Consider the following 230686-nt stretch of genomic DNA (forward strand, 5'->3'; position numbering starts at 1 on the left):
CCGACTACCTTGCCGTGGTCTCCGCCATTTTCAGCGCTCCCGACATACAAACGGCGACGCGCCGCCTCGCCGATCTTTTCGACCCTCGTCCCGGAATCATTCGATGACCACGAACCACGAACTCTTCGACCGCGCCCGAAAGCTGCTGCCCGGCGGCGTCAATTCGCCCGTGCGCGCCTTCAAGTCGGTCGGCGGGGAGCCGTTCTTCACCGCGCGTGCCGATGGCCCGTACCTGTGGGACGTCGAAGGCAAGCGCTACATCGACTACGTGGGTTCGTGGGGTCCGATGATCGTCGGGCACAACCATCCCGCGGTGCGCGAAGCCGTCGAACGCGCCGTGCGCGACGGCCTTTCCTTCGGCACGCCGTGCGCTGCCGAGGTCACGATGGCCGAGACCATCGTTTCACTGGTGCCATCGGTCGACATGGTGCGCATGGTGAATTCGGGCACCGAGGCCACGATGTCGGCGATTCGTCTGGCTCGTGGCGCTACGGGGCGGAACAAGATCGTGAAGTTCGAAGGCTGCTACCACGGGCACGGCGACAGCTTCCTGGTGAAGGCGGGTTCGGGCGCGCTGACCTTCGGCGTACCGACGTCCCCCGGCGTGCCCAAGGCTGCCGCAGACCTCACGCTTACCCTGCCCTACAATGATATCGATACGGCGCGCGCACTGTTTGCCGAGCACGGCGACGACATCGCAGGGCTCATCATCGAGCCGGTCGCGGGCAACATGAATTGCATTCCGCCCAAGGACGGTTACCTGCACGACCTGCGCGAGCTGTGCACCCAGCACGGTGCGCTTCTGATCTTCGACGAGGTGATGACCGGTTTCCGCGTGGCGCTCGGCGGGGCGCAGGCGCATTACGGCATCACGCCGGACCTGACCTGCTTCGGCAAGATCATCGGGGGCGGCATGCCGGTGGGTGCCTATGGCGGACGGCGCGACCTCATGGAGCAGATCGCTCCTGCAGGGCCGATCTATCAGGCGGGCACGCTGTCAGGTAACCCGGTGGCCATGGCCGCAGGGCTCGCGATGCTCGAGCTGATTCAGGCCCCTGGTTTCTACGACGCCCTGACGGCGCGCACGGTGCAACTGACCGATGGCATCCTCGGCGCGGCACGTGACGCTGGCGTACCCTTCAGCGTGAATCGCGTGGGCGCGATGTTCGGGCTGTTCTTCACGAACGACACCGTCGAGACCTATACGCAGGCGACGGCAGCGGATGTCGGTCGCTTCAACCGCTTCTTCCACGGCATGCTCGATCGTGGCATCTATCTCGCGCCGTCGGCCTTCGAAGCGGGCTTCCTTTCCAGCGCCCATGGCGATGCCGAGATAGAGGCGACGGTGGACGCAGCACGCGCCGTGTTCGCGACGCTGTAATCGATGCACGAAACACCGTCGCACGGGGCCCGTGCGACGGTGTCAGACCGATAAGGCGCTCAGGCGACCTTCGCTTCTTCCACGAAGTCGGCCAGAGCGTCGCGCAGCCGCGCAAGACCTTCCGCGGTTTCCTCGTCGGTGATCGTCAGCGGCGGAACGATACGCAGCACGTCCGGGCCGGCCTGAAGGATAAGCAGGCCATGCGCAGCGGCCACATCGAGGATCTCGCCTGCACGGCCCTTGTACGGTGCATCGAGCACCGCGCCGATCATCAGGCCACGACCGCGCACTTCCGAAAACAGCGGAAACTCGCTGTTGATCTTGGCGAGACCGGCACGGATGTCGTTGCCCTGACGCTCGACGTTGAGCAACACGGCCGGCGAGGCGAGCTTCGTCAAGGCCACGCGCGCCACTGCCGCGGCCATCGGGTTGCCGCCGAAGGTCGTGCCATGGGCACCGAACTGCATGACCTCCGCCACCTTCGGCCCCGCCAGCATGGCGCCGATGGGAAAGCCGCCACCGAGCGCCTTGGCAAGGGTAACGATGTCGGGGGTCACGTGGTCGTGGCTGTGCGCAAACAGCATGCCCGTGCGGCCCATGCCGCATTGGATTTCATCGAGCACCATCAGCGCATCGTGCGCGTCGCAGAGTTCGCGCACGGCCTTCAGGAATCCGGGCTCTGCAGGCATGACGCCGCCCTCGCCCTGCACCGGTTCCAACATCACCGCCGCCACGCCACCCTGAGCGAAGGCTTCCTGGAGCGCCGCCACGTCGTTGAAGGCCACGTAGCGAAACCCGCCGGGCAGCGGCTCGTAGCCTTCCTGGTATTTCGGCTGCGCCGTCGCCGTGACGGCCGCCAGCGTGCGGCCGTGGAAGGAGCCCTTGAACGTCACGATCACGCGCTGTTCGGGCGGCCGGCCCTGCGACGCGGCCCATTTGCGCACCAGCTTGATTGCAGCCTCGTTGGCTTCCGCGCCCGAATTGCACAGGAACACCCGCTCGGCGAACGGCGCATGTTCCACCAACTCTTGCGCAAGGCGGAGCGGGGGCTCGGAATAGAACACGTTGCTGGCATGCCAGAGCTTGTGTGCCTGGGCGACCAGCGCCGCCACGAGGTCCGGATCCTGGTGACCGAGCGCATTCACCGCGATGCCAGCCCCGAAATCCAGGTAATCGCGGCCTTCGGTATCCCACACGCGGGCGCCCTTGCCGTGGTCGAGCACGACATCGCGCGGACGATACACGGGTAACCAGTAGCGCTTGCCGAGGCCCAGGAGTTCGGAAGAATCGACAGGGTGCGACGACGACATTGGAACGACTCCCGGCTCCGGCCGCAGCGCCGGAACCCATGCAGGAACGGATGGAATCGCACGGTACGCTCTGCGGTCCGACATCGATCCGAAACCCGCGAGGCCGCGGCCGGCCCTGCCGGGCCCGCGTGCGCGCGCGTGGAACGCCCATCCTATAAGCCACGAGCGGCGCCGACAACGCGTACCGCGTAGCTCCGATGCAACAGCGTGTTCCTGCTTGCTACACCGGGCGAACCGCATCGCGCCCGCACGACGGGGAAAAACTTTGCGAATCAAGGGTCCGGGCACATGGCACGGCGCTTGCTCCGATTCGGCATGAGGCCCTGTGAAGCCGCGCGGTTCGCTCGTCCGACGACCCTGCCAAGCCGGACGAGCGAATGGAAACTCCCGGTCCTCGCGGACCGGGAGTTTTCTTTTTCGGGCGTTGCTCAGCGCAGCTGGTCCAGCGCGAGCTGGTGCTTCTTGCAGAGCCGGTACACGGTCACGCGGGAGACGCGCAGACGGCGGGCGCATTCGCTGATGTTGAACGAGCTTGCACGCAGGCAATCAACGATGGCCTCGCGTTCGGCCGAGGTACGCGCGCTACCCAGGCTGTTGCGCTCCATCGCGGGGGACGCATCGACGTCGAGTTCGAGATCGCTCGGCGAGATCAGCGCGTCGTCCGCGATCACCGCCGCCCGCTGCACGCGATTCATCAGTTCGCGCACGTTGCCAGGCCAGGGAAAGGCATTCATCGCCCGGCGCGCCGCTGCACTGAACGTGCGGGCGCGGGTGCCGTAGCTCTCGCGGAAGGCGTCGAGGAAATGCTGTGCCAGCAGTTCGATGTCGCCCGTGCGTTCGCGCAGCGGCGGCATGCGCAGGCGCAGCACGTTGAGCCGGTAGAAGAGATCCTCGCGAAAGCGCCCTTGCGCCACCGCCTTCTCCAGGTCCACGTGGGTCGCGGCCAGCACGCGCACGTCCACCTTGATCGACTGGCAGCTCCCGATGCGCTCGATCGTGCCTTCCTGCAGCACGCGCAGAAGATTGGTCTGCGCGTCCAGCGGCAGATCGCCGATCTCGTCGAGGAAAACCGTGCCGCCGTCCGCCGATTCGAAGTGGCCGATGCGGCGGGCCGTGGCGCCGGTGAACGCACCGCGCTCGTGTCCGAACAATTCCGACTGGACCAGGTTCGCCGGCAGCGCACCGCAATTGATCGCGGCGAAAGGCTTGCCACGGCGATGCGACAACTCATGCAACGTGCGTGCGGCCATTTCCTTGCCGGTACCGGTTTCGCCGGTAATCAGCAGGGGCAGCTCCACCGGAGCGAACTTGCGGATGTTCTGCGACAGCGCACGAATGGCCGCACTGCTGCCGGTGAGCAGGCTGGGCTCATCGTCGTGGGTCAGCTCGGCGTCGCCGGGTATGCGGGCCAGCGCCTGACGCAGGGCGCCCAGCGAAGACGGCCCATCGATGACCTCGAAGGCTCCCGCCAGCACCTGGCGCAGCGTGGCGTGTGCCATGGCCGGAGGGGTTCCGGTGAGGCCAATCCAAGGGATTCCCGGGTGGACCTGGCGCAGCGACGAAAGAATGCGCAGGGCGTCCTGCTGATTCGCGCGGAGGTCGGCCACCGCGATCGCGCTGTCGCCGCACTCCGGCAGATCGCCGTCACACCGCGCCGGATCGGCCACCAGTGTTCGCCAACCGGCACGAATCAGCCCGAAGTGTTCTTCCACGCTCGGTCTGCCAATCCAAACGACGCAACGACCCGTCGATTCCCCGCGCAACATGCCTGCTCCTCACCCCGATTCGTGGCCTGCTGTCGGCTTTGCGGGCTCTCACTCGGGCCCGCCGCCGGCACCCCCTGCAGGCCGGCAAGCCCCACATGCATTGCCGGCCCCAAGGCCCGGCGAACGCAGACCGACGGTATACCCGGTTGCCGGAAGCGGCCATACGCCAAACGGGGTAGGACGTTCCCGTTGATTCAGCTAAGGAAGTTCAAAGGAAAAGATCAGGCAACAGAGGATTGCCCGGAGCGACGGCGTAGCGCTCGAAGTCGACGATCCCTTCCTCGCGCAGCACATCCTCGTCGATGAGGAAGCGCCCCGTGAAGCTGCGCGCGGGCTTCGTGAGTACCGCGTGCGCCGCGTCGGCGACGATGTCGGGCGTGCGACAGTGATCGGCGTTCACGCTGTCGCCCAGCATCGCGATCGCCGCCGTCGCGATCACGGTCTTCGGCCACAGGGCGTTCACGGCGATGCCCAGCGGCGCGAACTCGGGCGCCATGCCCAGCACGCACAGGCTCATGCCCATCTTGGCGATGGTGTACGCGACATGCGGGGCGTACCAGCGCGGGTCGAGGCTTGGGGGTGGCGACAGCATCAGCACGTGAGGATTCGGTGCCTGCTTCAGGAACGGAAGGCATGCTTGCGTGGTGACGAAGGTGCCACGTGCGTTCACCTGCTGCATGAGATCGAAGCGCTTCATCGGCGTCTTCTCGACACCCGCCAGCCAGATCGCACTCGCGTTGTTGACGACGATGTCGATGCCACCGAAGTGCTCCGCCGCCTTGGCCGCGGCCATGCGGACCTGCGCTTCGTCGCGAATGTCGACCTTGAGCGGCAGCGCGCGGCCACCCGCTTCCTCGATCTGTGCGGCTGCCGTGTGAATCGTGCCCGGCAGCTTGGGATTGGCAACGCTGCTCTTCGCGGCGATGACGACGTTCGCGCCATCGCGCGCGGCGCGAAGCGCAATCGCGAGACCGATACCGCGCGAAGCGCCGGTCACGAACAGGGTCTTGCCGGCGAGCGACGTCATGATGGCGGCCTCAGGCACGCTGGAAGCGCGGAAGAATGTCGCGAAGCTCGGCGAGGCGTTGCAGGGGATCGTCGAGTTCGAGCATGTGCTGGCATTCGTTCGGATCCAGCGGCAGCAGCTCCGAAAGACGGAACCCTACCCAACTGGCGTCGTCCGCGCGCTGCGCCACATCGTGCCGCCAGGGCGGCATCATCTGCTCGGCGAGACGTTCGAGGATCGTCGCCAGCAGACCGAATTCAGGCGGCAGCGGAATCGTTTCCTCGGCTTGCCAGGTCACGATGTCGCCACGCACCTGGCCATCGGAGCGCACCCGGGTACGGCTCACGCGAAAGCGCAGGCCGCCCTCGGCGACGATGCCGAGCAGGCCGTCCTCGCGGGTGTGGAAATCGGTGATGGTCGCCAGTGTGCCGACCGCGGCCGGCACCGCAGGCTGCCCTGCTTCGCGACCCTCCAGGATCATGCAGACACCGAAGGCGCGGCCGGTCCGTGCGCATTCGCGCACGAGATCGATGTAGCGCGGCTCGAAGATGCGCAACTGGAGATGCCCGCCCGGGAAAAGGACGTTCGACAGGGGGAACAGCGGAAGATCGAGGGCGGGCGTGGTCGCGGCCATGCCCGTCAGTCTAACCTGCGCCGAGCGCGGCAAAGAAGCGCCGGGGCGCACCTTCGAAGCCGCCGTTGGACATGAATACGACGTGGTCGCCGTCCTGGGCTTCCGCCACCAGCGACGCGATCAGCTCATCCACCGTGGAAGCGGTATCGCCACGGCCGTCCAGGGCTGCGGTCACCTTGCCGGCGTCCCACGGCAATTCGGGGCGATGCAGGAACACGACCCGGTCGGCGTCGGCAAGCGAAGGCGCCAGCGCCTCGGCATGGGCACCCAGGCGCATGGAATTCGAGCGCGGCTCGAGTGCCACGAGGATGCGCGCCTTCCCCACGCTCGCGCGAAGCCCCGCCAGCGTCGTGGCGATGGCCGTCGGATGGTGGGCGAAGTCGTCGTAGACGGTCACGCCGCGAGCGCTGCCGATGCGCTCCATACGCCGCTTCACGCTGGCAAAGTCGGCGAACGCCGGCAGCAACGCTACGGGGTCCGCACCGGCCGCGCTCGCCGCGGCCAGCGCCGCCAGGGCGTTCATGACGTTGTGCCGGCCGAGCGACGACCAGCGCACCTCGCCGAGCAGCTCACCCCGACGATGCACCCGGAAGTGCGAGCCGTCGGCAGCGAGCAGTTCGGCGCGCCAATCGCCCGCATCGATGCCGAAGGTTTCCACCGGCGTCCATGCGCCCATCGCCAGCACCTCGGCGAGATAGGCGTCTTCCGCGTTGACGATCAGCCGGCCGTTGCCGGGCACCGTACGCACGAGGTGGTGGAACTGGCGCTGGATCGCCGCCACGTCGGGAAAGATATCGGCGTGGTCGTATTCGAGATTGTTGAGGATCGCGATGCGTGGCCGGTAATGGACGAACTTGGACCGCTTGTCGAAGAAGGCCGAATCGTATTCGTCGGCCTCGATGACGAAGGGGGCGCCGTCGCCGCGACGCGCGGAGACGTCGAAGTTGCCTGGTACGCCGCCGATGAGGAAGCCCGGCGACAGGCCGGCGGATTCCAGCAGGTGCGCCAGCAGGCTCGTTGTGGTCGTCTTGCCGTGCGTACCGGCGACCGCCAGCACTTCACGGCCACCGAGCAGCGTTTCGCCAAGCCACTGCGGACCCGAGATGTAGCGCATACCCTCATCGAGCATGTATTCGATGGCGGGATTGCCGCGACTGAGGGCATTGCCCACGACCACGAGGTCGGGGGCCGGCTGCAAATGCTCCGCCTTGTAGCCCGGCATGAGCGTGATGCCGAGGCCTTCGAGCTGCGTGCTCATGGGCGGGTAGACGTTGGCATCGGAACCTTCGACCGCGAGGCCGAGTTCGCGCGCCAGCGCGGCAACGCCACCCATGAAGGTGCCGCAGATACCAAGGATATGGACGCGCATGGCTTCGGCTCGTGGGGCGGGAGGCACCGGAAGCCCGCCGGTAAGGCGGGCCGGGCGGGTCAGGCGCTGGCGGCGGCCGTACTGTCGAGCGCAGCCTTGATGCGGGCGGTCACGGCGTCGAGCTCGCCGACACCATCGACGACCTTGAGCTTGCCGCGCTTCTCGTAGAACTCCGCGACGGGAGCCGTCTGATCGGCGTAGATGGCGAGGCGCTTCTTGACCGTCTCGGGATTGTCGTCTGCACGACCTTCCTGGTTGAAGCGCACCACGCAGCGATCGACGATCGCCTCGTTCGGCACGTCCAGCTTGATCACGACGTCGAGCGGCTGGCCGATGCGTGCGAGCACGCCGTCCAGCGCTTCGGCCTGGGCGATGTTGCGCGGGTAGCCATCGAGAATGAAGCCGGGCTTCGCGTCGGGCTGGCCGAGGCGATCCTCGATGATGCCGAGCATGATGTCGTCCGGCAGCAACTGCCCGGCGTCCATGATCCCCTTGGCCTTCTTGCCCAGTTCCGTCTCCGCCTTGATCTCCGCGCGCAGCAGATCGCCGGTGGAGATATGGGGAATGCCGAGGTCCTGCTTGAGGCGGGCTGCCTGGGTGCCCTTGCCCGAGCCGGGGGCGCCGAATAGCACGAGTCGCATTGTTGCTCCATTTCGCCGGATGCCGGAAAGACCGGCCGTCGGGCACGAGAAAAATAGGTCTCAAGGTAACGGCAGGGGCGCCGCCGCGTCAAACGGCCGACATACGCTGGGTGTATGGCGCTCAAGCCGTCCACGCATTCAAGGCATCGCGACGCTGGCCGCGTTACGCTCGACGCCTCACGACCGACAGAAGGACCCGAAGCATGGCCGCCGGCAAACTCCTCTACGCCCAGTCGGGCGGTGTCTCCGCCGTCATCAACGCCACCGCCGCGGGGGTGATAGAAACGGCCCGGGACAAGGGCATCGTGGTCTATGCCGCACGCAACGGCATCCTCGGCGCCCTGCGCGAGGAACTGATCGATACCTCCAAGGAAGCCAAGGCCAATATCGCGGCGTTGAAGCACACGCCCGGCGGCGCCTTCGGCTCCTGCCGCTACAAGCTGAAGTCACTGGACGAGAACCGGGCCGAATACGAGCGCCTCATCGAGGTGTTCAAGGCCCACGACATCCGCACGTTCCTCTATAACGGCGGCAACGATTCGGCAGACACGGCGAACAAGGTCTCGAAGATCGGCCAGTCGCTCGGCTACGACGTCAATTGCATCGGTGTGCCAAAGACCATCGACAACGACCTCGTCGTTACCGACACGTGCCCGGGTTTCGGCTCGGTGGCGAAGTACACGGCCATCGCCGTGCGCGAAGCAAGCCTCGACGTCGCGTCGATGATGGATACGTCGACGAAGGTCTTCATCATCGAGGTCATGGGCCGGCACGCCGGCTGGATCGCCGCCGCCGCAGGCCTGGCGGGATCGAGCGCGGGCGACCCGCCGCACGTGATCCTGTTCCCCGAGAACACCTTCGATCCCGATGCCTTCCTCGCCAAGGTCAAGGCAACGGTGGAGAAAGTCGGCTACTGCACGGTGGTGGTATCCGAGGGTGTGAAGGATCGTGACGGCAAGTTCCTTGCCGAGTCGGGTGCGCGCGACGCCTTCGGCCATGCGCAACTCGGCGGGGCGGCACCGGTGCTCGCGGCACTCGTGCGCGAAAAGCTGGGCTACAAGTACCACTGGGCCCTGCCCGACTACCTGCAGCGCTCCGCGCGCCACGTGGCCTCGAAGACCGATCTGGACCAGGCGTATGCCGTGGGCAAGAAAGCGGTCGAATACGCCGCGGAAGGTCTGAATGCGGTGATGCCCGTGATCGTCCGCACCTCCGACGAGCCATACAAGTGGAAGATCGAGGCGGCACCGCTGGACAAGATCGCGAACCACGAAAAGAAGATGCCGAAGAACTTCATCTCGAAGGATGGCTTCGGCATCACCGCAGCGGCCCGCAGGTACCTCGCCCCGTTGATCCAGGGCGAGGCCCCGCCGCCGTACGGACCGGACGGCCTGCCGGTCTACGTGACACTGAAGAACACGCCCGTACCCAAGAAGCTGAAGAAATTCGCGATCGGTTGACGCAAGGACCCCGCGACAGGACGTCGCGACTAGCCCAGCATCTCGCGAATCAACGAGAGATCGCGGACGAAGTCGGCGAAACCGGCTTCGCGTGCCTCATGATCGGGAAGGCGCAGCAGGTACGAGGGGTGCACGGTGGCCATGGCCTTTCGTCCGTCGGGCAGATCCAGCCATTGCCCGCGCTCGGCCATCAGCCGAAACGACGACCCGAACACGCCTCGCGCCGCCATGGCGCCCATGCAGACGATCGCATCCGGCCGGATACGATCGATCTCCGCCGCCAGCCAGGGTCGGCAGGCGGCCTGCTCTTCCGCGTTGGCACGTTTGTGCAGCCGTACCTTACCCCGCGGTTCGAACTTGAAATGCTTCACGGCGTTGGTGATATAGAGCGAATCGCGCGCGATGCCCGCCTCCGCCAGCGCGCGATCGAACAACTTGCCGGCCGGACCGACGAACGGCTTGCCCGCAAGGTCCTCCTGATCGCCCGGCTGTTCGCCGATCACCACCACGCGCGCATGCGCCGGACCCTCACCGAATACCGTCTGCGTCGCCGGTTTCCATAGATCGCAGGCGCGGCAGTCGCGGGCGTGCTGGCGCAACGCCGTGAGGCTGCCCTCCGGTGCTTCCACCGCCGCCTTCTGCAACGGGGTGATCTTCTTTTTCGGGACCGTCGGTTGTTTGTCCACCATGGCCTGCATCCTCGGTAAGGCCGTGCGCACCAGTTCGGGAATCAGCCGCGCCTCGGGAAGGTTCTTCCAATACTTCACCGGCATCTCGCGACGCATTGCGTCCACCTTCAATCGCGCCGGATTGAAGATGCTGGCGTAATACGTGCGCCAGAGATCTTCCAACGCGTCGTCCGAGGGCGCGTCGGACCGACGTGCGCCTGCACCGATGGACAGCGTGGCGCCGTCCCAGTGCGCGCTGCGTGACGGGGTGAGCAAGGACCAGTGCATGCCTGCAAAGCGGCGCACGAAGAAAGGAGCCACGCGCGCCACGATGTCGTACGACGGTTCGAACCACGCCACGTAAATGACCCGGTCGCCATGGGTCACTTCTCGAAAGCGAACGAACGCCTTCATCTTGTGCATGTCGCGATGCACTTGCCTGGCACACGCCTGCGCCCAGGAAACGTCGTCGTCAGTCGCGATGCGAAGCAGACCCTTCTCGCCATGCGAGAGACGCCAGAGCATGCGATACAACGTGGCATGCCGCCGCGAATCGGTGTGCGCCAGCACGGTTTCCGCCAGCGTGAGGAAATCGCGCGGCACCGCGGGCGCCTCGCTACGTTTGGCCGGTGGCAGTGGTGCATCGTCTCCGAACAGTCCGCCGGACGATGCCGACTGCCAGGTGACGTCAGCCGGGTTCACGTCCGCGAGCAACAGGGCTCGCGCCTTGGCGCGCCACTCGCTTGCGTCGGAAGGATCGACGAGTGCGACGCCAAACATCGTCAGCCGAACAGGTCCGGCTGCGAGGGCTCGCGCAGGTCGCGGCGCAGCGCGCGGCTCTCGTGATCGCCGCGTGGGCGGTGGTCCACGGTCTCCACGAAGGGCGCCACTTTCTTCACCGGTATGCGCAACCGAATGAGGTCGTCGTAGCGAATGCGCCGGTGCGCGCGCATGGCGATCATGCGTTCGACCGTCTTCACGCCCAGACCCGGTACGCGCAACAGCATATCCCTGGGCGCGCGATTGAGGTCTACCGGAAACTGCTCCCGATGCCGTAGAGCCCAAGCGAGCTTGGGATCCACATCGAGCGAAAGCATGCCGTTTTCGCCCGGCGGGGCGATCTCGTCCGCGCGGAATCCGTAGAAACGCATGAGCCAGTCGGCTTGGTAAAGCCGATGTTCGCGCACCAACGGTGGCGGCTTGAGCGGCAGGATCTTCGATGCATCCGGAATGGGGCTGAAGGCGGAGTAATAGACACGACGCAGCCGGTAGTTCGTGTAGAGGTTGGTGCTTGCCGTAAGTACATCGCGATCGCTGGCCGCGTCGGCACCGACGATCATCTGCGTGCTCTGTCCTGCGGGCGCGAAACGCGGCGCTTTCTTCTCCGCTTTCGCCTCTTCGATCGAAAGGCGCAAGCGCCCCATCGCGCTGCGGATGTCGCCGAGATCCTTTTCCGGGGCCAGCGCTTTCAGGCCGCCTTCGGTCGGCATTTCCACATTGATACTCAAGCGGTCGGCCCAGCGCCCCGCCGCATCGATCAGTTCGGGCGAGGCGTCCGGGATAGTCTTCAGATGGATGTAGCCGCCGAAGCGATGCTCCTGGCGCAGCGTTCTCGCCACCCGCACCAGTTGCTCCATGGTGTGATCGGGCGACTGGATGATGCCCGAGGACAGGAACAGGCCCTCGATATAGTTGCGCCGATAGAACGCGAGCGTGAGCTCCACCACTTCCTCCACGCTGAAACGTGCTCTGCGCACGTTGCTGCTGCGGCGGTTCACACAGTACACGCAGTCGTAGACGCAGAAGTTGGTCAGCAGGATCTTCAGCAGGGAAATGCAGCGTCCGTCGGGTGCGTACGCATGACAGATGCCCATACCCTCGGTGGAACCGATGCCGCCGGTACCCAGCGAGTGACGGCCCTTGCCGCCGCTGGACGAGCACGACGCGTCGTACTTTGCAGCGTCGGCGAGAATGGCGAGCTTTTCGGTGACATTCATGGGACTCGCCATGCTGCCAAAAGCCAGCGTTGCCTGCGTGAAGACGGCCCGGTGCACTTGGTTATGATGAGTGCCCGCACAGGAGCCTCGTTCATGGATCTCGTCATCCGCCACGCCACCCTGCCCGACGGCCGCCAGGACGTCGACATCGGCATCGTCGACGGCCGCTTCGCGGCGATCCAGCCGAGTCTGCCGGCCAAGGGCACGGAGGAAATCGACGCGCGCGGTCGGCTGGTCAGTCCGCCCTTCGTGGATGCGCACTTCCACATGGACGCCACGCTGTCGCTGGGCCTGCCGCGACTCAACGCTTCCGGCACCTTGCTCGAAGGCATCGCCCTGTGGGGTGAACTGAAGCCCGTATTGACCCAGCAAGCGCTGATCGATCGCGCCATGGCGTACTGCGACATGGCGGTGGCCCAAGGCCTGCTCGCGATCCGCAGCCACGTCGACGTGTGCGACGACCGCCTGCTGGCGACCGAGGCGCTGCTGGACGTGAAGCGGCGTGTGTCGCCCTACCTGCATCTCGAACTCGTGGCGTTCCCGCAGGACGGCCTGCTGCGCTCACCCAACGCCAAGGCCAATCTCGTGCGGGCGCTCGACATGGGCGTGGATGTCGTGGGCGGCATTCCGCACTTCGAACGCACCATGGCCGACGGCGCGGCATCGGTCCGCTGGCTGTGCGAACTCGCTGCCGAACGCGGCCTGCGTGTGGACATGCATTGCGACGAGTCCGACGATCCGTTGTCGCGCCACATCGAGACCCTTGCAGCGGAGACGCTTCGCTGCGGTCTCCAGGGACGCGTGGCAGGTTCGCACCTGACCTCCATGCACTCGATGGACAACTATTACGTATCGAAGCTGCTGCCGTTGATCGCGGAAGCCGGTGTGCACGCCATCGCCAATCCCCTCATCAACATCACCCTGCAAGGCCGCCACGACACGTACCCCAAGCGGCGCGGCATGACTCGCGTGCCTGAGCTGATGGATGCGGGCGTCAACGTAGCCTTCGGGCACGACTGCGTGATGGACCCCTGGTACGGGATGGGCTCCGCGGACATGCTCGACGTGGCGCACATGGGCATGCACGTGGCGCAGATGACCTCGACCCAGGGCGTAGCGCGATGCTTCGATGCCGTGACGGCCCATGCCGCCCGGATACTTGGCCTGGACGGTTACGGCATCGCGCCGGGCCATGCCGCCGATCTCGTGCTGCTCCAGGCGGGCGATCCCTACGAGGCCATCCGGTTGAGGGCGCAGCGCTTGCTCGTGGTGCGCCAGGGCCGCGTACTGGCAAGGGCGCCCGAGCGTATGACCCGGCTCCAGCTCCCAGGACGCCCGGACGCCCTGACCCTGGAATTCCGGCCGGGATCCATTTCCTGAACCGCCCGGTTCAATAGCTGTCGCGACAATGAACGCCTTTCGCCAAACTTTCATTCGTAGGACTTCGCGTTCAGCCACATCTTCCTAGCATCCGAATCGTCGATCGGCCGCGGTAACCCGTGGCGTGACGATCGTCCTGGGAGAGAGCCATGAAAACGATGCTGCGTTCCGCCTTTGCCGCCCTCGCGCTGGTTGCCACCACGGCGGCCTTTGCGGACGACCACCACGGCCGCGATCACGACCGCCGTGGGTACGACGGCCGTTACGACGGCCGCCACGACGACCGCGGCTGGCGTCACGACAACGGCTGGCACGGGCATCGTCCGCCGCCCCCGCCGCCGCGTTACTACGGCCATGGTTACTACCACGGCCCGGCGTACTACAACCGTCCCCCGCCGCCGCGCTATTACGGGCACTGGGAGCGCGGGCACCGGTATTACGGCCGTAACGTCGTCGTCTACGACTACGGCAGCTATCGCCTGCGTCCCCCGCCGCGCGGTTACCACTGGGTACGCGAGAACAACGACTTCCTGCTGGTCGCCGTTGCCACCGGCATTATCCTCGACATCGCTACTCGATAACGGAGCACCGTCACCATGAAGCTGCTTGGGAAACTCGTCTTCTGCCTGGCTGCCGGTGCGGTCGCCGTGCCCGCTTTTGCGTTCGACCCGCCGCCCGGTGGCCCGCCCGGTCACGACCGTCGCGACGATCGTCATGACGACCGCCACGATGATCGGCGCGACGGGGATCATGATCGCGACTGGCATGACGACCGTGGTCCGCACCGCGGGCCGCCGCCGCACGCACGCTGGGAGCGCGGTCATCGCTACGACGGACGTGTGGTCGTGATCGAGCGTTATCACGATTACCGGCTGCGCGAACCGCCACGCGGTTACCACTGGGTGCGCGCCGACGACGGCGAGTTCCTGCTGGTTGCGATCGCTACGGGCATCATTGCGGACATCGTGATGCAGCAGTAACCCACGCAGGAAGGGCCGGTCATGTAGCGGCCCTTCCTGCGGCTCGTTGTCACGCCTGCACAGGCTTGCGCAGCGCACAACACCTTTCGGCGTCACCCCTGCCTATACTCGGACCGGGCCCTGCAAGGGCCCCTCACAATCCGGGGAGGCTTCGATGCTGCAACAGTACGGTTTATGGATCGCGCTGGCATGTGCGGTCGTTGCGATTCTGTACGGCGCGCTATCCGTCAGTTGGGTGTTGGCGAGATCGCCGGGCAACGAGCGGATGCAGGAGATCGCCGCTGCGATCCAGGAAGGCGCCCGCGCTTATCTCAACCGCCAATACGCCACCATCGGCGGCGTCGGCATCGTGCTCTTTCTGCTCATCGGCATCTTTCTCGACTGGGGCACGGCGGGCGGCTTCGCGCTAGGAGCCATCCTCTCGGGAGCGGCCGGCTACATCGGCATGAACGTTTCGGTTCGTGCCAACGTGCGTACCGCCGAGGCCGCCAGGAGCGGCCTTTCTTCTGCCCTGGCGGTGGCGTTCCGCGGCGGCGCCATCACCGGCATGCTGGTGGTGGGTCTCGGCCTCCTTGGCGTAGCGGGCTATTACGGCGTGCTGACCCACATGGGCTACGAACGCACGCATGTGCTGCACGCGCTGGTCGGCCTGGCGTTCGGTTCGTCGCTGATCTCGATCTTTGCGCGCCTGGGCGGCGGCATCTTCACCAAGGGCGCCGATGTGGGTGCCGACCTCGTCGGCAAGGTCGAGGCCGGCATCCCCGAGGACGACCCGCGCAATCCCGCCGTCATCGCGGACAACGTGGGCGACAACGTCGGCGACTGCGCCGGCATGGCCGCGGATCTCTTCGAAACCTATGCCGTGACGCTCATCGCGACGATGTTGCTCGGCGGCGTCATGGCGACGGAGGTTGGCCCATCCGGCGTGCTCTACCCGCTGGTGCTGGGCGGCGCGTCGATCGTCGCCTCGGTGATCGGCACATTCTTCGTGAAGACCCGCGGCGGCAAGATCATGAATGCGCTGTACGCCGGCGTGCTCGTGTCCGCCGTGCTCGCGGCCATCGCGTTCTGGCCGATCACCCAGTCGTTGATGGCCGATTCCGCAACGGGGCCGGGACGCATCTATGGCTGCGCGATCATCGGCCTGGTGCTGACTGGCGCCATGGTCGTGATCACCGAGTACTACACCGCCACCGAATACGCGCCGGTGCGGCACGTGGCGCAGTCGTCCACCACCGGGCATGCCACCAACATCATCGCGGGCCTCGGCGTCTCCATGAAGTCGACGGCGCTGCCAGTGATCGCGGTCTGCGCGGCCATTTGGGGTGCCTTCGCGCTCGCCGGCCTCTACGGCATCGCGATTGCGGCGACGGCGATGCTCAGCATGACCGGCATGGTCGTGGCACTCGACGCGTACGGGCCGATCACCGACAACGCGGGCGGCATCGCCGAGATGGCGGAACTGCCCGCCGAAGTGCGTGGTGTCACCGACCCGCTCGACGCGGTCGGCAACACGACCAAGGCCGTGACCAAGGGCTACGCCATCGGTTCGGCGGGCCTCGCGGCGCTCGTGCTGTTTGCCGATTACACGCACAACCTCGGTCTGCACTTCGGCGGCACGCCGGTCACATTCGACCTGTCCAACCACTACGTCATCATCGGCCTGTTGATCGGCGGATTGATTCCCTACCTGTTCGCCGCGATGGCGATGGAGGCCGTAGGACGTGCCGCGGGCGCCGTGGTGGAGGAAGTACGCCGCCAGTTCCGCGAGATCGCGGGCATCATGCAGGGCACGACCAAGCCGGACTACTCGCGCGCGGTGGACATGCTCACCCGCTCGGCCATCCGCGAAATGCTCGTGCCGTCGCTGCTTCCCGTGCTCGTGCCGGTGGTGGTGATCTTCGGCTTCAAGTGGCTGGGCGGTCCGCTGGCCGGCGCGCAGGCACTCGGCGGCGTGCTGATCGGCACGATCGTCACAGGCCTGTTCGTCGCTATTTCCATGACAACGGGCGGCGGCGCCTGGGACAACGCGAAGAAGTACATCGAAGACGGCCATCTCGGTGGCAAGGGATCGGACGCCCACAAGGCGGCGGTCACCGGCGATACCGTGGGCGACCCGTACAAGGACACCGCCGGCCCGGCGGTGAACCCGCTGATCAAGATCATCAACATCGTGGCGCTGTTGCTGATTCCGCTGCTCTAAACCACACGGTGGGGGTCGCTGCGGCGGCTCCCACCGCACGCTCGCTAGCCCGGAAGTCATGGGGCATGGGGGGCGCTGGGTACGCTAAGGTCTGACGTTCCGCAGCATCACGGATACGAGACCCATGCATCGACGCTGGATTGCGCTGGCCATCGCCCTTACTTTCTCTGGCATGACCCAAGCCCACGAAACGACCCCACCCAGCGCGCCCGCCGCCCAGGCCGGCGCCGATGACGAAAACCTCTGGCTCGATGACATCGACGGCGCGAAGCCTCTCGAATGGGTCAAGGCGCGCAACGCCGAGACGACCGCGAAGTACGCGGAAGGTCAGGACTTCAAGACCCTCGAGGGCCGAATCCTCGAAGTGCTGGACTCCGACGCCAAGATCCCGATGGTCTCGAAGATCGGCGACCACTACTACAACTTCTGGCGCGACAAGCAGCATCCCAAGGGCCTCTGGCGGCGGACCACGCTGGACGAGTACCGCAAGGACAAGCCCGCCTGGGAGACCGTGATCGACCTCGATGCGCTGGCCGCCACCGAAAAGGAAAACTGGGTCTGGCACGGCGCGCAGTGCCTCAAGCCAGAGAACCGCCGCTGCCTCGTCTCGCTCTCGCGCGGCGGTGCCGACGCCGACGTGGTGCGCGAGTTCGATCTCTCGACCAAGGCGTTCGTCAAGGACGGCTTCACCCTGCCCGAGGCAAAGACCCTCGTCTCCTGGATCGACGACGACCACCTCTTCGTGGCCACCGACTTCGGCCCCGGCTCGATGACCGACTCGAGTTACGCGCGCATCGTGAAAGAGTGGACGCGGGGCACGCCCCTTTCCTCCGCGAAGACGGTGTACGAAGGCAAGAAGACCGACATGTCGATCTGGGCGTTCCGCGACAAGACGCCCGGTTATGAGCGCGACTTCGTTTCGCGCGCGCTGGAGTTCTACAGCAGCGAGACCTTCCTTCGCGGCAAGGACGGCAAGCTGACCAAGATCGACGTGCCCAACGACGCCGAGACCGACGTCGAGCGCGAATGGCTGCTGATCGAGCCCCGCACCGCATGGACGGTGGGAGGCAAGACGTATCCGTCCGGTTCCCTGCTGGCTGCTAACTTCGACGACTTCATGGCGGGCAAGCGCGAGATCACGGTGCTGTTCACTCCGGACGCGCATACCTCGATGGCCGGCCATTCGTGGACGCGACACCATCTCATCCTCAACCTCATGCACGATGTCGTGAGCGAGGTACGCATCCTCACGCCGGCGGCCAAGGGCGACTGGAAGAGCGAAGTGCTTTCCGGCGCGCCCGCACTGAGCACCATGCAGGCCGCGGGTGTGGATGCCGACGAGAGCGACGCCTATTTCCTCACCGTGACGGGCTACCTGCAGCCCACCACGCTCTACTACGGCGTGCTGGGCCAGGGCGACCGTGAGGCCTTGAAGCACAGCCCGGCGTTCTTCGATGCCTCGAAGTACGCGGTAAGCCAGCATTTCGCCACCTCGAAGGACGGCACGAAGGTGCCCTATTTCGAGATCGCGCCGAAGGCGATGAAGGCGGACGGCACGAACCCGACACTGGTCTACGGTTACGGCGGTTTCGAAATACCGTTGCAGCCCATGTACTCGGCCGGCGTCGGCCGCGCCTGGCTGGAGAAGGGTGGCGTCTACGTGGTGGCGAATATCCGCGGCGGCGGCGAATACGGCCCGGCCTGGCATCAGGCGGCGCTGAAAGCCAACCGTCCTCGCGCCTACGAGGACTTCGCAGCCGTATCGCAGGACCTGATCGACCGCAAGATCACCAGCCCGAAGCACATGGGCATGATGGGTGGCAGCAACGGCGGCCTGCTCGCCGGCAACATGCTGACCAAGTACCCGCAGCTCTATGGCGCCGTGGTCAGCCAGGTCGCCCTGCTCGACATGAAGCGCTACACGCACATGTCCGCCGGTGCGTCCTGGATGGCGGAATACGGCGACCCGGACAAGCCCGAGGAATGGAAATACATCCAGACCTTTTCGCCGTACCACAACCTCAAGAAGGGCGTGCATTACCCGCCGGTGCTGTTCACCACATCCACCCGTGACGACCGCGTCGGCCCGGTTCATGCGCGGAAGATGGCGGCCCGGATGCAGGCCATGGGCCTGGACGCCAGCTTCTACGAGAACATCGAGGGCGGTCACGGCGCGGCGGCGGACAACAAGCAGTCCGCCTTCATGAACGCCCTGGCGTATACGTACCTCTGGGAGCATTTGAAGTAAGGGCGTGAGTCGGCGCGAGCGCCTGTAAGCCTCGGCCCAAGGGCCGCTGAGACCGTCAGTGAAAGCCGGAACGCCTGGTCGCCCCGGCTTTTACTGACGGTTCACGCTTCACAAGCCGCCCAGGCGGCTGACTTACGGGGGGTCCCCCGTTATCCTTTGGGGCTGCCAAAACCCTACCAAGGACCCCCCATGGGACTGCACCTCGTTTCCGCCGGTCGCAACGTGCCGGACGAAATCAACGTCATCATCGAAATCCCGAAGGATGCGGAGCCGGTCAAATACGAAGTGGAGAAGGAAAGCGGCGCGATCTTCGTCGACCGTATTCTCTCCACGCCGATGCGCTATCCGTGCAACTACGGCTACGTGCCGGGCACGCTGGGTGGCGATGGCGACCCGCTCGACGCGCTGGTGATCCTGCCGCTGTCGCTCGTCCCGGGTTCGGTCATCCGCTGCCACCCGGTCGGCATGCTCAAGATGACCGACGAAGCAGGCGCAGACGAGAAGCTCGTCGTGGTCCCGGTCGAGAAGGTCTTCGCCGGCTACGCACACATCCGTGACATCGCGCAGGTTTCGGGCCATTGGCTCGAGCGCATCGGCCACTTCTTCGAGCACTACAAGGATCTGGAGAAGGGCAAGTGGGTCAAGGTCGAGGGCTGGGTCGGCGCCGAAGAGGCGAAGGCCGAGATCACGGCCGGCATGACGCGTTACAAGGCCGACAAGTAAGAGGACACTTGTAGGGGCCGCCATGGCGGCGAGGAAAATCTTGCCTCGGCGCAAGATCCCTCGCCGCCATGGCGGCTCCCACATGCATCAACCGCGCCCCAGCAGCGCTCGCAGATCGATGATCGCCGCGTTCGCACGCGAGATGTAGTTCGCCATCACCAGCGAATGATTGGCGAAGAAGCCGAACGGCGAACCGTTCAGCACCACAGGGCTGCCCAGCGACTTCTGCGATTCTTCCAGCTCCCGGATCACCTGCTGCAGGCTGGCATCGGCGTTCTTGCTGCGCAGAATCGGCGCGAAGTCGTGGCGGATCGCTTTCAACTGCTCCAGCAGCGTCCAGGTGTAACCCCGCGCCTCGTAGAAGTTGTCGTCGATCTTGTTCCAGGGCGTCTTGACGTACACCGCTTTCGCCGGCCCCGCGTTCCCCGCGACATCGGCGTTGGGCGCAGCGTCGACCTTGAGCTGACCGACGCTGGCGGAGAGTCGCTGCGACAATGAACCCAGCCGGGCGGACACCGTTTGCAGGTAGTCGGCGAGGTTGTCCGCACGCGCATAGAAATGCGCGTTGGCGTCCTCGGCATCGGAAAGCCTGCTGAGGTAGTTCTCGAGATCGTCCACCGCCTTGCCGTACTGCGACTCCGAGCTGGGCAGCAACCAGCGATCGTTCGGGCTGTTGAGCAGCGGATCGGCCTCACCGAGCGCCTTGTCTTCCGTCGACTGCGTCTGCGAACGACTGAAGTCGTTGCGCAACGCGCGTGCGAGATCGCGTGAAGCCGTCAGCGAGCCGAATTCCCAGTTGGGGATGTTGTCCATGAACACCCCCGGCGGCAACCGGTCGTTGCTGAGATAGCCACCGCGCTTGTCCAGCAGAGTGTCCACCGAGCGGATCAACGTATAGGTCGTGACGGCACCCGTGCTCATCGGGCGCTCGATGTCCTTCATGTGCGCGGTAGTGACGGCGACCGGATCGAACTGTTCCGGCTCCTTGTCCCACCACCACATCAGGAACAACACAAGAAGCATCAGCAAGGCGATCGGCAGCGCGATCGCCAGACCGAGAGGGCTGCGGCGGCGGCGTGCCGGCGTGGAATTGGCGGTCGCATTCATGGGCCTTCCTTTTCGTCGCGAACGTGAGCGCCTAGCTTACCCGTTAGTGCTCGCCGCGGCCGGATGCGCCGAGGTTCTCCAGCAGCGTGGCCATGTCCTCGGCGTGCTCCTCTTCCTGCGCGAGGATGTCTTCCATGATCCGGCGCGTGGTCGGATCGTCATCGCCGATGTACTGCACGATCTCGCGATAGCTGTCGATGGCGATGCGCTCGGCTATCAGATCTTCCTTGATCATGTCGACCAACGTGGTGCCTTCCACATAATCGGCATGACTGCGCGAAAGCAGACCTTCAGGATTGAAGTTGGGCGTGCCGTCGAGCTGCGTAATGCGCTCGGCGATGCGATCCGCATGCGCCTGTTCTTCGTTCGCGTGCTCGAGAAACTCCGCCTTGACGCTCTGCGAATGAATGCCCGGCGCCATGTAGTAGTGATACTTGTAGCGCAGCACGCAGACGATCTCGGTCGCCAGCGCTTCGTTGAGCAGCTTGATCACGGTTTCGCGGTCGGCACGGTAGCCGGCCGTAACCGCGCCCTTGTCGATGTGCTCGCGGGCGCGCTTGCGGATGTTCTCGATGTCGCTGATGAAGGGCTTGCTCTGGGACATGCCTGGTCTCCTGCCGGGAGAGTGGGTGGAATCGGCGGAGACGTTAGGGCGATGCCCGGGAAAGCGGAGTGAAGGCGCTACCGGACGCAACCATGACGTCCGGCATCAGACCACGGTCGCGCGTCAGACGTTGACGTGTCGGGGCGAATAGGCGCGCATGAACATGTCGACGGCGGCGAGCGCGTTGGCGTTCACTTCCTCGGCGAACTGTACGGCACAGTCCTCGCAGCCGAACAGGCGACGGATCAGGAGATCGCCCTTGAGCAGGGCAAGCAACTGCGTGGTGGCGCGGGACACGTCTGGAATGTCCAACTGGCCCCGCGACGCCGCGCCTTCCAGCAGGCGTTGCATGAGCTTGTGCATGCGTGCCGGACCCTCCTCCCAGACCAGCCGGCCGAAGCGCGGATTACCACCGGACTGGCAGTCTGAAAGGATGGCGCGGAACGTACCGACCGACTCGCTGTTGGTTTCCATGGCAGCGTGGCGGCTTGCGATATCGGTCAACGTGGTGCGGATGTCCGAACCCGGGGTGAAGTCGAACAGGTCGTCCGGCAAACGCTCCTGCACGTGCGAGCGGATCACCTCGCGAAAGAGGTTGTCCTTGTCGCCAAAGTGGCTGTAAACGGTCAGCTTGGACACACCTGCAGACGCAGCGACGGCATCCATGCTGGTGCCGGCGAATCCGCCCTGGGTGAAAAGCGACTTGGCGGCATCGAGGATGGCCGCGCGCTTTTCCATGTCCTTCGGACGCCCCGGACCCTGGGTCTTCAGTTTCGGGCTGGCGTTCATGGCTGCACCTTCACAAACAGAAATTATGACTTTATTATACGCGGCGGTTCAGTTATTTCCAGCGTTGTCACTATCTTCGGCTGGAAAGCAAGAGTGCGATGCCTCTCTACCTTAGAATGGAAGATGGGGGTGCCTCTTCGGTTCACCATGACGATCCAAGGCCTCGGCCGCGGGCCGTTCAGGTGCCGTGAGAGGACGGACGACATGACTTCCGTCAGTCCGGTCCGGTGACTTCCGGCACTTCGTTCGGACAGGCGCCGCACCGCAGCCTTGCACCATTGGGAAATAGCGCGGTAAGCACTTATCCTTTCGAATCTTTTTTGCAGCTTTACGTACGGAAACCACACCATGGCGATGAATTTCGAGCAGGCCCGGCAGAACATGGTCGAAAACCAGGTTCGCCCCTGGGAAGTCCTCGACGCCGACGTTCTCGACACCTTGAAGGCAGTGCGCCGCGAGGATTTCGTGGCGCCGGCACACCGAAACGTGGCTTTCGCCGACCTCACCCTGCCTCTGGGGCACGGCGAGGTGATGATGAAGCCGGTGATCGAAGGCCGCGTGCTCCAGGCGCTGCTTCTCAACAAGACCGATGAGGTGCTTGAGATCGGCACGGGTTCGGGCTACCTCACAGCCTGCATGGCGCGGCTTGCCGGCAAAGTCACCAGCATCGACATGCATGCCGACTTCGTCGAGGCCGCCGGCCAGCGTCTCGCTGCGGCCGGCGTGACCAATGTCGCGCTGGCGACCGCGGAAGCCGTCAACGGCTATGCCCCGACCGGCGTTTTCGACGCCATCGTGGTCACGGGCGCGGTGCACACGGTGCCGGAGAAGTTCGTGCGCTGGCTGAAGCCGGGCGGGCGCATGTTCGTAGTACGCGGCGATTCGCCGGCGCAGAAGGCTGTCCTCCTCACCCATGAGGGCGACGGACGCTACCGCGAGGAATCGCTGTTCGAAACGGACCTTCCCTACCTGGCGCATGCCGCGCCGGTGAAGCGCTTCGTGCTCTGACCCACCAGATTTTCCCTTACCCACGAGGCGACACCATGCGCTTGAAGCTGCTCACCGTCGCGCTGGCATTGGCCGCGACGCCTTTCGCAACCCACGCGGAAGACCTGCTCGACGCCTATCGGCAGGCCCGCGCCAACGATCCGGTGCTATCGCAAGCCGATTCCACTCGCCTGGCGACGGGTGAGAACGTGGTGCAGGCCCGTGCTCTGCTGCTGCCGCAGATCAGTGCCCAGCTCAGCCTGAACCAGAACGACCCGAATGGTCCTTCGCGCTCGATCGTCACCGACGCAGCGGGTAATCCGGTCGTCGACGGTGCCGGCAACCCGGTGCTCACCTCGGATGCGGGTCACACGCGCACCCGCCAGCTCGGCGCCACGATCAGCCAGAGCGTGCTCGATCTCAGCCGCTACTCCGACCTCAAGGCGGCGAAGTCGTCGTCGCAGGCGCAGGACGCCACGTACGAGGCAGCCCTGCAGCAGTTGGCCACGCGCGTCGCCACGGCCTACTTCCAGGTGCTGACGAACGACGATGCCCTGACCTTCGCCAAGGCCAACGAGCAGGCGCTCGCCCGCCAGCTCGAGCAGGCGCAGCAGCGCTTCGATGTGGGCCTGTCTGCGATCACCGACGTGCAGGATGCCAAGGCGCAGCACGACACCGCCGTGGCTGCCGTCATCACCGCCGAGAACACGCTGGCGGATTCGCGCGAAGCGCTTACTCAGATCACCGGCAAGCCGGCCGACAACCTGAAGAAGCTGCGCGAGCAGTTGCCGATGGACCCGCCGAGCCCGAACGATCCGAAGGCCTGGGTCGCCGAAGCCGTGAAGAGCAATCCCACGATCATCGCGTCGCAGTACAACGTCGACTCCGCGGAGCACAGCATCTCGTCTGCACGCGCGGGCCATCTGCCGACGATCGACGCGACGCTGGGTTACAACAAGTCCACCTCGTGGACGCAGAACGCGGGCACGGCATCGAGTGCCGGCACGCTCGGCAGCAGCAACGGCCGTGGCGCGACCACGGTGGGCCTGACCTTGAACGTGCCGATCTTCGCCGGTGGCGCTACGCAGTCGCGTGTCCGCCAGTCGATTTACCAGCGTGATGCCGCCCAGGACTCCCTGGAAAGCTCGCGCCGCCAGGTGGTCCGCGACACGCTGAACTACTATCGCTCCGTCGTCGCCGGCATCAGCAAGGTCGAGGCGACCAAGGCGGCCGTCGAGTCGTCGGAAAGCGCGCGTGACGCCACGCAGGCCGGCTTCGAAGTCGGCACGCGCACCATCGTGGACGTGCTCATCGCCCAGCAGAACCTGACCCAGGCGCTCAGCGACTACTCGCAGGCCCGTCACCAGTTCATCCTCGACAAGCTGCTGCTCAAGCAGACGGCCGGCACGGTGGACGTGAAGGACCTCGAAGCGATCAACGCGCTGCTTCAGTAACGCTTGATCTATCGCAAAAAAAAACGGGCCCTCGTGGCCCGTTTTTTTTGTATCGTCAGGCACCTTCGCCTTGTGGGAGCCGCCATGGCGGCGAGAAGCCAGCGGAGCGATGACGCCAAACCCACATCTTTTGGTGCGAAGACGTCACTCCTGCAACAGGCGATCCACCAGTTCCATGACCTTGCCGACCGAGCCGCGCTCGCTGTCGAAGACGTGGCGCGCGCGAAGGCCCATGGCTTCGCGACGTTCCCGATCACGCAACAGGGACAGCACCTGCTCTCCCAACTGGCCGCCGTCCTCCACCCGCTGACCGCCACCTTCGTCGATCAGGGCCTGGGTGATTTCCTCGAAGTTGAACGTGTGCGGTCCTACCAGCACCGGCTTGCATAGCGCGGCGGGCTCGAGCACGTTGTGGCCGCCGATCGATATGAGACTGCCGCCCACGAAGGCCACGTCGGACGCGGCAAAGAAGCGCAGTAATTCGCCCATGGAGTCGATCACGAAGCATTGTGTGCCGTGGCCGGGCGCCCCGTCGGCGCTGCGCGTCGCCACTTGGAAACCGAGACTGCGCACGGAGGCCTCGACAGCCTTGAACCGTTCCGGATGGCGGGGCGCGATAAGCAACAAGGCATCGGGAAGACGGCGCATCACGTCGAGATGGGCTTCGAGGACACACATCTCCTCACCCTCGTGCGTGCTGGCGGCAATCCACACGGGCCGGCCCTTGCCCCATGCCTCGCGCATGGCCATGCCAGATTCCAACGCGGCCTGCGGCACCGGCATATCGAACTTGAGGTTGCCGCAGACGGTGAGCTGACTCGGCTCGGCACCCAGCAAGCGATAACGAGCAGCATCGGTTCGCGATTGCGCCGCGATGTGGCTCACGCAACGCAGGGCGCGCTTGACCAGCGAACTCATCCGCGCATAGCCCCGCAGGGAGCGTTCGGACAGCCGGGCATTGGCAATCAGCAGGGGAATGCCGTGGCGTCGGCAGGCGAAGTAAAGGTTCGGCCAGATCTCGGTTTCGACGATGACCGCCAAGCGAGGGCGCGTATTGCGCAGGAAGCGCTTCACCGCGAACGGAAGGTCGTAGGGCAGGTACACGCTGTGGACGCTGTCGCCGAACAACTGACGCACGCGTTCCGAGCCGGTGGGCGTCACCGTGGTGACCAGCATGGGCGCCGCCGGATAGGCCTCCATCAGTGCCTTGACCAGGGGCTCGGCCGCATTCACCTCGCCCACGGACACGGCATGCACCCAGAGACAGCCCGCCAGGCGGGGCTCGCGGAACTGGCCGAAACGCTCCCGCCAACGCACGTGATAGTCGCCGTAGCGCATGCCGCGCGCCATCAGGCGAAGCATCACCAGGGGCGTGAACAGGTACATCGCAAGGTTGTAAAGCAGGCGCAGCAGCACGCGGACCCCTGGTCATACCGGTGGTCGGGCAGTATAGCTGCCCCCATTCGTTACAATGGCCGGCCATGCCCGGAATGCCACGTCCTCACCTCACCCGCACGCTGCTTGGCCCCCGTCACTGGGCGGCCTGGCTTGGCGTTGCCCTGATCTGGCTGATCGCTCACCTGCCGTTTCGCATGCTGATGCGGCTCGGCCGGCTGGCCGGCCGCCTGGCCCTGCATCTGAATCCGGAGCGTCGACGCATTGCCGCGACCAATATCGCGCTGTGCTTTCCCGAACTCGACCCGGAAGCGCAGAAGGCGCTGGTCCGCGCCAACCTTTGCGACGTAGGCATGATGCTGGCGGAGTTCGCGCTGGGATGGATGGGTTCGGATCGTGCGTTGGCGAAGGTGCCTGTCACGGTCGAAGGACTGGAACACCTGGAGCTGGCGCGCAAGGCCGGTCGTGGCGTGCTGCTGGTCGGCGGGCACTTCTCGCACCTCGAATTGTGCGCGCGCCTGGTGTCGCGACGCATCCCCATCGCCGGCATGTACCGTCGCATGGATTCGGACGTCTTCGAGTTCACCGTGCTCCGCGCCCGCCTGCACTACGCGGCAGCGATGTTCGAGAAGGACGACATCCGCGGCACGGTGAAATACCTCAAGTCCGGAGGCACGCTGTGGTACGCGCCCGATCAGGACATGCGCAGCAAGGACAACGTGTTCGCGCCTTTCTTTGGCGTTCCGGCCGCCACCATCACCGCGACACATCATCTGGCACGCATGTCAGGCGCACTGGTCATTCCTTTCTATCACCGACGTCTACCCGGCGACTCGGGTTATGCGATGCGCCTCGGTGCGCCGCTGGATCACTTCCCAAGCGATGACGCCGCTGCCGATACGGCACGGGTCAACGCGCAGATCGAGCAGATGGTGCGCGAAGCGCCGGAGCAGTATCTGTGGGTACACAAGCGGTTCAAGACGCGACCGCCGGGCGAGCCGAAAATCTACTGATTGCAGCGCTGTTACCGCTTCGCTTTCGCCGAACTTTCCCGCATCTTTCAGCGCGACATACGCCGACACGACGACGTGTAATCCGTCACGGCAATCGAAAGCCTCGCGAAAAATTACGCGCGTAGAACGTCCGTCGTTGATTACAAGACGGACCTTTCCATGCAATCGTTCTTCCGCTTCGCGCGTTCCCTGCGTGGTCGCACCGGATGGCACAGTAAGCGCTCTCACGGCATCGGCGCATTGCTTACGTACGTGGGTCGCTGCGTGTCGCGCTGGCGCGAACACGACGCGTGGCTCGCCTTTCTCGAATCACCTGCTATGGCAGGTATTACGTCGATCGACCGCGTGCTGATCGAGCGCTACCAGCATCGCTACATCAGCGGCGCGTGGACGCGGACGCAGCGTCTGCACGCGCTGCGCGATCACTACGATTTCGTGCTCGCCCGACTGCCACGTCCGTTCTTCCATACGATCTATCGGGAACGGCAGGTGCTGTTGGGTACCCTGCCCCTTCGCGATGGGCGCAGGCTGTCGATCATTCTCAAGGCACCGTTCCGCCGCAGTCGCGAGGGCGAACTCAGCCTCTCGCTCACCGATGACACTGGCCTGCAGATCTCCTACGCGACGATTTCCTTCATCGACGGCGGACGTACCGTCGCCATCGGCTGCCTGCAAGGCGCGGCCAACAATGCGGGGCGCGACGTGGTGCGCGAGCTGACGCGGCAATGCCACGGCCTGCGCCCGAAGAACCTGTTGCTGTCGATGATCCGCGCGCTTGCCGAAGGGTTCGGCATCGAGCGCGTGGTAGGCATCAGCAACGCGGCTCATGTGTTCGCTGGCATTCCGAACAAGGTCAAGGCGGACTACGACGCGTTCTGGCTCGAGGCGGAAGGCACCCCGGGAAAGGATGGCTTCTTCGAGCTTCCGCCCCGCGAACCGGTGCGTTGCGCGTCGGAGGTCGAAAGCAAGCGCCGTAGCGAATTCCGTCGACGTGAGGCATTCCGCCAGGACGCGTGCGAACTAGTCCTCGCCGCGTTCGGCGTCGAACGGACGGCCATTCCCCTCGCCGCCTGAACGACGCAACTCATACAGCTTCGCGTACTTGAGGAACGCATAGAACGCGTGGACGCGGGCCGCGACGAAGCCCGCCCAACCGCCGCGCCAGTGGCCGCGCCAGAAGTAGTAACGGGCAAAGGCCACCGTCGGGTAAAGCACCATGCGCGTGCGCAGAAGCCGGGGCGCGCGCGCATGCCGGTCACGCACCTGCAACGATGAGTAGCGGTTGGCCTTGTCCACGCGGCCCTCGATGTCGCGTTCGCCGTAGTGGTCGATCACTGCGTCCAATCGTTTCACGGGGCCGTCCACGACGACGCTCTCGTGCACCTCATGCCCGCTCATGCGCGCCCGTGTCCGATCAAACAGACGCACGTAGTGATTGAGGCGCGCGCGGTCGGGCTGCCAGCGCCAGAACACCCACTCCCGGCGCAGCAGCACGTAACCCGCGGCATCGGGCGATTCCAATACGCGTCGGACACGCTCGGCGGCGAGCGCAGTGAGCGCTTCGTCGGAGTCCAGCAAAAGCACCCAGCGGTGCTGCGCAAGATCGATCGCGGCCTGCTTCTGCAGGCTGTAGCCGGCGAAGGCACGCACCTCGACACGCGCGCCACGCGCCAGCGCGATCTCGCGCGTCGCGTCGGTGGAGCCCGAGTCGAGCACGACGATCTCGTCGGCGAACGCGACCGAGGCGAGGCAGGTGCCAATCGTATCCGCGTTGTTCCATGTCGTGACGACAACGGACAACGGTTCACGCGCCATGACGTGTCCCTTCGTCGGGAATGTCGGCGAACAGCGCTGCGCACCACAGCGACACAAGCCACGCCGCCAGCAATCCCCACCACGCCGAGTAGAACGCCATGTGCGTGTTCAGCGGAAACAGGATCGCCACCAGCGCCACCGTCGGTGCGAAGGCACGCTCACGTGCCGCCCTGCCCGCTCGCCACCAGGTGCGTACGGCCAGCGCGGTTGCGGCGAGCCAGGCGATGAGACCCAGCGTTCCCGTCTCCGTCGCCACTTCGAGCACGACCTGATGAGGATGGCAGGCGCCTTCGCCGTCCCCGCACTTCTCGGCGGTGAGGAAGTGATCGCCCGGCGATGCGGCAGAGGGATAGGCGACGCGGAAGCCACGTACGCCGACGCCATTGATCGGATGTGCTGTGTACAGACGCACCGCCGTACGCCAGATGTCGAGGCGGCCCGTGAGCGCCGCATCCAGACCCGCCGAGGTGCCGGACAACGCCGGCACCGTATGCGCCACCCGATCACGAAAGCGCGGCGAGACTTGCCAGGCAAGCAACGCCACCAGGGCGACGGTCACGCCCGCCGCCGCACACGCGACCGCGAAACGCCGCGCCGAACCTGCCTCGCGCCAGAGGAAACCGCAGGCGACCAAGCCGTAGCAGATCCACGACGCACGCGAGCCGGACAGCAGCACCGGCCCCAGCACGAGCAGGAAGGCGACGATCAGTCCGCGTCGACCCCATCGCTCGCGCACTGCCCAGAGCAGAAACGGAGCCAGTGCCGAAAGCGCCGGCCCCAGCTTCAGATTGGTCGCGCCGAAGATGCCGGAAAGTCGTTCCGGATCGGACGCGCCCGCAAGACCGTAACCGGTCAATGCCTGGACCCACGCATCGACGACCCAGACGGCAATCACCACGGCTGTTGCGACGTACAGCGCTCGGACTTTCCCCGGGCGACGCATGGCGAAGCAGGTGTACACGCCCAGCGGGGCGAAGCGGAGAATGCCTGCGACCGTGCCCCAGCTCTTGCCTGGCGCGACGGCATCCACAGCCGACAGCAACGCGGCGCCCGCGTAGGCGGCGAACAACGCCAGGAACAGCTTCGCCCCGTCGTGTTCGCGCAAGGCGTGCGGCTCGCGCACGAGCAGCAACACGCTTCCGATGAGGGCAAGAAAGACACCCAACTCCGCGCTGCGCCCGAATGGAAGCAATGCGGGAACCAGCCACACCGGAAGCAGCGGCGAGGCCAGCCCCGCCCTGATCGATACGCCGATGCCGGGCCTGCTCACGCGGCAGGCACGCCTTCCACCACCTCGGCGTAGAGAGCCAGGGTCGCGGCTTGCATGTCGGACAGGCGATAGCTGCGCGGCGGCGGAATCGGCGGCGCGAAGCGCAGCAATTCGGCGGCGCGCTCCACGAGCTTTTCGCGGTCGCCCAGCGGCACGCGTCCGGCCGGATACAGCTCGGCCAACAGTTCGCCCACCCCGCCATGGGCATAACCCATGACCGGCCGGCAGAGCGCCAGCGCCTCGACCACCGTGCGGCCGAACGACTCGGGTCGATTGGAAAGCTGCAGGACGATGTCGGACATGGCATAGACGTCGCGGACGTCCGAACGCTGTGGCGAGATCACCACCTTGTCGTCCAGCCCGCGGCCGTGGATGAGGGCGCGCAGTTCGGCCACATAGGCCTCTCGCCCCGGTTCGTCGGCGCCCAGAAGAAGCAAACGCGCATCGATGGATCGCTGGGCAAGGTCGGCGATCAGCTCGATCGCGTCCGCATGCCCCTTGAGGCGCGTACCGCGGCCCGGAAGCGTCAGCAGGGGTGCCCCCGAAAGCTGCGGATACTGCTCGAAGAACGCGCGCTGCCAGGTATCGTCCGGACGGTATCCGTAGGGAAAGGCGTCGGTATCGACACCCCGCGGAACGACTGCGATGCGGGCGGCGTCGACGTCGTCCGGGTAATGCCGCAGCACGTAATCACGCAAGGTCTGCGAGACCACGATCACCCGCTCGCCGCGCATCAGGATGGCGCTGTAGCGACTCGGGCTGTTGAGGCCGTGCACCGTGGTGAAGAAATGCGGGCGAGGCTTCACGCCGCGCATGGCCCACCAGCCAATCCACGCGGGCAGGCGGGAACGCGCGTGAACGATGTCCGGCTGCACCTCGCGCAAGAGGCGGCGCAGCTTGCCCACCGTGAACAGGGTAGCGAGCGACTTGCGCCCGATCGGCAGCGTGACGTGCCGGCTGCCTTCGGCCTCCAACTGGGCGACCAAGCGGCCGCCAGCGGAAACCACGATGGAGCGGTGCCCGGCCTGGACCAGGGCCTTGGCGATTTCGAGAGTCGAACGCTCGGCGCCGCCCGCATGAAGGGCAGGAATGAGTTGCACGACGGTCATCGTCCGACCAGGGGAGACGGTGGCCATGGGTGGGTCCAGTGGGCGAAAAGTTACGCAGGCAATGCAGGAAACGTGCCCACGAAGGGCCGAATCAATCCTTCAGGACGTAAACGGCGCCGCAATACATGCATTTCGACTGGCCGCCCTCGTCTTCGATGGGCAGATAGACCCGCGGATGCGAATTCCACAGGTACATGCCGGGCATCGGGCAGGACAGCGGCAGGTCGGCGCGCGTCACTTCGTAACGGTTTTCGGCGTTCGCCGGGATCAGCGGGGCGGCCGCGGGATTGGGACGCATGGGAAAACTCCGGGCGATGCGGTTGAAACGGGACCGAGGATGGTAGCAAAAAAGAAAACCCGCGCCGTTGCCGGCGCGGGTTTCGACGATCGAAGCGGCCGTTAGGCTTACTTCTTTTCGGCAGAGGCGTCGTGAGCTTCGGTCGTGATGCGGACCTTGATCTCATCGGAGACGTTCGGCACGTACGCGCCTACGCCGAAGTCCGAACGCTTGATCGTGGTCGTGGCATCAAAGCCTACGGTCTGCACCTTCATCATCGGGTGCGGGCCGATCTTGTTCAGCGTCACGTCGAGGGTGACCGGCTTGGTCACGCCGTGAACCGTGAGGTCGCCGACGACCTTCAGCTTGCCCTTGCCGGCCGGCGTCACCTTGGTGCTCTTGAACGTGACGTTCGGGTACTTGGCGGCATCGAGGAAGTCGGCCGACTTCAGGTGTTCGTCGAGCTTCGGCACGAAGCTGTCCAGGCCGGACAGCGGCAGAGTCGCTTCGACGGTGGCCTTCGACGGATCCTTTTCGTCATAGACGAGCGTGCCTTCGACCTGGCCGAGGTTAGCCGTGGGGTTCGAGAAACCGAAGTGGTTCCAGCTGAACAGCACCATCGTGTGACCCGGGTCGAGGGTGTAGGTGACCGGGGCGGCAGCGGCGGTGCCGGCGACAGCGAGCAGACCGGCGAGGGCGACGTAACGAAGAGCGCGCATATGAATCTCCTGCAGTGAAGGTGGGTACTGCCATACAACAGCGGGACCGGGCGGTCACCGCGGGAAACGATCAGAGAATCTGGGCCGCTTCGTCGAAATCGAGGCGAGGCAGACGACCGAACAGATTCTTGTTGGGATCACCGTAGCCGATGTTCACCAGGAAGTTCGACTTGATGTGCGTGCCTGCGAAGAACTCCGCATCCACGCCTGCCTGGTCGAAACCGGACATCGGACCGCAATCGAGCCCCAGCGAGCGCGCGGCCAGGATGAGGTAGGCACCTTGCAGCGAACCGTTGCGCATGCCGGCCGACTGGATCATCGGCTCGTTGCCCACGAACCAGCTGCGCGCATCGGCGTGCGGGAAAAGCTTCGGAAGCTGCTCGTAGAAAGCGAAGTCCGTCGCGACGATGGCCGTCACCGGCGCCGCCATGGTCTTCTCGACATTGTTCTCCGAGAGGAACGGCTTGAGGCGCTCCTTGGCGTCCTTGGACTTGATGAAGCTCAGTCGCATGGGCGAGGCGTTGGCGGCGGTGGGCCCCATCTTCGCCAGCTCGTAGATCTGCCGGATCTGCTCGTCGGTCACTTCCTTGGGAAGCCAGGCGTTATAGGTACGCGCAGTGCGGAACAGCTGGTCGAGGGCGGCATCGGTCAACGGGGCGCTCATGGATATCCTTGTACAGTGACGGAGAACCGGTAACCCGGCATCCTCACAGTGTAAGCGCCACCGCGCGCTCGTGAACCGGTCAGACAAGGAACGAACTGTGCCGAAATCGATAACAATCGAACCCGGGGAGACCGCATGAGCACCCTTCCTCCGGGTTCCTGCTGGGTAGTCACCGATGGCGCGGCAGGCAACCGGCGCCAAGCGCTCGCACTGGCCGAGGCGCTGACGCCATCCATTCGCGAGATCGTCGTGGACTTGCGTGCGCCCTGGTCGTGGTTCGCACCGCGTGCCTTCCCGGCCGCCCGACTAGCCCTCGGCCGCGACAACGAGAGTTTCCTGCCGCCATGGCCCAGGTTGGCGATCGGTTGTGGACGCCAGGCCGCCTGGGCCACGCGGCACATCCGCCTCTGGTCCGAGGGCGCGTGCCTCGCCGTGCAGATCCTCGACCCGCGGATCGATCCGACGCACTGGGACATGGTCATCGCGCCGCGCCACGACGACCTGCGCGGCGACAACGTGCTCAACCCGCTGGGTTCGCTGCATCCCATCGACGATGTATGGCTGACGGACGGGCGGGAAGCGTTCGCTCAGTTCGCCGAACTCCCCTCGCCTCGCCTTGGCGTGCTCATCGGCGGCGTGCGCCATGGCGGGCCGTTCGACATGACGGCCTTCGATGCGTTCCTGCGCGCGGTGCGCGCGCGTCACGACCGCGATGGCGGCACGGTGCTGGTGGCGGCATCGCGGCGCACACCAGCGGGCGCACTGGCGGGCATCCGCGAAGCCTTCGCGGGCGTACCGGGGATCGTCTGGACCGACAGCACGGACGGCGCCAATCCCTACCCGGGCATCCTCGGCTGGGCCGATCGACTGGTGGTCACGCCGGACTCGGTCAACATGCTTTCCGAAGCCTGCGCCACGGGTCGGCCGGTGCATACGTTCGTGTCGACACCCCTGCCGGGGAAACTTGCGCGCTTCCATGCCGAGTTGCGCTCGGCCGGGCTACTGCACGACCTCGACGCACACACCCCCGATCGACAGACGCCGCTGCGCGAAACCGCGGCGATCGCGGCGGAAGTAAGGCGGCACCTCGGCCTGACCTGACGGACTTTTCGCAGTAGGCGCCGCGCCGGTCAGGCGTCGACGTAGCGCGCAGCCTCGCCCACCCAGCGGGCGATGAGGCGTTCGCAACGGTCGGGATAGTCGCGCATCATCACCTCGGCCACGCGCTGCACGTCGGGCATGAGGTGGCCATCCCGCGCCAGGTCGGCAATGCGGAATTGAAGCTGGCCCGTCTGCCGCGTGCCGAGCACCTCGCCCGGGCCGCGCAGTTCGAGATCCTTCTCCGCGATGCGAAAGCCATCGTTGGTTTCGCGCATCACCTGCAAGCGCTCGCGCGCAAGGCGTGACAAAGGGGTCTGGTAGAGCAGCACGCAATTGGAGGCGATGGCGCCACGACCCACGCGACCACGCAACTGATGAAGCTGCGCGAGCCCGAGGCGCTCGCTGTTCTCGATCACCATCAGGCTCGCGTTAGGCACGTCCACGCCCACTTCGATCACGGTGGTCGCCACCAGCACCGCGAGTTCGCCGGCCTTGAAGGCGTCCATGACCGCCTGCTTTTCCTTCGGCTTCATGCGGCCGTGAATCAAGCCGACCGCAAGGTCCGGCAACCCCGTCGTCAGTTCCGCATGGGCTACCTCGGCAGCCTGAGCATTCAGCTGCTCGGACTCCTCGATAAGCGTGCAGACCCAATAGACCTGACGCCCCTGCATGCAGGCGGCGTGGATGCGTTCCATCACGTCGTAACGACGCTCGTTGGAAATCGCCACCGTCTGCACCGGCGTGCGGCCAGGCGGCAGTTCGTCGATCGACGAGACATCCAGGTCGGCATAGGCGCTCATCGCTAGCGTGCGGGGAATCGGCGTGGCCGTGAGCACGAGCTGGTGCGGAATCAGCTCACCCTCCGCGCCCTTGTCGCGCAGCGCGAGCCGTTGGTGCACGCCGAAACGGTGTTGCTCGTCGACGATGACGAGACCGAGCCGGGCGAAAGCCACGCCTTCCTGCATCAGCGCATGGGTACCGACGACGATGTGCGCCGTACCGTCGGCCGCGTGTCCAAGTGCGCTCTTGCGCGCCTTGCCCTGCACCTTGCCGGCAAGCCATTCGACCTTGAGCCCCAAGGGCTCCAGCCACGCACGGAAGTTGCGCAGGTGTTGCTCGGCCAGCAGTTCGGTCGGGGCCATGAGCGCCACCTGGTACCCGCTTTCGACAGCCGCCACCGCGGCCAGCGCCGCGACGACGGTCTTGCCGCTGCCGACATCGCCCTGGACCAGCCGCAGCATCGGGTGCGCGCGGGCCAGATCGCGCGCCACTTCCTGCGACACACGCGCCTGCGCGCCGGTAAGAGCGAACGGCAACGCGGCAAGCAGACGATCGTGCAACGCGCCGGCGCTCTTCAACGCAGGCGCCTTGCGCTTCTTTACTGCCGCACGCATGCGCCGCAGCGTGAGGTGCTGGGTCAGCAATTCTTCGAAGGCCAGGCGCTGCTGGGCCGGATGACGCCCCTCGCCCAGTTCGCGAAGATCCACTTCCGGCGGTGGCCTGTGCACGTACAACAAAGCGTCGCGCAGGGAACTGAGCCCGGTCGGCAAGCCAGCGCTCTCGGGAATCAGTTCGAGCCGGTCATCGGTGGGCAGGTGCGCGAGCGCACGCGCGACCACACCAGCCAGACGACGAGGTCCAAGCCCTTCCGTGGTGGGATAGACCGGAGTCAATCGCTCGTCCACGACGACGGGCTCGTCCGGCTCGATGCGCTGGTATTGCGGATGGACGATCTCCAGCCCTTGCGGCCCTTGGCGCACCTCGCCAAAGCAGAGCAGCCGCGTACCCTTCGCGAGCTGCTCCATCTGCGCCTTGCGGAAATGGAAGAAACGCAGCAGCAACGCGCCGCCGGAGGCGTCGCCGAGAATGACCTTCAACTGGGGCCGGAAACGGAATCCGCGCTCGATGAAGTCGACCGTGCCTTCGACCTGCGCGCGGTCGCCGGGGCGCAGGTCGGCGATAGGCACCACGCGGGTGCGGTCTTCATAGCGCAGCGGCAGGTGAAACCAGAGGTCCTGCACCGTACGCAGGCCGAGCTTACCCAGCGTATCCGCCAGCGCCGGCCCCACGCCGCCCAGCGACGTCAGGGGCGTACGCCCGGGGTCCGCCGGTGTCGTGGCGGCGGGCGTCGTCGGATGGCGGACCACGGGAATGACGAAAGGACTTAAGGCAGGACGAGAATCGCGTCCACCTCGACCTGGGCGCCCTTCGGCAGACCGGAGACCTCGATGGTGGAACGCGCCGGGTACGGCTGCTGGAAATACTCGGCCATGACGGCATTCACCGCAGCGAAGTTGCCGAGATCGGTCACGTAGATGCCCACGCGAACGATGTCGGACAGCTTGCCACCCGCCGCCTCGGCCACGGCCACGAGGTTGTCGAACACGCGACGCGTCTGCACGGTGATGTCGCCCTCGACAAGGTTGCCGGTCGCCGGATCGAGCGGGATCTGTCCCGAGAAATACACCGTGTTGCCGGCGCGCACGGCCTGCGAGTACGGGCCGATGGCCGAGGGGGCCTTGTCGGTGGCGATGGTGCTGCGGGTCATGGGTCGTCCTCGATGGGGAATCGGGACAGTCTATCGAGGTTGCCGATCGAGGCCCACCGCTCGATGCGCCCTTGCCGCGTGGCCTATCGCCGACGCGGCCGGGAACTCATAGCGGATGCCGGTACACGCCACTGACCACGCCGGTGCGGCGCACGCGGCGCATCACGTCGGCCAGATGCTTGCGATCCTTCACCTCGATGGCGAAGAGCAGCGTGGCGGCCGTGCTGTCGCGCTCGATGTATTCGACGTTCTCGATGTTCGATCCCGCATCCGCGATCGCGGCCGCGACCGTGGCGAGCACGCCCGGACGGTTGAGCACCTCGATGCGAAGTTCGGCGCGGTAATCGCCACTGACGTCGCGATCCCATTCGATGGCGACGATGCGCTCGGGCGTCTTGCGGAACTCTGCCACGTTCGGGCATTCCACACGGTGCACGACGATGCCCTTGCCCGACGATAGGAAACCGACGATTTCGTCACCGGGCAGCGGGTGGCAACAATTGCCGAAGCTGAGCACGCCACGCTCGGCGCCGCTGATGCGGATTTTTTCCGTCGAGTGCTCCTGTGGCACGGGCGGCGTGTCGTCACGCGGCCCGAGCAGCGCCACGAGTTGTGCGGCGACCTGGTCGGCGAAGCGATTGCCGAGGGCGATCTCCGAGAGCAGTTCCTCGAGGCGTTTCAGCTTGGCCTCGTCGAGGAAGCGGTCGAGCGCGGCGGCCGGCACGGCATCGAGGCTCAGCCCGCGCGCATCGAGCGCGCGGTCCAGCATGCGATGACCGAAATCGACGGCGTCCTCGTGCTGCAGGTGCTTGAGGTATTGGCGGATGGCCGTGCGCGCCTTGCCGGTGACCACCGCTTCCAGCCACCCCGGGTTCGGTACGGCCGACGGCGCGGTGATGATCTCCACTTGCTGACCGGATACCAGGCGCGTGCGCAGCGGCACCAGCTTCTTGTCCACGCGCGCGGCGACCGCGTGATCGCCGACGTCGGTATGCACCGCGTAGGCGAAATCGAGTGCGGTCGCATTGCGCGGCAACGAGAAGATGTCGCCACGCGGCGTGAACAGATAGACCTCGTCGGGGAACAGGTCGATCTTGACGTTTTCGAGGAACTCCGAGGCCGACGGCGTATGGGCCTGGCTGTCGGCAAGAGCGGAAAGCCATTCGCGCGCACGCGCCTGTGCGCTGTTCGCGGGGCCGGAATCGCTCTTGTACGCCCAATGCGCCGCCACACCACGCTCGGCCACCGACTCCATTTCCGCGGTACGGATCTGGATCTCGATCGGCGCACCGAACGGACCGAGCAGCACCGTATGCAGCGACTGGTAGCCATTGCCCTTCGGAATCGCGATGAAGTCCTTGAACCGGCCGTCCACGGGTTTGTAGAGACCGTGCACCGCACCGAGCGCCATGTAGCAGTGCATGGCCGAATCGGTGATGACGCGGAAGCCGTACACATCCATGAGCTGCGCGAACGACTTGTGTTCGTTGCGCATCTTCGAATAGATGCTCCATGCCGACTTGATCCGGCTGACGGCGCGCCCCGGAATCTTCTCCGCGGCAAGACGCCCTTCCAGCGCCATCTCGATCTTCGCCATCGCTTCGCGACGGTTGCCGAGCGCGGCACGGATGCGCTCACCGATGATGCGGTGGCGATCCGGATAAAGCGCCTTGAAGCCGAGATCCTGCAGTTCGGCCTTGAACTTGTTCATGCCCAACCGCTGGGCAATCGGCGCGTAGATCTCAAGCGTCTCCCGCGCGATGCGTCGCCGGGACGGCGCATCCTTCGCACCCAGCGTGCGCATGTTGTGCAGGCGGTCGGAAAGCTTGATCAGGATCACGCGCAGATCGCGCGCCATCGCCAGGAGCATCTTGCGGAAGCTCTCCGCATCGGCCTCGGCGCGGCTGGAAAAGCGCATCTTGTCGAGTTTGGTGACGCCGTCGACCAGTTCGGCCACGGTTTCACCGAAGGCACCGGCGAGCTCGTCGCGCTCCAGCCGGGTGTCTTCCAGTGTGTCGTGCAGGATCGCCGCGATGATCGTTTCCGCGTCCAGGCCGAGATCGGCCAGCACCTGGGCGACGGCGACCGGATGCGTGATGTAGGGCTCGCCGGACTTGCGCGTCTGGCCTTCGTGGGCCGCGGCGCCGACCAGGAAGGCTCGGCGGATGCGCATGACCTGGTCATGCGGCAGGTAAGTGCCCACGCGGTCTTCAAGCGCCTGCACATACGGCGGCACTGGGCCGTCATCGGCCACGTCGGTCAGTTTTTTCGCAGGGATGACTTCCATGGGGAGAACCTCCCGCCCTCAGGCGGAGCCTCCCGCGCGCCGCCTCAGCGGCCGCGCCTCAATGTGCGCAGATTGCGGATGAATGCAGGGCCGACAGCGACCCGGCGTCATCAGTCATCTCCGCCCTTCGAGAGGTCGTCGTCCACTTCCGTGGCGGCCCACTCGAGGGCTTCGCGCTCGGCGCGCTCGCGGGCAGCGCGATCGATTTCATCGATCATTTCATCGTTGACGCGGCGATCCGCGATCTCGCGGAGAGCGAGCACGGTCGGCTTGTCGTTGCTGGGATCGAGGGTCGGCTCAGCGCCCTTGGAGAGCTGACGGGCGCGCTTGGTCGCCATGAGCACGAGCTCGAAACGGTTGTCGACTACCTCGAGGCAGTCTTCCACGGTAATACGGGCCATTTCAAATCCTTGACAATAAAGACACTTCTGACGACGCAGTTTACCGGCCCCGGCCGTTGGCTGGCAATCGGTGTAGGGGTATCATGCGCGGTTCTGACCAGGACGGACGGCAGTGGTGCAAATAATAATACCGCGCGGTACACTAAAGAACCGCCCCAGCCCCAAAGCCCCATCGATGCGCCCCCTAAAACTGCCCCGGATCGTCCGCAACATGCTGGGCCTCGTCGCCGTCGCCCTGCTGGCTGCCTGCCATATCGCGCCGCCTCGTACGGACGACCCGAACGAGAACTTCAATCGGAAGGTCTACGCCTTCAACGATAAGCTCGACAAGGCGGTCATCCGTCCGGTCGCGGTCGGCTATCGGAAGGTGACCAACCCGCCGGTGCGCACGGCCATCAGCGATTTCTACACGAACATCCGTCTGCCGATCACGGTGGCGAACGACCTGCTCCAGGCCCGCCCGAAACAGGCATTCCTGTCGACCAGCCGGTTCGTGGTGAACCTGACCATCGGCTTCCTGGGCTTCAAGGATCCGGCGAGCCTGCTGGGCCTGCCGCTGGAAGAGAACGACTTCGGCGTGACCCTGGCCCGCTGGGGTGTGCCCGAGGGTGACTACCTGGTTCTGCCCCTCGTGGGGCCGACCACGGTTCGCGACGTGTGGCGTCTCCCGGTCGACAGCTATTTCTTCGACCCGATCAGCTACTACTCGCGCAATCACGACTACAAGTACGGCCAGGAATACGTGCCGCAGGTACTCTATCTCGTGACGCTGCGCTCGCGCGGCATCGATGCGGAGAGCTTCCTCGCCTCGGCCTACGATCCCTACGTATTCATGCGTGACGCCTACCGCCAGCAGCGCCTGTACAACATCTACTACGGCAACCCGCCCGCGGAAGCCATCGAGCAGATGCAGGGCCTGAACGACAACAAGGACTTCGACCCGGACGAACTGCTCGACGAGCAACACAACTGGGAACGGAAGAACGGCGAGAAGCAGCAGTAAGAAAAAAGCCCCGACACGATCGGGGCTTTTTTTTCGGGCACCTGTGTGGGAGCCGCCATCGCGGCGAGGACCAAAGCACATGTGGGAGCCGCCATGGCGACGAGGGAATCTTGCCGGTGGGAGCCAGCCTGCTGGCGATGGGAACATGACTCACGGCTACACCGCTTCGTTGGCTTATCGCCACCAGGGTGGCTCCCACCGCTGCTCCGTTCGCCCCTCGCCGCCATGGCGACTCCTACGAGAGCGGCGCAGAGTGTTTGATCTCCCCGCTCGATCGCAGCATGGGCTCACTCAGTGCGCCGGATCGCTCTGCAACTTCCGTGCAGGCGACAGCCGATCCTGCAGGCGATTCATGTAAAGGTAGATCACCGGTGTGAGGTACAGCGTCAGGATCTGCGAGACGACGAGTCCGCCAACTACCGCGAGACCGAGTGGACGACGCGTCTCCGCGCCAGCACCGACGCCCAGGGCAATCGGTAGCGTGCCGGCGAACGCCGCCATGGTGGTCATCATGATCGGCCGGAAGCGCACGCGACACGCTTCATAGATCGCATCGAACGCCGCCATACCCGCGTCGCGCTGCCGCTCCAGGGCGAAGTCGATCATCATGATCGCGTTCTTCTTTACGATGCCGACCAGCATGATGATGCCGACGAAGGCAAACAGGTCGAGCGACGCATTGAAGATCACCAACGTGAGCAGTGCGCCAACCGCAGCGGCGGGAAGGCCCGAGAGAATCGTCAACGGATGGATGAAGCTCTCGTAGAGAATGCCCAGCACCAGGTAGATCACGAACACTGCCAGCAGCAGCAAGAGACCCATGCCCTTCACGGAATCCTGAAAGGCCTGCGCCGTGCCCTGCACGCTGCCGCTCAGGGTCGGCGGCAGTTTCATATCCGCCGTCGCACGATCGATGCTGGCTACCGCGTCGCTGAGCGAAACACCGGGCGCGAGATTGAAAGACACGGTCACCGCGGGTAGCTGGCCCTGGTGATTCACTGTCAGCACCTGCGGTTTGCGTTCGAAACGCGCCACGGTATTGAGCGGCACGAGCTTGCCGCTGTCCGAGGTGACGTAAAGCCGCGAGAGGACGGCCGGGTCGTCCTGCATGCGCCGCTCGACCTGCAGGATCACCCAGTACTGTGTGGCCGAACCATAGATGGTCGAGATCTGGTTCTCGCCGAACGCGGTGCCCAATGCCGTCTGCACCTGATTCATGGTGAGACCCAGCGGCGCCAGCTTGTCGCGATTGACGGTAACCACCATCGACGGGCTGTTGAGATCGAGATCGGTGGTCACGTCCTGGAAGCCCGGCAATTTCTGGAAGGCGGCGACGAGCTTGCCCGACCAGTCGTACAGCGCCTGCAGATCGGTCGATTGCACCGTGTACTGGTACTGGGCCTTCGATTGCCTCCCGCCGACCTGGATCGCCGGAGGATTCTGGATGTACGTACGAACGCCGGGCACCTCGGCGAACTTGCGCCGCAGCTGCTGGATGATCTCGTCGGGTGTCGTGTGGCCACGATCGGCGGGTGCCCTCAGTCGCAGCAGCAGCGAGCCGGAATTCACGGTGGCGCGCGGTCCGCCCGCGCCGACGCTGGACATGACCGCCTCGATGTTCGGGTCGTTCCCTGCGATGTCCGCCAGCGCCTGCTGGCGTGCCGACATCGCGGCGAAGGAAATGTCGGTGGGCCCTTCGGTCGTGACACGCAACTGCCCGCTGTCGCCCGCTGGAATGAAATCCTTCGGCACCACGGCGAACAGCAGCCCGGTGGCCACGAGGCTCAGAACGAGCGAAGCGATGACAAGCCGAGGATGGTTCATGCACCACGCGAGCGTGCGCGTATAGCCGGACGTCACGGCCGCAAAGCCGCGGTCGAACCAGACCACGACGACGCTTCGCTTGCCATGATCGTGCGCCTTGACGAAGCGACTGCACAGCATCGGTGTGAGCGTGATCGAGACGAAGCCAGAGATCAGGATCGAGACACTGATCACCACCGCGAACTCGTGGAAGAGGCGACCGACGATGCCACCCATGAACATCACTGGGATGAACACCGCCACGAGCGACAGCGTCATCGAGAAGATGGTGAAGCCGATTTCGTTGGCACCTTTCACGGCCGCATCGAAGGGCGCCTCGCCCAGTTCGATGTGGCGCATGATGTTTTCCAGCATGACGATCGCGTCGTCCACGACGAAGCCCACGGCGAGAGTGAGCGCCAGCAGGGAGAGATTGTCGAGGCTGTAGCCGAGCGCAAACATGGCGCCGAACGTGCCCAGCACCGAGATCGGCAAGGCCACCGCGGGAATCAGCGTGGCCGAGGCGTTGCCAAGGAACAGATAGATCACCAGCACCACGAGCACACCCGCGAGCACCAGCGTGAACTGCACGTCGTGCACGGAGTCGCGAATGGATACCGAGCGGTCGTACATCACGCTGAGGGTCACGGAGGGTGGCAGCGTGGCAGTAAAGCCCGGCAGCAGGCTGAGGATCTTGTCCACGGTCGCCACCGTGTTGGCACCGGGCTGCCGCTGGATGGCGAGCGTGATCGAGCGATGTCCGTTGAACCAGCTCGCCCGCTGATCGTCCTGCACGCTGTCATGTGGCGCCGCCACGTCGCTCAGGCGCACGGGCGCACCGTTGCGATAGGCCACGACGACCTGCCCATAGTCGGCCGCGCGCATCAATTGGCCGTCCGAACGAATCGAAAGAAGCTGGCGCTTGCCGTTGAGCGAGCCGGTCGCCTTGTTGACGTTGGCAGCTGCGATGGCATCGCGCACCTGGTCCACGCCGATGCCCGTGGCGGCCAGACGATCGGGATCCACGGCGATGCGCACGGCGTACTTCTGCGACCCGTAGACGTTCACCTGCGCCACGCCGTCCACCATGGACAGGCGCTGCGCCAGCTCGGTTTCCGCGTAGTCGTCCACGGTCGACAACGGCAGCGTCGGCGACTGCATGGTGAGGAACAGAATCGGGGCGTCCGCCGGGTTGACCTTGCGGTAGGTCGGCGGCGTGGGCATGTCCTGCGGTAGCTGGCGCTGGGCTGCCGAAATGGCCGCCTGCACATCCTGCGCCGCGCCATCGATGCTGCGATCGAGCGCAAAGGTCACCGTGATGGTCGTCGATCCCAGCGAACTCGACGAGGTCATCGAATCGATCCCGGCGATCGTCGACAACTGTGCTTCGAGTGGCGTCGCCACCGATGACGCCATCGTCTCGGGCGAAGCACCCGGCAGACTCGCACTGATGTTGATCGTGGGGAAGTCGACGTTGGGCAGCTCGTTGACCGGCAGCCTGGGATAGGCGGCGATACCGAAAATGACCAGCGCCGCCATCAACAGCGTGGTCATCACGGGCCGGCGGATGCAGAGTTCCGGCAGGTTCATCGCCCTCACCCCTTGTCGATGCGCACGCGGGCGCCGTCGACGAGCAGCATCTGACCTTCGGTAACGACGCGCTCGCCCGCCTGCAGGCCCTTGTCCACGACGACGCGATCGGCCGTGGTAGCGCCGGTGGTAATCGAGCGCTGTTCGACCGTGCTGTCGGGCTTCACGACGAACACGAACGTACCCGTCGACGAACTCTGCAACGCCACGACCGGAATGCTGATGGCATCGAACAGGCGAGTCGTGGGCAAGGTGACTTCGGCGAACTGGCCGGGCGTGAGCCGACCGTCGCGGTTGGTGAACCGCCCCTTCAGGACGATCGTGCCGGTCGTCGCATCGACGGCGTTGTCGATGAATTCCAGCTCGCCCTGCAACGGTTCGCCCTCGTCGCCAGGAATCTTCGCCATGACGGCGAGCGTCCCGCGGCGGACGCTCTGGCGCACGGCGGCGAGGCTGTCCTCGGGAATGGCGAATGCCACGCGAATGGGGTCTACCTGATTCAGCACCACGATGTCGGTGGTGTCGGCGGAGAGGGTGGCCCCCGGATAAGCGAGCGGCGCACCGGTCACGCCGTCGAACGGCGCGACGATGGTCGTGAAGTCCAGTTGCGTTTGCGCGGCACGCGCCGCGGCGCGATCGCTTTCCAGCGCAGCGCGCGCCACGCCGAGGTTGGCCTTGTAGAGGTCGTAGTCCGCGCGGCTGACGAAGCCCTTGCCGAGCATGTTCTCGTAGCGGGCAAGGTCGGCCTCGGCCTTCACGAGCTGCGCCTGGTCGCGAGCCACGTTACCCATGGCCTCGTCGTAGGCCGCTTTCAGCGGCCGCTGATCCACCTGCGCGAGCAGGTCGCCTTTCTTCACGTGAGACCCAGGCGTGAACGCCAGCGATTGAAGTTGCCCGTTCACCCGGGACCGGACATTGACGGTGGAGTACGCCTCTGCCCGGCCGATGACCTTGAGGGAAAGATCGATCTCCCCTTGGCTCGCCACGGCAGTCGTGACCGGCACGCCAGCATTCGCTGCCCGACCTGGAACCTCGGCGGGGGTCTTGCCGCCGGCCTGATGCCGCCACACGCCGATACCGAGCGCGGCGATGGCCACGAGGCCGACGAGGAGGAGAAGCTTCTTCCCTGGGGATCGCTGCATGTGGGCTCCGGCCGAATCCCTGCGATTCGGTCGCCGCGCTGGGGAAGCACGGGCTGGTTGCTGGGACGGTTATCCGTAAAAGCTAACGCATATCCTAATCCATCCGTTGACCCGTCTTCAGGCTTCGTCGGAGGGCCCGTCCAGACCTTGCAGGTTCTCTTTCATGCGGTCGAGGACTGCCAGCATGGTTTGCAGATCGCCCGTGGAAATCCCTTGGGTAGCATCACGGCGCAGGCCGCGGGCGATGTCTTCCATGTCGTCGATCACCCCGCGAGCCTGATCGGTGTCGTGCAGGCGCCAGGCGCGACGGTCCTTCGGATCGGCGCGGCGCTCCACGAACCCTGCAGCTTGCAGGCGGTCGATGACGCGACCTACCGCGATCGGTTCCATGTCCAGTTGCTCGGCCAGCTCGTTCTGGCGCATGCCCGGGCGGCGATGCAGCGCCTTCAAGGCACGCCACTGCGCGCGGGTCAGACCAAAACGCGTCGCCCTCCGGTCGAAGTGCTTGCGAAAGAGCAAGGTCACATCGTTGATGAGATAGGCGAACGAGATGTCTTCAACTTTGAGTTGGTCGGCCATAACCTTGGGTGGAATATCCGGACTGTCTGGCGGCCATCGTAGCCAAATGCCGACGAGCCGTCACAAGGAGCTTGCGCCATGCCCTTCGAGGTGATCGAGACAGACATCACCACGCTCGCCGTGGATGCGATCGTCAACGCAGCGAACGAATCCTTGCTGGGTGGCGGCGGCGTGGACGGCGCCATTCACAGAGCCGCCGGACCGGCGCTGCTGGCGGCATGCCGGGCCCTGCCCGAGGTACGTCGCGGCATTCGCTGCCCCACGGGTGAAGCCCGCATCACGCCCGGTTTTGCCCTGCCCGCCCGATTCGTCATCCACACGGTGGGCCCGGTCTGGCATGGCTGCGCCCGTGGTGAAGCTGAGCTTCTGGCGGACTGCTATACGAATTCCCTCAAGCTGGCCCGTGAGAATGGCGTGGGTTCGATCGCCTTCCCCGCCATCAGCGCAGGCATCTACGGTTATCCGGCAGAAGCGGCCGCAGAGATCGCGGTCCGCACCGTCCGCGATGCTGCATGGCAGCCGGAGCGCGTGGTGTTCTGCACCTTCGGCGCGACGATGACCCGCATCTACGAAGGTCTGCTCTAGGCTTCAGCAAGCACTGACCTAGCGGGGATATAGGGGAGGCAATGTGCCGGATTTGCCCGTAGATTCAGCTGGCAGCCAATCGAACCCATCCGCGAAGGCATCGCGCAGTGCCGTGCCCGGCGCACTTCCGCCTGCGAACCGGGCCTGCTGCAAGCTGGCGATGGCGTCGCGTTGACGACCCTCGCGCAACGCCGCGGCCAAAACACCTAGCGAACGCATGGAGGGGCGATGGACGCGTGCCCAAGCGAGAAGCGCATGTTCGATCGCTGCGAGGTCGCTGCCTGCAACAGCCGCGCGGAAACGTTCGCGAGCCGCGCGATCGCTCGTGCCATCCGTAGTCGTCCTGCCGGGTGTCGGCAGAGCCTCTTCACGCTTGCCGCGCCGGGAGAGCACGAACCACGCCGCCATCGTGAGCAGCCAGAGCGCCACCGCGACGATGAACAACGTCCGCCACGGCAGCCTCTCGGTGTCCGTCGTTGCCGAAACCGTGTCTTTGATCGGAACGACACCAGGCGCGGAGGCCGATGACGCGGCGGTGCCCGCCGCCGCAGGCGCGGAGGGCGGCGGCGCGACCGCGCCACCCGCACCGGGAAGCACTTCCACATCGTGCGCCGGAATGGTCGCCACTTCGGCCTTGTCCGTGACGACGTTCCACCAGTGCAGTGTCGTGGCGGGAATGTGCAGCGTGCCATCACGCGTGGGCACAACGGCGAACGACTGCTGGCGACGCCCGGTGATCCACGATCCGCTGCTGCCGCCGCCCGTCACGGCCTTGTCGGGATAGACGTCCGCGCCGTCGAGCTTCGGCAGCGACAGGGCCGGCAACGCCTCGAATGGCATGCCCGTGGCATCGAGGCGCATGGTGAGCGTCAACGGCTGCCCGACCCTGGCCTTGCCGTCTGCGGGCAATCCGTCGAGAGAAAGTTTCAAGTCGCGCGCTGGTATCCAGGCGCCTTCGGAGGCCGACGCGGGACGTGCGCGCACGTCGACCCGCACACGTTCGGCCACGGCGTTCACCGGTTCGCCACCACCGAAAAAGGAATTCATGTCGGAAGGATCGACTGCCGTGCCCTCGAACGTGGGCGGCTGGATCTCCAGTGTGCCGGCGTGTTGCGGAAAGATCGCGTAGTGCCGCTCCACGACGTTGAAGCGTCGCCCGCCGCGCATGACCTGATAGTTCGCATCCTGGCCGACACGGCGCACTTCGGCGCCTTCGGCGGACGGATCGCCAAGCTGGCCGTCTGCCAGGTTCACCGCGAAGGAGAGCCGCAACGTGTAGTCGATCTGCTGCCCGACATAGGCATGGTTGGGCTCGACCGTTCCTTCCAGCGAAACCGGGCGGTCCGCCGATGGAACGCGATCGTTGGCGGTAGCGACCACGTCGAGCGTGACCGGCTGCGTCTGCTGGCCGGCAATCGTCAAAGGCGGGATGGTGAGGTGGCCTTCGCGCCGCGGACGCAGCGCAATGCCCAGGATCGTTCGCGATTCGCGCTTGCCGTTGACGATGCTCAGCGTGTGGTTCGTCGACGTTTCCAACACGACGAAGTCCGGCGTGAGCGGCGAAAGGTCGGGCGAACCGGTCGTCTGGTCGCCGACCTCGATGTTGAGAGTGACGGTTTCGCCGACGCCGACGCGATTGCGGTCGAGCGATGCGACGGGGCCGCTGTCCTGCGCCCAGCCCAGCAGCGGCGCGCACGACAACACGAGGCCGAGAAGGATTCGACGCATGATCATTCTTCCGGTTCCGCGCCGTGGCGGCGTTGATATTCGAGCATGAACTTTCTCCGTAGCAGGCCACCGGGGTCGTCGGGCACGCGCATGAGCGCGCGCTGCACGTCGGGCGGCAACTTCGACGACGCGTCGTCACCGGCCATGGTGCCGAGGTCGTGGTCCCGCTCGCCCGGCTTGCCGTTCGCCTTGCCGGCCAGTGCGGCATCCATCTTTTCCTTCAGCGCTTCCTGCGCCTGCTTGGCCTGCGCCTGCTGTGCTTCGGACTTTGCGGCGGCGTCGCCTTGCGGCGCCTGCCCCTTTCCGTTGTCCTGACTGCGATCGGCACCATCGCCTTCGCCCGCCTTGTCCTTGGCGCCCGCTTCGTTGCCGCCGTCCTTCCCATCGGCGCCGGACTGCTTGCCGCTCTGGCCCTGCTGTCCGTCCTTGCCGTCTTCCTGGCCTTGCTGCTGATCCTTGTCCTGGTTGCCAGAAGACTGTTGCTGGTTCTTGTCCTGCTCGCCCTTACCGCCCTGCTTGTTCTTGTCCTGCTCGGATTTCTTTTGCTGCTGTTGCTTGAGGAAGTCGGCCACGGCCTTGCGATTGGCGGCGGCGTCAGCGTGGTGCGGATCGCGCTTGAGCGCGCGATCGTAGGCTGCGAGGGCGTCCTCGTAGCGCTGCTGTTTGGCGAGTGCGTTGCCGAGGTTGTATTGCGATTCGGCGTCGTCACGCTGCGCGAATGCGGTTTCCGCGGCGGCGTAGTCGCCCGCACGATACGCCGCTGCACCACGCAACGCCGGATCGTGTGCGAGTGTCTGCGCTCGCTTTGCATCACCCTGAGCAAGCGCCTGTGCCGCTTGCTGGTCGCGCGTGCGGAACAGGTCGGTCAACCCGTCGGCGCGTGCAGGCGACAGCGGCACGAAGGCCAAGGCAAGCACGAGCAGCCAACCTCTCCGGAACGCCAACGCCACGATGGGAAGCAAGGGAAGCAGCAGCCACGGGCCGCGGTCCTGCCACTGTCCAGACGTCGCACCGTTGATCGCCTTGGCATCGCCGTCGCCACGCACCAGAGACGCCAGTGACTTCACGTCGGAACTGTCGTCCGCGACGGGCACGAAGCGTCCACCCCCCGCCTCGGCAACGGCACCGAGTGACGCATCGTCCCGAGGCGCCATGACGATCGCGCCATGCTCGTCCTTCAGGAATCCGCCCTCGCTGGTGGGAATGGGGCCGCCGCGGGTGCTGCCGACGCCGAGCACAGAAACGCGATCGCCCGCGGCACGGGCGCGCCGGGCCGCGGCGACGGCTTCGCCATCGGCCCGATCGGTAACGAGTACGATCGAGCCGCCGCGAAGACCCGCGTGACGGATGAGATCGGCCGCCTGGTCGATGGCCTTCCCAGGATCGTCTCCCTCGACCGGCATGGTGTCCGGTGCCAACGCCGTCAGCAGATCGTCCACGCTGTGCGCGTCGGTGGTGAGCGGGGCAACGGTGAACGCCTCGCCGGTATAGGCGATCAAGGCATTCATGCCATCGCCGTTCGCGGCATAGAGTTCGCGGATCTTGTAGCGCACGCGGCTAAGGCGATCGGGTACGACGTCGTGCGAAAGCATGTGTGGCGACATCGACACGACCACCACCTGCGCGGCGCGTTCGGCAAACAAGGGCTGGGCCTGCTTGTCCCATGTCGGCCCGGCAAGCGCGACGATCGCAAGCAAGGCCGCCGAGACGAACGCCGCCACCGGCGCGCGCGCGGCAGAGGGTTCGCCATCGAGCAGGTAGGGCAACAGGGCCGGATCCGCCAGCCGCGCCAGCACGCGTTGCTCCGCGGGCCGACGACCCACGAGCCAGGCCAACACCGGCACAAGCACGAGCAGCCACAGCCAGTGCGGCTCGATGAAATGAAAATCGCGCAGCCATGTCGTCATGCGGCCGCCCTCGTACCGACATAACGCGGCACCATAGCGAGAGCGAACAACAGGCACGCCGCCAGCAGGGGCCAGCGGAACAGCTCCACGTGCGGACGCAACGCCGCGCCCTGCTGCGGCACGGGTTCGAGCGTGTCGATGGCGCGATACGCATCGGCCAGTTCGCTCGTATCGGTGGCGCGGAAGAAACGACCGCCGGTCTGATTGGCAATGTCGGTGAGCATGCCGACGTCGAGATCGGCGGAGGGATTGACGACGCGACTGCCGAAGAAATCGGGCACACGCATCGCATTCGCACCGATGCCGATGGTGTACACGCGCACGCCTGCCGCCTTCGCCGCCCGGGCCGCCTCACGCGGTGCAATGGAACCGGCGTTATTCACACCGTCCGTCAGCAGCACGACCACACGGGCTTGCTCGGGCATGTCGGCGAGGCGCTTCACAGCGACGGCGAGCGCGTCGCCGATAGCGGTCTCACGACCCGGCAGGCCGACGACCGCGCCATGCAACTGTGCGCGCACGGCGTCCAGATCGTACGTCAGCGGCGTGACGAGGTACGCCTGCGAACCGAACAGAATAAGCCCCAGCTGATCGCCTGCACGGCGATCGATGAAGTCGCCCGCGATGGCTTCCACCGCGGCGAAGCGCGTGACATCACGACCCGCGAGCTGCATGTCGCCGAGCGACATGCTTCCCGAAAGATCCACGGCGAGCATCATGGCGCGGCCGCTCCGTCGTTGCGGCTCTGGCGGACCGAGCTGCTGCGGACGCGCCGCAGCGACCACAAGGCACACCCACGCGAGCACCAGCAGCAGGGTCGCTGCGAAGGGCGCCTTCGCCAGCGACGCCTGCACGAGCGCCAGTCCGGGCTGTGGGAGATTCAGCGCTTGCGCCGGCTTCACCGGCCGCAACACGCGGCGCAACAACCAGGGCAGCGGCAACGCCAGGAAGAGCCACGGCCAGGCGAACTCAGGCAGGGACATGCGATGCCCTCCGTGCGTTGGCCCCGCGCGACGGACGACGCAACGCGGCACGCACCCAGGCCTCGACCTCACGTGCCGCGGCGTCGACGTCGATCGGCATGTCGCGCCGGTACTTCGCATCGTCCAACGTAGCCAGCAGCGATACATTCTGGGTCGGCGCCATGCGAGCGAGCGCCGCCCGCCAGGCTTCGCCGGACAGCGCAACGCTTTGCGGCTCGCGCGTGCGAGCGACGCGCCGTACGAGTTCGCTTGCCTTGGCCGCGAAGGCGATGGCGTCGCCATCACGCGCATGCCGTTCGCGGGCATCGCGCAAGTCGGCCAGGGTCGCATCCACGTAGCGTCGCCATGTGATACGACGTCGCCACACGATCACAAGAACGACGAGTGCGATGACGACAAGCACCAGCAACACCCACCAGCCCGGTGCCCATGGCCACCACGGGGACACCGGCGGCACGTGGATGTCGCGCAATGCAGGACCGTTCTCGGGCATCACCGACTCCTCGCCTGACCGAGCAGAGCGACGATCGCGTCGAGCGGATCCGCCGTGGTGTCCAGTGTGCGGTGCTTCAGACCAAGGCCCGCGCATAACGTATCGAGCCTGTGCCGGCCGTCGCCAAGGGTGCGCGCGAAATCCGCACGCTGGCGCTCGCCGTGCAACGCCACGTCGTAGTGCACGCCACGATGGGCGAACGGATAGCGCCCTGCAGGCGGCTCGGCGAGTTCGAGCGGATCGGCCACGGTAAGCACCGCAACTTCCGCTTTCGCGACGAGGCCGAGCATGCGTCCTCGCGCCGCATCATCCACGGCGAAACCGTCGCTCACCAGCAGCACTCGGGATGCGCCATGCATGAGCCGGCCGGCACGTTGGAGTGCACTCGACAGCGTTTCGTCCTCTGCCGGTGGGAGCGCATCCCACGCCGCCAGGGCACCCGCCACGGCAAGCGCGCCACGCGCACCGCCCTGCGGACGCAGCAGATGACGCTGACCGCCGAAGGCCAACACGCCGACGCGATCGGCGCCGCGCACCGCATACCACGCCGCCATGGCCGCAGCTCGCGCAGCCTGTACCGACTTGAAGCGCGTACGCGTACCGAAGCGCATGCTCGCGTTGGTGTCGAGCAGGATGAGCAATCGCCCTTCCCGTTCTTCCTGGAACAGCTTGGTATGCGCCACGCCACTGCGTGCGGTCAGGCGCCAGTCCATCCGGCGCACGTCGTCGCCGGGCTGGTAAACGCGCGACTCGGCGTAGTCCATGCCACGTCCGTGCAGGCGGCTGGGGCGCTGCCCGCTGCGCTGCACGCGCGAAACCACGGGGGGCGCGGGCGCCCGCGCCACGCGCGAACGCAGGGCGATGAGTTCGGGAAGCGAGACGTGAACGCGCCCGTCGGCGCTGGGGGCGGCGGCGTTCACGGCAGCGGAACGAGGTCCAGCAGGCGGTCGATGACCGTATCGATGCGGACGCCTTCGGCCTCGGCCTCGTAACTGGGCAGCACGCGATGGCGCAGTACTTCATGCGCGACGGCGTGAACGTCGTCCGGCACCACGTAATCGCGCCCGGCCAGCCAGGCGTGCGCGCGGGCGCAGCGATCGAGTGCGATCGTGGCACGCGGGCTTGCGCCCCAGGCGATCCAGCGGGCGAGTTCCGGACCGTACTTACCGGCATCGCGCGACGCGACCACCAACTGGGTGATGTAACGCTCGAGCGGCTCGGCCATGTGTACGGCAAGCACGGCGTCGCGCGCCGCGAAGACCTCTGCGGGACGGAGTACATAGGACGGCGGCGGCGCAGGATGCACCACCTCGCGCGCCTGCTCGCGGGCAAGGCGAAGAATCGCCAGTTCGGCATCGGCGTCCGGGTAGCCGATGGTCACGTGCATGAGAAAACGGTCGAGCTGCGCCTCGGGCAACGCGAAGGTGCCCTCCTGCTCGATGGGATTCTGCGTGGCCATCACCATGAACAAGTCGGGCAACGGCCAGGTTCGTCGACCGATGGTGATCTGCCGTTCCGCCATGGCCTCCAGCAGGGCCGACTGCACCTTGGCTGGCGCGCGGTTGATCTCGTCCGCGAGGACGATGTTGTGGAACACCGGACCACGCTCGAATTCGAAGCTGCCGGTCTGCGGTCGGAAGATATCTGTGCCGGTCAGATCTGCGGGGAGCAGGTCGGGCGTGAACTGGATACGGTGGAAATCGGCTTCGATACGCGTGGCAAGCGCCTTGATCGCCGTGGTCTTCGCCAGCCCGGGCGCACCCTCGACCAGCAGATGGCCGTCGGCCAACAGGGCGATAAGCAGGCATTCGACCAGATGCGGCTGGCCGATGATGCCCCGCGCCAGTTCCTCACGCAGGCGGACGAAGGCGTCCTGAAGCGGCGTGGCGGCAGCGGGCGTGTCGGACATGGGCGGGGTCTCGTGCAGGGCGGAGGCCCGATGAGACCACACGAACGCCCAGAAGTTTAGGGCCGAAGGTCAGTTCGGCCCTGTCGCCTGGACGCGGGCCACGACCCGCGCGACCTATGTGCTACTTCAAACCCACCGTTTCTCCGGCTTGCGTGGCAGGTCTGCACTTCCCATTTCTTTCGAGGACGTGGATGTAGAACATGCCATGCCCGACGTCGCCGCATGGGTCGCTCGCCCAATAGTAGTCCGCGACATAAGGCCAGCGACTGCCGAAGACCAGTTGCATATTACCGATGTCGCCTGAAATGGGCATGCGTTCCCCTCGGCTTGCCAAATCATCCAGCGCAGTCTGGTAGGGCATGTTGCCCGCATATCTGACCTGCAAGACATTGGTCATGGTGACTTGGTATTCGGCACGTTGACCGGCGCTGTCCTTCACGGAAATGATGGCCGTGCCATTCGCGCGCGGCGTGACCTTTCCCGTGGAACTCACCACCGCCACAGCGGTATTGCTGCTGGTGTAGGTATAAGGCGGACGGCCGCCAAAGGCCGTACGCGTGATCGAGTTACTACCGTCGAAGCGCGGCAGGATGTCGGGCCGCTGAGTGATGATGAACGCTTCGCCGTCGAGATAGACAGGACGCGTATCGAATTGCATGTCGACAGGACCAGACCCGGAATCGATCTGGTCTTCCTCGAAATAGGCGAATGACGCCCTCCCTCCCCTCGCCGCCGCCAAGGTGAGCCGAATGACAGGGATAGTCTGGCCATAATGCTGGAAATACCGAAGCTGATCGTTCTGCGCCTTGGCGCGCGCGTCAAGGTACCCATCTACGTAAAAGAAGGATTGGATCGGCAGGGTTGCGCCCGTTCCCGTTGCCCACGTGGCTAGGCGCAGTTCGTTCTGCGTGACCCATAGTTTGTTTGCCATAGCCCTGCGAGTGCCGACCGCCGCCATGAATCGCGCTGCCTGATCGCGCTCGCCCGAGCGCACACTCCAGCCACACTGGAAATGGTACGGATTGGCACTATTGTCGTATTTCTTCAACCACTCCGCTGCCGTATTGATGCCCTGATCCGTGCAGGGTCGGGAATCGGCGGGGTAGGCCTGCGTCGGCCCGCACCCTTGTAGCGAAGGCCGATCATTGCTGCCTGCATCGTGCGGGAAGACGCAAAGCACTTCGATGTTGCTGTTCTTTCCCGGCGGCGTCCGCAATACGGGATAGAAAATGAATCCGTTCCTGTAGCCGTATACGAGGTTCGAAAAATTGCTGTCCGCGCGAAGCCAGGAGAACGAGACGCCGCCGGAGATGATGGAGGCATTGCTTGGATCCCAGGGTAGGACCGCGGGATTGTTCTCCGTCGCTCGCACCATGACGCCACTGCACAGAGCCGCCGCCAGACCGGGATTGCCGCAGTCACTCACCTTGTCGTTGTACCAGCGCGTGAGTTCCGCGGCCGCGTCGGCACCCTGTTTTCCCGTTGGCCGTGGCTGACTCGCGGTGACCTGGGGCGCATCGTCGTAAGGGACGATAACGGACCGCTCCGTCGATACGGGGACGGCGCAGGCAGACAGCAAAATGACGAAGAAGAAACCAACGAACCGCTTCATGGCGCGCTCCTTGCGCAACGAGCACCACCGGGTGCCTTCCCGGTATCGAATCCCTATGCCATGTCGATGCTATATCCCCGATCTCGCGCATCGAATACGCATTTCGTTGTAGGCGCCGCAAAAAGCAAAGGCTCGCACGATGGCGAGCCTTTGCGTGGGAACGATCCTTCGCAGCGACTTACTGCAAGGTTTCGCTCAGGATACGCGGCGTCACGAAGATCAGCAGCTCGGCCTTGTCGTTGCCGCGGCTGGTACGACGGAACAGCACGCCAAGGCCAGGGATGTCGCCGAGGCCGGGCACCTTGTCCACTGTGTTGTTCTTGGTGATCTCATAGATGCCGCCGAGGACGACGGTCTGTCCGTTGTCGACGAGCACGGACGTGTTGATCTCGCGCGTATCGATCTGCGGTACCGCACCACCACCCGGGCTCGGCACCAACTGAGCGAGGGCGTCCTTCTTTACGTTGATCTTGAGATACACACGGCTGTCGGCAGTGATCGTCGGCGTGACGCGCAGTTCGAGCACGGCGTCCTTGAACTGCACCGTCGCATTCTGCGCACCGCCGCCCGAACTGGAGGCCTGGTAGGTCACGTAGCCGATCTGCGTACCCTGCTTGATCACCGCTTCCTGCTGGTTCGCGGTGATGACGCGCGGGCTGGAGACCACTTCGCTGCGACCTTCCGTCTGCGCCGCAGAGAGTTCGAGGTCGACCATGTAGTTCGCGCCGAGGATCGCCAGGCCGATGCTGCCGGCCGGGTTCGACACAGGCAGGTTGACGTTGTAGCCGCCCGGCAAGGTGTAAGGCTGGCGCGTCGGCAGGTCGCCGGTGCGGTTGTTGGCGAGCCACTGGTTGTACGAATTGGCGTAGTTGACGTCGCTGTTGCGGACGCTGGTGACCAGGCCACCCGTGCCGCCCGCCGTCGTGCCGTTGCCACCGCTGGTGAGGTCGGGCGACGTACCGATGATCTGGTTGGCGTTGTTGTGGTTGAAGCCCTGGACGCCCCAGCGCACGCCGAGGTCACGGCTGAACTGGTCGGTGGCCACCACGATGCGCGATTCGATCAGCACCTGCTGTACCGGCCGGTCGAGCGTGGCGATCAGATCGCGCAGATCGCGGATCTTGTCCGGCGTGTCGTTGATGAGCAGCGTGTTGGTGCGGTCGTCGAACGAGACGCTGCCGCGCGGCGAAAGGAAGCCACGCGACGTGCTGCCGCCCGAACCGCCACCACCCTGCATGCTGCCCGAGGTCAGCAGCTTGGCGATGTCTTCGGCCTTGCCGTAGCTGATCGGGATGTAGTCGGAAATCAGCTCCGCGGAATCCTCAGCCTTCTGGCGGGCATCGGCGAGGCTCTGCTCGTAGTTCGCCAGTTCGGTCTGCGGTGCGATCCAGATGACGTTGCCACTGCGGCGCTTATCGAGGCCCTTGGCGCGCAGGATCACGTCGAGCGCCTGATCCCACGGCGTATTGACGAGGCGCAGCGTGACACTGCCGCCGACGCTGTCGGAAGCGACGAGATTGAGCTTCGCCTCGTCTGCGATCAGCTGCAGCGCCGAACGAACCGGGATGTCCTGGAAGTTGAAGGTCAGGCGAGAACCGGAATACGTCGGTTCCTGACCCTTGGCGGCCTTGCCGGTCGGTGCCGAGGTCTTCTTCGGGGCAATCTCGACGGCGTACTCGGTACCGTTCTGATAGGCCGATACTTCGACCTCGCCCTTGGTGCGGATGTCGAGGCGAGCGCCGCCCGGACGCGAGCTGGGCTCGATCGACTGCACCGGCGTGGCGAAGTCGAGCACGTCCAGGCGCTGGCTGAGCTTCGGCGGCAGGGTGGCACCCGGCAGGCTGACCACGACGCGATCGCCTTCGCGATGCATTTCGGGGGTGGATGCACTGCTGCCCAGCGTGACCATGACGCGGCCTTCGCCGTTCTGGCCGCGGCGGAAGTCGATGTTGGACAACGGCGTGCCGGCGCTCGACGGCAGGGCCTTCGTGGGATCGGAGACGATCGCCGTGGTGGTCGTGGCGCCGCTCGGGCCGTTGTTCACGGTGACGATGAGGTTCTTGCCGTCGACGCGCGTCTTGTAAGCCGAGTCGCGGAACAGTTCGACCGTGACCCGGGTACGGCCGCCGGCAGACACCACCGACACTCCCGAGGTGGCGCCCTTGCCGATGTCGATATGGCGGGTGCTGTAGGCGTTCGTCGTATCCGCCAGATCGATCGCGATGCGCGGCGGATTGCTGGTCGTGAAGACCTTCGGGTCCGGCGCCCGCTCCGAGAAGGCGAGCTTCAGCTCGACCCGCCCGCCGGGCTGCGCGTCATAGCTGACGTTCTGCAGCGCGTTGGCGGCCGACGCCGTGCCGGCGAAGGCGCCGGCAAAGGCCAGCGCGGTGCCGAGGATCCAGCGGCGCGACCAAGAGCGCGCGCTACCCGGCAGATGAGTGGATTTGGTCGTCATGTGCGTCATCCCCGAGTTCTTATTTTTCACCGACCGAAATACTTGCCGGACGCTCCATCCAGCCGCCGCTGCCGTTCGGCACCAGCTCGACCAGATCGATGCGATCCTCCCCGACGGCGGTGATACGGCCGTAGGCCTGCCCCATGTACTCATTCCGATGGACGCGATGGATCACCCCACCGGGATCCTTGACGAGCGCCTCCAGGCTGGCACCAGCACCAACCGTGCCAACCATCTTCAGGCTGTCCAGCGAGAACATCTCCAGGGGCTCCTTCGGACGATTTTCGTCCGGCCGGGGGCCGCTCGTGGCGCTGGTATCCATTTCGGCCGTGCTCGGGCTGAACGGATCGCGTGCGCCCTGATCCTGATAGGCGAAGGTCTCGAAGGTGCGAATCACCGGCAACGGCGGGATCGGCTCGCCCTTCTTGTGCTTCTCGGCATCGACCCACTCACGCAGGTCGGACGTGCCACGCGTGCAGCCGGCCAGGGCCAGCGCGCCGAGCAGACCGATGGACAAGGGGCGAAGGATGGACATGGCGCGCGTCATCGCTTGGCTCCCTTCGCTGCGGGCGTGGGTTTCGTCTCGTCGTCTTCGAGGTAGCGATAGGTCTTCACGGTGCCCTGGAGGACCAGCAGGCCGGAGCCGGATTTGCCGTCCTTTGCATCCTTCGGGCTGAGCGAGACGTCGTGCAGCGTCAAGATAACGACGCGCGGGAGCGAGGCCACGCCGCTGATGAAGGTGCCGAACTGGTGGTACGTACCCACCATGCGCAGCGTGATCGGCTTCTCGGCGTAGAAGTCCTTCGGCGTTTCCGGGCCCGGCTGGAACAGCTCGTTCTCGATGCCGGCGGCCAGCGCCGTCTGCGAGATGTCGATGAGCAGCTCAGGCATCTCGGTCTTGCTGGGCAGCTGGCGCAGAAGGGTGCGCAGCATGTCCTGCATGTCGGCGAGCTGCTGTTCCAGCGCTTCGAGATTGGCGGACTTCGCCTGCTTCTGGGAGAACTCGGACTTGAGCTGTTCTTCCTGGCCCTCGGCCGTAGCCAGATCGTCCTGCTGGCTGCTGATCTGGAAGTACCAGCCCACCAGCAGTACCACCAGGAAGACGAGGACGGTGAAGAACACCTTTATCGACTTCGGCCAGCCGCCAACGTTGTGGCGATCGAGATTGCGCAGATCGTCAAAGAATTTCATGGCTTGGCTCCTGTCGGTGCGGGAGCCGCCGGCGGCGTGGCCGGTGTGGCGGCGACAGGCTTGGTCGCAGCGGTGCCGGTAGCCGCGGGTGCCGGCGAGCCAGCGACGGCCTGCGCGGCGCGCGCCAGCGGGGCCGGTACCGCCGCCGGGGCAGCGGGCGCGGCGCTGGTCGCGGCACCGGCCGGAGCCGCGTCGGCGTCACCGGGCCGGTTCAGCCGGACGTCGAGACCGAAGGTGTACGGCATGCGCGAGGCGTCGTGGGTGTTCTCGGTCTTGCGCAGGTCGACATGCCCCATCCAGGGCGACGCCTCGATGTTGCGCATGTACTCGGCGACGCTGGAGTTCGACTGCGAGACGCCGTCCAGCGACATGGAGTCGGCGGACTGCTTCATGGCCGAAAGCCGCGCGCTGGCCGGAATCGTCTTCACCAGTTCGTCGAACAGGTGGACCATCTGCGAGCGGTTGGCCTGCAGCTGCTCGATGATCTGCTTGCGCTGGAGCAGGTCGGCGCGGACCTTTTCCAGATCCTTGATCTTGGCGATGCGGTCGTCGAGCTGCTTGATCTCGCCCTGCAGGTACGTGTTCCGCTCGGCCTGGTTGTCGATCCGGGCATCCATCCACAGCGACCAGCCGATCAGCACGACCAGGCCGGCGCCGAAGGCCATGCCAAGCTGGATGTAGAACTCCCTTTCCCGCTGTTTGCGGCGCTCGGCGCGCCAGGGAAGCAGGTTGATGCGTGCCATCAGTCGAAGCTCCTCATGGCCAGGCCGACGGCAATCATCAGGGCGGGCGCGTCCTGGGCGAGGGTCTGCGCCTGTACGCGGCTGGACAGCGCCATGCGCGCCAGCGGATTGGCAACCACGCACGGCACGCCGAGCTGCTGTTCGAGCAGTTCGGTGATGCCCTCGATGGCAGCGCAGCCGCCGGCGAGCACCACCTGGTCGACGCGGCTGTATTCGCTGCCGGCAAAGAAGAACTGGAGCAGGCGGCTGACCTGCTGGACCAGGGATTCCTTGAACGGCTCGAGCGCCTCCATCTCGTAGGACTCCGGCAGGCCGCCCTTGCGCTTGGCCCGACCCGCTTCCTCGTACGAAAGTCCGTAGCGGCGCATGATCTCGTCGGTGAGCTGCTTGCCGCCGAAGACCTGTTCGCGGGAATAGATGGTGCGCTGGTTCTTCAGCACCGCCAGGGTGGTCATGGTGGCGCCGATGTCGACGACCGCGACAAGCGCGTCACGGGAAACCGCCAACTGGTCGGCCACCATGCCGAAGGCGTTTTCCATGGCGAATGCCTCGACATCGATGACCCGGGCGGTCAGGCCACCCAGGTCGAGCGCGGCGATGCGCATGTCCACGTTCTCCGTCCGCGAGGCGGCCAGGAGCACGTTGTTCATTTCGGGGTTGTCGCGAACCGGGCCCAGAACCTCGAAATCGAGGCTCACTTCCTCGATCGGGTAGGGGATGTACTGGTTCGCCTCGACCTGGATCTGCCCCTCGAGGTCGTCCTCGGAGAGATCGGCCGACATGGGGATGACCCGGGTGATCACCGCGGAGCCGGCTACCGCCGCCGCCGCATGCTTCACCTTGGCGCCGGACCGCGTGAGGGCGCGCCGGATGGCTTCACCCACGGCCTCGACCTCGACAATGTTCTTTTCGACGACCGCATTGGGCGGCAACGGCTCTACCGCGTAGTGTTCCACGCGATAACGGCCGCCGGCTTGGCTGAGTTGAAGCAGCTTTACCGCGGTCGAGCTGATATCGACGCCGATCAACGGCGCCGCTTTGGGTGTAAAGAGCCCCACGAGATTCCCCCTTCCCGGCGCCTTTGTCGGAATTGTTTCGTCGGCGCGATGGCATTAGATCTAAAACTTAACGGATTGGCAACGGCCGCTTTGAGCCCGTTCCGGCACTAATTCACAAATCGAGTCACCGGGTTAGCGGAATGCGTTCATACCGGGTCGAGCGTAGCCCCTCCCCGCCCGGGGTGCGGCTTGGCTCTATACTCGCCCCCGAATACTCACGGCGGTGACCCCTCCCCCTCCATGCGAATCCTCAAGCGTCTGCTGCGCTACGCGCTGTATCTCGCCCTGGCCGGCATCCTTTTCGTGGTCGGCGCCGTGGGCGTGGCCTACTGGCTCCTGGCGCCGCGCCTGCCCTCCGTGGCGGTCTTGCGTGACTACCACATGCAGGTTCCCCTGCGCGTCCTCAGCTCAGACGGGCGGCTGATCGCCTCGTTCGGCGAGACCCGACGCATTCCCGTCCGCATCGCGGACGTGCCGGCGCGGCTAAAGAATGCTGTGCTTTCGGCCGAGGACGCGGACTTCTACAGCCATCCGGGCGTGGACTGGCATGGCATCGCCCGCGCGGGCATCCACGTGATCCTGTCCGGCGGCGACAAGGGGCCGGGTGGCTCGACGATCACCCAGCAGGTCGCGCGCAACTTCTTCCTCAGCCCCGAGAAGCTCTACTCGCGCAAGCTGACCGAGATGTTCATCGCTCTGCGCATGGAGAACGAGCTCACCAAGGACCAGATCCTCGAGCTGTACATCAACAAGATGTTCCTGGGCCATCGCTCGTACGGACTCGCCGCCGCCGCGTCGTACTACTACGGCAAGACCCTGGATCAGCTCACCGTGGCGGAAAGTGCCGCGCTCGCCTCGACCTTCCAGCTGCCCTCCGTGGTCAATCCGCTGAACAACCCGAAGCGCCTGCTCGCGCGCCGTGACTGGGTGCTCGGCCAGATGCTCTCGAACCGCTTCATCACGAAGGCGGAATACGACGAGGCCATCAAGGAGCCCAACGATGCCTTCCCGCACGAGCAGCAGATCGAAGTCGATGCGCCGTACCTCGCCGAGATGGTTCGCCAGCAGGTACTGGAGAAGCTCGGCAACGACGCGTTGACCGAAGGCTACGTGGTGCATACCACCGTGCCCAGCGACAGCCAGGCCGCTGCGAACGAGGCCCTACGCGGCCGACTGTCCGCGTACGATCGCCGTCATGGCTACCGCGGCCCCGAGGGTCACGAAGAATTGCCCGCCCAGGCCGGCCCCGACGACTACGATCGCGTTCTCGCCGGCTACACGAGCGTCGCGGGCATGATGCCGGGCATCGTCACGGAGACCGGCGCAAAGGAGGCCAAGGTGTACCTCTCGCCCAAGGAGACGGTAACGCTCGACCTGGCGTCCATTGCCTGGGCAAGGCCGTATGTCAACGAAGGACGCGCTGGCGCCGCGCCGACCCGCGTCGATGCCGTGCTGAAGCGAGGCGATGTCGTTCGTCTGATCCACACGGCCAAGGACGACGTTGCCGAGGCAGTCGCCGCCGAGGAAGGCAAGCCTGCCCCGGACGCGAAAGCCGAGCCGGCAAAACTCGAATGGCGTCTCACGCAGATCCCCGCGGTCCAGGCCGCGCTGGTCGCCCTCGATCCCGAAGATGGCGCCGTGCGCGCGCTGGTCGGTGGCTTCAGCTTCGTGCGTTCGAAGTTCAACCGCGCCGTGATGGCCGCCCGCCAGCCGGGCTCCAGCTTCAAGCCGTATCTTTATTCGGCCGCTTTCGACCGGGGCTTCACCCCCGCCTCGATCGTCAACGATGCGCCGGTGGCGTTCCCCGATCCGTCACGCCCCGACGGCATGTGGACGCCGGCCAACGATGACAACAAGTTCGACGGTCCGATGCGTCTGCGCGAAGCGCTGGTGAAGTCGAAGAACCTGGTCTCCGTGCGTCTGCTGGACGCGATCGGCGTGCGCTACGCGCGCGACTACGTGACGCGCTTCGGCTTCACCCCGGATGCGCTGCCGCAGAACCTGTCGCTCGCGCTCGGTACCGCGTCGGTATCCCCGATGGCCATGGCACGCGGCTATGCCGTGTTCGCCAACGGTGGCTATCTGGTCACGCCCTACTTCATCGCTCGGATCGACGACCGCGACGGCAAGCCTGTCTATGTCGCGAACCCCGAGCGGGCCTGCGCCGAGTGTCAGGAGCGCCTGCTCAATCCGACCCCGCCGGGTCCGCCGACGCAGCCTTCGACCGCCCTCATCCCCGCTCGCCCCGCGACCGCCGGCACGGCCGCGGGCGGCGGCACCGGCGAGGCCGTGTTGCCGGCGGATGCGCACGCCAGCGCATCCGAAGCACCGAAGCTTGCGCCTCACGTCATCGACGTGCGCAACGATTATCTGGTGACCTCGCTGATGCAGGACGTCGTAAAGCGCGGCACGGGCGCTGCGGCACGGGCACTCGGTCGCGACGACCTCGCTGGCAAGACGGGCTCCACCAACGATCACCGCGACGCATGGTTCGTCGGTTTCAACGGCGATGTGTCCACTGCGGTATGGGTCGGTTTCGACGACTTCAGCTCGCTGGGACGCGGCGAGTTCGGCGCCAAGGCCGCGCTCCCCATCTGGATGGACTACATGGGCGCCGTCCTCAAGGACAAGCCTTCGCACACCCTGGCGATGCCGCCTGGCATTGCCACCGTACAGATCGATCCGAGTTCGGGCCTGCCCTCGCCCGGCGGCATGAACGAGATCATGAAGGTCGAGGACGTCGATCGTCTTCGCGAGCAGGCGGCGCAGAAACAACAGGAGGACCAGCAGGAACACGCCTACGACATCTTCTGACGCGCGCATGCCAGCGCGGCGTCTGGCACACGTACTCAAGAACATACATGGGGTGAGTCATGGCACGAGGCGAACACCACAGGATCCATGCCCAGGACCGGACGCAGCGCAACCGCGTCCTCGTCGCCCAGGAGGCGGCGCGCCTGATGAGCGAGCATGGCATCCGTGACTTCCACCACGCGAAGCTGAAGGCTGCCGAGCGACTCGGCATCGTCGATACGCAAGCCCTGCCCCGCAACAATGAGATCGAAGACGCCCTGCGCGAGCATCAGCGTCTGTTCCACGCCGACACGCAACCCCAGGCCTTGCGCGCCCGACGCGAGGCAGCCGTCGAGGCGATGCGTTTCCTACGCGGCTTCGATGCGCGCCTGGTCGGTGCGGTGCTGGAAGGCACGGCCGACGAACACTCCGCCGTGTGCCTGCACGTGTTCAGCGACGACCCCGAGGCCCCCGGCCTGTTCCTGCGCGAACAAGGCATCCCACTCGAAACACAGACGCGCCGACTGCGCTGGTCGCATTCCGAGCAGAGCGAACACCCCGTGCTGCTGTTCGGTGCTGACGGCATCCCGTTCGATCTCACGGTGCTGCCGATGGATGCCCTTCGCCAAGCACCGCTCGACCGTGTCGACGAACGACCGATGCGGCGCGCCACGGCAGCGATGGTGCAGCAGTTACTGGCAGAAGAGGACATCGAGGCATTCAACGCGTCGACGTGACGCACGCCTCAGGCCAAAGCATTAGGTGGGAGCCTCTAGTGGCGATAAGCCTCAGGAAGAGGTGGGAGCCACTCGAGTGGCGATAAGCCAACGAAGCGGTGTAGCAGCGAGGCAAGCTCCCATCGCCACCAGGGTGGCTCCCACCGGAAGGCTCTTTCGCCACAGGGGGCGACTCCCACAGTCACCAAAAAAAACCCCGCTTTCGCGGGGTTTCTTATTCAGCGCTTGTCGCCAGGAACGTAGTCGCGAACGTCGGCGCCGGTGTAAATCTGGCGCGGGCGGCCGATGCGCGATCCCGGGGTTTCGTGCTGCTCGATCCAATGCGAGATCCAGCCGGAGGTACGCGCGATGGCGAACATCACGGTGAACATTTCGGTCGGAATGCCCAGGGCCTTGTAGATGATGCCCGAGTAGAAGTCGACGTTCGGGTAGAGCTTGCGCTCGACGAAGTAATCGTCCTTCAGTGCAGCCTCTTCGAGCTTCATCGCCACGTCGAGCAACGGGTCGTTGACGCCCAGCTCGTTCAGCACCTTGTGGCACATCTCGCGGATGATCTTGGCGCGCGGATCGAAGTTCTTGTACACGCGGTGGCCGAAGCCCATCAGGCGGAAGGAATCGTTCTTGTCCTTCGCGCGCTTGACCGCCGTCTCGACCTTGTCGGCCGAGCCGATTTCCTCGAGCTGCTTGAGCACGGCTTCGTTGGCACCGCCGTGAGCCGGACCCCAGAGCGCGGTGATGCCGGCAGCGATGGACGCGTACGGGTTAGCACCGGTGGAACCCACCAGACGCACCGTGGACGTTGACGCGTTCTGCTCGTGATCGGCGTGCAGGATGAACAGCAGATCCAGCGCCTTGGCGACGACCGGATTCAGTTCCAGTGGCTCGCTCGGCACCTCGAACATCATGTGCAGGAAGCGCGTGACGTATTCGAGGTTGTTGCGCGGGTAACGCGTCGGCCAGCCAATCGAATGGCGATAGATGGCAGCGGAAATCGTCGGCATCTTCGCGATGAGGCGGATGGCGGCGAGCTTGCGATCTTCCGGGTTATCGACGTCGAGCTTGTCGTGATAGAAGGCCGACAGCGAAGCGATCGAACCGGCGAGCATTGCCATCGGGTGCGCGTCGTGATTGAAGCCGCGCAGGAAGAACTTGAGGTTCTCGTGCATCATCGAGTGATGCGTGATGTCGTGCTCGAACTTCGCGAACTGGTCCTTGTTCGGCAGTTCACCGTTGAGCAGCAGATACGAGGTTTCGAGGAAGGTGGACTTCTCGGCGAGCTGCTCGATCGGGTAGCCGCGATAGAGCAGCACGCCCTTGTCGCCGTCGATATAGGTGATGGCGCTCTTGGTGCTGGCGGTGCTGCCGTAACCCGGATCGTAGGTGAAGTAGCCGGTGTCCTTGTACAGCGTGCCGATGTCGACGCACTCGGCGCCGAGCGTGCCGCCGATGACCGGCAGTTCGCTCACGGGCTTGTTGGATTCATCGACCAATTTGACGGTTTTGGCGTCGGACACGGCGAGCTCCTCTTCTTGTTCCCGCCGCTCCGGCACGGGAACGGCGTAGCGATATTGGGAAAACGCCACCCTGGGGAAGGTGGCGTACCGGCCACTGCTTGCGACCGAAGTTCCCCATTATCGCACAGCGACCATTCGAACGTCCGTTAGAGGATCGTGGATATCGCGCACGCAAAAAGACACGGGGCAAGCCATGGGCCTGCCCCGTGTCTTCGATCCTCGCGAAACGCCACCCCGCAGGCGGCGCGCGGACTCGCCGGATTACTTCTTGCCGTAGCGCTGGCGGAACTTGTCGACGCGGCCGCCGACGTCCAGCGTCTTCTGCTTACCCGTATAGAACGGGTGCGAGTGGCTGGAGATATCCAGCTTGATCACCGGGTATTCGTTACCGTCTTCCCACTTGACGGTTTCCTTGCTGGACATCGTCGAACGCGTCAGGAACGCGAAGTCGGACGACAGGTCCTGGAAGACCACCGGCTGGTACTTCGGATGGATGTTCTCTTTCATGGCTTGAACCTGAGAAATAGCGGGGTGAAAAGAGCGGCATTGTAGCCGGCAGGCTGCGCCTCCGCAACCGGCAGGCCTGCGACCGGCTTCAGCCGACGCCCAGGGCGCCGGCGATGAGCTGCGCGAAGCGCTGCGCGTCCACGTCGAGGACGATGCGGGCGTTCGCCTTTCCACCGAGGCGGCGGTGCCAGTCGACAACGGTGGCGCCCCGGGTCAGGCGGCCGTCCAGCTCGATGGCGACGTGTCTGACTTCATCGCGGATCACGATCGAGGGATCGAGCGCCACGGCCATGGCCAGCGCGTCGGCGGCAATAAAGCCCGTGCGCTCGTGCTCGGCGTTGAAACGGCGGGCCGTGCCGAAGATCTTCTCGAAGAAGACCGCACGGGTGTCGCCGGAAGCGATCCAGCCGTCGTAGATCTCGTCGGGGAAGGCGTGGCGGACGGTCGCCTCCCAGTCCACGAGGTCGAACATCGGGAACGCCTCGAACACGACATGGGCCGCCTCCGGGTCGAAGCCGATATTGAATTCCGCGGGAACCTTGCCCGTGTTGCCATGGCCGGTAACCGCGCCGCCCATGACCACGAGACGCTTCACCCGGGACGGGAAGGTAGGGTCGAGACGAACCGCCAGGGCGAGATTGGTGAGCGGCCCCAGAGCCACGAGCGTCAGCTCACCCGGACGCTCGCGGGTAAGCCGCAGCAGGGCCAGGGCAGCGTGCTCCGCCTCGGCGGGATGCGCCGGCTCGGCGAAACCGACATCGCCGAATCCGTCGGCGCCATGCACGAACGCCGCGTCCTCGTCGGGCGCGCGGACCAACGGGCTCGGGCAGCCCGGATGAACCGGCGTGGCAGCCCCGAGCAGATCGACCAGGGTGCGCGCGTTGCGCACCGTGTGCGCCAGCCCGACATTGCCTGCGGCCACGGTCAGGGCCGCGACGTCGGCGTGCTGGTGCGCCATCAGGATCGCCAGCGCGTCGTCCACGCCGGGGTCGGTGTCGATCAGCAACAAGGGTCGGGTCATCGGTATCGGATCGTTTGACGGCCGTACAGCATAACGCCGAGGCCGCGCTCAGGCATCCACACCCAGGGGCGCCGCGCCGTCGGCCCGACCCGCAAAGTTGAAGCCGAGATCGACGGCGACCTGCTGCACCCCTGCGCACAGGGTATCGAGCGCCTCGGTACGCGTGGCGATGCGCGAACGCAGGTCGAGCGTGCAGGCCAGCCCCATCTGCAGCAGGTCCGCGTGGGCGACGTGCAGGGTATCGGCCTGCGCTTCGGTGAACAGGCCCACCTCGCGCAGCACGTCGATCAGGCTGCTGCTCGCTGGCGTATCGAGAATCGCCGGGTGTGCGGACGCGTACGCGAGCACCATGCCCTGCAGGATGAACTCGATGTCGATCAAGGCACCCGGGCCCTGCTTGAGGTCGAGCCGGGCCGCATCGGAGCGGTCGCGCTCGGCGCGCCAGCGCGCACGCATGGCGCTGACTTCGGCGCGCACGCGCTCCGGGTCGCGCGGTGTGCCGAGGATGTCGCGCCGAATCCCCGCCAGCAACCCGCCAAGCCGGGCATCACCCGCCACCGGGCGGGCGCGCAGCAACGCCTGGTGCTCCCAGGTCCACGCGCGGTCGCGCTGGTAGGCCTCGAAGGCGTCGACGCTGGCCACCAGCAACCCCTTCGAACCGTCCGGACGTAGGCGCGTGTCGACGTCGTAGAGCTTGCCGGCATGCGTCTGCACGCCCAGCCAGTGCATCACCCGCTGCGCGAGGCGCTGATACCAGCGGGTGCCGTCCACCGGCCGCGGCCCGTCGCTCATCGCATTGGCGCGCTTGCCGTCATAGACGAAGACAAGATCCAGGTCCGAGGCGAAGCCCAACTCCTCGCCACCCAGGCTGCCGTATCCAAGCACGGCGAAGCCGCTTCCCTCGCCCGGCAGACGCCCGTGCTGTGCCGCCAACTCGCGCGTCGCAAGCGCGAGAATGGCGCCGATCACCGCCTCGGCCAGACCCGCCAGACGCCGCGCTGTGGCGGGCGCGTCGGCGCGCCCGTCGTTGAAGGCGAGGCCCAGACGGAAGGCGATGCTGGAGCGGAATTCGTTGATGCGCTCCAGCTCGCGCTCCGGGTCGCGCTCGTCGAGCGCGCCCAGCGTGCGTGCAATCTCCGCGGAAATGTCTGCGCGTTTCAGCGGCAGTTGGTCGATGCGCGGGTCGAGCACGTCGTCGAGCAACAGGGGCTGTGCGATCACCCGTTCGGCCAGGAAGGCGTTGTCGGCAAACACACTTGCGACGCGACGGCGTGCGTTGGGCTGCTCGTCCAGCAGTGCGAGGTACGACGACCGCCGCGCCACCGCCTGCACGAGCCGCAACAGGCGCAAGAGACTGGCCGCAGGCGCGACGCTGTCGCGAGCTGCACGGATCAGTTGTGGCATCAGCCGTTCGAGACGCTCGGACGAGCGCGCGGACATCGACCGTACCGCTGCCGCGCGCGGAAGCTTCGTCAGCTCGTCGGCAACATCGGCACCGGGTACGAAACCGGAAGCCTCCATCGTCTCGGCCGTCAGCGTTTCTTCGCGTGCCGCCAGCCACAGGGCGGTATCGGCAGCCGGCGCCGTGGCAGTACCGCCTGCCTCGGGCACGAGGACTGCCGCAAACTCGGCCGATACGGCATCGCGATGCGTCGCCAGTTGCGCTGCCAGTGCCTCCCAGGTGTCGTAGCCAAGCCCGAGCGCCAGGCGCTCGCGACACAGCGGATCGTCCGGGATATCGTGCGTCTGCGCATCGCGCAGCATCTGCACGCGATTCTCCAGCCGGCGCAGAAAAATGTAGGCACTGCGCAGGAGCTTCGCTCTCGCGGCGGGGATATACCCGCGTGCCTCGCAGGCCTGCAACGCAGGCAACAAGCCACGCACGCGCAGCGCCGGATCCCGGCCACCCCGGATCATCTGCGTGAGCTGCACCACGAACTCGATCTCGCGAATGCCGCCCGGCCCCAATTTCAAGTTACCGGCGAGATCCTTGCGAGCGACCTCCGCGTCGATCAGCGCCTTCATCTCGCGCAGCCCGGCGAACGCGGTGTAGTCGAGATAGCGGCGATAGACGAACGGACGGAGCATGTCCTGCAGCTCGCGGCCCGCCACGCGATCGCCCGCCACCGGGCGCGCCTTGATCCACGCGTAGCGCTCCCAGTCGCGGCCTTCGCGCTGGTAGTACTGCTCCATCGCCGCGAATGGCAGGGCCAGCCGACCGGCCTGCCCGAACGGACGCAGTCGCAGATCCACGCGCGCGCAGATACCGTCGACCGTCGGCTCGGCCAGCAGACGCACCAGTTGGCGCGCTTCGCGAATGAAATACTCGTTGTTGTCCAGCGGGCGGGCGCCGTCGGTCTGCCCTGCCGAGGCATAGGCCAGCACGAGGTCGATGTCCGACGAGAAATTCAGCTCGTTGCCGCCGAGCTTGCCGAAGCCGAGCACCACCATGCGCTGCGCAACGCCTGCCGGGTCACGCGGTCGCCCGAAGCGGGCATGCATCGCCGATTCCGACCAGCGCAGCGCCAGTTCGAGCAACGCTTCGTAGAGCGCGCTCGTGGAGGACAGCGTGTCGTCGATATCGTCCAGGCCGTTGACGTCGCGAAAGACGATCCGCAGCGCTTCGGCGTGCCGAAAGCGGCGCAGGACCGCCATGCAGGCTTCTTCGTCCGCGGGCAACTCGAGTGTCGCCGCACGGGTCGACGCATCGCCGTTCGCGCGCAGGCGCTCGAGCCCGGCCGGCGCCAGCAGACCCGGTTGGCGCCGGAGCACCTCGAAGGCGAAGTCGGACGCGAGCAAGGTGCGACGAATGCGCTCCTCCACGCCGGCATCGTCGTGAAGCGGGATGCGGGCAGCGCGGCAGGCCGCCATCACATCGGCGTAACGGGCATCGATGAGTGCGCGAATGTCGGAGCTTTCGCGCGGAGCTGGCGGCGAGGCATTCATGAGGCAGGCATTGTGCCTGAGCCGCGTTGCAACGCGCGCCACGGGGCGTAAGCGCTGTTGGGTCGCAGCAACGCGACGAACAAACGCCGTTCGCCTGACAACCGGTTCATGTCCGCTGCGTTACAGTCCCCATCCCCTTCAAGACAGGGGCGTGACACGAGGACGTTATGGCTTACGATTCAAAAACTTGGCGCGACATTGCAGCACGCGTAGCGCTGCCGCTCTGCCTGGCCGTGGCCTTCGTCCTCTACACGGGCTTTCTCGATGGGAATCCGGGCGTGTCGAGCGCGGAGTGGGCGGATCGCCCGTGGCACCTGTTCGTCAACGCGTTTCCCGGCCTGCTGCTGGCGGCGTTGCTCCTGGTGCTGACGCGCCGCGCCTGGCTGTCGTTCGGGCTCGCATTCATGGCACAAGGCGCCGTTCTTGCCGTCAGCGCCATCAAGATGAAGAACCTCGGCGCACCTTTGCTGCCGGCGGACTTTCGCATGGTCGGGCAACTGAAGAACGGTGGCCTGCATCTCCTTGGCGGCTACCTGCCCAGCAGCCCGCTTCCCTACCTGGCGATCCTTGCCACGCTGGGTCTGATCGTTCTTATCGCGCGCCTCGAGCCACCGCTGTTCGCACGGCACACGCATCGCCGTGTCATCACGGGCGTCACGCTGGTCGCGCTGCTCGGCACCTTGATGGCCGGTGTGCCTGCGTGGTCCCACATGTACGACAAGAACCGCCTTGGCATGCAGCCGTGGTCCGCGGCGGGCAACGCGCGCTACAACGGCGTGGTTACCACGATCATGCAGTTCCGCCTGCAGGACGCGGGGAACAAGCAGAAAGCCGATCCGGCCGAAGCGTCGCGCTTTCTCGCGGACACCAGCGCCGACCTGCGCCAGCATCTTGCCGATGCCGCATCGAACGATCGCCAGGCGCCGGACATCGTCGTGATTCAGAGCGAGTCGTTCTTCGACCCGAGCGTCATTCGCGGCCTCGAACATGAGGACCTTGCGCCCAACCTGCACCGCCTCGCCGAGCACGCAAGCGCGGGCAACCTGCACGTTCCCACGTTCGGCGGCGGCACGATCCGCACGGAGTTCGAGGTACTGACGGGGCTTTCGCTGCGCTACTTCCCCACGATGCAGTTCCCCTATCTGCAGATGCATTCGACCGTAGTGCCGAGCATGGTCCGCACGTTGCGTTCGCACGGCTACGAAACCATCGCGGTGCATGGCAACGATCCGTCGTTCTGGAACCGCACGGCCGCGTTCCGCTCGCTGGGCTTCGACCGCTTCGTCTCGCAGGCGGATTTCCCGAAAGGATTCCGCCGCGACGGCGAATACATGGCCGACAGCGCCATGACCGACGAGATCATGAGCCAGTTGAAGGATTCGGGACCGCCGCGCTTTGTCTTCGCCATCAGCATGGAAGCGCATGGCCCCTACGACAAGACGATCAACGTGGACCAGCGCGAGCGCGACGCAATCCCCGTGCCCGACGGCATCAGCGACGATGCGAAGCTGCAATTGCGCAATTACATCTATCACATGCGCCATGCCGACGCGGAGCTGGGGCGCCTCGCCGAACTGCTGAAGCAGCGCGAGCGCCCAACGCTCCTGCTGTTCTACGGCGATCATCTGCCGGCGCTTACCGAGACCTACGACAAGCTCGGCTTCGTTGACGGCGGCAGCATGTTCACGCAGACGGTGCCCTACGTGCTGGTGGATGCACACGGCGACGGCCCTGCGCCCAAGCAGGCCGATCTCGCCGCGTGGATGCTCCCAGGCAAATTGCTCGAACAGGCAGGCGTGCACGACGACGCCTACTTCGCCCTCACGCAAGTGGTCGCGCCGAAGCTGGCCGCGCTCACCCACGCACCGGATGCTCCGTCCCCTCCGATGGACGCGATGCAGAAGTACGCCGACCTCTCGATGAGCAACGTGGCGATGCTGCGATTCAAGAAGAAGCTCGATCCGCTGATGGCGCAGTACGTCACGCCGGATGCCACGACGGTCGCGCGCCAACCGGGCGCCATGGAAGAACGCGCTGCATCGGGCGCGGGACAGTAGCTCGTCTTTAACTGCGTCAATGGCGACTCGGATCATGCGTGTCCGAAGGCTCATGATCGAGCGGTCTCGCCACAGTGTTGCGCGCGGCTTGCATAACCGTGTTAGCGCTCGCGGGGCGGAGCGGGGAGCCGGCGGGCGCCATTTTTTTGCTGAGTCCTCCTCCGGCCTTCGCCTCCGTGCGGAGACGCTCCAAAAACGGCACCCACCGGCTCCTCCTAACGTTGCGGCTGCATGGGAAAAGCCTGAGGCGTCTTAGGACGATGGCGAGAAGGGGCGCAATTACCGGAACTGCATTTCTCTTCGGTCGTAACTGCAGCTGACGGATCGAGAAACATGGACATTCTCGATTCCCAAAACCAACGAAGGAGCCCCGCTCGCGCGGGACTCCTTCGCTTGAAACGCACAGCGGTTGAGCGAGGACTTAGAAGTCCATACCGCCCATGCCACCCATGCCGCCCGGACCACCGTGGGCGTGACCTTCGTCCTTCTTCGGCAGCTCGCTCACGGCCGCTTCGGTCGTGATGATCGAGCCGGCCACCGAGGCGGCGAACTGCAGCGCCGAACGCGTGACCTTGGTCGGGTCCAGGATGCCGAAGGCGATCATGTCGCCGAACTCACCGTTGGCAGCGTTGTAGCCGAAGTTGCCCTGGCCTTCCTTGACCTTGTTCAGCACCACGGACGGCTCTTCGCCGGCATTGGCGACGATGGCGCGCAGCGGGGCTTCCAGGGCGCGACGGGTGATGGCGATACCGAGGTCCTGGTCCGGGTTCTTGCCCTTCAGGCCTTCCAGCGCCTTGAGCGAACGGATCAGGGCAACGCCGCCGCCCGGGACCACGCCTTCTTCGACGGCCGCACGCGTGGCGTGCAGGGCGTCTTCGACGCGGGCCTTCTTTTCCTTCATCTCGACTTCCGTCGCGGCGCCGACCTTGATGACGGCAACGCCGCCGGCAAGCTTGGCAACACGCTCCTGCAGCTTCTCGCGGTCGTAGTCGGAGGAGGTTTCCTCGATCTGCGCCTTGATCTGCTTGATGCGCGACTGGATGCCCTCGGCATCGCCGGCACCGTCGATGATCGTGGTGTTTTCCTTGGTGATCACGACGCGCTTGGCGCGGCCCAGATCGTTGATCGTGGCCTTGTCGAGCGCCAGACCCACTTCCTCGGAGATGACCGTGCCGCCCGTGAGCTGCGCGATGTCTTCCAGGATGGCCTTGCGACGATCGCCGAAGCCCGGGGCCTTGACGGCAGCGACCTTCACGATGCCGCGGATCGTGTTGACGACGAGGGTCGCCAGGGCTTCGCCCTCGACTTCCTCGGCCACGATCAGCAGCGGCTTGGCCGCCTTGGCAACGGCCTCGAGCACCGGCAGGAGCTCGCGCACGTTCGAGATCTTCTTGTCGTGGATGAGGATGAACGGGTCGTCCAGTTCAACCTGCTGCGACTGCTGGTTGTTGATGAAGTACGGCGACAGGTAGCCGCGGTCGAACTGCATGCCCTCGACGACGTCGAGTTCGTTCTCGAGGCCCGAGCCTTCCTCGACCGTGATGACGCCTTCCTTGCCAACCTTCTTCATCGCGTTGGCGATGATGTCGCCGATGTCGGCGTCGGAGTTGGCCGAGATGGTGCCGACCTGGGCGATCGCCTTGTCGTCGGCGGTCGGGTTGGAGAGATTCTTCAGCTCGCCGACGGCGGCCGTGACGGCCTGGTCGATACCGCGCTTCAGGTCCATCGGGTTGATGCCGGCGGCCACGGCCTTGAGGCCTTCCTGGATGAACGCCTGAGCCAGCACGGTGGCGGTCGTGGTGCCGTCACCCGCGACGTCGGACGTCTTGGAAGCGGCTTCCTTCACGATCTGCGCGCCGATGTTCTCGTACTTGTCGGCGAGTTCGATTTCCTTCGCGACCGAGACGCCGTCCTTGGTGACGGTCGGGGCGCCGAAGCTCTTCTCGAGCACGACATTGCGGCCCTTCGGGCCCAGGGTGACCTTGACGGCATTCGCGAGGGTGTTGACACCCTTCAGCATGCGAGCGCGTACGTCTTCGCCGAAACGGACTTCTTTAGCTGCCATAAAATTTTTTGCCTCAAAAAATTTTGAAATAGGAAAGGGGATTTAAATCTTGCGACTGACTACCCGAAGGGGAGCCGCGAAGATCAGCCCTCCAGAACCGCCACGATGTCGTCTTCCTTCAGGAAGACCAGCTCTTCGCCGTCGACCTTGATCTCCTGGCCGGCGTACTTGCCGAACAGGACCACGTCGCCTTCCTTCACGCCCATCGGGCGGAGCTGACCGCTGGCAAGCAGCAGGCCGGTACCGGCGGCGATGACCTTGCCGCGGGTGGGCTTCTCGGTGGCGCTGTCCGGGATGACGATGCCACCGGCGGAAACACGCTCTTCCTCAAGACGCTTGACGATGACGCGATCGTGCAGCGGGCGCAGTTTGCTCATGACTTCTCCAACCATGTGATTGACAGACAAAGGATTTGGTCCACCTTGTTAGCACTTGGCCCAGGTGAGTGCCAGAATTCTAGCCAAAGCACTCCCTTCATCGGAAGGGCCTTGGGCGTGCCCCACCAATGGTGCCGCCGACGAAACCGTTCAAGGGGTCGGGTACAACATTGGTGCTTCGCGCATGTCCCGCCCACAATGGGCGGCATGTCCGAAGCCATCGTCATTCTCATTGCCTGCCCGCCCGGCGACGTGCCGGCCGCGCTCGCCAGCGGCCTCGTCGAGGCTGGCCTCGCCGCCTGCGTGAACCACCTTCCCGGTATGCGGTCCACCTACCGCTGGGAGGGCAAGGTGGTCACCGACGCCGAAGACCTCCTGCTGGTGAAGACGGTCCGCGAGTCCTTCGCGGCCGTTGAAGCCTTCGTCGCCGCGCACCACCCGTACGAGGTGCCGGAGATCGTCGCGCTGCCCATCGCGGCGGCCCACGCGCCGTATCTCCGCTGGCTGGAGACCTCGGTCCCTGCAAGCCAATACGGAACCGCCCGGTCATAATGACCGACGCCCACCGCGGTTCGTCACCGCGTCGATCCATGGAGTCGCCATGACGTCGTTTGCCCGCCTCGTGCGGAACCTGGTCGCTGGCCTCGGCCTGTTGACCATCGCCCTTCCCTCGCTCGCGCAGGACGATGGCGACCTGCTGCCGGTCACCCAGGCCTTCCAGCTCACCTCCGATGCGAGCCAGCCGGGGATGGTGAAGCTGCACTGGCGGATCGCCCCCGACTATTACCTCTACCGGGGCCGGATCAAGATCAAGGCCGCCGACCCGGGCGTGACGCTGGGCGAGCCGGCGCTCCCCGACGGCCTGAAGAAACACGACGAGTACCTCGGCGACGTGGAGATCTACCACGGCGATATCGAGGCCAGCGTGCCCTACACGCTGGCCGACGCCAGCACGAAGACGCTGGCGCTGGACGTGCAGTACCAGGGCTGCCACGAGGTGGAGCCCAAGATCTGCTACCCGCCGAACACCGAGCACCTCAAGCTCGCGATCGGTGGTGCGTCCACTATCCCGGCGCCCGCGCCCGCCGCACCGGCTGCCTCGGGTGCTGCACTGCTCGGCGCGCCCGCCTCTACACCTGGCGTGGAGGCCCAGCCGCTGCCGGCTGATCAGGCGTTCCGCTTCGAGGCCCTGGTCAAGGATCGCCAGAGCGTGCTGCTGCGCTGGACGATGCCCAAGGACTACTACCTGTATCGCGACAAGACGCAGATCACCGTGACCTCGCCGGCTGGCGTGTCTGCCGGCGAACCGGACTGGCCCAGCGGTACCGCGCACCACGACGAACACTTTGGCGACACCATCGTCTATTTCGACCAGGTGGAACTGCCCGTGCCGCTGCACGGCGCGGGTAGTGCCACGTCGGTTGGACTCGACGTCGCCTACCAGGGCTGCCTCGAGAACGGCATCTGCTATCCGGTCATGAAGCGTCACGTGACGCTCGATCTCGCTGCTGGCACGGCCTCGGTCGGTGCTGCCGACGAAGCGCAACCCGCCGCCGCACCGGCCGACGTCGCCCCCACGCCGCCTCCGGCAGGCATGGGCACCGATAGCGAGGCTCCCGTTGGCTTCGTCGCTGCCATCGGTCTCGCCCTGCTTGGCGGACTCGTGCTCAACCTGATGCCCTGTGTCCTGCCCGTACTTTCGCTCAAGGCCGTCACCGTGCTGGAAAGCGGTGAGAGCCAGACAGCCGCGCGTCGCCATGCGCTCTGGTACACGGCCGGGGTACTCGTCGCCTTCGCGGCACTGGGGCTGGTGATCGTCGGCATCCGCGCCGCCGGACACGGCATCCAGTGGGGCGCGCAGTTCCAGCAGCCGCTGGCGATCGGTTTGCTGGTCTACGTGATGCTCGCCGTGGGGCTGTCGATGTCTGGCGTGTTCGAGATCGGTGGATCGCTGGGCAACGTCGGCAGCGGCCTCGCGGCGCGCTCCGGCCCCGCCGGCGATTTCTTCACCGGCGTGCTGGCCGTGGTGGTCGCGAGCCCATGCACGGCGCCGTTCATGGGCTCGGCCATTGCCTTCGCGTTCGCCGCACCGCCCGTGGTGGCCTTCCTGATCTTCCTGGCCCTTGGCCTTGGTCTGGCGCTGCCGTTCCTCGTCATCGGCTTCGTGCCGGCCGTGGCTCGACTGCTGCCGCGACCGGGACGCTGGATGGAGACGCTGAAGCAGGCACTCGCGTTCCCGATGTATCTCACGGCGGTCTGGCTGCTGTGGGTGCTGACCAAGCAACGCGGGGCCGACGCCACCGCACTCGTGCTGGCCGGTGGCGTGCTGCTGGCCATGGCGCTCTGGTGGTATGGGCGCAGCCGCGGTGGGCGGTTGTCCTGGGTGTTCACGACCGTGCTGGCGATCGGCGCCGCCGCGGCGCTGTGGGTGGTGCATGGCCTGCCGGCAGCGTCCAGCACGACCGTCGCCACCGACGGCTCCATCCCTTACTCGCCCGAGAAGCTGGCCGAGCTGCGCCGCGACGGCACGCCCGTCTTCGTCGACATGACGGCGGACTGGTGCATCACCTGCAAGGCCAATGAGAAAGCCGTGCTAGACACGGCGGCCTTCAAGGATCTGCTCAAGCGCACCGGCACGGTCTACATGAAAGGCGACTGGACCGACGTCAACGCGACCATCGCCGCCTTCCTCGAGCAATACCATTCGGTCGGCGTGCCGCTTTACGTCGTCTACCCGAAGGGCGGCGGCGACGGTCGCAAGCTGTCCACGGTGCTCACCTACGATCGGGTCGAGGCAGCGCTGCAGGCCGCCGCCGGCCCATGACACGAAGCGTCACCGTCTGGATCGTCGTGCTCGCCATCGCGGCCGGCGCGCTCGGTCTGTACCTCGAACACCGTCGCCTGAATCCACCTCCGCCGAATGGCGTCACGGTGGCCGACGTGGGCGAGCGGCCGGCGGAAGCCACGTTCCTTACGGTGGACGGCAAGCCCCGCCAGCTTTCCGACTGGCGCGGCAAGCGCCTGCTCATCAACTTCTGGGCCACATGGTGCGCGCCGTGCCGACGCGAGATGCCGCTGCTCAGCGAGAACGCCGCACGCTATCGCGATCGCAACGTCGCGATCGTCGGCGTGGCTGAGGACAACGCCAGCGCGGTGCGCACCTACCTTGGCGACAAGCCCGTCAGCTACCCCATCGTGCTGGCCGACTCGGAAGCACAGGGAGGCTCGCTGTCATTCGGCAACACGCGGCGGGTCTTGCCGTACAGCGTCCTCATCGGCGAGGACGGGCGTATCCTCCGCCGCAAGCTTGGCGCCTTCTCGCAGGCGGAACTCGACGAATGGCTCACCCCCGACCGATGAACGAACTTCCCATGGATGCCCTGCCCACGCCCGACGAGGCGATCGACGCCACCCGCTGCTGGCTCGAACGCGCGGTGATCGGTCTCAACCTCTGCCCTTTCGCGAAGGCCGTGCACAAGAAAGGGCAGGTACGCTACGTCGTCAGCGAGGCCACCCAGCCCCTGCAACTGCACGCGGACCTGGTCCGGGAACTGGAAACCCTGCGCGACGCCGACCCGGAAGCCATCGACACCACGCTGCTGATCCATCCGGGCGTGCTCGCCGACTTCATGGACTTCAACGAATTCCTCGAGGTGGCCGACGACACCGTGGCCGACCTGGCGTTGGAAGGCGAGATCCAGGTCGCCAGCTTCCATCCGCATTTTCAGTTCGAGGGCACCGCGCCCGACGACGTCACCAACTTCACCAACCGGTCGCCCTTCCCCACCCTGCACCTGTTGCGCGAAGCCAGCATCGATCGGGCGGTAGCAGCCTTTCCCGATGCGGCGTCCATCTTCGAGACGAACATCGCCACGCTGGACAAGCTGGGTGTGGAAGGCTGGCAGGCGCTGTTCGCGAAGCCCTGAAGGCGTGCCGGAGAGGTGTCCTCAGGACGGCGCAACCATACGGCGGCGTCTGGAAAGACGTGATCTCCAGCGATCTGCGGCGAACTTCACCGAACTGGACAAGCTTGGCCGACAGGCGCACACTGCGCGGCGTTTCCGGCACCCCGGACCTACGGTACAGGTGAACAGTGGCCAGGATCCTCGTCCTGCACGGACCCAACCTCAATCTGCTCGGCGCACGTGAGCCTTCGGTCTACGGCCACGAAACCCTGGCCGACATCAACGCGTCGCTACAGGCGCGCGCTCAGGCCGCAGGGCACGACCTCGGCTGGTTCCAGTCGAACGCGGAGCATGAGCTGATCGGCCGGATCCATCAGGCGCGCGACGAAGGCACCGCGTGGATCCTCATCAATCCAGCCGCGTTCACGCATACATCGGTGGCCTTGCGCGACGCGCTGGCCGGAGTCGCCATTCCGTTCATCGAGATTCACTTGTCGAATCCGCACGCACGCGAGCCATTCCGGCACCACTCGTACGTGTCGGACATCGCCACCGGCGTAATCTGCGGGTTGGGTGGCGACAGCTATCGCCTGGCGCTGGAAGCCGCCCTGCTCCGCCTCGCCGTACCGGCTGCCTGACCCTTTTTTTCGCGATCCGCCCCGCGCGGCTCGCTTACATCACCAGAAGGTTTGACCCATGGACCTGCGCAAGATCAAGAAGCTCATCGACCTGCTCGAAGAGTCCAACCTCGCCGAGCTGGAAATCAAGGAAGGCGAGGAAGTGGTTCGTCTCTCGCGCGTGCCGAAGGGCGGCGTTGCCGTCGCCGCGCCGCAGCCGATGATGGCCGCTCCCGTCGCCGCCGCTACGGCCGCTCCCGCAGCGGCACCGGCCGTAGCGGCCGCGCCGGCCGCCGATGCCGGGCTGCCCCCGGGCCACGTCGTCAAGGCGCCCATGGTCGGCACGTTCTACGCCGCCTCCACGCCCGGCGCCCCGGCGTTCGCAACCATCGGCAAGCAGGTCAAGGCCGGTGAAACGCTCGGCATCATCGAGGCCATGAAGATGTTCAACCAGATCGAGGCCGACGTGGCCGGTACCGTCGTCGCCATCCTGGTCGAGAACGGCCAGCCGGTGGAATTCGACGAACCGATGTTCGTCATCGCCTGAGGCCACCACTGATGCTCGAGAAGGTCGTCATTGCCAACCGCGGCGAAATCGCGCTGCGGGTGCTGCGCGCGTGCAACGCGCTCGGCATCAAGACGGTCGCGGTGCACTCCACCGTCGATCGCAACCTCAAGCACGTCGGCCTTGCCGACGAATCGGTATGCATCGGGCCGGCACCCTCGGCCGAGAGCTACCTCAACATTCCGGCCATCATCGCCGCGGCCGAAATCACCGATGCCGGCGCCATCCATCCGGGATACGGCTTTCTCTCCGAGAACGCCAACTTCGCCGAGCAGGTGGAGAAGTCGGGCTTCGTCTTCATCGGCCCCACGGCCGACGTCATCCGTCTCATGGGTGACAAGGTCGAAGCGATCCGCGCCATGAAGGCCGCTGGCGTGCCGTGCGTGCCGGGCTCGGGCGGCCCGCTCGGCGAAGACGTGGACGAGAACATCCGCATCGCGCGCGAGATCGGCTATCCGGTCATCATCAAGGCAGCGGGCGGTGGCGGCGGTCGCGGCATGCGCGTCGTGCGCACCGAGGCGCACCTCGCCAACTCCATCGTCATGACGAAGCAGGAAGCCAAGGCGGCCTTCAGCAACGATCAGGTCTATATGGAGAAGTTCCTGGAAAATCCGCGTCACGTGGAGATCCAGGTGCTCGCGGACGGCCAGGGCAACGCCATCCATCTGGGCGAGCGCGATTGCTCGATGCAGCGCCGCCATCAGAAGGTGGTGGAAGAAGCACCGGCCCCGGGCATCACGCCGGAACTGCGCGCACAGATCGGCAAGGTGTGCGTGGATGCGTGCATCCGCATCGGCTACCGCGGCGCAGGCACGTTCGAGTTCCTGTTCGAGAACGGCAAGTTCTACTTCATCGAGATGAACACGCGCATCCAGGTGGAGCATCCGGTCACCGAACTGGTCACCGGCATCGACCTGGTGCGCGAGCAGTTGCTCATTGCCAGCGGCCACAAGCTCTCGATCCGCCAGGAAGACGTGGTGCTCAACGGCCACGCCATCGAGTGCCGCGTGAATGCGGAAGATCCCGATACCTTCATGCCCAGCCCCGGCACGGTGAAGCGTTTCGAGGCGCCGGGTGGCCCCGGCGTACGCGTGGATACGCATCTGTACGACGGCTACCGCATTCCGCCGAACTACGATTCCATGATCGGCAAGATCATCGTCCACGGCCCGGATCGCGCCACCGCCATCGCGCGCATGCGCATGGCGCTGAACGAGACGGTGATCGAGGGCGTGAAGTGCAACATTCCGTTGCAGCAGCGGATCATGGCCGACGCCGGTTTCCAGCAGGGTGGCCAGAACATCCACTATCTGGAGAAACGGATAGCGGAGCAGAAGGAAACACCGCCACCGGTGTGATGCAACTCCTGTGGGAGCCGCTATAGCGGCGAGAAGCCAACGAAGCGGCGTGGCCGCGACGTGGATTCGCTCGCCGCTATAGCGACTCCCACAACAGGAGTGACCGGCTGCTCAATCGGATTTGCGGTAGCCGCTGATGCGCACCCAGTCTTCCAGCGTGCGTACTTCCAGATTCTCGAACCACTCCGCGTATCGCTTCAGCAGTTCGTCGTGCTGGCCGTGCAGAATGCCCGAGAGGGCGAACGGCGCGCCCGGCTTCACGGCCGCGGCGAACGTCGGTGCCAGCTCGCCCAGCGGGCCGGCAAGGATGTTGGCGACCAGCACGTCGGCCAACGCCTCGGGCGCCTCGCCCGGCAGATAGACGTCCAGATCGCCAGCGACGCCGTTGCGCTCTGCGTTGTCGCGTGACGCCAGCAATGCCTGCGGATCGTTGTCGATGCCGGTGGCGCGGAGGGCGCCGAGTTTCAACGCCGCGATGGCGAGGATGCCCGAGCCGCAGCCGTAGTCGAGCACGTGCTTGCGCGCGAGCTGCTGGCCATCGAGCCATTCGAGGCACATGGCCGTCGTCGGGTGGGTGCCCGTGCCGAAGGCCAGACCCGGATCGAGCCGCACCACCACGATGTCGCCATCCACGGGCGGTTCGATGTTCCACGGATAGACCCACAAGCGACGGCCGAACGGCATCGGCTTGAACTGGTCCATCCACGCGCGTTCCCAGTCCTGGTCCTCAACGACGCGCCACTCGATATGCGACGGCTCGATGAACGGCAGGTCGTCCGCGATGGCGGCGGTGAGGCCCCGGCGATCGGCGTCCGCGTCGAACAAGGCGTTCAGCACGATCTGCTTCCACAGCGGGATCTCACCGACGCCGGGCTCGAAGATCGCCTCTTCGTCAGGCGTCTCCGCATCGGCGTCCTGCAAGGTAATGGACAGCGCGCCGAGATCCTCCAGCGCGGCTTCGACGCGCGGCTGTTCGGCGGCGCGGATCGTGAGGGAGAGTTCGAGCCAGGGCATCGTGGGCCATCCAGGTAAGAGGTGACGATTCTAGAGCCTGTTTACCCTAGCGAGCGGCGCGGCCGTTATGATCGGCCGATGTATACGCAGTGCCCCGAGTGTCTCACCGTCTACAAACTGGAAGCGGAACTGCTGGTTCCCGCGTGCGGCTGCGTGCGCTGCAGCCATTGCGAGACCGTGTTCAACGCCCTGGGCACGCTGGCCGCGCAGTTGCCTCCAGAACCGTTCACGCGGCTGACCGAGCACGCGCTGGACCGCGATCCGCCGCTGGCTGGCGTGGCAGTCTTCCGCCCCCGGCCGGCGACGGAAGACGTGACGCCCACGCCACTGGACGAACCCGCCAACACGGACGGGGATGCGTTCGACACGCACGACGACACCGAAGATTTCTCGCAGCTCACCTTCACGCCGCGCTTTGCAAAGCCGCGTCGCCGTTCCTGGCGCACAGCGGCATGGGTGCTGGTCTGCACGACGTTGGTACTCGGCCTTGGTGCTCAGCTTGCCTGGGCGAAGCGCGACGTACTGATCGCCGATGCGACCGTCGGGCCACTGCTTGCTTCCGCGTGCGATGCGTTGGGTTGCCGGCTTCCCCTGGTTTCCGCGCCGTCGCAATTGCGCCTTCTCGCACGCGATGTGGAACAGCATCCGTCCGTGCAGGACGGCTTGCTTATCACCGCCAGCGTGCACAACGACGCCGCATTCGCGCAGCCCTATCCGGTGGTGACCATCGTGTTGTCGGACGCGAACGGACAACGCCTCGCGATGCGTCGCTTCCAGCCCGAAGACTACGTGGGCGACGCGGCCATCCGCGCGCGTGGCCTCGCCGGTGGCGCCACGACCGCCATGGTCTTCGAGGTGCAAGACCCGGGCCAGCGCGCCGTCGCTTTCGCCTTCAGCTTCGACTGAACCGTTCGAAAAAATTTCTTTTTGCAAGCCTGCCTTTCGCCGTCGGGGGCGAGTACACTCGGTCCCCTTCGCGACATCCGGCCCCTCCCATCGAGGTGCGTCCGAGCCGCACCCAAGCGACCATACGACAAGAACCGACCGGGGCCCGTGCTCCGGCCTGCGAGAGGGGAATGCCTTGAACGCTGTGAGACTGACTGCCGGCGAGGCCGCCAACGAGACCTCCATGCAGAGCGCCCTCAGCGAATGTGTCAGTCGTACGGTTCGTCGTTACCTCGCCGACATTGGCGACACCGAGTTCGGTGAAGGGCTGCACGCCCTCGTCATCCGCGAGGTCGAAGGTCCGCTGCTTCGCGAAGTGCTCGCCTTCCACGAAGGCAACCAGAGCCGCGCCGCCGCTGCGCTCGGCATCAACCGCGCCACCCTGCGCAAGAAGCTCGCCGCTCACGGCCTGTCCTGATCGCCGTATCCCGGCGGGCCGCGCGAGCGTCTGCGCGGCTATAATGGCGCGCTTTCCTCCCCGGAAGTGCCCATGCCCACGCCCGATCTCGTCCCCGTTCGCCGCGCGCTCGTCAGCGTTTCCGACAAGCACGGCCTGACCGACCTCGCCCGCCGCCTCGTCGCCGCGAACGTCGAGATCCTTTCCACAGGTGGTTCAGCCAAAGCACTGCGCGAGGCCGGTATCCCCGTCCGCGACGTGGGCGACCTCACGGGCTTCCCCGAGATCATGGCCGGCCGCGTGAAGACACTGCACCCGCGTGTGCATGGCGGCTTGCTCGGCCGCCGCGGCATCGACGACGCCGTGATGGCCGAACACGGCATCGAGCCGATCGATCTGCTCGTGCTGAACCTCTATCCGTTCGAGCGCACCGTCGCCGACCCGTCCTGCACGCTGGACGACGCCATCGAGAACATCGACATCGGCGGGCCTGCCATGCTTCGCGCCGCCGCGAAGAACTGGAACGACGTCGGCGTGCTCACCTCGCCCGACCAGTACGACGAGGCACTGGCCGAGATCGAACGCCAGGGTGGGTTGAGCCGCGCGACGCGCTTCCGTCTTTCTGTCGCTGCGTTCAATCGCGTGTCGAACTACGACGCCGCCATCAGCGACTACCTCTCGGGGTTGACGCTCGACGATGCTCACACAGGCATCGCGGCGCACGCCACCTTCCCGCAGCAGTCGAACGGCCGCTTCGTGAAGGTGATGGATCTGCGCTACGGCGAGAATCCGCATCAGGCCGGCGCGTTCTATCGCGACCTGTACCCGGCACCCGGCACGCTTGCCACGTTCCGCCAGTTGCAGGGCAAGGAACTGTCGTTCAACAACATCGCCGATGCCGATGCGGCATGGGAATGCGTGCGCCAGTTCGATGCGCCGGCTTGCGTGATCGTGAAGCACGCCAATCCGTGTGGCGTGGCCGTGGCCGCCGATCCGCTGGCCGCCTATGAACTGGCCTATGCCACCGATCCGACGTCCGCATTCGGCGGCATCATCGCGTTCAATCGTCCGCTCGATGCGGAAACCGCGAAGACGATTCTGAAGCGCCAGTTCGTCGAAGTGCTGATCGCGCCGGCCGTCGAGGCGGGCGCGGTGGACGAGGCGGCGAAGAAGGCCAACGTGCGCGTGCTCGAGATCCCGGCGGGCGACGGCCGCAATACCCACGACGTGAAGCGAGTGGGTTCAGGGCTGCTTGTGCAGACGGCCGATCATCGCCAGGTCGAGCGCGACGAACTGAAGGTCGTCAGCCGCCGGCAGCCGACGCCAGCGGAACTCGACGACCTGCTGTTCGCCTGGCGTGTCGCGAAGATGGTCAAGTCGAACGCGATCGTCTACGCGAAGGACCACCGTACGATCGGCATCGGTGCGGGCCAGATGAGCCGCGTCGTGAGTGCGAAGATCGCGGGCATGAAGGCAGAGGAAGCCGGTCTTGTCGTGCCGGGCAGCGCCATGGCGTCCGATGCGTTCTTCCCGTTCCGTGACGGCATCGACGCCGCAGCTGCCGCAGGCATCCGCGCGGTGATCCAGCCGGGTGGTTCGATGCGCGACAACGAGGTCATCGCTGCCGCCGACGAGCACGACATGGCGATGGTCTTCACGGGCGTGCGCCACTTCCGGCACTGATAAACACTGTGGGAGCCGCTATGCGGCGAGATATGTCCCTATCTCGCCGCATAGCGCCGTGCCAGCACCGCACACGTCATCAGCTGGATCTGGTGGAACAGCATGATCGGAAGCACGATCAAGCCAAGCGGGTGGCCCGCGAAGAGCACCTTCGCCATGGGCACACCGGAAGCGAGGCTCTTCTTCGAGCCGCAGAACACGATGGTGATCTCGTCTTCCCGGCTGAAACCGAGCGCACGCGCGCCGTAGCGCGTGGCAAGCAAGGCGCACGCAAGCAGCACCGCATTGACCAGCACAAGGCCGCCGAGCACCGGCATCGGCAACTGGTGCCACAGCCCCTGCAACACCGCCGCGCTGAACGCGGTGTACACCACCAGCAGAATCGAGCCGCGGTCGACGAACGTCAGCAGCGTTGCGCGGCGGCGCACCCACTCGCCGATCCAGCGCCGTGCCACCTGCCCTGCCACGAAAGGCACGAACAACTGCACGACGATCGTACCCACCGAGTGCCACGACAGTGCACCGCCGCCTGTGCCGGCAATCACAAGGCCGACGAGCAGCGGGGTGATGAAGATACCCAGCAAGCTGGATGCCGAGGCCGAGACGATCGCGGCCGACACGTTGCCGCGCGCGATGGAGGTAAAGGCGATCGACGACTGCACGGTAGAAGGCAGCGTGCACAGGAACAATATGCCGAGATACAGGTCCGGCGACACCAGCGGCGAGAGCAACGGCTTCAACACGAGGCCGAGCACGGGAAACAGAACAAAGGTACTGGCGAGCACGGTCAGGTGCAGGCGCCAGTTCGTCATGCCCGCCACCACCGCTTCCCGCGGAAGTTTGGCCCCGTGCAGGAAGAACAGCAGGCCGATGGCGATGTCGGTGATGACTTCGAAGGCATCCGCGGCGACACCCCGGCACGGCAGCAGGCTCGCCAGCACCACGGTGGCAATCAGCGAGAGGGTGAAACCATCGGGAAGGAAGCGGCGCATGGCGGCAGGCCGAGGAAAGAAGCCGCCATTGGAGCGCCGGCCAATCCATAAGGCAAATCGTTTTATCTGATCCAGTGATACATTTAACGCATGAATGTTTCCATGCGTCAGCTCCGCGCGTTCCTGGCCGTCGCCAGCCATCGCCACTTCCGCCGCGCGGCGGATGCGTTGCACCTCACCCAACCCGCGGTGAGCCGACTGATCGCCGATCTGGAAGGCGAACTGGACGTGCGGTTGTTCGATCGCAGCACGCGCGAAGTCGTGCCGACCGAGGCGGGCCGCTATCTCGAACAGGCACTCGCGCGCGTGCTTGACGAACTGGACGGCGTCCTCGCGCACGCGCAGAGCCAGGCGGACCCGTTACGTGGCCGCGTACGGATCGCCGCGGTACCGACGCTCTCGGCGGGACTGGTTCCCGCTTGCATCGCCCACTGCGCCAAGGCGCATCCCTCGCTGGAAATTCTTCTGCGCGACCAGACCCAGGCGCAGGTGCTGGACGCCGTGCGCGGCGGCGAGGTGGATTTCGGTCTTGGCGTGGAGCCTGCGACAGCAGAGGAATTCGACACGGAGACCATCCTGCATGACCCGTTCCACCTGGTCTGCCGCGAAGATCATCCATTCGCCTCGCGCATGAGCGTGCCGTGGAAAGCGCTTGCGCAGGCGCGGCTCGTGCTGCTCGACCACACATCGGGTAGCCGACGACTCATCGATGCCGCCTTTGCCGACCGCGGCATCGCCATGGACGTCGCGCTCGAAGTCGGGCATCCGCACACGGCGTTCCGCATGGTCGAAGCGGATCTCGGCGTCACGGTGACGCCTGCGCTTTCGCTCGATGCCCTTCGGCCGGGCCTCGTCGCTGTACGGCTGTCACCCGAGGTACGTCGCGAGGTCACCTTGATGCGCCGCCGCGCCCGCTCGCTGACGCCTCCGGCGCTCACTGTCTGGAATGTCTTTCGACAGATCGCGCTCACGCTCGCTTGAAGGCGCGCGTTCCATGCTTCGACACCTGCCGTGGAGGACGACGATGAGTTATCGGCTGTATTACTGGACTGGCCTGCAAGGCCGTGGCGAATTCGTTCGGCTGTGTCTGGAAGATGTCGCCGCGCCGTATGTCGACGTGGCGCGCGAGGACGGCGACGAGGTCATGAACGCCTTCCTCGACGGCGAGGAAGCCGGCGCCCTGCCCTTCGCGCCGCCTTTCCTCACATCCGGCCGGCTGGTCATCGCGCAGGTGGCGAACATCCTGCAGTACCTCGGGCCTCGCCATGGGCTCGTGCCGGACAGCGAATCGGCGCGTCTCTATGCGAACCAGTTGCAACTGACGGTGACCGACCTGGTCGCCGAAGTGCACGACACGCACCACCCCGTGGCTTCAGGGCTTTACTACAAGGACCAGCGCGACGAAGCGAAACGCCGCGCGAAGGACTTCCGCGAGAACCGGATTCCCAAGTTCCTCGGCTACTTCGAGAAAGCGCTATCCCGCGGTGGCGGAAAGCACCCGCTGCGTACGCATTCGTACGTGGACCTGTCGTTGTTCCAGGTCATGGCCGGGCTCGACTACGCCTTCCCGAAGGCGATGGCGAAACAGAAATTGCCGCTGCTTCGCGACCTGGCAAAACGCGTGGCTGACCGGCCTCACGTGGCCGCTTACCTCGCTTCGGATCGTCGCGTGCCGTTCAACACCAACGGCATCTTCCGGCACTACCCGGAACTGGATGGCTGAACGCCCCGCCAGCTGCGGGGCGTTCGTCGCGTCGCTCAGTTGGAACCGGCGGGCTTCGGCGCGGCGCCCCACTCGTAGACCTTGTAGTACACCGGGTTCACCGGACCGTTCTTCGGGTCGTGGTGGAGCTTGCCGTCCGGGTCGGCCATGTAGGTCTGCGGCACGCCGTTCTTCGGGGTGACGACTACCATGAACAACTTGCCGCCCGTGCGGTATTCCTCAACGCGGTCGTCGCCCTGCTGCCGCACCGTGACCTGCGGGGCTTGCTGGCCGCGCGCGTCTACCGCGCCGTTGTCCTGCATGGAAGGCAGCGCCACGGCCGAGCGGGAGCCGCTGCCGGACGCATCCGAGGTGGCAGGAGTGGTCTTGCCGTCCTGCGCCTGGTCGTACGGCACCGGCCGCTCGATCGGCTTGGCGCCGGAGCGATCCGGCTCGCCCTCGCGCACGCCTGGATCGTTCAGCCCCGGCGGGGGCGGGGCCGGCTTGAACGATGCCGGATCCTGCGCATTCTGGGCGACGGCGGGCAGCGCGAAGGCCAGGGCGAGCGCGGCAACGAGAGCGTGCGAGCGATTCATGAGGATCTCTCCGAGCGGGGCGATGAGCATAGCAATTCCTTCCCCTCTGGCGACGTGACCCGACGATCCACGTACGACCGTGAGAGAATCCGGGGATGCCTACGCTCACGCTCATCGACGGGTCGTCGTACCTGTATCGCGCGTTCCACGCGCTGCCTCCCCTGACCAATACCTTTGGCGAGCCCACAGGCGCGCTGTTCGGCATCGTCAACATGCTGCGCACGACGATGAAGGCCGGTTCCGATTACGTGGCTTTCGTCTGCGACGCCCCGGGCCGCACCTTCCGCGACGATCTCTACCCGCAATACAAGGCCAACCGCGCCGCCATGCCGGACGACCTCCGCGCACAGATCGAGCCCATGATGAAGATCGTGGGCGCACTGGGCTTTCCCATCATCTGCGTACCGGGCGTGGAAGCCGACGACGTGATCGGCACGCTGGCCCTTCAGGCCGCGGATCAGGGCATCGACACCATCATCTCTACCGGCGACAAGGACTTCGCCCAGTTGGTCAGCGCGCACATCGTGCTCATCAACACGATGACCAACACCACGCTGGACATCGACGGCGTCATCGAGAAGTTCGGCGTGCGTCCGGAGCAGATCGTCGATTACCTCACCCTCGTGGGTGACAGCATCGACAACGTGCCCGGCGTGGAAAAGTGCGGCCCCAAGACCGCCGCGAAATGGCTTGCCGAATACGGCAACCTCGACGCGATCTTTGCGAATGCCGACAAGATCGGCGGCAAGATCGGCGAGAACCTCCGCGCCGCCATGCCGCGCCTGCCGCTGTCGCGTGAGCTGGTCACCATCCGCACGGACGTGCCGCTGGAGCACGGTCCTGCCGACCTGCACATGCGCGAGCGCGATGTCGAAGCCTTACGCGAGCTGTACGTCCGCTACGACTTCAAGGCAGCGCTGAAGGATCTCGACGCGGCCCAACCCGCGCCGTCGTCGCCCGCCGTCGTGGCGGCCGTCGCGGAGCCGACCGCGCCATTACCCGTGGCGCTGGAAGGCGAGTACGAGATGGTCGTCACGGAAGATCGCCTCGCCGCTTGGCTGGAGAAGCTGGAAACGGCGCCGCTCATCGCCTTCGACACGGAGACGACCAGCATCGACGCCATGCAGGCGGACATCGTCGGCATCTCGCTCGCCGTCGAGGCGGGCAAGGCGGCGTACATTCCGCTGGCGCACGATTACCCAGGCGCGCCGGCGCAGTTGCCGAAAGAGCACGTACTCGGTGCGCTGAAACCCATCCTCGAAGACCCGACGCGACCGAAGGTCGGCCAGCACGGCAAGTACGACATCAACGTGCTGTCCCACTACGGCATTGCGCTGCGTGGTCTCGCACACGACACGATGCTCGAATCCTACGTATTCAACGCCACCGCCACGCGTCACGACATGGATTCGCTGGCATCGCGCTACCTCGGCTACACGACGATCAAGTACGAACAGGTCGCCGGCAAGGGCGCGAAGCAGATTCCCTTCTCGCAGGTGGACTGCGACACGGCCTGCCGATACGCCGCCGAAGATGCGGACATCACGCTGCGCCTGCACGAGGCGCTGTGGCCGAAGCTCGAAGCGGAGCCATCGCTGCGTGACGTGTACGCCGACATCGAGATTCCGCTGGTGCCCGTGCTGGCGAAGATGGAGCGCACCGGCGTCCTCATCGACGCCAACGTACTGCGTCTGCAGAGCCAGCAACTCGGCAAGCGCATGGTCGAGCTGCAGAAACAGGCGTATGCCTCGGCCGGTCACGACTTCAACATGGACTCGCCGAAGCAGTTGCAGGCCGTGCTGTTCGACGAACTCGGGCTTGCCGCGAAGATCAAGACGCCCACGGGGCAGCCGTCCACGAACGAGGAAGCACTGGAAGCCATCGCGGACACGCATGAGTTGCCGCGCCTGATCCTGGAATACCGTGGTCTCGCGAAGCTGCGTTCCACGTATACCGACAAGCTCGCGGGCATCGTGAATCCGCGCACGGGCCGCGTGCATACCAGCTATCACCAGGGCGCTGTTGCGACCGGGCGCATCAGTTCATCGGACCCGAATCTGCAGAACATTCCCGTACGCACGGAGGAAGGTCGCCGTATCCGCCAGGCCTTCATCGCGCCGGAGGGCTGGCGCATCGTCGCCGCCGACTATTCGCAGATCGAACTGCGGATCATGGCCCATCTGTCCAACGACGAGGGTCTGGTGCGGGCGTTTCGCGAAGGCGGCGACGTGCATCGAGCCACGGCCGCCGAGGTATTCGGGGTCACGCCGGACGAAGTGACGGCGAACCAGCGCCGTGCGGCGAAGGCGATCAACTTCGGCCTCATGTATGGCATGAGTGCCTTCGGCCTTGCGCGCCAGCTCGGCGTGGACCGTGGCGAAGCGTCGGATTACATGGGCCGGTATTTCTCCCGCTATCCGGGCGTGCGTGCCTTCATGGATGCCACGCGCGAGCAGGCCCACCGAGACGGCTTCGTGCAGACGCTGTTCGGCCGGCGCCTGTACCTGGAGAACCTCAAGTCGCGTAATCAGGCCTTCCGGGCAGGCGCCGAGCGCGCGGCCATCAACGCGCCCATGCAGGGCACCGCGGCCGACATCATCAAGCGCGCCATGATCGCCGTCGCCGCGTGGATCGAGCCCCGCGACGACGTGCGCCTGCTGATGCAGGTGCATGACGAACTGGTCTTCGAGGTTCGCGAGGACGCCGTCGATGCCATCCGTGCCGGCATCGAGGAACACATGACCGGCGCCGCTCAACTCAGCGTTCCGTTGCAGGTCGATATCGGCGTGGGCGCCAACTGGGACGAGGCGCACTGATCGATTCTGTAATATTTTCGTTAGCCAAACGACACGCGACGAACGCAAGCTGCTGAAAAATCTGCCCATGAATACCGGCTGACTTTTTTTCGTGCCGACTTTGCAACTTTCGACGCATCCGGACGTCTATATCCTCGGACGCACGCAACGGCGTCCCATCGGTGGACTCCACCTCCCTGGAGTCACCCTGTGGATGGCCCGATCTTCCCCTGGATCGGGTCTTCCCCCGGCCCCGAGAGCTTCCCCTGGCTCTCGGGGTTTTTTTTGCCTCTTGGGGCGGCCTTGTGGGAACCCCCATGGCGGCGAGAAGCCTACAGAGCAAAGGTGGGAGCCAGCCTGCTGGCGAAAAGCCAACGAAGCGGTGTGGCAGCGTGGCAAGTACCCCATCGCCAGCAGGCTGGCTCCCACCGGCAAGTTTCTCCTCGCCGCGAGGGCAATCCCCCAAGAGCGACGCACACGAAATCTGCACGGCCTCGACCGCATTCTCTGCGCCACATCGACCGAGGGAGTCATCGCAATGCGCGCAGGTCTCATCATCGTCGGCGTCATCCTGATCGGTCTCGGCCTCTGGGTAACGCTCGGCAACGGCAGCTATCAGAAGACGGACACGGTCGCGTCGATCGGCTCGGCCAAGATCCAGGCCACCCACGACAAGTCCATTCCCCAGTGGGTGGGCATCGCGGGCATCGTGATCGGCGGCATCGTTGCCGTCGCGGGTATCGCGCAGAAGCGCTGAGTGCGACAGCGCAGGCGGGGGCCCCGGGCTCCCGCCTGCATGCGGTGCGATGACGTTTGTGAGCAGGCGTCTCAGCGGCTGCCAATCGTCGCCGCTACAATGGGCCGATGGATGTTTCCCACCTGCTCGATTCCCTCAATGACGCCCAGCGCGAGGCCGTCAGCGCCCCGCCCGGGCATTACCTGATCCTGGCTGGCGCAGGCTCCGGCAAGACCCGTGTACTGACCAATCGCATCGGCTGGTTGACCCAGGTCGAGCGCGTGCCACCTTGGGCGATTCTCGCCGTCACCTTTACCAACAAGGCGGCGGGTGAGATGCGCGCGCGGTTGGACAGCGTCATTCCCGGGGGCACCCAGGGGCTGACAGTGGGTACGTTCCACGGCATCGCCCACCGCCTGCTGCGTCGGCACTGGCGCGAGGCGGGCCTCGTGGAGGGCTTCCAGATCCTCGATTCCGACGACCAGCAGCGGCTCATCAAGCGGGTCATCGCGGGCATGGGGCTGGACGAAGCGCGCTTCCCGCCACGCCAGGCGGCGTGGCAGATCAACAACTGGAAGGACGAAGGCAAGCGCCCGGATTCGATCGAGCATCGCGATCATCCGGTGACGCGGACCTTCATCGAGATCTACAAGACCTACGAGCAGCAATGCCAGCGCGCAGGGCTGGTGGATTTCGCGGAGCTACTGCTGCGCGCACACGAGTTGTGGCTGAAAGATCCGCAAGTCCTCAAGCACTACCAGGAGCGCTGGCGCTATCTGCTGATCGACGAATTCCAGGACACCAATACGCTTCAGTACGCGTGGATACGCGTGCTGGCCGGCACCACCGGGCAGGCGTTCGTCGTGGGTGACGACGATCAGGCGATCTACGGCTGGCGCGGTGCCAAGGTGGAAAACGTGCAGCAGTTCCTGCGCGATTTTCCGGGTGCGAAGACGATTCGCCTCGAACAGAACTACCGTTCGACCTCGACGATCCTCAAGGCCGCCAATGCCGTGATCGCGCGCAACGGCGGACGGCTCGGCAAGCAGTTGTGGACGGACGGCGGCGAGGGCGAGCGCATTGCCCTGTATGCCGCGTACAACGAGCAGGATGAAGCGCGTTTCGTGATCGAGCGTATTCGCGAATACATCGCGGAGCACGGCAACGCGCGCGACTGCGCGATCCTCTATCGCTCGAACGCGCAGTCGCGCAACTTCGAGGAACAGTTGATCCAGCGCGACCTGCCGTACCGCGTGTACGGTGGCTTGCGCTTCTTCGAGCGTGCGGAAATCAAGGATGCCCTCGCCTATCTGCGCCTTGCCTCCAACCGTCACGACGATGCCGCGTTCGAGCGCGCGGTGAACACCCCGCCGCGTGGCATCGGTGATCGCACGCTGGACGAACTGCGCCGTCGCGCACGTGCCGACAGCAGCTCCATGTGGGAGGCGTCCCTGACCGAGGTGTCGATCGGTTCGCTGGCCGGACGCGCCAAGAATGCGGTGAAGGCGTTCGTCGCCCTCATCGACGAACTGGCCCGCACCTTCGCCGGACGCGCGGAAGACAACGCCGACGAAACGCCGACGGCACTCGACCTCGCCGAGCAGATCGAGCACGCGATCATTCATACCGGCCTGCGCGACTTCTACGAGAACGACAAGCGCGGCAACGGCGAAGCACGCGTCGAGAACCTGGACGAGTTGGTCAACGTCGCCAGCCGCTTCGAGATGACGCCCGAGGACGTGGACGCCGGGCTCAACGAGCTTTCGGCCTTCCTTTCGCATGCCGCGCTCGAGGCAGGCGAAGGTCAGGGCGAAGCCTGGGACGACTGCGTCCAGTTGATGACCCTGCACTCCGCCAAGGGCCTCGAGTTCCCGGTGGTGTTCCTCGTCGGCATGGAGGAAGGGCTGTTTCCGAGCCAGCGCTCCACCGAGGAGGAGAACCGCCTGGAAGAGGAACGGCGCCTGGCCTATGTCGGCATTACCCGGGCCCGCGAACGGCTCTACCTCTCCCATGCGGAGTCGCGCCGCATGCACGGCACGGAGATGCTCGCCCGGCCATCGCGGTTCCTGGGCGAGATCCCCCCCGAGCTGATCGACGAGCTGCGCCCGCGGGTGCAGGTCTCACGCCCTGCCTACGCCGACCGCTTCGCCGCCGCGCCAGCACTGGAATCGTCCCCGATACGCCTGGGCCAGCGGGTCAGTCATCCCACTTTCGGCGAAGGCACCATCGTCAGCGCGGAGGGCGCGGGAGCGCACATGCGCGTGCAGGTGAACTTCGAGGATGCCGGGAGCAAGTGGTTGGTTTACGCTTACGCCAATCTGACCGCGTTGTAGGGGCTCCAACGTCGGCCAGCCCGCCTCGCCCCGAGGCGGGCCGGTTCGCACGGCAAGGGACAGCGTGGCGCGTGCATGCAAGGAACGGAACGCATGATCGTTGGCATCGACCTTGGCACCACCCATAGCCTCGTCGCGGCGTGGATCGACGGCGCGCCGCGCCTGATTCCGAACGCCTTGGGCGGCATGCTGACGCCCTCGTGCGTGGGCGTCGACGAGGACGGCAGCATCCTCGTGGGACACGCTGCGCGCGAGCGTCTGCAGACCCACCCCGATCGCACCACGGCCTTGTTCAAGCGCTACATGGGCAGCACGCGCACCGTGCGTCTGGGCGATCGCGACTTCCGCCCCGAAGAACTCTCGGCGCTGGTGCTTCGCTCGCTCAAGGCGGATGCAGAAGCCTTTCTGGGTGCGCCGGTCAAGGAGGCCATCATCACCGTGCCCGCGTATTTCTCGGATGCGCAGCGCAAGGCGACACGCGTCGCTGGCGAACTCGCCGGCCTCACCGTGGAGCGCTTGCTCAACGAGCCTACCGCGGCGGCGCTGGCCTACGGCCTGCACGAGGCGGAGCGCGAGACCCAGTTCCTGGTGTTCGATCTGGGCGGCGGCACCTTCGACGTGTCGATCCTCGAGATGTTCGAGGGCGTGATGGAAGTGCGCGCCAGCGCGGGCGACAACATGCTCGGCGGCGAGGACTTCACCAGTCTGATCGCGGACCTCGCTTTCGCCAACGGCATTCCCGACGAGGCCCGTAACGACGCACTGTTCATGCAGCGGCTTCTGGCGCGCGCTGAAACGGCCAAACGCGACATAGGCGCCAACGGGTCGGCCAGCTTCGAGACCAGCTACGGCAAGCACACTGCCACGGTATCTCTGGACCAGGCCGCGCTGGAGAAGCTCGCACAGCCGCTGCTCAATCGCTTGTGGCGCCCCATCGAACGCGCGCTACGCGACGCGCGTATCCGCGCGGCGGATCTCGACAACGTCGTGTTGGCCGGCGGCGCGACGCGCATGCCAATCATCCGCGCGCTGGCGACACGCATGTTCGGACGCTTTCCCGCGGTGGGCCACGACCCGGACCAGGTGGTCGCCCTGGGCGCCGCCGTCCAGGCGGGCCTCAAGATGAAGGATAAGGCCCTCGAAGAAATGGTGATGACCGACGTGTGCCCCTACACGCTGGGCACCGAGGTCGTGCGACTGCTGGATAACGGCACGCAGGCAGCCGGTTTCTTCGCGCCGGTGATCGAACGCAATTCGGTGGTGCCGATCAGCCGGGTACAACGTTTCTCGCCCGTGTCGCCGCAACAGAAGCAGATCCGCATCGGCGTCTACCAGGGCGAATCTCGCCTGGTGCGCGACAACGTCGCCCTTGGCGAGATCCTGCTGCCGCTGGAGCCTGGTCCTGGCCATGCGGAAGGCGTGGATGTGCGCTTCACCTATGACGTCAACGGCCTGCTCGAAGTGGAAGTGACGGTGGTCGCTACCGGCGTCAGGCGTCAGTTGGTCATCGAGAGCGGCGAGGCGCACATGTCGCCCGAAGAGATTGCACGCCGCCTCGCGGCACTTTCCACCTTGAAGATCCACCCGCGCGACACGTTGGAGAACCGCACGCTGCTGGCGCGCGCCGAGCGCCTCTACGAGCAGTTGCTCGGCGGCGTGCGCGACCAGTTGGGCGAATTCATCCTGCGCTTCGAGCAGGTGCTCGCCACGCAGGATACCCGCCGCATCGCGCGCGACGCCGCGGCCTTCCGGGAGACGCTGGACACCATCGAGCGCGATTACCGCTTCACCCCGACACCGGTGGAATGAGCATGACCTCGCCCTTCGAAGCGCTCGGCCTTCCGGAGCATGCGGATCTCGTCGCGGTGCGTCGCGCGTACGCTACGGCATTGCGCCGGATCGATCCGGCCGTCGATCCCGAGGCGTTTGCACAGCTGCGTGACGCCTACGAGACCGCGCGTCGCGCCTGCGAGTCGGAACAGGTCCCCGAGACGGCGGCCGAGATGGATACGCCTGCCCCACCGAACGAGGCGGTGGAGGAAAAGGCAGCGGAAGCCGACGTCGAAACGGCGGCATCGACAAGCGAGGAAGCCCCGCCGCCACGCGTGGACCCGACGGTCACACTGGCGTGGCGTTTCGCGGCGGACGTCGGCGCACGTCGGCCGGAAGCCATTCCGCATCTGCTTGGCGAGGTACTCGCGGAGCTACGTACGCAATACATCGACGCGCCGGGCGTATTCGAGGAGTACCTGATCGACCTGATCGGTCTGCAGCGCATCGGCCACCGTGCTGCCGTGTTCGCCGCGGCGGAGCAACAGTTTCATTGGCACGAGGTTGGGCGTCTCGCCTCGCTGGGTCAACGCGGCCAATGGATCGAGGTGGTGATGGCGCAGCGCGAAGCCTGGTCGAGCCTGGCGGAGGACAGGCGGCGCGAATGGCTGGCTCTGTTCGAACGCGCCGAGGCACACATGGATACCTCGCTCGTCCGGCACTGGCCCGAGATCCGCAAGCTCAACGAACGTTTTCCCGGCTGGCTGAGCCTGCACGTCTCGGGCGAAACGCTGCAGGCGTGGCGCACCGCATACGAGGCCCAACCCACCGCCACGCGCGACATGTACGAAAAGCTGGCGCCGACAGAGCAGGCCTACCTGCCCGCCCATCTCGCGGCGGCGAGAGAGAAGGCCAACAGCCGGCGTTCGTCCCGCGCGGTCGCGTTCTTCCTGCTCGCTATCTTCGTCGGCATTGTGCACCTCATCGGCAACCTCCACTCCTCCGGCTACTCGCTGGCGTTGCCTACATCGCCGCCTCTGCCGGATACGCCTCGCCAGTGCGCGGAGCTCTATGCCGCACTGGATCGACCGGATGCCTTCGCCGCCAAGTCCGACGAGGAGGTCGGCCTGCTCAAGAGCCGCGCCGACGCGTGCGCCCGGCGAGGCCACTGGCACGCGCCGACAGCGGCCGGGACGCCCTGAGCCATCGCTAAGGCGAGAGGCGCGGCACGCCGTGCTGGTCGCGTTCTTCCACCGCAGTAACGCGGGTATCGATGCGACGGCTGCGCAGCTCTTCCGGCAGGGGCTCGGCGGCGTTGCCGTTGGCGACGCTCAGTGCGTTGCGATAGCAGCGCTGAGCAAGTTCCAGATGGCCTTCGGCGGCGTTGACGTCGCCAAGCGCTTCCCATGCATCGGCCATCGGCGCAATTGCCAGCGCGCGTTCCAGATACGGGCGAGCCTTGCCCCATAGCTTCACGCGCACGCACATGCGAGCGACGGCGGTAAGCAGCACCGGATCGTTGGGATGCGTGTCGAGCCAGGCTTCCGCACGACGCAGGCGCTGGTCGATGTCTTCCACCCCCATGCTGCCGTAGGTGGCGACGAGCGGAGGGGACCACTCGCGACGCAGCGCGGATTCGATTTCGTCCATCGCCGCCATGGTCTGCCCGTAACGCGCGGCTTGCCGGGCGTACGCATCGATGGCGACCGAAAGGCGGCGCTGACCTTTAGGCAACTGCGACCACAACGTGGCGAGCGACGCGCCATCGGGAGCGCTGCTCACGTACGCCGTGACGACACGGGATTCGATGTCGGCATAGGCGCGCGCACCCAGTTCGCCACTCTTCTGCAGCGGTTCGAGCGCACGCAAGGCACTGCGCGGATCGTTCGAGGCCAGCGAGGCCTCAGCGAATTCGAGCCAGCCTGCCGGTGTGAGCGAGCCGGTTCCCGCTTCCGGCGCCAGCAGGGCAGCGGCTTCACTGGCACGGCCGCTGCGGCGAAGCAGGCGGGCGCGAAGAATCCGCGCGGCGTGCGGCGTTTCCTGCGCTGCCTGGTCAAGGGTTTCCAGTGCGCGCGTGGTGTCTTCGCGCCGCTCAGCCGCCTCGGCGGCAGCGAGCAACGCGGGTCCACGCAACGTCGGGTACCGGGCGGCGCGTTGCAGGTCGCGCTCGGCGCTGCCGAGACGGCCTTCCACGAGCGCAACGAGCCCGTCGGCAAGGCGACGACGGCTCTGCCGACGATGACGGCGCGTCATGGCGCCGAAGGGCCAACGGATCAGCGCAACCACGGCGGCGATAGCGGCCCACGCCACGACCAGCAGCACGACGGCCGTAACCACCGTCATCTGCACGTTCGTGCCGCGCAACCGGATAAGCACGTAGCCCGGATCTTCCGCGACCCAGTGCCACGCGAACGCGGCGATCACGGCGACCAGGATGAGACCGACGATCCAACGCCACGGCTTCATGGACGAGCCTCGGGCGTCGCGCCGGTGCTGGACGCCGCCGCGGGGGCTGCCGACGACGCAGAGGACGCCGGTGTACCCACGGCCGTGCCGCTATGCAAGGCATGCACAGAACGCAGATTGCGCAGTTCGGACAGCGCGCCGCCAAGTGCAGGCTTGGCACCCTTGGCTCGGGTCGCGAGCAAGGCGGCAATGCGCGAACGCGCGGCCTGTACGTCGGAGGACGACGTATCGAAACGCGCGGCAAGCGATGCGTCCACACGCTTCAACGCGCGCTCGCGCGCCTCGTCGTCGTAGGCGAGCACCGCTGCTTCGGCTTGCGCCACATCGAGCGCGGCCAGTTCCCGCGCGATCCGCGCGTCGGCAAGGCCGCCCGGCGTACCGTCGTCGTGGCTGACTCGAACGATGCTGCCGAGCGCGGCGCCGGCACGCTGCCAGAAGCCCGGCTGAGCGGTTTCTTCGGTCGCCGCGTCATCGCGCTTCAACGGCAGGCCCGGGATCTGGGCGCGGAGGTCGGCAAGCGTGGCGAGATCGGTGGCGCGGGCCGTCGGCGCGACAGCCGCCAGGGCCTCGCGCTCGGCCGCCACGTCCTGGCGAACGGCGGCAAACGCACTGTCGTTCACCGCCGCCAGCGCCTTGTCGGCAAGCTCATAGGCAGCGAGTGCGCCACTGGCGTCGTTGAACAGGGCAAAGCGCTCCTTGCCCATCCGCAGCAGCGATTCGGCTTCGTCGAGCAGCATCGCGTCGTGGCCGGTCAGGCTGCGCTCCGACAGATTCGCCACGGCATCCTCGAGGTTGCGCGCGCGCTCGGACACGCCGAGCACTTCCTCGCGCACCGAGCGATTCACGGCGTCGGCATCGCCGAGGCGGCGCCGCAGGTTCGCGTTCTCGTCGCGCATGCCATTGACGGTGGCCTGCAGCGTGTCCACCTGGCCGCGCAGGCCATTGGCCGCACCGAGGTCCTGGCGCATGTTCCAGACGGTCCAGCCGGTGTACCCAGCCGCACCCAGGGCGGCCAGCGACAGCAGGATGGCGATCGCCAGGGCGCCACCGTTGCCTCGCGGAGGGCGAGTCGTCGGCGGGCGCTGCGGGTTGGCTGGCGTGGGCGCGGCGGCCGGGGCCGGCGTCGCCGGAGCGGAATCGGTCGTTGGGGTCTCGGTCGTCATGAGCGGCATGCTAACAGGCCATACGCGAACGCATGGCGTATTAGCGTTGCAAGCTGGTCAACGCGAGGTAAACGAGAGCGCGGAAGCCGCCCTCAGCAGGTCCGACGGGAGGGCCGATGTCGCCACCGCCACACGCCGAAACCCCGCCTCGACGGCGATGTCGCGCAAACGCTCGCTGCTGACCACCGCCACGGCCTGAACGAGCTTGCGCCAGGCCGGAGCGACCAAGGCGCGGCGTAGGTGTTCGAGTGCCTCGGCGCTGGAAATCAGCACCGCCGACCGCCGCCCCAGCTTGAGCAGTGGATCGATGTGGCGCCGGTCGATCCGTGGGGCGACGCGGTGATACACATGAATCTCTTCGAGCGATGCGCCGCGCAGGGCAAGCTGCTCGCGCAGCAGCCCTCGCCCGCCCGGCGCCCCGACGAGAGCCACGCGCTTGCCCTGCAGATCCGCCAGTTCCGGCAGGCCGAGCACCCCCTCGCTGTTCTGCGACGACTCCGGAAAGTGCGCGTCGGGAACGTTGGCCGTGCGCAGGGCGCGGGCCGTTCCCCGGCCGACGGCGATCACGGCGGCGCGGGTCGCCAGCGGCAGGACGTCCGCGGCAAAGCGCACGGCGGCGGGGCTGGTGAAGATGACGATGTCGCCATCGAGGGCGCGACGCAGCGCGACGCCTACGGCCGAGGCGTCCTCCGTCGCGCGGAGCGAAAGACCCGGCACGCTGATCGGAATGCCGCCGAGCTTGCGGACGCGCCGCGCCAGCGGCCCGGCGGTGCCGGCGGGGCGGGTGATGACAACCGAAACGTTACGAAGGGGAAGGGAGCGAGACACTTCAAGGCATCCTGCGAGTGACGGTGCAGCATAGGAACCCCGCGTCGTCGCCACCAATGCCGAAGGTTGGGACAGCCATACGGATGCGAACGGGCGTATCGCGCCCTTAGACTTCGCCGCTTATGACCACGATTCACGCCCTGGCCGACCTCGAGCGGTTCATCCTCGACGGTATTCCCCTCGCCCGCGCCATGGACCTGCGCATCGCCGACTTCGACGGCGACCGCCTCACCATGACCGCGCCGCTGTCGCCCAACATCAACGACAAGGGCTGCGCGTTCGGCGGCAGCCTCGCCAGCCTGATGACGCTCGCTTGCTGGGCCCTGGTGGAGGCGCGGCTGCGCCTGCGCGGCGACGATTGCGACGTGTTCGTCGCCGATTCCACCGTGCGCTATCTCGCGCCGGTCTGGGACGATCTTCGCGCGGAGGCCACGCTCGCCCCGGGCGCCGACTGGCAACCGTTTTTCGCGACGCTGGACGCGCGCGGCAAGGCCCGCGGCGACTTCGCCTGCGTCGTGCCCGGCCCCGACGGCAAGCCGCTGGCGAGCCTGGATGCGCGCTTCGTCGCGAAACGCCGGGCATAATGCCGCCCGACACCCCTAGAGGAGCCGCCATGCGCCCGCTCGCCCTGCCCGCCCTTGCTCTTGCCTTCGCCGCCCTCGTGGGATGCGCCACCGACAAGCGCAACGAGGCGCTCAACCGGACGCTGATGAACTACGCCGGTGCCATCCGCTGGGGCGACTTCACCAGCGCCCAGTCCTTCATCGACAAGGACTACCTCGCGGAGCATCCGATCAGCTCGGTCGAACAGGGTCGCCTGCAGCAGCTGCGCGTGACCGGCTACGACGAAGGCGGCGGCCCGCGGCCGGACGGCGAGGACGACGTGATCCAGATCGTGCAGATCAACGTGGTGAACATCAACACGCAGGCCGAGCGCAGCGTGATCGACCGTCAGCGCTGGCACTACGACCGCGAGAAAGGCAAGTGGACCCTGATGACCGGCCTGCCGGACTTCTCGCCGCACTAAGTCTATATAATTAGCCGTTTATCCCTTTGGGACGCGGAAGATCCGATGAACGACGTCATGCAGAAGCTGCCCGCCTTCGCGAGCAACCACACCGCGCTGGTCGCGGCGTTCGTGGTGATCCTCATCGCGCTGATCGCGGGCGAGGTGGGCCGTCTGTTGCGCAAGTGGAAGCCGCTCACGCCGGCCGGCCTCACCCAGCTCATCAACCGCGACACGCCGCTCATCATCGACCTCTCCGCCAGCGCGGATTATGAGAAGGCGCACGTGCCGGGCGCCAAGAACGTGGCGATGAGCCAGTTCGACCCGGAGACGCAGAAAGACCTCTCCAAGGCGAAGGACCTGCCCGTGGTACTGGTCGACAAGGACGGCCGCGGCGTCGGCAAGGCAGCCAACCGCCTCATCAAGGCCGGCTTCACCAAGGTCTTCGTGCTCGATGGCGGCACCTACGCCTGGCAGACCGCTCAGTTGCCCGTGGCGAAGGGCAAGAAGTAACGCCGACTCAGAGGCCGTGAATGCCGGCCCGGCCGCGCAGGATCGCGGCCAGTACGTCGGGCGCCACGTCGAACGAATCGAAGTAGAGCCGATCCTCCGGCAACCCCGCCGCGACGAAGCGTTCGCGCCCCGCGGCGATCATCGCCGGGGGGCCGCTCATGTAGAGATCGAATCCGGACAGATCCGGATAGTCCGCCAGCACGGCCTCGTGGACCAGACCTTCGCGCAGGCCGCTGTCGCGCGCGGCTTCGGGGTCCGACAGCACCGGTACGAAGTCGATCCACGCGCTTTCTTCGGTCCAGCGCCGCGCGAGGTGGATGAGGTAGAGGTCGGCCACGTTCCGCGCGCCCCAGTACACGTGCATCGGACGCCGGGTGCCCAAGGCGATGAAGTGCTCGACGATCGCCTTGACCGGGGCGAAGCCCGTGCCCCCGGCAACGAAGAGCATCGGTCGCTCGGAATCCTCACGCGGCACGAACGTGCCCAGCGGCGCCTCGATGGTCAGGCGATCGCCCACGTGCAGCGACTCGTACACCCATGAAGTGAAGCCGCCGCCCGGCACGTGGCGCACGTGCAGCTCGATGCGGCCGTCTGGCCGCGGGCCGCTGGCGATGGAGAACGGCCGGTGCCGGCCGTCGTCGAGGATCACGTCGAGGTATTGCCCGGGGAGCCAGTTCAGGCGATCCCCTGCCAACGGCCGCAGCCACACGCCGACGACGTCCGGCGCCAGAGCGCGGCGCTCCACGACTTCGGTCTCCACGCGGCGGTGCGGGATGTCTTCCACCGAGGCGATCTCGCGCGCCTGGATGGCGATGTCTCCGCAGGGCACGGCCTGGCAAAGCAGGATGGCGTGGTGCGCGCGCGCCGAGGCCGAGAGCGCGACGGGCGGGTTACGCGGATAGCTGCACTCGCCTTCTACAAGCGTGGCCTTGCAACTGCCGCAGACGCCGCCGCGGCATGAATACGGCAGGGCGATGCCCGCACGCTGGGCGGCTTCGAGCACGGTCTCGTCGGCGGCTGCGTCGAATCGCTTGCCGGACGCTGTCAGGGTTACGGTGGGCACCGGCCCATTGTAGGACAATGGCGGCTTGTCCCACAGGAAAGGCGCGGCATGGCGATCTGGAAGCAACCCACCGACCTCGACCGGATCAATGGTTGGAGCCGCGGCACGATGATGGAAACGCTCGGCATCCACTTCATCGGCATCGGCGACGACTGGCTGCGCGGCACGATGCCCGTCGACCACCGCACGCAGCAGCCGTTCGGCCTGCTCCACGGCGGCGCCTCGGTGGTGCTGGCAGAAACGCTGGGCAGCACCGCCTCGCTGCTGACGCTCGACGTGGACAAGCAGGTAGCCGTGGGCCTCGACATCAACGCCAACCATGTCCGCGGCGTGCGCGAAGGTGTCGTGACCGGCACGGCCAAGGCGCTGCATCTCGGTCGCACGACGCAGGTGTGGGAAATCCGCATCGAAGAGGAAACCGGCAAGCTGGTGTGTCTTTCCCGCCTGACCATGGCCGTGATTGCGTCACCGGGCGGCGCGCCGGGGAACCTGCGCGCGTGAGCGCTGCCGCGCCCTACGCAGCCTTGTCGCCCGATGTCGTGCTTGCCGCCGTGGATGCGGCAGGCTCGTGGAGCGACGGTCGCCTGCTGGCCCTGAACAGCTACGAGAATCGCGTGTTCCAGGTCGGTCTCGAAGACGGCGGTGTCGTGGTGGCGAAGTTCTATCGCCCTGGCCGGTGGTCCGACGCTGCGATTGCGGAGGAGCACGCTTTCGCGATCGAACTGGCAGCCGCGGAGTTGCCGATGGTCGCACCGCTGGTCATCGACGGGCAGACGCTGTTGCGCCACGAGGGATATCGCTACGCGCTCTACCCGCGCCGTGGCGGCCGCGCGCCCTCGTTGGAATCGCGCGATCAGCTCGAATGGCTGGGGCGTCTCCTGGCCCGCATTCACGCCGTGGGTTCGCGCGAGCGTTTCGTAGCGCGCACCACGCTCGACCGCGCGACGATGATCCAGGCGCCCATGCGCGCGGCGTTGGGCTCGGATCTGTTGCCGGCGCACCTGTTCGACGCTTATCGCCACGCCGCCGGCCGCGTGGACGATGCCGTGGCGCAGCGCTTCGAGGCGGTCGGACCGGTACGCCAGCTCCGCCTGCATGGCGATTGCCATCCGGGCAACGTGCTGTGGACGGATGCCGGCCCGCATTTCGTGGATCTGGACGACGCCCGCACCGGCCCCGCCGTACAGGATCTCTGGATGCTGGCAGGCGACGAACCGATGATGGACGCGCTGCTCGAAGGCTACGGCCAGTTCCGCGACTTCGACCCCGGCGAACTCGCCCTGATTCCCGCCCTGCGCGCGATGCGCCAGGTACATTACGCCGGCTGGATCGCGGAGCGCTGGCACGATCCCGCGTTCCCCGCCGCCTTCCCGTTCGCCGCCGAAGCGCGCTGGTGGGAACAACACATCGCCGATCTCCACGAGATCGCCGACGATCTGTTCTGATCCACCGCCGCGCCAGCCTCACCAGGAGACTCCATGCATTCGTTCTTCACCCGCGTCATTGCCGTGTTCGAAATCGCCGGCGGGCTGTTCGGCCTCGTGCATCAGTTCGATCGTTTGCTCGCCGGTCATTTCAGCGGTATCGACGCGATCGTGGCCGTGCTGGGCGTGCTGGTGTTCGGTTTCATCCTCGTAGCCGGCGTCCTGCTCGCGAGCAACGACGGGCGCGGTACGTCGATGTCCATCTGGGCACAGTTCCTCCAGGCGCCGTTGATTGCGACGCCCGTGTTCAGTTATGCCCTGTCGAGCGGCGCCTTTGCCAACCTTTCGCTCACTCTGCAGCGTTCGCCGCGCGTAGGTTTCGACTGGGCCATCGCCGAGCATGGCTGGCTCCTCGCGATCGCCGGACCGTCCTCGGCGCACCTCGGCATCAACCTGCTCGCGCTGGTGTCGTGGCTCGTGCTGCGCTTCGGTCGCTGAGCCCCGGTATCATTCGCCGATGACTATCCCCGCACTCCCCACCATCCGCCTGAAATCCGACCGCGTACCTGGCCACCCCTGGGTCTGGTCGGCTCAGGTCGTGAAGCCCGACGAGCGGCTGCCGCCCGGTAGCGTCGTGGAGGTCCTGGATGCGAAGGGACGCTTCGTAGGCCGTGGCTTCTGGAACGGCCATGCCCGCGTGGCCCTGCGCCTACTGACTACGCGTCAGGACGAGGCCATCGACGATGCCTGGATCGCGGCGCGTCTGACCCGCGCGGTGGAACTGCGCCGCGAACTGCTCCGCCTCGACGCCGCGAGCGATGCGTGGCGCGTGGTGCACAGCGAAGGCGACGGCCTCTCCGGCCTGGTGGTGGACCGTTACGCGAATCACCTCGTGGTCGAATACTTCGCCGCAGGCATGTGGCGCTTCCGCGACACGATCCACGCCGAGCTGCTCCGCCATTTCCCGGGTGCGTCGCTGTACTGGTTCGCGGAGCAGCACGTGCAGCGCCAGGAATCGTTCGACGTGCGCTCGAACGACGCGCCCGCCGCGGTGGACGTCCACGAACACGGGCTCGCCTTCCACGCCGCTCCTGGCCTGGGTCACAAGACCGGATTCTTCGCCGACCAGCGCGACAACCGCCAGCGCTTTGCCGAACTCGCACGCGGCCGGCGTGTGCTTGACCTCTGCTGCAATGCCGGCGGGTTCGCCGTGCACGCGATGAAGGCCGGCGCCCTCGAAGCTACGGGTGTGGACGCGGACGCCGCCATCCTGGAAGTGGCGCGCGAGAACGCACGCATGAACGGCGTCGTCGCGCAATTCGAGCAAGGTGACGTCTTCGAATGGCTGCGCGCCGCCATCGCCCGAGGCGATCGTTGGGATGCCATCGTCCTCGACCCGCCCAAGCTCACCCGCGACCGCAACCAGGTCGTGAACGCGCTGAAGAAATACTTCGCCATGAACCGCACCGCGCTCGACGTCCTGGCGCCGGGCGGCATCCTGCTGACCTGCTCCTGCACGGGTCTGGTCGGCGAAGACGATTTCCTGGAGATGATCCGCCGCGTGGCGCTGAACGCCGGTCGCGATATCCAGGTGCTTCACGTGGCCGGCGCCGGTGCCGACCACCCGGTCGCGAGCAACGTGCCCGAGAACCGTTACCTCAAGGCGGTGTTCTGCCGCGTCGGCTGACGAAGCGTTCACCCGGCCTTGATCGGCCGACAGAACATAGTGCCGGCATGTCCAGGAAACCTCCGGCCGATGCCCTCGTGGTGGCAAGTGTGGAACGAGCCCACGCCAAAGCGGCGGGCCTCGTCTACGTGTGCGACACCGACCCCGGTATCACCCGCTGCAAACGCGGCCAATCGTTCCGGTATGTCGATCCGGACGGCCGAGCCGTCAGCGACCCGGACCTGTTGCAGCGCATCCGTTCACTGGCGATCCCGCCCGCCTACTCGCGCGTGTGGATCTGTCCTAACGAACGCGGGCATCTGCAAGCCACCGGACGCGATGCCCGTGGCCGCAAGCAGTACCGTTACCACGCGCGCTGGCGCGCGACGCGCGACCAGGGCAAGTTCGAGCGCATCGTGGAATTCGGCGAAGCGCTGCCCCGGCTGCGCCGACGCTTGCGCAAGGATCTCGCCCTGCCCGGCCTGCCGCGCGAGAAAGTCCTCGCCCTCGTCGTGAGCCTGCTGGAAGAAACCATGATCCGCGTCGGCAACGACGCCTATGCCAAGCAGAACAATTCCTATGGCCTGACGACACTGCGGTCTCGGCACGTTGCCATGCGCAAGGGTCGTATCCATTTCCACTTTCGCGGCAAGAGCGGAATGTGGCGCGACGTGGCTTTGGACGATCGTCGCTTGGTCAAGGTCGTACGCCGCGTGCAGGAACTGCCGGGGCAGCGACTGTTCCAGTACATCGACGACGACGGGCAGCCCCAGCCGGTGGATTCCGGCATGGTCAACGATTACCTGCGCGAGGTCACCGGCGGCGAGTTCACCGCGAAGGACTTCCGTACCTGGGGCGGCACGGTGCATGCGGTGGCGGTACTCGCTGCCACGGCACTGCCGGAAGAAGGCGGCGAGCGAGCAACGAAGTCACTGTTGGCGGCCGCCGTGAAGGAAGTGGCCGCGGTGTTGGGAAACACGCCCGCGGTATGCCGAGCGTCGTACATCCACCCCGAAGTCTTCGCCGGTTGGCAGGAAGGCAAACTGCACCGCTGCGTGCCTCAGACGGGCTTGCGTTACCCGCGAAAATTGGAAGCAGCCACCCTGTCTTTTCTGCGCCGACGCCTTCGTGCAACGAAGCGCTCCCGTTGAATCGCATGGATGGCTATAGTGCGTGACACGGGGTTCGCGTTCGATGATTCAGGGGCTGTGACGATGTGGCGGTGGAAGGCGGTTCCCCTCATGCTTGGCCTGTGGGCAGGCACGGTTGCGCAGGCGCAGGAGGTCGGCAACGGCTCGCCGGGCGCCATGCCCGACATGACGGAGCACCGTGGCGTGGTGGACGACACCTGGATCATCGCGCCCAAGCGCCTGCCCGGCGCGACCCTCGCTGGCGTGAAGAACTACGCCGACGAAGGCGATATCGCCGCTGGCGTGTCCCTGCGCTACCGCATCGACAACGCGCAATGGATCATCGCCGACGTGTTCATTTATCCCGCAGGCGAAGGCGACAATGCCGCGATGCTTCGCCGTGCGGCCGAGGATTTTCGCGAATCCGTCGCCTACGCCGAACGCCAGCAGATCTATCGCAACGTCTGGTGGGGCGACGAAAGCGCTTATACGGCCACGCTGCCGGGTGGCCGCACCGTCGAGGGCCGTGTTCTGCCGATCGTGTTCGATGCGCAGCAGGACATGCTCGCGTCGCGCGCGTACCTGTTCTATCGCAAGCTTTACTTCGTGAAGATCCGCCTCAGCACGACGGTGGACGCGGTGGAATCGCTCGCCGACGATGCCGACGGCTTCGTCGCCAACCTGCTCAGTGGCGTCGATATCGTGAGCGTCGGCACCTGCGGTCGGCGCATGGATCTCGTCATGGTGCCACCCGGACAGACGCCGCCACCCGACCTGAAGGACGGGGCAAGTAGCGACGGGTATCGCGTGTTGCTCAGGGGCGGAAAGCCCGGCACGCCGGCCTACGCGGCCCAACTGGCGAAGACCATGACGCTGGCAGCGAAGCGGCAACGCGCCAGCGGTTGCACGTTGCTGGACTACCATCCGCCGTTAGAGGACGACACGCGTGCCGTGTTGCACCTGTCGTTCGGTCCCGAGGACTGGGGCACGTCGCCCAAAAGCCCCTGACGACAAACGAAGAACGGCCGGGGCGCGTCCCACGCCCCGGCCGTTGCCGTTCACTGGTTGGTGCACAGGGCTCAAATCCTTGAGCCAGCCATGCCAACCTGCGGCGACCCGTGCATGATGCGCGAGTTCGCCGTTTCGGCACATGGAAGATTTCTGAAAAATCCCGCTATCGATACCTGCATGGCTATCGGCGCAGCCCGCGGGCGGCGGGTTTCTAGGCAGCGCCTGCGCTGCCGCTCTTTACCTCAATTTTCGAAATTAATCATGAGAATCGAGCACGACGCTCGTTTTCTGCTACGCAATGCGTCATTCGATGCATTGCGCCGATATTTGAGACTGCTTCCATGGTGCATGCGAACTGGCACCCCTATCCTTCCGCACCTTTCGGCTTACGCAGATTCAAGCCGAAAGATGACAAGGGCAGGAGCTGGACATGCAAGAAGCAGCGTTGACGGCGACGCCGTGCACCCCCGTGGATGTCGCCGATTCGCTCCTGGCAGCCCTGGTGCTCCTCGCGCGATTCCACGGCGTAGCGGCCGATCCCGCCCAACTGGCGCATGAGTTCGGCAACGGGCGCTCCTTTGACGAAGTAGCGACGTTGCTAGCCGCCAAGTCACTGGGGCTGAAAGCCCGCTTCGTGGATCAACCGCTCGAACGACTTGCTGCCACCCCCTTGCCCGCTGTCGCGCGCATCGACGGTAACGGGTATGCCGTTCTCGCTCGCGTGGATGGCGACGCCGTTCTCGTCCACGACCTCATCGAACGCCGTGTCCGCCGCATCGATCGAGAGCGCTTCGCCAAAATGTACGCGGGACGCCTGTTGCTGGTCGCGACGCGGCAGGGGACGCAAAAGGCGGCAGGCCGATTCGACCTGAGCTGGTTCATCCCTGCCGTGGTGAAGTACCGCCGGCTCTTCGCCGAAGTGATTCTGGTATCGGTCTTCGTCCAGGCATTCTCACTGGTCACGCCACTGCTCTTCCAGGTCGTCATGGACAAGGTGCTCGTCCACCGCACGATCGCGACCCTCAACGTCGTGGCGATAGGTATTGCCGCCGTCGGCTTGTTCGAAGTTCTGCTATCCGGCCTCCGCGCGCATGTATTTGCGCACACCACGAGCAAGATCGATGTGGAACTGGGCGCCGGCCTCTTCCGGCACCTCATCGCGCTGCCGCTTGCCTACTTCGAAGCGCGCCGCACGGGCGAAACCGTCGCCCGTGTCCGGGAACTCGAAACCATACGTGGCTTCCTCACGGGGCAGGCGCTCACCTCCGTGCTTGACCTCTGCTTTGCCGTGATCTTCCTCGCCGTCATGACGATGTACAGCGGCACGCTCACGCTTGTCGTGCTCGCTTCCCTGCCTGTCTACGCCCTGTGGTCGGCGTTTGTCACACCGTTGCTGCGCCGCCGCCTGGACGAGAAGTTCGCGCGTGGCGCCGAGAACCAGGCGTTTCTCGTCGAGGCCGTGAGCGGCATCGGAACGATCAAGGCTGCGGCCGTCGATCCGGGAATGACGCAAACCTGGGATCGCCAGCTTGCCGGTTACGTTGGCGCAGCCTTGCGCGTGACCCGACTAGCCAACATCGGACAACAAGGGGTGCAACTGATCCAGAAGGCCGTCGCCGTGCTGCTTCTGTACCTGGGCGCGCGACTGGTCATCGAGGGCGACCTCACAGTAGGCCAGTTGATTGCCTTCAACATGCTGTCGGGACAGGTGGCCGCACCCGTCGTCCGCCTTGCTCAACTCTGGCAGGACTTCCAGCAAGTCGGTCTCTCCGTGCGCCGGCTGGGCGACATCCTCAACACACCCACGGAACGCGCTGGGAGCCGTGTCGCGCCGCCGGCCATGCGCGGGGAGATCACGTTCGAACGCACGACCTTTCGCTATCGCCCGGACGGCGCGGAGGTGCTGGCAGGCATCGACCTTCGTATTGCAGCCGGCGAAGTGATCGGCATCGTCGGTCGCTCTGGCTCGGGCAAGAGCACTCTCACCAAGCTGGTACAACGCCTGTACGTACCGGAGCGAGGTCGCGTGCTGGTCGATGGCAACGACCTCGCCATGGTCGATCCTGTGTGGCTGCGCCGGCAGGTAGGCGTAGTGTTGCAGGAGAACTTCCTGTTCAACCGCAGCATCCGCGAGAACATCGCGCTGGCCGACCCGGGGGCCTCCCTCGACGAGGTGATCCACGCCGCCCGCCTCGCCGGCGCGCATGACTTCATCCTGGAGCTGGCCGAAGGCTACGACACCCTGGTTGGCGAACGTGGCGGCACGCTCTCGGGCGGGCAACGGCAGCGCATCGCCATCGCCCGTGCGCTCATGACCAACCCGCGCATCCTGATCCTCGACGAAGCCACCAGCGCGCTCGACTACGAATCCGAGCATGCCGTCATGGGCAACATGCGCGCCATCTGCCAGGGCCGCACCGTACTCATCATCGCCCACCGTCTTTCCACCGTTCGCCACGCCGACCGCATCGTGGTACTCGACCGAGGCCGGGTGATCGAAGAAGGCCGGCATGACGACCTGATCGGGCGCGTGGGCGGCAGTTACGCCCGCCTGCATGCGTTGCAAGGCGGCGCGGCATGAAGCAATTCATCGGAGGCATCGCCAGCCATGTCGAGGCGTGGCGCGAAGCGTGGGCAGCCCGACATGTCGCCACGGCCGCCGCACGCACGGCCGACGAGCTCGCATTCCTTCCAGCCCATCTGGAACTGGTCGAATCGCCCGTCTCGCCGACGGCCAGGACAACGCAGCGCTTCATCATGGCGATTTTCGTCGTTGCGCTGATGTGGGCCTGCCTGGGGCACCTCGATATCGTGGCAAGCGCACCCGGTCGCACCGTCACCACATCGCGCACCAAGACCCTGCAGCCGATGGAAACCGCCACCGTACGACGGATCGCCGTACGCGATGGCGATACGGTGCATGCCGGGCAGGTACTCATCGAACTCGACGACACGCAAGCGGAAGCCGACAGGCGCAAGGCCACCGAAGCATTGGCTGCGGCGGAGCGCGAAACGCAGCGTTACGCCTTGTTGGCCGCCGCCATCGACACCGACGCTTTGCCGGTCGCGCCCCACGTTACCGACGACGAAAGACGTGCCCGCGCACTGGCTGCGCTCGACCTTGCGCAATACATCGCCAAGAAGCAGGCATTGGAATCCACGCTCGATCAGCGCCGCCGCGAGGCCGCCACCATCGAGGCCCAACTACCGGATCTGCGCGCAAGCGCCGACATCGCACGCCGCCGCGCGGACGACACCGGGGCCCTCGTCGCCCGCGGTCATGTCGCACGCCACGAACACCTCATGCGCGAACAGGAACGCATGGACGCTGACCGCTCTCTCACCGGTCAGCGCACTCGCCTCGCCGAATTGCTAGCTGCCATCGACGCGGCGGCGCATGAGCTGGAGACCCATACCGCCCTCACCCGCCAGCAAGCGGCCGACCAGCAAAGGCAGGCCAGCGATAACGCAAGTCAATACCGGCAAGACCTCGCCAGCGCAGTACAGCGCAAAAGCCAACTCACCCTCGTCGCGCCAGTGGATGGCACCGCACAACAGCTCGCAATCCATACCGTCGGCGGCGTGGTCACACCAGGGCAGGCGCTACTCGCCGTCGTCCCCGACGACGACCCGCTGGAAGTCGAAGCCACGATCATCAACCAGGACATCGGCTTCGTTCGCGCGGGACAACGCGTCACGGTCAAGATCGAGAGCTTTCCCTACACACGCTACGGCTACGTCGGAGGCACGGTGCAAAGCGTCTCGCACGACGCGGCGCAGGACGAAAAGCTGGGACTCGTCTTTCCGGCGCGGATTCGACTTGACCGAACCTCACTGACCATCGATGGCGTCGATGTCGCACTGACCCCGGGCATGAATGTGACGGCGGAGATCCGCACCGGACGAAGGCGGCTTATCGACTACCTGCTAAGTCCGCTTCGAGAGCATGTGAGCGAGGCGGGACGGGAGCGGTAATAGCAATTTGCAGCCTCATTTGAATAATCGATCGAAGACAACGGACATGCTAATTAACAACCCTCAAGAATGCTCACCCAGGTCAATAGCTCGTAGCTACGGACTGACTGCACTCAGCGCATTTTTCGTCGCCGAGTTTTTCGTTCTGACAGGAGCGGCACCAGGCTTTGCCGACAAAATAGTGATGTTTGGCGGCATCACGAGCTACGGTCTACCCATGGAGCGACAAAGGGAACTGGCCGTTCATCTGCTCGCGCAGACATTAGCGTTTCCGGCGTATTTCATCGTCACTTACAAGGGATTGAAGGTGGCAGTGCATAACGGAACGCACCTAGGCGTTAGAGCCGTCCTGAGCGGACTCTTCTTATCCATCCTGTTCTCACTCCTCCTCTATATGCCAGCGAGGTCAACACCAAACCCGAACATTCACAAGTTCAACCTAGTCCACATAGCCATCCAAGAGTTCAACATCGCTTACTCCTCAATGGTTGGGTTATTTCTGATAGGCATCGCAGCAGGCCTACAGATACCCCCACTCGCGGCATACATGGCATTCAAAAATACTAAGCGTTAAGTACTTAACCACCGAAGATATCCAAAATCGAGATAGTCATGGAAGAAAATAGAAAAGACAACCTTCAAAGCGAAGCCATCAAGCACGCCGATAACGCCGCCGCTGCGGTACGAACCGGATTCGCCCAAGTACTAAGGCCACCCATCCAAAGAAGCGAGCCATGAACAAGCTCACATGTCTACAGTTTGGATGGCTCTTTTCAATTGCGCATTTTTTCCTTAGCTACCTGCTTTCCAGACTGCATCCTCTCTGCTTTCCAAATTATGACCTTGCCTTCATTGAAAGCCAGATCGGCTTAATCAAATGGATGGAGTGGAAAGGATTAAACGGACCAACCCTAAATGCTTATGCATTTTATTCACTTCTTTTGACCCCTTTGTCAGTCGCAGGGTGGCACTGCTTCATCATCGACGCTCGCCCGAGACGCCCAAACCCAACCATCAGAAGCGGCTTGTTCTTCTTAGCCTACCTTCTACCCATAGTTGGGTTCTTTCATCATCAATATGAGCCGAAAGGTGAGAGGTCCACATTCAAATCGCCATTACTTAAGGTTATCGCAAACAGCGATGCACTAACCTCTTTAATATTCAGTTCGAGTGTTTGGCTGGTGGTCGGACTAGCGTACTTGGCCATACTCCCGATATTCGAGTTAGCACTTTGCAAGCATAAAAGGACAAATAAATGACTATGACGAACAGGGAAGAGAGCGGAAACGACGAGACCCTAGCCAACATCGCCGCTCTCTCTGCTATATCGAAAACGGCGATCCTCGGCGGGCTGGACGAATATGAAAAGACTTATCAGAGAGCCACCGCTGCCGGTGTAGGGCGTCACGAAGCGCAGGTACAAGCGCTTGCGTCAATGCATGAGGCGCAAGAGCGACTATTCCTAGAACGAGCGGCGCAGGCTGCTCAGAGCGGAAATCCAACACTTGCAAATCTACTGGCGGATTCTGCGCTGCAGGCTCGAACAGAAGCCCACCTGTTAAGCACCAGCGCAGAGAATGCCAAGGAAACGCTAGAACTTTACGCCCTCACCCGCCACAGCGAATGGTCCAGGCTGGCAGGCGCGAGCGACACGTTGAAGTTCCTGCGCAAGTACGGCGGACCCATGGGTGATGTTGCTGATCTCAGCCTTGCTCTCGTCAACGGAAGCGACGGTGACGTCGCAAAAGCTGTCACTGGAATTGTGTTTGGATTCACCGTCTCGTCGCTGGCGAGGGCGATCGTCGTCGCAGGAGTATCTGCCACCCCAGTTGGAGCCGCGGCTCTTGCCATTACGGTCATCGGAACCATCACGATGGAGTTTTTTGTCACATCCGAAGAATGGGGGAAGCTGGCTGAGCCCTTTAAAGATGCCATTGCCGGGGTCAGGGGGAGCATGTCGGACATATGGCAAGCATTCGTTAGATTCGCCAGCGGTGCAGGTGAGGACATCTCCAGACTGGTCAACGACAAATTCCTCGCTGCCCTCAACCTCATCCGCCGCATCGACCCGCTCGTTCTCGATCTCGATGGCGATGGTATCGAGACCTTGGGAGCCGATGCCGGCGTGCTGTTCGACTTCGATGGCGATGGGGTAAAGACCGGTACCGGCTGGATCAAGGGCGACGATGGCTTCCTTGTCCTGGACCGCAACGGCAACGGTCGAATCGACAGTGGCGCGGAGCTCTTCGGTGTGGATACCGTCAAGCGCGACGGGAAGAAGGCACGCAACGGCTTCGATGCGCTGGCCGATCTCGACAGCAATGGCGATGGCGTGTTCGACGCCAACGACGAGATGTTCTCGCACGTGCGCGTCTGGCAGGACCTGAACAAGGATGGCGTCGCCCAGGCGAATGAGATGAAGTCGCTGTCCGAACATGGGATCCGCGCCATCGTACTCAAATCGAAAGAGGCGAACGAAGACTCCAACGGCAACCTTATCAGCGCCACGGGAACCTTCATCCGCGACGACGGCACCGAGGGTGAGGTCAATGGCAACCAGAGCTTGGCTGCGGACGTCGATCTGGAAAGCAATCCTTTCTACAGCGAGCATACCGATCCCGTCGAACTCGACGATGGCGCCCGGCAGCTGCCGAACCTGCAAGGTTCCGGCATGGTGCGGGAGCTTCGCGAAGCAGCCATGCTGAGCCCCGAGCTACGTAGCCTTTTGGAAGCCTACGCAACGTCGGAAAGCCATCGCGAACAGCGCGATCTTGTCGACCGGCTGATCTCCGCTTGGGCCGCTACGGGTGAAGGTTATCGTCCGTTCGAACAGCGTATCGACGGCCTGGATCGCGATGGCGTAGATTTTCGCTTTGCATTCTCTTGGGAGACCTCGGGCAAGCAGCCGACGGAGGCGCAGAAGCTCTTTCGCGACCGCCTTGCCCGGCTGAACGTGCTGGAATCCTTCAACGGCCAGCCGTTCCTTGAGTTCACTATCGAATCGATGTCAGCGACTTCCGCGCGGGTCAAGGTTCGCATGGGGGCAAACACCACAACTCGCACGGTCGCTATCAAAAACGGCGTTGTCGTGCTTACGGAGTCCGACCTGCCCATCTCGAACGACGCGCTGTCCCTGTTGGATGCTTCGTATCGCGAATTGCTTGGCTCAGTGCAGTCTGGCTTGCTTCTGCAAACCCGGCTGAAATCGTATGCCGACGTGGTGGACATCACTCTGGATGGCGATGTGATAGCGCCGGACTTTGAACGGGTGTTCCAGCGATTGACGGAAGTCTCCGCTTCAGATCCCGTCCGGGGCATCCTGGATGGCATGGATTTGCTGCGTTCATTGAAGTCCTTTGACACTGGAAAACTCGCGAGCCTGATCGAATCGTGGGCCGGCGCGATCTCGCCCGATCAACGCACCCGGATTGACGTCGAACTCCAAGGTGAGGGTCGGGTTATTTTCGGTACCGCGTCTTCTTCGTCCGTCAATGCGGGCGATGGAGGCGATCTTGTTTTTGGCCTGGGCGGCAACGACAAGCTTTATGGACAGAGCGGTGACGATTTTCTGTGGGGTCAGGACGGAAACGACTCGCTCTATGGAGGCGACGGCAACGATGTACTGATCGGCGGCTCGGGCGATGACCGTCTCGAAGGCGGCGCCGGTTCCGACACCTACCTCTTTGGCCGAGGCGACGGCTGGGACACGATCTACAACTCGGACAGATCGGCGAACCGGTGGGACGTGCTGCAGTTCCTTGAGGGGATCACGCCGGAGGACGTCTATGTGCGTCGCGGTACCTACAACGACCTTCTCATCTACATCCGCGACACCAAGGAAGGGGTCACGATCAGCGACTATTTCTACAACGAGGCTTCCCGCCTGGATGACATTCGTTTCGCCGACGGCACGTCCTGGTCGGCTGAGCAAATCAAGGCGATGGTCCTGGCATCCAGCGACGGGAACGATACCCTCCGCGGCTATGCCAGCGACGATGAAATCACTAGCGGACTGGGCAACGACACCCTGCATGGCAACGGCGGCAATGACCGTCTCGAAGGGGGCGACGGTGACGACAAGCTTTACGGCGATGACGGCAACGATGTACTGATCGGCGGCTCGGGCAACGACAGCCTCCGAGGCGGCGCCGGTTCCGACACCTACCTCTTTGGCCGAGGCGACGGTTGGGACACGATCTACAACTCGGACGGATCGGTGGGACGTCGGGACGTGCTGCAGTTCCTTGAGGGGATCACGCCGGAGGACGTCTATGTGCGTCGCGGTACCTACAACGACCTTCTCATCTACATCCGCGACACCAAGGAAGGGGTCACGATCAGCGACTATTTCTACAACGAGGCTTCCCGCCTGGATGACATCCGTTTCGCCGACGGCACGTCCTGGTCGGCTGAGCAAATCAAGGCGATGGTCCTGGCATCCAGCGACGGGAACGATACCCTCCGCGGCTATGCCAGCGACGATGAAATCACTGGCGGACTGGGCAACGACACCCTGCATGGCAACGGCGGCAATGACCGTCTCGAAGGGGGCGACGGTGACGACAAGCTTTACGGCGATGACGGCAACGATGTACTGATCGGCGGCTCGGGCAACGACAGCCTCCGAGGCGGCGCCGGTTCCGACACCTACCTCTTTGGCCGAGGCGACGGTTGGGACACGATCTACAACTCGGACGGATCGGTGGGACGTCGGGACGTGCTGCAGTTCCTTGAGGGGATCACGCCGGAGGACGTCTATGTGCGTCGCGGTACCTACAACGACCTTCTCATCTACATCCGCGACACCAAGGAAGGGGTCACGATCAGCGACTATTTCTACAACGAGGCTTCCCGCCTGGATGACATCCGCTTCGCCGACGGCACGTCTTGGTCGGCTGAGCAAATCAAGGCGATGGTCCTCGCACCTAGCGACGGGAACGATACCCTCCGCGGCTATGCCAGCGACGATGAAATCACTGGCGGACTGGGCAACGACACCCTGCATGGCAACGGCGGCAATGACCGTCTCGAAGGGGGCGTCGGTGACGACAAGCTTTACGGTGATGACGGTAACGATGTACTGATCGGCGGCTCGGGCAACGACAGCCTCCAAGGCGGCGCCGGTTCCGACACCTACCTCTTTGGCCGAGGTGACGGCTGGGACACGATCTACAACTCGGACAGATCGGCGAACCGGTGGGACGTGCTGCAGTTCCTCGACGGGATCACTCCGGAGGACGTCTATGCGCGTCGCGGTACCTACAACGACCTTCTCCTCTACATCCGCGACACCAAGGAAGGGGTCACGATCAGCGACTATTTCTACAACGAGGCTTCCCGCTTGGATGACATCCGCTTCGCCGACGGCACGTCTTGGTCGGCTGAGCAAATCAAGGCGATGGTCCTCGCACCTAGCGACGGGAACGATACCCTCCGCGGCTATGCCAGCGACGATGAAATCGCTGGCGGTCTGGGCAACGACGCCCTGCATGGCAACGGCGGTAATGACCGCCTCGAAGGGGACGAGGGTAACGACAAGCTTTACGTCGGCGACGGTAACGATGTGCCAATCGGCGGCACGGCCTCCTTGCAGGCTTCTAAATCGCCAGGCGCCTGGAGCATCGAGCACGACCTCAACGCACTCATATCGGCCATGGCCGGCACGGGATCGCCCGGCGACATGGCAAGTGCCGTCATGCCACCTCCTCAGCAAATCCAGCCGAACTGGTCTTCGATGGCGGTTTAGCACTCCATCGGCCGCAGGGTGTTTTTTTCCGCAAGCGGGCCAGCATGCGCTACAGCGCCGGCCCCTCGCATCGAACGACATACGGAAGAGACGTTATGGATGAATTGATCAGGGCGCAAGAAAGCGCAGAGTTCCATGGATTGAGCGAGAAATGGCGGGAACGCTTTGCCTTCTTCAAGGTGCATGGAGACCCCCATTCCAAGGGGGCACAGCAGGCTTTTCGGCGTCTTCCCCCGAGGATGAGGCGACGCATCGCGTGGAACTGGTGGGCGTTCTGGATGGCGCCGATTTACCTCTGCGTGCTCGGGTTATGGAGGAAAGCAATTGTCTTATGGGGAGGACTCATTGCCGCGGATATATTCCTGGACGCCGCTGGAATGGATACGACGGGGCTGGTGCGAGCCATCAATCTTGGTTGTGGCATCTATTTCATGCTTACGGTCAACTACGCGTACTACCTGCGGAAAATACATGGTGTTCGCGGGTGGAATCCATTCAGTCCTTACTAGCACGGGCTGCCGGAAGAAAGGGAATTCTTTCGGTGGTTGGGGACGTTGGCGACGCGTCGGCAGAGGCGGTCAATGGGTGAGCGAGTCCTGGCTCTGCGGCATTGGGGACGCCGCGCTGCGCCACGCCCGCCACCCCATCGCCGCGAGGACCACGAAGCCCGCGTACAGCACGGCCGTCACCGGCAACGACTTGTATGCGTACTCGCCTACGTAGATCACGTCCACGACGATCCACAACCACCACGCCGCGGCGTGGCGTCGTGCCTGCCACCACTGCGCGACGAGACTGAATGCTGTCAGTGCGGCATCCAGCCAGGGCAGCGATGCATCGGTATAGCGATGCATCGCATACCCGAGTGCCAGCGCCGCAGCCGTGCCGATCGCGAGGTGCCGACCGGCGTCCCTCGGGTCCAGCGCAGCGATCCTGACGTGGCCGCTCGTATCCAGGTTACGTAGCCAGCGGTGCCATCCATAGAGGATCAGCACCGCGAAGATCACCTGCAGCAGCGTGTCCGAGTACAGCTTGGCGTCGATGAAGATCCACGCGTACGCGATGACCGAGACCAGCCCCACAGGCCAGGACCAGGGGCTGCGCCGGGCGGTCAGCCAGACGGCCGCCGCGCTGACGATCGCGGCGCACACTTCGAAGAGCGACAGTTCAAAAGGCATAGGTCATCGACAGGCGGGCGAGCCGCGGCATGCCAGGGAAGAGATAGCTGTCGCCGCCCGAGCTGCCCGTATCGCGCCAGTAGAAGTGATTGAAGACGTTGTCCACACTGAGCCGCCAGGTCATCGCGTGGCCGCGCAGGCTCGTGGCGAAACGCAGGCCCGCATCGAACACGTGATACGCCGGCACGCGTGTCGCACCATCCGGCGTCGCGACGTTCGTACTGGCGTAACGCCAACCACCGAGCACAGCCCATCCCGGCGCGAACGGCAGGCTGTAGTCGGCATAGACTGCCGTGCGCCAGCGCGGCACGTTGACGACCTGGTGGTCTTCGTAGGTCGGTGCACCGGTGTTCTCTGCACGGGCACGAATGAAGTTCGCGCTAGCGGTGAGGCGCAGGTTATCGGTCACACGTCCCGCAAGATTGACTTCCAGCCCGGTGTGCACCTCTTCGCCCTGCTGCACGAAGGTGAAGGCTTCCGGTGTGTCGCTGGGACGCGCGAACTGATACGGCTGACGAATGCGGTAGACGGCGGCCTGGAGATCGAGACGATCGCTGACCGCGTACTTCACGCCTGCCTCGACCTGCCGCGAATGCAACGGCGGCAGCGTGGTTCCACCGTTGGAGGTCCAATAGGGCGCTTCCCGCCCGAGCGAGAGCCCTTCGCCGTAGCTCACGTATGTGGTCAGCGCGGACACCGGCTGCCACAGCACGGCGGCCTGCGGCAGCGACATGCTGTCCCGCGTCTTCCGTTCGAGGGCGCCGCTGCTGTCGTAGGCGCGCTCGTCGAGACGGACGAACCGCGTACCGGCAAGTACCTGCCAGGTGTCGCCGAGATGGATACGGTCGATGGCGAACAGCGTGCGTTGCCAGCTCGTCAGGCGACGCACCGACGGGCCGGGCTCGTTCGGCGAGGGATCGAAGACGGGCACGACGCGGTCATTGATGTTTGCGGTACCGACGTAGTCGTACACATCGGCGCGCTGATCGACCGTGCGGCGGAACGCGGTAGCGCCCACGTTGAGTTCGTGGTCCACCGAGCCCGTGGCGAAGCTTCCAGTGAGCACGGCACGCACTTCGTCGTTCTGCCGCGTATCGTCCGGGCTGCGGTAGTCGTAGACGTCGTAGTCGCCGTTCGGAGAAAAGAAATAGCCGGGCGTCGCGCCGGATGCGCAGGACGCGGCATAGAAGCAGCCATAAGCGAAGGCCACGTTGTCATCGATGACGGTATGGCTGTGGCCCGCTGAGAGCTGCGCATTCCAGTTATCGCTGAAACGGTAGTTGAAGCGCAGCGAGCTGTTGCTCGAATGAATCCCGACAGGGCGCGCCCACGGCTGGTAACCGAGCAGACGCGTGCGGCTCGCATGCGACGGGATGGCGGTGCCGCCCAGGAGCTGGTAGCCGGACACCGAACGCTGTCCGCTGGTCTGGTAATCGGTATCGAGCAGCAGTGTCGCCTTGTCGGTGATCTTCCAGTCCGCGGCGATCGACACAAAGCTGCGGCGACCGTTGGTGTGTTCGACGGACGAATGCGTTTTCTCGTTCGCGGCGTTGACACGCAGGCCGAACGACTTCGAGAACCATGTGCCTAGATCGAGCGCCTCATACGAGGAGCCGTGCGAATCGGTGCCGACCGTCACTTCGCGCACCTCGGCCGGACGCTTGCTCACGTAGTTCACCAGACCGCCCGGCTCCACGACACCCGCTTCCAGGCCGCCAAGGCCCTTCAGCACTTCCACGCGCTCCTTGCCTTCCAGCGCGAGCAACTGCTCCGCCGACATGATCATGCCGTTGAAACGGAAGCCGGTCGCGAGATCCAGCGGGAAACCGCGGATGGCGACGTCCTGGTAGTAACCGACCGGCGCGTAGTTGTCGTTGATCGCCGCGTCGCCGCGGACCAGCTCGCTCAGGGTGCGTGGTTGGCGGTCATCGATCTGCGCGCGGGTGATGACGGTGATGGCCGCTGGCGTATCATGCAGCGGTGCGCTACCGAAGCTGCCGAACGTATCCAGTTGGGAGTCGGCGGCACGGTAGCTGTTCGAGGTGGTCGCATGAACGTCCACAGCCGGCAGCGTGCGTGCCTGTTGCGGTTTCGTATCGTCATCGGTCGCGTGCGCAGAGGCGGCAAGCGAAAGGAGGGCCAGGGCGAGCGGAGTACGGTAAGGAGTCATCGTCGTCTTCATGGGTCCACGGACGAAGCGACGGCGGGCCGCGCCGAGCCCATGGCCCTGCGCGATCCTGCAAGCTCCCTACGCCGGTCCTAACCGGGTCAGGTTCCAAGGGACTCTCTCAGCCCGGCATTCGCCGGGCACCCCCGCTTCTAGAACGCCTATTGAACCACGATTATTGGCCGGCGTCGCGGATCGCTTTGAGGAACCCCTGCCCCTCGGCCCCGCCGAACCAGCCGGCATGGCCGATCAGGAAGGTGTAGTAGGCCACGTCGGCATGTTCGCGGCGACGCGTTATGCCCTCGAAGTACTCCACCTCGGACAGCGCAAAGTCCATATGAACCAGAGGAAGAACATCGGCGAGCGCGACGAGGTCGGCCGGCGTCAGCGGCCGGATCGCGCAATAGCCGCGAATCAGCGCGAGTGCCAGATCGTGTCGCGCAATATGACCCTTGTCGATGTCCAACCACGCGATCGCATTGCGTTCGATGGCAGTGGCGAGATCGAACAGCGCAAACGTGCGCGCGGAAAGGCCGAAGTCCAGCACGTCGGTTATCGTGGCGTCGTCTTTATCGCCACTCCAGTACAGGTTGGAGACGTGCCAGTCGCCATGTGTCCATAGCGGCGGTTGCGCGCGTGACGCCTGCGCTGCGCGCGCCTGCCAAGGCGCAATGGCCGCGTCGATCTCGTGTCGCCAGTCGCGATCGACGAGGTATTGCGCGAGCGCAGGACGCATCGACCACTGCGCGGCGATCGCGTCGAGTGGATCATCCGACGAAAGCAGTTCCGCACGCGCGACGAGAATATCGGTGCTCCGCTGCGGCGCATCGAACGTGATCGCTGCGTCGTGCAGCCGCGCGAGCATGGCACCGGCTTCCAGCGCATGGCGCTCGCCACCAATCGGCGACCACGAGTACGCCTCGCGATAGACGTCCGTACCACGCGCGGGCTCTTGAACTTCGTAGACCCACTGGTCGGTACCGATCACCGACTCGCCGTCCATTCCGCGCAGGATGCGCGGCACAGGTACCCCGCAGGCGCGCACGGCATCGGAGAAACGATGTTCCTCCGCCAACGTGCGTTCGTCGCGCACGCTGCGATGGTGGCGCTTGATGAACGCGCGGCCCGCCGTGGCGGTCACCAGCGCAGCGGCAGAGAGCGGCCGCGGGCTGCGCCAGTCGATGGAGCGCAGCGTGCCCAGCGATGGATGGCGCGCGAGCACCGTGACGACCTCGTCCACCGTCAACGGCGGCCAGTCGGGTTCCAGTTGGTCGCCGGCAAGGCCGTGCGCGAGGTGGGCATCATCGATCATCGGGACAGTGTAGCGATGCGCGAGCGCGCCGGCCGCATGTCGACCGTCCTGTGGTCAGTGGCGCAGACTGCGCACCATGCCTTCGGCCGTCCACGCGCCCAGGCAACCGCCTGCGATACGCGCTACCTGGTCCTCGGGGTGGAAGGGCATGAGGAAGGTGCAGATCTCGCCGAAACTGGCGCCGGCCAGCGCGAGGTCGAGGCATGTCGCCTCGTCCGAGGTCATGCTCGCGAACTGCGGCGACAAGCCATGCCGCCACACGCGCACACCTACCCCACCTTCGACGATGGCTACCGGAGGCGGCGGCAACGCGTCGGCCAGGGCTCGCCAGATCGCCACGGCATTGCTTTGCGTGGTACGGAAACGCAGGGTCGGTACGAATTCGATCTCGACGCGATCCCAATCGTCCGCCGCGAGGTCGCGGACCGGCATGGCCTCCGCATCCGGACCGGAGAAGGCTTGGCGCAGGTGCCAGTCGAGCCAGGCCAGCTCGCCCACTTCGATGTCGGCCGGATAAGCATCCTCCAGCCAGGTAACGAACGCTTCGCCATAGGCGTCCAGCGTCCACGACGAGGGCGGATGACGTTCGACGTAGCGCGCGGCGTGGGCGTCGAAGGCATCGTCGCCGAGCCACAGCAACGTCTTCGCATAGGTATCGCGCAGGCACGCCACCAGTTGCGATCGGTAGTTGTTTACGTGGACGGCCATACCGCGTACGTCGACCGCGGTCGGCGTTTCGCCCTTTGCCAGGGCCGCGGCGAACGCCTTCTGCCAGTCCCCGAGATTCATGCGGCGCGACGAACGTCGGTGGTGATCGCTCGCGCACGCGCAAGCTCATCCAGCAACTCACGCAGCGGCGGGATGTGATCGTCGCGCTCGATCATCACGGCCACGTCGCCAAGACGTTCGACGAAGCGCGCATACAACGCCCACACCGGATCCGGCACGGGCGCGTCATGGGTATCGACAAGCATGTCGCGTCCCTGACTGTGACCCGCGAGGTGGATCTGGCGTACACGATCCAAGGGCAGCCAACGAAGCCAGTCGTCCGGATCGAGGCCGTGATTGGTCGCGCTCACGTAGACGTTGTTCACATCGAGCAGCAGATAGCAGCCTGTACGCGCACACAGCTCGCCGATGAAAGCGGCCTCCCCCATGCCATCCGCAAAATGCAGATAGGTCGAGGGATTTTCCAGCAGCAACGGACGACCCAGTACATCCTGTGCGGCATGCACGTTGCTCGCCACGATATCCAGCGCCTGGCGCGTATACGGCAGCGGCAGCAGATCGTGCGAATTGAAACCATCGATGCCGGTCCAGCTCAGGTGATCCGACACCCAGATCGGCTCGATGCGATCGGCGAGGCCCCGCAAGCGACGCAGATAACCGGCATCCACACCGTCGGCGGAACCGATATTCATCGACACGCCGTGCAGCGCGACGGGATAGCGCTCGCGAACACGGGTCAGCACGTCCAGCGGACGGCCACCCTCGACCATGAAGTTTTCCGAGATCGCCTCGACGAAATCCACCGGCTGCTGCGTTTCGATGAACTCGGCGTAGTGCGGTACGCGCAAGCCAAGCCCGAATCCAGACAAGGGTATTGGCGAGGGATGGGACATGCGGCGCTCCACGAGGAGAGACCCGACCGCCACCGGCAGCCGGGCCACGGTACTTACTTGGCCGGCGGGGTGGTGCTGCCGCCCTGAGCGGTGCATTCCTGCATGGACACGGCCTTGAAGCCCTGGCCCTTGCAATCATTCATGCCCTTGCACTGGTGGTTGCCGGATTTACAGTCGGACGTGCCCTTGCAGCTGTTGATGCCGTAACAATGCACCGTCTTGCCGGCGCCCTGCTCCGCGGCTTGTGCCGGGGCGGAAATCGCAGCGACCGAAACGGCGAAAAGGGCGGCGGCAGCGGCGATGCTATGGGTAGCGGTTTGCATGGTCGTTCTCCAGGACGGGATGGATGCCGGGATGGCATGGACGAATTCGCTGCCGTAGTCGCGGAGGTTACAGCGGCATACGTTTTTTTTCAGCGGAGGCCCAGGACGCGGTCCAACGAGACACGCCCGGCGCCGCGCCCCATGAGATACAGCAGGATCGCCGCCCAGGACAGATGCGTCGGCCAGGCGTCCGGATACACGAAAATCTCGATGATCGAGGTCATGCCCAGCAGAACGAAGGCAGACAACCGCGTGGCGAGCCCAAGCACGAGCAGTATCGGCACGAAGGTTTCCACACTCGCCGACAGGTGGGCGGCGATCTCCGGCGGCACCAGCGGCAGACGGTACTCCGTGCGGAACAGCTCATACGTGCCTTCGGTGATCGTAAGAAACCCTTCGACCTTCGTGCGACCGGACTGGAAGAAGATGGCCGCGATGGAAAGGCGTGCCGTCAGGGCGAGCAGGTCGTGTCCGATCAGCTGCTCGATCCGTTCGGCAAGCGCGTTCCAGCGACCGCGAAGGGTGGGTGCCGTAGCGGCAGGGGTGACGGTCAGCATGGTTGGCTCCCTTAGGAATGAGCAAAGGCACCGGACCGCAGGAGTCCGGGGAGAATGAGATCAAGGCGAGCGCCCGGATAAGCCGAGGTGACCGCCATCGTCGCTTCGCCCAGCGTCGCGCCGCTGGCGACGGCATCGAGGATGGCGAGGGAGGCGCCGTCGCCCGGCACGACGTGCACACGGCCGGCCACACGCACCACGATGGCTTGCTCCGGCTGCCAATGAAGGTCGGATCCGACCGGCACACCACGCCGACTGGCTTCCCAGATCGTGCGCACAGGCACCGCGGAATCGATCCACCGTGTGGCGGGATGGAGGCCCAGGCGCTCGCTCACCAACACTTCCGGCGATAGCTCGGCCAGCCGATCGAGATTCAGCGGGGCTGCATCGGCCGCATCCCTGCTTTCCGACCAAAGCCGATCCAGCCGGGCGACGTCCACGAGGTACGGAAGAACGGCAGCCGGCTCGAAGTGTGCGAGAAAATCGGGAAAGCCCTCGCCGTAACGCGCGAGCCGTGCGTCGCGTGGCGGCGCCTCGTCGACGTGAAGCGCCGCCGCTGCACGAAACCAGTCGCGCCCGACCAGGCACACCACGGCGGGGAAGTTGGCCTCCAGCGCATCGAGGCAGGCACGCATCACCGTGTTGCGGTAGATCGCGAAGGCCGGATGCATGGCGGGTGCAAAGTCGCTCACCTCGGCGCGAAGGGCTTCGACGAAGGCATGCTGAAAATGCGCGAGGGTGGTCATGCCGCATTTGCCCACGCCGACAACATGTCGTTCGCGCGGAGACACTCGCGCATCAGTGCGTCGAACGCCGGTACGTTGCCGTCGCGTTCGATCAGCGTGGGCACAGGCCCCATGCGTTGCAGAACATACCGATACAGTTCCCACACGGGTTCGGCGACCGCTGCGTCGTGCGAATCGACCAGCAGACCGCCATCGAGCGACGCATCGATGCCATGCCCCGCCAGATGCACTTCCGTGACGGCGTGCAACGGAAAGGCCTCGAGATAGGCACGCGCACTCGTGCCGAGGTTATGCGCGCTGACATGGACGTTGTTGACGTCGAGAAGCAAACCGCATCCCGTGCGCCGAACCAGTTCGGCAAGAAAATCCGTTTCGCTCCACGCATGCCCGTCGATCGCAAGGTAATGCGACGGGTTCTCGATCGATATCCGCCGGCCGAGCGCGTCCTGGCTGCGTGCCAGGTTATCTACGACGTGAGCGAGCGCGTCATGAGTGCGCGGAAAAGGAAGCAGGTCGGGGAGGTACGTGCCACCCCATGCCGACCAGGCCAGGTGTTCCGACACCAGGGCCGGTTGGACACGATCGATCAGCTGGCGCAGTCGCCGCAGGTGTTCAGCGTCCGGCGGCGACGCCCCCGCCAGCGAGAGCGACACCCCGTGCAGGGACACGGGGTGTCGCGCCACCAGCGCGTCCAGCATGGCGGGGGCCGGTCCGCCGTCCGCAAGGTAATTCTCAGGATGCACCTCGAACCACAGGCCCGGCTGGCTGGCATCCAGTGCGTCGCGAACATGCTGTGGTTTGAAGCCGAGACCGGCGGACAGCGGCGACATGACGGCTCAGCCGACCTTGGTAAGCGAGCCGTGACCGTTCGGCGTGACGATCGATGTGCAGGTGCCGGCCGGGACGTTCTTCCACGCGTTCTTCTGGTAGTCGGCCTTGGCGGTGCCCGCGCAGGTCGTGCCGGGGCCCGCGGCGCAATCGTTCTGTCCGGCCTTGGCGACGCCCCAGCACTTTTCGACGGCGGGCTTCTTTGCGTCCTGATTGTCGGCATGAGCGACGCCGGCCACGAGGGCGGCGAGGGTGAGAGCAAGCGAGGCGGCGTGACGGTTCATACGGTGGCTCCTTCGGGTAACGGACACGGTGTCCGGTTAGCCATCAGTTCGCCGCAGCGATGCCACGGGTTACACCCCAAACTTTTTTTCGCGCGCGCTGTAACCTGAGACCCGCCGCGCGCGAATGACGAAGCATGAGTTCACGCGCGTCGACATGGCACCCCGCCGTACCGGTCTATCCGCCGCGCCGTGATCCTATCCATCGAGGTGATTGCAATGTCACTCCCCGCGCGGCCCAACACGTGTCGACAGACACCCGGCAGATGACCGCGGATACCGCGGACGAGCGCAGGGAGCGGGCCATGTCGGCGACGGAGACCGATCTGCGCGCCTGCTTCGTCGACGGACTGCATGGCGATGCGGCTCGCTATCGCCGTTTTCTCGACGGCCTCTCGGGCCACTTGCGCGCTTACCTTCGTCGACGCCTGCCCCGCGCGCAGGCCGATGTGGAAGACATCCTGCAGGAGACCTTGCTGGCCGTGCACAATGCCCGCCACACGTATCGACCGGAACAGCCCTTGACTGCGTGGGTACACGCGATCGCACGCTACAAGCTGATGGATTTCTTCCGGGCCCATTCGCGCCGTGAAGCGCTGCACGAACCGTTCGAGGATGACGGCGGCCTGTTCGTGGCCTCCGACGTCGAGCCCGCGGATGCGCGGCGCGACGTCGGCGTGCTGCTCGACGCCCTTCCCGACCGCCATCGCCTGCCCATCCAACTGGTGAAGCTCGAAGGCCTCTCGGTCGCGGAGGCCGCCCTGCGCAGCGGCATGTCCGAATCCGCCGTGAAGGTCGGCGTGCATCGTGGCCTCAAGGCGCTGGCAGCGCGCATCCGGGGGCGCTCATGAAGACCGACGACCTCGTTGCTCTTCTTGCCACCCAGGCCCCGCCCGTGGATCGGCACGCCCCGGCACGCCGCTTCGCGCTGGCCTGGATCGCAGGTTTTGGCGCCGCGCTGCTATTGATGGTGCTGCTGCTGGGCGTGCGCCCGGATATCGCCGACGCCGTGCGCGTGCCCACGTTCTGGTTCCGCCTGGGATACGCCGCCACGATCGCCGCCGCCGCGCTCTGGGTCACCGCACGGCTGGCCCGGCCCGGTGTGCGCGTGGGCGGCGCCTGGGCGGTGCTTGCCGCACCGGTAGCCGTCGGCTGGCTGGCCATGGGCTGGGTGCTGGCGCATGCCGCGCCGGAGGCGCAGTTGCCCTTGATCCTGGGTCATACGTGGCGCGTCTGTCCCGTCCTTATCGCCACGCTCGCCATGCCGGCCTTGATCGCCATGCTATGGGCCGTGCGCGGCATGGCCCCAGTGCGCCCGCGTCTTGCTGGCGCCGCCGTGGGCTTGCTGGCCGGCGCGACGGGCACGGTGGCCTATTGCCTGCACTGCCCCGAAATGGCGCCGCCGTTCTGGTCGACCTGGTACCTGCTGGGCATGCTGATTCCCGCCGCCATCGGCGCCGCCGTGGGCCCCCGTGCACTGCGTTGGTAGGCGCCGGTAAAAACCGGGCCCTTATTCGGCAAATCGATCAAAACGCTCTCCATTCGATAGCAGAAGGGCCGCTATACCTTCAAACTAGCTGCGCGGTCATGAGTCCGGCGACGTATTCCGGGTTGCAGGACCATGGTCGGTCGGCGGATGAAGTGCCTCGTCATCGTCGGCCTAATGTGTCAGGACGCATGAGACGTGGGGGCGCGAACGTGGGGAGACTAAACAGGGATCCGTTAGCTTGGGGACGCTACGTTGCCGTCGCGGGCGCCTACGCCGCCTGCTACGAGCTGACGCGGTATTTCTCCTTCTCCCACTGGACGCTCACGGCAGGCCTGCGCCTCGCCTGCCTCTTTCTGGTGCCCAAGCGTTTCTGGCCCGCATTGGCCGTGGGTGAAGCGCTGCCGATCGCCGAGATGGCCGCCCTGCATGCGCACCAGTTCGGCATCACGTGGGCCGTGCTCGCATCGATTCCTCCCATGATCTTCTGCATGCCCATCGTGGGATTGCTGCGTGCACGGTCGTCACTGCGTGGGCCAGACGGGCAGATCAACATGGCGATGCTGATGTTCGCCACGCTTGCATGCGCGCTCGTCACCACGCTCGACAACTCCCTGGTGCTGTCCACGGTGATCATGGCTGACGGTTCGGCAGCGCCCTCCGCCACCGCGCCGATCTTCCTGGCCTGGCTGCTGGGTGCTTACCTGGGTGCGCTCACCATCACCCCGACGATCATGGCGCTGCGCGAACGTGTGGTCGCGATGGGGCGCAAGAGGGTCACGTGGCAGGCATGGTGGCGCAGTCCGCTGACCCGCGACACGCTTTTCATCGCCGTGCCGATCCTCGCCTTGCTGCTGGGCGTGGCTTCGCAGGTCGATGGCGGCGCATTGCAGGCAACACGTATCGCCATGGCTGCACCCGTATTGGCGCTGACCTGGCGACACGGCTGGCATGGCAGTGCGCTCGGCGGCATGCTCGCCAGCGTCGGCATGGCCTCCACATCGTTCCGACTGCAGGATCCCGCCATGATCCAGGCGCAGACGGTACTGGCATTTGTGCTGTCCACTTCGCTGCTGTTCGGTGTGCGCGTCGCGCGTCGGATGTCGAAGCGCGCGTTGACGGAAACGCCCATGGGCGCCCAGCACCGCTGAGGGAAAACCCCTGCCTGTTTCCCTCCAGCGGCTTTCCGCCCGCGGGGGCTTACTGGGCGCGCGTCGTGCATTCCACCGGGTTCGTGCAATCGCCGCCCACGGCTCTCAGTTGCATCGTGCCATCCGGCTGAGGCGAGACGAACACTTTGACCGAGTTGTCCTGGTAGACCGTTTCGCCCGACGTGCTGGCCGGGGCCGGCATCGGTTCATCCGGCGTAGCCAATCGTGACGCATCCACACCGACGGGCAGGCCGACCAGCGAATAGGTCGTGCGCGCGAACGCGCCACGCACGTTGCCATTGGCATCGTTGACCTGGATATATCGGGTGCCGCCGCGCTGGAAGACGTAGACGTGATAGTTCGGGCTGCTGCTGACGTCGGTGGCATTGGGCCAGGCCTGGCCGAGGCCGGACAACGCACTTTGTGCCTGCGCCGCGCCGACGCACAGCGAGAGCGTGACGAACGAGGCGAGTAATGGACGGACGTAGGTACGCATGATGGTGAGCCCTCAAGGTGAATAAGGCAGTCTGAACGCACGTTGCGCCAGTTCTGCACCGGTCTTTGGCCGGTGCGGCCACTTTCACGCATCTGCGCCGAAGGAATTGTCGGCCATGCCGAATACGCACATATGTATGCCGCACGGCCGATGGCAGTACCGGCTGCGCCTCGTCAGGCAGCGGGATCGGGCGCCGCGGGGCGCTGGCGAAAGCTCTTCACGGCCCAGCGCAGCAGCAGCACGGCCGAGCCAAGGTTGAGCATCGCCTCGGGTGGCCAGGTCACCGGATGGGACGGGTGAAAGCTGGTGAATGCCGACCACAAGGCAACGACATTCACCATCGCGCCGCACAGGATGAGCGCGAGGCATATGCGCGGCCAACGCCCCCGCGCCCGATCCGTTACCAACCACACGGCGCTGGCGGCCATGACACAACACGCGATCAGGTTCACGAATAGCAATCCGACGATCATTTGCGCACTCCCTTGAAAATGGTCCCCAACAATCGGTTCGCCGCGGCTTCGGCATAACCGTCGAGGATCTTCTGCACAAGGATGGTCACCTTCAGACCAAAGGCCCCGACGAGAAACGACACAGCGGCCTGCAGGTCCAGATCGGCCTCCGGCATGTAATGCTTTTTGATCGCGGGAGCGAGGAATACGGCAAGCAAAGTGCTGCATACCACGCGAACGATGGCCCGCTTCTGCGAACTGCCCGTGTAGATCGCCACGGGGATGATCGCCCCGCCGATGGCCGCCATGAGCAGCCACAGGTTTTCAATGCCTTCCATGCTCATGGCCGTACTCCTCACGGCTCGATCGCTCGATGGAGAAGAGCCGACCAAGGCACGGCCGACCGGGTGAACGACATCCGCACCATATCGGAAGAGTCGGGCGTGATCATGACTTCACCAGGATAGAGTCGGGAGCAGAAAGCGCCCCCGTTCTGGGGCACCTTGAATCGATAGACGGTCGTCGACTGCTCGACGTCGAGCAGCAATCCTTCAATGCTGCAATTGGCGGGTTCGCCGAAGTGAAGCGAGATGGCTTGCGCACCAATCTTCGTCTGCACGCGTGTGCGCTTGCCGTCTTCGGTGCGCATGACGCCCGACCATTGCCCGTTGACGCCCAACGACGACGCCGCAGCCACGCAACTGGTCGCAACGAAGAACGTCGCCATGAGAAGGGAAGAGATTTTCGAGATTGCCGACATGGTGTCACTCCTTGATGGGGAAAGTTGAAAGTGCATCCGTTTCGGTGGGGGGATGGGCGCCAGCCCAAGCGTCGGTAATGCGCGGTCGTGCCCGGGAACCGTCGATGTGCAGGATGGGTTGCCAGTCATCGTCATGACGGCAGACGATACGAACACGACGCAATGGCCGCCGGAACCAGAAGAAGCTGCGGCGTCCCAGTCGCAGGCGCGCATCCTCACATTGGCGTTTCGGGTTCCAGCGATAGTCGATGCAACAGGTGAACTCAACGGACAGCTCCGCCACCCGCGGCATGGATGCCGGTGTCACGCCGTAAGCCATGTGCCCGGCACGCAGTCCACGCTCGGCATCGCAAAGCGAGCGAACCAGCGAACGCATGACGTCGCTCAGCCAGTAGCTGGCCATCAGGCGTCGCCAAGCCAGGCGGGTTTGCGCGGAAACCCGACGTGGTAGCAGATCCACTGCAACACCACCTGGTGCTCGCCGATACGCACGATCGTGAAGCTCTTCTCCAGGCCGACGATGGTTCCCTTGGGTGAACCGGTAAGGCAGCGATTCAATAGCTCTTTCGCTTCCTCCACCTGCTCCTCGGTGCTCATCTGACTCGGATTGTTGCTGCCGACGACGATGCGTTTGACGTATTTGACATCGGAGAGATCGAACATCGTTATTCCATGCTCTGGTCATGGCGCCACAAGGGCGCCATGACCGCCGTGTCGCACACGGCTTGGGGAGGGGGACAAACGAGGCCGCTGAATGCGACCGTGGAGCGTCAGGAACGGTCGATTACGGCGCCGGCGTCGGTGCGGGCAACGGTTTGACGCGGGGCTCGCATGCGGTCTGCATGATATCCATCACGCGTGCCAGGCCTTCAGGCATACCCTTGTCCTCGGCCCTGACATTGATGTTGTACTTGGCCGAGTTATCCGAGCTTCGCGTGTTTTCCATGTGCGACGCCACGGAGCCCGCGACGCGGGCATTCATGGAGAACGGACCGACCTTCAGGCCCGTCGTCACGTCGAAATCCAGCTTGGAATCCTTGGATTCGTTCTGGGCGAATGACGACTTCACTTCCATGTCGAAGGTGATGTCCACCGTGGTCACACCAAGGTTCGGCACCTTGACGATCGCCAACAACGGCACCTCCATCGAGACTTCTTCTTCACCGGTGGTACCGTCGGCGTTGATGACCGGACGATTGAACTTGAACGCAGCGGTACGCGTTTCCTGCGTGCCGTCGTCCTTGGGGATGAAGCCCACGGTCTTGATGAAATCAGCCGTCGCCTGGGCCAGCTTCACCTGTGCGTCGCATGCGGCTCCCAGCGGGGCGCCAATCAGATCGCCCATCGGCAGACCCTGGAACTGCTGGGCCATATTGACCAGTTCGGTCATGGTGTCACTCCTTTGCATTGACTAACGACGTGCCGCGCACCATGCACGGCACGGTTCGGCACGCGTTACTCCTCGTACCTGAACGTGCGGAACACACCTTGCGTCTGCGTCAGGTGGTTCATGAGTCGGGCGGCACCCTCGGTCGGTTCGGAACCTTCCACGCGGAGCACGACGTGCACCGATCCGGACTTGCCGCGCCCCGCCTTGATCGTGGTATCGACTTGAACCTGGGGCGTCTTCGTGGGCTCGCCGCCGCGTCGCCAACCCCGCTTTCCTTTGCCGGGTGCTTCCTCGGAGGCCGTTTCCTCTGCACCGTGCACAAGGCTGCCAAGGTCGGCGTCGAAACTGATTTCCACATCCTTGATGCGCAGAAAGTTGCTCGATACAAGGGGAAGCAATGGTGCGCGGTAGAGGTCCTCGTCGCTCTCCCTGGCTCCTGGCTGCATCGATGGCATGCGCATGACGATGCTCTTGGGGCGATTGTCGTCGTCGAAGTAATCGCCAAGGTTCGCGAGCTGGCGTTTCTCGATGCGATCCTGTGCATCGATGACCGCACCCGCCATGGCTTCGATGAGACCCGGCAGCGGAGTCTGCGTCGGCATCGGTCAGCCTTCCCTTGACGGCGTCGGCGCGGGATCGAACGATTCCACGCGACGTAGCCAGCCTTTGAGGAATCGCCCCAGCGATGGGCGAAGCTGTACCAGGTTGCGGTAGTAGTCGCGTCGCCCCTGCTGGAAGTTGAGCTGGACCTGCAAGAGGTCGGCCTTGCGCAATGCCGCGATGGTAAGTTTGCCGATGACACCATCGACCCGCAGGCGCGGCTGTGTGCCCATTTGGTTCAGAACGCGCTGAAGAAGACGCGATGACGCGGCACCTGCGTTCACCTGAAAGTCGCAGACCATGTTCGCAATGGCCTGTGAGGGCATCTCGTCGCCACGCACAGCATCCCAATACAATGCCTTGTAGATCGTCGCCGCCTGCATTTCAGTCAGCTCGCGCAGCGCCTGAAGCGTCGGCGTGATACCGAGCAATTCGCGTGCGCAGCTGGCGAACGTGGCGAGCGTAATGCCTCGGTGCGTAGCGCCGCCCGGATCGAGCGGATCGTCCACGTAACCACCTTCGTGCTTGAGAAGGATGGGTGCAAATCGGTGGAAGTCGGCCATGGTTCTTCTCTGTCTTGTGGGTTGCGTTGCCGTGGCGTCACTATCCGGAAAGCACGCTTTCGCGGATATCGGACCGCGGCTGATTTGCCTTGGTAGGTGCAGCCGAGTGGCGTTCAGTCAGTCATCTACCGAGATGAGGCCTTCGCGGATCGCATAGCGCGTGAGCTGTGCGATGCCTCTTAGGCCAAGCTTCTCCATCGCATGTTCGCGATGCGTGCCGACCGTCTTCATGCTCACGTGGAGGGTGTCTGCGATCTCGCGGGTTTTCAGACCTTCGGCGTACAGTCGAACCACTTCGCGTTCGCGTGCGGTGAGCGTCTGCCCATCGGATGGCGGCAGGCCGTGGCGTGTGCGGAAGCCCTGCACCAGCACATGGGCCATCTCGTGAGGAACGTAGCAACCGCACCGAAAGACCCGATCGATGGCCTGGACGAGATGCGCGAACGACCCGCGCTTGGTCAGGTAACCATGGACGCCGGCGTCGAACGCCGCCTGTACCGACGGCGCATCATCGCGAGAGGAAAGACACAACAGACGCGTGCGCGGTCGCCGGGCTGAGACGCGTCGGACGACCTCGATACCGTTCAGCCCGCACATGAGGTTGTCGAACACGACGAGGTCCGGCTCCTCCCGCAGGACCGCCCGAACGCAATCCTCGGCATTCCCGGTACTGGCAACGATCGCGGCATGCGGGCGCAGCAGCGCTGCCACGCCTTCGCGAACAATGGCGTGGTCGTCGGCCAGCACGACCCGCAACCGCCCTCCCGGACCGGAGCCCGCGGGAAGAACGCCCGCGGCCGGCTCGCCTGGAGGGTGTGACAGAATGCGACCGGACAAGCCGGCCTTCGATGATGGGTCTGGCATGTGGAAAGTCCCGTTGGAAGAGACGCGAAGCCTCGTCGGGCAGACGCGCGAACGTCCTTCCGGAAACCTTACGGTTTGAAGTTTTCCAGGTAAGTCAGGAACTTGGAGCCGATCCATGGCGATCGCGCTCGCGAGATGAAAACGCGTACGAAGCACGTTCCCTTTTTTACGCTCGGCGACTGGACGGTCCGGCCGGCCCTCGGATTCATCGAACGGCAGGGCGAACGAATGCCACTGGAACCCAAGTTGCTGGACGTCCTCGCGTGTCTGGCGGAGCACCCCGGCGATGTCGTCAGCGTCGAAACCCTGCTCGATCGGTGTTGGGCCGGTGCGTTCTACGGGGACAATCCGGTGCACAAGGCGATCGCCCTGCTGCGCAAGGCACTCGGTGACGATGCGCGCTCGCCCCGCTACCTCGCCACAGTACGCAAGCGCGGCTATCGACTCATCGCGCCGGTCACGCTGGGCGGGTCCGCGGTTCCGGAGGCTCCGGGTATACGGCCCTGGCGCGGCGGTTCACCCTACCCCGGCCTGCGTGCCTTCGGACGGGAAGACGCCAGCGTGTTTGTTGGGCGTTCCGGCGCAACGGAGCGAGCCCTTCGCCTGCTCGCGCAAGTCCGCACCAAAGGCCCATCGTTCCTGCTGGTGGACGGACCCAGCGGTAGCGGGAAGTCGTCGCTCGTGCATGCCGGCGTGTTGCCGGTGCTGTTACGCGAGGGCGGTCGACGCGGCCTGCAGGCGCTGGATTGGGCGACGCTCGATGCCCGAGGTCCTGCATCGACGCTGCGTCATCGGTTGGCCGACGCGATATCTCGCTGGCAATCCGGCGGCGAACCCCTGTTCCCACCAACGGAACGCCGCGAACTGCGACGGGCGTTGGTCCGCGACACCGCGCAGATCGCGCGTCGCATTGCCTGGCGCGCGGGCGACATCCAAGACGACGTCTTTGTCCTGGTCGTCGACAACCTCGAAGAACTCGTAGCGCCGGGAGTTCGCCGCGATGTGGCAAGGGCTCTGTTCGAAGCCATCGCTCGACTCACGGAAGATGGGCGCATTGTCGTGATCGGGATCAGCCGCAGCGAGGGTCGCCGCCGCGTGCTCGAACGGGCAAGGTGGGCCGGTCTGCCCGATGCCGCGATGACCGTGCATCCGCCGCGCGAGTGGGAATTGGCTCAAATGATTCGCGTGCCGGCCGAGGTTGCCGGACTTCCTTTCGAACAGGAACCGGCAACGGGATGGCGGTTGGACGATGAGTTGATCGGCGCACTGCGGAGGCATCCGTGGCCCCTGCCGGTGCTCCAGCTCACGCTGGCGACGCTGGCCGAGCATCCCAACACGGCGAGTGCGCTGGACTTTCCCAGCTATCGAACCCTCGGTGGCGTCGATGGCATCGTCAGCCGACATGCCGAACAGGTGGTCTCAGGTCTGAACGAGGCAGAACAGGCGACCTTCTTGCGGTTACTCAAACACCTCGCCACGGTGACAGTCGATGGCGACGATGCGCAACTGGCGCACGCACGCTGGGCATCGCTCGATAGCGACGAGCGGCGGCTGGCTCTTCGCCTGGTGGAAGAACGCCTGCTGATACGTTTCGACACTGAGGAAGGCCACTGCGTCAGCATGGTCCATCCACCGCTGCTATCGCATTGGCCGCGTTGTGCCCAGTGGATGGAAGCGCACCGCGCCTTCCTGCGCACCCGCGCGCGGGTCGCGATCTTCGCCGACCGGTGGTATCGCGGCGGCCGGCGCGATGAAGACCTGCTGCCACAGGGCCCCTTGCTCGCGGACGCTGCCGCGCTGTGCACAAGCGAATCATCGTTGACACGAAAGCAGCGATACTTCGTGCGCCGGTCACGCCTGCGCGCACGAGCCCGAGGCAATGTCCTGGCGTGCATGAGCGCAACGATCCTGGCCCTCACGACGTGCGTCATGGCAGCGATGGGCGATGTCGGTCGTGCGCAGGGGCAAGGGGTGAAGCGCCAGGCAAGCAGTCAACAGAACAGCAGCGCCTCGCTCGGGCGTGTGCATACCGGTCCGCCTTTGCCGACCGTTCCGCCGCCTCACGTCGATGTTCAAGCCGGATTCGCGGAATGGAACGTGCCGTACGACCTGCTGAGCTACTCGCCCCATCGCATTGATCGTCGCGCGGCGAATCCGCACGTCCGCGCGGCATTGCCGACACACATGCATCCAACCGATACAGGACGTGACCACTTCCACGATCGCAATCTATCGACGACGCGTGACCCCGCTAACGGTGGAAAGGTATTCATGCACTGGTAGCAACTGGCGGTGGCGTTGAATGCTGGCCAACTATCCCAAGCTCATCCGGAGGGGCCATCAGGTGTTCACCGATCGCATCATGCGCACGCACGGGCTGATGCTGGTTCGCTCGTCCACGTGGCCGCGGCGGTCGCGTCGCCACAAGGGGCGAGTCGCCGTCGATACCAGCAATCAGCGATGGTGCTCGGACGGTTTCGAATTTCGCTGCGATAACGGCGATGCGGCCCGCGGCACCTTTGCCTTGGATTGCTGCGACTGAGAGACCCTGAGCTGGGCGGCGGCGGGCGGTCAAACAGGCGACATCGTGCGCGATGTCGTGCTGGCGGCGATGGAGAAGCGCATCGGGGCAACACTGCCCGATCGTCCCATCGAGTGGCTGACCGACAACGGCTCGCCCTACATCTCTCACCAGACGCGGGCGTTTGCACGCCAGATCGGGCTCGATCCGCTGACCACGCCGGCGTGCTCTCCGCAGAGCAACGGCATGGCCGAGTCCTTCGTCAAAACATTAAAGCGCGATTACATCGCACACATGCCCAGGCCCGATACCCCGACTGCCATGCGGCATCTGGAAGAAGTCTTCGAGCACCACAACGAGTACCATCCCCACAGTGTGCTGAACTATCGATCGCCTCGAGAGTTCAGGCGTCGTGTGGGTTCATCAACTTAAGCGTGGGTCGGTGTGCGAGTGTACGGGGAGCATTCCCTTAGGAAGGTCCGTTTTTTTGTGTGTGGGGGGACCTAAAGCGGATCGCGTACCGGCGATGGCGTCTCGATCATATGACGGTCCGCAATGGCCCAATGTCGGTCTTCGTACCAAGCGTGGACAAAGTCAGAGAATGCGCGGACTTCGAGGCCAGGCACTGTAATCCACGATCCAATTGGCAGCTTGCCAGCCCAGGCGATTCGACTCCTTTGAATCACAACCGGGCATTCCGATCGACATTGCGGGCACGAAAAGAACACCGCCGACAGTTCTGTCGACGAGCTTGCACAGTTATCGAGCAGTGCACCAACACCAAGAGGCGTGCCGCAGCTCAAACATTCAATAGACATATCCACTCGCCTACGCCCTCCCTTTGGCTTGAGGCAATCTAGCTCTCGCAGTGTTAGCGTTAGGTCGAAAGCGGGATCGAACACTGGCGACGGGAATACAACTAGGAGCGACCGAAGAAAGCGTTGATCGGGTTGACACCTACCGCCTAAGCCAAGCAATTAAAGTAGCTCCAGACTCAAAATCGGCCCGCTACTTAAAGCTGGGGGGGGGGGCGTCGGTCGCACCACATCGGGTTTGACAAACGCCCTTTTCCAGGCATAGAGGCTGTGACTCGTGATACCTAACCGCTTGGCGACCTGGACCACCGGCCTCTCGTGCTCGGGGACTTGCTTCACCGCTTCGATCTTGAACTCATCCGTATATCGCTTGCCACTCATGGAGACCTTCTCGATTGCCTTAAATTATGGCTCCAAGTGGTCTACAAAAGCCTGGGCGGTCCACGGCAGGTCTCAGCCAGCGTCGTCTCGTGTCGCTTCGGTCAATGCAATACTGGGATCGGAATATCGGGGAGAAACGTCCTCATTGCCGCCGGCGATCGGGCCACTAATGCAAATCCATCCCCATCGAAAATTGGAACTGCGGCAATGACAGGGTGGTAGAGCGCTTCGCCGTCATCGAAGAGCCACGCCACGGAGTAGCCGCCGATCATGCTTGCCAAGGCACGCCGAACGATTTCAGGGCCGGCGTGCCCGGACCTAAACGTTACGTACACTCCTTCAGAAAACGTGACCACGTTCCCGCCGAAATCATCCTGTAACGAAGCAACTTCGGTCGGCACCGCGTAGGCATGAGGGACAAGGAGTCTCAGCCGATCATTCCTTGAGATCGCCGCACTTAGGCTCGCCGCAAATGAGCTGCCTACGGCCATAGCTCCCGTCAGAAGCGTAACTCGACCGCCTAGGGAAGGTGCGGTGGGGGTTTCCGGTATACCCTGAGAAATGTCCCCGTCGACGGGGTGGCGTACTGCTTCATGGACCAGAAGCTCGACCGATGACTGGAAGTCGTCCGGAATCGATAACGGATGTCCGAACGGACGGCGCTCGATATCGTCCGTCACGACGTTGGTGATGGAATGTCGTTGACTGTCTGTGGGAAGCAATGTTCTGAGCATCGGTCGCGCCAAAGTTGAGGTGGTTAAACCCTGATTGCCTAGTAAATCTGTCCCGGAACGACCGACGTCTGTGGTGTCAGACGGTATTGGGCCTTGTTCTCGTCGACCCAATCCCAGTGCGGGCCAATCGGCTCCGGGTGCTCAAGGTCTGGATGCAAGGTCCATTTTTGCTCCGGGTTATACCACCCCCCGCGTGGCCCCCCTGGGGCGTCAGGTCCTCGCCATTCCCAGCCCTCTCCCGGACATTGAGAACCATCTTTAGGAAGCTGGGGAAAGTTCTCTGGCAACGGACGTTCGGGGAAGCCAGGCTTCGGTGAGATAAGAGGTCGCGGAAGGATTGGTTCGTCGCTAAAGAGCGTGCTGACCGGGAAGCGCAACATGGTTTCTACCACTTGCAGGCCTGACGGGTCTATATGGAATAGGGGGTTCCCAATCGCATATGCGTACGTATTTAATCCCCCTGTCAAACCTATCGGGTCACTCTGAACGTACCGCCCCGTTGCCGCCTCATAGTCCCGGTTGACGTTGTAACTCAGCCCACTCTCGGCATCAAAGTACTGGCCGGGGAATCGCAGGTTCAGCACAAAGCCGTTTGAGGTCGGCGATTGTTCGCCAAAGGGATTTCCTTGGTAGGACCAATTCCATAAAGGGGTGTCCGAAGCATCGGTGACAGCGCGGGGCGTGTTCAGGCCATCGGCATGCACGAAGGTGACGCTCGATCCATCCACCACCGCGACTGGGGTGTCGTCCATCCAAACGTAGTCGCGCGAAGCTCCTCCATATTCGCCGACCAACCCACTGGGGCCGTAGACGTAACGCGTGGTCGTCGAGCCCACCGTCTTGGCAATGCGATGCGCTGAGGCGTCGTAGGCATAGTTCGCGACCGTCGCCCCACCCTGCTGAAGCACCGTCAGCTGACCGCGTCCGTTATAGCCATAACCCCACGCCGTACCAGCGCTGGCGTTGCCGGTGGTGGAGCCGTTTGCATCGTAGGTTCGCGAAGCGGTGCCGATGCTGGTCAGCTGATGCGTGCCGGCTTGATAGCCGTAATTGCCCGTCGCCAAACCTGGGGCGGTCTTGCTAAGTCGGTCGCCCGTCTTGGAATAGCTGTAGGCCTCGACGATGGTCCCGCTAGCATTCTTCACGCCCGTGAGCCGGTACAGCGCGTCGTAGGTGTACGTCTCGATGGCTGGTGAGGCGCCAGCGGCGTTACCCAGCGCGACGATGTTGCCGACGGCATCGCGCGCCACATGCAGGTTCAGCGCGGGGCTGACCACGTCGGTGAAGCGATAGTTGGCGTCGTAACTGCGTGTAATGATCTGACCATTGCCCAGCGTGTAGCTGAGGATCGGACCGAACGGCAGATACGTTGCCGAGCTGACCACACTGCTGGCTGATCCATTGGCCGGCGTAACCGTAACCGTGGTGATCTGGCCGGCAGCATCGCGGCCGTATTGAGTCACCAGCCCACTCGGCGACGCCGTGCCAGCCAAGCGACCCGCCTTGGTGTAGACGTAGTCGGTAGTGTCGCTGACCGTGCCTTGCGTCTGGCGCTGTTCGGTCACCCGCCCTTGGTTGTCGTAGCAGTAGACCGTCGTGACCGCGTGTTCGACGACCCGTGTTAGACGACCAACTGGGAACGAACTGGTGCAGCCGGTGATGCTGTTGCCCTCGTTGTAGTGGAAGGCCACATTGAGCGTGGCGTCTGCATAGCTGATCGAAATACGACGGCCGATCGCATCGAACGCCTGTGTCGCGACGGTCGCCTTGGCATCGGTGTAAGTCAGTGCGTTGCCAGCGGCGTCAAAGGTCGATGCCTGCGTACCCGTATCGGGACTCGTCTGCCCGGTCGGGTTGCTGAGTCCGTCCAGGGCATAGGTCGTCTTCAGACCATCCGGATCGGTCACCGCGGTCAACTGATCCAGCGCGTCCAGCGCAAAGACGCTGGTCGTGGCCTTGGTCGACGCATTGGTACCGTTGGCGTCGGCGATGCTGCTGACCAAGCGATCCAGGACGTCGAAGCTGTTCTTCTGTACCGTGCCCAAGGCGTCCTTGGCCGACACGAGGTTGCCGTTGGCGTCGTAGCTCCCGGTGGCCGTGGCATCGAACACGACATGACCGAGCCCGTCCGTCACGCTGACCAACTGCCCCAGCGTGTTGTATTTCCGCGACAGCGTGCGACGCGACACGCCCTGAGCGTCGAAGGTCTCTTCCTTGATGCGGTTACCCGAAGCGTCCAGCGTGTAATGGATGTGCTCGCCGAGACCGTTGGCGACGTCGATCAGACGGTGGGCGTCGTCGTAGCTGTAGGTGATCGTCACGCCATCCGGATCGGTGACGGATTTGAGCGCACCTACCGGATCGTAGGTCAACGTGGTGGTGGCGTCTGCGGACGATGCGGAACCGTCGGCATTCGCACGCACGGTGCGTGTGGCAAGCCATCCGCGCGGGGTATAGGTCTCATCCGTGATGACACCATTGGCGTCCTTCTGGCGCACCGGACGGCTATTCCGGTCATAGGCCAGCGTGGCCGTGACATGCCCGGCGGCATCGGTGACCTGAGCGAGGTCGCCGGCACGATGACACGTACCGCCCACCGTGTCGCAGCCGCTCTCGTCGGTGGTGAGGTAATAGCCGTAGGTGGTGACATCGGCGATGTCGGTGCGAGGTCCGTCGACGCTGAGCAACAAACCCACCTGAGGACATTGCGTGCTGTCGACCGCATCGCAGTAGGTATAACGGGTCTGCCGGATGCCTTGAGGTGCACTGGCCTGGCTCCCGCAGGTGTAGGCCGTTGTCACCGACGGATCGATGACGCATTCGGCCGTGGCTTGTCCACGAGCGTTGTAGGTCCACGCGCTCTTGGCCACCACCGCGCCGTTGGCGTCGGCGACGGTCCGCGTCAATGGCACGCGATGCGTTGCGTCCCAGGTCGTGTTGGTCGTGCGCTGCGCCGCCGTGCCTGACGCCTCGATCTGCTGGGTCAACAACCCATTGGCGTCGTAGGTCGTCTTGGTAACCGTCCCCTTGTAGTCGGTTCGCGTCGCGGGATAGCCGTTCGTGTCGTAGGTGACCGACTTGTCGCCCTGGTTGCACTGGTTGCCGCAATACGTGCTCGTGCCGCTGGGCTTGAGCATCTGCGCGCCGTCGTCGGCAAAGCCCAAGGTGACCACGAGACCCAGCGGCGTGGTGAGGTCGGCGGGGATGCCGCCGTTGCTGTAGTAGCTGGCGTAGCTGAGACTGATCTTGTCGGCGCCGCCGGCAAACTGATTGCTGGTAGCCCGGTTATTTGAGTTGAAGGTAGTGGTCTCGTAACGCACCCCCTTCTCGTCGATGATCCCGGTCAACTCACTGGGATAGGTGCTCGGCGACGCGGCATACGCCGGCTCGGCGTAGAGATATTGCCGACTGGTGCCGTCGGCGAAAGTGACCTTGGCAAGATTGCCGTTGTCCGCATAGGCATAGCTTGCCGTTCGACCGGCCGGATCGATGACCTGACTCAGGCGACTGTTGGCGTCATAGCGCAGATTGAGCACACGGCCTTGTGGATCGGTCACCGCAATCAGGAGACCCGCCGCGGGTGCGATCGTCGGCGCGGTCGTGGCGTCGCTGTAGGTCAGCGTCGTCACCCAGCCGTTGTCGTCGGTGATCGTCAGCAGGCGACCTGTCGTGTCGTAACGTTCGGTATCGTTGTTCGCGGCCAAGCGCAACAAGTAACCGTTGCGTATCCCGGTTGTCGGGTCGGTCGTCTCGGTAAGAGTTTCGGCCGCATCCGTGTCCGGCTTCCAGATTCCGTTGTTGCTGTAGAAGCGGACCATCGAGCCGTCGGGCCGGCGCGCATACAGCTGACCACCGTCCGTCGCGCTGTTGGGCATGAGATCCAGGCGGCGATCAAACGAGTGGCGCCACTTCGGCCCCATCGTGCTGGACGGCACAAAGCTGGACGAGTTGTAGAAGCGGCGGAAGGTCAGCCAGGGCGACGAGCTGAGGTCGGTGTCCTGGCGGTATTCGTTACCGCTGCTGGCACTGATGGGATCGCCATTGAGTGGCGTCCCACGGTCGGTGCCCTCCTGCTTGACTGTGCCGTTGCCGCTACTGCCCCGCGGACCCATCGAGTCCTGCCCGGAGCCGTTGCCGGCCGTGCACATCGTGCGGCACCCACCGGCGTTCTTGGGCTGAAAGCCAGAGCCCGTAACATCTTCGGCCCAGATGTACGCGAACAAGTCGCTGCTGCTGGTGCCATCGCTGGCGATGTGACTAATGGTGATCGTCGCAGCCGTGCTCGTATGGCTACCGCCGTAGACGATCGAGAACGTATGGGGCGCACAGGTCAACGTGCCGTCGTTGCACCTGGTTTCGTATTGACCAATGAGCGAATTGACCGCCGCATCGACGGAGAGAAACCCGCCCTGCGAAGCCCAGGCCGTGTTGTAGCTGTAGGGAGGGCCATAGACCCAGTCGGCCTGCGCTGCCCCACTCGCCAACACGAACACGAACAACACGGCAAGCCGCCGCCACAGTGACTGAATGCCGTCACGATTTGCGGAAAAGTCCATGACCGCCCCTGCTTGAGAAAATTCGCAGGAGGATACGAAGACATTATTGTGGGTGTGGGCTGATTTGCGTGTAGGTTTTTTCCTACACGCGGCACAACCACGCCAGGCACGAAGTGGCTCTCCCACTGGAATGCCTTTCGCGTCCAACATTTGCGTGTGGGCGTTCTGCGGACTCCGCACGCATGAGACAGTTCAGATGTCTGCGCTGTGACACGCAAAATGTGATGCCTGTCTCGAAGGGTGTCGGCGGATTGCTTGGTTATCGAGTTGGGGCCGATCGGCAATGTCGACTCGCTTACGGCGCTACACACGCTTACCCGCAAGAGCGCGCGACATCCTTACCGCATCGTCTCCGGTCTCGATCTTCCGCACCGCTTTCAATCCGAACAACGGCCGGATGAACCCGACGCGTCGGATCACGAGCTCGTGCAGCACGTAGCAACCGGCGATGGTCCCGCCCAGCACGAGCGCAGGCTCCAGCCAGGGGCCGAGCGACATCGGCTTCAGCCAGAACACCAGCAGGATGATCAGGCTCTGGTGCAGCATGTACCACGGGTACACGGCTTCCGTGCAATACGGCAGCCACGAGAACGGACGGTTGAGGAACACCTTGCCCCAGCCGAGAATCGCCAGCAGCGCGGACCAGAGATACAGCGACTGTGCGGCCTGCGACAGCACGGTCCAGAATGGTTCCGGCACGCGGTACACCCACGAGTCGCTGGCGACCAGCTGACCGGTCAGTCGAAGTCCGAGGTAGAGCGCGATCGATGCGAGTGCAACGCCAAGGGTGACCCTGCGCAGCGCCGCGACACGTGACCAGAATCCGGCTTCGCGGGCCAGCAGGTAGCCGCCGAGAAAGATCGAGGCGTACTTTGCGTGCTGGTACCAGTCGCCGACATAGGCATTGGTACCCGGGAACATCGGCGCGAGGTACAGGATGTAGAAGAGCAGCAGTGCCGTCGGCGCGCCAATCAGCAGCCAGACCGGCGCCCGGCAGAAGGCGGCGACAGCGGCACGTACTCGGCCATGGCCCAGGAGCGGCATCAGCACGACGAGGCCCAGCGTGTAGGTCCACAGGTAGGGCAAGTACCAGAGGTGGTTCCAGGTGATGCCGTACTGCCAGCCGGTGAAGCTGTCTTTCGGCCACGGATGGACGTGCCAGTAGCTAAGAAGGAAGTGGAAGAAACCGGGGGTGAGGTGGCCGCTCGCGACGCCTTCGCAGTACGGCTGGATAGGCACCACGACGAACATGCCGAAGATGAGCGGCAGCATCAGCCGCCAGGTCCGCTCGCGAGCAAAGCGGAGCAGACGGCCCTCGGGCGCAGCCAGGGCGATCGCCGCGCCCGAGATCAGGAAGAGCAGGCACATCCGCCAGCGGTTCACGAAGATCATCGGCCACTGCAGCCAGTCGGCTGTGTAGGCACTTTTGATGTGGAAGTCCCAGTCTCCGACGTAGGCCATGCCCGTGTGATAGAGGATGAGAAGGGCGAAAGCGAACACGCGAAGCGCGTCGATGTCGTGGCGGCGGGTGCGGATCATGGCGAGGCGTCCTTGTGTTGAACCTAAGCCAGCATCGGCCTCGGACAAGGCCTGGGGCCAACGCCAGGGGTCGGTTGGGCGGGTTTTGGGGACGAATGGATGGCGGGATGGGATGAACCGGGACAAGGATCGCCACCCACGACGCTATGATCCTGGCCATGGATCCCTCGCCCACACCTCCCGGCCTCGAACTCGACCGAGCCCACCGTCGCCGCCGCATCGTGATGATCGCCTTCTGGGTGTTCACCTTCGTCGCCGCCGCCGTGGGCAATACGCTGACCACCCGGATCGACGTAGCGCGCAACGGCCAGGTCTACCCCACTTGGCAGATCGCGACCAACGAATTCACCAGCATCTTCATCTCGCTGCTGATGCTGCCGCTCCTACTCCGCGCCTGCGACCGTTGGCCGCTCCATGCCGACACCTGGCGCCGACGCCTACCGCTCTATGTGCTTGGCAGCATGGCCTGGTCCGCCGCCCACGTCGTCGGCATGGACTTGCTTCGCTGGTTCTTCTACGGCGTGTGGGGTTCGCACTACGAGCCGGGGTCGTGGGCCGTGCAGGCGGTCTACGAGTACCTGAAGGATGTACGGACCTTCTTCCTCATCGTCGCCGTCTGCCACACGGTCGAGTGGTTCGGCCGTCGCACCCAGGGGGAAGCGAGCCTCCTCACTGCGCCCGATGAAGGTCCGGCAGTCGAGTCGGTGGAACGTCCCGAACGATTCCTCGTCCGCAAACTCGGCCGCGACTTCCTCGTTGCGACAGCGGACATCGAGTGGGCTCAAGCGGCGGGCAACTACGTGAACCTTCGAGTGCGAGGTCGCGATTACCCGCTGCGCACCACGCTGGCGGCATTGGAGACCAAGCTCGATCCCACGGTGTTCGTGCGAGCCCACCGCAGCTACCTGGTGCAACTCGGTCACGTCACGTCGATCGAACCGCTCGATGCCGGCGATGCACGCCTGCACATGGCCGACGGTACCGTCCTGCCATGCAGCCGCCGTTACAGGGAAAGCCTTCGCGCAGCCGCATCGGGCGTCGAACCCGCTCTGGCGCGTGCCTGACGTCAGGCTATACCCGCGCAAGGACCGCTATAGCGGCCAAGGACCGTGTGAGGACAAGAGGTCGAGGATTGACCGAAGGGAATCCGGCACGATCAGGCGGAGGTGCCGCGTTCCCGAGGGATGGCGGAGCAGGTGGTGGGCCAGGCGCATGCGCAGATGCGTTGACCAACCAAGTTGACCAAGCGCCGGATCCTGAAAAGCAAAAGGCCCCGCTTTCGCGAGGCCTTTTACCAGTTTGGCTGGGAGACTTACCCACCCTGTAACATGGCCTAAGCCATTTACCGATAAGTCCCTGATGCGCAAGGCAACTCAGTGGCGTTGACCTCCGAATTTGACCAAGCCAAGAACGGTATCACACCCGGAGGGCTTCCAAGTAGAAAGGGGCTTTCTTGTCACGGGTTCACATGGCACCCGGCGATGAGCGGCCCCCACTTCGTCCCAAATGATGCATTTTCGAGGATGGCGTGGATGAAGGAACAAGAACTTCGTTGAGGTGCTGCATGACAGCGAGTTGCTGTTTGAGTAACTCGATTTCCGCTGCTTGGCTATCAACAAGTTTTTGCGTGGCGGTCAACTGATCGGCCGCCTGCGCGATGTTTCGATCATCAGTGGCCTTGCCAGACATCACCGCCGCATGACCATACCACCAAGCAAACCCGTCACCGATTACACCTATTACCGCAACGATCCAAAGCGACCGCACCGCAACCTTGATGGAACGGGCGGACAGCCGAAGCGAGGATGCCGCAATCCTTAGATTTTTCTTGTCTTGTCGTTCCTTGTCCGCGCGATTTGCATCGCTAAATACAGTGGAAAGCAACTCAACAAGAAGGCGTATGCGGTTATCGGTCTGCGCCAACGCCTCTTCGATCTTGGACAGCGGGCCTGTGGCCGCCGGAACAGGTGGCGCTGATTGTTCAGCACCTGGCGTGAGGTTGGCATCAGTTTGCACCTCCGGCCTTTGCCCTTGCCCCTTACCAACGCCCGTGCCCGCCGTGGGTTGCACAGCCATGCTCGAGTTGGCCGTCCTGATCTCATCAATTACCTTTATGGTCGCCGGCGTGAGAAAAGGTGTGCGCTTTGGAAGCTCACGAGCCTTCTGATCATCGTCCCTACTGTCATCGCTCATTTCACCCCCTACGTTATTGACCCGCCAGCCGACCATTCAAGAAAAACTGGCCAGCCACTCATCCATCAGCTGGTCTGCCAGTTTCCTAGCGCTCTGGACGATGACCTGCCGGCGGCCGGCGTCATGCTCGGCATGGGCCTCTTCGACACGTTCGGCAAGCATCCGGTGACGTTTGGCCTTCGGGTCAAACTTGGGCAACCGCATGTGCTTGAAGATGTCCCCGATCTGGATGGCCACGTTGTGGCTCTCCACATATTCGGCCACAGCTGCGGAGTTGAGGATGCCGCACAGGTAGTGGGCCTCAGCCTTATCGTCGAGAGCCACAAAGAAGATTTTGTGGTCAGGCACGTATGGGCGCAGCCCTTGGAACGGCACCTTGGCGCGACCTGCCACAGCCGCACTGAACCGGCCAGACATCTCCGCCCAGATCACCTTCCATGGCTTAAACGTGAACTTGCCGACGTTGTAGATCGCGTAAAACGGTGCCCCCGAGGCAGTCATCCGTCCTTTATAGGTGGACCGATCTTCCAAAAGCTCGGTGAAATGGCTGAGGTATTTCCGGGTTTTGGGCAACTGGCGCCACTGCTCCTCCGCCGTTTCGTAATCTGCCCGCCTGATCCCCTTGTTGGGGACAATCGTGAAGAGATCATCCGGTTTCAGGTAGCAGGCCTCGAAATCAGACGCTCCCTTGATCAAGGGGAACAACCAGTCCGTCTCGATGAAGCGCGTTTGGGCGGGACCAATGTCTTTCTTTCCAGCCTCAGGACGAGACTGGACCTTTACCGTTTTCTCGTCGCCGTTACGGTCCAACACCCGCACGAAATAGACACCGTTGAGGTCAGCGGTGATGCCCTTTCGACCCTCAACCCATGGCTCTCCTTCAACCACAGACATGGGGAAAAGGTGTCGAAAACGACCCGGCGACAAAATGGCCCAAGGCGACCCGATTCCCGAAACGGGGTTGGCCTCCATGGCCTCACACTCCACCCGATCCATGACCTCCCCAAGCATCAGCTGAGGGGCAATGGTCCGAGTCGCGCCATGTGAGGGCCGCCAAACGGTGTAGTCCACGGGGTATTTGGGTGCCTCACGGGTCTTTTTGAAGACTGCAACCGCAGTCTTGTTGGCCGCATCCGGAAAGGGTTTAAGCGCTTTGAGATCAGCCACTCGGAGCGGGACAAGGTTGCTGTTTTCATTGATCCGAAAGTTACGAAAACCCGAAGATGATGGGTTCTGGAACACCGCCTGGGTGATGACGAAGGCCAAGTGGCCGCCATCCTTCAACCACTTGTCACCTGTGGTGTAGGTAATCATGGCGGAGATGTCCAGCTCATTTCCGCCGTGGTGCTTCGTCTTGGAGAAGATGTCGTATTGCTCGCAGGTCGGCTTGACCCGCTCCCGATAGGCCTCTGGCAATCGGGACCACCTCACCCACGGTGGGTTGCCGACGATGACGTCAAACTTCCCAGCGGTCGCAGACCAGAAGAAGTTCCGGACGATGCGGAACCAGATGCCATTCCAGTTCTTGCGATGCAGCCTCAGGACCTGGTCATACGTGTCCCGCAACGGGGCATCCCAGTTTTCAGCCTCATCCTTAGAAAGGGCCCCAGCCTTGACCAAGCAGCGCTTCGTAACGTCGAACTCATGGTTGCGTTCAACATGCTCCCCCATCCGCTCGAAGACCGCATCCAGGCGTACCCGATCGAATGCCAACTCAGCCGGCAGCAAGATTTTCAAACGGGCTTCAAGACTGCCAATCTTGTATTCAACTACCTCACTACCCCCCGAAGGGTCGGGGGCAGGCGAATAGATGGCGTCGGCCAAAAGCACTGGCAGTTCGATATCCTTACCTTTGGTCGCCGCCAACAGGTCTGCGATCGCCATGAGAAAGTTGACGCGTGCGGTCTGCACAGCCAGCGGGTTCAAATCGAACCCCCAGACCTCCTTGCACAACGTGTCCAGCATCTTCCCTGGCGGCAAGGCTGCTTTGGCCCCTTCTTTGCGCTTGCGTCGTATGACCTCGATTAAGAATGATCCAGAGCCACAGGTCGGGTCCAAAAACCGCTTGCCAACGATCTTTCCTTTTGCGGCCTCGGACACGGTGAAGTCCACCAACCAGTCCGGTGTGTAGAACTCTCCCAGTATCTTGCGGAGCGTTTCGGGCACTAGGTCTTGATAGAAATCACGCAGGGTATCCCGCTGTCTGTCGAGCGCGTCAGTTCGATACAGCGCAAGCTTGCCTAGCAACTCCTTCAATGCGGACACCATCGGCTTCTGGTACTCAGCCGAGCGTGCGACATCGAGGTGCCAACTAAAAATGGCCTCTTCCACGAAGCCGTGAATGCCCGACCCCGAGAAAAGCTCTCCCCGCTCGATCTGATCATCCAGCGCCTTGATCAACTCTAACGGTTTCAACAGCGCGCACATCGCCTCCGCGGGCGCCACGCTGGTAGTCAAGCCATGTGCCGCCACGATTTCTGCGGCCAGCAGCTTGATGAGGAGGGAGTTGTAAGTGTGGATGACAAAGAGCCTGCCCGCCATTGATCGGCGGCGAGGTCCGTGCCACTTGAAGCGCAGCGCCTTATCAATATTGGCGACTTGATCTGCGGACATGTCCGCGACCTGCCCATATAGAGTGGCCCACTCCTCGAACAGCATCCGGATCTTTGACCGATCCTCAGATCCCAGAGCCTTTCCCAGTGCATCAGATAGCACCTGCATCACGCCCGTGGCGACTTCCGATGTGTGGCCAAAGTCTTTGATCAGGTTTTCAGACGACACCGCCCGACGGATGCTGTTTTGACATGCATCAACGACCAATCCCACTGCCTGAGCAGAGAACGGCAGAAGATGGCCTGTTTGAATGGTGCCGCCGACGACTTGCGCAAAGCAGAGGTGCTCTCCATCTATGGCAATCCCGATGAAGTCGGCCTCAGGAATGGCAAGACGCTTCGCTGCCCTTTGGATGTAAGGGAGCAACCGATCGTTGACGGCTTCTTTGAACTTTGCGCCTTTCTTCCCTTTAAAAAGGTCAGGCGCTTTGAACTCAATGATGACATTGTTGTAGCTCAGGTCCTGCTTCGAGCGCTCCGCGTCGAAGTCCAACCTCGTGGCCGCTTCCAAAGCCGCCATCCACGCCGTACGGACCTCTTCCTCCCCGCGCCATGGGCGTCGCCGCTTATGGTCAATGGACCTATAAGCCTCCAGAATCAGCTGTTCGTGGGACTGGGCGCTTCCGCGCTCTTCTTGTTTGGGCCTTTCAGCCATGACTTCTCTTTCCCAGGAGTTAACCTCCTTTTTTACCTTAAAATCTGAAGCTCTTCCAAGCCGCTAGACATGGCGCGAACGAACAGCCACTGAGAGGGCCAGCCCGTTGCTACTGCTCTGTTTTCGGTCTCAACAGGGCCGTGGCCGGAGTCAGACCGGCAGTAATCCGGCGGTACAGCTCGCCGATCACAGCAGACCCGTCCGCCCGTGCGAGTTCACCAGATCTCGAACCACCAGCAGTCCGGTCCCCTGGCACCGCTTTCCATTCAGAGATCTCGGCCTAGGTGATGCCCACTCCCGCGGCGGCTTGCGCTTTGGCTACGCCGGCCGCCAGCCGCAGTTCCCAGAGCAACTGGGCCACCACCCGATGCTACTCTCGGTGAACGGAGATGGGTTTGCGCTTCGACTTCGGCGTTTTGGCAGGCCGATCATACAGCCACGCTTTATACCAGGCTCCAACAACAACAGCCCGTGCTGGATTGCATCGGCACGGTATAGGTATGGATGATCGTAGATGAGGATTGCTCAAGCGGGTGACCCAAATACGACATCCGGAAGCGCGACCTTCAAGCTCGCTTGGTCTTTTTTCTACGGGCATCCAACTCGACGCGCCAGTCCTCCAGCGCTTGGATGTCGGCCATGATCTCTTCGGGCGTTGGTATTTCGACATCCGCCCTCCGCGCCACATTGTGGGCGTAGTTCGAACATCGGCTCATGTTCTCAACAACCTTTTCGACATCGGGATCGGTGATCTCAACGGCCTTTAGCCTGTTGGTTTCCACCGACTTACGGAATCGCTCCACCGTGCCGTTTAGCAACATCTCTTCGACGCATCCCTCCCATGCTTCCCTGAGCTTGGTGTAGAGGTCACGAGCGCGCTTATCGTAGGCGGCCTGCTCGCCCAAGCGGTTTAGTTTTTCACATGCGACCTGCTCGCTTTTGAGCCAACCCACGCGGGCCTTCGTGGTGGACCCATCAAAAGGCAGCTCATCGGTGGTGACTCCAAATCCGTCCTGTGTCTGGGAGAGGGTGCGAGGCGCAATTTTAACTTCCAGATTCTCAGCCTCATCCATCAGCGCAAAAAGAAAGAACATGTCATGGGTAAATACGATGACTTGCCGGGCGGCAGCTTCCTTCGCCAAGCGTCGCGCAACACGCTGACGATGGCGGTGATCCATAGAGCAAACGGGGTCGTCGAAGATCACCCCGCTGCCATCACCGGAGAGACGGCGCTCAGTCAGGAATGAGGCGATCGCAACGGCGCGCTGCTCTCCCTCGCTGAGCACATCACTGGCCGGCATCTTCCCTGGCCGCTCCAGCACCAACTTGAACGATGCCCTGCCCCGCTCCCCCTCGGCCTTCATCGCCACCCGCAGGTTTGCGATGTTGAGTTGGGAAAGCTCCTCGTTCAACGCATCCATCAGAAGCTGTGTCGCCATGTTGTTAGTCAGCTCCGTAGACTTTCGCGTGATGTGGGTGGTGACCACGTCCGGGAGGCACGCACGGAGCTTTTCGCGGTGAGCATGTTGTTCGATGGCCTTGATTGCTACGGCTTTCAGGTCGCCCAAAAGCCGCCGCGCCTCTAGCTCATCACGCTCGGCGACCAGTTTCTTCTTCAACGCTTCGTCTGCAGCGGCCTCCATGGCGGCCGCGCGGCTCTTGAGGTCGTCCACAATCCAGTTGAGGTTGCCCCCGGGATCCGGCACCACGCCTGGGATTGCGTCCCAGGTGCCTTTGCCCGCGGCCTTTAGAATGGCGGCAAGCCGGTCCCTCAATGATTGCTGGAATGTTTCGCATTGGCCGGCAAGTTCTTCGGAGAAGCCGTTGAGTTCCGCGAGAGCAGCAGGAGAAAGCCCGAGGTCTACATTGGCCTCGCGCACCTGCCTGAACGCAACGGCAGCGGTTTCCCTGGCCGCATCGGCCGCCGTTTGAATTTTGCCGGTGATGAAGGTTTCGAACTCGGCCAAGCGAGCCACCGCGGGCTCATCCAGCGCTTGCTGGCAAAGAGGGCAGGCATCACCGATGTGTAAATGGGGGAACGCCTTCACCGGCTCTGACGTGACGGCGAACGTCCGGGCCGCTTCGAACATCATCCGCCAAGGCTCGCTCCCAGTCTGGGGCAGCTGACCTGGCTTCTCATGGAACGCCTTGGCGGCGAACTCAGCGGCTGCTTTGGCCTCATTCGAAGCGGCGATCAGACCCTTCAGGTGATTCACCTTCTCATCGCTGACCCTTTCAAGGGCGGAGGTGATTGCGGAACTGATCGCACCGATACGAAGGGCCTGATGACGAAAGGCCGCTGCCTGCGCAGCAGGGTCGGGCGCGGCGATCGCGCGGATCACGGTTTCAAGTCGCTCGGCCTGCTCTTTACTCAGGCCAGCTGCTTCGATGACCTGCGCTTCGGACACCCCTGCCGGCACGGCAGCAGCAATCTTCCCGGCAACGGTCGTTGTTCGACTCGCTAGATCTCTCAGTGGAAGAACGTTGGGCGCCGCGTCCTCAATGTCTTTTTGAAGGCGAGCCCGCATCCGCACGCAGACCGCACCAAGATCCGCCAGGATGTCCAATCCAGCGGGCGCGTAGGCGAAGCTCCCTTCGTTATCCAAAAAGGCCCGGGCGCAGGTGTGATCAAACACCGCAACGCGATCCAAGATCGTCGCTGATGGTTCGTTGTTGACCCAGGTCACCGGTGTGTCTACACCACCGATTGAACCCATCAGGTCCGCGCTCGGGGTTCCCACCTGATCGGCCGGAAGATTGGTGTTGGGCAACACCTTTTCCCGCTTGTCGCGGGCGAAACAAACCTGCTTCAGTATCCGAGCGTAGCCCGACTTACCGGAACCGTTTGCCCCATAAATCACGGTAAGTCCGGTGGGTGAAAAGGTCAGCGCGCCCTTGGTGGCGAGAGCGTTGACATGACGCACTTCCGTAACCGCAAGCAGGGTAACCGGCTCTCCTGGATTTTCTCGAATGTTCGCCGGTTCGGCCACTCGGGGTCGAGGCTCCCGGGCCTGTGGATCTTCGATGCCACGAGCCGCTTTCAGGATGGCATACAGGTCTTTGTCGTCGGCTTCTTCCAAGGAAACCTTTTCATCTAGGCGAGCAGCTGCCTCGCGCTGCCAGTCGGGCAGACCCTGCGCCCACCGGCGAACCTCGTCCAATATCGTCATCGTAGCCCCCTGATGGCTTCCTGCCGCCGTGACCCTTCGCCGCGACCAGCGGAAGGGAGAATACGCCGCGTTCATTCAGGCGCGCTGCCGTCCATGGGAAAAGGTATACGCATATTCGGATGCCTCTACGGTCTCGGCCGCAGCCCTGGCGGCCGGTAGGTCAGCACCGGTTCCACCACCGGAGGCGCGATAGTGGTCTCACCCCAAGCGCCCGTCAGCATCGGCTCAATCACGTGGCGCTCCTCCTCGTTCATAGCCGCCAGCAGGGGTGGCACCAAGTCTGGCCCCTCACGCGTAAACGTGTGGATGGCGATCTCCATGCGACCTGCCGCACGACGATGGCGTTTGTGCCACTCGTTCGGCGTCGGAGGTGGCCTGAGCGGCGGCCCCTTCCTGAACCTCCATGATCCTCTTGACGTCCGCGACCGCGCGCCGCCAGAAGGCCACGTCATGAGACAGATCCCTCCATGCTCGTGGCTGACGGCCAGATAGCCGGTTCGCGCGCATACGGATCGGGTGAGCCGCGGCCCACGCATCCACCTTCCCGCTGGCCTTGGTGCGGGCGCGCCGGGCCTGATCCAGTTCGTATTGGGCATCCAACTTGACGATGCGGGCGTGGCCGGCGCTGTGTTCACTCTCGACCAATCGCTCGGCCAGGCCGCGCAGAAACGCCATGGCGCGCTGAGCACGCGGACCAAGCGGATTAGGCGACCCAACCGCGTTGCCTAATCCGCCTCATAGGTACGAGGCACCAAAGCCTGGAAGCGTGAGACCAGCGGCGCGTCGGGTGCGAGCGCAGAACCACTTTGGGATGAACCGTTTCTGTCAGTCGGGCGCCAGGGACCTCGCCCATACGCATGTGCCGACCAAGCAGTTTGACCAAGCCTGGATCCTGAAAAGCAAAAGGCCCCGCTTTCGCGGGGCCTTTTGCCAGTTTGGCTGGGAGACTAGGATTCGAACCTAGATAAACGGAGTCAGAGTCCGTTGTCCTACCGTTAGACGATCTCCCAATAAACCTGGGTTCGGTGCGCTCTGACCTTGAAGCACCGAACTGAAGCGCGAGATTAGCGCTTCGAGAACTGCGTAGCGCGACGGGCCTTGTGGAGACCGACCTTCTTACGCTCGACTTCACGAGCGTCGCGGGTCATGAAACCAGCCTTGCGCAGCGGCGACTTGAGCGCTTCGTCGTACTCGACGAGGGCGCGGGCGATGCCGAGGCGAATGGCGCCGGCCTGACCCGTGATGCCGCCACCGGCGACCGTCACCATGATATCGAACTTCTCGGTGTTGTCGGTCAGCTCAAGCGGCTGACGAACGATCATGCGAGAGGTTTCGCGACCGAAGAACTGGTCGAGCGGCTTGCCGTTGACGACGATGCCACCGGTGCCCTTGCGGAGGAACACGCGGGCGGCGGAGGTCTTGCGGCGGCCGGTACCGTAATTCTGCTGGGTAGCCATGTCGATTCCTTAGATTTCCAGCGCCTGCGGCTGCTGTGCGGTATGCGGGTGCTCGGCGCCGCCGTACACCTTGAGCTTGCGGTACATGGCGCGACCCAGCGGGTTCTTCGGCAGCATGCCCTTGACGGCGATCTCGATCACGCGCTCCGGGTGCGTGGCCAGCAGATCCTTGAGACTCGTGGTCTTCAGGTTGCCGACGTAGCCGGTGAAGCGGTGGTACATCTTGTCGTCCAGCTTCGCACCGGTGACAGCCACCTTCTCGGCGTTGATCACGACGATGTAATCGCCGGTATCCACGTGCGGGGTGAACTCGGGCTTGTGCTTGCCGCGGAGACGGCGCGCGACCTCGGTCGACAGGCGACCCAGGGTCTTGTTCGTGGCGTCGATCACGAACCAATCGCGCTTGACGCTCTCCGGCTTGGCGCTGAACGTTTTCATTTCGAAAATACCTGGTTTGCCGCCTTGGTAGGCGGAACACGGAATCGGTGAAAGCAAAGGCGCGAGAGAATAGCGAACTTTTCCCTCATCGCGCAAGCCCACATTGCTGGTGAGCTTTGGGCCGACAATCATAGCATGACGTGAGGGCCTCTTCACAAGCCTGCCCAAACCGTAGGCCATTTACCGCGACAAGCGACCGCAGCGCCTTCATCCCGGGTTGGGCGGAGGACATTGTAACGTGTGTCATCCCCGTCCGTCTGGAGTCATGTCATGTCCGTACGCACTCTCAGCCCCTTCGATCGTCTGCTCGCCGGCCTGGAACGGGCCATGGAGGCCGTCGCAGGGTCGCCCGAAGCCATGCGGAAGTCGCCGGGAGACGAGGTGCCGGACGCGCCGCTCAGCGATGCCGAGCGTCGCCACGCCGCCGGCCTGATGCGGATCAACCATGTCGGCGAAGTCTGCGCGCAGGCGCTCTATGTGGGCCAGGCCGCGCTCGCCCGCACCGAGGAGACCCGGCAGCACCTGATGCATGCGGCGCAGGAAGAAACCGACCACCTGGCCTGGTGCGCCGAGCGCCTCAAGCAGCTCGATAGCCGCCCCAGCCTGCTGAATCCCCTCTGGTATGCCGGCAGCTATGCCATTGGCGTGGCCGCCGCCGCGGTGGGCGATCCGATCAGCCTGGGTTTTGTGGTGGAAACCGAGCGCCAGGTGGAAGCGCATCTGGCGGATCACATCGAGCGCCTGCCGCCGCAGGACGATCGCTCCCGCGCCATTCTCAAGCAAATGCAGGCGGACGAAGTACGCCACGCCGTCGCGGCCCAGGCACGCGGCGGTATCGACCTGCCGTGGCCGATTCCTCGGCTGATGAAGGCGGCGTCGGCCGTAATGAAGACGGTCGCCTACCGCATCTAGTCGAGACTTCGAGACGGACGCCTTTCCCTAGCGGCAGAAGCCATAGCCACGTCCCTGCAGATGAAAATGCGTGCGATGCGCGTCGTTGTAATCGGGCCCGAGAAACGCACCGAAGTAGCGGCAACCTTCGCCTTGCAAGGCATGCAGAAAGCCCGACTCACGTGGGTCGGTCCAGCCCTTCTCCACCGTTACATGACGACCATCGGCAAGCCGCCAACCGGTGACATCCATGGCATCCGCCCGCGCATGCCTGCTGATCGGCGCCTGGTCGCGATGGTAGACGTTACGGCAGGCATAGCTGCCTACGTGGTCGACACCTCGCACCGACGAACCGAATGCGGCTTCAGCCTCCGGTTGCAGCACATGCCGATGAAACAACACCATCGACGCGGCCAATGGGCAGGTCAACGTCACCGGTGAAGCAAAACGAGCCGTCCCGATTGCGGACAGGCGCACCGCATCGTTCCATCCGCAGCCGTTGCCGTCTTCGCGGTCCGGCAACGGCGCAAAGACCGCGCCGCCATCGCGAAGCGCCGCGCGACACTGAGCGGGATCGCCGCTCAGCCGGGCCAGCTTGAAACGTAGGAACATGTCCGGCTCGGCGGCGAGATCGAGCGGCGCCCACGGGTTATAGCGATCCGGCGGCCGCCAGCCCCGGCTCCAGACCAGGGCGCAGAGGGCAACGAGTAGACAGAACAGCAGCAACGCGCGCATGCAGGCACGCTAGCGGGCGGAACGTGAAGACACCAAAAGAAGAAGCCCCGCTTTCGCGGGGCTTCAAGTCACATCAGATTGCGGCCGTGGAAGAGTTCCTCGATCTCCCGGCGGAGCAGCGATTCGATCCGCTGGCGCTCCTTGAAGGAGAGATCGTCGGCCTGCGCCTCGAACAGATAGGTGTCGAGGTCGAAGTCCTTGATGTGCATCTTCGTATGGAAGATGTTTTCCTGATACACGTTCACGTCGAACATTTCGTACTTCTGGCGGATGTGCTTTGCCAGGTAGTCCTGCACCGAATTGATCTTGTGATCGATGAAGTGCTTCTTGCCCTTCACGTCACGCGTGAAGCCACGCACGCGGTAATCGGCAATGACGATGTCCGACTCGAAGCTGTCGATCAGGTAGTTCAGTGCCTTCAGCGGCGAGATCACGCCGCAGGTGGCCACGTCGATGTCCGCACGGAAGGTCGCGATACCGTTATGCGGATGCGTTTCCGGATACGTGTGGACCGTGATGTGGCTCTTATCCATGTGCGCGACGACGGCACCGGAAATGGTGTCGCGGCCGAGCTTCTCGACCACCGGTTCCTCGGAAATGAGGATGGTGACCGAGGCACCCTGCGGGTCGTAGTCCTGACGAGCGATATTCAGGATGTTCGCACCGATGATCTCCGCCACGTCCGTGAGGATCTGCGTCAGGCGGTCGGCATCGTACTGCTCGTCGATGTATTCGATGTAGTTCTGCCGCTGCTGTTCGGAAACGGCATAGCAGATGTCGTAGATGTTGAAGCTCAGCGCCTTGGTGAGGTTGTTGAAACCCTGCAGGCGAAGGCGGGGAAGCGGTTTGACCACAGCGACTCTCCGAGGCCGGGGGATACGGCCAGCAGCAGACACGGGTTAGCAGCAAGGGTCCCCGCAACGATGAAAACGACGGGCGGAACAGTCTGCCCGGCGTTTGTGTACGGCGTGAGACAGGGGGTCTGGACGCCGAGGGGGTGAAATTATGAGGCAAGATGGCGAGGATTTGAACACGCCGCGTCCGGCTCGCCCAAAGTGGTGGATTTTGGCGCCCGGATGTCTGCAATAATCCCCCGGAGACATGGCGAGTCGGTGACGCCTGACGGAAATCCGTCGGCCGGCGCTGAAGGGGAAGCCATGCCATTGAGGCTCAACGGAATCTGCTGTGGCTCAACTTAAATACATGTTGCAACAGGCATTCGAACGGTCCCAGGCTCCGTCGAGCTTCGCACCGGACCCGGCCTCGATGGGCCGCTTCCTCGATGCCTGCCACCGCCGTCGCTATCCGGGGAAGACGGCGATCATCCGGCCGGGCGACCCGGCCAATACGCTCTATTACGTGGTCGAGGGCTCACTGGCCGTCTGCACGGAGGACGAAGAGGGACGTGAGCTGATCCTGGCCTACATCAACCGGGGCCAGTTCATCGGCGAAATGGGGCTTTTCGTGGAGCAGGCCCAGCGCGAATCGCTGGTGCGCACGCGCACGGCGGTCGAAATGGCGGAAATCAGCTACGAGCGTCTTTTCCAGCTGCTGGAAGGCCCGCTCGCAGCCGAGTGCCCCAAGCTGCTCTTCGCTATCGGGTCGCAACTCACCCATCGACTCCTGCGTACCTCGCGGCAGGTCAGCCGCATGGCGTTCATGGACGTGACGAACCGGGTCTCGCGCACCCTGCTCGATCTCTGCCAGGAACCGGACGCCATGACCCACCCGGACGGTACGCAGATCCGCATTTCCCGCCAGGAAGTGAGCCGGATCGTGGGCTGCTCGCGCGAAATGGTCGGCCGCGTGCTCAAGCAGTTGGAGGAAGAGCGCATGATCGACGTCTCCGGCAAGACCATCGTGGTGCGCGGCACCCGCTGAGCTGACTCCGGGGCGTCAGGCGCCCCGGAACACCATGTAGACGTCGGCACGCTGGTAGTGCGACCCGGGCCGGACCTGCGGCTGGCGCACGAATCCGGCGCGCTCGTACATGGCCAAGGCACGACGCAGCCGGCTGTTGGATTCGAGGAAAAGCTCCCGCCCGCCACGGGCGCGGTACTCCGCAATGGCCGCGTCCAGCAACTTGCGACCCGCGCCGAGACCGCGGTAATTCTCGTCCACGCCCATCTTGGACAGCTCGTATACGCCCTCCCCCTCGTGGATGAGGGCGCAGGTGCCGACGATCTCGTCGGCATAGCGCGCAAAGAAGATCGCCCCACCGGGGGCAATGATGGTTCCCTGCGGATCCGCAAACAGCGCCCTGTCCACCTCCTCCACCCGGAAATGACGTTCGAGCCACTGCTGGTTCAACCGACGGAAATGCTCGCTCAGCGCGGGCTCGAACGGCACGATGTCCACATGCACGCTCGCCAGCGCCTCGCGCTGCCGGAGAATGGCGGGCACCAGGGGCCGCTCGGCCAGCGCTTGTTCGCAGCCGTCGATGGCATCGAGCAGCGCCGCCCCCTTCGGACCGAGGGATTCCGCCATGCCGCGGCGAATCGCGAGCCATACCGGCCCGAGCGTCCCCAAGGCGCGGTCGCCCGCTTCGGTCAGGGCCAGCACACTACGTCGGCCGTCGTGCGGATCGCGCTGGCGCACCACCATGCCGGCGTCCACCAGCCGGTCGGCCAACTGGCTCACCGCCGAGTGGGTCTGGCCGATCGCGAGCGCCATGTCGGTGACGGTCGTGGGCCCCACGTCGCGCAGGTAGCGCAGCACCGGAAACCAACGCGACTCGATACCGGCGCCGCACGCGCGGTAGACCTCGTCGACGGCCTGATAGAAGTGGTCGCTCAGGGCCTTGAGGCGGCTGCCGAGCGCCAGCTCGCGCAGGGATGAGAGGTACATCGGGGATCCCGTGGGGACGTGGAGACACTGAACTTAGGGCGGCAGGTTGTCGCACGCAAGCGCTATAAGGCATGAATCCTGTCTTCATGTAGGAAAGCACGGGCGTCATATATGGTCACCGTGGACCAGAAGGAGACACAGCGTGGATTGGACCCAATTCCTCATATTCGCGGGCGTCGGGCTGCTTGCGCAGCTCGTCGACGGCGCGCTGGGCATGGCCTACGGCATCGTCTCGAATTCGGTGTTGCTGGCGCTTGGCCTGCCGCCGGCCGTGGCCAGCGCCACGGTCCACACGGCCGAGGTGTTCACCACCGGCGTCTCCGGCGGCGCCCACGCGCTGTTTGGCAACGTGGACTGGAAGGCCTTCCGGCGCCTGGCCATTCCGGGTGTGGTGGGTGGCGTGCTCGGCGCCTGGTTTCTAGCCAACGTGCCCGGCGACGCCCTGAAACCTTTCGTCTACGCGTATCTGCTGATTCTCGGCGTGGTGGTGCTCGTGCGCGCGGCAGGCCGGGTAGTGTCGCACCACCGCGTGCGCCACAAGGGCATCCTCGGGTTCGTCGCAGGACTGCTCGATGCCATCGGCGGCGGCGGGTGGGGACCGATCGCCACCTCCACGCTGCTCGCGCGCGGCGGCCCGGTGCGCCAGACCATCGGTACCGTCAACGCGGCCGAGTTCGTCGTCACCGTCGCGATCTCCACCACGCTCATCGTGCATATGGGAGTCCAGCATTGGCCCATCGTGCTGGGACTGCTCAGCGGTGGCGTCGTGGCGGCGCCCGTTGCCGCCTGGCTGGTGAAGCACCTGCCGCCGCGTTACGTGATGACCGCCGTGGGCTGTCTCATCGTCGGCATCAGCCTCTACCAGCTTGGCGCCTACCTGCTTCGCCTACGCCCGTAGGACCGATCGCTCAGAACCAGTGCAGCACCGTCAACTTGTCGCCCAACAGCCTACTGGCCTTCTTGGCGATCTTCGGCGTGGGATTGACGAGGTGCGCTGCCTCCGCTGCCTTCAGCATCGGCAGGTCCGACAGCGAATCACCGTAGGCGATCGCCCAAGGCCGCGGAATGCCCGCTTGCTCCAGCGCGCGCACTTTCATTCCGTCGACGTTGTGCTGCACGAAATGCACACCGAACGGACCACCACGCGTGCGCGACGCCGCGAGTTCATACCCGCGGAGATTGACCTCGTCGAGGATCGCCTCAACCAGGTGGCCGTCGTTGCCCGTCACGATGATCACGCGGTCGCCCTCGTCCACATGCCTGCGCAACGCGGCCACCGCATCGCGGCAGAACACGCCCGGGCGACGCGCGTAGGCACGGCCGAAGGCCGTAACGAGCCGACGATAGGTCGCCTCGCGCCGCCCGAACGTGGCAACGCGGAGGAAAAGCCGGCCGAGAAAGCGATTGCCGCCAGCGCTGCCGATCAGCAACGGCACTAGCGGCACCACGGGAAGCGCCATCAGAAGGCGCCAACGCCCGATGCCCGCGAGCCGTTCACGGAAGAAAAGCTCCAACGTCTGGTGACGGACGATGACCCCGTCGAAGTCGAACAGGACGACGCGTCGCCCGTCCGCGGCGGTGTCGTCGACGCCCGCCGTGCCGATCCCCTGTTCCATGTGCCCTTTACCGATGCCTGTGATGCGCGTGCGGCGTCTGGGCGCCGAAGAGCTTGTGCAGCTCCGCGCCGGGGTCTGCCGCGCGCATGAACGCCTCGCCGACGAGGAAGGTGTGGATACCCGCCTCGCGAAGCTTGCGCACGTCTTCGGTGGTGTGGATGCCGGACTCGGCGACGATCGCCGTTTCCGGACCGACGCGATCCTTGAGCTTCAGCGACGTACCGAGCGAGGTCTCGAACGTACGCAGGTTGCGGTTGTTCACGCCGATGAGCGGCGCCGGCATACCCAGGGCGATCTCGAGCTCTTCTTCGTTGTGCACTTCGACCAGCACATCGAGATCGAGCTCGGCGGCGAGCAGCGAGAGTTCCGTGAGGCGCTCTTCGTCGAAGATGACGTCGCCATCGGGCTCCTTGTTGCCGAACGCCGCCACGATGAGAAGAATGCAGTCGGCGCCGATCACGCGGGCCTCGTACACCTGGTACTCGTCGATGATGAAATCCTTGCGCAGGATCGGCAGCGAACAGGCGTCGCGCGCCTGCTTCACGAAGTCTTCGTGACCCTGGAAAAAATCGGCGTCGGTCAGCACCGAGAGGCAAGTGGCTCCGCCCCGCTCGTAGCTGCGCGCGATGGTGGCGGGATCGAAATCCGCGCGAATCAGGCCCTTACTCGGGCTGGCCTTCTTGATTTCGGCGATGACGGCCGGGTTGCCGTCGTGCAGACGCGCGTCGATGGCGGCGACGAATCCGCGCGTATCTTCGAGATCGGCGATTCGCGCAGCGAGATCGTCCAGCGTACGCCTGCGGCTGCGCTCGGCAATCTCTTCGAGCTTGCGGTCGAGGATGCGATGAAGGATGTCAGGCATCGGAAGAGTTTCCTAGGGTAAGGCCGGGAGCATGGGGATGCCCCGACGATATCAGGCGCCGAGCCGCTGCGTCGCGGCCACGAACGCTTCCATCTTCGCACGGGCCGCCCCGCTGGCGATGGTGGCCCGTGCGAGTTCGATGCCGGCCTGTATCGTCGGCGTGACATCGGCCGTGTAGAGCGCCGCGCCAGCATTGAGGCAGACGATGTCGTGCGGCACGCCCTGCACCCCGGAAATCGCATCCAGAAGCATCGCCTTCGACTCGGCGGAATCCTCCACGCGCAGATTACGGCTCGATGCCATCGCCAGGCCGAAATCCTCCGGCTCGATCTCGTATTCGTGGACGGCGCCGTCGCGCAGTTCGCCCACCAGGGTCGCTGCGCCGAGCGAGATCTCGTCCATGCCGTCGCGCCCCCAGACCACCATCGCGTGACGGGCGCCCAAGGCCTGCAGCACACGAACCTGGATGCCGACGAGGTCCGGATGGAACACGCCCATGAGGATGTTCGGCGCGCCGGCCGGGTTGGTCAGCGGACCCAGGATGTTGAAGATCGTGCGCACGCCCATCTCGCGACGCACGGGAGAGACCACCTTCATCGCCGGATGGTGGTTCGGCGCGAACATGAAACCGATATCCGTTTCGTCCATGCAGACCGCGACCTGCGCAGGCAAGAGATCGATGCGCGCGCCCAGCGCTTCCAGAACATCGGCACTGCCGGACTTCGACGACACACTGCGACCGCCGTGCTTCGCCACGCGCGCGCCGGCCGCTGCGGCAACGAACATCGACGCGGTGGAAATATTGAACGACGAAGCGCCATCGCCGCCGGTACCCACGATGTCGAGAAAATGCGGGTGCGGACCGGCGTCGACCTTGGCGGCCAGCTCGCGCATCACGCGCGCGGCGCCGGTGATCTCGCCCACCGTTTCCTTCTTCACGCGCAGACCGGTGAGGATCGCGGCCGTCATGAGCGGACTGACGTCGCCGCGCATGATCTGGTGCATCAGCTCGATCATCTCGTCGTGGAAGATCTCGCGATGCTCGATCGTACGCTGGAGCGCCTCGGAGGGTGTCATCGGCATGGCGCGTGGATCCTTGTTACGCAGCGAGCGGCAGCGGCATGCCGAGGAAATTGCGCAGCAGATCGTGCCCGTGCTGGGTCAGGATCGACTCCGGATGGAACTGCACGCCCTCGATGTCGAGCGTGCGATGGCGCAGGCCCATGATCTCGTCGATAGAGCCGTCCTCGCGTTCCGTCCAGGCGGTCACCTCGAGGCAATCCGGCACGGACTCCTTCTCCACCACCAGCGAGTGGTAACGAGTGGCCTCGAACGGATTCGGAAGGCCGGCGAACACGCCCTGCCCCAGATGCCGGACCGGCGAGGTCTTGCCGTGCATGATCTCGCGCGCGCGGATGACCTTGCCGCCAAACACCTGCCCGATGGCCTGATGCCCGAGGCAGACGCCGAAGATCGGCAGTTCGCCCGCCATCTCGCGGAGAACCGCGATCGAGACGCCCGAATCGTCCGGCGTGCCCGGCCCCGGGGAGATCATGATCCGCGACGGCGCCAGCGCGCGGATGTCCGCGACGGTCAGCGCATCGTTCCGCACCACCTTGACCTCTTGCCCCAGCTCGCCCAGGTACTGCACGAGGTTGAAGGTGAACGAGTCGTAGTTGTCGATCATGAGCAACATAGAGAACCTAAACGTTTGTTTTCATTACCGCGACGCAGAGGGAGCCTTCGATCCGCACCCTCATGCATATCCCCGCCGGACGACCGTGGACGGCACGCATGACGGGTGGCCGGTCATTGTACGGCACATCGCCTGGCTGACCGGGGTGGCTTTCCGCGGCCTTGCACTCCTTCATGGATGGCTGGTCGCCGGGGTGATCCCTATCTTGGCAGGCTCACTCGCTTGAGAAGCGTATGGACTGTCGATCTGCCCCTGGCATCGATAAGGCTGACCGGCGAATCCAAGCGTTGCTCTCACCGCGGGTCATGCTTGCCTGGAGCAATGACAGACGTAATGCTTGTTGCCCCCAACCCGTCGGTACGCCCCATGCCCTCACTCGGCGCGATCACCTTTCTTGTCCACGACTACGATGAAGCGATTCGATTCTTCGTCGAAGCACTCGGGTTCGACCTTGTGGAAGACTCGCCGCAAGGCGGCGACAAGCGCTGGGTGACCGTGGCGCCGCACGGCTCGCGAGGTACGTGCCTGCTCTTGGCACGCGCGGTAACGGACGAGCAGCGCGCACACGTCGGCAAGCAGGGCGGTGGGCGTGTGTTCCTTTTTCTCCACACGGAAGACTTCGCCGCGGACCGCGCTCGCATGCTGGCGCACGGCGTTCGCTTTCGCGAAGAGCCACGCCACGAACCCTACGGCACAGTGGTCGTGTTCGAGGATCTCTATGGCAATGCCTGGGATCTGATCCAACCGCGCGACGCCGCGCCAGCCGTGCACTGAAGAACTCTCCGCCCTTCCCCCGTCAGGAGCTCTCCATGGAATATCGTCAACTCGGCCGCTCCGGCCTCAAAGTGCCCGCTCTCAGTCTCGGTACCGGCACGTTCGGTGGTGCAGGCGAATTCTTCGAACGCTGGGGTTCCACCCAGGTCGCCGAAGCGAAGCGCATCGTCGATCTGTGCCTGGAACACGGGCTCACCATGTTCGACACCGCGGACATCTATTCGCGCGGGCTTGCCGAAGAGGTGCTCGGTGAAGCACTTAAAGGGCGACGCGAGCATGCATTGATTGCGACGAAGGCCACCTTTCCCATGGGCGATGGTCCCAACGAAAAAGGCTCGTCACGCTATCACCTGGTCCGGGCCTGCGAAGCGAGCCTGCGTCGCCTGCAGACGGATCACATCGATCTGTACTTCATGCATGGCTTCGATGCGCTAACGCCCGTGGAAGAGACCCTGCGGGCGCTCGATGACCTCATCTCGAGCGGCAAGATCGGCTATATCGGCGCCTCCAATTTCTCCGGCTGGCAGCTCATGAAATCGCTGGCCGTATCGGAGCGCTACGGACTGGGGCGCTACGTGGCATACCAGGGCTATTACTCGCTGATTGGCCGCGATTACGAATGGGAACTCATGCCCCTGGCGCTCGACCAGGGCGTGGGAACCATGGTCTGGAGCGCCCTCGGCTGGGGCCGCCTGACAGGCAAGATCCGCCGCGGAAAGCCGGCCGATGCGGGCCGGATCGCCTCCGGCGGTGCCGTGGGTGGGCCGCCGGTTGACGACGAGAAGCTGTACGACATCGTGGACGTGCTCGACGAGATCGCCCAGGCGCGCGGCAAGTCCATCGCCCAGGTCGCGTTGAACTGGGTGCTCAGCCGCCCCTCGGTATCGAACGTGGTGATCGGCGCACGCGATGAAACCCAATTGCTGCAGAACCTGGGCGCCGTGGGCTGGACGCTCACCAGCGAGGAGGTCGGCCGCCTGGACGCCGCCAGCCAGACCACGCCCATCTACCCCTACTGGCACCAGAAGGGCTTCGACGAGCGCAATCCGAAACCCACCACGTGGTGAACCCGACCGGGGCGATCAGGACGACGCGACCTTCTTCTCGGCGTGTTCGTCCTCGTCGTGGTCGTGTTGCTTGGGCTTGATGGTCATCAATTCCAGCGGCTTGCCGTCATCCAGCCGTACGGACCAGCCCTTCTGCAACTCGGCGAGCGCGTCCAACTGCGGGCAGATCTGGGAGGCGCGTTCGTCCAGGGCCTTGGACCGTTTGTCCATCTCGCGGTCCATCGCCTTGTCCAACGACCGGCCCTTCTCCTCCAGTGCGGCCACCTTCGCCGAATCGCCCGACAGCGCTGCAGTCACCGCGCTGGACGTCACCGAGCCCACCAGTTCACCCACGCTGTCGGACACCGAACCCGCGACGTTCTCGGCCATCCGATCGGCGGACCAATGGCCCGCGCCGATCCCCTCGTCGATCTTGCGCAACGCTTCGGCCTGCTGACGTTTGAGTTTTTCGAGGAGGTGCGAACGCTGGTCGCCATCGGCGAAAGCCATGGTCACGCTGGTCATGGCCGAGAAACCGATGCTGGTTCCCTCCCGCGCGATAGCCGCGATCTGCGGTACCAGGCGACGCACGCCCTCTTCATAACGGCGCAGCGACTCGGCATCGCCACGCGACACTGCCACGTCCTTGCCGTCTACACGCACCGCACCATCATGGACGAATATCTTGGACGGGACCCCATCGGTGCGATGAAAGGAGAGCCCCGCCGGTGTCACGTCCACGTCGTAGGGCGTGGAATAGTCGTATTTGCAGCTATCGGTACTGAAGCTCGCGTTCTTCGCCTGCGCGGGTAACACGGCGAAGGTCAAGGCAAGAGCGGCGGTGCCGGCAATGAGCGCGTGGCGCATGATCTTTCTCCCCAGGGACGATTGTCACGGGTGGGATGCCGCCCGTAGACCCAGGGTTTAAGCCGATCCAGCGACGAATGCATGGCCGTTTCGTCACCCCGTGACTTCCGGCAGGGTCAGGACGAGAGGCCCCGCTCGCGGGCGTACTCCGACAGGCGACTGTCGTGATCGATTCCAAGCTTGCGCATAGCGTCGCGCTTCTGCCGACTCACGGTCTTGACGCTACGACTCAGGCGATCGGCAATCTGCGTAATCGACATACCGCTGACGTATAGACGAACCACCTCGATTTCGCGCGCCGACAATCGCGCCGTGTCGGCGGTGCTTTGCACACCGGCCTGATCGAATTGCCGACGGATCGTTTCACTGAGATAGGCACGCCCGGCTGCCGCATGCCGCACCGCCACCGCCACTTCCTTGAGCGGCGCGCGCTTGTCGCAAAGACCGAGCGCGCCACGCGCGCGCATCGCCTGCAGCACTGCGGCATTGTTGACCATCGTCAGCACGACGACGGGGAGGCGCGGATAACGACGCCGGATGAGATCGATGAGCGAAAGACCATCGCCGTGTCGGCCGCCGGGCATCGAAAAATCGGTCACGATCACGTCGCACGGACGAGACGCCAGCAGATCGACGAGTTGGTCTCCATTGGCCGCCTCGCCCACTACCTCGATGTCACCTGCCGCCTCTAGCGCCGCACGGGTGCCCATCAGGACTACGGGATGGTCGTCGGCAATGATCGTGCGCAGAAGCATGTCTTTCCTCGCCGGCGGAATGATGCGCCCGCCATCCATGAGATGTGTTACTCGTCGTGCAACGCGGAGATTACAGTAAACATTCGTACGTGGTCGAAGATGCGCCACGGCATCATTGAGAACATTACGCATCTCAACCGTTGCGATTGCTTCGCTGATCACGCTTGCAACGCCCCGTGCCGTGCGCGCAGCAATCACGGGGTGCATTGCGTTACCGGCTCGGTAAAGTCCGCTCGCCCTGTCAGCACACCGCTCGATCTCGCTGAGGTTTCGGGCGGCAGCCGACGTAGCGCCGATCATGTTGACCACGGCATTCGTGTGCACCAAAGGCACACCGAAGACGCCGACGCCTCACACCAGGCCGCGGGCTCCGGACACGAATGTGTCGCTCATGCGACGCACTCGTCGTTACATCGCGGCGTGCGCCGATGCTGGAGGCGCGCACGATCTGCTGCCGGAAGTGCTTCCTCAGGGAAGACAAGGCGGTTGTCCATGTCGAGTCGCTATGCAACGGCATGCCTGGCTCGTCGCGTAGCGTTCGAACCGTCGTCAAGCCATCGCCGAGGAACGTCGACGAACGCGCAGCTGCCCCGCGCAGGTGGCGTATCGGTGCTTAGGCTGCACACGCTGCAGGCCCCTAACCGAGCCATGTCAAATGATCGCGTGCAACGCGACGCGGCCTTTCAATGAGAAACGTCTCACAAATACGGATGCATTTTTCAGACTTTTCCGATATCGCGGCGCGTTGCGCGCCGCCATCCTGTTATGCATGCGCCGTGATGGCGTCGACGAGGGCACGCCATGCTTCCACAAACCATCGACTATCACATCGCTCAGCTTGACAACACGTGGGGCATCTTTCGCGAAGGCATGCAGATCGCCGTCCGCGCCGATGCGGCGGACGCCATCGCCTTTGCGAATTTCTTTGCAGATCGCGAGACCTTGATGGCGCCCTGCCCGGTGCGCGTGTCCGCCGACATGAACCTGCACCAGGCGTTGCTCGACCTGCGTCAGGTCGCGTGAGCCATCAGCGCCCCGCGGCGCTGCCGAGGTTCGTCATGTCCAAGTGCAGCAGGCGGAGTCTTGCGATGTGACGACCCACCATGGCGCGGTCGCCCGAGGTGGATTCCAACCGGAGGAACGCGTCTAGCAGTCGACGCTCCATCTGCTCCAGCGTACGGATGTAGGTCACGTCAGGATCGTGCGAGAGCTTGACCGAGGCCTCCATGATCGTTCGGCGCACGCCGCTCATCGGGCCGCCCGCCGTCGCTGGTCGCACGCCGGCAGCGCTCACCTGGCCCTGAAGCTCCTTCGCGATGGCAGTGAGCGCATCGGCGGATTCATCCAGGATGGCCTTGAGACCGGGTTCGCGGACGCCGCGGGCGGCTTGCAGGTACAGGTCACGGTCCGCAATCACGCGCCTGATGAGGCCGTTTACCACTCGGGTCGAAGTGCGTTCCATGGGCCAGACCTTAGTCCGGCGGCACTTAGCCGGTCCTAAACGCAGGCAAATTCGGTCAGCGGGCGGTCATTCGCCCGGCTCCAGAAGCTGTAGGGGCCGGCCCGATGCATCGTGCAAACCCGACTGCAGGTCGAACAGCTGGCGGACCGACGGGCATAGCGCCTGGATCCGCGGCTTGAGCGCCGCCTCCACGCGAGCAACAACGCGCGCCTGCCCTCCGGTAGACACTGAAGCGACGCGGTCGCGCAAGGCGGCCGCGCCCTCGCTGCCTACGTCCTGGGTCAGTAACGGCCCTACATCCGACACAATTTCTTGCGCGTAGGCGCGCATCGCATCTTCCTGCCAATCGCGAGTGCTTTGACTGGTGGCGATGCGCCGCTTGATCTCCGCCACGCGGCTGTTGAGCGCGCGGTCCAGATCGCCGCTGGCGACGGCGCCAGGGGCCGCGGTGGCCGCCTCGTCGCGCACCGCGCGCGCCGCCAGATCGATACCGTCACTCGCGATGGCCTTGGCCTTGGGGACGAGGGCGCGAACGTTGCGCTCGAATAGAGCGACGCGATCCTGTTCGTCGGGTCGCAACGCCAAAGGTCGCCCGTCGACCTCCAGTGCGCCATCGTCCATGCGAATGCGGCGCGGCGCGACCTCCGCCCTCTCGAACACGAGCGCATCGGGCTGGACAGTAAGGTCGTAGGTGCTCGCCACCCTGCAGGTGGTGGAGAGATCCTGGGCCCCCGCGCTACCCATGGCAAAGCAGGCAATGGCAAAGGCAAGCAGGCGTGCGGTCATCGTGCGTCCCCGAAAAGGCCTTCGATAGCGGGCCGGCCGCGAACAGCGGCTGAACGCTACAGGGTCGGTTGCGCGAACTGCTGCCGCGCACCGACGCTGCCGAGAACCCAGGCGAGCCAGCCGAGGATAGGAACAGAGACGGCTTTCAGGAGCAGGCCGACCAGCAGGATCGTCCGGTGCTTCTGACCAAAGGCAAGCATATCCGGAGGCAGACCCGGCTGGCCGAGCACCACGCCGAGCTGTTGCCATTGGTCGAATGCTCCCCAGGCCGTATACGCCGACCAGACCAGCAGCAGCAGGGCTACCGCACGCATCGCGCGGCGCCCCCACTCCCGCCAGCGCAGCGTACCCAGTGCCACCGCGATCACCACGAAGGCGGCCAGCGAATAGGCGAGCGACCACGCCATGCCGATTCGCGGATCACTCGCACCCTGGGCAATGGCCTCATCGCTCACCGACCCGAGCGCGCCAGCCAGGACGACCGACGCGTACGTGTTGATCACGAAACCCGCTGCGGCCAGAAGCATGACCAGCCAGACCACGATGCGCCAGGCCGCGAACGGCCGATGGCGCTTGGCCCCCTTGGCTGCCGGGAACAGCATCAGGCGCCCGCTTTCTGGAGTTCGGCGAGGTCGGCAAGAACCTGACCCGAGTTCTTCTCGGGATCGACGTCCTTGTAGATCTTGACGATCTTGCCGGAGGGATCGATCAGGAACGTTTCGCGACGGGCGTATTTGAGGCCGATGGGCGTCGTCGTAAGCACGGCGTACTTCGTCGCCACGGCGCTGTCGGCATCGGACAGCAGCGGGAACGGCACGTGGTACTTCTCGGCGAATTCCTTGTGCGACTTGACGTCGTCCAGGCTCACGCCAAGCACCACGGCACCGGCCTTGTGCAGCTTGGCAGTGTCATCGCGATAGGTGCAGACCTCGGTGGTGCAGCCGGCGGTGAAGTCCTTCGGGTAGAAGTACAGCACCAGCCACTGACCCTTGTGCGTTTCCAGGGTGTGCCAGTCGCCCTTCTGGTCCTGCAGGCGGAAATCGGGCGCCTTGTCGCCCACGGCGGGCGCCGCGGCCCAGGCAGAAGCGGTGACAAGGCACAACGCGAGGAGAGTAAGGAGGCGACGCATGGGGGAACCTCAGGGACGGGTGGGATGGCGTGAGTGTACCCGCCGCGTCGCTTCGGTTGCGTTCGGGCATCAGCGCAAAGAAAAGGGGCGCCCCGGAGGACGCCCCCTTGCATGCTCTTTCGAATCGCTTACTTGCGAGCAATCTCGAAGTTGCTGACGTCCACGCCGAGGTTGAAGCCGCGGCCCACGCCGGTAACAGCCAGGGACACCTCGCCCTTGGTCATCGCAAGGCTCTCGGCGCTCTTCACCGCGCCAGCATTGGCACCGGCCGTGGCGTAATCGCCGAAGATCTCATTGATATTCTTGACGTTGGTGAACTCACCCTTGCCGTTCTCGATGCTGTACTTGCCAGCGGTCAGGCCGCCGCCACGAACGTGGATCATCACGGTGGCGGTCTGTCCGTTGTCGCAGCGCACGACGCCTTTGCCGTCAAGGCGCTTGTAGATGACGGCCCAGCCGCTGGTGCTGAAGGTCATGTGGCACTTGGTGCCCGCCTCGGCGGCGCTGGCCGGCTGCGCCGAGAAAGCACCTGCCGCCGCCAGAGCCAGAGCGGCCATACCCGTGATGCGCTTGATCATGTGTGTTTCTCCGTTGGAAAGGTGGCAGGAAACTGCGAGAGGGATTCTCCACTCACGAATGTGAAGAAACACGGAGTGCCCTAAAGCGCATTCAGCCGGCACACGGATTGGTCGATGGGTCGTGAACCACGGCTACCTGGCCCGGGTCGTAGGCCTACTATCTTCCCAAGCCCGTTATCGAGGACCCCGCCATGCCCAAGCACATCCTGGTCGGCTACGACGGCTCCGAGACCGCCCGTCGCGCGTATCTCCTCGCGCTGGACCTGGCCGCCTGCGCCGGTGCGGCGGTACATGTGGTTTCGGTCATGCAGTGGGAGAACGGCGCGGACACCTCCGCCCTCATGATGGCGGGCGTGGGTGAGGACCGGCTCAACGGCCTGCGCGAAGAGGTGGCTGCCTTGCAACCCGATCCGGGCGTCCCGGTCGAGGTGGCGCTCGTGCATGGCAGCCCAGGCGACGCCCTGCTCTCCTATGTGGCTCAACACGGCGTGGACCACATCGTGATCGGCCACACGGAACGGGGCGCCCTGGCCCGCTGGCTGGTCGGCTCGACCTCGACGGACGTCCTCGCCAAGGCCCACGTGCCCGTGACCGTGGTGCGTTAGAAGCCCGGCTTTGTCACAATCCCGTCATTGCCCGCCGGGGGCGACACGACAAAGCGATCGAGGAACACTCGCAGTGAGCTACGCCGCCACCTTGCCATGGACGCTTGAAAAACTGGACCTCTCGCGGATCGACATCGAGAAGGTCAGGCACAACGAAGACCTCTTTTTTCTCCTGTGCAGTTCGTCCTTCGTCGAAAGCGGCTCGGACCTGTACACGCACAACCTCGTCGACCACTTCGCTGGCGACGACGAACTGCAGGGCTGGCTTCGCGACCACTGGGAGCACGAGGAACTGCAGCACGGCCGCGCGCTCGCTGCCTATGTGCAACACGTCTGGCCCGAGTTCGATTGGGATGCCGGCTTCAAGAGCTTCTTCGCGCACTACGGGTCGGTATGCACGTCGGAGGAACTGGAGCCGAATCGCGGCCTCGAACTCGCTGCGCGCTGCGTGGTGGAGACCGGCACCGCCAGCCTCTATCGCGCGCTCAACGATGTCACCGACGAGCCCGTGCTGCGCGAACTGACCAACTACATCAAGAGCGACGAGGTGCGGCATTACAAGCACTTCTATCAGCACTTCCGCATCTATCGCGAGCGGGACGGCATTGGCCGCATGAGCACGCTCCGCACGCTCGTGAAGCGCCTGCGCGAAATCAAGAACGAAGACAGCGACATCGCGCTGCGCCACGTCTTCAACGTGCGTTATCCCGAGCAGGCGCAGGACGATGTGGCTTTCCGCCGCGTGACCTCTAAGGCCGAAGGGCTGTTGAAGCGCCATATCCCCGCCGAAATGACGGTGAAGATGCTGCTGCGGCCGCTGGACCTGCCGCCGCGGTTGAATGCCATGCTGGAATGGCCACTGACGCGGATCACCGAAAAGCTGTTCCTGCATTGATCGGTGCGGCGTGCGCGCCGCACCGTCACCCTTGCTACTTCTTCTTCGGCAATGGCGCCCATTTCTCCGGGTCGAAACCGCCTGTCTCGAACACGAGTGTGGTTTCACCGCGGCTGACCGTCACGACGTCGATGGTCAGCCGTTTCGTTTTCGCCAGATCCTTCAGGAAGGCCGCGTCATTGCGAAACAGCAGCGCCGGCTCGCCGGTCGGCGGGCGGAACGCCTTGATCGTCTTCGGCTTGCCGTCGAAGGTGGCCTTGAGCGAGCAATCGCCCTGGCAGACAAAGCCCTTCCCGGTCGTTGCATAGAGAAACACGCTCTGCCCCCATGCCGTATGCCTGCGCAGGATCAGGCGCACCGTCTGTTCGCCGTTGGGGCGGGTCGACTGGATCGTGGCGGTACTCTGCGTGCCGCCCTGCATCGGCGAGGTCTGGTAGAGCCACAGCGCCGCGAGCCGGGTCTTTTCGCTGGCCGCCTTGTAGTTGGCCTCCAGTTCGTCGAGGGTCTTCTTCACCTCGGCGGCCGCAGGCGTATCGGGGTATTTGTCGACGATCTCGTGACCCAACTGCACGGCAGGACCATCGTTGTGCAGTTTCAGGAGCTGCTGATAGGTCTCGAGTTTCTTGGCTGCCTCGTTCGCCGGGTTGTCGGCCGCGGGCGCCTGCGCCGCTTGCTGGTCCTGCGGTGACGAACAGGCGGATACCAGGGCGAGGCTGGCCAGAAGAATCGCGATACGGCGCATGATCTTGCGCTCCCAGAGCGGAAAACCCTAGCTTCGCCGATAGGGCAGCGCGGATCAATTTGCGAACAACCGCGCTGCCAACGACGCGGCGTAAAATCCGCGCTTGCCCAAGGATCGCCTATGTCGTCCACCTCCCCCGACGCGACCTCGCTGTTCCGCCATCGCGCCTTCGTACAGTTCTGGTTCGCAAAAAACGCGTCGAGCTTCGGCTTTCAGATGATGTCCGTAGCGGTAGGCTGGCAGATCTACGAGTTGACCCATCGCGCCCTCGACCTCGGCCTCATCGGCCTCGTGCAATTCGTGCCGTCGGTACTTCTGGCCCTGCCTGCGGGGCACGTGGCGGACCAGTTCGACCGGCGCCGCATCGTTACCGTTTGCCAGGCCATCGAGTGGGTCGCCATCGCCCTGCTGGCCGTATTCAGCCTATCCGGGCGCCTCAACGAGACTGGCATCCTCTGCCTGGTCTTCGTCGTGAGCCTGGCAAAAACCTTCGAGTTCCCAGCCCTGCAATCCATGCTTCCTGCTCTGGTGCCGATCCAGATACTGCCGCGCGCCATGGCAGCCAACGCCGCCGCGGGCCAGGCGGCGATGATCGCTGGACCCGCTCTGGGCGGCCTGCTCTATGTGGCCGGCGCCGGAACGGTCTACGGCGTCTCGGCAGGGCTCTACCTCGTGGCACTGGTGCTGATGTCGCGGCTGGCGTACGACCACATGCCGCCACGCCGCGAACCAGCCACGTTGAAGACGCTGTTTGCCGGCGTCCATTTCATCCGCCACCGCCCTGCCGTCCTCGGCGTGATCTCGCTCGATCTGTTCGCCGTGCTGCTCGGCGGCGCCACGGCGCTCCTGCCGATCTTCGCCAAGGACATCCTGCACACCGGGCCCTGGGGTCTCGGCGTCCTGCGCGCCGCGCCCGCCGTGGGCGCGTTGCTGATGTCGTTGTGGCTGGCCCGACATGCGCTGGAACGGCGCGTCGGGCCGATCATGTTCGCCTCGGTGGCCGGCTTCGGCGCCGCGACGCTGGTGTTCGCCCTGTCCACGAACCTTTGGTTGTCGGTGGGCGCCTTGTTCGCCCTGGGCGCCTTCGACATGGTCAGCATGGTGATTCGCGGCGCGCTCGTGCAGTTGGAAACCCCGGACGACATGCGCGGCCGCGTCAGCGCGGTCAACGCCATCTTCATCAACACCTCCAACCAGCTCGGCGAGTTCGAATCCGGGCTGCTCGCCGCGGCCGTTGGCGCGGTGAACGCCACCCTGGTCGGCGGCATCGGCACGCTGGTGGTCGTGGCACTCTGGATGTGGTGGTTCCCCTCCCTGCGTCGCCGCCAGGGCCTGGTATCGGCTCCCGAACCGGTCGAGGGCGCCAGCGGCACGATCTGACACGGCGCCACAAACGTGTTATTAGGTGGACGTCTATACCGCCAAAGGGGAAGTCAGCCACCATGAAGCGCCTGCTTGCCGCCGCCCTCGTCGCCTTCGTCGCGACCGCCCATGCCGCCCATGACGGCCCTGCCAGCCTCGACGCAGCGCTCGCCCAGGGCAAGCGCGAGCACAAGCCGGTGTTGATCGATTTCCAGGCCGTGTGGTGTTACTCCTGCTACTACATGGCGAGCCACGTGCTGAACGGCAAGGAGTGGGACGACCTCAATACCAAGATCGTGTTCTACGAAGCCGACGCCGACAAGCCCGCCGATCAGGCCTGGATGAAGAAACTCAACGTCCACTTCCTTCCGACCTATGTCGCGATCGGACCGGACGGCGAAGAACTCGGCCGCATTCTCGCCGAGCGACCGCGCGAAACGTTCTATCCCGAGGTGGCCGCCCTTCTCTCCGGCGACGCGCGGCTATCGAAGCAGAAGGCCGATGCGGCGAAGGGCTCCATGGCGGCGGTCGCCGACGTGCTCGACACCTACCAGCAGCGCTATGAAGGCAAGGAAGGCATGGCATGGTTCGACACGCTGCCACCGATGGTGCGCAACGTATCGGACAAGGACAAGCGCGTGGCGCTCGCGAAGCAGCGGCTTCTGTTGCTGCAGGCCAATGGCGCGAAGGACGACAAGGGCATCATCGATGCCGCGACGAAGGTGCTCGCGGGCAACATCGGGTGCGAACGTCCGTATGTACTCGACGACCTCGTTTCCGCAAGCGCGTCGCAACCGGCGGATGCGCGCAAGGCCTTGCTCCAGCCGCAGAAGGCCCCGTATGAGCAGTTCCTCGACACGCAGGTGTTCACAGCATCGCCCGCATGCGCCGATCAACGCAGCGCTGTGCTGACAGCAGCGGATCTCGACGCGGCACTCGACGACCACGCCGCGGAACAGGCCGTGCTGCGCAAGGCGATCGATCTCAGCCGCGACCGGTTGCATGGCGACCTGCGCAGCGATCGCAACCTGGCCGACAACCTGCGCGTGTACCTCGTGCGTGCCAAGGCAGGCGACGAACTCGACACGCTGGAGAAGCAGTTGATCGCCGCCTATCCGGACGACTACGTCTACAACTATCGCTATGGTCGTCGACTTGTCGAAGCGGGCAAGGCTGCCGAGGGGCTTCCGTATCTCGAAGCCGCGGCGAAGAAGGCCTATGGCGCCAACGAGATCACTGTGGCGAGCTTCCGGGTGAAAGCGCTGCGTGCGCTCCATCGCGATGACGAGGCACGCAAGCTGGTCGCTAAGACCGTCGCCGCCCAGGGCAAGGCCTTTCCGGAACAGGCGAAGAAGCTGCAGGATGCATTGAACTCCTGACCGCTCCTGGGGCCGTCCGCGATGGGCGGCCCCAGGACAGTGCGGATGCGCCGCGTCCATGGTGCGCGGCCGGGACACACTGCTACGCTGTTCCGGTCCCCCGCTCCGGAGCTGTCATGATCGTCGTTCACCACCTGAACAACTCGCGCTCGCAGCGCGTGCTCTGGTTGCTGGAAGAACTCGGCCTGCCCTACGAGATCGTGCGCTATCAGCGCGATCCGAAGACGATGCTGGCGCCCAAGGCACTGCGCGAAGTACATCCGCTCGGCAAATCGCCTGTCGTCGTGGATGGCGACGTGACCGTGGCCGAGTCGGGCGCGATCGTCACCTACCTGCTCGATCGCTATGGCGAGGGTCGCCTGCGTCCCTCACCGGGCACGGCCGATGCGCGACGCTTCGATTATTTCATGCACTACGCAGAGGGCTCCGCCATGCCGCCCCTGCTCTTGAAGCTCGTGTTCTTGCGCATGGAGTCCGCCCCCGTTCCGTTCTTCGCCAAGCCCATTGCACGCATGCTGGCGCGTGGTGCGCAGAAGAGCTTCGTCGATCCCCAGCTCACCCTGCATCTCGATTACATGGAGAGCGAAATCGGCAAGACGGGCTGGTTCGCGGGAGATGCGTTCACCGCGGCGGACATCCAGATGAGCTTCCCGCTCGAAGCGGCCGTCAGCCGCGGCGGTCTCGACGCCACGCGTCCCGGGCTGCTCGGTTTCCTCGAACGTATCCATGCGAGGCCCGCCTATCGGGCGGCGCTGGAACGCGCTGGCGACTACGACCTGGTCGCCAAGCCGGCACGCTGAACCCCTGCTCAATCCGCCGCCCGCCTTTTACACCGTCCTCACGGGGCCGACCGCAAAGTCGTTACGACCGCAAACGTCTAGGGAGCCTTCCAATGAGCAGAAATCGCGAATTCGCCCGCCAGGTCGAGAGCGCCGTGAACGGGGTGTCCGGCCGCGTTCGCCACTATGCCGATGAGGCATCGAGCGTCGGTAACGATCTGCTCGAACGGAGCCGTCGGGTCACCGGAAAGCTTGCCAAGCGCACGAACGGCAACGGCCAGCGCATCCGCTATATGGCCGAGGACGTCGCCGACGAGGCCACGTACCAGTACCGCAAGCTGCGCAAGCAGGTGCGTCGCAACCCGGGCGTCGCCATCGGTATCGCGGCCGCCGCCATCGGTACGTTCCTGCTGATTCGCCACGCGCTGCGCGACGACGACTGAGCGATAGCGACAACGATTAATGAGGGCCTGCGGCGGTGCAGGCGAAGGCCGGGAGCAATCCCGGCCTTTTTTTGTTGTGGGAGCCACCCTGGTGCTAAAAGCCAACGGGGCGGTGTTGTGGGAGCCGCCATGGCGGCGAGGAGCCAACAGAGCGGCGACGCGGGAAACCAGCGAGGAACGGTGAGGCAAGCCTTCCCTCGCCGCCGTGGCGGCTCCTACAAGAGCGCCTCAGTGTTGGCCTACTCGCAAATCGCGAAGCACCTTTACCGATCGTGCCGCGTCGGCGTTCAGGGCACCGGATGCTGTTCGACCACCTTGTCCACGTGCCAGCGCACAGCCGGCGCATCCTGCGGCACACCCTTCGGATGGACCTCGGTGATCTTCAGCAGGTATTCGTTGCCCGGCTTCCAATCGAAGTCTTCGATCGGCACGGCGGTCGTCTGCCATGGCTCGTTGGGCTGTTCGCGGTATTGCAGGCACTCTGCTTTGGTGGCGCCATTCGTGCACGGCGCCTTGGCGCCTGCGACGTAGAGGAGCCGGGAACGGGAGCCGTGGTCGCTGGGCGACGTGGCACAACCCGTCAACAGGGCGGCGATGACGGCAAAGGCGAATGGGCGCATGGGTTGGGGTCCGCGATCGGTGAACGGGTAAGGGATACCAGCCGGTCCATGGACGGTGTGTGATGCGGAAACGACGAGGGCCGGTCGCCCGGCCCTCGTCTTCCCACATCTCCCGGCCGTCAGACCGTCATGGGATTGGGCTTGTCGACGTCGAGCTTGTATTCCTTGATGGCGCGGCTGACGTCCTTGGCGTTGACCTTGCCGTCCTTCGCCAGCGCGGCAAGGGCCGCATGTGCGATCCAGTAGCGGTCCACTTCGAAGTGCCCGCGCAGGTTCGCACGCGTATCGCTGCGACCGAAGCCGTCCGTGCCCAGCACCGTATAGCGCATGCCGTCGGGCATGAACGCGCGGATCTGGTCGGCGAACTCGCGCACGTAGTCGGTGGCGGCAACGGCCGGACCCTGGCGATCGGCCAGCAGCCCCGTCACATACGGCACGCGCTGCGTCGCTTCCGGATGCAGGCGGTTCCAGCGCTCGGCATCGAAGCCTTCGCGACGCACTTCCGAGAAGCTCGGCACCGACCAGATATCGGAGGTGACGCCGAAATCCTTCTCCAGCAGCTCCGCGGCCGCGATGACCTCGCGAAGAATGGTGCCCGAGCCCATGAGCTGTACGCGTGGCTCGTTCTTCTTGGCCTTACCGCCGTCCTTGAACAGGTACATGCCCTTGACGATGCCTTCCTCGCTCCCCTTCGGCAGATCGGGGTGGGCATAGTTCTCGTTCATGACCGTGATGTAGTAGTAGACGTCTTCCTGCTCCTGCATCATCCGGCGCGTGCCGTCCTGCAGGATCACCGCCAATTCGTAAGAGAAGGTGGGATCGTAGGACACGACGTTCGGGATCGCACCGGAGAGCAGGTGCGAATGGCCGTCCTCATGCTGCAGGCCTTCGCCGTTCAGCGTGGTGCGACCCGACGTACCGCCGATCAGGAAGCCGCGCGCGCGCATGTCGCCCGCCGCCCAGCAGAGGTCGCCGATGCGCTGGAAGCCGAACATCGAGTAATAGATGAAGAACGGCAGCATCGCCACGTTGCTGACGCTGTAGCTGGTGGCTGCCGCGAGCCACGCGCTCATGCCGCCCGCCTCGCTGATGCCTTCCTGCAGCACCTGGCCCTTCTGGTCCTCGCGGTAGTAGAGCAGCTGGTCGGCGTCCTGCGGACGATACTTCTGCCCGAACGGCGCGTAGATGCCGATCTGGCGGAACATGCCTTCCATACCGAACGTCCGCGCTTCGTCGGCCACGATCGGGACGAGGCGCGGACCGAGTTCCTTGTCACGCAGCATGAGGTTCATGCCGCGAACGAGGGCCATGGTCGTGGAGATCTCACGATCGCCGGTGCCCTTGGTGATCTGGTCGAACGCGTCGAGCGCCGGCGCCTTGAACGACTGGTCCGCCTTGCGGCGACGCTGCGGCAGCGAACCGCCGAGCGCACGGCGACGCTCCAGCATGTACTGCACTTCGTCCGAGTCCTTGCCCGGGTGGTAGTACGGCACTTCGTCCAGCTTGTCGTCGGGCACCGGGATATTGAAGCGATCGCGGAAGGCGCGAACGGCCTCGGTATCCATCTTCTTCTGGTTGTGCGCGGGGTTCTGCGATTCGCCCGCCGCGCCCATGCCGTAGCCCTTCACCGTCTTGGCGAGGATCACGGTCGGCATGCCGGTGGTGTTCACTGCCGCGTGGTACGCCGCGTACACCTTGTGCGGGTCGTGGCCGCCACGGTTCAGGCGCCAGATGTCGTCGTCGGACATGTTCGCAACGAGCGCTGCCGTCTCCGGATACTTGCCGAAGAACTTCTCGCGTGTGTACGCGCCGCCGAAGGCCTTGCACGCCTGGTACTCACCGTCGACGGTTTCCATCATGAGCTGGCGCAGCTTGCCGGTGGTGTCACGGGCAAGGAGCGGATCCCAGTAGCTGCCCCAGACGACCTTGATCGCATTCCAGCCCGCGCCACGGAACACACCTTCCAGTTCCTGGATGATCTTGCCGTTGCCACGCACCGGACCGTCGAGACGCTGCAGGTTGCAGTTGATGACGAAGATGAGGTTGTCGAGGCCTTCGCGACCCGCCAGCGAGATCGCGCCGAGCGACTCCGGCTCGTCCGACTCGCCGTCGCCCATGAAGCACCAGATCTTGCGATCGGTCTTCGGCATGAGGCCGCGATGTTCCAGGTACTTCCAGAACTGGGCCTGATAGATCGCCTGGATCGGACCGAGACCCATGGACACCGTCGGTACCTGCCAGTAATCCGGCATCAGGTACGGATGCGGATAGGACGACAGGCCACGGCCCTTACCGGCCACTTCCATGCGGAAGAGGTCGAGCTGGTCTTCGCTGATGCGACCTTCGAGGAAGGAGCGCGCATACACGCCGGGTGCCGAGTGGCCCTGGTGGAAGACCAGGTCGCCCGGATGGTCGGCGCTCGGAGCGCGCCAGAAATGATTGAAGCCCACGTCGTACAACGTGGCCGACGAGGCGAAGCTGGAGATGTGACCGCCGAGGTCGCCCGGCTTGCGGTTGGCGCGCACCACCGTGGCGAGCGCATTCCAGCGGATCAGCGAGCGGATGCGCCATTCGAGAGCGGCGTCGCCCGGGCTGCGCGCTTCCATGTGCGGCGGGATGGTGTTGACGTACTCGGTCGTCGGATCGAACGGCAGGTAGCCACCGGCGCGACGGGTGGAGTCGACCATCCGTTCCAGCAGGAAATGCGCGCGCTCGGTGCCATCGTGATTGATGACGGCGTTGAGCGATTCGACCCACTCGCGGGTTTCGGTGGGGTCGAGGTCCTGGTTCAGGATGTCGTCGAACTGGTCCATGGATGCTCCGCTCGCGCATGACGCGCGCTCATGGGGACTGAAGAAGGCCGCTGGGGTGGCGGGAAAACCTTTCCATGATAACCCAAGGTTCGCGGATACGCGGCCGTATGGGCGCTTGGATCGAGGCAAATGGGATATGTGGCGAGCCTGCCGGCTGTCGCCGGATCGCCAGCAGGCTGGCTCCCACCGGACAAGCGGGCTCCCATCCGACAAGTCGACTCCCACCCGGAAGCCGGACTCCTTCTGAACCAGCCCTCCGCAACGGGGATCTGCCGGCTGTCGCCGGATCGCCAGCAGGCTGGCTCCCACCGGACAAGCGGGCTCCCATCCGACAAGTCGACTCCCACCCGGAAGCCGGACTCCTCTGAACCAGCCCTCCGCAACGGGGATCTGCCGGCTTCGCCGGATCGCCAGCAGGCTGGCTCCCACCGACAAGCGGGCTCCCATCCGACAAGTCGACTCCCACCCGGAAGCCGGATTCCTTCTGGAGCAGGTCCTCCGCAACGGGGATCTGCCGGCTTCGCCGGATCGCCAGCAGGCTGGCTCCCACCAACAAGCCGGTTCACATCCGAGAAGTTGACCCTCACCCGACAAGCTGGCTCCCACCGGGTTGCGCTTTGGTGGGAGCCAGCCTGCTGGCGATGGTCGTGCCGCGACTCAGTCGTTTACGACCGTACGCGGCTTACCGGCGCGGATCTGCGCCTCCACACACGCCACCGAGGTCATGTTGACCACGCGGCGCACCGTGGCCTGCGGAGTCAGGATGTGGGCCGGCTTCGCCACGCCCATGAGGATCGGCCCGATGACCACGCCGTCGCACAGCACGCGGACCATGTTGTAGGCCGTATTGGCCGCGTCCAGGTTCGGGAAGACGAAGACATTGGCCTTGCCCTCCAACCGCGAGTTCGGAAAGATCCGCTCGCGCAGTTCCGGCGTCAGGGCCACATCGGCCTGCATCTCGCCTTCCACTTCGAGCCGCGGGGCGCGCTCGCGGATCAGGTTCAATGCGGCGCGCATCTTGCGCGAATTGCGCGTCTCGCGGCTACCGAAGTTGGAATTGGACAGCAGCGCGATCTTCGGCTGGATACCGAACAGCTTGAGGCGAATCGACGCCTGCAGGGTCGCCTCGGCGATCTGCTCCGCGCTCGGGTCTTCCTGCACGTACGTGTCGAGAAAGAAGAACGTGCCCTTCTCGGTCGCCACCGCGGCCATGGCGGACGCTTCGGCGATGCCTTCGTCCAAACCGATGATGTCGCAGATGTAATCGAGCTTGCTCTGGTAGGTGCCGACGAGGCCGCAGATCATCGCGTCCGCCTCACCCCGCTCCACCATCAGCGCGGCGATCACGGTCGGGCGCGAGCGCACCACCGCCTTGGCGGATGCGGGCGTCACCCCACGGCGTTCCATGATCGAGTGGTAGAGGCGCCAATAGGCCTCGAAACGCGGGTCGGAGTGGATGTTGCACATTTCGAAATCGACGCCAGGCTTGAGGCGCAGGCCGGCGCGCGCGATGCGCTTCTCGATGACGTCCGGACGGCCTACGAGGATCGGCCGGGCCAGACCCTCGTCCACCACCGTCTGCACGGCGCGCAGCACGGTTTCTTCCTCGCCCTCGGCGTAGACCACCCGCTTCGGATCGGCCTTGGCGCGATCGAACACCGGCTTCATCAGCAGGCCGGTGCGGAACACGAAGCTGGTGAGCTTCTCGACGTAGGCAGGGAAATCGGTGATCGGACGCTCAGCGACGCCGGAGTCCATCGCCGCCTGCGCAATGGCCGGCGGGAGCTGGATCAGCAGGCGCGGGTCGAACGGCTGCGGAATCAGGTAATCCGCGCCGAAGCTCGGCGGCTTGCCGCCATAGGCGCGGGCGCTCACGTCGGACGATTCGCGCCGTGCCAGCTCCGCGATCGCCTGCACGCAGGCAACCTTCATGGCCTCGTTGATGACCGTGGCGCCAACGTCGAGCGCGCCGCGGAACAGATACGGGAAGCACAGCGCGTTATTGACCTGGTTCGGGTAGTCCGAGCGCCCGGTGGCCATGATGCAATCGGGACGCACGGCCTTGGCGTCTTCCGGCAGGATCTCCGGATTGGGATTGGCCAGCGCGAAGATGATGGGGCGGTCCGCCATCGTGGCGACCATTTCCGGCTTCAGGATGCCGCCGGCCGAAAGGCCGAGGAAGATGTCCGCGCCTTCGACGATCTCGGCCAGCGTGCGCTTGTCGGTATCGCGCGCATAGCGCTGCTTGTCCGGATCGAGGTCGGTGCGGCCGGTGTGCAGCACGCCGTCGCGATCGAACGCGAGGATGTTTTCCTTCCGCATGCCCAGCGTCACGAGCATGTCGACACAGGAAATGCCCGCGGCGCCCATGCCGGTGGTGGCGAGCTTCACGTCCTCGATCTTCTTGCCCGTGACCAGCAGCGCATTGATGACCGCGGCGCCAACGATGATCGCGGTGCCATGCTGGTCGTCGTGGAAGACGGGAATCTTCATCCGCTCGCGCAGCTTGCGCTCGACGATGAAGCACTCCGGCGCCTTGATGTCCTCGAGGTTGATGCCGCCGAAGGTCGGCTCCAGGCTGGCGATGATGTCGACCAGCTTGTCCGGGTCGGTCTCGTCGATCTCGATGTCGAAGACATCGATGCCGGCGAACTTCTGGAACAGCACGCCCTTGCCTTCCATCACCGGCTTACCGGCGAGCGCGCCGATATTGCCGAGGCCCAGCACGGCCGTACCGTTGGAAATGACCGCTACGAGATTCGAGCGCGCGGTCAGTTCGGCAGCGGCTCGCGGGTCTGCCACGATCGCATCGCACGCAGCGGCGACGCCGGGCGAATACGCAAGCGACAGATCCCGCTGGGTGAGCAACGACGTGGTCGGCGTGACCTTGATCTTGCCCGGGCGCGGAAGGCGGTGATATTCGAGAGCGGCTTGCCTCAGTTCCTCGGAAATGGCCATGGGATCCTGTGCGATTCGGCGAAAGGGAAAGGCTTGACGCGGCTTGGGCCGGCGATTGACCCGGCATGTTAGCACCGCGTCCTGCGCTCCCAGCCCCTTCCACTGTGTTGCATTGCGACAAGCAGTGATACCGATTTCGACCTATCGCGCGCAGGCATGGCTGTGCTCCGCGAGCGTGCAGAACGCCCGCGAGCGACCATGCGGTCGGGTATGCCGTGAGATCGAATTCGCCCGCGCGGATCAAAGACCGAGGGAGATTTCCTCGGCTTCCACGCCCGCCATGTGGATATGGTTGACGAAGAGGGAGAAGGCCAGCTTTCCCGCCAGGCCATGCACGTGCTGCATCCAGGGTGGGAGATAACGCGGCACAGCCACGTCGCCCGTCTGGAAATGCGGTTCGAGGCTCATCACGTCGTGCAGGGCAAGCTTTCCCGCGAAAAGATTGCGCAACAGATCCAACCGGCGCTGCCGCAGTGCCCAACGGAAGAACGTATGCACGGCGAGCAGGCCGCTCAGGTACACATTGTCCTTCGCGAAGGCGGACCCACCCGTCAACGGCACGCCTCGGAATACGCGCTGCGCGGAGTGGAAGCTGTCCGCCACGTTCTGTCCGCAGGCGCGGAAGTAGCGGAATACCTCGACGAAGTCGGCGCCGTTCAAGGCCATGTCGATGGCGAGAATGCGCAGACTGATGCGCTTCAGCCGGGAAATGTCGATAGCGCCGGACATGAGCTCGGCGAAGACGGCCAACCCTTCCTGCGTCGCAGTAACGCGCGGCGAGGTACGGGCCAGCGAAGCGAGCACGGGTTGCTCGCGTCCGTTGAGCGCGGTGAGCGAGTGGACGAACGCCTCGTGCGCCAGCAGCTGGTGACGGTCGTATTCCGTGAAGCGCACGCCGCCACGCAGCCGGATGCGGGTCGCACCCGCTGCGGCCTTCGCGGTCAGCTCTGGATCGACTTCCACCGAAATCATGCCGGGGGCGAAAAAGGCATCCAGTCGTTCGGCCATGTCCTGGCGCAGTTCCTCGGCAGGAATGGTCCCCGTCGCGTCCTCGGTGTCGAGGTCGGCGCCCAGTTCGTCAGCCAGGTCGACAAAGTAGCGGGCGGCATCGAGATTGCTGCGATTGCTGCCGGGGATGGCGTCGCCGGGTTTGCCGTAGAGCGCGATCGAGGCGGTGGTTACACCGTCGGTGCCTGCGGCGTGCAGCATGTCGGTCGCAATCCGCCAGGACTCGGCCGTGCGGCGAAGGTATTCGGCGATCGGATGGTCCTCGTCCGCCTCCGCCTCGATGGCATCCAGCTCGGCGCGGGTGTCGTCCAGCACCGGGGGGCGGTAGCGAATATCGGGGATCGAGAGGCGTCCGGCGCCGAATTCCTCGATCAGGCGCCCTTCCACCGACGCCGGCCAGGACACGGTGGGCAGGATACGAATGGACCGGACGGCCGCGAGAAGACGCTGATCCAGCGCCGCGTAGCGCCGCATCTCGGGCGAGAGGGAAGACGAAGCGGCGGGGGCATGCATGGCGGCGGATTATAGCCCTGGGAAAGCCGCTTCAACGCGGGCGGCGGGTCATGAAGCCCGCCACGCAGGGTGGCGTCAGCGCGAGGAAATGTATTTTTCGCGGCGGATGTGCTGCACGGAAAGGCCGTGATCCTTCAGCGCGGCGAACGCGGCATCCACCATGTTCGGGTTGCCGCAGAGGTAGGCAATGTCGTCGGTGCCACCGGGCTCAAGCTCGGCCAGCATGTCCTGCACGTAACCCAGCCGATCGTGCGGACGCGGGTTAGGACGCGCGCCGCGGGACAGGCAGGGATGGAAGACGAAACCCTCGTTAGCACGTGCGAACGCTTCGAATTCCTCGCCATACAACAGTTCGCCCTCGTTGCGGGCACCGTAAAGAAGCACGAAACGGCATCCGCGGCTGGCGATGAGCTTCTCGATCTGCGGCAGCATGGCCCGGTACGGCGTGACGCCCGTGCCCGTGGCAATGAGGATGTAGCGCTGATTGGTGTCCCCGTCCATGAGGCAGAAGCGCCCGTACGGGCCGCTCGCATCCACCGTGTCGCCTTGCTCCAGACCGCTAAGCAGCTTCGTGGCGGCACCGCCGTCCACGTAGCTCACCGCAATCTCGATGCGCTGAACGGGGCCACTGCCATCGCCCACCGTACCCACGGAGTAGCTCCGCTTGGTGGGTTTGCCGTCGTCGTAGTTGAAGTGCACCTGGAGGAACTGCCCCGGCACGAACGCCAGCGGCTGACCGTCCACCCGCTCGAAAGCGAGGTGGCGCACCGTCGGGGCGAGCATGAAGCTGTCGACGAGGCGGAGCGGGAACTGTTCTGCCATGGAAAGTCTCTGTTGACGCTGGGGAACGAAGCCCCGCAGCAAAGGCCGGTATAATAGGCGGCTTGTCATCCCGGCGCAGCCCATGACCACTCCTGCTTTACACGTCAACGATTTACGCAAGACCTACGGCAACGGCGTGGAGGCCCTGAAGGGCGTCTCCCTGACCGTCCAGCCGGGCGATTTCTTCGCCCTGCTGGGCCCCAACGGCGCCGGCAAGTCGACCCTGATCGGCATCCTGTCCTCTCTCGTGAACGCCTCGTCGGGCGACGCGGAGATCTTCGGGGTGTCCATTCACAAGCACCGCAGCGATGCCATGCGGCTGATCGGCCTGGTGCCGCAGGAAATCAACTTCAATCAGTTCGAGAAGCCGTTCGACATTTGCGTGAACCAGGCGGGCTTCTACGGCATCGGCCGTGCCGAGGCCTCGGAGCGCGCGGAGAAGTACCTGAAAGAGCTGCGCCTGTGGGAAAAGGCGCACCACCAGGCACGCATGCTCTCCGGCGGCATGAAGCGCCGCCTGATGATCGCGCGCGCCATGATGAACGAGCCGAAGCTGCTGATCCTCGACGAACCCACCGCGGGCGTGGATATCGAAATCCGCCGTTCCATGTGGCAGTTCGTCAGCGGCATCAACGCCGCAGGCACCACGGTGATCCTCACCACGCATTACCTGGAGGAAGCCGAGCAGCTCTGCCGCAACATCGCGATCATCGACCAGGGCCGCATCGTCAAGAACACGACGATGAAGAGCCTGCTCGCCACGCTCGACGTCGAAACCTTCGTGCTCGACGTCTCGGACGTGCCGGCATCGCTGCCGGAGCTTCCAGGCGTGGTCCTGCGCAAGATCGACGATCGCACCATCGAGGCGGAAATGTCGCGAGCGCACGATCTCAACTCCCTGTTCGCCGCACTGTCGGCAAACGGCGTCACCGTCACCTCGATGCGCAACAAGGCCAACCGTCTCGAGGAACTGTTCGTCAGACTGGTCGAGCACGGCCGGGAGAATGCGGCATGAGCGGCTCCACCAACCTCGTCGCGCTCGGTACGATCGTCCGCCGCGAAATCATGCGCATCCTGCGCATCTGGACGCAGACGCTGATCCCGCCCGCCATCACGATGACGCTGTACTTCGTCATCTTCGGCAAGCTCATCGGCAGCCGCATCGGCGAGATGCATGGCTTCACCTACATGCAGTACATCGTGCCCGGCCTGGTCATGATGAGCATCATCACGAACAGCTACGGCAACATTTCGTCCTCGTTCTTCGGTGCCAAGTTCGGCCGTTTCGTCGAGGAGATGCTGGTCTCTCCGATGCCCAATTGGGTGATCCTGCTCGGTTACGTGCTGGGCGCGGTCACGCGTGGCGTCATCGTCGGCGCGCTGGTACTGCTCATCGCGCTGTTCTTCACCGACCTGCACGTGGCCCATCCGATCATCACGTTCCTGTCGGTGCTCCTCGGCGCCACCGTGTTCTCGCTGGCCGGTTTCGTGAACGCCGTATTCGCCAAGAAATTCGACGACATCGCTCTCGTGCCGACCTTCGTGCTCACGCCGCTGACCTATCTGGGTGGCGTGTTCTACTCGGTGGATCTGCTCGGCGAGCCGTGGCGCAGCATCTCGATGGTGAATCCCATCCTGTACATGGTGAACGCGTTCCGTTTCGGCGTGCTCGGCGTGAGCGACGTACCCATCGTCACCGCGTTCGTGGTCATGCTGGTGTTCGTCGTCGGCTTGTCGGCTGTCGCCCTGCGCCTGCTGTCGCGCGGCGTGGGCCTGCGTTCGTAACGGACGATGCGGGTCAACAAATACATCAGTGAAGCCGGCCTCTGCTCCCGTCGCGAGGCAGACGACCTGCTTGTCGCGGGCCGCGTCACCATCAACGACGAAGTCGTCGGCATGGGCGCGAAGGCGCTGGAAGGCGACGTCGTCAAGGTCGATGGCGAAGTCATCGTCGCACGCACGCTCATCGCCAGCCCGGCGAAGAGCCGCGGCGTTTACATCGCCCTCAACAAGCCGGTGGGCATCACCTGCACCACAGACACCACCGTCGACGGCAACATCGTCGACTTCGTGGACCATCCGCAGCGCATCTTCCCGATCGGACGCCTGGACAAGGATTCCGAGGGGCTGATCCTGCTCACCAGCAACGGCGACATCGTCAACGAGATTCTCCGTGCCGAGAACCACCACGAGAAGGAATACCTCGTGGCGGTGAACAAGCCGGTGACGGATGAATTCCTGAAAAGCATGGCCAAGGGCGTGATGATTCACGGCCAGATGACCAAGCCATGCCGCACGCGAAAGATCGCAAAGTTCGGCTTCGCCATCGTGCTTACCCAGGGACTCAACCGGCAGATCCGCCTGATGGCCGCAGCCTTTGGCTATCGTGTGACGCAGCTGCGCCGGGTTCGCATCATCAACGTAAAACTCGGCCATCTGAAGCCCGGGCAATGGCGGAACCTTACCGAGGCGGAGCTGCAAGGGCTCCTCCCCGGCCGCACGCAGTGGTAGAAGCAAACACCTACTGCAGCACGGGCATGGCTGACGCCCCCTCCTGAGTGAGCTTACGGCCTAGTCCGTGGGCTTCCGGCATTCTCCCCGACCCCGATGTCGTCTAATTCGTCCGCGCTCTAGCCACAGGCTCGCCGTGGCTGTACGCAGCTGGACATCCCATGATTTCCCCACCGCGCGTACCGCGCGGGTCATGGTCGTTCCGGTGCTGCTCCCTCAAGGACTACTCCCGACATGAAGTCATATGTGCGACTGGCGCTCACAGCCTGCCTTTTCTCGGCCGCCGCTTCGGCGAACACTGGGCAGGCGCCCATACCAAACACCTTCAACGCACAAAAGGAACTCATGCAGTTCCGCGTGCGTACGCAGGGCGCGTCTGCAGCATTCAGCAGAACGCATAAGGAGCTTCTTGCCTCCTTCCTGGCCCATCCATCCTCACCCTACAGTGAGTTGTTCGCCGAACCCGGATTGGCAAACGAGATATGGTGGCCGGAGTTCATCGGCAGCCTCGCCTCGCGCTTCACCGATGCGGAGCCCATGGTGATACACGCATTGCAGCGGCAATGGGGTTTCACAAAAGCGCGCCCCGGTATCGACATCGACGTTGGACCCGCGCAAACAGCGGCGTACCACGGGCGCGAAGCCGCTGCCAACGCCATGAAGGCCGAGGTCGACGCCGATATCTTCTGGAGAGCACGCGAAAGAAACGGAGCGCACTACGGGCGTGCCGCGGGCGATGCCGTAGCTCTCCAGATCCTGCGTGATCAGATCAAGCGCAACGATCCGTCGACCTACGGGGTACTGGATATCGAGCCAGCGGTACTGGAGCGCTACCTGACGTATGACGGTTGGCCCGAAATCAGCGAGTACGACGCGCGCTATCTCTTTGACCTGTTGAACTACGCACTGCGCACGACGCCTTCATACGATCGCGGAGGCACGGCGGTGATGCTACCGACCATCTACCGTGTTTCCCGCACGGCAGCGGCGTATGCCGATGCGAACGGCTACTTTACGACGGGCGGCCATTGTTCGGGCAACGATGCCCGAACGGATGCCTACGAATCGATTGATGAAGATGACCCACTGTGCTTCATCGCCGCCACGGATCGCGCAGTAAAACTCTGGTACAAGCGCCGGTTGCACTCTGAAGCCATTGTGCACCCACCCCACGCCACATCCCACGCTGGCTTCGGGGAACTGATGTTCTTCGTTCTGACCCTCTTCGATTTGCCCCTGGCTGCGGAAGCCGAGGAGGCCGTGGCGGCATCGGAGCTCGCAGGCGAAGGGGTACTGACTGAGGAAGAAGCTTCCTTCGCGACGTCACGCGCGTCCCTGACCTGTGGGGTGAGCCGATGAACACGACATGGAAGCGCTTTGGCGCACTCCTTGCCGCCCTGGCGTTTCTTCTTGGGTCGAGCATTGGTCTCGCCGCCGGGGGAAACAGACCCAAACAGATTCACGTTGGGGGCAACCATGTTGGCAAGCTGGATGCCGAATGGAAGATCCACTTCGACGCGATCCGCAACTATCTGAGTCGCAATAAAGCAGTGACGAACGACGCCAAAGTGATGGAAAAGCTAAGTGAATGGTCGAGAAAAATGACCGTCGCCAATGTCGAGTACACCTATGTCAGTAATGGCCATCCTCATACGCGTACTTATCATGCAAGGAGCGGCAGGTCTATCGGCGGCATGGTCCGGGCGAGCGAGCGACAGCTCAAGACCGGTAGCACCTCGGGAAGTGAAGGGGAGACTAAAGCCGACGTTGGCGCAGATATTGAAGAGACCGTGTATTACCCAGACGAATACGCCGATACGAGGCGCATAGGCAGTTCGTCGAACGCAAGGGTCCGCAATCTCAATCCCAAAGACTCAAAGTTCCGCGCAACCGATCACCTCCGTGGCCGCGATGCGGAACTGAAGGTCGTTCGTCAGCTTGAAAGCGAGATCGATAAGAAGCTCGTGCCGAGAGGAGGCCGCCTCAAGGTCTTGGTGAGCCAGCCGCCATGCGATTCCTGCACGGAGGTGATGCGGAACTTCTCTGACACCTACAACGTAGAAGTCGAGGTTAACTACCTCGATTCGGCAACGGGAAGCAGGTCTCCCTCAGCACTCAACTTGGACGCCAGGAAGCATTTCCAGGTACGAAAAGAAATCATCAAGAAAGAAATGGCCGTGGGCAAAGTCACCGCCCCCACTGAGCGAGCATGGGGCGAGGAAACGACCAAGATGCTCGAAGAAGCGGCGGTGACCGAAAAGATCGGGCTTCCCGCGGGATGCGAATGATGCAAACGCTGTTGCCTCGGCGCACGACCCGGCGCCTCGGAGCGCTGGGTTGGCTAGTGAGCTCGGCCCTCGCTTGCTTGCGAAGTGCCGATGCCACGTCGGTGATCGACGTAGACGTGTTCCAGGCGCTGCAACGAGAACGCGCGGCCCGGCGCGGTGTCTCGACGACAGAGAAACAAACCCATGCATCCCTGATTCGAGCGATGCTGCTAGACCCCTCATCGCCCTACAGCGAGCTTCAACCTGCGCCGTTCTTCATGAACGACGTGGCATGGGCGACTGCCGTCAGCTCGCTACCCGGCCCGCCGATTACCGATCAGCAGGCGCTGGACGTCATGCGCTGGGATCTTGGCCTCACCAAGGCACGCCCGGACATCGATGTCGCCGTGGGAAGTGGTGAGGGCTTTCGTGATCGTTTCGTAGCGGCAAGTGCGCGAAAAGCGGACGTCGATCCGGACATTTTCTGGCACATGCTGACATTGACCGGGTATCGGCACTCCACCAAGGCTGCGTACTACGCCGTGGCCATGCAGATGCTGCGTCGGCAGATGGCCGAGGTGCCCGCCAGGCGTCATGCGGCCCTCGGCATCGACGCAGCCACCTTCCAGCGGGTGATGCAGGCTTACCACCTGGGCCAGGTGCCGGAACACGATCTGCGCTACCTGTCCACTCTGGTTCAGCACCGCCTCATTCATTGGCGTGTCGGCGGAAAGGCGTCGACCGGACTGCGGGAACTTCCAGTGGCGTTCCGCATCGCGCGTGTCGCGGCAGCGTACCGGGACGCGGACGGGTATTTCATGGGTGCGCCCTGTACGCCGGACGCCTTGCCCGACAAGCAGGTCGCTGGCAGTGGACAGCCGGGTGATTACCGCGATCTCTGCCTGGTCGCGGCCACCGATCGCGCGGTACATCGGTGGTATCTGCAAGAGGTGCGCAACGAAGCGCGACTACGCCCCGATCGAAGACATGCTCGGTCGTCGCAGCTTCTCGCCAGCCTCATCGCCATGGTGATGCCCCTTTTCGAAATGGCAAACATTCTCGAAGTCATGGAAGCAGCCGTCGCTGACGATCTGCTCGCGGCCGACGCCATCGGCGTCGACGAGGCCGAGGTCGCCGCAGAACGTGCCGACCTTCTCACCTGCCGCATACCGGAGTAGACCGTGCCCAGAAGCGCTCTCACCACCTTGTCGTTCCTCGTCGTCCTCGGACTGGCTCGTCCAGCCGCCGCGGGTGACGTCGTCATCGAGGACATGGACATCGACGAAGGCAATGTTGCCGCCCTGCTAGAGCAAACCAGCCAGTACTACGTAGATGCCATGCGCCGTCTGGTCAACGTCCGCTATCAGGACGAGTACAGGGCGATCCGCTGGGAAGACCTGGAAACCGCGATGACGAATACGCGCCTGGCGCGCTTCGAATATCACTATACGGTGGGTAGCCAGCAGCTCGTCCGCATATACCACGCGATGGACGGCGAGCCGCTTGGAGCCATTGGTCGCAGCATTTTTGAGGGGCCCACGCGCCCAGGCACGCCATCGACGCCAGACATGGAATGGAACGAAGATGAGTTGGCCGCGGTGTCGCTGCCTGAAACGACGATCGATCGTCTGGCTATCGACGCCGAGGACAGTCAGTTCTTTACCGCCTTCGACGAAGTCGAAACGCGCGCACGCATCCTCTCCATGGAGGACTCCGTGCTCCGCCCGCGATTCCTGTCCGGAAAAGACCGCAGCCTCGACGCCGAGTTGAAGGCACTGCGACAGATCGAGCACGACATCAAGAACCGCGTCGTCCCGGCAGGTGGTCGCATCGACGGCAAAGTAGGTGGTCTTATCTGCCCGTCGTGCGAGGACGCCATGCGCGACATGGCTCGTACCTATGACGTCGAGGTGCGTGCCACGCAGATGTACAGGACCGTACCGTACAACACACAGAAATCGCTGCTCGATGCGGGAAAAGCACGTATGACGGGGCAGCGACTGCTCGATGCCGCATCCGGCCGCCCACTCCTCGCTCACGATCTTCTCGACGCGGCACGAGCCGCACAGGTCCGGCAGAATCTCAGTCCGCGTGCCATGGGACGATCGTTCAAGGGCATGCTGTGGCACCGACGATCCTTCCAACTGGGGCCAGTTCCCATGCAACGGCTTTCCGAGTCGCCTGAGGATCGTCTACGCCCAAGCAATCCCGATGCCGAGGATGCGGCGCCACCCCAGTGTTGAGGCGTGACCGTGGGGCTCTGTCGGGCCCGTGGGCAGGGGATTCGCCCGGCCCACGTTGACATGCGCGGCTCGTGCGATCATGTCGCATGACCGACTTCCAGCAACTGTCCCTCTCCCCTGCCCTCCTCGCCGCCGTCGAGGGCATCGGCTATGCCTCGATGACCTCGATCCAGCGCGAGGCGTTGCCACCCATTCTCGAAGGGCGCGACGTCATTGCCCAGGCGCGCACCGGCAGCGGCAAGACCGCAGCCTTCGGACTCGGGTTGCTCCAGCGCATCGACGTTGCGGAAGTCCGCCTGCAGGCGCTGGTGCTCTGCCCGACCCGCGAACTGGCGGACCAGGTGAGCAAGGCCATTCGCCGGCTGGCCGTGAACATACCGAATGTGAAGCTGCTGACGCTGTGCGGCGGCATGCCGCTGGGACCGCAGCTCGCGTCGCTCGAGCACGATCCGCATATCGTGGTCGGGACGCCGGGGCGTATTCAGGAGCACCTGAAACGCGGCAGCCTGCACGGCGGCGGCATCAAGGTGCTGGTGCTGGATGAGGCGGACCGCATGCTCGACATGGGCTTCGAAGAAGCCATGGACGACATCGTCAAGCGCATTTCCAAGCACCACCAGACGCTGCTTTTCTCTGCCACTTACCCCGATGCGATCCGTGCCGTCAGTGGGCGCATGCAGCAGAACCCCGTAACCATCACGGTCGAGCAAACCCACGACGAAAGCAGTATCGAGCAGCGCGTCGTGGAGGCGGAACCCACAGTCAAGGCCGACGTGCTCGCACGCATCCTTACGCATGAGAAGCCCGAGGCGGCGCTGGTGTTCTGCAACATGCGCAAGGACACCGAAAGCGTGGCCGCAGAGCTGGACCGACGCGGTTTTTCCGCGCTGGCCCTGCATGGCGATCTCGACCAACGCGATCGCGACGAGGTCCTGGTGCGTTTCGCCAACCGCAGCTGCACCGTGCTCGTGGCGACCGACGTTGCGGCGCGCGGTCTGGACATCGCCGATCTCCCGCTGGTGGTGAGCTACGACGTGGCCCATGACGCGGACACCCATACCCATCGCGTCGGCCGTACCGGTCGTGCAGGGGCCACGGGTCTTGCCATCGTGCTCGCCGGTTCGCGCGACCTCAACAAGCTGCGCGCGATCGAGGAACGCCTTGGAGCGCCTCTGGCGCGTTACCCGGCCAAGCCGGCGGGCGACGGCCGCAAGGTGTTGAACCTTGCTCCGATGAAGACCCTGGTGATCGACGGCGGTCGAAAGGACAAGATGCGCCCCGGCGACATCCTGGGCGCATTGACCGGTGATGCGGGGCTCGACGGCAAGGACATCGGCAAGATCGACGTCTACGCAACGCGTGCCTACGTCGCCATCCGTCGCGATCTCGCCAACAAGGCACTGGAGCGTTTGCGCGCCGGAAGGATCAAGGGCCGCAATTTCCGTGTACGTCCACTGGGCTGATTGCGCGACCGCGTGACGGCGCGGGCTGTAGAACCGACGCGCCGCGCGTTGCCATCGCCGAACTTACGGCGTCTTCTGCCTCAGGTACCCCGCGGCTTCGCGCGATGCGTCGCCGCTGCGGTCCATGGGTCGTCGGGCCACGGGTGCCGAGGGTAGCGGCCCTTCAGCTCTTTCTTGACCTCCGGATACGTGCGGTCCCAGAACCCCGCGAGATCCTGCGTGACCTGAATGGGTCTTCCGGCGGGCGACAGCAGGTGCAACATGACCGGCACCCGCCCGTCAGCGACGCGCGGCGTGTCGGCAAGGCCGAACAATTCCTGCAGCTTGACCGCAAGCACCGGAGGCGCACCGGGATCGTCGACGCGCGTGCCGTAGTCGAGGCGCCGGGTCATACCGCTGGGTACCTTCAACTCATCGGGTGCATGTGCGTCCAGCGCACGTCGCTGCTCATAGTCGAGCATCGATGCGAGCGCCTGTGACAGCTCGGCCGCCTGCAACGCATCGAGGCGGCGCTTGCCACTCAGATGCGGCGCCAACCAGCGCTCCAGATCGCGCAGCAACGCTTCGTCGCCAACATCCGGCAAGCCCAGTTCGGGACGCCAGGTGCGCAGCGCGTCGATGCGACCACGCAAGCGCAGGGCCTGCTCGGTCCACGGCAGCGATGACAGTCCCCGCGCGCGGATCGCCGCGAGCAGGGCGGCCGTCGCATCCTCATTCGTGAGCTGGACGGGTCGCCGGGACATCAGCAGCGCGTCGAAGCGGCGCTCCTCGAAGCCTTCCGCGATCTGTCGCTCTTCGTCCCAACGCAAGACGCGGCTGACCACGAAGCGCTCTCGGTGGTCGCGTTCGAGCACGGCGGGGTCGAACGGGGCCGCGGCAAACACCAGGCTGTCGCGCGCCTCCAGGCGAAGATCGAGCACCACGAGCCAGGGCTCGCCATGCAGTGCGCTGTTCTCATGCAAGCGCGCGCCTCGTCCGTTGGCGAGTTGATAGCGCGTCGCTTGGGCTTCGTCACGACGGGCCACGCGATCCGGAAAGGCGTGCACGAGCAGATCGCCGATGGCGTGGCTATCCGGTACGCCGCTAGCCGCCGTGCGTATGCCTAGGCGGCGTCGCCAGCCCGCCGAGGCTTTCTCGATCGCAGCCAGCGCCCCGACGTCGGCCGAACCCGCACGGGCGGCACGCGCCCCGCCATCGCGCCAAAGATGCAGCGCGGCGACGCGTTGACGAAAGTCATCGGTCCGTCCTTGCTCGCCGCGCAGCGGTGAGCGCGCCTCGACCAAGGCGAGGAGATCGGCCACCAACGCGCGGTGCGTCGTCGGCGCACGCAGGGCCGCCGCCGCCAGACGCGGCGTGGCGCCCAGCGCCAGCATGTCGCGGCCCAATGCTGTGATGGCGTCGGTCTCGTCGAGCGCCCCCAGTCGACGTAACAACTCACGGGCCTGGCCCATCGCACCGGCGGGGGGACGATCGAGCCACGGCAGATCGTCGCTGCCCCAGCCCGCGAGTTCGAGCGCAAGTCCCGACAGTTCGCTGTGCTCGATTTCCGCCGTGCGCGAAGGCTCCAGGCGGCGACTCTGCGGCCAGAGCCGATACGCGACGCCTTCCGCCACGCGCCCCGCACGTCCGGCACGCTGGTCGGCCGACGCCTGGGAAATGGTCACCGTATCCAATCGGGCAAAGCCGGTGTTCGGATCGAAGCGCGGTTCGCGCGCGAGCCCGCTGTCGATCACGGCGCGAATGCCCGGCAAGGTCACGCTCGACTCGGCGACATTGGTGGCGAGTACGACGCGGCGTACTCCCGCATCCGCAGGTGTGAGCGCCAGCTGCTGTTCGGCGAGGCTCAATTCGCCGTGCAACGCAACCACTTCCACGTCGTCCGCCACGCGTTCGAGCATGCTGCGCAGTCGTTCGATCTCGCGGCGTCCAGGGAGAAACGCGAGCACGTCGCCATCGGTTTCACGCAACGCCTGTACCACGGTGCGCGCCATGTGCTGTTCGGTCGTTTCCTGCGCGCGAGCGGGTGGGTATTCCAAGCGAACGGGGTAGCTGCGACCAGGGCTGCTGAGGCGCGGCGCGTCCAGCCATTGCGCGATGCGCTCGCCATCGAGCGTGGCCGACATGACCAGCAGGCGAAGGTCGGGCCGGAGGCTGGCCTGTACGTCGAGCGCCAGCGCCGCACCGAGATCGCCCGCCAGATGCCGCTCGTGGAATTCGTCGAAAAGGATCGCGCCCACGCCTTCGAGCGTCGGGTCATCCTGGATCATTCGCCCGAGGATGCCTTCCGTCACCACCTCGATACGCGTGCGCGGCCCCACCCGCGACTCGAAGCGGATGCGATAGCCGACGGTCTCGCCGACCTCCTCGCCAAGCTGCCGCGCCATGAACGAAGCGGCGGCACGCGCCGCGATACGGCGCGGTTCCAGCATGACGATGCGCATGCCTGCCAGCCAAGGCGCATGCAGCAGCGCGAGTGGCACCTGGGTGGTCTTGCCGGCGCCTGGCGGCGCTTCCAGAACGAGGCGCGGGCGGTCGGCCAACGACGCCACAATCTCGGGCAGCAACGATGAAATGGGAAAGACGGGGTCCATGCGCGGCTATGTTACGCAACGCTGCGCAGGGACGCCCGTCGAACGCGGACCGGCAAGGCTGTTGTCCTAACCTCCGGCCACAATCTCCTCGTTCGCGGACTTCGCGCCTTCCGCCCCAGGCTCGAACGGTCGCAACGAGCGGAATGCACGTCGGTAGTCGTCGGACACGCGCTTGGCGTCCTCGCCATTGGTGATGACCTTCGGCGTGATGAGCACGAGCAGTTCGGTGCGCGAACGCTGGTCCGTGCGGTCCCGGAACAGCGCTCCCAGCAGCGGGATGCGCGACAACCCGGGCACCCCATTCTGTTCCTGCGTGTCGAGTTCGCGAATCAATCCACCCAAGAGCACGGTCTGCCCGCTCTGCACGGCGACCTGCGTGGTCAACTTGCGTTTGACGATCGGCAGATTCTGTCCCGCCGCCGCCGTATCGGGACGACTCACCTCCTGCGAGACATCGAGGTAGACCAGACCACCCGGATTGACCCGCGGTCGCACGTCGAGAATGACGCCGGTGTCCTTGTACTCCACCTGCCCCACCGAGCCATTTCCGCCAAGCGCCGTGTTCACATAAGTCTGCGTCACCGGGATCTGATCGCCCACCTGGATACGCGCCTTGCGATTGTTGACGACGACCAGCGACGGCGCGGAGAGGATCTTGGTGTTGGTGTCGCGTTCCATGGCACGGAGCGCGACTTGCACTTCCTTGTTGATGAACGAGTAGAAGAAGGTGTCGGGCCGCGTAGAGATGGCCGGCGCCGAGCCCAACGCCCATTGCTGCTTGTTCCCTGGCTGCGCCACCTCGCCACCACCGCCGGCCAGGCCCTCCAGGTACCACTGCACGCCGAAGCGGAAGGAATCGCGCAATGCCACTTCGAGGATTCGGGTCTCGATCTGGACCTGGAGAGGCACCGCGTCGAGACGTTCGATGGCATCGCGAATCTCCGCCCACTGCGAGGGCCGCGCGCGCACCATGAGCTGGTTGTTCGCATCGATCGCGGTGATGCGGAGGTCGCCCTGCCCCTGGCCGCCGCTGGACGACGATGGCGTGCTGGTCGGTGCCTGGAAGAAGTCGGACGACTCTTCTGGCAAATCGCCGCCTCCCGACAGTTCGTTCGTATCGCCGCCGTTGCCGAGGTCGCTGCCGAGCGACGCCGGCGTGAGCCCAGGGGCCAAACGCGGTGCCGTATCACCTGCGACGGAGCCACCAAACACGTTTCCGACGTATCTCGCGACGTCCGAAGCGAGGAGGTGACGCACCTCATAGACGAACAGGCGCGGCTCGTTGCCACCGCCGCGGTCGATGCGCGCCACCCAGTCCCCCACCTGATCGAGATGTTCCGCGCGCTTTGCGATCACCACGATGGCATTCGTCCGTTGGATCGGAATGAAACGAAACATCCCGGCCATGGGGGTACCGCTTTTCTCGCCGAACATCGATTCCAGCGCAGGCAGAAGCTCGCCCACCGTGGCGTTCTTCAGGCTGAATACACCGACGGACATGCCACTCACCCAGTCGACGTCGAAGGTGTCCACGGTCTCCTGGTAGTTTTCGAGCTCGTCTCGCGTGCCCGCCACGACAAGGAGATTGCGCGCCGGATCCGTCAGGAGAATCGCACCCGGCGTGACGAACGGTTCGAGCAGCTTGGCCATCGTCGGTGCCGCGACGTGCTGAAGCGGGAACAACCGCGCCCCCATACCCGCGGCCGGCCGCGCCGCTTTGAGCTTCGGCGCCAGATGACCCGCCACCGCGCGGCTGGCGGGCAGGATGCTGTAGCGTCCCTGGTCGCGGATGAGCGCGTTTCCTGTCCACGAAAGCAGGGTTTCCAGAATAGGCAGCGCCTCATCGCGTCGCACCGGCTTCGCCGTGGAAAACGAGATCGATCCCGCGACGCCGGGCGCCACCGAATAGTTGACATCGAGCAGGTCGCCAAGGACGGCCTTCACGACCGCCTCGATGGGCTGGTTTTCGAAGTTGAGCGTCACCGAGCCCTCGCCCTTCGCTTCGGGCCGGGGTGTGTCGACCATGCGGGGGCGAATGAAGCGTCCGCTGCCGCGGTAGACGTCTTCGCCTGGGCCGGTGTCGCGCTTGGCGTCGAAGTCCACTTTGGGCGCATCTCCCGCGAGCGGGAGGGAACCGGGGGCCGATCTTTCGACACCGACGAGCGCTTCGCGCTCCAACGCGCCGGGATCGGGCTTTGCCTTATTCGGGGCGCAAGCCACCGTCAACATGGCCGTGGCGACGGCCATGCCGAGCATTCCGCGTTTCATGTGTCCTACCTCCTTCCCTGGGGGCGCGATAGCGCCCGCTACTGCGAATCCAATGCCTGCTGTTGTCGCTGCTGCTGTTCCATGCGGCGCTTTTGCACGGCCTGCTTCAGCGCCTCAATACGTGCACGTTGCAATGCGTCGTCGTCCTGCCGGGGCGGGGCCTGGCGCGTGGCGGCGGGCGCGGGGCTCGGCAGGGCCGGGCCCGTCATGCCGCTTCCGCCCTGCCGCTGAATGGTCATGCCGCCAGGCTGCATGCGCGGCGGTGCCGCGGGCGAGGCCGGCGGCATGCCAGGCTGCTGACCCTTCGTGGGGGCATCCGGCGCAGCAACCTTCAAGGTGAGCTCGCGGCGTTCGCCACCGTTCTCGAAGAACGCGCTGCGTGCCGAAAGCGATGCCAGTACCCAATGGCTGTCGGCGAGTGAGGCACCCTCCTTCACTCGCACTGTGGTGTCTTTGCTCCGGTCGCGCAGCAAGGCCATGCGCAGGCCCGGCGTGACGATGATGCCGGTGAGTTCGAGGTCGCCGATGTTGCCCGATGCGTCGCCGGCATCTGCCACTGCCGCGGGTTTGCGATCGGTCATGAACAGCGGGCGGCCCCACACTTCGGCAAAGCGAGCCAAGGGCGACGTTGGCGGCAACTGCACCGGTCGCACGGCTGGCAAAGGCTCCGGCGTGCCCGGGGCATCCCAATGCACGCCGCGACCGACGCCGAGCAGCAGGGAGACCACGAGCGCGGCAAGCAGCGCGGCTCCGACCGCGAGGATCGGTGTGAGGCGACGTTGTCCTGCGGCGTTCACGAGGCCACCTTCGTTGCGCGCGGCGCGTGGATGTAACCGGATACGGTGAACTGCACTTCCATCGGAGCGGACGTACCGGCGCGCGCGGCGACCGGATTCCGATAGATGCTGAAATCCTCGATGAAGAGATACGGCGTCGCTTCCTCGATGTCGTGCAGCACAGCCGTCATCGGTTCCATCTGGCAGCGCAGGCTGATGTTGACGGTGACCTTGCGATACGGCTCGCCCGCCTTCTCCTGGCTCGGCACCGGCATCTTCTGCACGACGTCGCATGCGCCGCCGTCGTGATGCGCGGCGGCCACATCGACGATGCGCTGCATGAGGCCCGCCGCTGCCGCGTTGGTGTCGTCGCCGGGCAGAAAGGCGTCACTGCGTGTCTGGCCTTGCTCGAGCGATGCGAGGCGCTTTTCGAGTTGCGGACGTTCGGCAATGGCCGCAGCGAAGCGTCGCTGTGTATCGCGCAGATCGGCCATCTCGTCGGCGATCGCCAGCTGCGGCGCCACGAACCACCAGTGAATCAACGCGAAGTAGCCGATGACGAACGCCACCACCAGCAGCAGAACAGCGGCGAGGCGGGATTCAGCGGGTTTCATTCGCACGAGGGCTCTCCTGCTTGGGCTCCGCCTTCATGGCGTTGTCCGGCTTGGACGGCTCCGGCTTGACGCTCTCCGGCTTCGGCACCGATGCCTTCGCCTGCATGTAGAAGCGTTCCTTGCCCGAGGTGGGATCGGTCTGGATCGTGCCCTGGAAGCTCGGATCGCCGATGGTCTTCGCACCTTTCAATGCGTCGATGAGGCGAGCCGCCTGCGGGCTCTGCCCCTGAAACCCGAGCTGGCCGCTGCCGTTGAGCGTGAAGCGTTCGAGCCAGGTGTCGTCGGGCAGGCGCCGGGTCAGTTCTTCCAGCACCGGCAACACCGACGGCGATTCAGCCTTCTTGCGCGCGAGGAAACCGGACGCGCCGGCGCTCTCCGTCAAGCGCTGACGTAGCGCCGAGACGCGCTGTGCGTCCGCACGCAGGGATTCGACGCTGGCACGCATGTCTTCCAGTGCCGCGCTGCGATTGTGCAGCCACGTGGCCATCGCGGCGAACACGAGCAGCACAATGACGACGGCAAGCGCGGCGTTGAGACGTCGGCGGCGATCGACGCGGCGCGGTGCACGTGCAGGAGGCAGCAGATCGAGCCCGGCCAGCGCATGACCATCGGCCACGTCCACCCGATCGGGCTGGACGCCTAACGCGGCGAGTTCGTCCAGCAGCGGGTCCAACGTCGAACGCGGCGTTGCCGCCAGCTCGGCCACGAAGCGACCTTCGGGCGCAGGCTCGTCCAGTTCGCGCACACCATAGTGAATGTCCTCCGCACGGAACGGGGTCTGGCGGTCAAGGTCGAAGCCGACCACCTGGCGGAGGTTGTCGCGCGCGGCCACCGGAAGGACCAGGCGGCGGCGAAGCACCTGCGCCGCTGGAAGCACGAGCGCGATGCGACGGTCCGCGGGATCGGCTTCCGCAAGCGCGTGCGCCATGACGCCCGAGCGATGTTCCACGGCATCGGTATGTGCGGCTTCGACGACAGGTGACGCCTCACCCGCACGCCGCAACTGCCAGCGATCGGTCAGCCGCTCGACCGCATACCAACGCTCGCCACCGGCGAAGGCCAAGCGCCAGCGCACGGGCACGAACGTCGAGAGTTCAGCGCTCCACCAGCGCAGGAACCCGGGCAGCGGGCTGCCACGCCACGCCCGACGCAGGCGGTCGAGCTGAAGCTGCGAGGCGTCCTGCAATGTCGTCATTCAACGTCTCCTTCGCGCCAACGCAATACCGCGTAGGGCTGATTTCCGGATCTTATCCCACGGAGTCGGACGGTCGATGTAAGGGAACTCCGGGTTCCGTCGTCAAGGATCGCCTCCGCTCGTATCGTGTGCGTGACACCGTTGCCACCCGCGATCGCCGCACCGTTGGCCTGGCCGCGGCTCGCGAGAATCGCATCGGCTCCGGCCTGGCCCAGGCCGGGAATGGCAGCGAGCGCGAGCGGCTGTGCGTGTTCGGTGTTGGGCCGCTCGCGACCGGACCAGATGGTCAGTGCCGGCGCTACGGCAGCCCAAAGGGAGGATGTCATCCCAAGCACCATGCGCGCTTCCTCGACCGTGGCGAAAGGACCATTGCGTGGGCCATACGGCAAGCCCGCGGCCTCGTATTGCGGCTTCTTCGCACCATTGGGCGATGCCGCGTCGCCCGGTCGGCGCCAGTCCTGAACGGCCGCAGAGAGTGCCTTGGCCTTGTCGTCGGTCGCGCCCGCCGCCTTGAACAGGCCGGCGAGCACATCGCCGGAGGCGGCATTGAGATCGACCTTGCCGTCTTCGTCGACGATGGTGATGGTGACCTGCGCATCGTCGAAGGCGAAGAGGTAGGGCCTGCCGTCCGCAATCCAGCGGGACGCGACGTCGGTACTCTGCAGGCCTTCGATCGCGCGCATCACGCCGGCTTCCGCCGCGTAATGCGCACGCGTCTGCGCGAACTGGTAGCGGGCCTGCAAGCCCTCGGTCCGCGCCAGCGCGGCGAAGCCGCCAAGCATGATCGCCAGCAACGTGCAGCCCCACAGCACGATCAGGAGCGCGACGCCCCGCTCGCGACGCCCACTCATCGCATCACCTGCCCGCGCGGCACGCGACCGAATGTGGAGAAACCATTGCGTGACGCCGAAGGATCGATACGCAGCGGCGCCACCAGCGTTGGAAACGCCACGTTGCCGTCGACATCCAGCGTGAGGCGGACGAGCGAGGGCGTTCGCCGTCCGTCGTCCCACGTGTCCTGCCAGTCGCCCGGCCGATTCTGCTCGTCCACGCCGCGGTAGGCGAACGCGCCCTTGCGGATACCGCGCATGAGGACCTCGGGTTCGCCGATCGGCTGCGGGTCTGTGCCGTCCGGCGGCAGCAGCGCCAGGCTGACTTCCAGCCGATAGGCGCCGTGGTCGTCGTCCACGAGGGACACGGTCTGCAATTGCGGACCCAGCTTCGACAAATAACCGGGCATGGGGGCCACGAAACGAAGCGTCTTCTCGGTGCCACCGAAGACGATGGGGTCGCCGTCGTCGTTCTGGCCGAAGGGAATGATGAGCGCCTGCGCGAGTTCGGCGCGGAGAAAATTCTGCGCGGAGCGGATCTCGTCCATCCGCTCGATAGCCTGATTGCCGCTGCGTACGATGCGCGTGGCCGTGCTGATGCCGGAGTACACACCCAGCAGCACGATCGTCAGCAGCGCGAGCGCCGCGAGCACTTCCATGAGGCTGAAACCTGCCGCACGCCTCATGGTCCGTTGCCTCCGCCCGAGCCCGCCAGGCGCAGCGTGGAAAACCGTGCATGCCGCTCGCTGCCGTCGGCGCCCCAGATCACGTCGAGGTCGATCCGGTACATGCCCGTCGGCGAACCGCCGCCGACAGCCGGCTTTTCGTCGGCCGGCTGAAAGCGGCTCACGACCATGCGCCAGCGATAGGTATCGTCGAAGCGCCCTTCACTGCCGCCTTCGCGCACGGGCTCCATCACGAACGCACCATCGAGCAGCGAGCGAGCGCGCAAGGCGGCCTGAGTGCGCTCGTTGGCGCGCGCGGTGAGGCTCAGCGAACTGCCTGCCACCTGCATGAGCGCGGCGAACGCGATCGCCAGCACGGCAATGGCGGCGATGACTTCGAGCAGGCTGAAACCGCGTTGTCGAACGGCATGCTTCATCGCGTATCGACCACGCTGACGGCACCCGTGAGCCAGCCGACGTTGACGTGCCATTCGCGCTGGCCGCGCTTCAACGTGATCCGCCCGCCGGTCGAGCTGCCGTCGGGAAAGAAGCGAATGCGTCCCGTCGTGGCGTTGGCCTGATCTTCGCGCGCACTGGTGATCGACACACGCATGTCCTTTGGTAGCCGCACCTCGTCCTTTCCAGGTGCCTTGTACGTCGCCGCAGCGGTATCGACTTCGAGCGCCAGATCCTGGCCGCGAACGATCGCCTGCGCGCGCGTCCAACGCAGCGCGGCGGCGAGTTCGCCACTGGCGGCGTTGACGCGCGCGCTGGCGAGTCCCTGGGTCACCGGTATCGAGACAGCCGCAGCGGCGATCCCGATCAGAAGGATCACGGCCAGCATCTCGAACAGCGTGAATCCGCGCGCGCGCATGGCCGTGAATCCGTCGATGCCTGGCTTACTGCCAGTTGCCTACGTCGGCCGAGTAGCCGTCACCGCCGGCCTTGCCATCCTGACCATAGAACACGAGGTCGAAGCTGCCGTGCTCGCCCGGGTAGCGGTAGCCGAACGGATGACCCCACGGATCCTTGAGATCCGATTCCTTCGCGTACGGGCCCTGCCAGTTGCTCGCGTCGGCCGGCTTGGTGGTGAGGTCTTCCAGCGCGTGCGGCGGCGTGCCGTTGTCCAGCGCGTAGTTCTCGATCTTCTGGCTCAGCGTCGTGAGCTGGGCCTTGCCGGCGCCGTACTTGCCCTTGTCGACGTTCTTGCCGACCTGGGTGACCACGATGGCGCCGATGATGCCGATCAGCACGATCACGGCGAGCATTTCCAGCAGGGTGAAGCCGCGGGCATGACTGTGGCGGAGGGAACGGTTCGCGCGCATGGGGAAGCTCCTTGGAACGGTTTGATCAGTTGATGTTGCTGGTGAGGCTGAGCAGCGGCAAAAGAATCGCCGCCATGATGAAAGCGACCATGACGGTCATCACAATGGTGAGCGTGGGAACGAGCGCGGCGAGCAACCGGTCGATGGAGCGCTTGGCTTCGACATCGAAGGTATCGGCCACCTTGAGCAGCATGGTGTCCAGCGCGCCGGCTTCCTCGCCGACCTGGATCATCTGCAGAGCAAGCCGCGGGAAGCGCTCGGTCTGGCTCAGCGCTGAGCCGAGGCCTGTGCCGCCCTTCACGCGCTCGGCCGCCTGTTCGAGCGCGAGATCTAGCGCGCGATTGCCGGTGACCTGCCGAGCGATCGCCAGCGAGGAGAGCAACGGCACGCCGTTCTTCAGCAGGGTGCCGAGCGTGCGCGCGATGCGTGCAGTCTCCACCTTGAGCAGGAGAGGGCCCGACACGCGCATGGTAAGGAGACGCGCGTGGAAGGCGAGACGATGGTCCGGATCACGCAGGCGCACGCGCACGAGAACCACCGCTACCGCCAGCACGGCGGCCATGGCCCACCACCAGTCGCCGATCGCCGTACCCAGGGCAAGCACCACCGTGGTGATGAACGGGATGGGCACCTGCATGTCGGCGAAGATCGGCACGAACTGAGGCACCACGTAAGCGAGCAGCAGCACCAGCGAACCCAGCACGCCCACCATGAGGAAGGCGGGATAGATCAACGCATTGATGATGCTGCCGCGCAGCGCCTGTGCGCGTTCGAGGTAATCGGCGAGGCGGCGCAGCGTTTCGTCCAGCGAGCCACCGGCTTCGCCTGCGCGAACCAGACTCACGTAGAGCCGCGGAAAGACGCCGTTTTCTTCGTCCAGTGCGGTGGAAAGCGTGGTGCCGCCGCGCACGCGGTCGCGGATGCGCTCCACCATATTCTTCGCACGCTCGCCCTCGGGCAGATCGAGCAGGATGCCCAGCGCACGGTCGAGCGGTTGCCCTGCGCCAAGCAGCGTGGCGAGCTGATGGGTGAACTGCGCGAGCTGGTCGCCGGTGAAGGGGCCTTTGCGGAACAGCGCTGCGATGCCGCCACCGCTGGCTTCGCCATCCGCGGGTGCCGCTTCGATGGGCGTGTGTCCCTGATCCTGCAGACGTGCGACGACGTCTTCGACGGAAGACGCCTCCATCCGCCCGGAAAGGGCCTCACCGGCGGCGCTGATGGCTCGGTAGCGGAACTGGCTCATGAGTGGGAACCTACGATTCCTGTGTGACGCGCAGGACTTCCTCGATGGTGGTAACACCCGCCACCGCCTTCGCCAGGCCATCTTCGTACATCGTGCGCATGCCCTCGGCGCGTGCCTGCCGCTCGATCTCGCCGGCATCCGCACGCTGCATCACCAGACGACGCAAGGGATCGCTCATGACCAGAAATTCCATGATGGCGCGACGGCCGCGATAGCCGGTGGGATTCGCAGCGCTGCTGCCGGGCTTCCACAACCGGATGGGGCGTTCGTCGGTGTACTTGTGCAGCTCGAACTGCTCGATCACCTCGGGCAGCGCCTCGTAGGGCACCGCGGTCTCAGGATCGAGGCGGCGCACGAGACGCTGGGCGAGGATCCCGTTCACCGTGGAACCCAGCAGGTAGTCTTCCACGCCCATGTCGAGCAGGCGCGTGATGCCGCCCGACGCGCTGTTCGTATGCAGCGTGGAGAGCACCAGGTGGCCGGTGAGCGCCGACTGGATGGCGATGCGGCACGTTTCCAGATCGCGCATTTCGCCGATCATGATCACGTCCGGATCCTGGCGAACGATGGAGCGCAGCGCGCCGGCAAAGTCGAGGCCGATCTGCGGCTTGACCTGAATCTGGTTGATGCCCTCGATCTGGTATTCGACCGGGTCTTCGACGGTGATGATCTTCACGTCCGGCGTGTTGATCTGCGACAGCGCCGTATACAGCGTGGTGGTCTTGCCCGAGCCGGTCGGGCCCGTGACCAGCAGGATGCCGTGCGGCCGGTCCAGCACGTCGACGAAGCGGTCGCGGAAGTGATCGGTGAAGCCCAGCGATTCGAAATCGAACACCACCGATTCGCGATCCAGGATACGCATCACCACCGACTCGCCGAAGCTGGTAGGCACCGTGGACACACGTAGATCCAGCTCCTTGCCCTGAACGCGCAACTGGATGCGGCCGTCCTGCGGCAGGCGGCGCTCGGCGATGTTGAGGCGGGCCATGATCTTTACGCGCGAGATCACCGCGGCCGTGGAACTGGAAGGCGGGGCTTCCACCTCGTGCAGCACGCCATCGATGCGGTAGCGAACCTTGAGGCGGTTCTCGAACGGTTCGATGTGCACGTCCGACGCGCGCTGTTCCACCGCACGTTGAAGAATGAGATTGACCAGGCGGATGACGGGCGCCTCGGAGGCGAGGTCGCGCAGGTGTTCCACGTCGTCTTCGACCGCGGCGTTACCGTCCAGGCTTTCCACAATGCTGCCCATGGCGGACCGGCCCTGGCCGTAATAACGCTCGATCAGATCGTCGATCTCCGAACGCAGCCCCACGCGAAGCTGAACCTCGCGCCCGGTCGCCAGACGCACAGCCTGCAACGGGTAGGGATCGGCCGGATCGGCCACCAGCAGCGCGAGGCCGTCATCGCCCTCGCGAACCGGTACCACGTGGTACTGCTTGAGGAAGCGCGGCGACAGTTCGACGTCGGCCGGCGGCAATTCGGGAGCGTCCTTCGCGGCCAGCAGCGGCAGGCCGAGGAGGTCGGCCCAGGCGTCGGCCAGGTCACGTTCGGACACGAGGCCAAGGCGCGCCATCAGCGCGGTCAAGGTGCCTTCGGGGGTCTCGTCATGCAGGCGGCGGGCCCGCGCGAGGTCGGTGTCCTTGAGTCGGCCGTGCGCGACAAGATGCGCGCAGACCTGTGCCTCTCCGGGTTCCCCGGCAAGCATGTCCCTGTGCTCGGTCATCGCAGACATGCCATCTCCACACGGTCCGTTGAATGCGTCGTTCCGTCCGGCCGTTCCTGACCGTACGGGCCGCTATTGGTAGCACATACCGTGCGTCCCAGGCGACCGCGGCGCGTGCATTTCGCGATGTGGCGCAACAAGCGAAAGCCGGCGTCTCCGCCGGCTTTCAACGACTTGCAAACGACTTGTAGGGCGAGGCCCCCGCGCTTACCAGCCGACGCCTACACCCACACCGCCCGAACTCTCACCGCCGCTGATCGCCGCACCGAAGGTGAGACTGGCGTTGGAAGAGATGCTGCGCGAGTAGCCGACCGACAGGGCTCCCTGCCCCTTGTACCCGCCGACACCCACGCCAAGCCGGTTGTCCCCGCTGACCCCCTGGGTGCTGAACGCCATCTGCGACATGGCCGCGCCCATCGCGCCCACCTTGTTCAGGCGGTCGTTGAGGTTGCTGAACCGACGATCGACCGTGCGCTTGTACTCGTCGAAGGCCCCACCGCTGACCACATCCCCAAACTTCTGGTCGGTATAGGCCTTGGCGCTGCTGAGCGTGGCCGCGTCGCCCTGATCCGCGTACGACTTGGCCGTGGTCAGTGCCTGGTCCACCTGGCCGACGTTGGCCGCGTCCGTGGGCGCCGTGCCCGCGGCGACGTTCGTGATCGGCGCACCGCCGCCGTCGATCGCCGCCGCGGAGATCGGCAGCGCCGCCGCCACCGGAGCCCCTACGGCTGCCGGTGCCGCGGCAGGGGCTGCCATCGCGGCGGCCATCTCCTGCGGCACGGCCGCCTGCGTGGTCACGGACTCCGCGGCCACGGACGGGGTCGTTGCAGCGATGGACGGTGCGGCGACGCTATTGCGACGCACCACCGTACCGCCACCCGAGGTCGAGCCACCCGACCCGTTCGACTCCAGCTTGCCCACGCGGGAATCGAGCGAAGAGAGCGCGCCGTCCAACGCACCGACCGCGTCACCGACCGTCCCGTACGAGCTGCCCTGGACACGGTAGACCGGTCCGACGAAGCCCGTCGCCCCCATCGACGCACCGCCGCCCAGCGCCATCGCGACGGCATTGCCCGCCGTGGACGAGGATCCGGCGAAGGCGCCCGACAGTGCGCTGTTCAACTGCCCGAGGTTTACCGCGTCGGTCGTCTGGGTACCGGCGGCCACGTTGGTGATCTGGCGGTTATTGCCCGCGCTGCCCACCGACACGGTGTTCGCCCGGGTCGCGAGCGAGCCGTTGCCCAAGGCCACCGAGTTCGCTGCCAGCGCCCGCGCGCTGTCGCCGATGGCGGTGGCGCCGGCCGCACCCGCAGTCGCGAACGCGCCGATCGCCGTGCTGGACTCCTTGCTCGCCGTGGCGAAGGCACCGTTGGCGGTGGCGAGGTCGCCCGTGGCGCTGCTGCCGGCGCCGGTGGCCAGTGCCATCGACCCGGTGGCACTCGCGTCATCGGAGCCGTCGCCCGCGCCGGTAGCCGACACGTAGTGACGCGCGCTGCTCACGCTGTCGGACAACTGCGTGAGCTGATCGACGTTGGCGGCATCGGTACCCTGCTCACCCGCAGCCACGTTGGTGATCTGCCGCTCGCTGCCGCGGGCACCCACCGAGAAGGTGCCGTCGCGATCCGCATTGGCGTTGGCACCGAGGGCCACGCTGTTGACGCCGGTAGCGATCGCGTTGTTGCCGATGGCGACGCTGGCCGCACCGCGGGCCGTGGAGAAATCGCCGACGGCGACGCTGCTCGCACCGGATGCCCAGCTATTGATGCCGAGCGCCGTGGCGTTGGCGCCGGGTGCATAGGAGAAGTAACCCAGCGCCGTGCTGCCGACGCCCTCCGCACCCGCGATGGCACCGAGTGCCGTGGCGTAGTCGGCGGTGGCCTGCGCGCCCGCACCGAAGGCCGCCGCGCTATCACCCGTCGCTCCCGTATAGACGAGACCGACGCCTGCGATGTTGCTCGGACCGCCCACAGCGACCGAACCGGCGCCCGAGGCGGTGGTGGAGGTACCCACGGCGGTCGAGTAATCGCCGGTAGCGTTGGCGACGGCACCGAGTGCGGTGGACTGCGCGCCACTGGCATAGGCGCCCACACCGACCGAGGTGGCTGCAAAGCCGCCCGACTGTGCGCTCGCGCCGACCGCGGTTCCACCGACGCCCGCGCTGGTGGCGCCGGTATCGACCGGATTGCCGGAACCATCGGAGATCAGCGGATTGCCATCGGCATCCACAGCATTGCCGCCGACGGCGACGCTGCCCGCGCCCGAGGCCTGCGCACCTGCACCGTAGGCCGCGCTGTTCTGCCCACCTGCGACGGCACCGTAGCCGGTCGCCGTGGCCTGCTGTCCGGTGGCCACCGCGCCACTGCCGAATGCGCTGGCACCCGGCGCACCCGCGAACGCGCCCGAACCCGCCGCTGTGGCGAAATCGCCCGCGGCGACGGCATCGTCGCTGCCATCCGCCAGTCCGTTTGCCTTGAAGTAATGGCTGGCATCGCTTACGCCGCCGGCCACCGCGTCGAGCTGGCTCTTGTTCACCGCATCGGTGGCTTCCGTACCGGCGGCCACGTTGGTGATCTGCCGCTCGCTGCCGACATCGCCAACCGAGACGGTATTCGCCCGCTCGGCGTACGAACCGGCGCCCAGGGCGACGGAGTTCGCTCCCCCGGCAATCGCCGATTCACCCACGGCTGTGCTGCTGACGCCATCCGCCCAGGCGTTCCAGCCGAGCGCGGTTGCGTAATCGGCGGTCGCCCAGGCACCCGTACCGAACGCCGACGAGGCATAGCCCGTCGCTTGGGCCGGCACCAGACCGAAGAACGTGCTGCCGCCCACCGCTACGCTTTCGTCGCCCAGCGCCTGTGCGCTTTCACCGACCGCGACACTGCTTGCGCCGGTCGCGGCGCTCTGCGTGCCGACCGCGGTGGAGAGATCGCCAATCGCATTCGCGACCGCACCGACCGCCGTCGCTTGCGCACCGCTGGCATAGGCACCGACGCCGAAGGCCGAGGAAGCAAAGCCTCCGGACTGTGCACTCGCACCCACCGCGGTACCGCCGAGCCCGGCACTCGTAGCCGCCGTGTCGACCGGCACACCGCCGTTCGTGATGAGCGGATCGCCGTCTTCATTCACGGCCACGCCGCCGACCGCAACGCTGCCCGGACCATTGGCCTGCGCACCCGCACCGTAGGCCGCGCTGTTCTGTCCCGTCGCGACACTGCCGTAACCGGTGGCCGTCGCATTCGCACCCGTAGCAACTGCACCGCTGCCATATGCACTCGCACCGTCCGCACCGGCATACGCTCCCGAGCCCGACGCCGTGGCGTATTGCCCGCTCGCCTGCGCATCGTCGCTGCCGTCGCCGGCACCGGTCGCCTTGAAGTAACGCGTCGCATCGCTCACCGAGGCATCGAGCTGACCCTTGTTCACCGCATCGGTGGCTTCCGTACCCGCCGCCACGTTGGTGATCTGCCGCTCGCTGCCGACGTCGCCGACCGACACCGTGTTGTCGCGGTCGGTGTACGAACCCGCACCCAGCGCGACCGAGTTCTCGCCGATCGCCCACGCATTCGCGCCCAGTGCCGTGCCGTTATTGCCCAGCGCCCAGCTGTTCGCACCGATCGCGACCGCGTTGGCGCTCTCGATACCGAACAGCCCGAAGCCAGTCTCCGCGTAGTTGCCGATCGCGACACTGCCGGCGCCCGACGCACTCGCACCGCCGCCCACCGCCACCGCGCCGCTGCTGTACGCCGCCGAGCCGTAGCCCGTTGCCACCGACAGATCGCCATCGGCGAACGCCTGCGAACCGTTCGCTACCGCACCGGCTCCGGAGGCCTGCGCGAGGAAACCCGAGGCTGTCGATTGCTCGCCTTGTGCAAATGCTGCCGTGCCCAGCGCCGTGGCGTACTGACCTTCCGCCTGCGCACTCGCACCCACCGCCGTCGCCGCCAGACCCGAGGCCGTGGCCGGACCGACCGCTTCACCCGTGGCCGTGTACGTGATCAACGGCTTGCCGTCCGCGTCCAATGCCTGGCTGCCGATCGCCGTCGTGCCGTTGGCCGTGGCCTGCGCGCCCGATCCGTACGCTGCACTGTTCTGGCCCGACGCGACTGCACCGTAGCCGGTCGAGGTCGCGAACTGCTGCGTCGCCACCGCGCCCGATCCGAATGCGCTCGCTCCCGTTGCGCCCGCATAAGCGCCCTGGCCTGCTGCCGTCGTGTAGTCGCCGCTGGCAAGGCTGCCGGCACCGAACGTCGACGCACCAGTGCCGGTGGCGATCGCGCCGTGACCGTTCGCGGTGGATTCGTCACCCGTGACTGCACTGCTTTCGCCGGTTGCCGTCGATCCCGCGCCCGTCACGGTGCTGTTCGCACCGACCGCCGTGCTGTTGGCGCCATCAATCGTCGAGGCACCGCCGAGGCCCGTGCTGTTATCGCCCGATATAGATGCGTTCGCGCCATACGCGGAGGCGCTCTGGCCCCAGACGAACGAGTTGGTTCCGACCGTCGTGCTCTGCCCACCGATCGCCGCGCTGCGATAGCCGACCGCGACGGCATCGACATCGAGCGCACCGGCTACCGCGCCGACGGCCGTCGCATTGAGATGGTCCGCCGTGCTCGACCAGCCTATGGACGTTGTGTAGTCCGCTGTGCCCCAGGCGCCATTGCCGAAGGCCGATGCACCGATGCCGCTGGCGATCGTGGGAATGAAACCGCCGTACGCCGAACCACCGATCGCCACGCTTTCTTCGCCCGTGGCCTGCGACGTCTCGCCGACCGCGACGCTGCTCACGCCGGTGGCGGCACTCTGTGTACCGACGGCCGTGGAATAATCGCCAATCGCATTGGCGACCGCACCGACCGCCGTGGCCTGCGCACCGCTGGCGTAGGCACCGACACCGAAGGCCGACGACGCGAAGCCGTTGGCTTGCGCACTCGCGCCCACCGCCGTGCCACCGACGGCCGCCGTCGTGGCGGCGGTGTCCACCGGCACACCCTGGTTGGTGATGAGCGGATCGCCGTCTTCATTCACGGCCACGCCGCCGACCGCAACGCTGCCCGGACCGTTGGCCTGCGCACCCGAGCCGTACGCTGCGCTGTTCTGTCCCGTCGCGACGCTGCCGTAACCGGTCGCCGTCGCATTCGTGCCCGTAGCAACTGCACCGCTGCCATATGCACTCGCACCGTCCGCACCGGCGTACGCTCCCGAGCCCGACGCCGTGGCGTATTGCCCGCTCGCCTGCGCATCGTCGCTGCCGTCGCCGGCACCGGTCGCCTTGAAGTAACGCGTCGCATCGCTCACCGAGGCATCGAGCTGGCCCTTGTTCACCGCGTCGGTCGCTTCCGTACCGGCCGCCACGTTGGTGATCTGCCGCTCGCTGCCGACGTCGCCAACCGACACCGTGTTGTCGCGGTCGGTGTAAGAGTTCGCACCCAGCGCGACCGAGTTCTCGCCGATCGCCCACGCATTCGCACCGAGGGCCGTGCCGTTATTGCCCAGCGCCCAGCTGTTCGCACCGATCGCGACCGCGTTGGCGCTCTCGATACCGAACAGCCCGAAGCCAGTCTCCGCGTAGTTGCCGATCGCGACACTGCCGGCGCCCGACGCACTCGCACCGCCGCCCACCGCCACCGCGCCGCTGCTGTACGCCGCCGAGCCGTAGCCCGTTGCCACCGACAGATCGCCATCGGCGAACGCCTGCGAACCGTTCGCTACCGCACCGGCTCCGGAGGCCTGCGCCAGGAAGCCTGACGCCGTCGATTGCTCGCCTTGTGCAAATGCTGCCGTGCCCAGCGCCGTGGCGTACTGACCTTCCGCCTGCGCACTCGCACCCACCGCCGTCGCCGCAAGACCCGACGCCGTCGCCGGACCGACCGCTTCACCCGTGGCCGTGTACGTGATCAACGGCTTGCCGTCCGCGTCCAATGCCTGGCCGCCGATCGCCGTCGTGCCGTTGGCCGTGGCCTGCGCGCCCGATCCGTACGCTGCGCTGTTCTGGCCCGACGCGACTGCACCGTAACCGGTCGAGGTCGCAAACTGCTGCGTCGCTACCGCGCCCGATCCGAACGCGCTGGCACCTGTCGCACCGGCATAGGCGCCGGAGCCGGATGCCGTGGCATACGCGCCGTTCGCTTGCGCGTTGTCGCTGCCGTCGCCCGCGCCGTTCGCCTTGTAGTAATGCGTGGCATCGCTGACGTCGTCAGCGAGCTGGTTGACCTGTGTCGATACGCCATCGACGCGGGTGGACAGCGTATCCACGCGCTTCGACACGCCCGTGACCGACGACGACACCTTATCGAGCTGTCGCTTGTTGACTGCATCCGTGTCCTGCGTGCCGTCCGCGACGTGCACGAGTTGGCGATCCTCGTTGACCTTGCCGATCGATACCGTGTTGGCGCGATCGGCAATCGAACCGTCGCCTAGCGCAACGGAGTTCTTTGCCGTGGCTCGAGAGTCCGTACCGAAAGCCGAGCTGGCGGAGCCGCTCGCAACGGCAGACTCGCCGAGCGCGATGCTGCCGATGCCGCTGGCGCGCGATGCCTGCCCAAGCGCAGTCGACCACGCGCCGCTGGCCTGCGCGTCCTGACCGAGCGCAATGCTGTAGTTACCGCTGCTGATCGCTGCCGTGCCCACTGCCGTGCTGTAGTCGCCAGCGGCCTTGCTCGCCGTGCCGCAGGCGAAGGCGTCGTCACCCTTGGCGACCGGCGCCTTGCCCTGAATGCCGAGGAGATAGCCGCCGCAGACGTTGCCGGCGTGCGCAGGTGCGCTGCCCAGCGCCAGCGCCATGCCGGCGGCCAGCGGAAGCGCAGCCATGCTGGCGCGCAGACGTCGGGAGGTCCCGCCCTTACCCTTGGCCCTGGCCAGTTCCGAGGCCACGACCAGAATGCCGAGGGATGTGTTCCAGACCTTGCTGTAGATGGTGTTCACGTCAACCTTCCTCCCAGATGTCCGCATGTGAGCGATCGATGCGCGGGCGCGCGACGCGCGGCCCTTCGCCAGTCCGTCGCGACCGCGGCGGACGATGTGTCCCCTGGCTGGCGGCTTGCGCCGTCCTGCCATCGTGTGTGCAACCGGTGTTTCGCTTTCCCGCGATGCGGGTTCCCCCCGAACAACGAGGCCCCGGCGAACCGGGGCCTCGTCTACGTCAGAGCGTGTAGGCTCCGAGGACACTCACCCCGGAGTACGCCTTGACGCCCTTCACGGTCAGCGTCCAGGTACCGGCAGCAGGCTTGCTGGCGGTAAACGGTTCGCTGTTGCCCGGACGGTTCGGCTGATCCTTCACCTTGCCGCTCGGATCGGTGACCGAGATCGAGACGTCGCCCGAACCACCGAACGTGCGCAACGTGAGGGTCTTGGCGTTGGCCGGCACCGTGAGCAGATAGACCGTGCTCGCGCCTGCCGCGCCCTTCTGGTTGCCCAGTGCCACGTTGTTGTTCAGCACGATGCCCGGAGGTGCCGGCGGCGGGCCCCAAGCGGCGTATTGCGCCTGGGTTTCCGTATCGGACAAGCACGCGTTGAGGCTGCTCGCCTGGCTCGCCGTCACCAGTCCGTCAGTGGCGAGCTGGGTCGCATAAGCGCGGACCGCCGAGCGGTAGGTGCCCACGTCGGCCGCGGCGCCAGCGAGAACTTCCGCGTTGGCGATCACGTTCGCACCGATGATGACGCCACCGGGGACGAGGGTCGGAATACCCGTGTCGCAGGTCAGCAGCTTCTGCGTGCCACGGTTGAGGCCCCAACCGATGTCCTGGAACAGCGCGGGCGTCAGATCGACGTCGATCTGTCCCTCCAGATCCTGGTTGATGGCGTATTCCATGATCGCGTTCGGCGTCAGGCGCGTGTCGTAGTGCGAGAACGACGAGCCCTGCGCGAGCGTGGTCGGCGCGTACAACTGCACGTTGCCCTGGGCGTCCGCACCGGCGAGGCCGGTACCCTGACCCACCGCACCGGTGAGGCCGGAGAGGTTGGCCTTGAGCTTGTTGCCGTCCACCTGGCTGACCGCAATGACCGGAATGTTCACCGGCGAAGCGGGCGTGCCTCCCGGCGTGATCGCACCGGCCTGGTTGTTGGCGATGAGCACGGCGCTGGCGCCGGCAGCCTGAGCGTTGAGCGTCTTGACGGTGAAGTCGCAGGTGCCGCGATCGATGAGCGCGATCTTGCCGGCGAGCGCCGAACCGTTGGTGATCGCGTTGCAACCGTCGTTCGGCTGCGCCTGCACGACGCTACCGGTGAAGTTCGACGACGTCGCCGTCGGACCGAACGCCGCCTGTGCATAGCCGTAGTCGCCAGCGGCAGCGGCCGGGGCCGTGACGCGGAAGACGTTGGGCGTACCGAGGGCGAGCGGCGCTTCCGCCTTCACCGTCGCACCGGTGAACACGAGCTTGCCGTCGTCCAGCGCCGCCGTGACGCGCTGCGCGTTGGTGAGGTCGTACCACTTCTTCATCTGCGTGTCGTTGTAGACGAAGGTGGAGTAGATGTCCGGACGCGCGACGCCATCGTCGCCGACGTACGGCGAACCGGTGGTCAGGCTGTTGAAGCCCGAGAAGCCGAGGCCGTGGGCCATCTCGTGCAGCACGACGTTGAGGAAGTTGATCGAGCCTGCCGGCGTCTTGCCGTCGAGGCCGAAGTACCACTTCGAACCTTCCAGGCATCCCGTGGAACCGAGCGCACCGTTGAACTGGCTCTGGATGTCCGCTTCGCCGGGCGCGCCGTCCTCGTGGGTCAGCGCATCGAACAGCGCGGAGTGGTACCACGTGTTGCGCACGGCACCGGCCGGCAGCGTGCTGCTGTCGTCGAAGTAGAAGATGTAGGTGGTACCGGAGGAACCGAGCACGCCGGACGTCGCATCGCAGCTCAGCGGCTCGAACGTGGCGTTGTTGACGATGGTGACGTCGCTCTGCAGGACCGCGCCCCAGATATCGGCGGCGAACTGGTAGACGTTCAACGCCTGCTTGCCGACGGTGGTGCCAGGGTTGCCGCCAACCGGCGTGGCGGGCGTCTGATCGTCGAGACCCTGGCCGGTACCGACATCCTGGTTGACGATCTTGATCTCGGCGGCGCTGGTGGCCAGCGAGCCGAACAGGCCTGCGGTAGCAAGCGCGGTGAACAGGAGGCTGCGGCGGATCATCGGGTCACCTCCGGTGCCTTCGGAGCGGCCTGCACACCATGGTCGTCATGGTGAACGACGAGCTTGCCGTCGGCGGTACGCTCCGCCACGACGCTGCTCATCAGTTCCTGCGGCACGCGCACGGCCTTGGCACGCACGCCGTTGCCGAGGCTCACCGTGCGGAACGTGGCGCGGGCGTCGGCCGCAGTGCGCGGCGCCGACAGGGCGGAGGCCTTGTCGGAACGAACCTGAAAAGCCTTCGACAGCGCGTCGCGCTCGGCGGCGGTCGGCTCGCGGAGGCGGCCGGTCGACGGATCGATGGCGACCTGGACGCCCTGGACCACCACGGTCTGCGGCTGCGATGCCTGCGGCGTGTCCGCGGCCTGCGCCGCGCCCGCCATCGTGAACATGCCCGTCAGCACGAGACCCAAGGCCTGTGCCAGTGTTCGTGAAGTCATTACCAGTACCTCCCTAGTGCGGCGCCGGGACCCCTCCCTGCACGCCCACCGGCGAAGACCCCCTCGCCGGCGTAAACACTCGAGGATTCGACGTTCCCCTCAACGCCAACCCTGCCCACCGCCGCGCCTCGCGCGGCGGCGACGATTCATGACGTGGTGGGACTCGGTGGCGACCCGGCAACGCTGCCGGAGTGGCTGGCGACGGAACGGTGACCTGTCGTCGAACGGTTTACCATTTGCACTACCCCTGCCCGTGGTACTGCCAGCGACGGCCTTCGCAGACCGTCTCCCTGTTAGGTGCCCTGAGGACATCCCCTGCAACGAAGGCCGGTTCCCCCCGACCCTTCCTGTCGCTTCCGCGCGTCACATTTTTGACGGCGGTCGTTGGAACGTAGCAGCAGGAAAATACGAACGTCAATCTTTTGACGCGTGAAAACGTATCGGCCAAACGCACAGGGCGAAAAGCCGTAGGAAACTCGCTTTGGACGTCTATTTGTTCAACAATTCATGAGCTTGCGCACGAATAACGTGCAGCAGGCTTCGTCACCCCTCGGCTTCAAAGCGAAAGAAAACATGGACTTGATCGACATCGGCGCCAACCTCACCCACGTATCCTTTCGCCAGGATCTTGACGACGTCCTGCAACGGGCGAGCACCCACGGGGTCGGTCGCATGGTGGTGACGGGTGCTTCGCGCGAAGGCAGCGAGCATGCGCTCGCACTTGCTCGCGCCCACGCCGGACGCCTGTTCGCCACGGCGGGCGTCCATCCGCACCACGCCGTGGAGTACGACGACGCGACCCACGAGCGCCTTCGCGAGCTGGCGAGCGCGCCGGAAGTTCGTGCGATCGGGGAAACCGGCCTGGACTACAACCGCAATTATTCGCCGCGCGACATTCAGCGCGAGGTCTTCGAACGGCAACTCACCATCGCGGTCGAGACAGGCAAACCCCTGTTCCTCCATCAACGCGACGCACACGACGACTTCCTCGCAATCCTGAAGCGCTATCGCGACCGCGTGCCTGCCGCAGTGGTGCACTGCTTCACCGACAACGCGGATGCACTGCGGGACTACCTCGCGCTCGACTGCCACATCGGCATCACCGGGTGGATCTGCGACGAGCGTCGCGGTCTCCATCTGCGCGAGCTGGTGAAGACCATCCCCGCCCATCGACTGATGCTGGAAACCGATGCGCCGTACCTGTTGCCACGCACGATCCGCCCGATGCCGAAGGATCGCCGCAACGAACCGATGTACCTGGCGCACATCCGCGACGAGGTGGCACGCGACCGCGGCGAAACGCCGAACGCGTTGACGGAAGCGACGACGCGAACGGCGGAAGCGTTCTTCGGTCTCTGAGGCTGCGTCTATTCCGAATGCAGGCCTGTGAGTGCCGCCTCGGCGAGATCGACCTCGCGAATCAACGTGCGCAGCGTTTCGTCGTTGATCGTATGACTGCGACGCAGGTGATAGAGCTCGTGTCGCTCCGCGTGCAGTGCGGCCAGTCGCATCGTGCGCTCCGTGCCCGCTTCCGCGCGCGCCTTCTCGGGTATGTCACCTTCCTCGCCTGCCGCTTCGAGGCGTTGCTGGTAATCCGCCATCACCCGCGCAGCGACGTGCGATGCGAGTGCGATGGCGTTCTCGTCGCCACTCTCTTCCACGCGTTTCTGCTCTTCGCCGATGCCGCGCAGCGCCGCTTCTGCGGCCAGCGCACGCGCCTTGCGCTCTTCGCGCACGCGCGGATCTTCTCCGGGTAACTTCAACCCGCGCACGAGCAGTGGCAGCCCCACCGCACCGAAGACCAGCGTGCAGAGGATGACGCCCGAGGCAAGGAAGATCATCAGCTCGCGCGCGGGAAAGGGACTGTTGCCTTTCATCAGCGGCAACGACAGCACGCCCGCCATGGTGATGGCGCCGCGAACGCCGGCCAGTGCCGAGGTCCAGACCAGACGCGTACCGACCTTCGGGCGCTTTTCGCCGCGGTGCAGCGCACGCATGAGCATGAAGCGCAGCGACACCCAGACCCACGCGAAACGCAACAGCACGAGCACCAGCGTGACGGCGAGCACGTAGGCGAACAGATGCCAGACCTCGCCGCCGCCCGCCTGGGCGACGTCGAGCTTCGCGTGTCCGACGATGCCCGGCAGCTGCATTCCGAGCAGCAGGAAGATCAGCCCGTTGAAGGTGAACTCCACCATCGACCACACAGCAGCCGTCTGCACGCGCGTGGCGACGTAGCCGCCCTTGCGAACGTCCGTGTAATTCATCGTCATGCCTGCCGCCACAGCCGCAAGAATGCCGGACACACCGAAGTGCTCGGCCAGCAGGTACGCCGCGAAAGGCAGAAGAAGCAATAGGCTCACCTGGCTCGCGGGATCGACCTCGCTGCTCCAGCGAATCAGGCGACGGCGCAGTGCCCCGAAGGCCAGTCCGACAAAAGCGCCGGCAGCGACCCCGCCCAATGCCATCACGGCGAAGTTGCCGGCCGCGTCCATGAGCGAGAACGTTCCGGTCAGCGCGGCTGCCACGGCGAACTGCAGGGCGACGAGACCGGACGCGTCGTTCAACAATGCTTCGCCGGAAAGAATGTGCATGAGCCGCGGCGGCATGGGCGAGCCGCCGGTGATCGACGTGACTGCCACCGCATCCGTCGGTGACAGCACGGCCGCGAGCGCGAAGGCCACGGCGAGCGGAACGGTCGGAATCATCCAGTGAACGAAGTAGCCAACCCCGACGATGGTGAAGAACACCAACCCGATCGCCAGCGCGAGAATCGGCCCGCGCAGCAGGAAGAATTCACGCTTCGGAATGCGCCAGCCATCCGCGAACAGCAACGGCGGAATGAACAAAAGAAAGAACAGGTCCGGATCGAATTCGACATGCATGCCGAACGGTCGCGCGAGCAAGGCGCCCAGCGCAATCTGCAGCAACGGCAGCGGCAGCTTTACGGGGAGCACGCGGACCGCTGCGCCCGAAAGCGCAACGATCAGAAGAAGGACGAGAACGGTGATGACGAGATCCATTGCGTGACGCTATCGGGCGTGCCGCAGCGAGGCAACCGGGCAGCCCGTCGCGAGCGCAATAACTTGCGCCCTCGGGCGCAATTACCTGCTTAGGACTTATTCCTATTGTCGCGTTACGTAACAGGGGTTTACGTTGATTTCACACCGCCTTAGCCAGCGCCCGAGGGGGCGCCGTTGCGCCAGTGCTGGCTACGGCGATTTTCGCGCCAGGGACGACGTCCTTGCTCAACGTTCCAGGGGATATGTCCATGCTGCACGTTCCGTTGTCGGTACCCCCTTCAGGAGTGGACGGCCGCCCGCGTCCGTCATGAGCCGGCGCGATCGGCCGCCTTGGCGGTACCCGGTCGCAACGCTGCTCGCATCTCGGTAACCCGCCCGCCGTCGTGACGGTGGAACACCCGCGTGCCGCGTGGGTGCGGGTTGCTTCGACCCCGTTTTCGTCACGTGTTCCTTCAGGAGGGTAGATTCCATGCAGTCCGTCACTCACTCGTCAGCGACACCACGCCGCCGACTCGCACTGGCCGTCGCCTTCGCCATCGGTGCGGGCGCCGCAGGTGGCGCGCTCGCCCAGAGCAACGCCAGCGGCTCGATCTTCGGCTCGGCCACGCCCGGCGACACCGTGCATATCGAGAACACCGCGACCGGCTTGCGCCGCGACATCACCGTCGACGCCAGTGGTCGTTATCGCGCGAATTCGCTGCCGATCGGCAGCTACGACGTGTCCCTGATGCACAACGGCGCCGTGGTCGACACGCACAAGGGCGTGCAGACGCAGATCAGCCAGGGTACCGACGTGTCGTTCAACGCGCCCAGCGGCGACGCCACGACACTTGGCAGCGTGCAGGTCACGGCCAACAGCCTTCCCAGCATCGACGTCAGCTCGGTCGACTCGCGCACGGTGCTGAGCGCGGATCAGCTCTCCAAGCTGCCGATCGCCCGCACGTCGATCAGCTCCATCGCCTTGCTCGCCCCGGGCACCACATCGGCCGCGCGCGGCTACGGCAACGCCTTGTCGTTCGGTGGTTCGTCCGCCTCCGAGAACGCGTACTACATCAACGGCTTCCAGGTCACCAACCCGCTGACTGGCGTGAGCTCGCGCCAGCTTCCCTATGACGCCATCGACCAGGAGCAGGTGCTCATCGGCGGCTACGGTGCCGAGTACGGTCGTTCCACCGGCGGCGTGATCAACGTGGTCACCAAGCGCGGCTCGAACGAATGGAAGGGCGACGTGCAGGTGCTGTGGTCGCCGTCGGAGCTGGCGCAGGAACCGCGCAATGTATACCTGCGCAACGGCACGCTGTACCAGCGCGGCAACCAGTACGCACAGCGCGACCAGGAAAACCTGCAGTACTCCGGCTCGCTCGGTGGTGCACTGGTGAAGGACAAGCTGTTCATCTTCGCCGCGGCGGACTGGATCCGTCAGACCGGCAACTACACCGGTCCCAACTCGGTCAGCGACGACGAGAGGGATACCGCGAAGACCAAGCGCTGGCTCACCAAGCTCGACTGGAACATCACCGACAACAACATCCTCGAACTGACGGGCATCGGCGATACCGAAACCACGGATTCCTCGATCTTCGCGTACAACTACGGCACCGGCCGCGGCGACTACCTGGGCCACCAGTACACCAAGAACTACAACGGCACCCAGACCAACGGCACGCCCGGCGGCAACACCTACATCGCCCACTACACCGGCTACATCACCGACGACCTGACGGTGAACGCGATGTACGGTCGCGCCAACTCCGATCACCAGCAAACCGTAAACGGCGCCTCGGGCGTGGCCTGCCCGTCCATCACCGATTCACGCGTCGAATTCGTCAATAACAAGCAGACCGGCTGTACCGTCGGTTCGACCACCACTCTCCTGCCCGGCTCCAAAGACAGCACGAAGGGCTGGAGCGCGAACATCGAGTACCGCATCGGCGACCACGATCTCCGCGCCGGCGTGGACAACTACGTGCTGCGTGCGACCTGGGGCTCCAGTCCGGTCGGCGGCACGGCGTATACGTATAACGATGTCGGCGACGGCAGCGTGATCCAGCAGCGCCTGATCAACCTGGGCCTCAGCCCCACGCTGTACAACCCGGCGGACTTCCCGAACGGCTATTACGTGGAGTCCTCCGCGCTCAGCACCGGTACGTCCGCACGCACGAACCAGCGCTCGCAGTTCGCCGAGGACAACTGGCAGATCACCGATCGCTGGCACGGGTACATCGGCCTGCGCAACGAACAGTTCTCCAACTACAACGGTGAAGGCCAGGCGTACGCGCGTGCGCGTCATCAGCTCGATCCGCGCCTCGGCGTGTCCTGGGACGTCTACGGCGACAGCTCGTTGAAGATCTACGCCAACGCGGGACGGTACCACCTCGGTCTGCCGACCTCGGTGGCCGTGCGCGGCGCTGGTCCGTCGACCTATCCGTCGCAGTACTTCAGCTTCACCGGCATCGACCCCACCACGGGCGTCCCGACGGGTCTCGGCCAGGGCGCTTACTCGGGCACCTACTACCTCAACGGCGCCAACGGCACGCCGCCCGACGCGAAGACGGTGTCGGCCAAGCAACTGCACTCGTACTACCAGGACGAGTACATCTTCGGTTTCGACAAGCAGTTGGATAACAACTGGGTGGTCGGCGCGAAGGCCATGTACCGCAAGCTGCGCAGCCTCATCGACGACACCTGCGACTCCGCACCGCTGCAGGCGTGGGGCGATCGCAACGGGCTCAGCGCCGAAGTGGCCGCCGGTATCAAACAAAGCACGGGCTGCTGGCTGTTCAACCCGGGTCGCGCGAACACGTTCGTACTCTCGCCGTCGGCGGGCCAGTACCTCGACGTGCCGCTCTCCGCGGCGGACATCGGCGAACCGAAGCCGAAGCGCTCGTACTACATGCTCGATCTGTATGCCGAGCACCAGTTCAGCGACAAGTGGTACGGCAAGATCGACTACACCTACTCGCGCAGCTACGGCAACTCGGAAGGCCAGCTCGATTCGAACATCGTGCAGGCCGACGTCTCCACGACCGAGAGCTGGGACTTCCCGCAGATCATGGAGAACACGAACGGCGATCTGCCCAACGACCACAAGCACCAGCTTCGCGTCTACGGCACCTATGCGCCGACCGACGAGTGGCAGTTCTCCACGGTCAGTCGCGTGACGTCCGGCGCGCCGGTGAGCTGCCTCGGCATCCGTCCGCTGTCCGCTGGCGGTGACCCGTACGGCTACGGTGCCAACTACTTCTGGTGCAACGGCGAGCCATCGCCGCGTGGGTCGCGCGGTCGCACGCCCTGGACGTACACGATGGACGTCAGCGCCGCCTGGAAGCCGATGTTCGCCGATCACAAGCTCACGTTCTCGGTGGACGTCTTCAACCTGCTCGGCAAGCAGCAGGTGACGCAGTACTTCGAAACGGGCGAGACCGCGAACGGCCTCGCCAATCCGAACTACAAGCGCGCCCGCTCGTTCCAGGACCCGCGTTACGTCCGCCTCGGCGCACGTTACGACTTCACGCTCTGACCTAGAAGAAGAAAGCAGCAGCACTCCCCAGATTGGCCGCCCGCTCCCACGGGCGGCCTTTTTTTGTTGGGCAGAAAGGCCACTGCTGAAACATGCGGCCAATGTGTCTATTTCATGCTTTTCATGAAGCTTTTTTCATCTTCGCTTAAATCGTTTGCGCATCTTCTTGCGTCCACTGGTGCCGTGTGTCCGTCGCCCATGGATTTCGCCTTGCGATGCATTCGCATGACCCATGCGGGTGCGGCAAGCGCAAGACATCGAAGAACTTGCGTTCATGCAACTCGCATTGAGTGAGGTTGTCGGCCGGGCGTAGCTTTCGCTCGCTTGTTGCCATTGTGTTAACGGCAACCGGCGGCGCATCGATGCGGAGGAGATCGACGCCAAGAAGGGGCCCGGATGGCCATCGCCTGATCACTCTGTTTCGCCCTCGAGAGGGACGGCGGAACGGCTTGCAGCATTTGGCCATTGGCCGGGGAGAAGACATGTATTCGCGTCATTCGTCACAGCGCACGCCGAGGCGTTCGCTTTCACTTGCCATCGCACTCGGCCTCGGCCTCGTTGCGACCGCAGCGCTCGCGCAAAGCACCGTCGGTGCCGTCTACGGCACGGCCGATGCCGGCGCGGAGGTCACGGCCACCAATACGGGTAGTGGCCTGAGCCGCTCCACGACCGTCGGCAGCGACGGGCGCTTCAACATTTCGTCGCTGCCGCCGGGCGACTACAAGATCACTTCCACCAAGGGTGGACAGAACGCGACCCGTAACATCCAGGTCGTGGCGGGTCAGGGTTTCAACCTGAATCTAGCCGCGCCCGCCACCGCGTCCGCTGCCGAGGACCTGACCACCGTGTCGGTGACGGCGAATGCCCTGCCGCCGATCGACATCACGTCGAGCCAGACCAACACGGTGATGACCGCGGAGCAGATCAAGCAGTTGCCGCTTGCCCGCAACCAGACGGCCGTGGCGCTGCTGGCACCCGGTGCAACCCGTGGCGACAGCGCCTTCGGCAACCTCGCGTCGTTCGGCGGTGCGTCGGTCGCTGAGAACAGCTATTACGTCAACGGCTTCAACGTCACGAACTTCTTCCAGAGCCTGACCTATTCGCAGGTGCCTTTCGAGGCGATCGACCAGGAAGAGATCCAGGACGGTGGCTACGGTGCGGAATACGGCAACTCGACCGGCGGCGTGATCTCGGTCAATACCAAGCGCGGCACGAACGAGTGGAAGGGCGGCGTCGACTACACCTGGAATCCGTACCAGTTCCAGGCGAGCCAGCCGAACGTCTACCTGCAGAACGGCGCGCTGCTCCAGAACGACCGTCACAACAGCAACTACGTGATCGGCAACAACGGGACCGGTAACGCGACCGATTTCGGCCAGCGCTGGAACGCCTGGTTGGGCGGCCCGCTGATCAAGGACAAGTTGTTCATGTTCGCGCTCGTCGGTGGCACGCGCACGGCAGACGAGCACTACGGCGACACCACGGGCGGTGGCAACTTCGACAAGACCACCATCAAGGACCCGCGCTACCTGGTCAAGCTGGACTGGAACATCAACGAGAGCAACATCCTCGAATACACCGGCTTCAGCGATTCCAGCACGGCGCAGCAGAGCGTCTACGGCTACAGCTACGACGACAACGGCCAGCCGCATCGGGGTGACTACCTCGGTCAGGTCTATGACAAGACCGGCGGCATGAACAACATCCTGAAGTACACCAGCTACATCACGGATGACTTCACGGTGTCTGCCCAGTACGGCAAGAGCACGAACAAGCGCATCGAGCGCGCCACCACGGCCGACGGCACCGTCGAGCAGTACGACGGCAACATTTTCGACGCCGTGAATTCGCCGGGTTGCCCCATCATCATCGACGCACGCACGCCTGTCTCCAATGGTGCGGCGGGCTATCCGCATTGCTCTTTCACCAGCGGCACGCTGAGCACACCGAACGGTGAAGACAAGCGCAACGCAGGTCGCATCGACTTCGAGTATCACATCGGCGATCACGAACTGAAGGCCGGTTGGGCGCGCGACCACTTCACCACCGACACCGGCACCGCCTACGAAGGCGGCGCGACCTACACCTACCAGTCGATTCCCGCGAGCATCCTGGGTCACGACCCGGGTCTCGACCCGAGCGACAGCGTAGTGCGCCAGGCGGTATTTGCGACCGGCGCCAAGGTCGGCATCACGCAGAAGTCGTACTACCTGCAGGACAACTGGCACATCACCGACAACTTCGTCGCCCGCATCGGTGTGCGCAACGACGGCTTCAACAACACCAACAGCCTCGGCCAGACCTACGTCAGCCAGGTCCACAGTTGGCAGCCACGCCTCGGCTTCTCGTGGGACGTGCACGGCGACTCGACGCTGAAGGTCTACGGCAGCGCCGGCGACTACTCGCTCCCGCTGGACGGCAACGTCGCACTGCGTGGCGCAGCAGCCTCGCTGTACCAGATCCGCTACTTCAGCTACACGGGCGTCGATCCGGTCACCGGTGCGCCGCTGGGCTTGGGCCCCGTGTCCGATGCGTACGCGGCACAGTTCCCGTCGCGCACGGGCACCGTCTATGCCAACGGCGAGGCGGGTGTCGTCCCCAACCCGGGTGCGGTCGCCACCAAGGATCTGAAGCCGTTCAAGCAGCGTGAGTTCATCCTCGGCGCGCAGCAGCAGGTGTCCGACTGGACCCTCGGTGCCAAGGCGATCTACCGCAAGGTGCTGACCGGCATCGACGATTCCTGCGACTTCCGCCCGATCGCCGCCGCAGCAAACGCGCAGTACGGCCTGAACCTCGATACCACCAGCCTGACCCCGGGTGCCGCCAACGTGCCGGGCTGCTACATCTTCAACCCGGGCAGCTCGGTGACCTTGCGCACCCCGGTCGACGCGACGGGAACGGTCTACGACATCCACCTCCCCGGTACGGCGGTGGGCGAGCCGAGCTACAAGCGTTCGTACATGGCGTTGCAGTTGACCGCCGAGCGCAACTTCGACAACACGTGGTACATGAAGGCGTCATATGTGTGGTCGCACACCCGCGGCAACTCGGAAGGTGGTGTGGACTCCTCGAACGGCCAGGCCGACACGGGCACCACGGAGCTGTTCGACTACCCCGAGATCATGGCGGGCACCAACGGCTACCTGCCGAACGACCGCAAGCACACCTTCAAGCTCTACGGCGCCTGGCAGATCACGCCGGAATGGCTGGTGGGTGCGAACGGCGTGCTGCAGACCGGGCGTCCGGAGAACTGCTACGGCCTCAACCCGATCGACGGTCAGGTGGACGGCGGCTACGGTGGCGGTGCGTACCTGTATTGCAGCGGCATGATCGTGAAGCGCGGTTCGGTGGGACGCACACCCACCTACTGGAACATCGACCTCAACGCGTCGTACAAGCCCGAGTGGGCCAAGGGCGTGACGATCTCGGCGAACGTCTTCAACATCTTCAACAAGCAGCACACGACCACGATCAACGAAGTGGGCGAAGACAACAACGGCAACTCGCTGGCTGGAAGCACCTACAAGATCCCGACCAGCTTCCAGCAGCCGCGTTACGTCCAGCTGTCTGCCGAGTACGACTTCTCGCTGTAATTCCCACACAAGAAGACATGGCGCGCGTCCCTCCCTGGCGCGCAACCATGCAAACCTCCCCAGATCGCCGCCCGCTCCCACGGGCGGCTTTTTTTATGCCCTTGGCGCATAGCGGAAAAATCCACAGAGTGCCTGTGGGAGCCGCTATAGCGGCGAGAAGCCAACGAAGCGGTTTGGCAGCGAAGCAAGTCTCCATCGCCAGCAGGCTGGCTCCCACCGGCAAGTTATGGGAGCCGCTACAGCGGCGAGAAGCCCACGAAGCGATGATGCGACGAGGTGGATTGCCTCGCCGCCATGGCGGCTCCCACAGGCAGGGTCTCCTAGCCGCTACAGCGGCGAGGCCTGGTGAACAGCTGCCCAAGACGCGGCCCGAGCACGAAGATCGCCACGCCAACAAGCATCACGACCACACCCACCCACACCATCGGCGCAAAGGTCTCGTGGTAGACGAGGTACGACGTCACGACGCCGGACACCGGAACGATCAGCGACAGCGGCGCCACCGACGAGGCCGGATACTTCTTCATCAGGTTGTTCCAGACCATGTAACCGAACACCGTGGTGACATAGGCCTGGAACAGCACGGAAGCGCTTGCGCGCAACGTCAGCCCCGTGAGCAGTCCGTTGAAGGGTGCATTGCCATATTTCAGCCAAGTGAGAAGAAACAGCACCGGCGCGGAAAACACGCTGGACCAGACGATGAACGCGATCATGTCCGCAGGCTTGTAACGCTTCACGATGAGGTTGCATGCGCTCCAACTCAGCGCGGCCAGCAGGACCAGCGCCACACCGACGAGCGTTGTGTGTCCGTCCGTAAACGCAATCACCAGCAACAGGCCCGCCGCCGCAACGACCATCCCCACGATCGGAATGCGCCCGATGCGTTCGCGCAGGATCACGGCGCTCAGGATCAACGTAAAGAACGCGCTGAACTGCAACACGAGCGACGACAGGCCCGGCGACAACCCGAGCGCCATCGCGAGGTTCACAACCCACCACAGGCCCACGCCGAACAGCAGCCCGTAGGCCGCCAGCACCGCAAGTGACACATCGCTCGGTCGACGAAGAAAGAGGATCAACGGAAACGCGGTGAAAGTGAAACGCAAGCCGGTCAGCAGGAAAGGATCGAGATCGCGCAGGCCTGCTTCGATCACGGAGAAGTTGCTTCCCCAGATCACCGTGACAAGGATGCCGAGCAGCAGATCGGCAGGTTTCATGTGGCGTCCCCTTTCGTGACGTCACGAATCACGTCGTGCCCCGGACATCTCTGCGACCTCGTGCGTCAACACCACGGTGACCTCCCTTTCTTGGATAAAAAGAGAGGGACGGTAGCGGAGGGGTAGCACGCACTCTATGGAACAAAACTCAAAATGCGCAGCGCCGCGAGAAACGGTGGCGTTCGTCACAGTTCCCCGCGGCTTTGCGAGCAGCGCTTATTCGCCGTCGTCTTCGAAACGCAGGTGCTTCACGCTGCGACCGTGGCGCCGTACGAGCTTCAGGGCCTCCACGCCGACCTTGATGTGTCGATCGACGTAGTTCGCGGTAACGGACGCGTCGCTGGTCTCGGTCTTCACGCCTTCGGGGATCATCGGCTGGTCGGAGACCAGCAGCAGTGCGCCGCAGGGAATGTGGTTGGCGAAGCCGGCGGCGAAGATCGTCGCGGTTTCCATGTCGATCGCCATGCAGCGGGTGCGGCGGAGATAGTCCTTGAACCCGTCGTCGTGCTCCCAGACACGGCGGTTGGTCGTGTACACCGTGCCGGTCCAGTAGTCGTGGCCGAGATCGCGGATCATCGTGGACACCGCGCGCTGGAGCTGGAACGCCGGCAGGGCGGGAACCTCGGGCAGCAGGTAGTCGTTGGACGTACCTTCGCCACGGATCGCGGCGATCGGCAGCACCAGATCGCCGATGGCGTTCTTCCGCTTCAGGCCACCGCACTTGCCGAGGAACAGCACGGCCTGGGGCTCGATGGCGCTGAGCAGGTCCATGACCGTGGCGGCGTTGGGACTGCCCATGCCGAAGTTGATGAGGGTAATGCCATCGGCCGTGGCATTGGGCATGGGCCGGTCGCGACCGCGGACCTCCACGCCATGATCCTGGGCGAAGCGTTCCACGTAGTGCCCGAAATTGGTCAGCAGGATGTGCCGGCCGAAGCCTTCCAGCGGCGTGCCCGTATAGCGGGGCAACCAGTTGGAGACGATGTCGTTCTTGGTTTTCATGTCGAATCCGGATGCGCGTGCGCCGGCGGCGTTCGCCCTTGCATGCCGACGGCGCGGTTACCGGCGACGCCACGCCGGCGGAGTGCCAAATTCATTCGTGCAAGTGTAGCATCCGGCCCAGCGGGGCGAGCTGGAGCGCAAAGGGCGATCCGGGCGCCACGGGGCCATATGGCCTTCGACGGGGGTGGACCGATGCGAATCGGTGTGGCGATCGACGCGGCCTGTGACGTGCCGCATGAATTCGTGATCAGGAACGGCATCGCTGTGATGCCGATCGCGGTCAAGGTGGATCAGCAGCGTTTCAAGGACGACCGCGATCCGGTGGAAATCCAGCGCTTCCGCGATCAGAAGCTGGGCAGCCGCAGTCATTCCGCCGAGACGGATGCGAGTTCCGTCGAGGACGTGCAGACCTTGTTCCTGGAACGCATGGTGAAGGACTTCGACTGCGTCGTATGCCTGACCATCATGGCCACACGCAGCCCGATCCACGACAACGTCATCAAGGCGAGCTTCGCCATCCTCAAGAATTACCGGCCCATCCGCGAAGCGGCGGGGATCACCGGCCCCTTCCTCATGCGCGTGGTCGACACGCGCAACATCTTCGCCGGCTCGGCGCCGACGATCGCCGAAACGGTGCGCATGATCCAGGCGGGGAAGTCGCCCGCCGAAGTGCGCGAGCGGGCGGCTCAGGTTGCCGACTGCTCCTACGGCTACATGCTGCCGCGC

197 protein-coding genes, 1 tRNA gene, 2 pseudogenes and 1 riboswitch (2 of these 201 running past the window's edge) are annotated in these 230686 nt (G+C 64.9%); of the genes and pseudogenes, 81 read left to right on the plus strand and 119 right to left on the minus strand.

Translation table 11 applies throughout. The features are described 5' to 3' along the window. Positions 1 to 107, plus strand: partial view of a thiamine phosphate synthase gene (gene thiE / locus IM816_RS15895; protein ID WP_250338832.1) — the end only. The gene continues 541 nt to the left of window position 1, outside the view; only the last 107 of its 648 coding nucleotides appear in the window; its start codon lies beyond the left edge, outside the window; its stop codon occupies positions 105 to 107. Continuing rightward, positions 104 to 1381 carry a glutamate-1-semialdehyde 2,1-aminomutase gene (gene hemL / locus IM816_RS15900; protein ID WP_250338833.1) on the plus strand — a complete coding sequence of 426 codons (1278 nt, stop codon included), beginning with the start codon at positions 104 to 106 and terminating at the stop codon, positions 1379 to 1381. Before thiE ends, hemL begins: the two co-directional genes overlap by 4 nt. A gap of 59 nt (positions 1382 to 1440) precedes the next feature. On the opposite strand, the gene IM816_RS15905 is transcribed toward hemL, so the two are convergent. From IM816_RS15905 to IM816_RS15930, 6 genes are all read right to left on the minus strand, one after another. After that, on the minus strand, positions 1441 to 2691 hold the full coding sequence (locus IM816_RS15905; protein ID WP_250338834.1) for an acetylornithine/succinylornithine family transaminase: 1251 nt from the start codon (positions 2689 to 2691) through the stop codon (positions 1441 to 1443). 428 nt (positions 2692 to 3119) lie between these two features. Further along, entirely contained in the window at positions 3120 to 4457 is a 1338-nt protein-coding gene (locus tag IM816_RS15910; protein ID WP_425602588.1) for a sigma-54 interaction domain-containing protein, read from the minus strand. A gap of 208 nt (positions 4458 to 4665) precedes the next feature. Beyond that, positions 4666 to 5484: an SDR family oxidoreductase gene (locus IM816_RS15915; protein ID WP_250338836.1), complete on the minus strand. Its 819-nt coding sequence runs from the start codon at positions 5482 to 5484 to the stop codon at positions 4666 to 4668. Positions 5485 to 5494: 10 nt separating this feature from the next. Then, positions 5495 to 6097 carry an LON peptidase substrate-binding domain-containing protein gene (locus IM816_RS15920; RefSeq protein WP_250338837.1) on the minus strand — a complete coding sequence of 201 codons (603 nt, stop codon included), beginning with the start codon at positions 6095 to 6097 and terminating at the stop codon, positions 5495 to 5497. 10 nt (positions 6098 to 6107) lie between these two features. After that, positions 6108 to 7466, minus strand: a complete 1359-nt coding sequence (gene mpl, locus IM816_RS15925) for a UDP-N-acetylmuramate:L-alanyl-gamma-D-glutamyl-meso-diaminopimelate ligase (RefSeq protein WP_250338838.1) — start codon at positions 7464 to 7466, stop codon at positions 6108 to 6110. A 59-nt stretch (positions 7467 to 7525) separates the two neighbouring features. Continuing rightward, positions 7526 to 8107 (minus strand): adenylate kinase, encoded by a 582-nt coding sequence (locus IM816_RS15930; protein ID WP_072323709.1) that lies wholly within the window; start codon positions 8105 to 8107, stop codon positions 7526 to 7528. Between the two features lie 203 nt (positions 8108 to 8310). Between IM816_RS15930 and IM816_RS15935 the strand changes: the two genes are divergently transcribed. Further along, a complete protein-coding gene (locus IM816_RS15935) occupies positions 8311 to 9567 on the plus strand; it encodes a 6-phosphofructokinase (protein WP_250338839.1) in 1257 nt (418 codons plus the stop codon). 29 nt (positions 9568 to 9596) lie between these two features. On the opposite strand, the gene IM816_RS15940 is transcribed toward IM816_RS15935, so the two are convergent. Then, a complete protein-coding gene (locus IM816_RS15940) occupies positions 9597 to 11015 on the minus strand; it encodes a UdgX family uracil-DNA binding protein (protein WP_250338840.1) in 1419 nt (472 codons plus the stop codon). A 2-nt stretch (positions 11016 to 11017) separates the two neighbouring features. Next, on the minus strand, positions 11018 to 12232 hold the full coding sequence (locus IM816_RS15945; protein ID WP_256470190.1) for a putative DNA modification/repair radical SAM protein: 1215 nt from the start codon (positions 12230 to 12232) through the stop codon (positions 11018 to 11020). A gap of 93 nt (positions 12233 to 12325) precedes the next feature. On the opposite strand from IM816_RS15945, the gene IM816_RS15950 reads away from it, so the two are divergent. The 6 genes from IM816_RS15950 (at position 12326) to ppa (ending at position 19766) form a co-directional block, all read left to right on the plus strand. Then, complete coding sequence (locus tag IM816_RS15950; RefSeq protein WP_250338841.1) at positions 12326 to 13612, plus strand: amidohydrolase family protein; 1287 nt, start codon at positions 12326 to 12328, stop codon at positions 13610 to 13612. A 149-nt stretch (positions 13613 to 13761) separates the two neighbouring features. Beyond that, a complete protein-coding gene (locus tag IM816_RS15955; protein ID WP_072323713.1) occupies positions 13762 to 14193 on the plus strand; it encodes an RcnB family protein in 432 nt (143 codons plus the stop codon). A 15-nt stretch (positions 14194 to 14208) separates the two neighbouring features. Continuing rightward, positions 14209 to 14592 (plus strand): RcnB family protein, encoded by a 384-nt coding sequence (locus IM816_RS15960; protein ID WP_250338842.1) that lies wholly within the window; start codon positions 14209 to 14211, stop codon positions 14590 to 14592. 154 nt (positions 14593 to 14746) lie between these two features. Further along, complete coding sequence (locus IM816_RS15965) at positions 14747 to 16795, plus strand: sodium-translocating pyrophosphatase (protein ID WP_072323715.1); 2049 nt, start codon at positions 14747 to 14749, stop codon at positions 16793 to 16795. Positions 16796 to 16919: 124 nt separating this feature from the next. After that, on the plus strand, positions 16920 to 19043 hold the full coding sequence (locus IM816_RS15970) for a prolyl oligopeptidase family serine peptidase (protein WP_425602589.1): 2124 nt from the start codon (positions 16920 to 16922) through the stop codon (positions 19041 to 19043). Between the two features lie 189 nt (positions 19044 to 19232). Continuing rightward, on the plus strand, positions 19233 to 19766 hold the full coding sequence (gene ppa / locus IM816_RS15975) for an inorganic diphosphatase (protein ID WP_072323717.1): 534 nt from the start codon (positions 19233 to 19235) through the stop codon (positions 19764 to 19766). An 87-nt stretch (positions 19767 to 19853) separates the two neighbouring features. Here the strand turns inward: ppa and IM816_RS15980 are convergent, their stop codons facing one another. The 3 genes from IM816_RS15980 to IM816_RS15990 all read right to left on the minus strand — a co-directional run bounded on the left by IM816_RS15980 (position 19854) and on the right by IM816_RS15990 (position 22266). Further along, the gene (locus tag IM816_RS15980; RefSeq protein ID WP_250338843.1) at positions 19854 to 20873 is read right to left on the minus strand and encodes a DUF2333 family protein; all 1020 of its coding nucleotides are present in this window, start codon (positions 20871 to 20873) and stop codon (positions 19854 to 19856) included. Positions 20874 to 20916: 43 nt separating this feature from the next. Further along, the gene (locus tag IM816_RS15985) at positions 20917 to 21477 is read right to left on the minus strand and encodes a ferritin-like domain-containing protein (protein WP_072323719.1); all 561 of its coding nucleotides are present in this window, start codon (positions 21475 to 21477) and stop codon (positions 20917 to 20919) included. 123 nt (positions 21478 to 21600) lie between these two features. Beyond that, a complete protein-coding gene (locus IM816_RS15990; protein ID WP_072323720.1) occupies positions 21601 to 22266 on the minus strand; it encodes a TetR/AcrR family transcriptional regulator in 666 nt (221 codons plus the stop codon). Positions 22267 to 22614: 348 nt separating this feature from the next. Here IM816_RS15990 and IM816_RS15995 point away from each other — a divergent pair, with 348 nt between their 5' ends. Continuing rightward, complete coding sequence (locus tag IM816_RS15995; protein WP_072323721.1) at positions 22615 to 23274, plus strand: protein-L-isoaspartate O-methyltransferase family protein; 660 nt, start codon at positions 22615 to 22617, stop codon at positions 23272 to 23274. Positions 23275 to 23309: 35 nt separating this feature from the next. After that, on the plus strand, positions 23310 to 24707 hold the full coding sequence (locus tag IM816_RS16000; protein ID WP_072323722.1) for a TolC family outer membrane protein: 1398 nt from the start codon (positions 23310 to 23312) through the stop codon (positions 24705 to 24707). A 144-nt stretch (positions 24708 to 24851) separates the two neighbouring features. Here the strand turns inward: IM816_RS16000 and waaA are convergent, their stop codons facing one another. Further along, positions 24852 to 26117: a lipid IV(A) 3-deoxy-D-manno-octulosonic acid transferase gene (gene waaA, locus IM816_RS16005; RefSeq protein ID WP_072324010.1), complete on the minus strand. Its 1266-nt coding sequence runs from the start codon at positions 26115 to 26117 to the stop codon at positions 24852 to 24854. An 80-nt stretch (positions 26118 to 26197) separates the two neighbouring features. Here waaA and lpxL point away from each other — a divergent pair, with 80 nt between their 5' ends. Together lpxL and IM816_RS16015 are read left to right on the plus strand one after the other, a co-directional pair. Beyond that, positions 26198 to 27115, plus strand: coding sequence for an LpxL/LpxP family Kdo(2)-lipid IV(A) lauroyl/palmitoleoyl acyltransferase (gene lpxL, locus IM816_RS16010; RefSeq protein ID WP_083527545.1), 918 nt, complete (start codon positions 26198 to 26200; stop codon positions 27113 to 27115). A 159-nt stretch (positions 27116 to 27274) separates the two neighbouring features. Next, complete coding sequence (locus tag IM816_RS16015; RefSeq protein WP_250338844.1) at positions 27275 to 28189, plus strand: VirK/YbjX family protein; 915 nt, start codon at positions 27275 to 27277, stop codon at positions 28187 to 28189. Here the strand turns inward: IM816_RS16015 and IM816_RS16020 are convergent. The 6 genes from IM816_RS16020 to IM816_RS16045 all read right to left on the minus strand — a co-directional run bounded on the left by IM816_RS16020 (position 28136) and on the right by IM816_RS16045 (position 32969). After that, a complete protein-coding gene (locus tag IM816_RS16020; RefSeq protein WP_250338845.1) occupies positions 28136 to 28930 on the minus strand; it encodes a glycosyltransferase family 2 protein in 795 nt (264 codons plus the stop codon). The genes IM816_RS16015 and IM816_RS16020 overlap by 54 nt on opposite strands. Then, positions 28920 to 30200: an O-antigen ligase family protein gene (locus IM816_RS16025; RefSeq protein WP_250338846.1), complete on the minus strand. Its 1281-nt coding sequence runs from the start codon at positions 30198 to 30200 to the stop codon at positions 28920 to 28922. Before IM816_RS16025 ends, IM816_RS16020 begins: the two co-directional genes overlap by 11 nt. After that, entirely contained in the window at positions 30197 to 31336 is a 1140-nt protein-coding gene (locus IM816_RS16030) for a glycosyltransferase (protein WP_250338847.1), read from the minus strand. Before IM816_RS16030 ends, IM816_RS16025 begins: the two co-directional genes overlap by 4 nt. A gap of 64 nt (positions 31337 to 31400) precedes the next feature. Beyond that, the gene (locus IM816_RS16035) at positions 31401 to 31607 is read right to left on the minus strand and encodes a zinc-finger domain-containing protein (RefSeq protein ID WP_072323727.1); all 207 of its coding nucleotides are present in this window, start codon (positions 31605 to 31607) and stop codon (positions 31401 to 31403) included. A 107-nt stretch (positions 31608 to 31714) separates the two neighbouring features. Then, the gene (locus IM816_RS16040; RefSeq protein ID WP_072323728.1) at positions 31715 to 32305 is read right to left on the minus strand and encodes a YceI family protein; all 591 of its coding nucleotides are present in this window, start codon (positions 32303 to 32305) and stop codon (positions 31715 to 31717) included. Between the two features lie 70 nt (positions 32306 to 32375). After that, complete coding sequence (locus IM816_RS16045; RefSeq protein ID WP_250338848.1) at positions 32376 to 32969, minus strand: malonic semialdehyde reductase; 594 nt, start codon at positions 32967 to 32969, stop codon at positions 32376 to 32378. 135 nt (positions 32970 to 33104) lie between these two features. On the opposite strand from IM816_RS16045, the gene IM816_RS16050 reads away from it, so the two are divergent. Further along, positions 33105 to 34070 (plus strand): mitochondrial fission ELM1 family protein, encoded by a 966-nt coding sequence (locus IM816_RS16050; protein ID WP_250338849.1) that lies wholly within the window; start codon positions 33105 to 33107, stop codon positions 34068 to 34070. 29 nt (positions 34071 to 34099) lie between these two features. Here the strand turns inward: IM816_RS16050 and recG are convergent, their stop codons facing one another. From recG to rpoZ, 4 genes are all read right to left on the minus strand, one after another. Further along, positions 34100 to 36217, minus strand: coding sequence for an ATP-dependent DNA helicase RecG (gene recG, locus IM816_RS16055; protein WP_256470191.1), 2118 nt, complete (start codon positions 36215 to 36217; stop codon positions 34100 to 34102). 17 nt (positions 36218 to 36234) lie between these two features. Further along, a complete protein-coding gene (locus IM816_RS16060) occupies positions 36235 to 36618 on the minus strand; it encodes a RidA family protein (RefSeq protein ID WP_250338850.1) in 384 nt (127 codons plus the stop codon). Between the two features lie 106 nt (positions 36619 to 36724). Beyond that, on the minus strand, positions 36725 to 38905 hold the full coding sequence (locus tag IM816_RS16065) for a RelA/SpoT family protein (RefSeq protein WP_250338851.1): 2181 nt from the start codon (positions 38903 to 38905) through the stop codon (positions 36725 to 36727). A gap of 110 nt (positions 38906 to 39015) precedes the next feature. Continuing rightward, entirely contained in the window at positions 39016 to 39306 is a 291-nt protein-coding gene (gene rpoZ, locus IM816_RS16070) for a DNA-directed RNA polymerase subunit omega (protein ID WP_072323734.1), read from the minus strand. Between the two features lie 175 nt (positions 39307 to 39481). Between rpoZ and IM816_RS16075 the strand changes: the two genes are divergently transcribed. Further along, positions 39482 to 40309 carry an MlaA family lipoprotein gene (locus IM816_RS16075; RefSeq protein WP_250338852.1) on the plus strand — a complete coding sequence of 276 codons (828 nt, stop codon included), beginning with the start codon at positions 39482 to 39484 and terminating at the stop codon, positions 40307 to 40309. 291 nt (positions 40310 to 40600) lie between these two features. Here the strand turns inward: IM816_RS16075 and IM816_RS16080 are convergent, their stop codons facing one another. From IM816_RS16080 to IM816_RS16090, 3 genes are all read right to left on the minus strand, one after another. Next, the gene (locus IM816_RS16080) at positions 40601 to 43702 is read right to left on the minus strand and encodes an efflux RND transporter permease subunit (protein ID WP_250338853.1); all 3102 of its coding nucleotides are present in this window, start codon (positions 43700 to 43702) and stop codon (positions 40601 to 40603) included. Positions 43703 to 43707: 5 nt separating this feature from the next. Then, positions 43708 to 44844 carry an efflux RND transporter periplasmic adaptor subunit gene (locus IM816_RS16085; protein WP_250338854.1) on the minus strand — a complete coding sequence of 379 codons (1137 nt, stop codon included), beginning with the start codon at positions 44842 to 44844 and terminating at the stop codon, positions 43708 to 43710. Positions 44845 to 44961: 117 nt separating this feature from the next. Further along, positions 44962 to 45423 carry a MarR family winged helix-turn-helix transcriptional regulator gene (locus tag IM816_RS16090; RefSeq protein WP_072323738.1) on the minus strand — a complete coding sequence of 154 codons (462 nt, stop codon included), beginning with the start codon at positions 45421 to 45423 and terminating at the stop codon, positions 44962 to 44964. Positions 45424 to 45501: 78 nt separating this feature from the next. On the opposite strand from IM816_RS16090, the gene IM816_RS16095 reads away from it, so the two are divergent. Further along, positions 45502 to 46008, plus strand: a complete 507-nt coding sequence (locus tag IM816_RS16095; protein WP_250338855.1) for an O-acetyl-ADP-ribose deacetylase — start codon at positions 45502 to 45504, stop codon at positions 46006 to 46008. 18 nt (positions 46009 to 46026) lie between these two features. On the opposite strand, the gene IM816_RS16100 is transcribed toward IM816_RS16095, so the two are convergent. From IM816_RS16100 to IM816_RS16155, 12 genes are all read right to left on the minus strand, one after another. Then, complete coding sequence (locus tag IM816_RS16100) at positions 46027 to 47736, minus strand: BatD family protein (protein ID WP_250338856.1); 1710 nt, start codon at positions 47734 to 47736, stop codon at positions 46027 to 46029. Between the two features lie 2 nt (positions 47737 to 47738). Then, the gene (locus tag IM816_RS16105) at positions 47739 to 49643 is read right to left on the minus strand and encodes a tetratricopeptide repeat protein (protein ID WP_250338857.1); all 1905 of its coding nucleotides are present in this window, start codon (positions 49641 to 49643) and stop codon (positions 47739 to 47741) included. Next, on the minus strand, positions 49640 to 50620 hold the full coding sequence (locus tag IM816_RS16110; RefSeq protein ID WP_072324013.1) for a VWA domain-containing protein: 981 nt from the start codon (positions 50618 to 50620) through the stop codon (positions 49640 to 49642). Before IM816_RS16110 ends, IM816_RS16105 begins: the two co-directional genes overlap by 4 nt. Then, positions 50613 to 51119, minus strand: a complete 507-nt coding sequence (locus IM816_RS16115) for a DUF4381 family protein (protein ID WP_250338858.1) — start codon at positions 51117 to 51119, stop codon at positions 50613 to 50615. Before IM816_RS16115 ends, IM816_RS16110 begins: the two co-directional genes overlap by 8 nt. Then, positions 51119 to 52039 (minus strand): DUF58 domain-containing protein, encoded by a 921-nt coding sequence (locus IM816_RS16120; RefSeq protein WP_250338859.1) that lies wholly within the window; start codon positions 52037 to 52039, stop codon positions 51119 to 51121. Before IM816_RS16120 ends, IM816_RS16115 begins: the two co-directional genes overlap by 1 nt. Next, positions 52036 to 53028 carry an AAA family ATPase gene (locus tag IM816_RS16125; protein WP_250338860.1) on the minus strand — a complete coding sequence of 331 codons (993 nt, stop codon included), beginning with the start codon at positions 53026 to 53028 and terminating at the stop codon, positions 52036 to 52038. Before IM816_RS16125 ends, IM816_RS16120 begins: the two co-directional genes overlap by 4 nt. Before the next feature lie 121 nt (positions 53029 to 53149). Beyond that, positions 53150 to 54640, minus strand: coding sequence for an Ig-like domain-containing protein (locus IM816_RS16130; protein WP_250338861.1), 1491 nt, complete (start codon positions 54638 to 54640; stop codon positions 53150 to 53152). A 178-nt stretch (positions 54641 to 54818) separates the two neighbouring features. Beyond that, the gene (locus IM816_RS16135; protein WP_250338862.1) at positions 54819 to 57095 is read right to left on the minus strand and encodes a type IV pilus secretin PilQ; all 2277 of its coding nucleotides are present in this window, start codon (positions 57093 to 57095) and stop codon (positions 54819 to 54821) included. A gap of 19 nt (positions 57096 to 57114) precedes the next feature. After that, positions 57115 to 57630 carry a pilus assembly protein PilP gene (locus IM816_RS16140; protein ID WP_250338863.1) on the minus strand — a complete coding sequence of 172 codons (516 nt, stop codon included), beginning with the start codon at positions 57628 to 57630 and terminating at the stop codon, positions 57115 to 57117. An 8-nt stretch (positions 57631 to 57638) separates the two neighbouring features. Continuing rightward, positions 57639 to 58286, minus strand: a complete 648-nt coding sequence (locus tag IM816_RS16145) for a type IV pilus inner membrane component PilO (protein ID WP_072323747.1) — start codon at positions 58284 to 58286, stop codon at positions 57639 to 57641. After that, a complete protein-coding gene (locus IM816_RS16150; RefSeq protein ID WP_250338864.1) occupies positions 58283 to 59029 on the minus strand; it encodes a PilN domain-containing protein in 747 nt (248 codons plus the stop codon). Before IM816_RS16150 ends, IM816_RS16145 begins: the two co-directional genes overlap by 4 nt. Beyond that, a complete protein-coding gene (locus IM816_RS16155; protein ID WP_072323749.1) occupies positions 59029 to 60087 on the minus strand; it encodes a pilus assembly protein PilM in 1059 nt (352 codons plus the stop codon). Before IM816_RS16155 ends, IM816_RS16150 begins: the two co-directional genes overlap by 1 nt. A 240-nt stretch (positions 60088 to 60327) precedes the next feature. Between IM816_RS16155 and IM816_RS16160 the strand changes: the two genes are divergently transcribed. After that, a complete protein-coding gene (locus IM816_RS16160) occupies positions 60328 to 62901 on the plus strand; it encodes a penicillin-binding protein 1A (RefSeq protein ID WP_250338865.1) in 2574 nt (857 codons plus the stop codon). A gap of 59 nt (positions 62902 to 62960) precedes the next feature. Further along, on the plus strand, positions 62961 to 63617 hold the full coding sequence (locus IM816_RS16165) for a hypothetical protein (protein ID WP_250338866.1): 657 nt from the start codon (positions 62961 to 62963) through the stop codon (positions 63615 to 63617). Positions 63618 to 63835: 218 nt separating this feature from the next. Here IM816_RS16165 and IM816_RS16170 read toward each other — a convergent pair whose 3' ends face one another. The 4 genes from IM816_RS16170 to glnE form a co-directional block, all read right to left on the minus strand. Continuing rightward, on the minus strand, positions 63836 to 65131 hold the full coding sequence (locus IM816_RS16170; RefSeq protein WP_072323752.1) for a citrate synthase: 1296 nt from the start codon (positions 65129 to 65131) through the stop codon (positions 63836 to 63838). Between the two features lie 261 nt (positions 65132 to 65392). Next, complete coding sequence (locus tag IM816_RS16175; protein WP_072323753.1) at positions 65393 to 65638, minus strand: type B 50S ribosomal protein L31; 246 nt, start codon at positions 65636 to 65638, stop codon at positions 65393 to 65395. 88 nt (positions 65639 to 65726) lie between these two features. After that, positions 65727 to 66659 (minus strand): nucleoside hydrolase, encoded by a 933-nt coding sequence (locus IM816_RS16180; RefSeq protein ID WP_250338867.1) that lies wholly within the window; start codon positions 66657 to 66659, stop codon positions 65727 to 65729. 48 nt (positions 66660 to 66707) lie between these two features. Continuing rightward, positions 66708 to 69605 carry a bifunctional [glutamate--ammonia ligase]-adenylyl-L-tyrosine phosphorylase/[glutamate--ammonia-ligase] adenylyltransferase gene (gene glnE, locus IM816_RS16185; protein WP_250338868.1) on the minus strand — a complete coding sequence of 966 codons (2898 nt, stop codon included), beginning with the start codon at positions 69603 to 69605 and terminating at the stop codon, positions 66708 to 66710. Positions 69606 to 69772: 167 nt separating this feature from the next. On the opposite strand from glnE, the gene IM816_RS16190 reads away from it, so the two are divergent. Further along, positions 69773 to 71662 (plus strand): LTA synthase family protein, encoded by a 1890-nt coding sequence (locus IM816_RS16190; protein WP_250338869.1) that lies wholly within the window; start codon positions 69773 to 69775, stop codon positions 71660 to 71662. Positions 71663 to 72083: 421 nt separating this feature from the next. Here the strand turns inward: IM816_RS16190 and groL are convergent, their stop codons facing one another. Further along, the gene (gene groL / locus IM816_RS16195; protein WP_250338870.1) at positions 72084 to 73727 is read right to left on the minus strand and encodes a chaperonin GroEL; all 1644 of its coding nucleotides are present in this window, start codon (positions 73725 to 73727) and stop codon (positions 72084 to 72086) included. Between the two features lie 83 nt (positions 73728 to 73810). Then, complete coding sequence (locus IM816_RS16200) at positions 73811 to 74104, minus strand: co-chaperone GroES (RefSeq protein WP_036110126.1); 294 nt, start codon at positions 74102 to 74104, stop codon at positions 73811 to 73813. 207 nt (positions 74105 to 74311) lie between these two features. On the opposite strand from IM816_RS16200, the gene cutA reads away from it, so the two are divergent. The 7 genes from cutA to accC all read left to right on the plus strand — a co-directional run bounded on the left by cutA (position 74312) and on the right by accC (position 80549). Next, complete coding sequence (cutA, locus tag IM816_RS16205; protein WP_250338871.1) at positions 74312 to 74656, plus strand: divalent-cation tolerance protein CutA; 345 nt, start codon at positions 74312 to 74314, stop codon at positions 74654 to 74656. Between the two features lie 49 nt (positions 74657 to 74705). After that, positions 74706 to 76928 (plus strand): protein-disulfide reductase DsbD family protein, encoded by a 2223-nt coding sequence (locus IM816_RS16210; protein ID WP_250338872.1) that lies wholly within the window; start codon positions 74706 to 74708, stop codon positions 76926 to 76928. After that, positions 76925 to 77464 (plus strand): TlpA family protein disulfide reductase, encoded by a 540-nt coding sequence (locus tag IM816_RS16215; RefSeq protein ID WP_250338873.1) that lies wholly within the window; start codon positions 76925 to 76927, stop codon positions 77462 to 77464. The genes IM816_RS16210 and IM816_RS16215 overlap by 4 nt, the downstream gene beginning before the upstream one ends. Before the next feature lie 11 nt (positions 77465 to 77475). Beyond that, positions 77476 to 78030, plus strand: a complete 555-nt coding sequence (locus tag IM816_RS16220) for a DUF1415 domain-containing protein (protein ID WP_250338874.1) — start codon at positions 77476 to 77478, stop codon at positions 78028 to 78030. 167 nt (positions 78031 to 78197) lie between these two features. After that, positions 78198 to 78647: a type II 3-dehydroquinate dehydratase gene (gene aroQ, locus IM816_RS16225; protein ID WP_072323763.1), complete on the plus strand. Its 450-nt coding sequence runs from the start codon at positions 78198 to 78200 to the stop codon at positions 78645 to 78647. Positions 78648 to 78705: 58 nt separating this feature from the next. Continuing rightward, positions 78706 to 79173: an acetyl-CoA carboxylase biotin carboxyl carrier protein gene (gene accB, locus IM816_RS16230; protein ID WP_250338875.1), complete on the plus strand. Its 468-nt coding sequence runs from the start codon at positions 78706 to 78708 to the stop codon at positions 79171 to 79173. 11 nt (positions 79174 to 79184) lie between these two features. Then, positions 79185 to 80549, plus strand: coding sequence for an acetyl-CoA carboxylase biotin carboxylase subunit (gene accC / locus IM816_RS16235; RefSeq protein WP_072323765.1), 1365 nt, complete (start codon positions 79185 to 79187; stop codon positions 80547 to 80549). Between the two features lie 111 nt (positions 80550 to 80660). Here the strand turns inward: accC and prmA are convergent, their stop codons facing one another. Then, a complete protein-coding gene (gene prmA, locus IM816_RS16240; protein WP_250338876.1) occupies positions 80661 to 81563 on the minus strand; it encodes a 50S ribosomal protein L11 methyltransferase in 903 nt (300 codons plus the stop codon). A gap of 78 nt (positions 81564 to 81641) precedes the next feature. Here prmA and IM816_RS16245 point away from each other — a divergent pair, with 78 nt between their 5' ends. The 3 genes from IM816_RS16245 to purH all read left to right on the plus strand — a co-directional run bounded on the left by IM816_RS16245 (position 81642) and on the right by purH (position 84588). Beyond that, complete coding sequence (locus IM816_RS16245; protein WP_250338877.1) at positions 81642 to 82469, plus strand: zinc-ribbon and DUF3426 domain-containing protein; 828 nt, start codon at positions 81642 to 81644, stop codon at positions 82467 to 82469. A gap of 223 nt (positions 82470 to 82692) precedes the next feature. Beyond that, complete coding sequence (locus IM816_RS16250; protein ID WP_072323768.1) at positions 82693 to 82926, plus strand: helix-turn-helix domain-containing protein; 234 nt, start codon at positions 82693 to 82695, stop codon at positions 82924 to 82926. Between the two features lie 72 nt (positions 82927 to 82998). Continuing rightward, the gene (gene purH, locus IM816_RS16255) at positions 82999 to 84588 is read left to right on the plus strand and encodes a bifunctional phosphoribosylaminoimidazolecarboxamide formyltransferase/IMP cyclohydrolase (protein WP_250338878.1); all 1590 of its coding nucleotides are present in this window, start codon (positions 82999 to 83001) and stop codon (positions 84586 to 84588) included. Between the two features lie 38 nt (positions 84589 to 84626). Here purH and IM816_RS16260 read toward each other — a convergent pair whose 3' ends face one another. Then, the gene (locus IM816_RS16260) at positions 84627 to 85580 is read right to left on the minus strand and encodes a bile acid:sodium symporter family protein (RefSeq protein WP_250338879.1); all 954 of its coding nucleotides are present in this window, start codon (positions 85578 to 85580) and stop codon (positions 84627 to 84629) included. Positions 85581 to 85682: 102 nt separating this feature from the next. Here IM816_RS16260 and IM816_RS16265 point away from each other — a divergent pair, with 102 nt between their 5' ends. Both IM816_RS16265 and IM816_RS16270 read left to right on the plus strand, forming a co-directional pair. Next, entirely contained in the window at positions 85683 to 86561 is an 879-nt protein-coding gene (locus tag IM816_RS16265) for a LysR family transcriptional regulator (RefSeq protein WP_250338880.1), read from the plus strand. Between the two features lie 43 nt (positions 86562 to 86604). Further along, positions 86605 to 87303, plus strand: coding sequence for a glutathione S-transferase (locus IM816_RS16270; protein WP_250338881.1), 699 nt, complete (start codon positions 86605 to 86607; stop codon positions 87301 to 87303). Positions 87304 to 87338: 35 nt separating this feature from the next. On the opposite strand, the gene IM816_RS16275 is transcribed toward IM816_RS16270, so the two are convergent. After that, positions 87339 to 87908: a DUF2782 domain-containing protein gene (locus IM816_RS16275; RefSeq protein ID WP_072323773.1), complete on the minus strand. Its 570-nt coding sequence runs from the start codon at positions 87906 to 87908 to the stop codon at positions 87339 to 87341. A 65-nt stretch (positions 87909 to 87973) separates the two neighbouring features. Between IM816_RS16275 and polA the strand changes: the two genes are divergently transcribed. From polA to IM816_RS16300, 5 genes are all read left to right on the plus strand, one after another. Next, the gene (polA, locus tag IM816_RS16280) at positions 87974 to 90694 is read left to right on the plus strand and encodes a DNA polymerase I (RefSeq protein WP_250338882.1); all 2721 of its coding nucleotides are present in this window, start codon (positions 87974 to 87976) and stop codon (positions 90692 to 90694) included. A gap of 517 nt (positions 90695 to 91211) precedes the next feature. Then, positions 91212 to 91430, plus strand: a complete 219-nt coding sequence (locus IM816_RS16285; protein WP_072323775.1) for a hypothetical protein — start codon at positions 91212 to 91214, stop codon at positions 91428 to 91430. 107 nt (positions 91431 to 91537) lie between these two features. After that, a complete protein-coding gene (uvrD, locus tag IM816_RS16290; protein WP_250338883.1) occupies positions 91538 to 93742 on the plus strand; it encodes a DNA helicase II in 2205 nt (734 codons plus the stop codon). Between the two features lie 93 nt (positions 93743 to 93835). Next, entirely contained in the window at positions 93836 to 95551 is a 1716-nt protein-coding gene (locus IM816_RS16295; RefSeq protein ID WP_250338884.1) for a molecular chaperone HscC, read from the plus strand. A 2-nt stretch (positions 95552 to 95553) separates the two neighbouring features. Further along, a complete protein-coding gene (locus IM816_RS16300) occupies positions 95554 to 96714 on the plus strand; it encodes a J domain-containing protein (RefSeq protein ID WP_250338885.1) in 1161 nt (386 codons plus the stop codon). A gap of 7 nt (positions 96715 to 96721) precedes the next feature. Here the strand turns inward: IM816_RS16300 and IM816_RS16305 are convergent, their stop codons facing one another. Genes IM816_RS16305 through IM816_RS16315 form a run of 3 tightly spaced genes read right to left on the minus strand, consistent with a single transcriptional unit; the run spans position 96722 to position 99969 of the window. Beyond that, entirely contained in the window at positions 96722 to 97978 is a 1257-nt protein-coding gene (locus tag IM816_RS16305; RefSeq protein WP_250338886.1) for a heme biosynthesis protein HemY, read from the minus strand. Then, a complete protein-coding gene (locus tag IM816_RS16310) occupies positions 97975 to 99141 on the minus strand; it encodes a uroporphyrinogen-III C-methyltransferase (protein ID WP_250338887.1) in 1167 nt (388 codons plus the stop codon). Before IM816_RS16310 ends, IM816_RS16305 begins: the two co-directional genes overlap by 4 nt. Positions 99142 to 99198: 57 nt before the next feature. Then, positions 99199 to 99969, minus strand: a complete 771-nt coding sequence (locus IM816_RS16315) for a uroporphyrinogen-III synthase (protein ID WP_072323780.1) — start codon at positions 99967 to 99969, stop codon at positions 99199 to 99201. Positions 99970 to 100091: 122 nt separating this feature from the next. On the opposite strand from IM816_RS16315, the gene IM816_RS16320 reads away from it, so the two are divergent. From IM816_RS16320 to IM816_RS16330, 3 genes are read left to right on the plus strand one after another with little or no spacing between them, the layout of a single operon-like run. Then, positions 100092 to 100553 carry a YiiD C-terminal domain-containing protein gene (locus IM816_RS16320; RefSeq protein ID WP_072323781.1) on the plus strand — a complete coding sequence of 154 codons (462 nt, stop codon included), beginning with the start codon at positions 100092 to 100094 and terminating at the stop codon, positions 100551 to 100553. 29 nt (positions 100554 to 100582) lie between these two features. Next, complete coding sequence (locus IM816_RS16325) at positions 100583 to 100996, plus strand: hypothetical protein (protein ID WP_072323782.1); 414 nt, start codon at positions 100583 to 100585, stop codon at positions 100994 to 100996. 45 nt (positions 100997 to 101041) lie between these two features. Continuing rightward, on the plus strand, positions 101042 to 101488 hold the full coding sequence (locus tag IM816_RS16330) for a rhodanese-like domain-containing protein (protein ID WP_250338888.1): 447 nt from the start codon (positions 101042 to 101044) through the stop codon (positions 101486 to 101488). A gap of 7 nt (positions 101489 to 101495) precedes the next feature. Here IM816_RS16330 and IM816_RS16335 read toward each other — a convergent pair whose 3' ends face one another. After that, the gene (locus tag IM816_RS16335) at positions 101496 to 102551 is read right to left on the minus strand and encodes a 2Fe-2S iron-sulfur cluster-binding protein (protein WP_072324018.1); all 1056 of its coding nucleotides are present in this window, start codon (positions 102549 to 102551) and stop codon (positions 101496 to 101498) included. Positions 102552 to 102599: 48 nt separating this feature from the next. On the opposite strand from IM816_RS16335, the gene IM816_RS16340 reads away from it, so the two are divergent. From IM816_RS16340 to IM816_RS16395, 12 genes are all read left to right on the plus strand, one after another. Beyond that, complete coding sequence (locus tag IM816_RS16340) at positions 102600 to 103052, plus strand: hotdog fold thioesterase (RefSeq protein ID WP_250338889.1); 453 nt, start codon at positions 102600 to 102602, stop codon at positions 103050 to 103052. Continuing rightward, positions 103049 to 103996 carry a serine/threonine protein kinase gene (locus IM816_RS16345; RefSeq protein ID WP_250338890.1) on the plus strand — a complete coding sequence of 316 codons (948 nt, stop codon included), beginning with the start codon at positions 103049 to 103051 and terminating at the stop codon, positions 103994 to 103996. The genes IM816_RS16340 and IM816_RS16345 overlap by 4 nt, the downstream gene beginning before the upstream one ends. Positions 103997 to 104029: 33 nt before the next feature. Further along, a complete protein-coding gene (locus IM816_RS16350) occupies positions 104030 to 104473 on the plus strand; it encodes a hypothetical protein (RefSeq protein ID WP_250338891.1) in 444 nt (147 codons plus the stop codon). Positions 104474 to 104492: 19 nt separating this feature from the next. Beyond that, the gene (locus IM816_RS16355) at positions 104493 to 105662 is read left to right on the plus strand and encodes a class I SAM-dependent rRNA methyltransferase (RefSeq protein WP_250338892.1); all 1170 of its coding nucleotides are present in this window, start codon (positions 104493 to 104495) and stop codon (positions 105660 to 105662) included. A 47-nt stretch (positions 105663 to 105709) separates the two neighbouring features. Further along, on the plus strand, positions 105710 to 106792 hold the full coding sequence (locus tag IM816_RS16360) for a DNA topoisomerase IB (protein WP_250338893.1): 1083 nt from the start codon (positions 105710 to 105712) through the stop codon (positions 106790 to 106792). A gap of 90 nt (positions 106793 to 106882) precedes the next feature. Further along, positions 106883 to 107779, plus strand: coding sequence for a hypothetical protein (locus IM816_RS16365; RefSeq protein WP_250338894.1), 897 nt, complete (start codon positions 106883 to 106885; stop codon positions 107777 to 107779). A 433-nt stretch (positions 107780 to 108212) separates the two neighbouring features. Beyond that, positions 108213 to 110363, plus strand: a complete 2151-nt coding sequence (locus IM816_RS16370) for a type I secretion system permease/ATPase (protein ID WP_250338895.1) — start codon at positions 108213 to 108215, stop codon at positions 110361 to 110363. Then, positions 110360 to 111757 carry an HlyD family type I secretion periplasmic adaptor subunit gene (locus IM816_RS16375; RefSeq protein ID WP_250338896.1) on the plus strand — a complete coding sequence of 466 codons (1398 nt, stop codon included), beginning with the start codon at positions 110360 to 110362 and terminating at the stop codon, positions 111755 to 111757. The genes IM816_RS16370 and IM816_RS16375 overlap by 4 nt, the downstream gene beginning before the upstream one ends. 46 nt (positions 111758 to 111803) lie before the next feature. Continuing rightward, on the plus strand, positions 111804 to 112331 hold the full coding sequence (locus IM816_RS16380) for a hypothetical protein (RefSeq protein ID WP_250338897.1): 528 nt from the start codon (positions 111804 to 111806) through the stop codon (positions 112329 to 112331). Positions 112332 to 112491: 160 nt separating this feature from the next. Further along, a complete protein-coding gene (locus IM816_RS16385; protein ID WP_250338898.1) occupies positions 112492 to 113016 on the plus strand; it encodes a hypothetical protein in 525 nt (174 codons plus the stop codon). Continuing rightward, complete coding sequence (locus IM816_RS16390; protein WP_250338899.1) at positions 113013 to 117503, plus strand: calcium-binding protein; 4491 nt, start codon at positions 113013 to 113015, stop codon at positions 117501 to 117503. Before IM816_RS16385 ends, IM816_RS16390 begins: the two co-directional genes overlap by 4 nt. 95 nt (positions 117504 to 117598) lie before the next feature. Then, positions 117599 to 118012, plus strand: a complete 414-nt coding sequence (locus IM816_RS16395) for a DUF2628 domain-containing protein (RefSeq protein WP_250338900.1) — start codon at positions 117599 to 117601, stop codon at positions 118010 to 118012. A 69-nt stretch (positions 118013 to 118081) separates the two neighbouring features. On the opposite strand, the gene pnuC is transcribed toward IM816_RS16395, so the two are convergent. The 10 genes from pnuC to IM816_RS16445 form a co-directional block, all read right to left on the minus strand. After that, the gene (gene pnuC / locus IM816_RS16400; RefSeq protein WP_425602590.1) at positions 118082 to 118681 is read right to left on the minus strand and encodes a nicotinamide riboside transporter PnuC; all 600 of its coding nucleotides are present in this window, start codon (positions 118679 to 118681) and stop codon (positions 118082 to 118084) included. Further along, positions 118671 to 120851: a TonB-dependent siderophore receptor gene (locus IM816_RS16405; protein WP_250338901.1), complete on the minus strand. Its 2181-nt coding sequence runs from the start codon at positions 120849 to 120851 to the stop codon at positions 118671 to 118673. Before IM816_RS16405 ends, pnuC begins: the two co-directional genes overlap by 11 nt. A 58-nt stretch (positions 120852 to 120909) precedes the next feature. Beyond that, positions 120910 to 121006: riboswitch (TPP riboswitch) on the minus strand. A 17-nt stretch (positions 121007 to 121023) separates the two neighbouring features. Next, positions 121024 to 122160: a phosphotransferase enzyme family protein gene (locus IM816_RS16410; protein WP_250338902.1), complete on the minus strand. Its 1137-nt coding sequence runs from the start codon at positions 122158 to 122160 to the stop codon at positions 121024 to 121026. Positions 122161 to 122214: 54 nt separating this feature from the next. Beyond that, positions 122215 to 122949 carry an HvfC/BufC N-terminal domain-containing protein gene (locus IM816_RS16415; protein ID WP_250338903.1) on the minus strand — a complete coding sequence of 245 codons (735 nt, stop codon included), beginning with the start codon at positions 122947 to 122949 and terminating at the stop codon, positions 122215 to 122217. Next, on the minus strand, positions 122946 to 123782 hold the full coding sequence (bufB, locus tag IM816_RS16420; protein WP_250338904.1) for an MNIO family bufferin maturase: 837 nt from the start codon (positions 123780 to 123782) through the stop codon (positions 122946 to 122948). The genes IM816_RS16415 and bufB (IM816_RS16420) overlap by 4 nt, the downstream gene beginning before the upstream one ends. Before the next feature lie 53 nt (positions 123783 to 123835). Beyond that, positions 123836 to 124105, minus strand: coding sequence for a BufA2 family periplasmic bufferin-type metallophore (bufA2, locus tag IM816_RS16425; RefSeq protein WP_250338905.1), 270 nt, complete (start codon positions 124103 to 124105; stop codon positions 123836 to 123838). Positions 124106 to 124194: 89 nt separating this feature from the next. After that, the gene (locus tag IM816_RS16430; RefSeq protein WP_250338906.1) at positions 124195 to 124662 is read right to left on the minus strand and encodes a DoxX family protein; all 468 of its coding nucleotides are present in this window, start codon (positions 124660 to 124662) and stop codon (positions 124195 to 124197) included. An 11-nt stretch (positions 124663 to 124673) separates the two neighbouring features. Continuing rightward, positions 124674 to 125408, minus strand: a complete 735-nt coding sequence (locus tag IM816_RS16435; protein ID WP_250338907.1) for an HvfC/BufC N-terminal domain-containing protein — start codon at positions 125406 to 125408, stop codon at positions 124674 to 124676. Further along, positions 125405 to 126238, minus strand: a complete 834-nt coding sequence (bufB, locus tag IM816_RS16440; protein ID WP_250338908.1) for an MNIO family bufferin maturase — start codon at positions 126236 to 126238, stop codon at positions 125405 to 125407. The genes IM816_RS16435 and bufB (IM816_RS16440) overlap by 4 nt, the downstream gene beginning before the upstream one ends. A gap of 6 nt (positions 126239 to 126244) precedes the next feature. Next, positions 126245 to 126520 (minus strand): BufA1 family periplasmic bufferin-type metallophore, encoded by a 276-nt coding sequence (locus IM816_RS16445; protein WP_072323798.1) that lies wholly within the window; start codon positions 126518 to 126520, stop codon positions 126245 to 126247. Between the two features lie 242 nt (positions 126521 to 126762). Between IM816_RS16445 and IM816_RS16450 the strand changes: the two genes are divergently transcribed. The 3 genes from IM816_RS16450 to IM816_RS16460 all read left to right on the plus strand — a co-directional run bounded on the left by IM816_RS16450 (position 126763) and on the right by IM816_RS16460 (position 129154). Beyond that, positions 126763 to 127368: a sigma-70 family RNA polymerase sigma factor gene (locus tag IM816_RS16450; protein WP_250338909.1), complete on the plus strand. Its 606-nt coding sequence runs from the start codon at positions 126763 to 126765 to the stop codon at positions 127366 to 127368. Next, positions 127365 to 128006, plus strand: a complete 642-nt coding sequence (locus IM816_RS16455; RefSeq protein ID WP_250338910.1) for a DUF1109 domain-containing protein — start codon at positions 127365 to 127367, stop codon at positions 128004 to 128006. The genes IM816_RS16450 and IM816_RS16455 overlap by 4 nt, the downstream gene beginning before the upstream one ends. A gap of 209 nt (positions 128007 to 128215) precedes the next feature. Further along, positions 128216 to 129154 carry an MASE1 domain-containing protein gene (locus IM816_RS16460; protein ID WP_250338911.1) on the plus strand — a complete coding sequence of 313 codons (939 nt, stop codon included), beginning with the start codon at positions 128216 to 128218 and terminating at the stop codon, positions 129152 to 129154. 49 nt (positions 129155 to 129203) lie between these two features. Here IM816_RS16460 and IM816_RS16465 read toward each other — a convergent pair whose 3' ends face one another. From IM816_RS16465 to IM816_RS16510, 10 genes are all read right to left on the minus strand, one after another. After that, on the minus strand, positions 129204 to 129650 hold the full coding sequence (locus tag IM816_RS16465) for a hypothetical protein (RefSeq protein WP_250338912.1): 447 nt from the start codon (positions 129648 to 129650) through the stop codon (positions 129204 to 129206). A 173-nt stretch (positions 129651 to 129823) separates the two neighbouring features. Next, a complete protein-coding gene (locus IM816_RS16470; RefSeq protein ID WP_072323803.1) occupies positions 129824 to 130123 on the minus strand; it encodes a hypothetical protein in 300 nt (99 codons plus the stop codon). Next, positions 130120 to 130446, minus strand: a complete 327-nt coding sequence (locus IM816_RS16475) for a hypothetical protein (RefSeq protein WP_250338913.1) — start codon at positions 130444 to 130446, stop codon at positions 130120 to 130122. The genes IM816_RS16470 and IM816_RS16475 overlap by 4 nt, the downstream gene beginning before the upstream one ends. A gap of 11 nt (positions 130447 to 130457) precedes the next feature. Beyond that, the gene (locus tag IM816_RS16480) at positions 130458 to 130862 is read right to left on the minus strand and encodes a hypothetical protein (RefSeq protein ID WP_250338914.1); all 405 of its coding nucleotides are present in this window, start codon (positions 130860 to 130862) and stop codon (positions 130458 to 130460) included. A gap of 4 nt (positions 130863 to 130866) precedes the next feature. Further along, on the minus strand, positions 130867 to 131238 hold the full coding sequence (locus IM816_RS16485) for a hypothetical protein (RefSeq protein ID WP_250338915.1): 372 nt from the start codon (positions 131236 to 131238) through the stop codon (positions 130867 to 130869). A gap of 26 nt (positions 131239 to 131264) precedes the next feature. After that, a complete protein-coding gene (locus IM816_RS16490; RefSeq protein WP_072323807.1) occupies positions 131265 to 131525 on the minus strand; it encodes a hypothetical protein in 261 nt (86 codons plus the stop codon). A 121-nt stretch (positions 131526 to 131646) separates the two neighbouring features. Beyond that, complete coding sequence (locus IM816_RS16495) at positions 131647 to 132252, minus strand: DUF2589 domain-containing protein (protein ID WP_250338916.1); 606 nt, start codon at positions 132250 to 132252, stop codon at positions 131647 to 131649. Between the two features lie 65 nt (positions 132253 to 132317). Then, positions 132318 to 132854, minus strand: a complete 537-nt coding sequence (locus IM816_RS16500) for a DUF2589 domain-containing protein (protein WP_250338917.1) — start codon at positions 132852 to 132854, stop codon at positions 132318 to 132320. A gap of 3 nt (positions 132855 to 132857) precedes the next feature. Continuing rightward, entirely contained in the window at positions 132858 to 133415 is a 558-nt protein-coding gene (locus IM816_RS16505) for a glycoside hydrolase family 108 protein (protein ID WP_250338918.1), read from the minus strand. Between the two features lie 117 nt (positions 133416 to 133532). Beyond that, entirely contained in the window at positions 133533 to 134279 is a 747-nt protein-coding gene (locus IM816_RS16510) for a response regulator (RefSeq protein WP_250338919.1), read from the minus strand. A 135-nt stretch (positions 134280 to 134414) separates the two neighbouring features. Between IM816_RS16510 and IM816_RS16515 the strand changes: the two genes are divergently transcribed. Together IM816_RS16515 and IM816_RS16520 are read left to right on the plus strand one after the other, a co-directional pair. Then, positions 134415 to 136562 carry an nSTAND1 domain-containing NTPase gene (locus IM816_RS16515; RefSeq protein ID WP_250338920.1) on the plus strand — a complete coding sequence of 716 codons (2148 nt, stop codon included), beginning with the start codon at positions 134415 to 134417 and terminating at the stop codon, positions 136560 to 136562. A gap of 73 nt (positions 136563 to 136635) precedes the next feature. After that, positions 136636 to 137232: pseudogene (locus IM816_RS16520) on the plus strand (integrase core domain-containing protein); the annotation flags it as partial. Positions 137233 to 137843: 611 nt separating this feature from the next. On the opposite strand, the pseudogene IM816_RS16525 reads toward IM816_RS16520, so the two are convergent. From IM816_RS16525 to IM816_RS16540, 4 genes and pseudogenes are all read right to left on the minus strand, one after another. Next, positions 137844 to 137996, minus strand: a pseudogene (locus IM816_RS16525) (transposase); the annotation flags it as partial. A gap of 101 nt (positions 137997 to 138097) precedes the next feature. Then, complete coding sequence (locus IM816_RS16530) at positions 138098 to 138730, minus strand: hypothetical protein (protein ID WP_250338921.1); 633 nt, start codon at positions 138728 to 138730, stop codon at positions 138098 to 138100. Positions 138731 to 138768: 38 nt separating this feature from the next. Beyond that, positions 138769 to 143433: an RHS repeat-associated core domain-containing protein gene (locus tag IM816_RS16535; RefSeq protein ID WP_250338922.1), complete on the minus strand. Its 4665-nt coding sequence runs from the start codon at positions 143431 to 143433 to the stop codon at positions 138769 to 138771. Positions 143434 to 143589: 156 nt separating this feature from the next. Next, on the minus strand, positions 143590 to 144825 hold the full coding sequence (locus IM816_RS16540) for an acyltransferase family protein (protein ID WP_250338923.1): 1236 nt from the start codon (positions 144823 to 144825) through the stop codon (positions 143590 to 143592). A 158-nt stretch (positions 144826 to 144983) separates the two neighbouring features. Between IM816_RS16540 and IM816_RS16545 the strand changes: the two genes are divergently transcribed. Continuing rightward, entirely contained in the window at positions 144984 to 145889 is a 906-nt protein-coding gene (locus IM816_RS16545; protein WP_425602591.1) for a LytTR family DNA-binding domain-containing protein, read from the plus strand. Positions 145890 to 146289: 400 nt separating this feature from the next. Here the strand turns inward: IM816_RS16545 and IM816_RS16550 are convergent, their stop codons facing one another. The 7 genes from IM816_RS16550 to rplM all read right to left on the minus strand — a co-directional run bounded on the left by IM816_RS16550 (position 146290) and on the right by rplM (position 155350). Further along, positions 146290 to 147018 carry a hypothetical protein gene (locus IM816_RS16550; RefSeq protein WP_250338924.1) on the minus strand — a complete coding sequence of 243 codons (729 nt, stop codon included), beginning with the start codon at positions 147016 to 147018 and terminating at the stop codon, positions 146290 to 146292. Positions 147019 to 147054: 36 nt separating this feature from the next. After that, the gene (locus IM816_RS16555; RefSeq protein WP_250338925.1) at positions 147055 to 150285 is read right to left on the minus strand and encodes an Eco57I restriction-modification methylase domain-containing protein; all 3231 of its coding nucleotides are present in this window, start codon (positions 150283 to 150285) and stop codon (positions 147055 to 147057) included. A 566-nt stretch (positions 150286 to 150851) separates the two neighbouring features. Beyond that, a complete protein-coding gene (locus IM816_RS16560; protein WP_250338926.1) occupies positions 150852 to 153455 on the minus strand; it encodes an AAA family ATPase in 2604 nt (867 codons plus the stop codon). Between the two features lie 288 nt (positions 153456 to 153743). Then, positions 153744 to 154130, minus strand: coding sequence for a hypothetical protein (locus tag IM816_RS16565; protein WP_250338927.1), 387 nt, complete (start codon positions 154128 to 154130; stop codon positions 153744 to 153746). A gap of 261 nt (positions 154131 to 154391) precedes the next feature. After that, positions 154392 to 154465: transfer RNA gene (locus tag IM816_RS16570), tRNA-Gln, on the minus strand. Positions 154466 to 154519: 54 nt separating this feature from the next. Continuing rightward, on the minus strand, positions 154520 to 154912 hold the full coding sequence (rpsI, locus tag IM816_RS16575) for a 30S ribosomal protein S9 (RefSeq protein WP_072323840.1): 393 nt from the start codon (positions 154910 to 154912) through the stop codon (positions 154520 to 154522). Positions 154913 to 154921: 9 nt separating this feature from the next. Next, positions 154922 to 155350, minus strand: coding sequence for a 50S ribosomal protein L13 (gene rplM / locus IM816_RS16580; protein WP_072323841.1), 429 nt, complete (start codon positions 155348 to 155350; stop codon positions 154922 to 154924). A gap of 270 nt (positions 155351 to 155620) precedes the next feature. Here rplM and coq7 point away from each other — a divergent pair, with 270 nt between their 5' ends. Next, on the plus strand, positions 155621 to 156262 hold the full coding sequence (gene coq7, locus IM816_RS16585) for a 2-polyprenyl-3-methyl-6-methoxy-1,4-benzoquinone monooxygenase (protein WP_250338928.1): 642 nt from the start codon (positions 155621 to 155623) through the stop codon (positions 156260 to 156262). A gap of 27 nt (positions 156263 to 156289) precedes the next feature. Here coq7 and IM816_RS16590 read toward each other — a convergent pair whose 3' ends face one another. After that, positions 156290 to 156976, minus strand: a complete 687-nt coding sequence (locus tag IM816_RS16590; protein WP_250338929.1) for an extensin-like domain-containing protein — start codon at positions 156974 to 156976, stop codon at positions 156290 to 156292. 68 nt (positions 156977 to 157044) lie between these two features. Then, on the minus strand, positions 157045 to 157830 hold the full coding sequence (gene speD, locus IM816_RS16595; protein WP_036109987.1) for an adenosylmethionine decarboxylase: 786 nt from the start codon (positions 157828 to 157830) through the stop codon (positions 157045 to 157047). 349 nt (positions 157831 to 158179) lie between these two features. Between speD and crp the strand changes: the two genes are divergently transcribed. Then, entirely contained in the window at positions 158180 to 158857 is a 678-nt protein-coding gene (gene crp / locus IM816_RS16600) for a cAMP-activated global transcriptional regulator CRP (RefSeq protein ID WP_177257449.1), read from the plus strand. Positions 158858 to 158872: 15 nt separating this feature from the next. On the opposite strand, the gene IM816_RS16605 is transcribed toward crp, so the two are convergent. Continuing rightward, complete coding sequence (locus IM816_RS16605; protein ID WP_250338930.1) at positions 158873 to 159823, minus strand: bifunctional helix-turn-helix transcriptional regulator/GNAT family N-acetyltransferase; 951 nt, start codon at positions 159821 to 159823, stop codon at positions 158873 to 158875. Positions 159824 to 159965: 142 nt separating this feature from the next. On the opposite strand from IM816_RS16605, the gene IM816_RS16610 reads away from it, so the two are divergent. Further along, positions 159966 to 160721 carry a sulfite exporter TauE/SafE family protein gene (locus IM816_RS16610; protein WP_072323846.1) on the plus strand — a complete coding sequence of 252 codons (756 nt, stop codon included), beginning with the start codon at positions 159966 to 159968 and terminating at the stop codon, positions 160719 to 160721. Positions 160722 to 160731: 10 nt separating this feature from the next. Here the strand turns inward: IM816_RS16610 and IM816_RS16615 are convergent, their stop codons facing one another. Genes IM816_RS16615 through IM816_RS16630 form a run of 4 tightly spaced genes read right to left on the minus strand, consistent with a single transcriptional unit; the run spans position 160732 to position 163997 of the window. Next, positions 160732 to 161439 (minus strand): haloacid dehalogenase-like hydrolase, encoded by a 708-nt coding sequence (locus IM816_RS16615; protein WP_072323847.1) that lies wholly within the window; start codon positions 161437 to 161439, stop codon positions 160732 to 160734. A 7-nt stretch (positions 161440 to 161446) separates the two neighbouring features. Then, positions 161447 to 162301: an indole-3-glycerol phosphate synthase TrpC gene (gene trpC / locus IM816_RS16620; protein WP_250338931.1), complete on the minus strand. Its 855-nt coding sequence runs from the start codon at positions 162299 to 162301 to the stop codon at positions 161447 to 161449. 51 nt (positions 162302 to 162352) lie between these two features. Then, entirely contained in the window at positions 162353 to 163384 is a 1032-nt protein-coding gene (trpD, locus tag IM816_RS16625; RefSeq protein ID WP_250338932.1) for an anthranilate phosphoribosyltransferase, read from the minus strand. A gap of 16 nt (positions 163385 to 163400) precedes the next feature. Beyond that, positions 163401 to 163997: an anthranilate synthase component II gene (locus IM816_RS16630; RefSeq protein WP_072323850.1), complete on the minus strand. Its 597-nt coding sequence runs from the start codon at positions 163995 to 163997 to the stop codon at positions 163401 to 163403. A gap of 366 nt (positions 163998 to 164363) precedes the next feature. On the opposite strand from IM816_RS16630, the gene IM816_RS16635 reads away from it, so the two are divergent. Further along, complete coding sequence (locus IM816_RS16635) at positions 164364 to 164771, plus strand: VOC family protein (RefSeq protein ID WP_250338933.1); 408 nt, start codon at positions 164364 to 164366, stop codon at positions 164769 to 164771. A 35-nt stretch (positions 164772 to 164806) separates the two neighbouring features. Continuing rightward, a complete protein-coding gene (locus IM816_RS16640; protein WP_250338934.1) occupies positions 164807 to 165838 on the plus strand; it encodes an aldo/keto reductase in 1032 nt (343 codons plus the stop codon). A 15-nt stretch (positions 165839 to 165853) separates the two neighbouring features. On the opposite strand, the gene IM816_RS16645 is transcribed toward IM816_RS16640, so the two are convergent. After that, positions 165854 to 166684 (minus strand): DUF2884 family protein, encoded by an 831-nt coding sequence (locus tag IM816_RS16645; RefSeq protein WP_250338935.1) that lies wholly within the window; start codon positions 166682 to 166684, stop codon positions 165854 to 165856. Between the two features lie 116 nt (positions 166685 to 166800). Continuing rightward, positions 166801 to 167739, minus strand: a complete 939-nt coding sequence (locus IM816_RS16650; RefSeq protein ID WP_250340788.1) for a response regulator — start codon at positions 167737 to 167739, stop codon at positions 166801 to 166803. Positions 167740 to 168240: 501 nt separating this feature from the next. Here IM816_RS16650 and IM816_RS16655 point away from each other — a divergent pair. Further along, the gene (locus tag IM816_RS16655) at positions 168241 to 168462 is read left to right on the plus strand and encodes a hypothetical protein (RefSeq protein ID WP_250338936.1); all 222 of its coding nucleotides are present in this window, start codon (positions 168241 to 168243) and stop codon (positions 168460 to 168462) included. 4 nt (positions 168463 to 168466) lie between these two features. On the opposite strand, the gene IM816_RS16660 is transcribed toward IM816_RS16655, so the two are convergent. From IM816_RS16660 to IM816_RS16680, 5 genes are all read right to left on the minus strand, one after another. Continuing rightward, complete coding sequence (locus IM816_RS16660; RefSeq protein ID WP_250338937.1) at positions 168467 to 168901, minus strand: PA2169 family four-helix-bundle protein; 435 nt, start codon at positions 168899 to 168901, stop codon at positions 168467 to 168469. A gap of 66 nt (positions 168902 to 168967) precedes the next feature. Next, positions 168968 to 169687, minus strand: coding sequence for a DUF2884 family protein (locus tag IM816_RS16665; protein ID WP_250338938.1), 720 nt, complete (start codon positions 169685 to 169687; stop codon positions 168968 to 168970). A 56-nt stretch (positions 169688 to 169743) separates the two neighbouring features. Beyond that, on the minus strand, positions 169744 to 170289 hold the full coding sequence (locus tag IM816_RS16670; protein ID WP_250338939.1) for a hypothetical protein: 546 nt from the start codon (positions 170287 to 170289) through the stop codon (positions 169744 to 169746). After that, positions 170289 to 170816: a peroxiredoxin gene (locus IM816_RS16675; RefSeq protein WP_250338940.1), complete on the minus strand. Its 528-nt coding sequence runs from the start codon at positions 170814 to 170816 to the stop codon at positions 170289 to 170291. The genes IM816_RS16670 and IM816_RS16675 overlap by 1 nt, the downstream gene beginning before the upstream one ends. A gap of 128 nt (positions 170817 to 170944) precedes the next feature. Further along, a complete protein-coding gene (locus tag IM816_RS16680) occupies positions 170945 to 171394 on the minus strand; it encodes a hypothetical protein (RefSeq protein WP_250338941.1) in 450 nt (149 codons plus the stop codon). 191 nt (positions 171395 to 171585) lie between these two features. Here IM816_RS16680 and IM816_RS16685 point away from each other — a divergent pair, with 191 nt between their 5' ends. Next, positions 171586 to 171999, plus strand: a complete 414-nt coding sequence (locus IM816_RS16685; RefSeq protein WP_250338942.1) for a universal stress protein — start codon at positions 171586 to 171588, stop codon at positions 171997 to 171999. A gap of 73 nt (positions 172000 to 172072) precedes the next feature. Then, positions 172073 to 172894: a ferritin-like domain-containing protein gene (locus tag IM816_RS16690; RefSeq protein WP_250338943.1), complete on the plus strand. Its 822-nt coding sequence runs from the start codon at positions 172073 to 172075 to the stop codon at positions 172892 to 172894. 34 nt (positions 172895 to 172928) lie between these two features. Here the strand turns inward: IM816_RS16690 and IM816_RS16695 are convergent, their stop codons facing one another. Next, on the minus strand, positions 172929 to 173636 hold the full coding sequence (locus tag IM816_RS16695) for an outer membrane protein assembly factor BamD (protein WP_250338944.1): 708 nt from the start codon (positions 173634 to 173636) through the stop codon (positions 172929 to 172931). Between the two features lie 120 nt (positions 173637 to 173756). Between IM816_RS16695 and IM816_RS16700 the strand changes: the two genes are divergently transcribed. The 4 genes from IM816_RS16700 to IM816_RS16715 all read left to right on the plus strand — a co-directional run bounded on the left by IM816_RS16700 (position 173757) and on the right by IM816_RS16715 (position 177599). Next, on the plus strand, positions 173757 to 175016 hold the full coding sequence (locus IM816_RS16700) for an MFS transporter (RefSeq protein WP_250338945.1): 1260 nt from the start codon (positions 173757 to 173759) through the stop codon (positions 175014 to 175016). Between the two features lie 62 nt (positions 175017 to 175078). Next, entirely contained in the window at positions 175079 to 176377 is a 1299-nt protein-coding gene (locus IM816_RS16705) for a thioredoxin family protein (RefSeq protein ID WP_250338946.1), read from the plus strand. Positions 176378 to 176493: 116 nt separating this feature from the next. Then, the gene (locus IM816_RS16710; RefSeq protein WP_250338947.1) at positions 176494 to 177177 is read left to right on the plus strand and encodes a glutathione S-transferase; all 684 of its coding nucleotides are present in this window, start codon (positions 176494 to 176496) and stop codon (positions 177175 to 177177) included. 92 nt (positions 177178 to 177269) lie between these two features. Continuing rightward, positions 177270 to 177599: a hypothetical protein gene (locus IM816_RS16715; RefSeq protein WP_072323866.1), complete on the plus strand. Its 330-nt coding sequence runs from the start codon at positions 177270 to 177272 to the stop codon at positions 177597 to 177599. 287 nt (positions 177600 to 177886) lie between these two features. Here the strand turns inward: IM816_RS16715 and IM816_RS16720 are convergent, their stop codons facing one another. From IM816_RS16720 to IM816_RS16740, 5 genes are all read right to left on the minus strand, one after another. Further along, positions 177887 to 178219 (minus strand): DUF4377 domain-containing protein, encoded by a 333-nt coding sequence (locus IM816_RS16720; RefSeq protein WP_250338948.1) that lies wholly within the window; start codon positions 178217 to 178219, stop codon positions 177887 to 177889. A 119-nt stretch (positions 178220 to 178338) separates the two neighbouring features. Next, positions 178339 to 181032: a pyruvate dehydrogenase (acetyl-transferring), homodimeric type gene (aceE, locus tag IM816_RS16725; RefSeq protein WP_250338949.1), complete on the minus strand. Its 2694-nt coding sequence runs from the start codon at positions 181030 to 181032 to the stop codon at positions 178339 to 178341. Positions 181033 to 181689: 657 nt separating this feature from the next. Then, the gene (locus IM816_RS16730; RefSeq protein ID WP_305884067.1) at positions 181690 to 183990 is read right to left on the minus strand and encodes an NADP-dependent malic enzyme; all 2301 of its coding nucleotides are present in this window, start codon (positions 183988 to 183990) and stop codon (positions 181690 to 181692) included. Between the two features lie 240 nt (positions 183991 to 184230). Continuing rightward, positions 184231 to 185511, minus strand: coding sequence for a peptidase MATCAP family protein (locus tag IM816_RS16735; protein ID WP_250338950.1), 1281 nt, complete (start codon positions 185509 to 185511; stop codon positions 184231 to 184233). Positions 185512 to 185586: 75 nt separating this feature from the next. After that, positions 185587 to 186333, minus strand: a complete 747-nt coding sequence (locus IM816_RS16740) for an FAD-binding oxidoreductase (RefSeq protein ID WP_250338951.1) — start codon at positions 186331 to 186333, stop codon at positions 185587 to 185589. A gap of 82 nt (positions 186334 to 186415) precedes the next feature. Between IM816_RS16740 and IM816_RS16745 the strand changes: the two genes are divergently transcribed. The 8 genes from IM816_RS16745 to dbpA all read left to right on the plus strand — a co-directional run bounded on the left by IM816_RS16745 (position 186416) and on the right by dbpA (position 194817). Further along, positions 186416 to 187348, plus strand: coding sequence for an ABC transporter ATP-binding protein (locus IM816_RS16745; RefSeq protein WP_250338952.1), 933 nt, complete (start codon positions 186416 to 186418; stop codon positions 187346 to 187348). After that, positions 187345 to 188118: an ABC transporter permease gene (locus IM816_RS16750; RefSeq protein ID WP_250338953.1), complete on the plus strand. Its 774-nt coding sequence runs from the start codon at positions 187345 to 187347 to the stop codon at positions 188116 to 188118. Before IM816_RS16745 ends, IM816_RS16750 begins: the two co-directional genes overlap by 4 nt. A 6-nt stretch (positions 188119 to 188124) precedes the next feature. Continuing rightward, positions 188125 to 188844 carry a pseudouridine synthase gene (locus IM816_RS16755; protein WP_250338954.1) on the plus strand — a complete coding sequence of 240 codons (720 nt, stop codon included), beginning with the start codon at positions 188125 to 188127 and terminating at the stop codon, positions 188842 to 188844. 234 nt (positions 188845 to 189078) lie between these two features. Then, positions 189079 to 190203 (plus strand): hypothetical protein, encoded by a 1125-nt coding sequence (locus IM816_RS16760; protein ID WP_250338955.1) that lies wholly within the window; start codon positions 189079 to 189081, stop codon positions 190201 to 190203. Further along, positions 190200 to 191132, plus strand: coding sequence for a deaminase domain-containing protein (locus tag IM816_RS16765; RefSeq protein ID WP_250338956.1), 933 nt, complete (start codon positions 190200 to 190202; stop codon positions 191130 to 191132). The genes IM816_RS16760 and IM816_RS16765 overlap by 4 nt, the downstream gene beginning before the upstream one ends. 203 nt (positions 191133 to 191335) lie before the next feature. Then, entirely contained in the window at positions 191336 to 192289 is a 954-nt protein-coding gene (locus IM816_RS16770) for a hypothetical protein (RefSeq protein WP_250338957.1), read from the plus strand. A gap of 3 nt (positions 192290 to 192292) precedes the next feature. Continuing rightward, on the plus strand, positions 192293 to 193354 hold the full coding sequence (locus IM816_RS16775; RefSeq protein ID WP_250338958.1) for a hypothetical protein: 1062 nt from the start codon (positions 192293 to 192295) through the stop codon (positions 193352 to 193354). A gap of 86 nt (positions 193355 to 193440) precedes the next feature. Then, positions 193441 to 194817 carry an ATP-dependent RNA helicase DbpA gene (gene dbpA / locus IM816_RS16780; RefSeq protein WP_250338959.1) on the plus strand — a complete coding sequence of 459 codons (1377 nt, stop codon included), beginning with the start codon at positions 193441 to 193443 and terminating at the stop codon, positions 194815 to 194817. 80 nt (positions 194818 to 194897) lie between these two features. Here the strand turns inward: dbpA and hrpB are convergent, their stop codons facing one another. The 15 genes from hrpB to IM816_RS16855 form a co-directional block, all read right to left on the minus strand. After that, on the minus strand, positions 194898 to 197408 hold the full coding sequence (gene hrpB / locus IM816_RS16785; RefSeq protein ID WP_250338960.1) for an ATP-dependent helicase HrpB: 2511 nt from the start codon (positions 197406 to 197408) through the stop codon (positions 194898 to 194900). 66 nt (positions 197409 to 197474) lie between these two features. Then, positions 197475 to 199676, minus strand: a complete 2202-nt coding sequence (gene gspD, locus IM816_RS16790; RefSeq protein WP_250338961.1) for a type II secretion system secretin GspD — start codon at positions 199674 to 199676, stop codon at positions 197475 to 197477. Between the two features lie 38 nt (positions 199677 to 199714). Then, positions 199715 to 200473: a general secretion pathway protein GspN gene (locus tag IM816_RS16795; RefSeq protein ID WP_250338962.1), complete on the minus strand. Its 759-nt coding sequence runs from the start codon at positions 200471 to 200473 to the stop codon at positions 199715 to 199717. Further along, positions 200470 to 201066 carry a type II secretion system protein GspM gene (gene gspM, locus IM816_RS16800; RefSeq protein ID WP_072323878.1) on the minus strand — a complete coding sequence of 199 codons (597 nt, stop codon included), beginning with the start codon at positions 201064 to 201066 and terminating at the stop codon, positions 200470 to 200472. Before gspM ends, IM816_RS16795 begins: the two co-directional genes overlap by 4 nt. Next, entirely contained in the window at positions 201053 to 202261 is a 1209-nt protein-coding gene (locus IM816_RS16805) for a type II secretion system protein GspL (RefSeq protein WP_250338963.1), read from the minus strand. Before IM816_RS16805 ends, gspM begins: the two co-directional genes overlap by 14 nt. Beyond that, a complete protein-coding gene (locus IM816_RS16810) occupies positions 202258 to 203112 on the minus strand; it encodes a type II secretion system minor pseudopilin (protein ID WP_250338964.1) in 855 nt (284 codons plus the stop codon). The genes IM816_RS16805 and IM816_RS16810 overlap by 4 nt, the downstream gene beginning before the upstream one ends. Further along, positions 203109 to 203777: a prepilin-type N-terminal cleavage/methylation domain-containing protein gene (locus tag IM816_RS16815; RefSeq protein ID WP_250338965.1), complete on the minus strand. Its 669-nt coding sequence runs from the start codon at positions 203775 to 203777 to the stop codon at positions 203109 to 203111. The genes IM816_RS16810 and IM816_RS16815 overlap by 4 nt, the downstream gene beginning before the upstream one ends. Next, positions 203774 to 204193: a prepilin-type N-terminal cleavage/methylation domain-containing protein gene (locus IM816_RS16820; protein WP_250338966.1), complete on the minus strand. Its 420-nt coding sequence runs from the start codon at positions 204191 to 204193 to the stop codon at positions 203774 to 203776. Before IM816_RS16820 ends, IM816_RS16815 begins: the two co-directional genes overlap by 4 nt. Beyond that, a complete protein-coding gene (locus tag IM816_RS16825; protein ID WP_250338967.1) occupies positions 204190 to 204630 on the minus strand; it encodes a GspH/FimT family pseudopilin in 441 nt (146 codons plus the stop codon). Before IM816_RS16825 ends, IM816_RS16820 begins: the two co-directional genes overlap by 4 nt. Positions 204631 to 204655: 25 nt before the next feature. Continuing rightward, complete coding sequence (gspG, locus tag IM816_RS16830) at positions 204656 to 205081, minus strand: type II secretion system major pseudopilin GspG (RefSeq protein WP_072323884.1); 426 nt, start codon at positions 205079 to 205081, stop codon at positions 204656 to 204658. A gap of 25 nt (positions 205082 to 205106) precedes the next feature. Continuing rightward, on the minus strand, positions 205107 to 206324 hold the full coding sequence (gene gspF / locus IM816_RS16835; protein WP_072323885.1) for a type II secretion system inner membrane protein GspF: 1218 nt from the start codon (positions 206322 to 206324) through the stop codon (positions 205107 to 205109). 10 nt (positions 206325 to 206334) lie between these two features. Beyond that, positions 206335 to 208050, minus strand: coding sequence for a type II secretion system ATPase GspE (gene gspE / locus IM816_RS16840; RefSeq protein WP_250340790.1), 1716 nt, complete (start codon positions 208048 to 208050; stop codon positions 206335 to 206337). 207 nt (positions 208051 to 208257) lie between these two features. After that, positions 208258 to 214971 (minus strand): ESPR-type extended signal peptide-containing protein, encoded by a 6714-nt coding sequence (locus tag IM816_RS16845; RefSeq protein ID WP_250338968.1) that lies wholly within the window; start codon positions 214969 to 214971, stop codon positions 208258 to 208260. Between the two features lie 217 nt (positions 214972 to 215188). Beyond that, positions 215189 to 217168 (minus strand): PA domain-containing protein, encoded by a 1980-nt coding sequence (locus IM816_RS16850; protein WP_305884068.1) that lies wholly within the window; start codon positions 217166 to 217168, stop codon positions 215189 to 215191. Continuing rightward, positions 217165 to 217605, minus strand: coding sequence for a post-PEP-CTERM-1 domain-containing protein (locus IM816_RS16855; RefSeq protein WP_143144620.1), 441 nt, complete (start codon positions 217603 to 217605; stop codon positions 217165 to 217167). Before IM816_RS16855 ends, IM816_RS16850 begins: the two co-directional genes overlap by 4 nt. A 573-nt stretch (positions 217606 to 218178) precedes the next feature. Here IM816_RS16855 and IM816_RS16860 point away from each other — a divergent pair. Then, on the plus strand, positions 218179 to 218964 hold the full coding sequence (locus IM816_RS16860; protein ID WP_250338969.1) for a TatD family hydrolase: 786 nt from the start codon (positions 218179 to 218181) through the stop codon (positions 218962 to 218964). Positions 218965 to 218972: 8 nt separating this feature from the next. Here IM816_RS16860 and IM816_RS16865 read toward each other — a convergent pair whose 3' ends face one another. After that, complete coding sequence (locus tag IM816_RS16865; RefSeq protein ID WP_250338970.1) at positions 218973 to 220628, minus strand: Na+/H+ antiporter; 1656 nt, start codon at positions 220626 to 220628, stop codon at positions 218973 to 218975. Positions 220629 to 221097: 469 nt separating this feature from the next. On the opposite strand from IM816_RS16865, the gene IM816_RS16870 reads away from it, so the two are divergent. Together IM816_RS16870 and IM816_RS16875 are read left to right on the plus strand one after the other, a co-directional pair. Beyond that, positions 221098 to 224148: a TonB-dependent receptor gene (locus IM816_RS16870; RefSeq protein WP_250338971.1), complete on the plus strand. Its 3051-nt coding sequence runs from the start codon at positions 221098 to 221100 to the stop codon at positions 224146 to 224148. Positions 224149 to 224630: 482 nt separating this feature from the next. Further along, the gene (locus IM816_RS16875) at positions 224631 to 227741 is read left to right on the plus strand and encodes a TonB-dependent receptor (RefSeq protein ID WP_250338972.1); all 3111 of its coding nucleotides are present in this window, start codon (positions 224631 to 224633) and stop codon (positions 227739 to 227741) included. Between the two features lie 320 nt (positions 227742 to 228061). Here IM816_RS16875 and IM816_RS16880 read toward each other — a convergent pair whose 3' ends face one another. Next, entirely contained in the window at positions 228062 to 228958 is an 897-nt protein-coding gene (locus IM816_RS16880) for an EamA family transporter (RefSeq protein ID WP_250338973.1), read from the minus strand. A 216-nt stretch (positions 228959 to 229174) separates the two neighbouring features. Further along, positions 229175 to 229960, minus strand: a complete 786-nt coding sequence (locus IM816_RS16885; RefSeq protein WP_072322394.1) for an AMP nucleosidase — start codon at positions 229958 to 229960, stop codon at positions 229175 to 229177. A 192-nt stretch (positions 229961 to 230152) separates the two neighbouring features. On the opposite strand from IM816_RS16885, the gene IM816_RS16890 reads away from it, so the two are divergent. Continuing rightward, a protein-coding gene (locus tag IM816_RS16890) for a DegV family protein (RefSeq protein WP_250338974.1) crosses the window boundary here: on the plus strand, positions 230153 to 230686 show its 5' portion. The gene runs 411 nt beyond the window's last position; only the first 534 of its 945 coding nucleotides appear in the window; the start codon lies at positions 230153 to 230155; the stop codon falls past the right edge of the window.

This window comes from Luteibacter flocculans, from assembly GCF_023612255.1.
In the GTDB taxonomy this organism is placed as follows: Bacteria; Pseudomonadota; Gammaproteobacteria; order Xanthomonadales; family Rhodanobacteraceae; genus Luteibacter; species Luteibacter flocculans.

Excerpts from the sequence above, each read along its gene's own strand:
- hemL (WP_250338833.1), top strand. The coding sequence starts at position 104 with ATGACCACGAACCACGAACTCTTCGACCGCGCCCGAAAGCTGCTGCCC.
- IM816_RS15905 (WP_250338834.1), bottom strand. The coding sequence starts at position 2,691 with ATGTCGTCGTCGCACCCTGTCGATTCTTCCGAACTCCTGGGCCTCGGC.
- IM816_RS15910 (WP_425602588.1), bottom strand. The coding sequence starts at position 4,457 with ATGTTGCGCGGGGAATCGACGGGTCGTTGCGTCGTTTGGATTGGCAGA.
- IM816_RS15915 (WP_250338836.1), bottom strand. The coding sequence starts at position 5,484 with ATGACGTCGCTCGCCGGCAAGACCCTGTTCGTGACCGGCGCTTCGCGC.
- IM816_RS15920 (WP_250338837.1), bottom strand. The coding sequence starts at position 6,097 with ATGGCCGCGACCACGCCCGCCCTCGATCTTCCGCTGTTCCCCCTGTCG.
- mpl (WP_250338838.1), bottom strand. The coding sequence starts at position 7,466 with ATGCGCGTCCATATCCTTGGTATCTGCGGCACCTTCATGGGTGGCGTT.
- IM816_RS15930 (WP_072323709.1), bottom strand. The coding sequence starts at position 8,107 with ATGCGACTCGTGCTATTCGGCGCCCCCGGCTCGGGCAAGGGCACCCAG.
- IM816_RS15935 (WP_250338839.1), top strand. The coding sequence starts at position 8,311 with ATGGCCGCCGGCAAACTCCTCTACGCCCAGTCGGGCGGTGTCTCCGCC.
- IM816_RS15940 (WP_250338840.1), bottom strand. The coding sequence starts at position 11,015 with ATGTTTGGCGTCGCACTCGTCGATCCTTCCGACGCAAGCGAGTGGCGC.
- IM816_RS15945 (WP_256470190.1), bottom strand. The coding sequence starts at position 12,232 with ATGAATGTCACCGAAAAGCTCGCCATTCTCGCCGACGCTGCAAAGTAC.
- IM816_RS15950 (WP_250338841.1), top strand. The coding sequence starts at position 12,326 with ATGGATCTCGTCATCCGCCACGCCACCCTGCCCGACGGCCGCCAGGAC.
- IM816_RS15955 (WP_072323713.1), top strand. The coding sequence starts at position 13,762 with ATGAAAACGATGCTGCGTTCCGCCTTTGCCGCCCTCGCGCTGGTTGCC.
- IM816_RS15960 (WP_250338842.1), top strand. The coding sequence starts at position 14,209 with ATGAAGCTGCTTGGGAAACTCGTCTTCTGCCTGGCTGCCGGTGCGGTC.
- IM816_RS15965 (WP_072323715.1), top strand. The coding sequence starts at position 14,747 with ATGCTGCAACAGTACGGTTTATGGATCGCGCTGGCATGTGCGGTCGTT.
- IM816_RS15970 (WP_425602589.1), top strand. The coding sequence starts at position 16,920 with ATGCATCGACGCTGGATTGCGCTGGCCATCGCCCTTACTTTCTCTGGC.
- ppa (WP_072323717.1), top strand. The coding sequence starts at position 19,233 with ATGGGACTGCACCTCGTTTCCGCCGGTCGCAACGTGCCGGACGAAATC.
- IM816_RS15980 (WP_250338843.1), bottom strand. The coding sequence starts at position 20,873 with ATGAATGCGACCGCCAATTCCACGCCGGCACGCCGCCGCCGCAGCCCT.
- IM816_RS15985 (WP_072323719.1), bottom strand. The coding sequence starts at position 21,477 with ATGTCCCAGAGCAAGCCCTTCATCAGCGACATCGAGAACATCCGCAAG.
- IM816_RS15990 (WP_072323720.1), bottom strand. The coding sequence starts at position 22,266 with ATGAACGCCAGCCCGAAACTGAAGACCCAGGGTCCGGGGCGTCCGAAG.
- IM816_RS15995 (WP_072323721.1), top strand. The coding sequence starts at position 22,615 with ATGGCGATGAATTTCGAGCAGGCCCGGCAGAACATGGTCGAAAACCAG.
- IM816_RS16000 (WP_072323722.1), top strand. The coding sequence starts at position 23,310 with ATGCGCTTGAAGCTGCTCACCGTCGCGCTGGCATTGGCCGCGACGCCT.
- lpxL (WP_083527545.1), top strand. The coding sequence starts at position 26,198 with ATGCCACGTCCTCACCTCACCCGCACGCTGCTTGGCCCCCGTCACTGG.
- IM816_RS16015 (WP_250338844.1), top strand. The coding sequence starts at position 27,275 with ATGCAATCGTTCTTCCGCTTCGCGCGTTCCCTGCGTGGTCGCACCGGA.
- IM816_RS16020 (WP_250338845.1), bottom strand. The coding sequence starts at position 28,930 with ATGGCGCGTGAACCGTTGTCCGTTGTCGTCACGACATGGAACAACGCG.
- IM816_RS16030 (WP_250338847.1), bottom strand. The coding sequence starts at position 31,336 with ATGGCCACCGTCTCCCCTGGTCGGACGATGACCGTCGTGCAACTCATT.
- IM816_RS16035 (WP_072323727.1), bottom strand. The coding sequence starts at position 31,607 with ATGCGTCCCAATCCCGCGGCCGCCCCGCTGATCCCGGCGAACGCCGAA.
- IM816_RS16040 (WP_072323728.1), bottom strand. The coding sequence starts at position 32,305 with ATGCGCGCTCTTCGTTACGTCGCCCTCGCCGGTCTGCTCGCTGTCGCC.
- IM816_RS16045 (WP_250338848.1), bottom strand. The coding sequence starts at position 32,969 with ATGAGCGCCCCGTTGACCGATGCCGCCCTCGACCAGCTGTTCCGCACT.
- IM816_RS16050 (WP_250338849.1), top strand. The coding sequence starts at position 33,105 with ATGAGCACCCTTCCTCCGGGTTCCTGCTGGGTAGTCACCGATGGCGCG.
- IM816_RS16060 (WP_250338850.1), bottom strand. The coding sequence starts at position 36,618 with ATGACCCGCAGCACCATCGCCACCGACAAGGCCCCCTCGGCCATCGGC.
- IM816_RS16065 (WP_250338851.1), bottom strand. The coding sequence starts at position 38,905 with ATGGAAGTCATCCCTGCGAAAAAACTGACCGACGTGGCCGATGACGGC.
- rpoZ (WP_072323734.1), bottom strand. The coding sequence starts at position 39,306 with ATGGCCCGTATTACCGTGGAAGACTGCCTCGAGGTAGTCGACAACCGT.
- IM816_RS16075 (WP_250338852.1), top strand. The coding sequence starts at position 39,482 with ATGCGCCCCCTAAAACTGCCCCGGATCGTCCGCAACATGCTGGGCCTC.
- IM816_RS16080 (WP_250338853.1), bottom strand. The coding sequence starts at position 43,702 with ATGAACCTGCCGGAACTCTGCATCCGCCGGCCCGTGATGACCACGCTG.
- IM816_RS16085 (WP_250338854.1), bottom strand. The coding sequence starts at position 44,844 with ATGCAGCGATCCCCAGGGAAGAAGCTTCTCCTCCTCGTCGGCCTCGTG.
- IM816_RS16090 (WP_072323738.1), bottom strand. The coding sequence starts at position 45,423 with ATGGCCGACCAACTCAAAGTTGAAGACATCTCGTTCGCCTATCTCATC.
- IM816_RS16095 (WP_250338855.1), top strand. The coding sequence starts at position 45,502 with ATGCCCTTCGAGGTGATCGAGACAGACATCACCACGCTCGCCGTGGAT.
- IM816_RS16100 (WP_250338856.1), bottom strand. The coding sequence starts at position 47,736 with ATGCGTCGAATCCTTCTCGGCCTCGTGTTGTCGTGCGCGCCGCTGCTG.
- IM816_RS16105 (WP_250338857.1), bottom strand. The coding sequence starts at position 49,643 with ATGACGACATGGCTGCGCGATTTTCATTTCATCGAGCCGCACTGGCTG.
- IM816_RS16115 (WP_250338858.1), bottom strand. The coding sequence starts at position 51,119 with ATGCCCGAGAACGGTCCTGCATTGCGCGACATCCACGTGCCGCCGGTG.
- IM816_RS16125 (WP_250338860.1), bottom strand. The coding sequence starts at position 53,028 with ATGTCCGACACGCCCGCTGCCGCCACGCCGCTTCAGGACGCCTTCGTC.
- IM816_RS16130 (WP_250338861.1), bottom strand. The coding sequence starts at position 54,640 with ATGAAGCGGTTCGTTGGTTTCTTCTTCGTCATTTTGCTGTCTGCCTGC.
- IM816_RS16135 (WP_250338862.1), bottom strand. The coding sequence starts at position 57,095 with ATGACGACCAAATCCACTCATCTGCCGGGTAGCGCGCGCTCTTGGTCG.
- IM816_RS16140 (WP_250338863.1), bottom strand. The coding sequence starts at position 57,630 with ATGTCCATCCTTCGCCCCTTGTCCATCGGTCTGCTCGGCGCGCTGGCC.
- IM816_RS16145 (WP_072323747.1), bottom strand. The coding sequence starts at position 58,286 with ATGAAATTCTTTGACGATCTGCGCAATCTCGATCGCCACAACGTTGGC.
- IM816_RS16150 (WP_250338864.1), bottom strand. The coding sequence starts at position 59,029 with ATGGCACGCATCAACCTGCTTCCCTGGCGCGCCGAGCGCCGCAAACAG.
- IM816_RS16160 (WP_250338865.1), top strand. The coding sequence starts at position 60,328 with ATGCGAATCCTCAAGCGTCTGCTGCGCTACGCGCTGTATCTCGCCCTG.
- IM816_RS16165 (WP_250338866.1), top strand. The coding sequence starts at position 62,961 with ATGGCACGAGGCGAACACCACAGGATCCATGCCCAGGACCGGACGCAG.
- IM816_RS16175 (WP_072323753.1), bottom strand. The coding sequence starts at position 65,638 with ATGAAAGAGAACATCCATCCGAAGTACCAGCCGGTGGTCTTCCAGGAC.
- IM816_RS16180 (WP_250338867.1), bottom strand. The coding sequence starts at position 66,659 with ATGACCCGACCCTTGTTGCTGATCGACACCGACCCCGGCGTGGACGAC.
- glnE (WP_250338868.1), bottom strand. The coding sequence starts at position 69,605 with ATGAATGCCTCGCCGCCAGCTCCGCGCGAAAGCTCCGACATTCGCGCA.
- IM816_RS16190 (WP_250338869.1), top strand. The coding sequence starts at position 69,773 with ATGGCTTACGATTCAAAAACTTGGCGCGACATTGCAGCACGCGTAGCG.
- groL (WP_250338870.1), bottom strand. The coding sequence starts at position 73,727 with ATGGCAGCTAAAGAAGTCCGTTTCGGCGAAGACGTACGCGCTCGCATG.
- IM816_RS16200 (WP_036110126.1), bottom strand. The coding sequence starts at position 74,104 with ATGAGCAAACTGCGCCCGCTGCACGATCGCGTCATCGTCAAGCGTCTT.
- cutA (WP_250338871.1), top strand. The coding sequence starts at position 74,312 with ATGTCCGAAGCCATCGTCATTCTCATTGCCTGCCCGCCCGGCGACGTG.
- IM816_RS16210 (WP_250338872.1), top strand. The coding sequence starts at position 74,706 with ATGACGTCGTTTGCCCGCCTCGTGCGGAACCTGGTCGCTGGCCTCGGC.
- IM816_RS16215 (WP_250338873.1), top strand. The coding sequence starts at position 76,925 with ATGACACGAAGCGTCACCGTCTGGATCGTCGTGCTCGCCATCGCGGCC.
- IM816_RS16220 (WP_250338874.1), top strand. The coding sequence starts at position 77,476 with ATGGATGCCCTGCCCACGCCCGACGAGGCGATCGACGCCACCCGCTGC.
- accB (WP_250338875.1), top strand. The coding sequence starts at position 78,706 with ATGGACCTGCGCAAGATCAAGAAGCTCATCGACCTGCTCGAAGAGTCC.
- accC (WP_072323765.1), top strand. The coding sequence starts at position 79,185 with ATGCTCGAGAAGGTCGTCATTGCCAACCGCGGCGAAATCGCGCTGCGG.
- prmA (WP_250338876.1), bottom strand. The coding sequence starts at position 81,563 with ATGCCCTGGCTCGAACTCTCCCTCACGATCCGCGCCGCCGAACAGCCG.
- IM816_RS16245 (WP_250338877.1), top strand. The coding sequence starts at position 81,642 with ATGTATACGCAGTGCCCCGAGTGTCTCACCGTCTACAAACTGGAAGCG.
- IM816_RS16250 (WP_072323768.1), top strand. The coding sequence starts at position 82,693 with ATGCAGAGCGCCCTCAGCGAATGTGTCAGTCGTACGGTTCGTCGTTAC.
- purH (WP_250338878.1), top strand. The coding sequence starts at position 82,999 with ATGCCCACGCCCGATCTCGTCCCCGTTCGCCGCGCGCTCGTCAGCGTT.
- IM816_RS16260 (WP_250338879.1), bottom strand. The coding sequence starts at position 85,580 with ATGCGCCGCTTCCTTCCCGATGGTTTCACCCTCTCGCTGATTGCCACC.
- IM816_RS16265 (WP_250338880.1), top strand. The coding sequence starts at position 85,683 with ATGCGTCAGCTCCGCGCGTTCCTGGCCGTCGCCAGCCATCGCCACTTC.
- IM816_RS16270 (WP_250338881.1), top strand. The coding sequence starts at position 86,605 with ATGAGTTATCGGCTGTATTACTGGACTGGCCTGCAAGGCCGTGGCGAA.
- IM816_RS16275 (WP_072323773.1), bottom strand. The coding sequence starts at position 87,908 with ATGCTCATCGCCCCGCTCGGAGAGATCCTCATGAATCGCTCGCACGCT.
- polA (WP_250338882.1), top strand. The coding sequence starts at position 87,974 with ATGCCTACGCTCACGCTCATCGACGGGTCGTCGTACCTGTATCGCGCG.
- IM816_RS16285 (WP_072323775.1), top strand. The coding sequence starts at position 91,212 with ATGCGCGCAGGTCTCATCATCGTCGGCGTCATCCTGATCGGTCTCGGC.
- uvrD (WP_250338883.1), top strand. The coding sequence starts at position 91,538 with ATGGATGTTTCCCACCTGCTCGATTCCCTCAATGACGCCCAGCGCGAG.
- IM816_RS16295 (WP_250338884.1), top strand. The coding sequence starts at position 93,836 with ATGATCGTTGGCATCGACCTTGGCACCACCCATAGCCTCGTCGCGGCG.
- IM816_RS16300 (WP_250338885.1), top strand. The coding sequence starts at position 95,554 with ATGACCTCGCCCTTCGAAGCGCTCGGCCTTCCGGAGCATGCGGATCTC.
- IM816_RS16305 (WP_250338886.1), bottom strand. The coding sequence starts at position 97,978 with ATGAAGCCGTGGCGTTGGATCGTCGGTCTCATCCTGGTCGCCGTGATC.
- IM816_RS16310 (WP_250338887.1), bottom strand. The coding sequence starts at position 99,141 with ATGACGACCGAGACCCCAACGACCGATTCCGCTCCGGCGACGCCGGCC.
- IM816_RS16320 (WP_072323781.1), top strand. The coding sequence starts at position 100,092 with ATGACCACGATTCACGCCCTGGCCGACCTCGAGCGGTTCATCCTCGAC.
- IM816_RS16325 (WP_072323782.1), top strand. The coding sequence starts at position 100,583 with ATGCGCCCGCTCGCCCTGCCCGCCCTTGCTCTTGCCTTCGCCGCCCTC.
- IM816_RS16330 (WP_250338888.1), top strand. The coding sequence starts at position 101,042 with ATGAACGACGTCATGCAGAAGCTGCCCGCCTTCGCGAGCAACCACACC.
- IM816_RS16340 (WP_250338889.1), top strand. The coding sequence starts at position 102,600 with ATGGCGATCTGGAAGCAACCCACCGACCTCGACCGGATCAATGGTTGG.
- IM816_RS16350 (WP_250338891.1), top strand. The coding sequence starts at position 104,030 with ATGCATTCGTTCTTCACCCGCGTCATTGCCGTGTTCGAAATCGCCGGC.
- IM816_RS16355 (WP_250338892.1), top strand. The coding sequence starts at position 104,493 with ATGACTATCCCCGCACTCCCCACCATCCGCCTGAAATCCGACCGCGTA.
- IM816_RS16360 (WP_250338893.1), top strand. The coding sequence starts at position 105,710 with ATGTCCAGGAAACCTCCGGCCGATGCCCTCGTGGTGGCAAGTGTGGAA.
- IM816_RS16365 (WP_250338894.1), top strand. The coding sequence starts at position 106,883 with ATGCTTGGCCTGTGGGCAGGCACGGTTGCGCAGGCGCAGGAGGTCGGC.
- IM816_RS16370 (WP_250338895.1), top strand. The coding sequence starts at position 108,213 with ATGCAAGAAGCAGCGTTGACGGCGACGCCGTGCACCCCCGTGGATGTC.
- IM816_RS16375 (WP_250338896.1), top strand. The coding sequence starts at position 110,360 with ATGAAGCAATTCATCGGAGGCATCGCCAGCCATGTCGAGGCGTGGCGC.
- IM816_RS16380 (WP_250338897.1), top strand. The coding sequence starts at position 111,804 with ATGCTAATTAACAACCCTCAAGAATGCTCACCCAGGTCAATAGCTCGT.
- IM816_RS16385 (WP_250338898.1), top strand. The coding sequence starts at position 112,492 with ATGAACAAGCTCACATGTCTACAGTTTGGATGGCTCTTTTCAATTGCG.
- IM816_RS16390 (WP_250338899.1), top strand. The coding sequence starts at position 113,013 with ATGACTATGACGAACAGGGAAGAGAGCGGAAACGACGAGACCCTAGCC.
- IM816_RS16395 (WP_250338900.1), top strand. The coding sequence starts at position 117,599 with ATGGATGAATTGATCAGGGCGCAAGAAAGCGCAGAGTTCCATGGATTG.
- pnuC (WP_425602590.1), bottom strand. The coding sequence starts at position 118,681 with ATGCCTTTTGAACTGTCGCTCTTCGAAGTGTGCGCCGCGATCGTCAGC.
- IM816_RS16405 (WP_250338901.1), bottom strand. The coding sequence starts at position 120,851 with ATGACTCCTTACCGTACTCCGCTCGCCCTGGCCCTCCTTTCGCTTGCC.
- IM816_RS16410 (WP_250338902.1), bottom strand. The coding sequence starts at position 122,160 with ATGATCGATGATGCCCACCTCGCGCACGGCCTTGCCGGCGACCAACTG.
- IM816_RS16415 (WP_250338903.1), bottom strand. The coding sequence starts at position 122,949 with ATGAATCTCGGGGACTGGCAGAAGGCGTTCGCCGCGGCCCTGGCAAAG.
- bufB (WP_250338904.1), bottom strand. The coding sequence starts at position 123,782 with ATGTCCCATCCCTCGCCAATACCCTTGTCTGGATTCGGGCTTGGCTTG.
- bufA2 (WP_250338905.1), bottom strand. The coding sequence starts at position 124,105 with ATGCAAACCGCTACCCATAGCATCGCCGCTGCCGCCGCCCTTTTCGCC.
- IM816_RS16430 (WP_250338906.1), bottom strand. The coding sequence starts at position 124,662 with ATGCTGACCGTCACCCCTGCCGCTACGGCACCCACCCTTCGCGGTCGC.
- IM816_RS16435 (WP_250338907.1), bottom strand. The coding sequence starts at position 125,408 with ATGACCACCCTCGCGCATTTTCAGCATGCCTTCGTCGAAGCCCTTCGC.
- bufB (WP_250338908.1), bottom strand. The coding sequence starts at position 126,238 with ATGTCGCCGCTGTCCGCCGGTCTCGGCTTCAAACCACAGCATGTTCGC.
- IM816_RS16445 (WP_072323798.1), bottom strand. The coding sequence starts at position 126,520 with ATGAACCGTCACGCCGCCTCGCTTGCTCTCACCCTCGCCGCCCTCGTG.
- IM816_RS16455 (WP_250338910.1), top strand. The coding sequence starts at position 127,365 with ATGAAGACCGACGACCTCGTTGCTCTTCTTGCCACCCAGGCCCCGCCC.
- IM816_RS16465 (WP_250338912.1), bottom strand. The coding sequence starts at position 129,650 with ATGCGTACCTACGTCCGTCCATTACTCGCCTCGTTCGTCACGCTCTCG.
- IM816_RS16470 (WP_072323803.1), bottom strand. The coding sequence starts at position 130,123 with ATGATCGTCGGATTGCTATTCGTGAACCTGATCGCGTGTTGTGTCATG.
- IM816_RS16475 (WP_250338913.1), bottom strand. The coding sequence starts at position 130,446 with ATGAGCATGGAAGGCATTGAAAACCTGTGGCTGCTCATGGCGGCCATC.
- IM816_RS16480 (WP_250338914.1), bottom strand. The coding sequence starts at position 130,862 with ATGTCGGCAATCTCGAAAATCTCTTCCCTTCTCATGGCGACGTTCTTC.
- IM816_RS16485 (WP_250338915.1), bottom strand. The coding sequence starts at position 131,238 with ATGCGTTCGCTGGTTCGCTCGCTTTGCGATGCCGAGCGTGGACTGCGT.
- IM816_RS16490 (WP_072323807.1), bottom strand. The coding sequence starts at position 131,525 with ATGTTCGATCTCTCCGATGTCAAATACGTCAAACGCATCGTCGTCGGC.
- IM816_RS16495 (WP_250338916.1), bottom strand. The coding sequence starts at position 132,252 with ATGACCGAACTGGTCAATATGGCCCAGCAGTTCCAGGGTCTGCCGATG.
- IM816_RS16500 (WP_250338917.1), bottom strand. The coding sequence starts at position 132,854 with ATGCCGACGCAGACTCCGCTGCCGGGTCTCATCGAAGCCATGGCGGGT.
- IM816_RS16505 (WP_250338918.1), bottom strand. The coding sequence starts at position 133,415 with ATGGCCGACTTCCACCGATTTGCACCCATCCTTCTCAAGCACGAAGGT.
- IM816_RS16510 (WP_250338919.1), bottom strand. The coding sequence starts at position 134,279 with ATGCCAGACCCATCATCGAAGGCCGGCTTGTCCGGTCGCATTCTGTCA.
- IM816_RS16515 (WP_250338920.1), top strand. The coding sequence starts at position 134,415 with ATGAAAACGCGTACGAAGCACGTTCCCTTTTTTACGCTCGGCGACTGG.
- IM816_RS16530 (WP_250338921.1), bottom strand. The coding sequence starts at position 138,730 with ATGCTCAGAACATTGCTTCCCACAGACAGTCAACGACATTCCATCACC.
- IM816_RS16540 (WP_250338923.1), bottom strand. The coding sequence starts at position 144,825 with ATGATCCGCACCCGCCGCCACGACATCGACGCGCTTCGCGTGTTCGCT.
- IM816_RS16545 (WP_425602591.1), top strand. The coding sequence starts at position 144,984 with ATGGATCCCTCGCCCACACCTCCCGGCCTCGAACTCGACCGAGCCCAC.
- IM816_RS16550 (WP_250338924.1), bottom strand. The coding sequence starts at position 147,018 with ATGAGCGATGACAGTAGGGACGATGATCAGAAGGCTCGTGAGCTTCCA.
- IM816_RS16555 (WP_250338925.1), bottom strand. The coding sequence starts at position 150,285 with ATGGCTGAAAGGCCCAAACAAGAAGAGCGCGGAAGCGCCCAGTCCCAC.
- IM816_RS16560 (WP_250338926.1), bottom strand. The coding sequence starts at position 153,455 with ATGACGATATTGGACGAGGTTCGCCGGTGGGCGCAGGGTCTGCCCGAC.
- IM816_RS16565 (WP_250338927.1), bottom strand. The coding sequence starts at position 154,130 with ATGGCGTTTCTGCGCGGCCTGGCCGAGCGATTGGTCGAGAGTGAACAC.
- rpsI (WP_072323840.1), bottom strand. The coding sequence starts at position 154,912 with ATGGCTACCCAGCAGAATTACGGTACCGGCCGCCGCAAGACCTCCGCC.
- rplM (WP_072323841.1), bottom strand. The coding sequence starts at position 155,350 with ATGAAAACGTTCAGCGCCAAGCCGGAGAGCGTCAAGCGCGATTGGTTC.
- coq7 (WP_250338928.1), top strand. The coding sequence starts at position 155,621 with ATGTCCGTACGCACTCTCAGCCCCTTCGATCGTCTGCTCGCCGGCCTG.
- IM816_RS16590 (WP_250338929.1), bottom strand. The coding sequence starts at position 156,976 with ATGCGCGCGTTGCTGCTGTTCTGTCTACTCGTTGCCCTCTGCGCCCTG.
- crp (WP_177257449.1), top strand. The coding sequence starts at position 158,180 with ATGTTGCAACAGGCATTCGAACGGTCCCAGGCTCCGTCGAGCTTCGCA.
- IM816_RS16605 (WP_250338930.1), bottom strand. The coding sequence starts at position 159,823 with ATGTACCTCTCATCCCTGCGCGAGCTGGCGCTCGGCAGCCGCCTCAAG.
- IM816_RS16615 (WP_072323847.1), bottom strand. The coding sequence starts at position 161,439 with ATGGAACAGGGGATCGGCACGGCGGGCGTCGACGACACCGCCGCGGAC.
- trpC (WP_250338931.1), bottom strand. The coding sequence starts at position 162,301 with ATGCCTGACATCCTTCATCGCATCCTCGACCGCAAGCTCGAAGAGATT.
- trpD (WP_250338932.1), bottom strand. The coding sequence starts at position 163,384 with ATGCCGATGACACCCTCCGAGGCGCTCCAGCGTACGATCGAGCATCGC.
- IM816_RS16630 (WP_072323850.1), bottom strand. The coding sequence starts at position 163,997 with ATGTTGCTCATGATCGACAACTACGACTCGTTCACCTTCAACCTCGTG.
- IM816_RS16635 (WP_250338933.1), top strand. The coding sequence starts at position 164,364 with ATGCCCTCACTCGGCGCGATCACCTTTCTTGTCCACGACTACGATGAA.
- IM816_RS16640 (WP_250338934.1), top strand. The coding sequence starts at position 164,807 with ATGGAATATCGTCAACTCGGCCGCTCCGGCCTCAAAGTGCCCGCTCTC.
- IM816_RS16645 (WP_250338935.1), bottom strand. The coding sequence starts at position 166,684 with ATGCGCCACGCGCTCATTGCCGGCACCGCCGCTCTTGCCTTGACCTTC.
- IM816_RS16650 (WP_250340788.1), bottom strand. The coding sequence starts at position 167,739 with ATGATCGGCGCTACGTCGGCTGCCGCCCGAAACCTCAGCGAGATCGAG.
- IM816_RS16655 (WP_250338936.1), top strand. The coding sequence starts at position 168,241 with ATGCTTCCACAAACCATCGACTATCACATCGCTCAGCTTGACAACACG.
- IM816_RS16660 (WP_250338937.1), bottom strand. The coding sequence starts at position 168,901 with ATGGAACGCACTTCGACCCGAGTGGTAAACGGCCTCATCAGGCGCGTG.
- IM816_RS16665 (WP_250338938.1), bottom strand. The coding sequence starts at position 169,687 with ATGACCGCACGCCTGCTTGCCTTTGCCATTGCCTGCTTTGCCATGGGT.
- IM816_RS16670 (WP_250338939.1), bottom strand. The coding sequence starts at position 170,289 with ATGCTGTTCCCGGCAGCCAAGGGGGCCAAGCGCCATCGGCCGTTCGCG.
- IM816_RS16675 (WP_250338940.1), bottom strand. The coding sequence starts at position 170,816 with ATGCGTCGCCTCCTTACTCTCCTCGCGTTGTGCCTTGTCACCGCTTCT.
- IM816_RS16680 (WP_250338941.1), bottom strand. The coding sequence starts at position 171,394 with ATGATCAAGCGCATCACGGGTATGGCCGCTCTGGCTCTGGCGGCGGCA.
- IM816_RS16685 (WP_250338942.1), top strand. The coding sequence starts at position 171,586 with ATGCCCAAGCACATCCTGGTCGGCTACGACGGCTCCGAGACCGCCCGT.
- IM816_RS16695 (WP_250338944.1), bottom strand. The coding sequence starts at position 173,636 with ATGCGCCGTATCGCGATTCTTCTGGCCAGCCTCGCCCTGGTATCCGCC.
- IM816_RS16700 (WP_250338945.1), top strand. The coding sequence starts at position 173,757 with ATGTCGTCCACCTCCCCCGACGCGACCTCGCTGTTCCGCCATCGCGCC.
- IM816_RS16705 (WP_250338946.1), top strand. The coding sequence starts at position 175,079 with ATGAAGCGCCTGCTTGCCGCCGCCCTCGTCGCCTTCGTCGCGACCGCC.
- IM816_RS16710 (WP_250338947.1), top strand. The coding sequence starts at position 176,494 with ATGATCGTCGTTCACCACCTGAACAACTCGCGCTCGCAGCGCGTGCTC.
- IM816_RS16715 (WP_072323866.1), top strand. The coding sequence starts at position 177,270 with ATGAGCAGAAATCGCGAATTCGCCCGCCAGGTCGAGAGCGCCGTGAAC.
- IM816_RS16720 (WP_250338948.1), bottom strand. The coding sequence starts at position 178,219 with ATGCGCCCATTCGCCTTTGCCGTCATCGCCGCCCTGTTGACGGGTTGT.
- aceE (WP_250338949.1), bottom strand. The coding sequence starts at position 181,032 with ATGGACCAGTTCGACGACATCCTGAACCAGGACCTCGACCCCACCGAA.
- IM816_RS16730 (WP_305884067.1), bottom strand. The coding sequence starts at position 183,990 with ATGGCCATTTCCGAGGAACTGAGGCAAGCCGCTCTCGAATATCACCGC.
- IM816_RS16735 (WP_250338950.1), bottom strand. The coding sequence starts at position 185,511 with ATGCATGCCCCCGCCGCTTCGTCTTCCCTCTCGCCCGAGATGCGGCGC.
- IM816_RS16740 (WP_250338951.1), bottom strand. The coding sequence starts at position 186,333 with ATGGCAGAACAGTTCCCGCTCCGCCTCGTCGACAGCTTCATGCTCGCC.
- IM816_RS16745 (WP_250338952.1), top strand. The coding sequence starts at position 186,416 with ATGACCACTCCTGCTTTACACGTCAACGATTTACGCAAGACCTACGGC.
- IM816_RS16750 (WP_250338953.1), top strand. The coding sequence starts at position 187,345 with ATGAGCGGCTCCACCAACCTCGTCGCGCTCGGTACGATCGTCCGCCGC.
- IM816_RS16755 (WP_250338954.1), top strand. The coding sequence starts at position 188,125 with ATGCGGGTCAACAAATACATCAGTGAAGCCGGCCTCTGCTCCCGTCGC.
- IM816_RS16760 (WP_250338955.1), top strand. The coding sequence starts at position 189,079 with ATGAAGTCATATGTGCGACTGGCGCTCACAGCCTGCCTTTTCTCGGCC.
- IM816_RS16765 (WP_250338956.1), top strand. The coding sequence starts at position 190,200 with ATGAACACGACATGGAAGCGCTTTGGCGCACTCCTTGCCGCCCTGGCG.
- IM816_RS16770 (WP_250338957.1), top strand. The coding sequence starts at position 191,336 with ATGCTGCTAGACCCCTCATCGCCCTACAGCGAGCTTCAACCTGCGCCG.
- dbpA (WP_250338959.1), top strand. The coding sequence starts at position 193,441 with ATGACCGACTTCCAGCAACTGTCCCTCTCCCCTGCCCTCCTCGCCGCC.
- hrpB (WP_250338960.1), bottom strand. The coding sequence starts at position 197,408 with ATGGACCCCGTCTTTCCCATTTCATCGTTGCTGCCCGAGATTGTGGCG.
- gspD (WP_250338961.1), bottom strand. The coding sequence starts at position 199,676 with ATGAAACGCGGAATGCTCGGCATGGCCGTCGCCACGGCCATGTTGACG.
- gspM (WP_072323878.1), bottom strand. The coding sequence starts at position 201,066 with ATGAAACCCGCTGAATCCCGCCTCGCCGCTGTTCTGCTGCTGGTGGTG.
- IM816_RS16805 (WP_250338963.1), bottom strand. The coding sequence starts at position 202,261 with ATGACGACATTGCAGGACGCCTCGCAGCTTCAGCTCGACCGCCTGCGT.
- IM816_RS16810 (WP_250338964.1), bottom strand. The coding sequence starts at position 203,112 with ATGAGTGGGCGTCGCGAGCGGGGCGTCGCGCTCCTGATCGTGCTGTGG.
- IM816_RS16815 (WP_250338965.1), bottom strand. The coding sequence starts at position 203,777 with ATGAGGCGTGCGGCAGGTTTCAGCCTCATGGAAGTGCTCGCGGCGCTC.
- IM816_RS16820 (WP_250338966.1), bottom strand. The coding sequence starts at position 204,193 with ATGAAGCATGCCGTTCGACAACGCGGTTTCAGCCTGCTCGAAGTCATC.
- IM816_RS16825 (WP_250338967.1), bottom strand. The coding sequence starts at position 204,630 with ATGCGCGCGCGCGGATTCACGCTGTTCGAGATGCTGGCCGTGATCCTT.
- gspG (WP_072323884.1), bottom strand. The coding sequence starts at position 205,081 with ATGCGCGCGAACCGTTCCCTCCGCCACAGTCATGCCCGCGGCTTCACC.
- gspF (WP_072323885.1), bottom strand. The coding sequence starts at position 206,324 with ATGAGCCAGTTCCGCTACCGAGCCATCAGCGCCGCCGGTGAGGCCCTT.
- gspE (WP_250340790.1), bottom strand. The coding sequence starts at position 208,050 with ATGACCGAGCACAGGGACATGCTTGCCGGGGAACCCGGAGAGGCACAG.
- IM816_RS16850 (WP_305884068.1), bottom strand. The coding sequence starts at position 217,168 with ATGATCCGCCGCAGCCTCCTGTTCACCGCGCTTGCTACCGCAGGCCTG.
- IM816_RS16855 (WP_143144620.1), bottom strand. The coding sequence starts at position 217,605 with ATGACTTCACGAACACTGGCACAGGCCTTGGGTCTCGTGCTGACGGGC.
- IM816_RS16860 (WP_250338969.1), top strand. The coding sequence starts at position 218,179 with ATGGACTTGATCGACATCGGCGCCAACCTCACCCACGTATCCTTTCGC.
- IM816_RS16865 (WP_250338970.1), bottom strand. The coding sequence starts at position 220,628 with ATGGATCTCGTCATCACCGTTCTCGTCCTTCTTCTGATCGTTGCGCTT.
- IM816_RS16870 (WP_250338971.1), top strand. The coding sequence starts at position 221,098 with ATGCAGTCCGTCACTCACTCGTCAGCGACACCACGCCGCCGACTCGCA.
- IM816_RS16875 (WP_250338972.1), top strand. The coding sequence starts at position 224,631 with ATGTATTCGCGTCATTCGTCACAGCGCACGCCGAGGCGTTCGCTTTCA.
- IM816_RS16880 (WP_250338973.1), bottom strand. The coding sequence starts at position 228,958 with ATGAAACCTGCCGATCTGCTGCTCGGCATCCTTGTCACGGTGATCTGG.
- IM816_RS16885 (WP_072322394.1), bottom strand. The coding sequence starts at position 229,960 with ATGAAAACCAAGAACGACATCGTCTCCAACTGGTTGCCCCGCTATACG.